This window comes from Streptomyces sp. NBC_00076, from assembly GCF_045041235.1.
GTDB lineage: Bacteria > Actinomycetota > Actinomycetes > Streptomycetales > Streptomycetaceae > Streptomyces.
Map to the genome: position 1 here is coordinate 8,159,998 of NZ_CP108242.1, position 229,738 is coordinate 8,389,735.

Genomic DNA, 229,738 nt, shown 5'->3' on the forward strand with positions numbered 1-229,738 from the left:
CCTCTTGAAGTACAGGTAGTTGACGCCGTTCACGCCGACGGCCATGTCGCCGTCGATCACGTCGTAGCCGGGGTCGAAGAAGACCTGCGGGGCCGAGGCCGTGACGAAGTCGGTCGTGTAATTGACCATGATGACGTTGTGGCCGCTGCTGTTGACCGCGGAGTAGATGAGCGCGTACTGGCCGCGGCTCGCGTCCCAGAACGCCTCCGGCGCCCAGCTGTGGGTGTTCATGTCGTGCAGCCTCAGCCGGTGGTAGCCGGTGAAGGTGCGCAGGTCGGTGGAGTTCCAGACATGGACGTACTGACTGACGTAGTTCCAGTCGGTGCCCTTGAGGTCCGTGGCCAGCACGACGAAGGTGCCGTCCTGCTTGCGCAGGACGAACGGGTCGCGCAGCCCGAGCGCCCCTTCGGTGGGTGTGGCCACGGGGTTGTTCTGGTTCAGCGGCATCCACTCCAGACCGTCCCGGCTCACGGCCAGGTGCAGACCGTAGTTGGCCTCCAGCATGGTCGTGGACTCGGTGAAGTACGCCATGACGTACGCCGAGTCGGCCGCGTGGGCGGTGCCCGCGCCGAGGGTGAGGGCACCGGTCGCGGCGAGCGGGATGCTCGCGGCCAGGCCGAGGACGTGTCTGCGGGAGGGGTGGGTCATCGACTCTCCAGGGGGGGCGGGCCTTACGGGCCTTATGGGGGGTAGGCCTTCTGGTCGATATTTCGAATGAGGTTCGGTGAAGCGACCAGAAGCTAGGAGAGTGCGGAGAACACGTCAATCTTTCGGACGACCTTGGCGGAATTCCGTCACTCCGCCGTCCACACCTCCTGCTTCGGCCCCTGGCCCGGCCCCGAGTTCGGCCCGCGCCCGCGCCGCCGCCCCGACCGCCACCGCGTCCCCGTCCAGCAGCGCGGGCAGGACCCGCACCGGGCGCCCGCTGACCGGGGGTTCCGCGGCCAGGGCCCGCCCGATCGACGGCTCGACGAGCGCCCAGGACCGGCTGACGCCCCCGCCGACCACGACGGTCGTGACGTCCAGCAGGCCCGCGGTGACCAGCAGGGCCCGGGCCACGGCCGCACCCGCCGTCTCGTACACGGCGAGCGCGTCCGGATCGCCGCGGCCCGCAGCCTCGGCCACCTCCCGCGCACCGCCCGCCCGCCCGGTGCGCTCCCCGTAGCGCGCGGCGATCGCCCGTCCCGACGCCAGCGTCTCCAGATGCCCCCGGCCGCCGCAGGTGCACGGCAGGTCCCCGAAGCCCGGCACATGCCCGATCTCGCCCGCCGCGCCGTGCGGTCCCTCGTACAGCGCGCCGTCCAGCCACAGCGCCCCGCCCACGCCCGTGCCCAGCGTCAGCCCGAGCACATCCGGCTCGCCCGCGACCGCGCCGGCCGCGGTCTCGCCGCGCAGGAACGCGTTGACGTCGTTGTCGAGGAACGCGGGCACGCCCAACGCCTCCTCGACCGCCACCGTCACCTCGAACCCGGCCCAGCCCCGGAAGGAGTCGCTGGCCACGAGGATCCGGCCGGCCCGCGCGTCCACCACCCCGGCCGCGCCCACGCCGACCCCGAGCAGCCGCGCGCCCGTCCGGCCGAGCAGCAGCCGTACGGCGTCCAGCGCGGCCCCGACCATCGCCGCCCCGCCCACGGACGCCGGGGTCGGTACCTCCACCCGGTCCAGGACGCCCAGGTCCTCCCCGCACAGCGCCACCTGGGTCGTCGTACCGCCGATGTCCACCCCGGCGATCGTGTCCGTCACGCGGTGGCCCCCGTCCGTCCCGCCGCCCGCCGGCCCCGCTGGACGACCGGATCCGGCACCGGCACCGCGGCGATGAGCCGACGCGTGTACTCGGTCTCCGGGCGCGACAGGGTGGTCAGGGTCGGCCCCTCCTCCTCCACGCGGCCCGCCCGCATGACGACGACCCGCCGGGCGAACTCCTGCACCACGGCCAGGTCGTGCGACACGAACAGACAGGCGAACCCGAGCTCGCGCTGCAACTCGGCGATCACCTCCAGGACGGTCCGCTGCACACTCACGTCGAGCGCGCTCGTCGGCTCGTCCGCGACCAGCAGCCGCGGCCGCAGCACCAGCGCCCGCGCGAGACTCACCCGCTGCCGCTGACCGCCCGACAGTTCGCGCGGACCTCGGCCCGCCAACTCCCGGGACAGTCGCACGAGTTCGAGCGCCTCCGCGACCCGCTCCCGCCGCTCGGCCGCCGGCATGCCCCGCCGGTGGGTCCGCAACGGCTCGGCCACGCACTCGGCCACGCTCATCCGCGCGTCCAGCGAGGCCACCGGATCCTGGAGCACCACACCCACGCCGGCCAGCAGGGCCCGGCGCGCCCGTCCCCGGGCCCGGCCCAGGTCGCCGCCGAACAGCGACACCGAACCGGCGGAGGGCGCCACCAGCCCGAGCGCCACCCGCGCCGCTGTCGACTTGCCCGAACCGGACTCGCCCACCAGACCCACGGTCTCGCCGGGCCGGACCGCCAGCGACACCCCGTCGAGAGCCCGCACGGCACCGCGGCCCCGGCCGAAGTCCACGCTCACGTCCCGCAGTTCGACCACCGCGGGCACCGCGGGGGCCTGCTCGGCGGACTCCGCCACAGGCGTGCCCGCACCGCTCACCCTCAGCCGCGGCACCGCGGCCAGCAGTCGCTGGGTGTACTCGTGCGTGGGCCGCAACAGCACCTCCTCCACGGAACCGGTCTCCACCACCTCGCCCCGCAGCATCACGGCCACCCGGTCGGCGAAGTCGGCGACCACGCCCATGTTGTGCGTGACCAGCAGCACGCCGGTGTCCGAGTCGGCCGCCAGTCCCCTGAGCAGATCGAGGATCTCGGCCTGCACGGTGACGTCGAGCGCGGTGGTCGGCTCGTCCGCGACCAGCAGTCCGGGCGAGTTGGCGATCGCCATGGCGATGACGACCCGCTGCCGCTGACCGCCCGACAACTGGAACGGGAACGCCGACGCCCGCCGCTCGGGATCGGGAATGCCGACCCTGCGCAGGAGGTCCACCGCCGCACGGGCGGCCTCCGCGCGCGACACGGGCCGGTGGTTGCGGACGACCTCCGCTATCTGCCGGCCGATCCGGGTCAGCGGGTCCAGCGCGGTGGCCGGCTCCTGGAAGACCATCGACGCGGTACGGCCGCGCAGCCGGGCCAGTTCGGCCTCTCCGGCGCCGACGATCTCCGTACCGTCGACGGTCACCCGCCCCGACGCCCGGGCGTTGCCCGGCAGCAGCCCCATCGCGGCGAGCGCCACCGTCGACTTGCCGGACCCGGACTCGCCGACCAGCGCCAACGTCTCACCCGGCCGGACGTGCAGCGACACACCGCGTACGGCGGGCACGTCGCCCGATTCCGTCGCGAACGTGACCCCGAGGTCCTCGATCCGCAGGATGTTCGTCCTCAAGGTGTTCATGCCCGTCCCCTCACGTCGAAGGCGTCGCGCAGCCCGTCGCCGATCGCGTTGAACGCGCACACGACGAGGATGATCGCGAGGCCCGGTGGAACGATCAGCCACCAGCGCCCGGAGTACGCCGCCGTCAGACCGGCCGACAGCATGCCGCCCCAGTCGGTCGACGGCGGCTGGACGCCGAGGCCCAGATACGACACGTACGCGACCAGCAGGATCGCGTCGGCGACCTGGAAGGTGGCCGCGACGACGATGGTCGACACCGAGTTCGGCAGGATGTGCCGCAGGATCGCCCGGCCGTGGGTGCCGCCGGTCGCGCGCAGCGTCAGCACGTAGTCACGGTTCTTCAGCGTCAGCGTCTCCGCCCGCACCAGCCGGGACGGGACCAGCCAGGACACCAGGCCGAGGATCACGATCAGGCCCGGCACGCCCGGCGTGGTGATCGCGGAGACGACCAGCAGGATGAACAGCGCCGGGATCGCGATCCCGGCGTCCACCACCCGCATCATCACCGCGTCCACCCAGCCGCCCGCGTACCCCGCCACCGCGCCCCACAGGGTGCCGATAACGGTGGCCAGCAGTCCGGCGGCGAGCCCGACCAGCAGCGACACCCTCCCGCCGTACATGAGCCGCCCGAGCTCGTCGTGCCCGACGGCGTCCGTCCCCAGCCAGTGCGCCCCGCCCGGCGCCAGATTGACCTGGGTGAGGTCGGTGTGGGTCTGGTCGGTGGAGTACAGCAGCGGACCGACGAAGCAGAACAACAGGAACAGGACGACCACCGCGAGTCCGGCGACGGCCAGCCTGTTGCGGGCGAACCGGCGCAGGGACAGGCGATGGCCGGCGACCGGTTCGACGGTCGCGGTCTGGAGCACGGCAGTCATGAACGGCCCGCCTTCACTCGGGGATCGACGATCCGCTGGACGACGTCCGCGAGCAGCGTGCCCACCACCGTCGCGACGGAGATGACGAGGACGCAGCCCAGCAGCACCGGATAGTCGGAGGACTGCGCGGCGGACCAGAACAGCAGCCCCATCCCCGGGTAGTTGAAGAGCTGCTCGACCACGAGCGCGCCGCCGAAGAGTACGGGCACGTAGTAGCCGAGCATCGCCACGACCGGGGTGAGGGAGTTGCGCAGGACGTGCCTGAAGAGGATCGCGCGCTGCCGTGAACCTCCGGCCCGCGCGGTGCGGACGTAGTCCTCGGAGAGGTTCTCCAGGGTCGCCGCCCGCATGTACCGGCTGAACACGGCGATCATGGACGCGGCCCCCGTGACCACCGGCAGCACCATCGCCGCCGGGTCCGCGAACACCTGGGCCAGGGTGTCCCCCTGAGGTGCCTGGGAGGGGAACCAGCGCAGGGTCTGGGTGAACAGCAGCACCAGGATCAGGCCCAGGAAGTACACGGGCGTCGAGTACGCGACGAAGCTCAGCGTGGTGATGACGTAGTCGGCCGGCTTGTTGCGGCGCACCGCCTGCCACATGCCGAGCGGGATCGCCAGCAGCAGTCCGACCAGCGCGGACAGCACGGTCAACACCAGGGTTTTCGGAAGCCGTTGCTCGATGAGCCGGGAGACGGCCTCGTTGAGCGTGTACGAGGTGCCGAGGTCACCGTGCACGAGCGTGTTCAGGTAGTAGCCGTACTGGACGGGCAGCGGACGGTCCAGGCCCTGCTCGTGGTTGAACGCGGTGAGCTGCTCGGGCGTCGCCTGCGGGCCGAGGATCCCGCGCGCGGGACCCCCGGGCAGCGCGTGCAGCAGGCAGAAGACCACGATCGTGACGATCAGGATGACCGCCAGCGCCTGGAGGACCCGCCGGGTGAGGTACGCGAGGGTGTCCATGCCTCAGCTGGTCCACTTCCACTGCGCGGGATGGAAGTTGGCGAGCGAGTCCTGGGAGAAACCGCCGAGGCCGTTGCGTACGACCGAGACCTGGTACACGGGCTCCGGCAGCCAGATCACCGGCAGGTCCTTGGCGAGGGCCGCGCTGTACTCCTGGATCGCCTGGTTCGAACTCGACGTCGTGGACGTGGAGATGAGCTTGTCCACCGCCGGGTTGGAGTAGTTGCCGAAGTTCGCGCCGCCCTTGGACTGGAACAGCGAGTCACCGGTCGGGAAGGCGCTGAAGTACCAGCTGCCCGCCGTACCGAAGAACGACAGCTGCCACTTGCAGATCGACTGGCCGGACGTGCACTGCGGGGTCTGTGAGAGCACCGAGTTCACGGGCGCGGTCTTGATGGAGAACTTGATCCCGGTCTTCGCGAACGAGGACTGGATGGCGCTCATCATGTTGTCCGTGACGGTCGACCCGGACTGCGACAGCACCTGCATCGCGAACTTCGTTCCCTTGGCGACCCCGTCACCGCACTGTGCCGCGCCGCTGCCGGGACTCGTGCAGGTCATCACCCCGCCCTGCTCGCTCCAGCCGTGGTCGGTCAGCAGCGTGCGGGCGTCGGCCGTGGAGAACGGGTACGGGTTGCTCTTCTGCACGGGCGACAGGAAGTCCGAGGCCTGGCCCTGCGGAATCGGTCCGTACCCGGGAACCGCCGTCCCGTTGAGGACGACTTTCGCCAGACCGGTCTGGTCGATCGACCGCTGGACCGCCTGCCGGGCGTACAGCTGCTTGAACACCGCGCCCATCGACGGGTTGTTGAAGTTGTACGGCATGTAGGTGATCGCCCAGCCCGACCACGGCTTCACGGTGTAGCCCTGCGCGGTGAAGCTGTCCTTCTGGTCGAGGTCGGTGGCCTCGATGTAGCCGTAGTCGACGCTGCCGGAGCGCAGCGCGTTCTTCTCGGCGTCCGCCGTGGTGAAGGGGAGCAGGTTCACGGTCGGGATGCCCGGCTTCTCGCCGCCGTCGTACTTCTTGTTCGCGGTGAGGACGACCTTGCCGGCGGTCGAGAAGGACTTGACGGCGTAGGGGCCGCTGATGGTCTTCCACAGCGGGTCCGAGGCGTAGCCGGAGATGTTCTTCGCCGCCGAGTTCAGGTACGTCCACACCTGCTTGGCGCCCGCCGCGGTGCGGTCGGCGTCGGACACCTTCGCCGAGGCGTCCGTCCTGTCCCAGGCGTGCTGGGGGAGCGGGTTGATGCTGCTGAGCTCGTTGGCGAGCATCCACTGGGAGTTGTAGGCGCGGTCGAAGGTGATCGTGAAGTGGCGGGCGTCGACGGTCTTGAAGGACGTCCAGTTGTCGGGCGCCTTGCCGGGGTTGTAGCCCGCCCACTGGGCCTTGTTCGCCTTGATGAGGTTGAACCAGAACTCGACGTCCCGTGCGGTGACGGGCTTCCCGTCGCTCCAGTGGCGGTCGCCCAGGGTGATCGTCACGCTTTTTGCGTCGGACGCGAACTCGGCGGCCGTGGCCACCGAACCGGCCTTGTTCCAGGCGATCTTCCCGGTCGAGCCGTCGTAGGCGATGAGCGGCTCCCACAGGGTGTTCGCGATGGAGATGTTGTTGGTGTTCAGGTGGGCCGCGGTGCCGATCGGCAGGATCCAGTTCGGCGTGAAGTTGGCGGGCAGCGCGTAGTCGATGGTGTCGTGCGACGCCGACGACGTGCCGCTGGACCCGGAACACGCGGCCAGCAGCAGCGTGCCCGCGCCGAGGGCGGCGCCGGCGAGGTGTCTCGTGCGGGCAGGGGACATGGCTCTCCTCAGGCAACAGAAGCGGGGGGTGGAGTCAGTGAACGCCCCGTGGGGGCGAAGAAACAGACGCGCCGCTGTAAAAAGCCTGTTACTGCTGTTCTGGAAAAAGCCGGAGAGGCGTCCTACTGGCCTACGCTCAGGGCCTCGACCGCCGAAGACGGAAGTTACTTCGTCCATGCCTGAAAAAAGTCCCCAGCCGAAGATTCCGCAGCCGCAGAGCCCGGAGGCGAAGAGCCCGCAACCGAACAGTCCGGAGCTCAAGAGTCCCTCGCGCCGGAAGAACGGGTCCGGGTTCTCCTCGCTGACCGAGGGCGTCCTGGAACTCCTCGCCTCCGGGCAGGCGACGACCCGCACGGAACTGGCCGTGCTGCTCGGCGCAGCCCCGTCGACCGTCTCGTTCGCGGTGTCCCAACTGCTGGCGCACGGTCTGGTCGCCGAGGAGGGCACGCTGTCCTCCACCGGCGGGCGCCCGCGCAAGGTGCTGCGGCTCGGCGGCAGCGACGGCTACGCCGTGGCGGCCGACCTCGGCGGCAAGCACGCGCACGTGGGAGTCGTGCACCCCGGCGGCGGACTCACCGACCTGTCCACCGTGCCGTTCCCGACCGCCGACGGGCCCGAGGCCGCGCTGCCCGGGCTGGCCGAGACCCTCGAAGGACTCGCCGACCGGCACGGACGCGACCTGCTCCGCGGCGTCGGCCTCTGCCTGCCCGGCCCGGTCGATGTCGAGTCGGGCCTGGTGACCCTGCCCGCCCGGATGCCCGGCTGGAACAGGTTCCCGGTGCGGGACTGGCTGGAGGAGCGGTTCCAGGTACCGGTGGCCATCGAGAACGACGCCAACTGCATGGCGGTCGGCGAACACAGCGTGCGGCCCGTGGAACACCGTCAGTCGATCATGGTGAAGGCGGGCTCCGGCATCGGCGCGGGTGTGATCGCGAACGGGCGGCTCTACCGGGGCGGCACCGGTGCCGCCGGCGAGATCACCCACGCCCGTGTCGAGGCCGCCCAGGACACGCCCTGCTCCTGCGGCAACACCGGCTGCCTGGAGACCGTCGCCTCCGGGGCGGCCCTGGTCCGCATCCTGCGGGAGCGCGGCCGTGACGTGGCGTCCACCGAGGACGTCGTACGGCTCGCCACCGACGCCGACCCCGAGGCGACCCGCGCGGTCCGTGAGGCCGGCCGCTACCTCGGCCGGGTGCTCGCCGCGAACGTCAACTTCTTCAACCCCGACGCGGTGTACCTCGGCGGCATCCTCTCCACGCTGGAGCCGTTCGTCGCCGCCGTCCGCAGCCAGTTGTACGAGGGCTGCCATCCGCTGGTCACCGAGCACCTGGTCATCGAACGGGCCGGCCTCGGCGCCGACGCGGGCCTGGTCGGCGCGGGCCAGTTCGCGCTGCAGCGAGCACTGGCGCAGGCGCTGCACGCGGTCACCGGCCACCAGTCCTGAGAGCCCGCGTCCGATGCCCGGACCGTACCTAGACCCGGACGGTCCTGAGCCCCGGACCGTTCATGCCCCGGAGGAACCATGCCCCTGCCCGTCATCGCGATCGCCGGACTCGGCATCGAGTCCTCGACCTTCTCCCCGGCCCGCACCGAGGCCCCCGCCTTCCACCCGCAGCGTGGCGGGGACGTCCTCACGCGTTACCCCTTCCTCGCCCCCGGGCAGCCCCTGCGCGAGGCCGCCGACTGGCGCGGTGCCCTCGTCGGCAAGGCCCTGCCCGGCGGCACGGTGACGGGACCCGCGTACGCCGAACTGGCCGCCGATCTCCTCAACCGGCTCGCCGAGTTGGGCCCGATCGACGGCCTCTGGTACGACATCCACGGCGCGATGACCGTCGAGGACCTGGACGACGCCGAGGCCGAACTCCTGCACCGCATCCGCGAAGTGGTCGGCCCGGACGTCCTGGTGTCGACCTCCATGGACCTGCACGGCAACGTCTCCCGCGAACTCGTCCACCAGAGCGACCTGATCACCTGTTACCGCATGGCCCCGCACGAGGACGCCATGGAGACCAAGGAGCGGGCCGCCCGCAACCTGGTGGAGCTGCTGGCGAGCGGGGCGCCCCGCCCGGCCAAGGCGTGGGTCCCGGTGCCGGTGCTGCTGGCCGGCGAGCAGACCTCCACCCGGATCGAGCCCGCGAAGAGCGTGTACGTGGCCGTCGAGGAGGTGGAAGCGGCCGACGGCGTGACGGACGCGGCGATCTGGGTCGGGTACGCCTGGGCGGACGAACCGCGCAACCGGGCGGCGGTCGTCGTCACCGGCCCCGACGTGGACGCCGTATCCGCCGGCGCCGAGCGGCTGGCGCACGGCTTCTGGGCGGCGCGGCACGACTTCGTGTTCGTCGCCCCCACCGGCACCCTGGACGAGTGCCTCGACGCGGCTCTGGCTTCCCCCGCCCGCCCGTACTTCATCAGCGACACCGGCGACAACCCGACCGCGGGCGGCGCCGGTGACGTCACCTGGGGCCTTCGACAGGTCCTGGACCGCCCGGAGTTCAAGGACCCGTCCGGCCCCGTCGTCATCTACGCCTCGCTGCCCGGACCGGCGGCCGTCGAGACCGCCGCGCGAGCCGGAGTCGGCGCGAGCGTCACCGTCACCGCGGGCGCCGAGGTCGACGACCGGCACGCGGGCCCGCTCACCCTGACCGGCTTGGTCCACGCGGTCCGCCACGGCGACCGGGACGCGGAGACCGAGGTCGTGCTGCGGGTGGGGAGCGTGTACGTGGTCCTCACCCGGCTGCGCAAGCCGTACCACCACGAACACGACTTCACCGACCTGGAGTTGGACCCCCGGGCGGCCGACGTCGTGCTCGTCAAGATCGGCTACCTGGAGCCGGAGCTGTTCGCCATGGCCGCCGACTGGAAGATGGCGCTCACCCCGGGCGGCGTCGACCAGGAGCTGACCCGCCTCGGCCACCACCGCGTCCGCCGGCCCCTGTTCCCCTTCGACCCGCAGATGCCCGAACCGGACCTCGGCGCCCGGCTGATCGCGCCCTGCGACGAGCCGCTCAGCGGACCGGACGAGTGACCCGCCCGGAACCGTCCTCCTCGTCCGCCTCGGCGATCACCCGGTCCATCAGGGCGATCAGCACATCCCGGGCGGAGGCTCGCTCACGCGCGTCGCACAGCAGTACCGGGACGTGCTCGGGCAGTGCCAGCGCCTCCCGGATCTCCTCGGCCGGGTACGGATGCCGGCCGTGGAAGCCGTTGACGCCGACGACGAACGGGATGCGCCGACGCTCGAAGAAGTCGACCGCGGCGAAACTCGACTCCGGTCTGCGCACGTCGATGAGCACCACCGCGCCCAGCGCGCCCACGGCCAGGTCGTTCCACATGAACCAGAACCGCTGCTGGCCGGGCGTACCGAAGAGATAGAGCACCAGCTCGTCGCTGATGGTGATCCGGCCGAAGTCCAGGGCCACGGTGGTGTGGCGTTTCTCCTCGATGCCGTGGAGGTCGTCGATGCCCAGGCCGGCGGAGGTCAGCGACTCCTCGGTGCGCAGCGGCGCGATCTCGCTGACCGACCCCACCATGGTGGTCTTGCCGACGCCGAAGCCCCCGGCGATCAGGATCTTGACGGTGTCGGGTGCCGCGGGGGTGGCGGCGTCAGAGCCGGTCAAGGCCGTCCCTCACTTTCTGCAGCAGGTCCAGGTGCGGGGCGCGGGGCGAGACGGGATGCGGCGGGCGGGCGGTGATGAGGCCGGCCTCCAGCAGATCGCAGAGCATGATGACGACCACGCTCACCGGCAGGTCCAGCAGGGCCGCCAGCTCCGCCACGGCCACCGGCCGCACGCACCGGCGCAGGATCCGCGTCTGCTCGGGCTGCGGCCGGGGCGCGCGGTCCGGCGGCGGGTCCACCGCCGTCACCGTCGTGATGAGGGTGAAGTCGGCGCGGCTGGGCCGGGTCCGGCCGCCGGTCAGGGCGAAGGGCCGCACCAGCCTGCCCGCCGCGTCGCTGCCGCTCACCTCACTCGTCACTCGTCACCCGTCACTCGCCGGAGGCGGCCGTGGGCCCCACATGGGCCCGCGGCGCCGCGCTGAGGTGCTCGCCGATCTTCTTCACCAGCATGTTCATCTGGTACGCCACCACGCCGACGTCCGCGCCCGGCCCGGTCAGCACGACCAGGTGCGCGCCGGGTCCGGCGGCGGTCAGGATCAGGAAGCTGTTGGCCATCTCGATGAGGGCCTGGCGCACCGGGCCGCCGCGGAAGTCCAGGCTGACCCCCTTGCTGAGGCTCATCAGACCGGAGGCGGTCGCGGCCAGCCGCTCGGCGTCGTCGCGCACGAACCCGGTGGACCTGCTGACGACCAGTCCGTCCTCGGAGAGCACCACGGCGTGGTTCACGTCGGCGACCCGGTCCACGAGACCGGTGAGCAACTGGTCCAGCTGGGTGTCCGTGGCGGGGGTGGGGCGTGTCATGACGGTGTCCTTCATCAGCGGTCGGTCGGGGAGGTCGGGATGACGGCGGTGTCAGCGGAGGGAACGTGCGCGTCGAGGGTGCTCGTCGGGGGCGGGGCCTTCCGGTCGTCCGGTGCGGGTGCGTCCTGGTGCGGCCCGCGACCGTTCTGGTCCGGTGCCGGTGCGTGCTCGTCCTGGGCCGAGCCCTCCTTGTTCTCGTCGTCCTGGGCCGAGCCGTCCTTGTCCTCGTCGTTCTCGCCCGAGCCGACCTTGTCCTCGTCCGACTCGTGCTCGTCCCGGGCCCGGAGTGTTCCCGCCTGGAAGCAGCCGAGCGAGGAGGCGGCGTGCTCCGCGGTGAACTCACCGGCGTCGGCCGCGTCCGCCGCGTCGACCGGGGTGGCATCGTCCCGGAGTTCGTCGACCAGGCTGGTCTGCGGTACGCGGCGCGGCAGCGGGGCGAGCCCGTCGGAGCGGGGGGCGGGAGTGGCGGCGGTGGCGGGAGCGGGGGCGGTCCGCGCGGCGAGCAGGGGCCGGGCGGCACCACGGGGCGCCGCCGGCTCCCGGTCGGTCCCCGCGGCGCTCGCGGGCCCGGAGCCGAGCGCGGCCTCGCGGCCCGTCCCGGCGGGCGCGTCCGCCGTACCCGGCACGTCCGCCGCCTCCGTCGTACCGCTTGCCCGCACGGTGTCCCGTACGTCGGGAGCGTCGGCGTCGGCGGCCTCCGGCACCACGATGTCGTGCGGGATCAGCACGATCGCCGTGGTGCCGCCGTACGGCGAGGGGCGCAGGGTGGCGGAGATGCCGTGCCGCCTGGCGAGCCGGGAGATCACGAACATGCCGAGCCGCAGGTCGTCGGCGAGCGCCACCACGTCGAACTGCGGCGGATCGGCCAACTGGGCGTTGAGTGAGGCGTAGTCCTCCTCCGACATGCCGAGGCCCCTGTCCTCCACCTCGACGGCCAGCCCCTTGGCCACCATCGCGGCTCGCACCCCGACCGGGCTGGGCGCGGGGGAGTACGCGGTCGCGTTGTCGATGAGTTCGGCCAGCAGATGGATCACGTCGGCCACCGCGGGCGGGGCCAGGCACACCTCCTCGTCGGTGTCCACCTCCACCCGCTGGTACTCGGCGACCTCGCCGACCGCGCTGCGCAGGATGTCGATCAGCGCGACCGGTTCGGTCCAGCTGCGTCGCGGCTGCTCGCCGCTGATGATGACGAGGTTCTCCTCGTAGCGGCGCAACTGGCTCGCCGTGGAGTCCAGTTCGTACAGGCCCCTGAGCACGTCGGGGTCCTGGTGCTCGCGCTCCAGCGCGTCGAGTTGGCTGAGCTGGAGGTTGACCAGGTTCTGGCTCTGCCGGGCGATGCCGAGGATCACCTTCTGGAAACCGCGCCGGGTGTCGGCGAGTTCCACGGTGGTCACCACGGCGGTGCGCTGGGCGGAGTTGAACGCCTGTGCCACCTGGCCGAGTTCGTCGGAGCCGTAGTCCAGCGGGGGCGCCGCCAGGTCCACGTCGACCTTCTCGCCCCGCTCCAACCGCCGCACCACGTCGGGCAGTCGCTCCTCGGCCAGACCGAGGGTGGCCTCCCTGAGGCCCCGCAGCCGCAGGGACAGGGAGCGGGTGATCCGCCAGGACATGCCCGCGCACAGCAGCAGCGCGACGAGCCCGCCCGTGCTCAGCGAGGCGGCGGTCAGCAGCAACCCGTCGGCCTTGTCGGCGCTGTGGGTGAGCAGCGCGGCGGTCTGCTGCCGGATCAGGTCGCCGTACTGGTCGGAGACCTTCCTCAGTGCCGCGGTCCACTGCTCGCGCAGGTCGGGCAGGGCGACCCGGCGGGCGCCGTCGGACGCACGGGCCTCCAACACCTGGTCCTCGATGGACTGCAGCGTCTGCCACTGGGGGCTCTGCAGGATGTGCTCGGTCTGCGTCTTGGCGGTGCCGCGCAGCGAGGGCACGATCTGGTCCTGGACGATCCAGCGGCGGGTGCTGACCAACTGGCCGAAGGTGGTCCACGCCTTCTCGTCGAGGTACCCGGACGGCCAGGCGAGGGTGAGCTGTGCGTCCTCCTGGGAGACCAGCTCCGCCCCGTGCTCCAGCGCGACCAGCGGGCCGGCCTGCGAGGTGAGGTCGCCGTCGTCGACCTGGGAGAGCTCCTCGAAGGCGTGGATCTGGTCGTCGATGATCGAGGTGTACTGGCCCAGCGCCTGTTCGGCGGTGATGTCGGTGGGATGGTCCACCTGGCCCCGGTAGTACTCCAGGCTGCCCACGGATCCGACGACCGAGTAGAGGCGGTCCGCTATCCGGGCGGGGGCCTTCTGGATGGCGTCGGACGGGCCGCCGAGTTTCGCGACCGCCTTGTCCGTCTCCTTGCGCGCCTGGTCCAGAGCGGCCCGGGAGCCGGGCTGCCGGGCCAGCCAGGCGGCGGACACTCCGCGTTCCCGCTGCAGCGCCAGCGTGGCCTCGGTTCCCATGGCGCCGGTGGAGCGGCTCAGTTCCGTCTGCGAGCGCAACCGCAGCCCCTCCGAGAACATCTGTGTCGTCGTCACACCCCACAGGGCGGCGAGGGTGACGCTCGGAACCAGTGCCAGGAGGATGAGGGAAAGACGTATGGAGCCGAGGCGGCGACGCGAACCTGTCCGTCCAGACATGGTCTTCCTTGGGCGATCAGCGGGGAGGTGAGCGGGGAGGAGGTCGGGAGGGGCGGAGGGTCCGGAGGCCGGGGGCGCCGGTCAGCGGGTCCCGGCGGTGGCGAAGCGGGCGACCGAGGCGACGTTCTTCCTGGTGACGAAGGCGGGCCCGGTGAGGACGGGAGCCACCCCGCCGCCGCTGACGTTGCCGTTGGTCCGGTACAGCCACAGCGCGTCCACGGCGAGATAGCCCTGCAGATACGGCTGTTGGTCCACCGCGAACTGTACGTTCCCGTCGCGCACGGCCTTGACCAGATTCTTGTCGAGGTCGAAGGTGGCGACCTTGGCCCTGCTGCCCGTCGCCTTCACCGACTCCACCGCGGTGAGCGCGAACTGGGCGCCCAGCGTGACGACTTCGTCGATGGACGGGTCCTGGCGCAGCTGGGCCGTGACGGCGGCGTTCACCGCGTCCAGGTCGGTGCCCTCGACGTAGAGCATCTCGGTCTGGCCGGTGAACGTCTTCTTAACGCCCGCGCAGCGCGCCTCCAGGGCGACGTTGCCCCGCTCGTGGATGACACACAGGGCGTGCTTGGCCTTGACGGCGTTCAGTCTCTCGCCGATGGCCCGGCCCGCGAGGCTCTCGTCCTGGCCGAAGTACTCCAGCAGCCCCTGCGCACGCCAGGCGTCGATACCGGAGTTCAGGCCGACCACGGGGATGCCGGCCGCCTTCGCGTCGGCGACCGGGCTCTTCATCGCCTGCGGCTTGGCGAGAGTCACCGCGATGCCGTCGACTCTGTCGTCGACCGCCTCCCGCACCAACTGCGCCTGCTTGGCCGGATCGGAGTCGCTCGCATACGTCAGGTCGATGCCGTCCTTGGCGGCCGCCGCCCGGGCGCCCTTCTGCACCAGATCCCAGAAGGAGTCCCCTTGGCCGCCGTGGGTGATCAGAACGACCTGTGTGCGGCCGCTTTCCGCACCATCCGCCGCGTCCGCGCCGGTGTCGAGCCCGGAGCCGCCGGATCCGGAGCAGCCGGCCAGGAGCAGGCAGAGCGCGGCGGCCAGGACGGCGGTGCGGACGGATCCGGGGGAGGCCTGAGGTGGGAGAGGAGTGTTCATGGAGCGGGCACCTCGCTGTGCGGCCGAGCAAGAGGAACACAAACGTACGGTCGAAGCACGCAAGGTGCGCTGACCGGTTGAAACTTCATTGGCTTGGAGCCAACCGTGTGTGACCGCCGGTAGTCAAGTGATCGGCCGCTCGCGCTGAGTTGTCGGTGCCGCATCGTGATGATCTTTGCGCAGGCCGGAAGGCCGACGGTGGAGACGGAGGTGAGGCGTGAACCGGAACGAGTCGTTCGGCCCGGCCGCGTCGGCCATCACCCCCTTTGCCGCCCGCCCCAAGGCTTGCCACGACCCCGTACCTCGCGATGTCCTCGTCCCGGAACGCCTCGGCGCCGGTGTCGTCCGGACACCAGGAGGGTGCCGCGCCCGGGCGGCAGGGCAGCGGTTTCCGGCGACCTAGACTGGTAAGGCCCCCACACTTCGTCCGTCGGGTCTTCCCTCGGACGGGACGGACGCAACGGACACGACGGACACGGCAGTTACGACGGGACCACGGGACCACGGGCGACGGACAGGAGGACGAGGAGATGACGGCGGACGGCCACGGCTTCGACGACCCCTCCGCCGACGTGCTCGCGCAGGCCGCCGCGGCCTTCGGACTGCTCGCCTCACCGGCCAGGTTGCACATCGTGTGGGCGCTGGCCCACGGCGAGAGCGACGTCACCGGGCTCGCGGAGCGGGTCGGCGGCGCGCTGCCCGCCGTCAGCCAGCACCTGACCAAGCTGAAGCTGGCCGGTCTGGTCCGCTCCCGCCGTGAGGGACGCCGCCAGGTGTACTTCGTCGACGCCGACGAACAGGCGGCCCTCGTGGACGTGGTGCGGCTGATGGTCGGCCGGCTGTCCGACGGTGCCGCCCCGGCCCGCCACCTCCGTGGCCTCTGACCCCGCGGTCTCCGAGTCCTCCGAGTCCGCCGAGGACACCTCCCTCCAGGCGCTGCGGCGACTGGACACCGGCCCGCGCGGACTGACCGAGGCAGAGGCCCAGACCCGGCTCGCGCGGACCGGCGAGAACACGCTCCCCGAACTCCGTACGCTCTCCTGGCCCCGTCGGTTCGTGCGCGGCCCGCGGGACCCCTTCACCGCCGTACTGCTCTGTCTGGGCCTGGTCTCGGCGGCCGTCGCCTCCTGGGGCACCGCCGCGGTGATCCTCGCCCTGGTCGCGGTCAGCTGCGTACTGCGGGCGAGCGGCGAGCACCGTGCCGACCGTTCCATGGCCGCGCTGCGCGCCCTGGTCGCCGGCACGGCCACCGTGCTGCGGCGCGAGGAGGGCGGCCCCTCGGGCCCGTCGGTACGGGAGATCCCGGTGGCCGAGCTGGTCCCGGGGGACGTGATCCGTCTCGGTCCCGGTGATCTGGTCCCCGCGGACGTACGACTCCTGCGGACCCGCGGGCTGACCGTGCACCAGGCGGCACTGACCGGGGAGTCGGCGCCGGTGGCGAAGACGGCGGAGGACGGGCCAGGCACCGGCCACCGCGGCGGAGGTGGAGTGGACGGGCCCGGCGCCGGCCACCTCGGGGACTGCGGAGAAGACGGGTCCTTCGCGGCGCCGTACCTGTGCTTCCAGGGCAGCGGTGTCGTCACCGGCAGTGCCACCGCCGTCGTCCTCGCCACGGGCCCGCGGACCCGGCTGGCCGCCGCGCACCGCCCGGCGCCGGGCCGGCGGACGCAGAGCGCCTTCGACCGGTCCGTGTTCGGCATCTCCTGGGTACTGATCCGGTTCATGCTGCTCACCCCGCCCTTCGTCCTGATGGCCAACGCGGCCCTGCGCGGCCGGGGTTCGGAGACGCTGCCGTTCGCCGTCGCGGTGGCCGTCGGACTCACCCCCGAGATGCTCCCCGTGATCGTCACGACCTGTCTGGCCCGCGGCGCCGCGCTGCTCGCCCGCACCCACGGCGTGATCGTCAAGCGGCTGCCCGCCCTGCACGATCTGGGCGCGGTGGACGTGCTGTGCGTCGACAAGACCGGCACCCTCACCCAGGACCGGCCGGTCGTCGAGCGGTCCCTCGACCCGGCCGGGCGGGACGACCCCGACGTACTGCGCTGGGCCGCCGTCAACGCCTGGTGGACCCTCCAACTCGCCGACCTGCCCGCCCCGGACGCCCTCGACGAGGCTCTCCTGGAGGCCGCCGGACCGGTCGGCGAGGAGGAGGACGGCGTGGACGCCGTGCCCTTCGATCCGGTTCGCAGGCTGGCCGCCGCGGTGGTCCACGGCCGCCTCGGCACACACACCCTGGTCGTCAAGGGTGCCGTGGAGGACGTACTGGAACGGTGCGTCCTCGAAGGGGCGGAGCGCCGGCGGCTGAGCGCGTTCGCCGTACGCGAGGCGGCGGCCGGGCTGCGGCTGCTGGCCGTGGCCACGGCCGACCGACCGGCCCGCACCCGCGCGTACACGCCGGCCGACGAACGCGGCCTGACCTTCCGGGGCTTCGTCACCTTCCGGGACGCCCTCGTCCCGACCGCGGCCGAGGCGCTGCGCCGGCTCACCGCTCTCGGAGTCACGGTCCAGGTCCTCACCGGCGACCACCCGGACACGGCCGCGCGGGCCTGCCGCGACCTGGGACTGGACCCGGGGGAGGTACGCGTGGCGAACGGACCGGCCGAGGCGCACGGCACCGGTGGGTCCGACACCGGCCCCGGCCGAACCACCGTCGTGGCCCGCTGCACCCCCGCCGACAAGGCCCGTGTCGTCGCCGGTCTGCGGGCCGCCGGGCACACCGTCGGCTTCCTCGGCGACGGGGTCAACGACGTGCCCGCCCTGCGCGCCGCCGACGTCGGCATCGCGCCCCGGGGCGCCGTCGACGCGGCCCGGGAGGCCGCCGACGTGGTGCTGGCCGACAAGGGCCTCGCGGCGATCGGACACGCGGTCACCGCCGGACGGCAGGCCGGCGGCAACATCGCCTCGTATCTGCGCGTCACCCTCTCCTCGAATGTCGGCAACGTCCTCGCGATGCTCTCCGCCGGCCTGCTGCTGCCCTTCCTGCCGATGCTCCCGGTCCAGGTCCTCGTGCAGAACCTGTGCTTCGACGCGGCCCAGCTCGCCTTCGCCCACGACCGTCCCGGGGCGGCGGCGCTGAGCCGGCCTGCTGTGCTGCGGCCGCGCGCCTTCCTCCGGTTCATCACCGGCTTCGGCGCGCTGAACGCGGTCGCCGACCTCGCCACCTTCGCCGTCCTCGCGCTCGCGCTGCGCGGACCCGACGGGCTCGACGACCGTACGGTGTTCCACTCCGCCTGGTTCACCGAGAACCTGGTCACCCAGGCCCTGGTGATGCTGCTCCTGCGCACCGGCCGAGGCCCTGCCGAGGGCCGTGGCCGGGGCCCCGTCGGCAGGGCGGCGGCCCTGCTCGCCGTCGCCGGACTGCTGCTGCCGCCGAGCCCGCTGGGCACGTCGCTCGGTATGACCGCCCTGCCCGCCGCCTCCTACCTGCTGCTCGCCGCGGTCCTCGGCCTGTACGCCCTCGCGCTGACCGCGGCCCGGGCGTGGCACGAGGGACGTCAGCCGTAGGTCAGGTTCGAGCAGGGGTCGTCGTCCGCGGACCGGGCACCGTCCGCGACCTCCGAGGGCACGGCTGTCGGGGTCGGCGAGGCGCTCACGTCGGTGGTGCCGACGTACGACTGGCCGAGTACGACACTGATCCCGGAGCCGGTGACGGGCTCGATCCCGGCGCCCGGGAAGGCCCTGGCGACGGTCTGGGCCCGGGTCCTCAGTCCCGGGCCGTACTCGACGAGGGTGACCGGGTGGTCCTGGGCGGACGCCGTCGCCGTACCGGTGACCGTGAAGCCGTCCGCGGTGAGCGCGGCGGCGGCGCGGGCGGCCAGGCCGGTCACGGTGGTGCCGTTGTAGACGGCGACCTCGATGCCGTCGCCGGAGACGGAGACGGAGACGGAGGCGGCGCCGGCGGCCGGCGTGGGGGAGGGGGAGGACGCGGACGTGTCCATGCCCTGCTTCGCGCCCGCGTTCTTGCCGTCGATGGTGCGGTCCGCCTTGAGCGCCGCCCACAGCGCGTCGGCGTCGGGCTGCACGATCGCGACCCGTGAACCCTCGTACCGCCAGGGCAGCGTGACGAACTTGGTGTTGTGCAGGTCGATGTCCTTCAGGGACATCGCGAACGAGAGGAGTTTGTCGGCGGAGCCCAGGCCGGGGTCGACGGTCAGCGACTCGGTGGCCGCGTCGGCGAGCGGCAGCAGCTTGGCCGGGGACATGCCCTTGCTCTTCACCTCCTTCAACAGGCTTGCCACGAAAGCCTGTTGGCGCTTGATGCGGCCGATGTCGGACCCGTCACCGATGCCGTGCCGGATGCGGACGTAGTCCAGCGCCCGCTGTCCCGAGACGGTCTGCGCGCCCTTCTTGAACAGCAGCTTGCCGGGGGTCGTGCGGTGCGGGTCGAGGTCGTTCTCGTAGACGTCCTGCGGGAGGCAGACCCGTACGCCGCCCACCACCTCGGTGAGGCGGGCGAAGCCCTTGAAGTCGACGACGACGGTGTGGTCGACGCGCAGGCCGGTGAGCTGCTCGACCGTGTTCTGGGTGCAGGCGGGGTTGCCCCGGGCGGTCTGGCCGACGGAGTAGGCCGCGTTGAACATGGTGTCGGTCTGCGTCCTCGTCCAGCCACCGTCGGACAGTTTGCACGGCGGGACAGTGACCAGGGTGTCGCGGGGGATGGAGACGGCCAGGGCGTGCCGGTGGTCGGCGTATATGTGCAGCAGGAACGTCGTGTCCGAGCGGCCTATGTCGTTCTTGTCGCCGCCGCCGAGCGCGGCGTTGCCGCCGGTGCGCGCGTCGGAGCCGATGACCAGCACGTTCTCGCCCTTCGACGCGCCGGCTTCGGGCCGGTTGTCGGACAGCCCGCCCGCGTCGAACGTGGTGATGTTGCCGTCCAGTCGCAGATAGAGCCAGCCGGCTCCAGCTCCCGTGAGCACCAGCAGGGTGAGACAGACCACGAGCACGACACGGGCCCGGCCGCCGCGCCGGCGTCTGCGCTCCCGGCGTGTGGCGGGCCGGTGGCGCTGCGGAGCTGTCCTGCGGTGGCTGCTCACGGTCATCGGCGCCCTCCTGTGCCTCACCTTGGGTTGTACAGTTGCGCAATGTAGCAACTGTTGAGCGAAGGAAAACGAGAGGGCTGTCATGCTGCGCAACGGACTGGAACCCTGGCACCTGCTGGTCCTGGCGATCGTGATCATCGTGCTCTTCGGCTCGAAGAAACTGCCGGACACGGCGCGGGCCTTCGGCAAGTCGATGCGCATCCTCAAGAGCGAGGCGAAGGCGCTGAAGGACGCGAGCGCGACGCCGGGGGCGCAGGCTGACGCGAAGGCGGAAGCGGAGGCAGGCCCGACGGTGACGGCGAACGTGACCGGTGCGAACGGGACTGACGCGAAGGGGGCCGACGCGCACGTGACCGATGCGAACGTGACCGGTGCGAACGGGGCGGCGGTGACAGTGAACGTGCCGGTGTCGGAGCCGCCCGCTGCCACGCGGTGAGCGCCTCGGGCGGGGCCGTCGGAGCCGGGTGGCTCTGGGCCGCTTGATGGCGGATGGCTCGGCGGGGCCGTCCGATTGCCGGGTGGCCGGAGGGTTGTTGGACGCCGAATGGCTCCGGGGCACCCGATGTTGAATGGTTGCGGGCCTGCCCGATGCGGGATGGCTGAAGGGCTGTCGGACGCCGAATGGCTCCGGGCTGCCCGATGCCGGATTTCTCGGGGCCGCCCGATGCCGCCTGGCTGAGGGGCGGCCCGATGTCTACGGCTCCGGGCGGCCTGTCCTCGGGCCACTCCGGGCGGCCTGACTTCGGACGGCTCAGGGCGGCCTGACCTCGGGCCACTCCGGGCCGGGGAGTCGTCCGACGCCAGGCCACCCGACCCCGGACCACCCGACCCGGGCCACCCGAACCCATGCCATCCGAACCCCGGGCCGCCCGACGCCGGGCAACCCCGGGCCGCAGGCCGCCCGACCCCGGACCACCCGAACCCATGCCATCCGACCCCCAGGCCGCCCGGCGCCGGGCAACTCCGGGCCGCAGGCCGCCCGAACCCCGGACCACCCGACCCCGGGCCGCAGGCCGCCCGGTGAGCTCACCGGGTGACCGGGCGGGCCTCAGACGGATTCGACGGTCTGTCGTTGACCGGCCTGACGCTGAGCCGTCTCGTCGTGAACCGGCCCGTCCTGAACCGGCCCGTCGTGAGCGGTCGGTCCGGCGGAGGCCGCCCCGTGGAGTTCCTTCGCCTCGCGCGCCCTCTTCCGGCGTTGCCGTCGGCTCACGCGCGGCGCCTGGTCGGGCAGCCAGCCGAAGGCGAGGCAGCTTCCCACCGCCCCCAGCAGGAGGCCGATGAAGAAGCCGCCCAGGTTCGAGGTGAGCCAGGTTCCCAGGGACAGCAGGATGCCGGTGATCGAGTAGAAGAGGCGCTGCGCGGGATTGAAGAGGATCAGCAACCCCAGCAGCACCATCAGGCCCGGCAGGAGGTAACCGGCCAGGCCCTGCATGCCGATGTGCATGACGACCTTGAGCGACGCCTTCTCGGTGAGCAGGATCTCCGCTCCGCCCAGGGCGAGCAGCAGCCCGCCCCAGAACGGACGGCGGGCCCGCCAGTTCCGGAAGCCGGAGCGCGTGTCCTGACCTGGCCGGCCCGACATCAGCAGCCCTTGTCGCTGAAGCTCAGCTTCAGACCCGGCAGCTTGAACACGCCGGCGGTGGTGGCGTAGTTGGTCTGCCGCAGGTTGGCGATACGCACGGTGTCGGCCTGCTGGCTGAAGACGCCGAGCGGTCCCTTCACGCCGGCCTTGGTGAGGGTGCTGGCGTCGTTGCCGATCTCGATGTTGGTGAAGGCGGCGTTACCCGACAGCTCGGTCGAGTCGGTGGTCAGGTCGCTCGCCTTGACCTTCTGCGACCCGCTGCCGGCCTTGATGAGCAGGTTGGTGCCGCCCAGGTCGACGCTCTGGCACAGCGAGTCGAGCGTGGCGTTCTTGATGGCCGAGGTGACGACCAGCACCTGGCCGCCGGTGTCGCCCGCGTTCGGGTTCTTCTCGCCCTCGGCCATGCCGTCGAGGCCGCCGAACTGCTCGAAACCGGTGCCTTTGAGCTCGGTCGCGGTGACCGTGAAGGGCATGCCGGAGATGGCGAACTGGACGCCAAGCGCTCCCTCGGCGGTCAGGATCGCGAGCCCCGCGGCGACGGCTGCGGCCGGCACCGCCATGATCGCGGCCCGGCGCGCCCGCACCCGCCCGCGTCTGACGGAACCGTCGGGGGCTTCGGGCACTTCGGTTGCGGAACCGCTTTCCGGGTTCTCTGGGGTGTTACCGGCGGACGAGGTGACGTCCGAGGACGAGGCCATGTGCTGCTCCTGTGGGCATAGTCAATGCAGTTGGGCTTCAGGTTCAGTTGGCACGTTGTCCTGGCGCGGACAGCGAACCGGTGCGCACGCCTCCCCACAACTCCCGGTGGATGCAAGGGCTTTCTCGTTACGCATCAGTAGCCAAGCAGGAAGTTACCGGTGGTTACATTCGAGGGTCAAGCAAGTTGTGAGAAAAGGGTGTCGATTATGTGCCGCCTGTGATCCAACTGCTGCCCGGATGACAAAAAGGCCGCCCAGAACCGTTAACTGGCTTGTAAGACCTTGACGTTGACTGACACTCAGGTCTACAACTCTCCCTGGCTTCCCCCGGATCCGTGGCGCCGGATCCAGCCGCTTCCCGGACGTTCTGTCCAGTACGGGCATGTCATTGCCCGAGTCAGCCCCTTCACGGCACCCACACGGTCGCTTCCCCCCTGAGGCCGTGCCGGGCCGCCCTCCCACCCGGCCCGGCCGGGAGGCCCACCTCCATTGGGTCTCCGGCCGGTCACCGGTCGGCTGCCGTTGCCGGTACGTCACGTACGGAGAAGGCGTCACGGGCCGGCAACGGCGTACCGAACCGCGTCCCCTTCACGGGAAGCCAACCCTCACCGCGGAAGAATCCGCCCCCAGAAAAGAGGCACCCGCATGCGTACCCGTTCCCTCCTCGCCCTCACCGGAGCCGTCGCCGCCCTGACCCTGGCGGCCGTCCCCGCGTCCGCGGCCGACACCCCGGTCCTCACCACCGGCGGGCTCGGCGGTACGCCCGTCGCCGTCGGCGACGTCCTCACCGCGCCGCTGGCCACCGGCACCACCGCGACCCTCTACTCCAGCGCGACCGGCACGAGCGGCGTCTCCTGCACGAAGTCGCAGTTCACCGCCACCGTCACCGACAACCCGGCCGCGCCCGGCACGGCCACCGAGTCGCTCAGCGGCCACACCTTCGACAGCAGCACCTGCAGCACCAACGTCGTCGGCGTGCTCGGCGTCACCGGCATCACGGTCAACAACCTGCCGTACACGACCGCCGTGAGCTCCGACGGCACCGTCACGGTCACCGCGCCGAGCGGCTCCGCCGTCCAGACCACGGTCGTGCTGCGCACCCTGCTCGGCAGCATCAACTGCGTCTACCAGACGCCCAGTCTGACCGGCAAGGCCGACAACGCCGACAACAGCATCTCCTTCACCAAGCAGCAGTTCACCAAGACGTCCGGCTCCTCGCTGTGCTTCGCCAACGGCTACTTCACCGCGAAGTACGCCCCGGTGACGGACGGCAGCGCGCTGGTGTACGTGAACTGACGCTGTTCCGCCCGGCGTTCAGCGTCGGCGCAACCGCAGCGCCAGGGCGGCGCCCCCGCTGAGCAACAGCACCGCGGCGGCGCCGCCCGCCACCGCCGGCGTGGACGGGCCGGAGTCCGAGTCGGCCGTGGAGGCCACCGGAGTGCTGTCCGGGGCGGCGCCGGCCTCGGCGCGGCTTCCGCCGGAAGGGGCGGTGCCCGGTGTCGGCCCGGTCGCCGCCGGGCTCCGCGGCGCGGACTTCGTGGGTTTCGCGGACTTCGCGGGCGACTCGGCGGCGCTCTCCCTGTCGTCCGTGGCCGAGCCCGATCCCCCGCCGGCCTGCGCGCCCGAGCTCTTCGCCGCCGGGAACATCACGTCCGAGCACGAGTAGTACGTGTCCGGCGTACTGCTGTTCTGCCAGATCGTGTACAGCACATGCCGTCCCGTCCGGTCGGACGGCAGTGTCGCGTCGAGCCGGTACGCCCCGTTCGTCAGCGTCGGGTCCGTCACCTGCGCGAACGGCTTCTCCGGAAGGTCCGACCAGGTCAGCGGCTTCGTCGGGTCGTAGCCGGGCTTGGTGAGATAGAGCTTGAACGTGCCGGTGTGCGGGATCGTCGAGGCGTACCGCATGGTCAGCGAGGCGCCGGGCGTCATACGGGTGGACGGCCAGTCGGCGCGGGCGAGGTCGAGGCCCCGATAGGCGGGCAGCCCGCCGCTGCACAGCTTTCCGTCGGGGACGGTCTGCCGGTCCCGGCCGTTCACGTTCGCGATGCGCAGGTTGTCCCAGGCGGTGAAGGGCGACCCGTTCGCGGCGACGGCGGCCCGGCAGGCGGCGGTGCCCGACTTCCCGCCGTCGGGGGAGCAGCCGTAGACCCGGCTGACCGGGTCCGTGGGGGCGCCGTGCGCCACGGCGGGCGCCGCCGCCCACACGCCCAGCAGCAGTGGACTCGCGGCGGTCATCGCCAGAACGGCGGTGCGGTGTGCGGTCGTCCGGGGCATCCGGATCGTCTCCTCGGGCGGAACGGTAACGGCGCGCCTCGGGACGGGAACGGTCTGCTCCCGGCCGGTGCGGTCTGCTCCCCTGCAGTACGGAGAACCACCCTCGCCCGTTCACCTCGCCGTGCCTCGCCGTGCCTCGCCGTGCCTCGCAGTGCGTCGACAGAGCGGACACTGTCGTTTCAGCCGTGCGAGCGGCGGGCGTCGCTCGTGCGTTGCTCAGGCACGGAACGTCGCGAGGTGCTCGGTGGCCCAGTCCCGATAGGAGCGTGCGGGCCGGCCCAGTAGTTCGCTGATGATCGGATCCACTCGCCCCTTCGCCCCGGCCCGCCCCCGCGAGGCACTCTCCATCAGGGCCCGCGCCACCGGGGCGGGATAGCGTCGCAGCAGCCCTGCCAGCACCTGATCATCCGTCAACTCAAGGAATCGCAGGGGGCGTCGGAGCAGTTCCGAGAGGATCTCCGTCTGCCGCACCGGACTCACCTCATCGGGCCCGGTGAGAGCGTGCCCCCGCCCGGCATGCTCCGCCACGTCGGTCAGTGCCCGCACCGCCACCTCCGCGATGTCCCGAGGATCGACCGCCGCGGTCGCCGCGTCGCCGTGCGGGGCGCGCACCACGCCGTCCTCACGGATCGAGCGTGCCCAGCCCAGGGTGTTCGACATGAAGGCCCGCGGCCGCAACACGGTCCAGGTGAGGCCGGAGGCCCGCAGCAGCCGTTCGTTCTCCCGGTGCCACTCGGTGACCAGATCGGTGGCCTCGGGCTCGACCACTGACAGGGTCGTCACCTTCACCACATGACGGACTCCCGCCGAGCGGGCCGCCGTCAGGAAGTTCTCGTCATGGGCGTGCGTGAGCGGATCGACGGTGACCAGCAGCGCCGACCGCACCCCGGCCAGTGCCCGCCGCAGACCGGCGGGATCCTCGAAGTCCCCGCCCACCACCTCGGTGTGCGGTCCCGCCAGGTCCGCGGCGCGCCGGGGATCCCGGGTCAGCAGGCGTACCGGCTCGGTGCCGCCCAGCCGCCGGGCGGTGAGTCCGCCGACGGTACCGGTCGCCCCGGTCAGCAGGATCACGACGCCGCGGCCTCGAGCGAGGCGAGGACCCGGGCGCCGCGGTCGGCCTTGCTGTCCAGGGCGAGCAGCAGTCCCGGCACCGCGATGCTCGGCAGGACGTGCGCCCACAGCACGGACAACCGGTGTCCGAGATCGTCCCGGTCGGCCAGTGCCCGCGACATCAGCTGAATGCCGGTGAACGACCCCACCAGCAGCTCCACCGTCTCCCGCGGATCCACCGTGGGCAGCAACTCGCCCTGCGTCCGCGCCCGTTCCAGCAGCGAGGTCAGCCGGTCCGCCCACTGCCGGAACGGCTCGCCGTGATCGACCCCGGACGGCGTCGCCTGGTCCACCGCCAGCCGTACGCTGCCTCGCAACAGGGCGTTGTTCAACAGCCGCTGACCGACCACGAAGGTCATGTCGATGGCCTCCTGCAACTTGCAGGGCTGCGGCGGCACGGCCCCGAACGGCACCTGCTCGTCGAGTACCGCCTGGGCGAGGGACTCCTTGGACGGGAAGTGGAAATACAGGGCGCCCTTGGTGACGTCGGCCCGTTCCAGCACCATGGCGATGGTGGTGGTGGTGTAGCCGTGCTCGTCGAAGACCGCGCCCGCCGCTTCCAGAATCACCCTGCGCGTCCTGATGGCGCGCTCCTGTTGTGCCATAAGAGCCCCTCCGCTGCGCCGAGTTGTCCGGTGCCCGCATTCGTGTGCCGCAGTGGCCCCGATCATAAGGTGCCGGCGTCCGATCTCATTGAAAACAAACCGGTCGCCTCGTACTCTGACGCTCACCGGAGTGGACGTTTCACCGTCTGCACATGGCCTTTCGGGGGACCGTAGGGAGAGACATGCCTCAACCACGGCAACTTGCCGAAACCCCGTCCATGACGGCGACCGTGCCCCGCCAACTCGTTCACCGCGCGGCGGTCGCGGAGACCTTTCTCACCGGCTGGCACCGGATCGCGGAGCACCGCTTCTCCGTCTCGGCGCAGTGGCCGCGCGCACACGGTTTACACGTGTCCGCAGACCGGTCCGCGTACGACCCGTTGCTCGTCGTGGAGACGGTGCGGCAGAGCGGAACACTGATCGCGCACGCCGAGTACGACGTGCCGCTGGACCACCACTTCGTGCTCCACGAGTTTGATGTGGACACGTTTCCGCAGTACTTGGCCGTGGGGGCGGTCCCCGCCGAGCTGACCGTGGACGTCGACTTCGTCGACGTCCAGTACCGGGGGCGCCGTCCGGTGGGCGCCCGTTACACGGCTCAGGTGCTGCGGGGCGGGGAACGGGTCGCGACCGCGACGCGGGTGGTGTTCACCTGCATAAGCGAGCCCGTCTACCGTCGGCTGCGGGGCGGCCGTACCGCAGCCACCGTGGCTCCCTTTCCACTGCCGCCCGCGCTGCCGCCCGCCGGCGTGGGCAGGGCGCTGCCCGCGGACGTGGTCCTCGCCCCGTCCGGGCACCCTGGTCGGTGGCAGCTGCGAGTAGATACCGCACACCCCGTTTTTTTCGACCACCCCCTCGACCATGTCCCCGGCATGCTGCTGCTGGAAGCCGCCCGTCAGGCCGTCAGGGCGCACACCAGCGGCGCCCGTTCGCCGGTGTCGTTCAGGATCACCTTCGATCGATACGCCGAACTGGACGAACCTGCCTGGATCGAGACGGCGGACGGGGCCGGGGGCGTCGTACAAGTCGTGGGGAGGCAGGGCGATTCGACGGTCTTCGCGTGCACGGTCGACACCGCTGCCCGGTGAGTTATCGTGTACGAGGAACCAGAAACAAACGGCATGCCCCGTTCTTTCCCGCAGGAGTTGTTCCGTCGATGCCGAGGCAGTTACGCGCCGAGCAGACCCGCTCGACGATCATCACGGCCGCCGCCGACCTGTTCGACCGGCACGGCTATGAGTCGACCAGCCTGAGCGACATCGTCGAGCATGCCCAAGTCACCAAAGGCGCCCTCTACTTCCACTTCGCGGCCAAGGAGGACCTGGCCCACGCGATCATGGAGTTGCAGTCCCGCGCCTCACGACGGTTGGCGAGCGACGCGGACGGGCGGGGCTACACCTCGCTCGAGTCGCTGATGCGCATCACCTTCGGCATAGCGCGGCTGTCCGTCGAGGACCCGATTCCCCGGGCCGGCCTCCGCCTGGCCACCGGGGGAGTGCCGGTGCGCCCACCCCTGCGGCACCCCTTCACCGAGTGGCTGGAGCTCTCCTCCCGCAAACTCCTCGGCGCGGTCAAGGAGTCCGACCTTCATCCGGAGACGGACGTCGACATCGTCGCCCACTCCCTGGTCTGCTTCTTCGTCGGCACCCGCGTGGTGGGCAGTTCCCTCGAACCCGTGACCCGCCAGCCCCGAAGACTGGCCGAGATGTGGCACATGATGATCCGCGGCATGGTCCCGGTGCCTCGACGGGCGCGGTATCTGACCCTGGTCGCGCAGTTGGAGCGGGAGATCAGGACGATGTGACGGGGACGGTGACGGGGACGGTGACGGGGACGGGGACGAGGGGAAGGCGGAGCCCAGGGCTGGGGCGAGGGCGGCGTGAGGTTCCGTCGGCGGCCGAACGCCCCGCGATACGGTGAGGCGCATGCCCGACACCCCGCCGCCCGTGCCGTCCGCGCCCGTGATCCTCGCCGACGAACCCGGGTCGTTCCCGCACAGCGTGCTTGCCGAACGGCATCCCGCGATCATCCGGCAGGTACGCGAGGCCTTCCCGTACGGCCCCGAACAGCACGACGCCCTCGACGCGCTGCTCGCGAGTTGCGTCGAAGGCGTGATCGAACCACTCCCGGCCGACACGCACGACCGGGAACGATGGTCGGCCTGGGGCATGGACGAGTACACCGGCCGCTCCTGGTACGACGTGCCGTGGCTGTGGTCGGAGAGCCACTTCTATCGCCGACTCCTGGACGCCGTCGGCTACTTCGGTCCCGGACCCTGGCAGGGCATCGACCCCTTCCGCCCCTTCAAGCTCGCCGAACTCGACTCCCGGGAGACGGACGAGGAACTGGCCGCCCTCGACGACCTCGCCGGCCGCCCGGCGGACGAACAGGCCACCGCCCTGCTGCACGGCTCCCTCTGGGGCAACCGCGCCGACCTCGGTTTCCGCCTCTCGGACGCCTCAGCCGAGGACAAGGCCGCCGTCCCCAGCCTGGTCGCCGACGACAGTGACACCCTCTGGACCCTGCTCGGAGCCGCGGGAGCCGCAGTAGGCACCGGCGGGACCGGCGGCACGGGAGGTCCACGAGGATCAGGAGGCGCAGGCACTCTCTGTCTGATCGCAGACAACGCCGGCCGTGAGCTGATCCCCGACCTGCTGCTCATCGCCCACCTGCTCGCGCACGGGCGGATCCGGCGGGCCGTCCTGCAGGTCAAGCCGTATCCGTACTACGTCTCCGACGCCACCACTGCCGACGTGGTCGACGCGCTGCGCCGGCTGACCCGGGACCCGGGCGAGGCCGCGGCTCACGGGCACCAGCTCTGGTCCGCCATGGCCGACGGCCGCCTCACGGTCCGCGCGCACCCCTTCTCCTGCGCCCCGCTGCCGTACGCGGACCTGCCCGACGACCTCCGCGAGGAACTCGCCGAGGCGGACCTGACGGTCGTCAAGGGCGACCTCAACTACCGCCGCCTGGTGGGTGACCGCCGCCACCCCGCGACCACGCCCTTCGCCGAGGTCACCGCTTATTTCCCGGGCCCGGTGGCCGCCCTGCGCACCCTGAAGTCCGACGTGATCACCGGCCTGGACGCGGACACGGAGACCGCACTGGTCGCCGCGGAGGGGCAGCGCTGGCGCACCAGCGGTACCCATGCCCTGATCCAGGTCAGGCCCTGAGGAGATCCGGGGCGTCCCTGGGGGGCGGGCCGCGCGGGGGCGGGCGGTGCGTACGCCGGATGGCAGGCCGTAGAGCTGACGGCGGGTGAATTCACCCTGATTCACGCGATGGTGTGATCATGTCCCGGCGGGTGGATGCCTTAGGAGGGCCCTGGGTAGGGCCCGGCCATGACGCAGCAGCCCTTCGAACTCCCGCACTTCTACATGCCGTATCCCGCGCGGCTGAACCCGCATGTCGACGAGGCTCGCGCCCACTCGACCGTGTGGGCGCGCGAGATGGGCATGCTGGAGGGCTCCGGGATCTGGGAGCAGGCCGACCTCGACGCGCACGACTACGGCCTGCTCTGCGCCTACACACACCCCGACTGCGACGGCCCGGCCCTCTCGCTCATCACCGACTGGTATGTGTGGGTGTTCTTCTTCGACGACCACTTCCTGGAGATCTTCAAGCGCACCCAGGACCGGGCCGGCGGCAAGGCCTATCTGGACCGGCTCCCGATGTTCATGCCGATGGACCTGTCCACACCGATGCCCGAGCCGCAGAACCCGGTCGAGGCGGGCCTCGCCGACCTGTGGCGGCGCACCGTGCCGTCGATGTCCGCCGACTGGCGCCGCCGCTTCTCCGTCGCCACCGAGCACCTGCTCAACGAGTCCCTGTGGGAGCTGTCCAACATCAACGAGGGGCGGATCGCCAACCCGGTCGAGTACATCGAGATGCGCCGCAAGGTCGGCGGCGCCCCCTGGTCGGCCGGTCTGGTGGAGTACGCGACGGCCGAAGTCCCCGTGTCCGTCGCCGGTTCGAGGCCGCTGAGGGTCCTGATGGAGACCTTCTCCGACGGTGTCCACCTGCGCAACGACCTGTTCTCCTACCAGCGGGAGGTCGAGGACGAGGGCGAGCTCAGCAACGGTGTGCTCGTCCTGGAGACCTTCTTCGGCTGCACCACCCAGGAAGCCGCCGACACCGTCAACGACATCCTGACCTCGCGCCTCCACCAGTTCGAGCACACCGCGTTCACCGAGGTCCCCGCCGTGGCCCTGGAACAGGGCCTGACCCCGCCGGAGCTGGCCGCGGTCGCCCAGTACACGCGGGGACTGCAGGACTGGCAGTCCGGCGGCCACGAATGGCACATGCGCTCCAGCCGGTACATGAACGCGCGGGCCCGGTCCAGCAAGCCCTGGCACGGCCTCACCGGGCCCGGCACCTCGGCCGCCGACGTGGGCGCACTGCTCGCGTCGGCCGGCGTCGAGCGGCTGCGCGCCCACACCCATGTGCCGTACCAGAAGGTCGGCCCGTCCCGGTTGCCCGACTTCTACATGCCCTTCCAGGTCGAGCTCAGCCCGCATCTGGACGGGGCCCGTTCCCGGCTCACCGAGTGGGCGCACCGCATGGGCATCCTGCAGGAGGGCGTCTGGGACGAGGACAAGCTCGCAGCCTCCGACCTCCCGCTGTGTGCGGCCGGCCTCGACCCGGACGCCACCCCCGAGGCCCTCGACCTCAGCTCCCACTGGCTGGCCTGGGGCACGTACGGCGACGACTACTACCCACTCGTCTACGGCCACCGACGAGACCTGGCCGCGGCCCGCCTGACCACTCAGCGCCTGTCGGACTGCATGCCCGTCGACGGCGAGGAGACCGTCGTCCCGGCCAACGCCATGGAGCACGGACTGGTCGACCTGTGGGCGCGTACGACGGCGGCGATGACCCCCGACGAACGGCGCACCCTGAAGCGCGCGGTGAACGTGATGACGGAGAGCTGGGTCTGGGAGCTCTCGAACCAGCTCCAGAACCGCATCCCCGACCCGGTCGACTACCTGGAGATGCGGCGCTCCACCTTCGGCTCCGACCTCACTCTGAGCCTGTGCCGGATGGGTCACGGCCCCGCCGTCCCGCCGGAGGTCTACCGCAGCGGCCCCGTCCGCTCGCTGGAGAACGCCGCCATCGACTACGCGTGCCTGGTCAACGACGTGTTCTCGTACCAGAAGGAGATCGAGTACGAGGGCGAGATCCACAACGCGATCCTCGTGGTGCAGAACTTCTTCGGCATCGACTACCCGACCGCCCTCGGCGTCGTCCACGACCTGATGACGCAGCGCATGGAGCAGTTCGAGCATGTCGCCCGGCACGAACTACCCATCGTGTACGACGACTTCGACCTCTCCGAGGAGGCCCGCGAGGTCATGGGGAACTATGTGGCCGACCTGCGGAACTGGCTGGCGGGCATCCTGAACTGGCACCGCGAGGTGGACCGCTACAAGGCCGACTACCTGGCCCGCCGCGCCCACGGTTTCCTCCCGGACACCCCGCCGGCGCTGCCCGTCGGCTGACCCCGACCCCGGCGAGCCCCACGTCCTCGGCGATGTTCCGCGTGAGCTCGCGGGACGTCTCGTCGGCGGCGGCCCCCACCGCGGAGGCGGCGGGGGCTGGCCGCCGATCAGCTCGTCACGGAACGTAACATCCACCACTGACAACCGGTCCGTGGGTGAGTTCGCGAACCGCCATGGCTTCCCGCCCTTGGCCGCCAGTCAGTCTCACTCGTTCGTGGCTCGTGGTGCGCCGACGCCCTGGGTAGAGCATCACCCGGAGGCGATCCATGGAACAGACTGCGTTGCGTCCCAAGCCGATGCCCGGCCGGGAACCCGGCGGTGGCAGGTCCGCTCCCGCCCGGCGTCCGCACGCCGCACGACGGCGGGGCCGGCGGCTGCGTGCCCTCCTGTTCGCCCTGTTCGTCGGGACGGTCCTGGTTCTGTCCGGGGTCGGTCTGGGCACGGTCGGCGCCCCGGTGATCGGCATGAGCGGACTCGCCGAGCTGCAGCGGCAGGCGGGGCAGGCCGTGGCGGGGGATCACGGGAGCCGGTCCGCCTCGGCGCACCCGAGCCCTTCCTCGCACGCGGGCCCCGCTCCGGCGCCCGGCGGCGCGATGCTCGGTCTGGAGGCCGTGGACGCCGAGAAGGCGGGGGCCCTGGTGGTGGGCGTCCATGTCCCGGGCCCTGGCTACTCCGGCGGCCTGGTGAGGGGGGACGTACTCCTCGCGTTCGGCCGGAACCGCGTCGACTCGGCCGCCGACCTCGCACAGGTCGTCACCCGGGCCCGCCCCGGCAAGGAGGTCGTCGTGACCATCCGCCACAAGAGCGGGGGCTACCAGCAGCTCACGGTCGTCCCCGGCATCGTCACATGAGCACGGCGACTCCCTTCCACGGACAGCCCCCTGGCGGGTCCCCCGCGTTCCGGACGCCGTGTGGTGATCCTGAGGCATGAGGAAGGCGCGAAAGACGTGACAACCGGCTCGCGCGGCCCCCGCTGTGCGGGCAGGATGCTGCCCGTAGTCCTTTCACCCGCCCAGGGAGGCCCGGATGACCGGCAGCACGCCCGCGCCCTTCACCGCCGACGACTACGGGGCTCGTATGCGGCGAGCCGCGCGGGCGGCCGGCGACGAGGGACTCGCCGGGCTCCTGGTGGCGCCGGGGCCGGACCTGGTGTGGCTCACCGGCTACGCGCCCACCGCGGTCACCGAACGGCTCACCTTGCTGGTCCTCGCCCCAGGGCAGGACCCCGTCCTCGTCGTCCCCACCCTGGAGGCCCCGGACGCGGCGAAGGCCACCGGCGCGCCCGCGCTGACCCTGCGTGACTGGACCGACGGCAAGGACCCCTACGCCGTCACCGCGGCGCTCCTCGACGCGAGCGGCCGTTTCGGCATCAGCGACAACGCCTGGGCCATGCATCTGCTGGGACTGCGGAAGACGCTCCCGGGATCCTCGTACGCCTCCCTCACCGAGGCCCTGCCGATGCTGCGTGCCGTCAAGGACGCGGCGGAGCTGGAGCTGTTGGCGGCCGCGGGAGCCGCCGCGGACGCCACGTTCGAGGAGATCCGGAACGTTCCCTTCGCCGGCCGCGAGGAGTCCGAGATCGCCGCGGACCTCGCCCGGCTGCTGCGCGAACACGGGCACGAGCAGGTCGACTTCACCATCGTCGCCTCCGGCCCGAACGGCGCGAACCCGCACCACGAGGTCGGCGACCGGGTCGTCGAGCGCGGCGACATGGTCGTCCTCGACTTCGGCGGACTCAGGGCCGGCTACGGCTCCGACACCTCCCGCACGGTCCACGTCGGTGAGCCCACCGCCGAGGAGCGCCGGGTGCACGACCTCGTCCGTGAGGCCCAGGAGGCGGGCTTTCGCGCGGTACGGCCCGGTGTCCCCTGCCAGGAGGTCGACCGGGCCGCCCGCGCGGTCATCGCCGACGCCGGGTACGGCGACCACTTCATCCACCGCACCGGACACGGCATCGGCGTCACCACGCACGAGCCGCCGTACATGATCGAGGGGGAGGAGCAGCCCCTGGTGCCGGGCATGTGCTTCTCCGTGGAACCCGGCGTCTACCTGCCCGGCCGTTTCGGGGTACGCATTGAGGACATCGTCACCGTGACCGAGGACGGCGGACGCCGCCTCAACGTCACGAGCCGGGAGATGGCCATAGTGGACTGACGAGCAGCACAAGCCCCCACGTCCCCGACCCGACAGCGGCCCGACCATGACCCAGGCACCGACACCCACCGCGGACACCGTCCGCCAACTGGTCCGTTCCCTGCTCAAGGACGGCGGGGCCGACGCGGGCGACGCCGCAGCGCTCGAGGTCCGGCCCGTCGTCGCGGGCGGCGGGCACGCCGCCTGGTGGGTCGGCGCCCGCCATGTGCTGCGCCTCGACGAGGACCGGGAGGCCGCCGTCCGCCGGCGCCGCGAACTGCGCCTGCGGGACCTGGTGCGCCCCTATCTGCCGGTCGCGGTGCCGACGAGTGTGGCGCGCGGAGAGTGGGCACCCGGGCTCACCTACACGCTGGACACCAGGGTGCCCGGCGGCTCGGGGGAGGAGCACGACGTGTCCGCCGTCGGCGAGGCCGATCTGGCCGGGCTGCTCACCGGCCTGCGCGAAGTGCCGGTCCGCCAGGCCGAGACCCTGGGCGTGCCGCGCACCGCCCCACGCTCCCTGGAGGCCCTGCGCCGGGCGGCCGCGAAGGCCGCCGAACGTCTCGCCGCGGCGGACGAGTTCGACCCCGCACGCCTGCACCAGTTCGCGCCGACGGCCGCGGTCCAGCTCGCCGCGCAGTCCGGCAGCGCCGTCCTCGTCCACCACGACCTCAGGGGCGAGCACCTCGTGGTCAGCGCGGACGGCCGGGTGCGCGGTGTCCTCGACTGGACCGGCGCCGTCGTCGGCGACCCCGCCGAGGACATCGCCGGCCTCGCGCTCGCCGTCGGCTCCCCGGCCGCCGTCCGCGCGGCCACCCTCGCCGGCTACGGCGCCCGCCCCTGCCTGCGCGGCCTGTGGCTCGCCCGCTGCGACACCGTCGTGAGCCTCGCCGCCCGCCTGGACGGCCGCTCCCTGCCGCTGCTCAGAACCCAGCTGCGGCGCGCCTGGGAGGCGATCCTGCTGGAACGAGTCACCGAACTGCGGGACGACGAGGAGGCGGACGGCGCCCTCTAACATCCCGCCCGGACTTCTAGCCGGTCGATGGAGTCCTGCTCCCTCGGCTGGCGGGCGGCACCCGCACCACCTACGCCTCGGTCGCCCCCGGGGACGCCGTCGAGGCGGGCGACGAGTCCCTCGCCCACCAGGCCGTGACGACGGACCCGGGCGCGGCCCGCGCGATCCGCGCCACCGTCGTCCGCGAGGGCGACGTCATCGCGGTCTACCGGACGACCGGCGACGCGGCCCTTCCGACGGCCGTGCTCAGCGCGCCGAACGCCAAGCTCGGCTGACGGTGTCACGTCTGCAACAGCACCACACACGACTCTCCGGGCACATGCAGCATCCCGGCCGAGCCCGGCGCCTGTACGGGCTCCCATGCGGCGAGCACGCGTGCGGGGCGTGGCCCCAGGGGGATCGTGGCCGCTTCCTTGGCCAGGTTCACGGCCACGCGGACGTCCCCGCGCCGGAAGGCCAGCCAGCGTTCCTGCTCGTCGTACGCCACCTTGGTGTCGGAGAGGTCGGGGTCGGTGAGGTCCGGCTGCTCGTGCCGCAGCGCGAGGAGGCTCCGGTACCAGGCCAGCACGCGCGCGTGGGGCTCACGTTCGGGTTCGGACCAGTCCAGGCAGGAGCGGTCGCGGGTCGCCGGGTCCTGCGGGTCCGGGACGTCCTCCTCGGCCCAGCCGTGCGCGGCGAACTCCCGGCGCCTGCCCCGCCGTACGGCCTCGGCGAGCTCGGGATCGGTGTGGTCGGTGAAGAACTGCCACGGTGTGCCCGCCGCCCACTCCTCGCCCATGAACAGCATCGGCGTGAACGGCGCGGTGAGGACCAGCGCGGCCGCGCAGGCCAGCAGGCCGGGGGAGAGGGTGGCCGACAGCCGGTCGCCCTGGGCGCGGTTGCCGACCTGGTCGTGGGTCTGGCTGTAGCCGAGGAGCCGGTGCGCCGCCACCCGTGAGCGGTCCAGGGGCCGCCCGTGGTGCCGGCCCCGGAAGCTGGAGAACGTGCCGTCGTGGAAGTAACCGCCACTGAGCGTCTTGGCGAGCGCTTTGAGCGGGGCGCGGCCGAAGTCGGCGTAGTAGCCCTGGGTCTCGCCGGTCAGCGCGGTGTGCAGGGCGTGGTGGAAGTCGTCGTTCCACTGGGCGTGCAGTCCGAGGCCGCCCGCCGCGCGCGGGGTGACCAGCCGTGGGTCGTTCAGATCCGACTCGGCGATCAGGAACAAGGGGCGGCCCACCTCGGCGGCGAGGGAGTCCACCTCCGTCGACAGCTCCTCCAGGAAGTGGTGGGCGCGGGTGTCCGCCAGCGCGTGCACCGCGTCCAGCCGCAGCCCGTCGAGCCGGTAGTCCCGCAGCCACGACAGCGCGCTGTCGAGCAGATACGCGCGCACCTCGTCCGAGCCGGGCGCGTCAAGGTTCACCGCGGAACCCCAGGGCGTGTGATGGGTGTCCGTGAAGTACGGACCGAACTGCGGAAGGTAGTTGCCCGAGGGGCCGAGGTGGTTGTGCACCACGTCCAGGACCACGCCCAGGCCGAGCTCATGGGCCCGGTCGACGAAACGCTTCAGCGCCTCGGGACCGCCGTACGGCTCGTGCACCGCCCACAACGAGACGCCCTCGTACCCCCAGCCGTGCTGCCCCGGGAAGGGGCACAGCGGCATCAACTCGACGTGGGTGACGCCCAGTTCGACGAGATGCCGCAGGCGTTCCGCGGCCGCTTCCAGGGTGCCCTCGCGCGTGTACGTGCCCACGTGCAGCTCGTACACAACCGCGCCGGGCAGCGCGCGTCCGGCCCACTCGGCGCGCCACGCGTACCGCTCGTGATCGACGACCGCGCTCAGCCCGTCCGGGCCGTCCGGCTGCCGGCGCGACCGCGGGTCGGGCAGCACCGGACCGTCGTCCAGGGCGAACCCGTACCGCGTGCCGTCCTGAGCCCGCGCCTGCCCCCACCACCAACCAGGGCGTTCCGGATCGCGCTCCAACGCGCTCGTGGCGCCGTCGCAATGAAGCGTCACACGAGCGGCCTGCGGTGCCCACACCTCGAACTGCACGGACCGTCCCCCTTCGTCTGCTCACCGTGATCTAGCCCGTCCATGGTGCTTCAAACGCGATCAACACGCCGCTGAATCCTCCCCTTTGCGACACGTGTCGCGGCAGATGTCGCCGGGCACACGCGCGGGGCGGCCGTTCTCGCGTTTTCTGGACACCCGGCTCCGGCTGCCCGACAATCACGAACGTGACGTCGTCCTTCGAGTTCAACACGTACCCCGCGCGGCTGTCCGACGCGGAGCGCGACAAGGCGTTGAAGGTGCTCCGGGACGGCGTCGCCATGGGTCGTCTCTCACACGACACGTTCATCCACCGCATGGAGCTCGCGCTCGCCGCCCGCCGCTCCGACGAGCTCGCCGTCCTCACCGCTGATCTGCCCCGGGAGAGCCGTGCCTCCCGCCTGGTGTTCGGCACCGTCGAGGCGGTCTCCGGCTTCACGGTACGGCTGCGCAGGGCCTGGCAGGCCGAGCGGCTCCCCAAGCTGCTGCTTCCGCACCCCGGCGCCGGGCATCCGTTGCGCATCGGCCGCGACCCCGCCAACGGCCTCAGGCTGACCCACGAGACGGTCTCCCGGGTGCACGCCGAACTCAGCAGGCAGGGCGGCATGTGGGTGCTGCGGGACCTCGGCTCCACCAACGGCACGACGGTGAACGGACGACGGGTCATCGGCGCGGCCGTCGTCCGCGAGGGCGACCAGGTCGGGTTCGGCCGGATGGCGTTCCGGCTCTCGGTCGACTGAGCCGGACCTTAGCTCTGGCCCGTGCTTTACCTGATGTGTTGGCTCAAGTCCCTTTGCCCTTCGCGGTGTTGACGTACCCGTCAACTCGTGACTGACTGTGTGTCCACCTTGCACACCAGGTGAACCGTCGGCACCACATTGTGGAGGTGTGCCCTGCCGCCCCTCCTCCGCTACCCGACCGTCGACGAACTCGGCGTCCGGGCGGCAGCACTGGTCGCCCGCCACCCCGAAGAGGCCCGACTGCGCCGGGTGGGCACCTCCCGCGCGGGCACCCCCCTGTGGCTGCTCTCCGTCGGCCACGGCAGCCGTCAGGCACTCGTCGTCGCCGGTCCGCACGCCAACGAACCCGTGGGCGGCGCCACCGTCCTGCGGCTGGCCGAGCGGGCCCTGGCCGATCCGACCCTCACCTCGGGCGCCGACGCCACCTGGAACCTGCTGCTCTGCCTCGACCCCGACGGCCTGCGCCGCAACGAGGGCTGGCTGCACGGTCCCTACACCCTCGGGCGCTACTTCCGGAACTTCTTCCGGCCCGGCTTCCTGGAACAGCCCGAATGGCTGCCCGACGGCGCGGCCGCCGCCGCCCTGCCGGAGACCCGCGCCCTGCTCGACCTCCAGGACGAACTGCGCCCCTTCTTCCAGTGCTCCCTGCACGGTGTCGACGTGGGCGGCGGCTTCGTCGAGCTGACCCGTGACCTGCCCGGCCTCGCCCAGCGCGTCGCGCACACCGCGGCCCGTCTCGCCATACCGCGCGAACTCGGCCCCTACGACACCCTGTACTGGCCGTGCCTGGGGCCGGCCGTCTACCGGATACCGCCGCCGAGCCCGGGCGACCTGGCCGCGGCGATCACCGAGGCCGCCGTCGAGTCGACCTGGTACCACCCGCACCGGCACGGCACGGTGACCGCCGTCGTCGAGGCGCCCATGTGGGGCGTGACGGCCGTCGAGGACGCCGGACCGCCCCCGGACCGGGCCGGTGTGCTGCGGACCGTCAGCCACGCCCTGCGACACGACGTGCGGCTCCTGGAGCTGCTCCTCGCCCGCGTCCGCCCCCAGGTCTTGGCCGCCCCGGACGCGGCCCGGCTGCTCGCCCCGGTCGAGGACTACCTGCTGGTCTGCCCCGGCCTCGCCGACGCGTGGGATCCCGACGTCCCCGACGGCGTCCGCCCGCTGCCGCCCCTGAGCGCCGCCCATCTGGCCGCCCTGCGCATCGCCGGGCGACGCCTCGCCCTGCGTACGGCGGGGCTGCTGCACCAGCTCGTGACCCGGGCCGGCGTCGGCCCGGCCTGGGTGCTGCCCGGCCTGGACCGGCTGATCGACGAGTGGTGCGCCGACTACCGCGACGGCTGCGGGGCACGCTGGGTCCCGGTCGCCCGCCAGGTGGAGTACCAGTCCAGGGTGGTGCTGGACGCCTTCGAACTCGCCGGGCGGTACGCGCCCGCCTCCCGTTCGGGTGAGCCGGGGTGGGGTTCGCAGGCCGCCGTGCCGATGCATCGGGAATGACATACACCACCACAGCGAAAGCGCTCCGGGGCGGCCTGCCCGCCGCGGCCGTCCTTCTGCTCTCCCTCGTGACCCCGGCGCAGGCCACCCCCCAGGAGACCGCCCCGGGCAACTGGCTCTTCGTCTCCGTCGCCTCGGGCGACGCCCGCTCCAGCGAGACACGCAGCACCCTGCTGATGTGCGACCCGCCGCAGGGCCACCGGCGGGCCGCCCAGGCCTGCGCCCAACTGGAGACGACCGCCGGCGACATCCGCGCCCTGCCGGCCGCCGACTCCTACTGCACGATGGTCCACGCACCGGTGACCGCACACGCGCGCGGGCAGTGGAACGGGCGTCCGGTCGCCTACGCGGAGACCTTCCCGAACGCGTGCGTGATGACGGCGCGGACCGGAGCGGTCTTCGCGCTGGACGGCTGACGTCCCTGCCGTAACCAGGGCGCACGCGCGCGTGGGCCGGCCGCTCGGCGACCGCACGCGCGCGTGGGCCGGGCGGTTCGGTGACGGCCGCTCACGCCGCCCTCTCGCGCGCGTGCAACGCCACCGCCACCACCGTGCGGGACTGGTGCTCCACCTGGTGCGCCAAGGGCACCCAGCGGGCCAGGAAGCGCTCCGTGAAGGCGTCGCTCCAAGTCGCCACGAGCTGTTCCAGGCGGGGTGCCACCGGGTCGTCGGTCTCCCGCAGGACCCGCAGCAGCATGGCCGCCGCCCGCAGCGGCAGCCGGCGCGCGAACGCGTCCACACTGCCGACGTACGCCCGCGTGCCGTCGGCGGGCGGCGTGTGCGTCCAGTCCGCGGCCAGTCCCGGCACCAGGTCCAGCCCCCAGTCCGCCGCCCGCAGCAGCGGCCCGTCCAGAGCCGCCAGCCGGGGCCGTGCGTCGGCGAGCACCCCCTCCAGCTCCGAGGTGTCCCGCAGCAGCCGGCCCGCCAGCCGACGCATCGCCACCGCCGGGGCCGGGTGCGGGACCGGGTCGTCCACCAGGTCACTCGCCCACATCGGCACCTCGACCACCGCGGTCAGACCGCCGTACCGGTGCACGTGGTACCAGGTGCACCGGCGTGCGTCGTCCGGCATGCTCGGGTACGCGGCGCCCGCCCCCGGCGCCGGCATCACATGCACGCCCCGTCCGGAGGCCGGCCAGCCCGCCGCGTCCGAGGCGCCGGTCTCCACCGGGATGTTCAACCGGGCCGCGGACTTCGCGAACGGCTCGGCGAGACCCGGTACCTCCTTCGTCAACTGCACCCAGCTGCCGCCCACATCGGTGCCGTGGAGGGTCACCTGGAGGTAGGGCCGCAGCTCGTCGATGACGGCCATCAGTGCGCGCGTCTCCGGCGGCAGCCGGTCCGGCGGCAGCAGGGACGGCGACCACTCCGGCTGCTCCGGTCCCGCGGGCCGGTAGAAGCCGAGGTGGTACTCGAACAGGCTGCGCGGTGCCGGAGTGACGTGCAGGCTCGCTCCGTCGGGATCCGCGCACAGCAGGAAGTGCCAGGACGTGTCGGATCTCAACTCCCGCTCACACAGCACCCGTTCGGCGACCGTCAGAAGCGTGGAGCCGCCGGTCGGCTCGTTGGAGTGGGCGCCCGCGACCACCAGGACGGCACGTCGGGCGTGGCCCACGGACAGCAGGTGCAGGGGCCTGCCCGCCCGCGAGACGCCGACCTGCCTCAGGACGCACACGCCGGGTCGATGGGCGGCCAACGCCTTTGCGGACGCGACCAGTTCGACAACGGTGGGGTAGCGCAACTCCGGCAGGAGACTCACCCCCGTCCCATCCCCCGGCTTCCCAGTCCGCAGTAGCCCACGGCCCCGTTGACGTGTCAAGGGAGCGAGGGGGAGGCTCCGGGGGCGCCCGGATGCATTGACGGGTGGCAGGTACCTCAGGGGGTACGGCAGGGAGTACGGCCGTGGGTGCCGGCGGGGTTGCCTGCCCCCGCCCCTGCCCCCGCCCCCGCCCTGCGAGGCGTGGCCGGTCCTGCCGTACGAGCCTTGCCCTGTCCCGGAGACGGCGCCATCACCCCGGCTCCCCCTCCGTCTCCCGCGCCCCGTCCCCGACCCGCTCCAGCAGCGCCACCGGAAGCCGGTCGAAGAGCTCCGCCACGCGTGTGTTCCCCGTGAACTCCCGCTCCGGCGCCAGCACGTCGGCCCACCGCCCCGGCGGCAGCGGCAACCGCGTGTCCCGCCAGCCGCCCGCCTCCGCCAGCCGCAGCGACAGCCGGGTCACCGCCGTCAGCGCCTCTCCAGAACGCACGAACGCCACGCAGTGACCCGCCGCCGGACCCTCGGCGGTCAGCGGCGAGTACGTCGCCGCGTCCCCGAAGACATCCGGCCGCCGGGCGCGCAGCCGCAGCGCCGCACGGGTCACCGCACCCTTGTCGCCCGGGTCCCGCGGAGGGAACCGAACGGGCCGCCGGTTGTCCGGATCGACCAGCGCCCGGTACTCGCCCTCCGTGCCCTGGTACACGTCCGGCACGCCCGGCATCGTCAGCTGGACCAGGGCCGTGCCCAGCACGTTCGCCCGGATGGAGGACTCCAGCGCGCTCCGGAAGGCGGCCACGTGCTCGCCCGGCACCCCGCACGGCCCGGCCGCGACGAACGCCGCCACCGCCTCCTCGTACGCGGGCTCCTGCTCGGTCCAGCTGGTGTACAACCCTGCCTCACGCACATGCTTCAGCAGGGCTTCCCGGACGCGCTCCGGCTCGGCCGGCCCGAGTCCGAACACCGTCTGCCAGGCCGCCCACGCCAGCTGCGCGTCCGGCACGCCCTCCCCGGTGCGGGTCACCTCCGCGAGCACGTCCGCCCACCGCTGCGGGCACTCGGTGAGCACCGCGAGGGCCGCCCGGACGTCCGCGCTGCGCTTGGTGTCGTGCGTCGACGCGACGGTCCCGCCGACCGGCCAGTCGCGCTGCACGCGCGCGCAGTAGGCGTGGAAGTCCTCCGGGGACACGGTGGGGCTGCCCGGGTCGCCGCCCACCTCGGTCGCCGACAGCAGCGGCACGTAGCGGTAGAACGCCGTGTCCTCGACGGACTTGGCGCGCAGCGCCGACGAGGTCTGCGCGAACCGGGTCCGGAACTCGAGATGCCCGGGCTCGTCGCCGTGGCGCCCGAGCACCAGGTCCCGTACGGCGTCGACCGCGCCGCCCTCCTCGGGGACCAGGAAGGCCGACCGGGCCTCAGCCGCGGCCTCCTCGGTGACGACCCGGGCGGCGTCCCCGGTGGAGTACGGCCGGTAGACCTCCAGACGGACCAGAAGTTCCCTCAGGGCGGTCCGCAGCGCCCAGGGAGCGCGGTCGCGCAGCGCGGGATCGGGCGAGGCGGCGCACAGGCGGCTCGCCACCCGCGTCAGCCGGTCCACCTCGGTCGCCAGCTCGTGTGTGAGCACCTTGTACGCCGCCCGCCGCACCGTCGCCGCCCAGTCCCCGCCCCGGTCCGTCTGCGGGGCCGCGAAACGCCGGTACTGACCCAGCAGCTCCCCGGCCCCGGCCGGATCCGCGAAGAGACCGTCGACGTGCCGCAGCGCGTCGTAGCCCGTGGTGCCCGCGACCGGCCAGGAGGCCGGCAGGTGCTCCCCGTCCGCCAGGATCTTCTCCACGACCGTCCAGCGACCGCCGGTCGCCTCGTGGAGCCGCCGGAGATAGCCGCCGGGGTCGGCGAGGCCGTCGGGGTGGTCGACACGCAGGCCGTCGAGCACGCCCTCGTGCAGCAGCTGGAGGATCTTGGCGTGCGTCGCCTCGAAGACCTCCGGGTCCTCCACCCGCACCCCGATGAGTTCGGAGATGCTGAAGAACCGCCGGTAGTTGAGCTCGGTCCGGGCCAGCCGCCACCACACCGGGCGGTACCACTGAGCGTCCAGCAGCTGCGGAAGCGGCAGGTCACCGGTGCCCTCGCGCAGCGGGAACACATGGTCGTAGTAGCGAAGGAGCTTCCCGTCGACGTCCAGGTGCTCGATCTCCGTGCCGAGCGGATGCCCGAGCACCGGCAGCAGCACCTGGCCGCCCTGCGCCTCCCAGTCGATGTCGAACCATCGCGCGTACGCGGACTCCGGCCCCTCGCGCAGCACCTCCCACAGGGCGTGGTTGTGACGCGGGGCCATCGCCATGTGGTTCGGCACGATGTCCACCACCAGACCGAGCCCGTGCTCCCGCGCGGTGCGTGCCAGCGCCCGCAGCCCCTCCTCGCCGCCCAGCTCCTCGCGCACGCGCGCGGGGTCGACCACGTCGTAGCCGTGCGTGGAGCCGGGAACCGCCTCCAGGACGGGGGACAGGTGCAGGTGCGAGACGCCGAGCGAGGCCAGGTACGGCACGGCCGCGGCCGCCGCCGCGAACGGGAACTCGCGCTGCAACTGGAGCCGGTAGGTGGCCGTCGGCGCGGCAGGGACGGATCGCTCAGGTGTCATGCAGAGCTACGTACCCGCCCCGCCGCCTTTCGTGTCATCTCATCACCGTCACCTGCCCCCCGTACGCGCCCCGCCCGCCGCCCCACGGGGGCACGGACGGGGCGCGCGCCCCGGTGGCCTGGCCGGACAGTGCGCCTAGACCGGCCGCTGCAACACGACCATGCTCCGGTCCACCAGGGTCAGCCGTTCCCCGGCCCGCACCTTCGTGCCCGCGTCGGGCGGGACGCCGTCCGTGTGGGCGGTGTCGACCACCACCTCCCACTGCGGGCCGTGGTTGACGGGCACCACGAAGTCCAGCGTCCCGGGCGTGGCGTTGAACATCAGCAGGAACGAGTCGTCGGTGATGCGCTCCCCCCGCGGACCGGGCTCGGAGATCGCGTTGCCGTTGAGGAACACCGCCAGCGCCGGCGCCTGAGCCGAGTCCCAGTCCCCCTGGGTCATCTCCTCGCCCTCCGGAGTGAACCAGGCGATGTCCGACAGCTCGTCGTGGGTGCCCTCCACGAGCCGCCCGTGGAAGAAGCGCCGACGCCGGAACACCGGATGCTCCTTGCGCAGGCCCACCATCGCGCGAGTGAAGTCCAGCAGCTCGCGGCCGAGCCCCTCGTCGCCGGGCCACTCCACCCAGGCCAGCTCGCTGTCCTGGCAGTACGCGTTGTTGTTGCCGCGCTGGGTGCGCCCGACCTCGTCACCGTGACTGAGCATGGGCACGCCCTGGGACAGCATCAGCGTGGCCATGAAGTTGCGCATCTGGCGGGCCCGCAGCTCCCGCACGGCCGGATCGTCACTCTCGCCCTCGACCCCGCAGTTCCAGGACCGGTTGTGGCTCTCCCCGTCCCGGTTGTCCTCGCCGTTGGCATCGTTGTGCTTGTCGTTGTACGACACCATGTCGCGGAGGGTGAACCCGTCGTGGCAGGTCACGAAGTTGATGGAGGCCAGGGGCCGCCGTCCGTCGTCCTGGTACAGGTCGGACGAACCGGTCAGCCGGGACGCGAACTCCGCCAGCGAGCTCGTCTCACCCCGCCACAGGTCCCGCACGGTGTCGCGGTACTTGCCGTTCCACTCCGTCCACAGCGGCGGGAAGTTACCCACCTGGTAGCCACCCTCGCCCACGTCCCACGGTTCCGCGATCAGCTTCACCTGGGAGACGACCGGGTCCTGCTGCACCAGGTCGAAGAACGACGACAGCCGGTCCACCTCGTGGAACTGCCGGGCCAGGGTCGCCGCGAGATCGAAGCGGAACCCGTCGACATGCATCTCGGTGACCCAGTAGCGCAGCGAGTCCATGATCAGCTGGAGCACGTGCGGGGACCGCATGAGCAGCGAGTTCCCGGTGCCCGTGGTGTCCATGTAGTAGCGGGGATCGTCCGTCAGTCGGTAGTACTGCGGATTGTCCAGGCCCTTGAAGGACAGCGTCGGGCCCATGTGGTTGCCCTCGGCGGTGTGGTTGTAGACGACGTCCAGGATGACCTCGATGCCGGCCTCGTGCAGCGCCCGCACCGCCGACTTGAACTCCAGGACCTGCTGGCCGCGGTCGCCCCAGGAGGCGTACGCGTTGTGCGGGGCGAAGAAGCCGATGGTGTTGTAGCCCCAGTAGTTGTTCAGTCCCATGTCGACCAGACGGTGGTCGTTCACGAACTGGTGGACCGGCATCAGCTCCAGTGCCGTGACGCCCAGCTCGGTGAGGTGCTCGATGATCGCCGGATGGGCGAGGGCGGCGTACGTCCCGCGCAGTTCCTCCGGCAGGCCCGGGTGCCGCATCGTGAGGCCCTTCACATGGGCCTCGTAGATCACGGTGTGGTGGTAGTCGGTGCGCGGGCGCCTGTCGTCGCCCCAGTCGAAGTACGGGTTGACCACGACCGACGTCATCATGTGCGGCGCCGAGTCCAGGTCGTTGCGCTTGTCGGGCGCGCCGAAGTGGTAGCCGTACACCTCCTCGCCCCAGCGGATCGAACCGCTGATCGCCTTCGCGTACGGGTCGAGCAGCAGCTTCGCCGAGTTGCAGCGCAGACCGCGCTCGGGGGCGGACGGGCCGTGCACGCGGAAGCCGTAGCGCTGTCCCGGCATGATGCCGGGCACGTACGCGTGCCGGACGAACGCGTCGCTCTCCCGCAGTTCCACCGCCGTCTCCGAGCCGTCGTCGTCCAACAGACACAGCTCTACTCGGTCCGCGGCCTCGGTGAAGACCGCGAAGTTGGTGCCGGCGCCGTCGTACGTGGCTCCGAGTGGATACGCCTCTCCAGGCCAGACCTGCATGGATACGACTCTTTCAGGTGAGGGGGGCCGCCGGGTGCGCCTTGGTTCTGAGTCTCCCCAAAAGTGAGGGAACCACCTATGACTTACGTCCCTCTTACCGGACGACCAGTGCCCGCGGCGATCAATGACCACGCCGTGGGCCGAGAACAGTGGGGCAAAAACGTACTCCCGGGGATGTTGGGGGAGTAGGGGGAAGACGTGCGCAACATAGTGCACCGCCATCTGGGCAAGGTGGTGGCCGGAGCGGCCATCGCGGTGGCGGGGACCGCCGTGATGGTCGGAATCACCCTGCCGGGGACGGCGGGGGCCGACGAGACGGGAGGCACCGGGGGGACCACCCAGGCCGGGCAGCAGACCGGCCAGGAGCAGGGCCAGGGCCAAGGGCAGGGACAGGGTCAGGGTGCGGCGGTCGCGCCCGGCGTGGTGGAGCAGCCCCCCGCCGAGGGCGACAAGGGCAAGGGCCGCGACCCGCTGACCGACGACGAGATCACGCGCGTGTCACAGATCGCCCTGAACCGGCAGCTGCGCGACACCAGCGAGGACGTCGAGGGCGATCGCGGTCCGCAGCGGCTCACCGTCGACCTCGCCGAACCGGAGGCCGCCGAGGTCGACGACCCGGACGCGCCCAGGCGGGCCGATGTGACGTTCTACGACTACCGGGACGACACCCTCGTGTCCCGGACCGTCGACCTCGACAGCGGGAAGGTCGTGCGGACCGACACCCAGCGCGGCGTCCAGCCGCCGCTGAGCCGGGAGGAGAACGTCGAGGCGACGAACCTCCTGATCGCCGACCCGCTGGGCGCGGGCCTCAAGGCGGACTACAAGGACTCCACCGGCAAGGAGCTCACCTCCGCGGACCAGCTGCTGGTCACCGGCGGGGTCTACCGGGCCACCGAGGGCGCCCAGCCCGCCGTACTCGACAAGTGCGGCGAACACCGCTGCGTGCGGCTGTTCCCGAAGATCAAGAACGGGTCGTGGATCGACGCCCGGACCCTGGTCATCGACCTGAGCGCCCGCAAGGTCGCCAAGCTCACGAACTGAGCCACCCTCCGTCCACTGTTCGAACCCGCACCTCCTGCGAGGGAGTCATTTCTTCATGCACGTAAAGCGCTCCATCAGCGACCCCCGGCCGCGGAGAACCAGCCGGGCCCGCACCCGGGCGGCCGTCGGCCTGTCCGTGGCCGCGCTGGCCGCCGGTGCGACCACCGGCGCCGGCCCGGCCGTCGCCCAGCCGAAGACCGCCGCCGCGGCGGCCGCCGACTGCAGTGCCGCCTACCGCATCGAGCAGAAGCTCGACAGCGGTACGACCTGGCGGATGTGCTGGCGCTACGACAACAAGGCCGGACTGGTCCTGGAGAACGTCTCCTACCAGCCCAAGGGCGAGACGGCGCCGATCAAGGTGCTCAACAGCGCCCGGCTCGGCCAGATCCACGTCCCGTACGACGACGGGAAGAACGAGTACGACGACCTGACGGGCTTCAACTTCGCTCAGGGCCTGATGAACCTGGCGCCCGGCGAATGCCCCGGCGGCACCATCAAGACGGTCAAGGTCCCCGACCTCTGGACCTCGGGCAACCCGAACGTCAAGGGCCTGTGCACCACCACCCGCTCCCGCGGCCACGCCTACCGCATGCAGGGCGACGCCGAGAACAAGGTCTATCAGGCCCAGGGCAAGGACCTTCTCGTCTACACGGTCAACCAGGTCGGCTGGTACGAGTACATGACCGAGTGGCGCTTCCAGGATGACGGCACGGTCACCATGAACGTGGGCGCGACCGGCAGCCTCTCCTTCGAGGACTACGACGCCGGCGACGGCCGCGGCTGGCCGATAGGCAAGGGCGCCGCCAAGGCCTCGGCCACCAGCCACAGCCACAACGTCTTCTGGCGGCTCGACTTCGGCCTCGACGGCTCCTCCAAGAACCGCGTCGAGCAGTACGACTCGGCCGTGACCGCGCCCGCCTCGGGTCAGCAGGCCCCGACCACCAAGACCACCCGCACCAAGATCACCAAGGAACAGGCGGCCGACACCAAGGCCTACCGCTGGTGGCGGATGGTCAGCGAGAGCGGCAAGAACAAGGACGGGCACGCGCGGTCGTACGAGATCGTCCCCGGCACCAGCACCAAGTACCCGGGCCGCAGCTTCACCAAGCACGACCTCTACTTCACCCAGTACAACAACTGCGAGCTGTTCGCCAGCAACAACCCGGGCAGTTGCGGGGGCAAGGCCGTGGACAAGTGGGTCAACGGCCAGAACCTCACGCACCCCGTCGTCTGGATGAACGTCGGCTTCCACCACATCGCCCGCGACGAGGACCAGCAGCCCATGCCGATCCACTGGCAGGGGTTCTCCATCGCCCCGCGGGACGTCACCGCTATGAATCCGCTCACTCCCGACGACCTTGCCTGGCAGAACGGGTACTGGCAGCCGCGTAGTTGAGAAACGACCTGTCCATCCGGCTGCACCGCCGACCGGTACCGGAGTACCCTTCCTTGATCGTTGAGTGGGGGCCTGGCCCTCCGGAGAGCTCGGGGGAGCGGAAGGCGGTGCACGGGTGGGCTCGGGAGGGCTGGAGCTGCCCCCTGGTGACGAGAGTCACGAGGGGAACTCCGCAGACGCCCCGCCCGGCACGGTGTCCCTGGCCCGGCCGATGGACGCGGGTGCCATCGGGCCGGAGCTGGACTGGGACGCCGACGCCTGGCGTGAGGTGCGCACCCGCGCCCAGCGGGCGGGACGCGCCTACATCTGGCTGAATCTCGTCGAGCAGCGGCTGCGCTCCGTGGTGGCCGCCGTGCTGCGCCCCATCTACGAACCCGTCCACAGCGACGAATGGGTCGTCGCCGCGGCCGGGCCGGCCGGCCAGGAGTGGGTCCAGCGCGCGGTCGCCGTACGCGAAGTGAGCCGCCGCAAGGGCTATCTGCTCGACCCGGCCGACGACAACGTCCTCAGCTTTCTCACCCTTCCGCAGTTGCGGGAGCTGATGGTGCAGCACTGGCCCTGCTTCGAGCCGTACCTCGACGACCGCCGGGACGTCGAACTGGCGCTGGACGAGCTGGAGGTCACCCGGAACGTCGTCTCGCGCAACCGGGCCCTGTCGGAGGCCGTCCTGAACCAGGCCGAGCGGGCCTCCGCCCGGTTGCTGGAGATGCTCGGCACGGGCGGTGACGTGCCCTCCGCGCGCCGGCTGCCGGTGGACGCGGTCGAGGACCTCGTCGGCGAGCGGTACGCGGACGTGGTCGCGGTGCACTCCGACCGCGTGCGGCTCATGCGGCAGTTCCCCGCCGAGGACCTCTTCGGCGACGCCCGCCGCCTGGACGCGGTGGGCATCGGCCTCAACCTGCTCGTGCAGAACTTCTCCGGCCGCCGCCTGGTGCGACTTGCCGAGAGCGGCTGCCGGGTGCGGCTGCTGTTCCTGAACCCGGCCTCCAGCGCGGTCAAGCGGCGTGAGCGTGAACTCGGCATCAAGCGGGGTGAGTTGAGCCGGGCCGTCGAGATGAACATCCTGCACATGCGCCGGGTCCGCTCCAAGCTGCGCGACCCCGGGGCCTTCGAGATCCAGGTCTACGACGACACGCCCCGCTTCACGGCGTACCTCGTCGACGGTGACGGCTCGGACGGTATCGCCGTGGTGCAGTCCTATCTGCGGCGCTCGCGCGGGATGGAGGCACCGGTGCTGGTGCTGCGCAGCGGAAGCAAGCTGGTCAAGCCGGGCGAAGTCGACGAGTCCGGTCTCTTTCCGACGTACCGCGAGGAGTTCGAGACGGCCTGGGCCGATTCGCGGCCGGTGTCCTGAACGGAGGGCGGGACCGGTGACCGTCACCGTCCAGGTGTGAGCCCCACTTGGGGCAGTTCGCTCCCCGGTGTCCCGAACTGTCCGCCGGTCAAGCGGAATGCGGTCCTCGGATTGTCAGTGGTGCATGGGATCGTGGAGACCACTGGGGGAAAGCACCACCGAGGAGGGGGACCACCCATGGGCTGGCACCGTGAGCTGCTGATCGGCTTCGACCTGGAGACGACCGGGACCGATCCGCGCGAGGCGCGTATCGTCACGGGCGCCGTGATAGAGGTCAGGGCCGGACAGCCCCTGGGGTGCCGGGAGTGGCTGGCGGATCCCGGCGTGGAGATCCCGGCGGACGCCGTCGCGGTGCACGGCATCAGCAACGAGCGCGCGGCCACCGAGGGCAGGCCGGCCGACCAGGTCGCGGAGGCCATCGCGGACGTCCTGGTGACGTACTGGAAGACGGGCGTGCCGGTCGTCGCCTACAACGCGGCCTTCGACCTGACCCTGCTCTCCGCCGAACTGCGACGCCACGGCCTGCCGTCCCTGCGTGAGCGCCTGGGCGGCCTCGACCCCGCCCCGGTCATCGACCCGTACACGATCGACCGCTGGGCCGACCGCTACCGCCGGGGCAAGCGCAACCTCGAAGCGGTCTGCGAGGAGTACGGCGTCGTCCTCGAGTCCGCCCACGACGCCTCGGCCGACGCCCTCGCCGCCGCCCGGCTGGCCGGCGCGATAGCCGAGCGCCACGCCAAGATCGCGGCGCTCGGCCCGGCGGAACTGCACCGCCGCCAGATCGAGTGGTACGCCGAGTGGGCGGCCGACTTCCAGAGCTTCCTGCGCCGCAAGGGCGACGCGGACGCGGTGGTGGACGCCCTGTGGCCGCTGCGGGAGTTGGCCGACGAGCCGGTGTGAGCCGGCGGGCGGATGCCCAGTGCGCGCCGACGGGCCGACGTGGCCCGTCGGGACGGCGCATCGACGCCCCGCACCTTCCGGAACGCGCGGCGCGGAAAGCGGTCCGCACCGTCCTCACCGAACTGGGCCGCGCGGCACGAACCATCCAGGACAGGGACTCCGACGGCCAGATGACCCCCTGAGAGGCGCGGGGACGTGACGACACGTGGCCGACCCTCGGGTCCGGTCGGCCACGACGGACACCCGCGGCCGCCCGGCAACGACAGGCCTCAGGCGCTCAGAACGGATACCACCGCACCGTCGCGTCCCCGTCCCGCAGCGACCCCACCCGCCGTTCGAACTCCGCCCGCGCCTTCGGATTGCTCGGCGCGTGCTGAGCCACCCACGCACAACTCGCCGTCTCCCGGGCCCCTCTCAGCACCGAACAGCCCGACCACTCGCGCACGTCCCTGCCGTACGCCTCGGTGAACGAGTCGTAGGCCGCGGCGGGCACCCCGTAGCGGTCGTGGGAGAGGGCCATGACGACCAGGTCGTGTTCGCGCAGGTCGGCGGAGACGGTCTCCAGGTCGACGAGGACCGGGCCGGCCGGTCCGACGTGGACGTTGCGGGGGAGGGCGTCGCCATGGATCGGGCCCGGGGACAGCCGCGGGGTCAGCGCGGCGGCGGCCGCGGCGAAGCCGTCGCGGCGCTCGCGGAGGTACGCCGCGTCGGCCGGATCGATCGCGTCGCCCGCGAGCCGCAGCCAACGCTCCACCCCGTCCAGCAGATCGCGGGGCGGCAGGTCGAAGGAGGGGGCGGACAGGGCGTGCACCCTGCGGAGGAGTTCGGCCAGATCGCGCGGCTCCGCGGGACGTACGGGCTCGGGCAGCCGGTGCCACACGGTCACCGGATGGCCCTCGACCGACAGCGCCTCGGGATCCGCCGCCCGCACCGCCGGCACGTCCTGCTCGGCGAGCCACATCGCGACGGCCAGTTCCCGGCGCGCCCGGTCGAGGAGTTCGGCGTCGCGGCCCACCTTGACGACCAGGTCACCGGCGGCGAACACCGCGTTCTCGCCCAGGGCGAGCAGCCGCGCGTCCGGTGCCCGGCCGGGCAGTACCCCCGACGCGGCCAGTACGTCCCGCGCCCGTGCCTCGTCCATCGTCCGCCTCCGTGTCGTCGTCCGTGCCGAGCCGCCCCACGACCGGCCGGCCGGTGTCGAGTTCCCGCCATCCGCCGGCCAGTGTCGCATTCGCACAGGTCGGGCCGGTGTGCGCGGTGTCTTGACGGGGCGGGGCGGCTTCACGACCATGTCGGAGGCCCGCCGGGCCCGGATGCGTCCCGAGCCGTGCGAAGGAGCCGATCAGGTGACAGTGGTGACCGCGACGAAGCGGTCGGCGCAGGGCGCTCCGCGCGCCGACGGGGCCTTACGGCCGCCCGACCGCGGGGCCTGGTTCCTGGTGCTGCCCGCGCTGATCCCGATCCTGGTGCTGAGCGTGGGCCCGTTGCTCTACGGGATCACGCTGGCCTTCACCGACGCCCAGTCGGGGCGGACCGAGCCCACGGAGTGGATCGGCGGGCTCAACTTCCAGGACTTGCTGCACGACACGCTGTTCTGGGAGTCGTTCCGGATCGGACTGGTCTGGGCGGTCGGGGTGACCGTCCCGCAGTTCCTGCTCGCGCTCGGCCTCGCCCTCCTCCTCGACCAGGACCTGAGACTGCGCTGGCTGGCCCGCGCCCTGGCGATCATCCCGTGGGCCATGCCCGAGGTCGTCGTGGGTGTGATGTGGCGGCTCGTCTACAACCCGGACGCGGGCGTCCTCAACGAGACCCTGCGCGACCTCGGTCTCGGTGACGGCCGCGACTGGCTCAGCGGCCTCGGGACCGCCCTGCCCGCGGTGATCGTGGTCGGCGTCTGGGCGGGCATGCCGCAGACCACGGTCGCCCTCCTCGCCGGCCTGCAGAACACCCCGCGCGAACTCCACGAGGCGGCCGCGATGGACGGGGCCGGCGCGTGGCGGCGCTTCTGGACGGTCACCTGGCCGGCGCTGAGACCGGTCGCACTCGCGATCACCGCCCTCAACTTCATCTGGAACTTCAATTCCTTCGCCCTGGTCTACGTCCTGACCAGCGGAGGACCCGGCGGACGTACCCGCCTGCCCATGCTCTTCGCCTACGAAGAGGCCTTCCGCTACGGGCAGTTCGGCTACGCGGCGGCGATGGGCTGCGTGATGGTCGCCGTGATCTCGGTGCTGCTGGCCCTGTTCCTGGTGGGCCGGCTCAGGGGAGGTGACGACGCGTGAGGACCAGCACAGGCGGCCGGGTCGGCCAGTACGCGGCCCTGCTCGGGTATCTCGTCTTCCTCGCCTTCCCCTTCCTCTGGCTGGTCTCCACCGCCTTCAAGTCGCCACGGGAACTGGGCAGTCTGCACCCCACCTGGATCCCGAGGGATCCCACCCTCGACAACTTCCGGCAGGCCTTCGACGAACAGCCACTGCTGCGCGCCGCGGGCAACTCGCTGCTCGCCGCGCTCGGCGCCGCGCTGATCGCCGTACTGATCGCGACCCCGCTGGCGTACGTGATGGCCCGCCATCGCAGCCGGCTCTCCAGGGCCGCGACGGGCTGGGTGGTCGTCAGCCAGGCGTTCCCGCTCGTGCTGGTGATCATCCCGCTGTTCCTGGTGCTGAAGAACCTGCGACTGATCAACTCGTCGGCGGGGCTGGTGATGGTGTACGTCGTGTGGGCGTTGCCGTTCGCGCTGTGGATGCTCGTCGGGTACGTGCGTGCCGTGCCCGCCGAACTGGAGGAGGCGGCGGCGGTGGACGGGGCCGGGCGGCTGCGGACCCTGGTGTCGGTGACCGCGCCGCTGCTCACGCCGGGGATCGTGGCGACGGGCCTGTTCGCGTTCATCACGGCGTGGAACGAGTTCTTCTTCGCGCTGGTGCTGCTGAAGACGCCCGAGAAGCAGACCCTGCCGGTCGTCCTTACGCACTTCATCGGCGCGGAGGGCGTCGCCGACCTGGGCCCGCTGGCCGCGGCGTCCTTCCTCGCCACCCTGCCCTCACTGGTCGTCTTCGCGATCATCCAACGACGGATCACGGGAGGCATGATGGCCGGGGCGGTGAAGAGCTGATGCGCGTCAAGGTCGCCGGCCTCCTGGCGCTGGCCCTGCTGCTCTCCGGCTGCACGGGCGAGGACAGCGGTGCGCGGGACGGCCGTGTCACCCTCCGCTTCCAGTCCCTCGCCTGGCAGCAGGAGTCCGTCGAGGCCAACCAGGACCTGGTCAAGGAGTGGAACGCCGCTCACCCGGACGTCAAGGTCGAGTACGTCCAGGGGAGTTGGGACAGCGTCCACGACCAGCTCCTCACCTCCTTCGAGGGCGGTGAGGCGCCCGACATCATCCACGACGCCTCGGACGACCTCGCCGACTTCGCGTACGGCGGCTATCTCGCGGATCTCACCGACCTGCTGCCCGAGCGGCTCAGGTCGGACATCCCGCAGCGCAGTTGGGACACGGCGACCTTCGGGGACGGGATCTACGGCGTCCCGTTCCTGCAGGAGCCGCGGGTGCTCATCGCCGACTCGGCCCGGCTGAAGGAGGTGGGGGTACGCATCCCCACCCCCGAACACCCGTGGAGCTGGCCGGAGTTCCGGAAGATCACCGAGCAGCTCAGCGGCGACGGCCGGTACGGCGTGGCCTGGCCGCTCAAGGAACCCGTCTCCGCCACCCTCAACCTGTCCCTGTCGGCGGGCGGACAGCTCTTCCACCGGGGCGCGGACGGCAGGGTGACCGTCCGCTTCGGGGCCGCCGACGCGGTGGTGCCGCGCACCATCCACGACCAGGCCCAAACCGACGGCAGCGCCTCGCCGACCACCCTCGGCAGCGGCGGCTCGGACACCCTGCCCGGCTTCTTCGGCGGCAGGTACGCGATGGTCCCGCTCGGGTTCTCGTACCGCCAGCAGATCGCCCAGCAGGCGCCGAAGGGCTTCGCCTGGCAGGTGCTGCCAGCCCCGGCAGGCGCGGACGGACTGACCCAGGGCGTCAGCCCGCAGACCCTGTCGGTGGCCGAGGACAGCCCGCACAAGAAGGAGGCCGCCGAGTTCATCGATTTCCTGCTCCGGCCCGAGAACATGGTCCGGCTCGCCCTGGGCGACTGGATGCTGCCCACCGGCACCCAGGCCCTCAAGGACCCCGCCCTGCACACCGCGAAGGACGGCTGGGACACCGGAACGGCCCTCGCCACCCACCTGCGCCCGGCGCCGGCGCAGTCCGTTCGCGGCTACCCGGAGTGGAAGGACAAGGTGGCCACGCCCGCGTTCCAGGAGTACTACAGCGGCTCGATCGACCTCGCTGAGCTGCGTGAACGGCTGGAGAAGGACGGCAACCTGGTGTTGGCCCGCTACCAGCGCTGAGGGCCGCGAGCCCGGGTCAGACGGCGGGTCCGGTGAGATAGCGGCCCTTCTCGTCGTACGGCCAGACGTTGGGCACACAGCCGTTCATGCCCTTGATCTGCTGCATCATCGCGGGCGCCGGCTGTCCCTTGCCGGGGCAGCCGACGTGGCCGTGGCTGAGGAAGTGGCCGACCTCGTGGTTGATGATCAGTGCGCGGTAGGCCGTGACGTCCTTGGCGTAGACGGGAGTTGCCAGCAGCCAGCGCTTGAGGTTGACCATCACGTTCTGGCCCACGCTGCAGTTGACCTCGCCGCCGGTGTTCAGCCCGTACTGTCCGCAGATCTTGTCCACCGTTCCGGGCGTCGCGACCCGGACCACGAAGTCGGTGGTGCCGCCCGGGACCCGCCGGAACGCCGAGTGGCCGTCGGCCGTCCAGCCGCGCCGGTCGCCCAGGATGTCCTCCACCTGCTCGGCGACGTCCGCGGCGGACAGGTCGAGGCCGTTCTCGACGTCGACCCGGTAGCGCAGGGCATTGCCCTTCCCCACCGTGTCGCTGCCGCCGGACGCGCTGGCGAACGTGCCCGGCCCCGTCGACGGGATGTCGGGCTGCGAAGGCCGGTCGGACGAGCCGACGGACGAACTGGCTGAGGAACTGGCGGACGAACGGGGCGGCGTGGTCCTGACGCCGGCTGTCGGCCGGGCGGAGCCGGGGTCGGACTCGGCGCCGGCCTCGGCGCGCTTCGTGGGTTCGGACCGGGCGCCGGTGTGTGTGCCGCCCGCATCCGCGGACGTCCAGCCCACGGCCGCGAAACCGGCGGCGCCCAGGACGGTCAGTGCGGCCAGACCTGCCCACAAGGGCCGCTTCCGCCCGCGCAGGGAGGCATGTGACGGGCCACTCCGGCGACGACGGCTGTTGGAAGGAGTTGCTTTGTGCGCGGTCATGGTTGTTCAGATTGTGATCGCGATGTGATGGGTTCTGGCTCGAATGATAACAAAAGGGTAACGTCCTGTCGGATCCGGGTCCATGTGATCATCCGGTAACAGAGTCCCGAACGGGCTGACGGCGTACGGATACTGAGCGCATGCCACGCGTTCTGCTGATCGAAGACGACCGTGCCGTGCGGGAGGGTGTCGCCCTCGCCCTGCGCCGCCAGGGTCACGAGGTCGCCGCCGCCGAGACCGGCGAGGCCGGCCTTGAGCGGCTGCGGTCCTTCCGACCGGACGTCGTGGTGCTGGACCTCATGCTGCCCGGCATGTCCGGCCTGGACGTGTGCCGGGGGATGCGCGCCCTCGACCAGACCCTGCCGATCCTCATGGCGACCGCCCGGGGCGACGACGAGGACATCGTCGTAGGACTGGAGGCCGGAGCCGACGACTACGTGGTGAAACCCGTGCAGGCCAGGGTGCTGGAGGCGCGGATCCGCGCCGTGCTGCGCCGGGCGGGCGGGTCGCCCGGCGAGGGCGGCATACCGAAGATCGACACCTATGGAGACCTGTCCATCGACCGGGCCGGGCTCGCGGTCTCCCGAAAGGGCGCACCGGTCGCCCTCGCGCCCTCCGAACTGAGGCTGCTGCTCACCCTGTCCGCCTCGCCCGGCCAGGTGTTCAGCCGGCAGCAGCTCCTGGAGGCGGTGTGGGAGCACAGCTACCACGGGGACGCGCGTCTGGTGGACGCCTGCGTCAAACGGCTGCGGGCCAAGATGGGCGACCCGCCGCGCGAGCCCCGCTACATCCAGACCGTGCGCGGCTTCGGCTACCGGTTCGCGTCCCGGTGAGGGGCTCCGAGCGGCGCTCGTCGGAGGGCTCGTCGGGAGGCTCGCTGAGGGCCCGCGTCCGAGTACCCCAACTGCGCGGTCTGCGCGTGCGGTTGGTCGTGGCGTTCGCGCTGGTCACCGCCCTCACCGCCGCCTCCACCGGTGCCCTGACCTTCCGCGAGGCACGCACCGGGGTGCTCCAGCAGAGCCAGGATGCCGTCATCAAGCTGCTGCGCACCCAGGTCGGCCGGCTCGCCCCGGCCCTGGCCTTCCCGCCGGGCGAGAGTGAACTGCGGCGGTTCGCGGTCGACGTGGCCGGCGCCGAACCCTCCGGGGTCTGGCGCGTCATGGTCGACTACGGCGATGTGAGCGCCACGTCCGTCCCCGACGACCCGTTCGAGGAGCTGACGTCCGCCCTGCGTTCGGCCGTGGACAGCAGCTCGGCCACCGTCTTCCAGCGGGTGAACAGCGGCGACCACACCGCACTCGTCGTCGGCATGTCGGTCGCCTACGCGGACTCCGCCGCGGGGGCCACGGTCGCCTCCGGGATCCAGGTCTTCCTGACCGTGCCGCAGACCACGGAACTGGCGTACGTCGACGCCCTGGTCGCCGCCGTGGAACGGGCCACCGTGGCCGCCCTGGCGCTGGCGGTGCTGCTCGCGCTGCTCGCCGCGCGCGGGGTGCTCCGTCCGGTACGGGCGCTGCGCCGGGCGACCCGCAGCATCGCCGAGGGGCGGCTGGACACCCGGCTCGCCGTCGAGGGGTCCGACGAACTCGCCGATCTGTCACACACGTTCAACGAGACGGCCGCCGCGCTGGAGGAGTCGGTGGCGGAACTGCGCGGCATGGAGGCCCGCGCCCGCCGTTTCGCCGCGGACGTCTCGCACGAACTGCGCACCCCGCTGGCCGCCATGTCGGCGGTCACCGACGTACTCGACGAGGACGCCGACCGCCTCGACCCGGACACCGCCACCGCGGTCCGGCTGATCAGCGAGGAGACCGTGAAACTGGCCCGTCTGGTGGACGACCTGATGGAGATCTCCCGATTCGACGCGGGCGCGGCGGTCCTGCACCTGGACGAGATCGACCTCGCCGAGTCGCTGCGGCGCACCCTCGCCGCCCGCGCCTGGACCGACCTGGTCGACACCGATCTGCCACCGCCCGACGCCCTGCGCGGACGCGTCGACCCCCGGCGCCTCGACGTCGTCGTCGCCAACCTGGTCGGCAATGCCCTGCGGCACGGTGCGCAACCCGTCCGGCTTCGGCTGTCCGAAGGTACCGGGCGGCTCGCGGTGATCGAGGTGCTGGACAGCGGGCCCGGCATCCCCGACAGCGTGCTTCCCCACGTCTTCGAGCGGTTCTACAAGTCGGACGCCGCCCGCACCCGCACCGAGGGCAGCGGTCTGGGCCTCGCGATCACCGCCGAGAACGTCCGTGTGCACGGCGGCACCGTCCGCGCGGCGAACCGACCGGAGGGCGGCGCCGTCTTCACCGTGGAACTCCCGCTGTACAGGGACGAGTTGCCCGGGGAGGGCGGATCATGAGGGCCGTACGCCGAACCGCGCTGCTGCTGTCATCCCTGGGGTTGCTCACGTCCTGCGGCATCCCGGCCACCGGAGTGGTGGAGGCGGGCGGTCCGGCCAGCGGAGTCGTGCCGACGATACGGGTCTACTTCGTGACGGACGGCACCCTGGTGGCCGTCCCCCGCCAGACTGTGGCGCCGGTCGACGTCGAGTCGGCCGTGCGGGTGCTGCTCCAGGGGCCGAGTGCCGACGAGGAGGTCAAGCGCATGACCACGCTGTTGCCGCTGCCGGGCGCGTTGCCGGCGTTCACCTCGACGCCGACGCCGACGCCGACGCCGACGCCGACGCCGACGCCGACGCCGACCCCCTCGACCCTCTTCCCCGACGGTGCCGCGCGGGCTCCGCAGGAGGCGGACCTGTCGGACCTCGTGAAGGTGACCGCCCGGGAGAACCGCGTCTCCATCGACGTGTCCGCCCTGGCGGGGAAGGTGAGCGATCTCGCGGCGGCCCAGCTCATCTGCACGGCCGTAGGGGCGCAGCGCGTGGCCGACCTCCGGGCCGAACCGGCACCGGTGACCGTCACGGATCGGACCGGCCGGCGCGTGGAGGGGACCGGCGCGCAGTGCCCCGACCTCTAGAAGGCCCTCGAAATACGTTGCACGATACGTATCGTCTCGCCTAAATTCTCCGTCATGACCAGTCGACCCGCCCACATCGCCATGTTCTCCATCGCCGCCCCCGGCCACGTGAACCCGAGCCTCGAAGTGATCCGCGAACTCGTGGCGCGGGGGCACCGGGTCACGTACGCGATTCCGCCCGTGTTCGCCGAGAAGGCCGCCGAGACCGGTGCCGAGGTGAAGCTCTGGAACTCGACGCTGCCCGGCCCCGACGACGACCCCGAGGCCTGGGGCACCACCCTGCTGGACCACGTGGAACCCTTCCTGGCGGACGCGATCCAGGCGCTGCCGCAGCTCATCGACGCGTACGAGGGTGACGAGCCCGACCTCGTGCTGCACGACATCACCGCGTACCCGGCCCGGGTCCTCGCCCGCCGCTGGGGCGTGCCCGCGGTCTCCCTGTCGCCGAACCTCGTCGCCTGGGAGGGCTACGAGGCGGAGGTCGCCGAACCGATGTGGGCCGAGCCGAAGAAGACCGAGCGCGGACAGGCCTACTACGCCCGCTTCCACGCCTGGCTGGAGGAGAACGGGATCACCGAGCACCCGGACCCGTTCGTGGGGCGCCCCGCTCGCTCCCTCGTGCTGATCCCGAGGGCGTTGCAGCCGAACGCCGACCGGGTCGACGAGAGCGTGTACTCCTTCGTCGGCGCCTGCCAGGGCGACCGCACGGCCGAGGGCGACTGGCACCGGCCCGCCGACGCCGAGAAGGTGGTCCTCGTCTCGCTGGGGTCGACCTTCACCCGGCAGCCGGACTTCTACCGGGAGTGCGTCAGGGCCTTCGGCGACCTGTCCGGCTGGCACCTCGTTCTCCAGATCGGCAGGCACGTCGACCCCGCCGAACTCGGAGACCTGCCGAGGAACGTCGAAGTACGGTCCTGGGTACCGCAGTTGACGATCCTGAGGCAGGCCGACCTGTTCGTCACGCACGCCGGTGCGGGCGGCAGCCAGGAGGGTCTGGCCACGGCCACTGCGATGATCGCCGTACCCCAGGCCGTGGACCAGTTCGGCAACGCGGACGTGCTCCAGTCGCTCGGTGTGGCCCGTCACCTCCCCACGGAGGAGGCGACCGACGAGGCGCTGCGGGCAGCCGCCCTCGCGCTGGTGGACGATCCCGAGGTCGCCCGACGGCTGAAGTCGATCCAGGCGGAAATGGCCGAGGAGGGCGGCACCCGGCGCGCGGCCGACCTCATCGAGGCCGAACTGCCGTAGCGCCACCCACGGCAGAGGGCCCGTTGGCTCCCCACGTGACCAACGGGCCCTCAGTCTTGCCAGGTTCGGCGGGGGAGGTATCAGACCCCCAGCCGCTCACCCTCGTCGTCGCGCACCGTCGGCCGGACCACGTCCTGAGGGGCCTCGTCATGGGTGAGGTCCGGCAACCCGTGCAGCCACTTCGGCAGGTACCAGTTGCGCTCGCCGAGCAGCGCCATCACGGCCGGCAGCAGCACGCCCCGGATGATCGTCGCGTCGATGAGCACCGCGGCCGCGAGGCCGACGCCCATCTGCTTCATGGACTGCATGGACAGCGTCCCGAAGATCGCGAAGACGGCGACCATGATGATCGCGGCACTGGTCACGACACCGGCGGTGGTGACCACTCCGTGCTGGATGGCCTGGTTCGTCGTACGGCCGCGCAGCCGCGCCTCGCGGATCCGCGAGACCACGAACACGTGGTAGTCCATCGACAGACCGAACAGGATCACGAAGAGGAACAGCGGCAGCCAGGTGATGATGGCCCCGACACCCTCCGCGCCCACCAGGGACGCGCCCCAGCCGTGCTGGAAGACAGCCACGAGGATGCCGTAGGCCGCGCCCACCGACAGTAGGTTCAGCACGATCGACGTGATCGCGACGGTCAGCGAGCGGAAGGACAACAGCATCAGCGCGAAGGCGAAGACCACGACGAACGCGAAGACCGGGATGACGGCTCCGGCCAGCTGGTCGTTGAAGTCCTTCGACCCGGCGACCTGTCCGGTGATCGGCGCCTCGAGGCCGTCGACCTTGCCGAGCGTGGCGGGCCGCACCTCGTCGCGCAGCTTGTCCAGGCTCGCGCCCGCCTTGTCCAGGTCGGAGCCGCCCACCAGCGGGACGTACACATAGGCGACGTTCTGCGCGTCGTGCAGCTTGATCTCGACCGGGCCGCGCGAGGCGCCGGACGAGACGGCCTCCTCCTTGAACGCGGCGAGCGCGTTCTTCACCTCGGGGGCGTTGATGTCGTCCGCCTCGACGACCACCTCGGCCGGGTCGGACCCGCCCGGGAAGGCGTCGTTGAGCCGGTTGTACGTCTGGACGATCGGCAGCGAGTCACCGAACTCCTGGTCCAGGGTGAGCTGCTGAGTCTTCATGCCGACCGCCGGCGCCGCGATCGCCAGCAGCGCGCCGGCCGCCACCACCACGGAGACGACGGGCTTGGCGAGAACGCCCTTCAGGACTGCCGTCCAGAACCGGCTCTCGCCGCCGGCCCCGTCACGGCGGCGACGACGCAGGAAGGGGATACGGCCCTTCTCGACCCGCTCGCCCAGCAGGGACAACAGCGCCGGCAGTACGGTCACCGAGCCGACCATGGCGACCGCCACGACCATCAGCGAGGCCAGGCCCATCGCCTCGAACTCGGCGAGACCGGTGAACAGCATGCCCGCCATGGCCACACACACCGTGACACCGGAGACGATGATCGCGCGGCCGCTGGTCGCGGCGGCGACCCTCAGGGCCGTCTGGGCGTCCCGGCCGGCCTCGCGCTCCTCGCGCTCGCGGCGCAGGTAGAACAGGCAGTAGTCGACGCCGACGGCCAGACCGACCAGCAGCATCACGGAGTTGGCCTGGTCGCTCATCGGCATCACATGGCTGACGATGCCCATCAGACCCATCGTCGCCATGATCGCGGTGACCGCCAGCAGCACCGGCAGCAGCGCGGCCACGAGCGCGCCGAACGCGATCAGCAGGATGCCGAGCGCCACCGGCACGGCGGAGTACTCGGCCTTCTTGAAGTCGTCCCCGAACGCGTCGGCGAACGTCTTCATCATGCTGGCGCCGCCGATCTCCTCGATCCGCAGCGACCCGTGCTCCTTCTGCACCCCCTCGACGGCCTTCAATACCGGCTCGACCCGCTCGCCCGCGGTGTCCGACTCGCCGCGCATGTCGAACTGCACCAGCGCGCTGCGGCCGTCCTTCGAGATGGTGTTCGTGTCGTAGGGCGAGGCGACCCCCGTGACCTCGCCCGTCCCCTCGACGGCGTCGACGACCGCGGTGACGGCGGCCCGGAACTGCGCGTCCGTGGCCTTGACGCCGCCGTCCCTGGCCTGGATCAGCACCGTCTCACTGGCCGGCTCGTCGATCCCGGCGTCCTCGATGATCTTGGCGGCGGTGCGTGTCTCGCCCTTCAGCTGGTCGCTGTCCTTGACGTCGACCCGGCCGGCCGCCGAACCGAGCCCCATCGCCAGGACGACGAACAGCACCCAGATACCGACGGCAGCCCATCGGTGCCGGGCACTCCAGCCGCCGGCTCGCGCGGCCAGGCCCCGCACCCGTGTATCTCCGTTCCCCATGACGGGCTTGCCCCCTCGTGTGCGGTGACAGCCCCCTGCCGCCACCTTTCACTTCGAAGGTATGGGGCGGATAAACCCCTCACCTCCTGCTGCTCGGTGAGGTCCCGCGGCCCGGCGTCATCCTCCCGGTACCCGCGTCTCCCCACTGGGTAGGACGGCGGCCCCCTACATCTACCGGGTGTCCGGTCCGTCGGCAGAGCCCCGCTTTGTCATTACGAAAACTTGTTGAATAAGTCACAGGTTCGTGAAGTGGTTGAACCGAGCCCTCCGGATCCGCCAGAGTTTCGGCCAGTCCGCATCACCGGACCCGGCCGTCGTGCCCACCCCCACGGGGCACGACGGCCCGTCCCGGCGCGACATCCACCGCCGGTTCGCGTGTGTGGCGTACGTCACCGGAACTCACCGTCCTGGACGAGCAGTTGAAGACGTGACCACAGATATGCGAACCCGGATACGGGCCGGGGATCCGGACGCCTTCGCGGAACTCTTCGACGACTGCGCCCGCGCGGTGTACAACCACGCCTTCCGGCTGACCGCCGACTGGTCCGCGGCCGAGGACGTCATGGCGACGACGTTCATGGAGGCGTGGCGGCGCCGGGCGTCGGTCGAGGCCGAAGGGGGTTCGCTGCGGCCCTGGCTGCTGGGCGTCGCCACCAACGTCGCCCGCTCCCAGTACCGCAGCAACCGGCGCTACCGCAACGCGGCCAGGGCCGCGGCAGCCGCGAACGCCGCGGAGGAGTACGTCGAGGACCACGCCGAGGAGACCGCCGGACGCGTGGACGACCGGCGCCGCATCAGCGCCACGCTGACCGCCCTCAGCGCGCTCAAGCCCCCCGAGCGCGAGGTTTTGACGCTGTGTCTGTGCGAGGGCATGGAGTACGCCGAAGCGGCCGGCGCCCTCGGCATCCCTGTCGGCACCGTCCGCTCCCGGCTGTCTCGTGCCCGCGGCAAGCTGCGCAAACTCGCCGACGCCGAACTGCTCCGAAAAAAAAGGGAACTCACCGCCCCAGACCGGCAGATAACAGGTGATCGCGGATACGTGATCCGGTCCGCACAGGAAGGAAACCGATGAACGCCACCCCCTCCCAGCCGCACCCGGCTGAGTGGACGGAGACCCAGCAACTCCTGCCCTCCGTCGAGCGTGATCTGCCGGCGGGCCGCCACCAGTTCCACAAGGAGCAGATGATGGCCCAGATCCACGAAGACCTCCGCGCCGCCGCCCGCCCGGCCGCCCCGGCCGTCACCCCGCAGCGCCGCAACCCCTTCCTGCGGCGCGCGATCCTGCTGCCCGCCGGGGTCTTCGCCCTGGCCGGCGCGGTCGTCGCCGGTGTCGCCCTGTCCGGCGGCAACGGCGACGGCGGCACGGCCGACCTGGCCACCGGCCCCGCGCTGACCACCCAGATCGGCGCCGCCGATCCCAAGGGCGCCCCCCAGCTGCTCGACCGCATCTCACTCGCCGCCGCCGACACCTCCGGCCCCACGGTGCACGACGGCCAGTTCACCTACATCGCCTCGAAGGTGGCGAGCACCTACCCCAAGACCGTCGACGACAAGACCACGATCGTCAGCCAGGAGCTGCACGACCGTCGGGTCTGGCTGTCCCCCGAGGGGAAGGACGGCTGGCTGATCGAAGCGGGCGAGACGAGCGACGAGGGCATGACCCTGGCCGGGCCGAACCCGTTCGCCGGGGCGTACAACGCCCTGGTCAAGCTGCCCACCGACCCCGACGCGCTGCTGCGGCACATCTACAAGGAGTCGGACGCCGACCGGGACCCCGAAGTCCCCCGCGACCAGGCGGCCTTCGTCGCCATCGGCGAGCTGCTGAACGAGAGCTACCCGCCTGCCGACCTCAGCGTCGCCCTGTACAAGGCCGCGGCCAAGATTCCGGGGGTCGTCGCGGTGGACGACTCGGTCGACGCCATGGGCCGTCACGGGATCGCGGTGGCGAGGCAGAACGACACCGACGGGCAGCGCACCGAGTGGATCTTCGACAAGAAGACCCTGGCGTTGCTCGGCGAGCGCACCGTCCAGGTCAAGGCCGACAAGGACGGGGAGCTCAAGGTCGGCACCGTCGCGTTCACCAGCGCGATCACCCAGCGCGCGGTCGTCGACGGCAACAAGCAGATGCCCGGGAAGGCGAGCTGACGTGCCCTTCGGTTCCTCATCGGCGGCGCCGGCCGCCCTCCTGGTCGCCGACACGGACGGGAACACGTACACGGTGACCGTCCTGAAGGCGAATCTCCTCACCTAGCCGATCCTGTCCGTCCGACGACACCACCCCCCGCCGGGTCGACCCGGCGGGGGGCAGGACTGCTTATGGTGTGCGGATGACGACGACGTATGCGGCGCTGCTGCGCGGGATCAACGTGGGCGGCAGCAGAAAGGTCCCGATGGCCGACCTCCGCGCCCTGCTGGAGAGCCTCGGCCACCACGACGTGAGCACCTATCTGCAGAGCGGCCAGGCCGTGTTCGCCAGTGACCACGGGGACGAGGAGTCGCTGGCCGACGAGCTCACGGCGGCGATCGAGAAGCGGTTCGGCTTCGCGGTCGACGTCATCGTGCGCGACCACGCCTACCTCAGGGCGATCGCCGAGGCCTGCCCCTTCCCCGCCGCCGACCTGGAGGCCAGGCAACTCCACGTCACCTACTTCTCCGCCCCCGTCGACGAGGAACGCTTCGCCGAGATCGACCGGGCCGCCTACCTCCCGGAGGACTTCCGGCTCGGCGACCGCGCCCTGTACCTCTACGCCCCGAACGGCCTCGGCCGTTCCAAGCTCGCCGAGCAGCTCTCCAAGCCCAGGCTGAACAAGGGCGTGATCGCCACCAGCCGCAACTGGAACACCGTCCTCAAGCTCGTGGAGATGACCGGCTCAGCCTGACGTTCCGTACGCCGCCGTCAGCGCGTCCAGCCTGGTCAGGTCGGACGCGGACAGCCGTACGGCACCGGCGTCCAGGTTCTCCTCCAGATGCGCGAGGGAGCCGGTGCCCGGCGTTGGGCACAGTGCCGGGGAGCGGTGCAGCAGCCACGCCAGGGCGATCTGACCGGGGCTCGCACCGTGCGTGGCGGCGATGTAGGCGCACACCGGGTCCGAGGTCAGCGATCCGTTGCCCAGGGGGAACCACGGCAGGAAGGCGACCCCGCGCGCCTCGCACACCTTCAGCAGCGGCTCGGAGGCACGGTCGAGCAGGTTGTAGCGGTTCTGGACGGACGCCACGGACGTCAACTCCATGGCGGCTTCCAGCTGTTCGACGGTGACCGAGTCGAGGCCGACGTGCCGTACCTTGCCCTCGGCGCGCAACTCGTCGAGCGCGCCCAGCTGTTCGGCCATCGGGACGTCCGGGTCGAGCCGGTGCAACTGGTACAGGTCGACGGTCTCCAGCCGTAACCTGCGCAGACTCGCCTCGCACATCTCCCGCAGCCGCTCGGGCCGCCCGTCGATGTGCCAGGCGTCGTCGCCGGTGCGCACGACACCGCCCTTGGTGGCGATCACCAGCCCCTCCGGGTACGGGTGCAGGGCCTCGGCCACGAGTTCCTCGGCGATCGACGGGCCGTAGTTGTCCGCCGTGTCGATCAGTGTGACCCCGCGCTCCACCGCCCGCCGCAGCACCGCCACCGCGTCCGCCGGGTCGCCGCGTGGGCCCCAGTAGCCGGGGCCGGTGAGCTGTGCGGTGCCGTAGCCGAGCCGTCGTACCGGCAGTTCCCCGCCCAGCGGGAAGGAGTCCTGGATCATGCGGCGAGCCTACGCAGGAGCGCTCCGGCCGGACAGGGGGAGGCTGTCGCGTTTGTTCAAGAGCCCCGGGCGCGTTCTCCGTAGCGTAGGAGGCATGAACAAGGACGACCTCTACCCGTACATGAAGGAATGCGCCGCCGAGGCGGCCCGTGTCGCCCGTGGTGTCCCGGCGGCACGGTTCGACGAGCCCACCCACTGCCCGGACTGGGACGTCCGCGCACTGGTCAACCACTGGGTCCTGTACACCTCGCACGGTCTGGAGCACCGCGCCCTGCGCAAGCAGCTGCCCGAGGAGCTGGTCGCACGCGACTTCACCGCCGAGCCGGACTGGGCCGAGGCCTACGCCGCCCAGCTGGACCGGGCGGTCGCGGCCTGGGCGGACCCGGCGGTGTGGGAGGGCGAGCTGGACCTCGGCATGGCGGTCATGTCCGCCGTCGAGATCGCCTCGATGATCATCAAGGAGATGGCGGTGCACGGCTGGGACGTCGCCACGGCCACCGGCCAGGAGTTCCACGTCTCCGAGGACGCGGCCCGCTTCGTCCTCGACGTGGTTCTCACACACGGCGACATCTACCGGCAGTACGACGGCTTCGCCGACCCGGTGCCGGTACCCGGCGACGCGCCGGCGTTCGAGCAGGCCCTCGCCGCGAGCGGACGCGATCCGCGACAGCACGCCCTGGGAGCCACGACGGGCGTCTGACACCGCGTCGGTGGCGTCGGTGCGTCCCGCTCCCGCGTCGTCACGCCCCCACGCCGGACGTCGGACGACGTCAGGCCCCCACGGCCGCCAGCAGCGGCATGTGGGCCGCGTCGTACCGCTTGAGCAGCACCCGCGCCACCTCCGGCGAAGGGCCCAGCACCTCGGCCAGGACGTCCGCCTCGGCCGCGCCCAGGGCGATCCGGTCGGGGAGGAAACCGGGCGCCAGGACGTACGGCGCGACGGCGACCCGCTCGCAGCCGAGGGCGCGCAGTTCCCGTACCGCGTCCTCGGTACGGGGGAGAGCAGCGGAGGCGAACGCAGGTCGCACGGCGCACCAACCGGTGTGCCGCCACTCCCGCGCGATTTCAGCGATCACTGCGATCGCCTCCGGGTCGGTGGACCCCGCCGAGGCCAGCACGACCCCGGTCGAGGACTTGTCGGCGGGCGTCAACCCCGCCTCGTACAACCGCCGTTCGAGGGCGGTGAGCAGCAGCGGGGAGGGGCCGAGCACCTCGGCCTGCCGGATCCGCAGCCGCGGCGGCGCGTCCCGCAGGACCGCCGGGATGTCCGCCTTCGCGTGGAACGCGCGGGTCAGCAGGAGGGGGAGCGCCACGATCTCCTCTACGCCCTCCGCCGCCAGCGACTCCAACACCCCTTGCACGGAAGGGATGTTGAAGTCCAGGAAACCGGTCTCCACCCGCACGTCGGGGCGCAGGGAGCGCACCCGACGGACGAGGGCGTGCACCGTCGCGGCGTGCCGCGGGTCGCGGCTGCCGTGGGCGATGACCAGCAGAACCGGCTTCTTGGACGTGGTGTACATGGGGCTCAGCTCTTCACCAGCAGGCCTCGGCTGCGCAGCACCCACCGCTCCAGCGGACTGAAGATCAGCAGGTCGATGGCGATACCGACGAACAGGATGAGCAGGATGGCGAGGAAGACCGTGGCCATGCTGCTGTTCGTACGGCCCACCTCCAGCAGTTGGCCGAGGCCCACGCCGAGGTCCGGCGCCGTCGCGATGATCTCGGCGGCCATCAGCGACCGCCAGGAGAACGCCCACCCCTGCTTCAGCCCCGCCACATAGCCGGGCAGCGCCGCGGGCATCACGATGTGCCAGGTGCCGCGCAGACCCGTCGCCCCCAGCGTCCGTCCCGCGCGCAGGAACAGCGGCGGTACCTGGTCGACACCGGACACCAGACCGTTGGCGATCGACGGCACCGCGCCGAGCAGGATCACCGCGTACATCATCTCCGGCTTCAGGCCCAGCCAGATCACGGCGGCCGGCACCCAGGCCACCGACGGCAGCGACTGCAGACCGGACAGGATCGGACCGATCGCCGCGCGCACGAACTTCACCCGCGCCACGACCAGGCCGAGCGGCGTGCCGATGATCAGGGCGAGCAAGAAGCCGAACAGGCCGCGCGAGACGCTGGTCCAGATGTAGTCGAGCAGGGTGCCCCTGAGCCACGCGTCCTCGACCTCGGCCCAGACGGCGCCGGGGGAGGGCAGCCTCGACGGGTCGTCGACGATCTTCAGGGAGATCAGGCCCTGCCAGATCGCGAGCACCACGACGGTGGCGACGATCGGCGGGAAGATCTTCTCGCGGAAGGTCTGCCGGAAGGGCGGACGGCCGGTGACCGAGGTCTCCAGCGCGTCGAGGCCCGCCTCGATGCCGCCCAGCGCGGAGCCGTCCTTGGCGCTCCCGTCGGTCGTCTTCGTGTCAGTGCTGGCCATGGCGGCGGATCTCCCCACGCAGTACTTCGGTGATCTCGACGGACAGTTCCGCCACCGGCGCGTCCTCGATACGGCGCGGCTGCGGGATGTCGACCGTCCACTCGCGCGCGATCCGCCCCGGACGGGAGGACAGCAGGATCACGCGCTGTGCGAGCCGCACCGCCTCGCGCACGTTGTGCGTCACGAAGAGGACGGACACGCCGGTCTCCGCCCAGATACGCGTCAGTTCGTCGTGCAGCACGTCCCGGGTGATGGCGTCGAGGGCCGCGAACGGCTCGTCCATCAGCAGCAGGTTGCTCTCCTGGGCGAGCGCGCGGGCCAGCGCCACACGCTGGCGCATACCGCCCGACAGTTCGTGCACCCGCTTGCCGTACGCGCCCTTCAGCCGGACCAGGCCGAGCAGTTCCTCGGTCCTGTCCCGACGTTCGTTCTTCGGAACTCCCCGCAGGCGCAGGGCGAGTTCGATGTTCTTGCCCGCGGTCAGCCACGGGAAGAGGGCGTGCTCCTGGAACATCAGGGCCGGGCGGCCCTCCGTCGTGATGGACCCGACGGTGGGCTTGTCCAGCCCCGCCACCAGGTTCAGCAGCGTGGACTTTCCGCAGCCCGAGGCCCCCAGGAGGGTGACGAACTCGCCGGGTGCGACATCGATGCTGATGTCGTCCAGCACGAGCTGTTGCCCGGCGGGGCCCGCGAAGGACTTCGAGACATGCTCAATGCGCGCCGCGTGCTCCACCGTCTCGGCGGCCTTGGCGAAGGTCGTGGCCATGGTCGTCACCTCCTGGGAACTCATCGGGACCTGACTCAGCCGACGCCGAGACCGGCGTCGCTGACGGTGCTCTCGCCCTCGGCCTTGAGGACCTTGTTCAGCGGCGTGAGGTCGTAGATGCCCTTCAGGTCGGGCTTCTCCAGCAGACCCGCCTTGACCGCGTGCGCCGCCTCGGTGTTGAGGGTGGCGGCCAGCGGGTCGTCGGTGAACTGGATCGACTTCCACGCCGGGTCGATGACCGCGGCCGGCAGCGCCTTGCCCGAGTCGGACTCCAGCTGCTTGTTCGCCGCCGCCTTCGCCGCGTCCGGGTTCGCGTTGATCCACTTGTTGGCGTCGACGGAGGCCTTCAGCACGGCCTCGACGGCCTTCGGGTGCTCCTTGAGGAAGGCCTGCCGCACGATGATGTTCGTGATCACGAACTTCTTGTCCGGCCACAGGTCGGCCTCGTCGAGCAGCACCTTGCCGCCCTCGGCGACCAGCTTGGACGCGGTCGGCTCGGGCACCCACGCGCCGTCGATGGAACCGGACTTGTAGGCGTCCGGGGTGACCTTGTTGTCGGTGCGGACGACCGAGACGTCGCCCTTGCCGCTCTCCGCGTCGACCTTCCAGCCCTGCTCCGCGATCCAGTTGAGGAACGCCACGTCCTGCGTGTTGCCCAGCTGGGGAGTCGCGATCGACTTGCCCTTGACGTCCTTCAGGGACTTGATCTTCTTCGGGTTGACGACGAGCTTCACACCGCCGGACGCCGCACCGCCGATGATGCGCAGGTTCTTGCCGCCCGACTTGATGTAGCCGTTGATCGCCGGGGACGGGCCGATGAAACCGATGTCGATCGACGAGGAGTTGAGGGCCTCGATCTCCGACGGGCCGGCGTTGAAGATCTGGTAGCCGGCCTTGGTGGCGCCGAGCTGCTTCTGGAAGTAGCCCTTCTGCACGCCCACCAGCGCGGTCGCGTGGGTCAGGTTGCCGAAGTAGCCGATCTTGACGGAGTCGAGGCCGTCGATCTTCTTCGCCCCGGCGGCGACCTTGGCGGTCCCGTCGTCCTTGGCGTCGGAGCCGTAGCCGCAGGCGGCGAGGGTGAGCAGCGGAAGAGCGGTCACTGCGGCTATGCCGCGGCGAAGAAGGGCTGAGCGCTTGACAGGCACGGGAGGTGTTCCCCTCGTTGGCCCGGCGGTCACGGTCTTTCAGGTCGTGGCCGGGAGGTCGGCAGGTTTTCGTCTACGGCGGTGGGGGGTGAGGGCGCGCGAGCAGTGCGCGTACGTCAACGCACACATCGCGCAACCCCGCCCTGCCCGCTGCCGAGGGCACCGCTGCCGACGCGGCCGCCCTCCTTCGCGAACGAGGAGTAGAAATCGGTGGAGTTCATGGTCAGAAGTCCCACCCGTCGTCCTCGGCCGCGTCCTTGACGGGCTCCGGGGACGCGAACGACTCGCCGACCATGCCTGCGGTCAGGGTGGTGCCGTCGTTCGGGTCGATCAGGATGAACGAGCCGGTGCGCCGCGAGTCCGCGTAGGAGTCGACCGGCAGCGGCTCGGCGGCACGGATCTTCACCCGGCCGATGTCGTTGGCGACGAGCTGTCCCGGGTGCGGGTGCAGGGACAGGTCGTCGAGCGTGAGCCGGGACGGGATGTCCTTGACGATCGCCTTCACCGTGCGGGTGCCGTGCTTGAGCAGCACCCGGTGGCCGACGGTCAGGGGCGCGTCGGCGACATGGCAGACGGTCGCCTCGATGTCCTGGGTGGTCGGCGGCGCGTCCTTGCTGGGCACGATCAGGTCGCCGCGCGAGATGTCGATGTCGTCCTCCAGCAGGAGGGTCACCGACTGGGTGGTCCAGGCGATGTCGACCGGCGTGCCGAGCAGGTCGATGCCGGAGATCTTCGTCGAGCTGCCGGACGGCAGCACCGTGACCTGCTCGCCGACACGGAAGGAACCGGCGGCGATCTGGCCCGCGTACCCCCGGTAGTCGGGGTGTTCGGAGGTCTGCGGCCGGATCACGTACTGCACGGGCAGCCGGGCGTGGCAGTGGCTGAGGTCGTGGGCGACCGGCACGGACTCCAGGTGCTCCAGGAACGTCGGCCCGCCGTACCAGTCCATGTTCGCCGACGGTTCCACCACGTTGTCACCGGCGAGCGCCGAGATCGGGATGGCGGTGACCTCGGGGACGCCCAGCTCGGTGGCGTACGCCGTGAACTCCTCGGCGATACCCGCGAACACGGTCTCCTGGTAGTCGACCAGGTCCATCTTGTTGACGGCGAGGACCACGTGCGGGACGCGCAGCAGGGCGGCGATCGCGGCGTGCCGGCGGGTCTGTTCGACGACGCCGTTGCGGGCGTCGACGAGGATCACCGTCAGTTCGGCGGTGGACGCGCCGGTGACCATGTTGCGGGTGTACTGCACATGCCCGGGGGTGTCGGCGAGGATGAACCGGCGGCGGGGCGTGGCGAAGTAGCGGTAGGCCACGTCGATGGTGATGCCCTGCTCCCGCTCGGCCCGCAGGCCGTCGGTCAGCAGCGCGAGGTCCGGGGCCTCCTGGCCACGGCTCGCCGAGGCGCGCTCGACGGCCTCCAGCTGGTCGGTGAGGATCGACTTGGAGTCGTGCAGGAGGCGGCCGACGAGGGTGGACTTGCCGTCGTCGACGGAGCCGGCGGTGGCGAACCGCAGCAGCGTGGTTTCCGAGAGTTCCTCGGTCGTGAGCGTGCTCATGATTAGAAGTACCCCTCGCGCTTGCGGTCTTCCATCGCGGCCTCGGACATCTTGTCGTCGGCGCGGGTGGCGCCGCGTTCGGTGAGCCGGGAGGCGGCGATCTCGGTGATCACGGCGTCCAGCGTGGTGGCGTCGGAGTCGACGGCGCCGGTGCAGGACATGTCGCCGACCGTGCGGTAGCGGACCTGCCGCTTCTCGACGGTCTCGGTGTCCTTCGGGCCGCCCCACTCGCCGGCCGTGAGCCACATGCCGGCCCGCCGGAACACCTCGCGCTCGTGGGCGAAGTAGATCTGCGGCAGCTCGATGCCCTCGCGGGCGATGTACTGCCACACGTCGAGTTCGGTCCAGTTGGACAGCGGGAACACCCGGACGTGCTCGCCGGGAGCGTGCCGTCCGTTGTACAGGTTCCACAGTTCGGGCCGCTGGCGGCGCGGGTCCCACTGCGAGAACTCGTCCCGCAGCGAGAAGACCCGCTCCTTGGCGCGGGCCTTCTCCTCGTCGCGGCGACCGCCGCCGAACACCGCGTCGAACTTCTCCGCCTGGATCTTCTCCGTCAGCGGAAGCGTCTGCAGCGGGTTACGGGTGCCGTCCGGGCGCTCCTTGAGGACGCCCCGGTCGATGTAGTCCTGCACGGACGCGACATGCAGCCGCAGACCGTGCTTGTCGACCGTGCGGTCCCGGTACTCCAGCACCTCGGGGAAGTTGTGCCCGGTGTCCACGTGCAACAGCGAGAAGGGGACCGCCGCGGGAGCGAACGCCTTCAGCGCGAGGTGCAGCATGACGATGGAGTCCTTGCCGCCGGAGAACAGGATCACCGGCCGCTCGAACTCGCCCGCCACCTCGCGGAAGATGTGCACCGCCTCGGACTCCAGCGCGTCCAGGTGCGACAGGTCGTACGGGGTGTCCGTACCCTCCTCGACCTCGGCTGCGGTCGTCGTCATGCCAGTCCCCTCTCGGTGAGCAGCGCGTGGAGCGCGGCCGCGGACTCCTGGACGGTCTGGTGCTGCGACTCGATGCGCAGATCGGGCGAGACGGGCTCCTCGTACGGGTCGTCGACCCCGGTGAGCCCGGTCAGCTCGCCCGCCGCCTGCTTGGCGTACAGGCCCTTGACGTCCCGCTCGCTGCACACGTCGACCGGGGTCGCCACATGCACCTCGACGTACGCGGCCCCGCCGTCCTGGTGGCGCCCCCGCACCGCCTCGCGGCTTTCGGCGTACGGCGCGATCACCGGGACCAGCACCTTGACACCGTTGCGGGCCAGCAGTTCGGCGACGAAGCCGATGCGCTGCACGTTGGTGTGCCGGTCCTCGCGGGAGAAGCCGAGGCCCGCCGAGATGAACTCGCGGATCTCGTCGCCGTCGAGCACCTCGACGAGGTGGCCTGCCGCGCGGAGCCGGCCTGCCAGCTCGTACGCGATGGTGGTCTTGCCGGCACTCGGCAGACCCGTGAGCCAGACGGTGGCTCCGGTCGTCACTTGGTTCTCCTGATTCGTCGACAGCACAGTGGTCATCCGTGCAGCCCGCACTCGGTCTTGTTGCGGCCCGCCCAGCGGCCGGCGCGGGCGTCCTCGCCCTCCAGGACGCGGCGGGTGCAGGGTGCGCAGCCGACGGAGGCGTAGCCGTCCATCAGCAGCGGGTTGGTGAGGACACCGTGCTCGGTGACGTACGCGTCCACGTCGTCCTGGGTCCAGCGGGCGATCGGGGAGATCTTGACCTTCTGGCGCTTCTCGTCCCAGCCGACGACCGGGGTGTTCGCCCGGGTGGGGGACTCGTCGCGGCGCAGCCCGGTCGCCCAGGCCGCGTACTCCTTGAGGCCTTCCTCGAGCGGCTGGACCTTGCGCATCTTGCAGCACAGGTCGGGGTCGCGGTCGTGCAGCCTGGGGCCGAACTCGGCGTCCTGCTCGGCGACCGTCTGCCGCGGCGTCAGCGTGATGACGTTGACGTCCATCACGGCCTCCACCGCGTCCCGGGTGCCGATGGTCTCCGGGAAGTGGTAGCCGGTGTCGAGGAAGACGACGTCCACGCCCTTCCTCACCCGGGACGCGAGGTGGGCGACCACCGCGTCCTCTATCGAGGAGGTCACGCAGAAGCGCGCTCCGAAGGTGTCGACCGCCCACTGGAGGATCTCCAGCGCGTCGGCGTCCTCCAGGTCGCGGCCCGCCTGCTCGGCGAGTGCCTTCAACTCCTCGGTCGTACGGGCTTCCTGAGCCGTCGTCATATCTGGTCCCGTCCGTTGTCGGCCCGCTGAACACCCCGGGCCAGCAGCCCGAGGAACTTCAGCTGGAATGCGCGATTGCATGCCGCGCATTCCCAGGCACCGTGACCTTCGTCGTTCGGACGCAGGTCCTCGTCGCCGCAGTAGGGGCAGTAGAAGGGGGCGGCCCGTTCGCTCATGAGAGGGCCTCCTCGGATGCGCGGGTGGCCCAGGTGGCGAAGCGCTCGCCGTCCTCGCGCTCCTCCTGGAAGCGCTTGAGGACGCGCTCGACGTAGTCGGGCAGCTCGTCGGAGGTGACCTTCAGGCCGCGCACCTTGCGGCCGAAGGCGGCCTCCAGACCCAGCGCGCCGCCCAGGTGCACCTGGTAGCCCTCGACCTGGTTGCCGTCCTTGTCGAGGACCAGCTGGCCCTTGAGACCGATGTCCGCCACCTGGATACGGGCGCAGGCGTTCGGGCAGCCGTTGATGTTGATGGTGATCGGCTCGTCGAACTCCGGGATGCGGCGTTCCAGTTCGTCGATCAGCGCGGAGCCCCGCTGCTTGGTCTCGACGATGGCGAGCTTGCAGTACTCGATGCCGGTGCAGGCCATGGTGCCGCGCCGGAACGCGGAGGGCTTGGCGGTCAGGTCGAGGGCCTGGAGGGCCTCGACCAGCGACTCGACCTGCGCCTCCTCGACATCGAGCACGATCATCTTCTGCTCGACGGTGGTACGGACCCGGCCCGAGCCGTGGGCCTCGGCGAGCTCCGCGATCTTCGTGAGCGTCGCGCCGTCCACGCGGCCCACCCGCGGGGCGAAGCCGACGTAGAAACGGCCGTCCTGCTGCCGGTGCACGCCGACGTGGTCGCGCCAGCGCTCCACGGGCGCGGCGGGCGCGGGGCCGTCGACGAGCGTGCGCTTGAGGTACTCGTCCTGAAGGACCTGGCGGAACTTCTCCGGGCCCCAGTCGGCGACCAGGAACTTCAGCCGGGCGCGGGTGCGCAGGCGCCGGTAGCCGTAGTCGCGGAAGATGCCGATCACGCCCGCCCAGACGTCCGGGACCTCGTCCAGCGGAACCCAGGCGCCGAGCCGGACGCCGATCTTCGGGTTGGTGGACAGGCCGCCGCCGACCCACAGGTCGAAGCCGGGGCCGTGCTCGGGGTGCTCGACTCCGACGAACGCCACGTCGTTGATCTCGTGGGCGACGTCCAGGAGCGGGGAGCCGGAGATCGCGGTCTTGAACTTGCGGGGCAGGTTGGAGAATTCGGTGCTGCCGATGAACCGGTTGTGGATCTCGTCGATGGCCCAGGTGCCGTCGATGATCTCGTCCTCGGCGATACCGGCGACGGGCGAGCCGAGGATCACGCGGGGGGTGTCACCGCAGGCCTCGGTGGTGGACAGGCCGACCGCCTCCAGGCGGTTCCAGATCTCGGGCACGTCCTCGATGCGGATCCAGTGCAGCTGGATGTTCTGCCGGTCGGTGATGTCGGCGGTGCCGCGCGCGAACTCCTGCGAGATCTCGCCGATGACCTGCAGCTGGCGGGTGGTCAGCCGGCCGCCGTCGATACGGACGCGCAGCATGAAGTACTTGTCGTCCAGCTCCTCCGGCTCCAGGATCGCGGTCTTGCCGCCGTCGATCCCGGGCTTGCGCTGGGTGTACAGACCCCACCAGCGCATCCGGCCGCGCAGGTCGTTGGGGTCGATCGAGTCGAATCCGCGCTTGGAGTAGATCGTCTCAATGCGTGTCCGCACATTGAGACCGTCGTCGTCCTTCTTGAACTGCTCGTTGCCGTTGAGCGGGGTGTGGTGCCCCGCGGCCCACTGACCCTCACCGCGGTGACGGCTCACCTTGCGGCGGGGAGTCGCGGCAGCAGGATTCTGCGGGGTGGCGGCCATGGTTGATACGTCCTTCGGGACAGGCGGGAAAGCGGCTCTGACCTGCGTATGTGCGCGCACGGGAGTGCGTGCGCGGCGCTGCGCGGGAATGAGACGGAAGGGGAATGTCGGACTTGCCGGGGCTGTCAGCTCGCTGGACAGATGGCGCTGGACATGCGGCCGAGGTCGACGTGCCGCCGACTCACCAAGGCAATTCCAGTTCCAGACATGACGGAAGCGTGTCATGGCGATCTGGACACAGTCCAGCTTTGTCCGCCATGCGGACATCCTTGTCCCGAATGGCGAGACGAAGGTGTTGTCGGTCACATGATGCGCAGGCGGTCTTGTCCGCGCAGGTCAGGCAGGGTAGGCGCCAGGCCAGGGGCCGGGTGCGGTCACCTGGGGCTGCTCCTCGACCTTGGTGTCGAAGAGCTTGAAGCCGCGCCGGAGATAGTTGTCCATCGCGTGCTCGCCGTCCAGGGTGCAGGTGTGCAGCCACACCCGCTTGGTCGGCGGTACCCCGGGCTGACGGTCCGCGAGGTCCCAGGCGCGGGCGATCCCGTACGACAGCAGGTGCCCGCCGATCCGCCGGCCGCGGAAGGCCGGGATCAGGCCGAAGTAGGCGATCTCCACGACCCCGTCGTCCTGCGCGTCCAGCTCCACGTACCCGGCGGGCGTCCCCCGGTCGTAGGCCACCCACGTCTCCACGCCCGACCGGTCCAGGTACTCCTGCCACCGGGCGTACGTCCAGCCCAGCCGGTCGATCCACCGGATGTCCCCGCCGACGGACGCGTACAGGAAGCGGCTGAACTCGGGGGAGGGGACCTCGGAGCGCACGATCCGCACGTCCCCCTCCGGCGCGGCGGCCGGCAGGAGGTCGGTCGGGGAGGTCTGCTCCAGGGACCAGGTGGTCACGGGGATGTTGGTCATGACGGTCAGGGAATCACGACCGCGATCGGTCTGTCGATCGCCTGCCCGGCCGCCTCACGTGCGCTGCCGGGCCGACGCGTCGCTACTTCAGGGCCTTGTCGATCGACGCCAGCGGCAGGGCGAACAGCATCCGCTCCGACTGGGTCCACACCTCACCGCTCTCCTCCCAGTAGGAGAGGGACGGGGTGTCCGGGATCCAGCAGTTGCGCCGCTCCTCGGGCCCGCACCGGGTGGCCTGCGCGCCGTCCCGGTTCTGCCGCCACAGCGTGCCGTGCCCGTCGCCGGAGCCGACGCGCGCCACGTACCAGTTGTCGCGGTACGACAGGACGCCGCCGATGTCTGAGCCCTCGGTCTTGTACGCCTCGGAGGGGCCGGCGCGGCCGGTGGTGTCGGTGGCCAGCAGTCCGGCCCGGGCGGTGTGCGTCGGGGCCGTGGAGGCCGGGGCCGTGGAGAAGGAGTAGCGCCACAGGCGGGCGGGCCGGTCCTCGTCGGCGGCGGGCTGCGAGCTCGCGACCAGGCTGTCCGGCCTCGTGGTGCGGTCGAGGGAGATGTTCTCGGGTCGGACGGCGCCGTCCGCGCCGGTCAGCCGGTACGACCCGACGGCGGGCAGCACGTACCGGTAGCCGTGCGCCGACCAGCCGTCGCCCACCCGGCCCACCGCGTCCGCGTCCACCGTCGTGCGCTGGACCCGGTTCATGTCGTACACGTACAGGGCGTCGCGCCCCTTGTCGCCGGCGGTGACCAGCAGTTTGTCCTGGTACCAGACCATGCCGGACAGCCGCGAGGCGAGCGCCCGGTAGTCACGGCCGCCGTCGACCGGGACGACCAGCAGGACCCAGGTGTAGCGGAGGCGGCCCAGGTCGTTGGCGTCGACGAAGGCGACCCGGGCGAGAGCGCGGCCGGGCGTGTCGGCGGCCTGGGACCAGCCGGAGAGGATCACCCGGTTCTGGCGCCAGACGCCGTCGTCGTCGGCGTCCCCGGAGGTGGTGACCGCGCCGGCCCGCCAGGAGCGGGTGTCGGCGGCGCTCCAGCAGTAGGCACGGGTCGCGGCGGGCTCGACGGGCAGCGCCGTGCGTTCCTCGCCCGCGCAGGAGCCCGGGGCGCGCAGGCTGTCGTCGGCGTCGTCGAGGACCGCACTGACGCCCACCGGCCGGCCCATCGCCGAGGCGAGCCGGTCGAGGGAGCGCTGCGGCACCTGCTTCGCCTGGAGCTCCAGCGCGGCGGTGTCGGTGGCCGAGGAGAGCGGCTTCAGGGCCCCGGGGTTGCCGTCGACCGTGGCCTGCGAGGCGCTGATCAGGGTGGCCGCGCCCGTCAGCGCGAGAGCGGTCCCGGCGAGGAAGGCACGCAGTGCTCTGCCCCGCTTGCGCCGACGGTGTCTGCCGCGCTGTTTCATGCATCCTCCCGAGGCGGGCAACTGCGCCTGGTGATCCGTACGTTGACCGAGGAGCAGGTGGGGTGGCCCGTAGACGGATGCTACGGCAGTCGGAGGCCGTGGGGGACGAAGACCCTGCAATTATGCGGAAGATGTACTCCTGGGGCGCTCAGGTTGTCGCGACGGCGTGCGGCGGCTCGACGTCCCGTTCGGGTCCGCTCGACGTTCCGTTCGGGTCTGCCCGGGGTCTCGTGCGGACCGGCTCCGTGGCGCGCGCGGTCACCACCGCCGGAGCCGTCGAGTGCGGCAACAGGTCGCGTGGGTCGGCGGGCAGGAGCACCTCGACCTCCGCGTCCTCGCCGAATCGGTACGGCCGGTGCTCCAGCAGCCCCCCGAGATAGCGCCGTACCCGGGACATCTCGGCGCGCACGGTCACCGTACGGGCCGGGTCGCCGAACATGTCCTCCGCCAGGCCCGCCGCACTGCGGCCGGTCCGGTGCCGGGCCAGCAGGTACAGCAACTCGGCGTGCCGGGGTGTCAGTTCGTGGCTCCACGAGCCCGCGCAGCCCGACACGGTCACCGAACAGCGCCGGGGCAGCGCCAGGTCCAGCACGATCCGGGTGATGCCGCCGGGCACCGGCTCCTCGGCGACCCGGACCAGCCAGCCGCCCGCCAACGGCTCCAGCGCGCACAGTCCGAGCGACGGCAGCCACCGGCGGCCCGGAGACAGCGACTTGGGCAGCGGCACCCGGTTCGTGTACGGCATCCCGGTCACCGTCGCGGTCCAGCCGTCCCGGTCCACCACCACGGCCCGCCCGTCGAGCCCCGCCAGCACCGGGGCGCCCACCGCGCGCAGCCGCTCCAGCGAGGCCAGATGCAGCTCCCGCAGTCTCGACTCGGCGAGCTTGGCCACCGAGTCCACCCAGGCGAGCGTGGCCGGGTGCATGGTCTCGAGCGGTCCGCTGACGTCCACCACGCCTATCAGCCGCCCGTCCCGCGGATCGGTGATCGGGGCGCCCGCGCAGGTCCAGGCGGCGTGCGAGCGCACGAAGTGCTCGGAGGCGAAGACCTGGACGGGACGCCGTACGACGGCCGGAGTACCCACGCCGTTGGTGCCGACGACGTCCTCCCGCCAGTCGGCGCCGAGAGCGAAGCCGAGCCCGTCGGCCTTGTGCAGCACGGGCGAACTGCCCTCGCGCCACAGCACCCGGCCCTCGTCGTCGGCGATCACCATGATGTGGTGGGCGACGTCCGCGACCGACAGCAACCCCTCCCGCAGCACCGGCAGCACATGCCGCAGGGCCGTCGTCTCCCGGCGCCGCCGCACCTCCTCGTGGGACAGCAGCCCCGCTCTGAAGTCGTGGTCGGGATCGACCCCGCCGCGCAGCATCCGTCCCCAGGACTGCTCGATCACCGGGCGCGGCGCGACGGGCGCGCGTTGCCCGGACAGCCTGGCGGAGCGGACCTCGCTGAGTACCCGGGCCGCCCGCGCCGAGTCCACGACGGCGAGCCGCGTCACGTCGGTCGGCGAGAGCGCCACTGGTCTCCCCCTAAGCAGGCTCGGGACAACCGGTGGGTGCCGTCTTTCGGCCACGGCCGACCGGTCCGTCTTGACTGTCCGTCTCATAGTGCCGTCTGCCCCGGGACGGAAGGGCACAGTCCGCACACAGTCACCAACAAGTTGCAACCCCTTGCAACCCTGGTGGGTCGGCCGCACTGTGCTTGACACTTGAGCGACGCTGCCCCGAGCGGTGTCACCGGCCCGGAACGGGCCCAGGGCGGGGGTGGTGCCGTGTCGGCGCAGCATCACCCCCGCGTCCCGTGCGCGGATGCGGGCACCGCGTGTCCGGGGCGCTCAGATCGGGCCGCAGGCGGATCAGGCCGTCGGGGGCCGCCGACGGCTCAGGACTCCGGCCGTGCCCGTTCCACCACGGACGCCAGGTCCAGGGTGCTGGGCAGGGTGCCGAAGGCCGCGCCGCCGTCGCCGCCCAGGCGGCCCGCGCAGAACGCGTCGGCGACCTCCGGCGGCGCGTACCGCACGAGCAGCGAGCCCTGGAGCACCAGCGCCAGCCTTTCGGCCAGTCGCCGCGCCCGTCCCTCGACGCCCTCCAGATCGCCGAGTTCGGTCAGCAGGTCCTTGACCGCCGCGTCCAGACGGTGATCGGCGCCGCGTGCCTTGCCGACCTCCATGAGGTAGGCGTTCAGGGCCTGCGGCTCCCGCTGCAGCGCCCGCACCACGTCCAGCGCCTGGACGTTCCCGGCGCCCTCCCAGATCGAGTTGAGCGGCGACTCGCGCACCAGCCGGGGCAGACCGGACTCCTCGACGTACCCGCTGCCGCCCAGGCACTCGGCGGCCTCGACCGCCACCGGCGGGCACCGCTTGGTCACCCAGTACTTGGCGGCCGGCACCGCGATCCTGAGCAGCGCCCGCTCCTGCTCGCCACCGTCGTCGTAGGCCGCCGCGAGCCGCAGTGCGAGGGTGGTCGCCGCCTCGGACTCCAGGGCGAGGTCGGCCAGCACGTTGCGCATCAGCGGCTGGTCGGCGAGCGGGTCGCCGAACGCCTCGCGGTACGTGCAGTGGTGGACGGCCTGCGCCACGGCCTGCCGCATCAGGCCCGCCGACCCCAGCACACAGTCGAGGCGGGTCGCGGCCACCATGTCGATGATGGTGCGTACCCCCCGCCCCTCCTCGCCGACCCGGCGCGCCCAGGTCCCGTCGAACTCGACCTCCCCGGAGGCGTTGGACCGGTTGCCCAGCTTGTCCTTGAGGCGCTGGATCATGAACACGTTGCGGTCGCCGTCCGCCAGCACACGCGGCACCAGGAAGCAGGTGAGCCCCTCCGGTGCCTGCGCCAGCACCAGGAACCCGTCCGACATCGGCGCCGAGCAGAACCACTTGTGGCCGGTCAGCTCGTAGGTACCGTCCTCCGCGAGGGGGGTGGCGGCCGTCGTGTTGGCGCGTACGTCGCTGCCGCCCTGCTTCTCCGTCATGCCCATTCCGAACAGCGCCCCGGCCTTGAGCGGGGCCGGTCGCAGCTCGCGGTCGTAGACCATGGACGTCAGCCGCGGCTCCCACTCCGCGGCGAGCGCGGGGTCGGTGCGCAGGGCGGGCACCGCGGCGTGGGTCATGGACAGGGGACAGAGATTGCCGGCGTCGACCTGCGTCCACACCAGGAACGCTGCGGCACGCCGGACATGCCCGCCGGGCCGTGTCCAGGCCGCGGTCAGGCCCGCCGAGACGCCCTTGCCGAGCAGCCGGTGCCAGGCGGGATGGAAGTCGACCTCGTCGAGACGGTGGCCGTAGCGGTCGTGGGTGCGCAGCCGCGGCGGGTTCTCGTTCGCCTGCGTCCCCCACTCCTGCGCCTGTGCCGAACCGGAGGCCCGGCCGAGCGCCGCCAGCTCGCCGTGCACCTCGTCGAGCAGATCGGGGTCGGTGTGCCGCTCCACCGCGGCCGTCAGGGCGCGGTCGGCGGTGAAGACGTTGTATCCGACCAGCGGCGGAGGCTGATTGGTCACGGTGTGGGTGCTGCCTGCCATGTCACGCAACCTACCCGTCATGCCGGAGGTCACCACCATGACATGGCGCGCGGAACGGGCATGACATGGTGCGGGGCGGCACGGGTGGGTGAGGTGGGCAGTGCGGTCCACGGTCGCACCGCCCACCTCACCCCCCGCGCGGCCCACCCGCCCGGCCTTCCGGCAAGCCCCTCAGACGAGCCCCGCCAAGGCCGCCGGCACCTCCGCTTCCGTGACGTCCGCCGGCCAGCCCTCGCGGTAGACCGTGTCGAGGTAGCGCTCGCCGAGGTCCGGTGCGATGGCCACGGCCGTCAGCTCGCGGCCCCCGTGCCGGGCGAGCCACTGGCCCGCCCCGCTGACCACGGTCCCGGTGGAACCCCCGAAGAGGAAACCCCGACCGGCCAGCAACCGGCACACCCGCACGGTGTCCGTCTCCTCGACGTGGACCACGTCGTCGACGTACGACTCGTCCAGCAGCGGCGGCGGCACGCTGGTGCCCAGCCCGGGGATCATCCGTCGGCCCGGGGTGGCGCCGAAGGTCACCGAGCCGACACTGTCGACGGCGACCACCCGTACCCGGCGCCTCCACTGCCAGAACCAGCGGGCGCACCCCATCAGGGTCCCGGTGGTGCCGGCCCCGACGAACAGGACGTCCAGGTCCGGGAAGCTGCGGGCGATGGCTGGCGCGGTGGTGCGGAAGTGCGCCCGCCAGTTCCCCTGGTTGGTGTACTGGTTGAGCCACACGTATCTCTCGTCGGCGGCGCACAGGGCCCGCACGTACGCGATCCGGGCGCCCAGGAACCCCCCGTGCAGGTCCGGCTCGTCGATCACATGGACATGGCTGCCGAGCGCCTCCATCAGGCGGACGCTCGCCCGGTTGCAGCGCGCGTCGGTCACGCACAGGAACCGGTGACCCCGGCTCGCCGCGATCATGCCGAGCGCCACGCCCAGGTTCCCGGACGACGACTCGACCAGCACCGAGCCGGGTCGCAGCCGGCCCTCACGTTCGGCCGCGTCGACCATCTCGGCCGCGGCCTTCAGTTTGACCGACCCGGCGAAGTTGAACCCCTCGCACTTCAGATACAGGGGAAGCCCCAACGCGGCCCGCAGGTCGACGTAGAGGTCCTCCTCGTTGAACTGCGCGGGATCGGAAATGACGGGCATGCCGCCCCCCTCCTCGTGCACCACGTGCCCGCGGTCAGCCGTACCGGCGCAGCTCGTGGAAGAACCCCTCGACGACGCGCAGTTCGCCCTGCCGGGCCACCTCGTCGTGGACGAACCTGCCGACCGCGAGATCGAGCACCCCCAGCCCGAAGGGCGAGAACACCACCGTGCGGTCCGTCGGGACGGCGACCCGCCCGGTCAGTACGTCGTCCAGCGTGCCGTCCACGAACTCCCGGCTCCCGGTGACCTGTTCGGCCAGGTGCGGGGAGGTCTCCGCCTTCAGACAGTGCTCGACGTCGTCGACGAAGTTGGCGGACCCGAGCAGGATCTGCGGTGCGAGATCCCTGAGCGAGACGTGTAGCACGAGCGGATGGTGCTCGAACCACAGCGGGTCGTGGACGTGCGGCGTGGACGCGACCGTCGCGAACACCAGCAGGTCGCTCGACCGGACGAGGGATTCGGTTCCCTCGTGCACGGTGATCCGTCCCTGCGCGCCCGACCGCTCCAGGTACCCCCGGAAGCCCGCCGCGCTGTCGGCGGACAGGTCGTACACGCCCGTCTCCTCGAACTCCATGCCCGTGGCGGTGAGATGGGTGTGGATGTAGCGGGCGATCAGCCCGGTGCCGACGAAGCCGACCCGCCGCGGCCGCTCCCGCCCGGCGCCGAGCGTGTGGGCCGCGAGCGCCGCCGAGGACGCCGTGCGGGTGGCGCTGATGACCGAACTCTCCAGACAGGCGTACGGATAGCCGGTGTCGGGGTCGTTGAGGATCAGCACCGCCGACGCCCGCGGCAGCCCAGACCTGGTGTTCTCCGGGAAGCTGGAGATCCACTTCACGCCGTCCACCCGAAGCGGCCCGCCCAGCGAGGCGGGCAGCGCGATGATCCGCGAGGAAGGCCGGTCCGGGAAGCGCAGGAAGTACGACGGCGGGTTCACCGAGTCACCGGCACCATGCAGCCGGTAGACGGCCTCGACGAGGTCGCCGATCTCCGACTCCCGTCCGCGCAGCGCCTGTTGGACCTGCTCGCCGGAGATCACCGAGAACGGCGGCACGCTCGCCACGGTGCTCATACGGTCCTCACCTCACAGTCGGAGCGCCGCACCGGGTCGCCCAGCGCGGCCAGCACCTCGCGCGGGCCGTCGAAGGGCTCCCGGCTGTGCGCGGTGCGGATGTTGTCGACGAGCAGCAGGTCTCCGGCGCGCCACGGCTCGCGCACGGTGTGGGCCTCGTACACCTCGTTGACGGTGCGGACGAGGTCCTCGTCGATCGGGTCGCCGCCCCCGAAACGGGTGGTGAACGGCAGCCCGTCGGGCCCGTACACGTCCACCAGGTACTCGCGGACCTCGGGATCCATCGTCCACTCGCTGAGGAAGGCGATCTGGTTGAACCAGCAGCGGCGGCCGGTGACCGGGTGGCGGACCACGGCGCTGCGGTGCTGGCTGGTGCGCAGGGAGCCGTCCGGCCGCCATTCCCAGGCGATGCCGTGGCCGCGGCAGTAGCGTTCGACGGCGCCGCGGTCGTCGGTGCCGAAGGCCTCGGCCACCGACGCGCCTATCTCGTCGTTGTACGTGCGGTTCAGCAGCCAGCCCTCCCGTTCGAACCGCTCGGTCAGGTCGGCGGGCAGCGCGTCGAGCACGGCCGAGCCGTCGGCCACACAGGTCGCGCCGCCCGTTCCGGGTGCCTCCAGGCAGGCGAACAGCAGCAGGCCCGGGAACTCCAGCGCGTAGCTCGCCTCGTGGTGCATGCACATCTGCTGGTTCGCCGGCCACTTGGTGGAGGAGTACACGCCGTCCGCGTACCGGCGCCTGGGCGCGAAGGGCTCCCGGTCGGCCATCAGTGAGCCGGCCAGCCGACGGAAGACGGCTTCCGTTGCGGCGGCGTCGGTCAGGCCCAGCCCGCGGACCAGGACCGAGCCGTGCCCGGCGACCGCGGCCCGCAGCGCGTCGCGGTGCGCGGCGGCCCAGCGCGCCGGATCGCCGGCGGCCTCGGCGTACACAAGGGGCGGACGACCGGGTGCGAGCTCGACGTCGGGGAGCAGCGTCGGAGACGAGGGCGACATCTGGATGTTCCTTTCGGGCGGTGCGCTTGAGCGGTCGACCGGGGACGGGCGCCCGCGGTTCACCGTGTTCCTCCGAAGGTGCCTCGGCCTTCAGGTCGGGGAGGACTCGGACTCCTGCGGGGCAGGGCAGGAAGCGGGATATCGCCCTCAGGGCGAAACACCGTCCACCTGATCGGGTAAGCTGCACGCCGTCCGTTGCGAGAACCAAGCGCGTACACCGTGTTGATCGAGAGCCAAGACAGCACATGCACCACCAAGCTTTGCCGTATCAAACCGGGCTGGTTTCAACCCGGCTGGTGTTGATCGTGGAAGACCTGTTGGGTCGCTGACCCGCAGGCTGCGTGAGCCAGGAATCCCCAGGCTTCAGCTGGGGGAGGATTCAAGAGGCCGGTCGTTCGAGGAGCCCGGCCAGGTCCGCGAGGACCGGACGGCGGATGACGTCCTTGAGGGTGATCGCCCGGTTCAGGGCGATCGCCAGTTTCACGGCGGCCAGCGAGGTGCCGCCGCGGTCGAAGAAGTGGTCGAGGCGGCCGATCCGGTCCTCGGGGACACCGAGCACCTCGGCCCAGGCGGCCGCCATCCGACGCTCGTCAGGCGTCCCCGGCCGGTCCGGTGTCCCGGTAGCCTCGTCGATCCCCGCGTCGAGGTCCTCGGCGAGGGCGGTGAGCGTGAGGCGGTCGGTCTTGCCGTTGGCGGTCAGCGGCAGCCGCTCCCGCCAGTGGACGACCGCCGGGACCATGTACGCGGGCAGCGAGGCGGCCAGCCGCTCCCGTACCGTGTCCGCGCCGACGGGCTCGGGACCGGTGCAGAACGCCGCCAGCCGGGTGCCGCGGACCACGACCACCGCGCCGTCCCGGACGCCGGGCACCCGCAGCAGCGCGTTCTCGATCTCGCCGATCTCGATCCGGAAGCCCCGGATCTTCACCTGGCTGTCCCGGCGGCCGAGGAACTCCAGCTTCCCCCCGGGCAGCCAGCGCCCGTGGTCGCCGCTGCGGTACAGCCGCTCACCGGGCCGGTACGGGTCATCGGTGAACGCGGCCTTCGTGCGCTCGGGATCGTTGACGTACCCGCGGCCGACACAGACCCCGGAGAACACGATCTCGCCCGGCGCCCCCAGCGGCACGGGCGTCAGGTCCTCGTCGACGACGTACACCCGCACGTTGGCGATCGGCCGCCCGAGCGGCACCCGGTCCTCGTCGGGCACCCGGCGCATGACCTCGTGGTTGGTGTCGTCCGAGGTCTCCGTCAGCCCGTACGCGTTGACCAGGGGTGTCCCGGGCCGGGCCGCGAACCAGCGCTCGACCAGCTCCTTCTTCACCGCCTCGCCGGTGACCGACACACAGCGCAGGTCCGGCAGTTCACGCGGCCGCTGCTCCAGTTCGGCGAGCACGGCCTCGAGATACGACGGCACGAGCTGGAGCACATTGGCCCGGCCCCGGACGACCGTGTCCACGAAACGGGGCACGTCCAGGATCGTCTCCTGGCCGACCAGCAGGGTCCGCCCGCCGGCCACCGGCGCGGCCAGCAGCTGCCACAGGGAGATGTCGAAGCACTGGGGCGCGGTCTGTGCGACCACGTCCCCGGCGCCGATACCGAGGTCGTCGAGCTTGGCGAGCACATGGTTGAGGAACCCGGCGTGCTCGCACATCGCGCCCTTGGGCTCGCCGGTGGAGCCGGACGTGAAGTAGATGTAGGCGAGTTGACCGGCCGAGACGGGCACCCCGAGATCGCCGTCCGGGTGGGCCTCGGCGTACGCGTCGGCCACGAACAGGGTCCGGGCCGTCCCCTCGACGGCGGCGTCGCTGCCGTGCTCGGTGAGGACGAGGGCGCAGCCCGCGCGGTCGAGTGTGGCCGTGACCCGCGCGGCCGGGAAGTGCGGCTCGACCGGCAGGTACACCCCGCCTGCCTTGAGCACGGCCAGCACGGCCGCCATCCAGTCCAGGTTCCGCTCCATCACGACGGCGACGACGCCCTCACGCTCCAGGCCCCGTGCCAGCAGGGCCCGGCCCAACGTGTTGGCCCGCGAGTTGAGTTCGGCGTAGGTCCAGCACCGGTCGCCGTGGACGGCGGCCACCGCGTCCGGGTGGGCGGCGGCGCGTTCCTCGAACAGTTCGTGGACCCGTCGGTCGGGCAGCTCCCGGCTCGGTCCCGCCAACTGCTCCAGCTGGTACCGGAGTTCGTCCTGTGACAGCAGGCTTCGTCGCCCGGGTTCGGCGAGGGCGGTGAGGTGGTAGCCCGCGATCCGGGCGGCAGCCTGGGCGTCCAGGAGATCGGTGCGGTACCGCAGCCGCAGTGTGCGGTACCTGACGCTCACCCACAGCCCGGAGTCGTCGGTGGTGTCGGTGGTGGTCTCGCTCTCGCCGGACAGCGCCGCCAGGACCCGGTGGTGGGCGGCGAGCACCTCGGCGGGCCCGGCGGCCACCCCCGCCGGAAGCGGCACGTCGTACTCGGCCGTACCCGGCACCGGATCGAGCGCCCAGCGCGGAACTGTTGCCATGACGGTTTCCCCCATTGCCCTTGCATTGCCCCTGCTGTCGCGCGCCGCGCGCGTGTGCAGCGTCTTGTGCCTGATGTGCCTGCTGTGTCTGTTGCGCCTGTTGTTGTCAGGCGGGCCGCCGTGCGACCGCCGGATTGCCGCCCCACCGCGCCCCCGGTGGCATCTCCTCGCCCTTCATCAGGAAGGAGTCGGGAGCGAGTACGGCGCCGTCCCCCATCGAGACGCCGTAGTGCACGAGCGAGCCGGTCCCGAGCGTGCAGCCGGCGCCGATCGTGATGTGGTCGGACTTGTAGGTGCCGTCCTCCTGCGAGTGGGCCTGCACCTTGGTGTGCGCGGCGAGTGTGCAGTCGTCGCCGATCGCGGTGAGCGTGCGCTCGGTGATGGAGCAGCCGTCGTCGAAGACCCGGCGGCCGAGCCGGACGCCCAGCAGTCGCCAGACGAGGTTCTTGAACGGGGTCCCGTTGAACACCACGAGGTGGTGGGCGGGCACCTTCCACAGCCGTTCCTGATGCCAGAAGCGCGGGTCGTAGATCGAGCACAGCAGGGGCCGCAGTGGCCGGAAGTGCCCGATCAGCCGTTCCACCAGGACGTAGTAGAAGACGGTGAACACCAGCGCGGCCATCAGGGACGCGCCGATCAGCGGGCCGCCGGCGGCGCCGTGGACGCCGTACAGGTCGACCGCGGTGAAGCCGAGCACGGTGAGGCCGAACCAGTGCAGCCAGCGGATGAACAGGAACAGGCCCATCGAGCGCAGGTTGTACCGGTTCTTCGCGCCTAGCCGGCGGCGCAGTTCGTCACCCTCCCGGAGATGGTCGAAACGGGTGTCGCGCTCCACCGAGCGGGGGATCTCGAAGCAGGGCGAGCCGAGCAGGCCCACGCCCTCGCGGATCTCCCCGTCGAGCGGGACCATCACCTTCGTCGCCAGCAGGACGTTCTCGCCGGTGCGGCCGCCCGCCGGATAGGCGATGTGGTTGCCGAGGAAGTTGTGCGGACCGATCGTGGTGCGCGAGACGCGGAAGGACGTGGCGGAGAAGTCGGCGTTCACGATCGACAGCCCGTCGGCGACCATGGTGCCGCTGCCGACCGTGGCCAGGTACGGCGTCTCGTGCTGCACCTCGGTACCGAAGTTGGAGCCGGTCTGCTCCACCGCGCGGAGGTCGTAACCGAGGGCTCGCAGATAGGGGACGATGTACGAGCTGTCGCCGCACAGCCACGTGAAGAACTTGATGTTGGTCAGCCGGGCGATCGCCCGGTGCACCGAGTAGTGGAAGCCGTAGAGCGGGTAGACCCGGTCCGGGCGCAGGAACGGCCGCAGCAGCCGGGGCACCAGGGTCACGATCGCCAGGCCGATGACCAGGAAGGCCGTGAACAACGCGAGGGACAGCGCGAGCGCCTCGACGTAGAAGCGGGCCGAGGCCAGGTCCTGGGAGTCCGGGGCGAACAGCACCTCCAGCTCGGGGGCCGCTGTGAGCAGCAGATGCGCGCCGCCGAGGCCGAGCGGGACGTACAGCAGCAGCGTCTGGAGCAGGCCCGCCAGCCCGTATCCGAACCGGCGTGCGGTGGAGCAGTGCGCCGGCGGGATCCGGACGTGGTCGATGTCGGTGCGCTGGGCCGGTGAGCCGTGCCAACGCTGTCCCGCCGGGACCGCGAGGCCGTCGTACAGGGCGGAGGAGTGGCCGAGCTGGGAGTCGTCGCCCATCGTCGTGCCGATGTCGAGGACGGTCTTCTCGCCGACGTACACCCCGCTGCCCAGGGTGACGCGACCGGTGCGGATCCGTCCGGCGCGCGCCTCGTAGCACAGGAAGTGGCAGTCCTTGCGGATCACCGTGCCGGCGCCGATGGTCAGCAGGTCGGTGCAGACCGGCACCGAGCGGGACAGGATCGTCACGCCGGGGCCGATGCGCGCGCCCAACGCCCGCAGGTACAGCACGTACAGGGGGCTGCCGACGAACAGGACCATCGGGTTGGCCCGCAACAACGCCTTCACCGTCCACCAGCGCAGGTGGGCGAGGCTCCAGACCGGGAACGCGGTCTCCTTCCAGCGGCCGACCAGCAGCCACTTCGCCAGCACCGGAAGAGCGCAGGCGCCGGCGAACAGGGCGCTGCCGAAGACCACCGAGCGGCCGTAGACCGCGGCCACGCCGTCGGCGCCGGCCACCCAGTCGTATCCGCGGGCGGTGGCCGTCCCGGCGAGCAGGCAGTACCCGGCGAAGACGAGGAACTGCAGGGTCCCGCACAGTGCGTACCGTGCCGTGCTGCCCGGCTCGTGCGGCTCGGCCGGGACGGCCACGGGTGCCTCGGCCGGTGTCTCGGCGAGGGCCGCCGCCAGCCGGCGGATCGTCGGATGGCCGTAGACGTCCCGCATGGAGACCGCCGGCAGGTCCGGGCGTTTCCTGACCCGGGCGCAGAAGTGGGCCATGACCAGCGAGTTGGCGCCCAGATCGTCGAAGAAATGGCTGTCGACCGGTATGTGTTCCTTGCGTACTACACCGGCCAGCACCTCGGCGAGAACGCTTTCGGTGCCGGCGCCGGAATTTCCCCCCACGGGCGCTCCTTGATGCAGTTTCTGAGGCGTCGTACATGAAATGCGACAAGACGAAAAGAAGAGGAATGTGATGCCCGCGTGAAAGGGGTGATGTGATGACGGGATGCGATGGCGCCCTGGTCAGGGGCGTTTCAATGCAGACGAATTCTTGCGAGGAATTCATGAACGGTTCAAGGGCGTTTCAGTCATTGGCGCTTTTTCGGTGGCGCTCGTCGAATCGATCGGACAGGCTTTCGACCCTTTTCCGCCTCCGACCAGGGAACTCGCCGAACGGCTGGTGTGATTCGCCTCGCGGGTTCGGTCGTCCATGTGCGACATTTAGGCCAACGCGGACATGACAGGAAAATGGTTCGATTTACTCATGAACGATTATCGATCGCCACGCCCTCACGGTTGGGACACCGCGGGATGAGCGCAGCCTCGCGCGACGGATACCGTTGGGATCGTGCAGGCAGCAAGTGACTCCCCCCAACCACCCGCCTCCGGGCGTCTCCACCGGGCGCGTGCCCTCTACCGGAACGTCTCGAAGCGCAGGACCGCCTGGCTGTTGCTCAAGGACACCGTCAACTCGTGCATGGAGTACCGGATCCTGGGCCTGGCCGCCGAGGCCGCGTTCTTCACGCTGCTGTCCGTCCCGCCGTTGCTGCTCAGCATGATCGGGCTGCTCGGCTACGTCGACGACTGGACCGGCGCCGACACCATCGCGAGCCTGGAGACCAACCTCCTGGAGGCTTCGCGCACTGTCCTGTCCGACAAGGGCGTCACACAGATCGCCCAGCCGATCCTGCACGACGTGATGAAGGGCGGCAGGCCCGACGTCATCTCCATCGGCTTCCTGTTCGCCCTGTGGTCGGGGTCCCGTGCGGTGAACGTCTTCATAGACACCATCACCGTGATGTACGGCCTCGACGGCGTCCGGGGCATCGTGAAGACCCGCCTGATGGCGTTCCTGCTGTTCATCGTGGCGCTGCTGATCGGCTCGATCGCGCTGCCGCTGATGGTGGCCGGGCCGGACGCGGTGGTGAACATCGTGTCGTGGTCCACGACGGTCGTGCAGGTGCTCTACTGGCCCGTCGTCATCGTGCTGTCCATCGTCTTCCTGACCACGCTCTACCACGTGTCGGTGCCCGTGCGCTCCCCGTGGATCGAGGACGTGCCCGGCGCCCTGGTCGCCCTGGGCATGTGGGTGCTCGGCAGTTTCCTGCTGCGCATCTACCTCACCAACACCGTCGAGGGCCCCACCATCTACGGCTCGCTCGCCGCGCCCGTCGCCGTGCTGCTGTGGATCGGTGTGTCCGCGTTCGCCGTCCTGGTCGGCGCCGCGGTCAACGCGGCCATCGACCGGGTCTGGCCGGCCGCCGCGACGGCCGCGGCCCGCGCCGCCAACGAACGCCTGCGCGAGGCCCAGGTCGCCGAGTACGTCGCCCGCGCCACCGCGGCCCGCGAAACCGACCCCAACGCCCCCTACGACCCCGACGACCCCGACATGCCCTCCGAGTTCCCGGAACGCTGGTCCCGCTTCCTGCCCCCGGAGGACCTGACCTCCCGCCTGCGCACGCACGTGAAGAACCCCCACCCGCCGCACAAGCCGGAGGGTTCCTAGCGCCTGCCGCGGCACTGGCAACCAGTCGAAGCCCCGGGGCGTGGGGTTCTGGGCGCGGGGCGCGGCCCGCGACGTCGGTGGTGGCGCGGTAAACGGGGGGCCGGGTGACCGGTCTGCCGACGGCGTAGCCTGGCTCACGTGTACACGGAGCGGGCGTCCCGGCAGGCCGGGGCGGTGGTGTGGACGAACACCCCGTCCGGCTCCGGACCGGCGTCCGTCCTGCCCGACGGGTGCATGGACCTGCTGTGGAACGAGGGCCGGCTCCTGGTCGCCGGACCCGACACGCGCGCGTACGTCCCCACGGGCGGGCCGAGCGGCTGGGCGGGAGTCCGCTTCTACCCCGGCACCGCGCCCGCCCTCCTGGGAGTCCCCGCGCACGAGCTGCGCGACCGGCGCGTGCCGTTGTCCGACCTGCGCCCGGCCGCCGAGGTGCGGCGGCTCACCGCGCAGGTGAACGCGGCCGCCGACCCGGCGAGCGGCCTGGAGGAGGTGGCCCTGCGCTGGGCCGCCGCCGCCGAACCCCCGGACCCGCTCCTACGACGGCTCGTCACCGCCCTCGACAGGGGCCGCCCGGTCGCCGCCACCGCCGACGAACTCGGCTTCGGCGCCCGCCAGTTGCACCGCCGTTCCCTGACGGCCTTCGGCTACGGCCCGAAGACACTCGCCCGGGTGCTCCGACTGCAACGCGCCCTCGCGCTGGCCCGCGCCGGGGTCCCGTTCGCGGAGACGGCGGCCCGGTCCGGGTTCGCGGACCAGGCCCATCTGGCACGGGAGGTACGGGAGTTGGCGGGAATGCCGCTCAGTCGTCTACTGGCCCGCTCCGGGTAGCGGCGCGAACAGGTCGACGCCGTTGCCGTCCGGGTCGAGCACCACGGCGTACCGCTGCCCCCAGAAGGCGTCCCACGGCTTCAGCTCACCGTGGTGACCGGCGTCGACCAGGGTCTCGTACACGGAGTCGACCTCGGACGGACTGTCGCACCGCAGCGCGAGCGAGGCGCGCCCGCCCCCGGCCGGCGGCTGCCACCCGGGAAGGAAGGAGCGCACGGTCTCCTCCGTGTCGAGCAACAGCCGCAGTCCGCCCGGCAGCTCGGCCTCGGCATGTGGCGCGTCCTCGGCGCCCTCGGGGAAGGCGAAGCCGAGTCGGCGGTAGAAGGTGACGGAGGCGGCCATGTCGGAGGCCACCAGGCCGATGGCATCGAATCGTGGACTCATACGGCCACCGTAGGCGGCGCTCGAACGGGGAGTCTTGAACGAATCGGACGTCACCGGAAGGCCACGCGGCCCTCGCCGGGCCGGACGTCCCCGTCGGCCGGCTGCGGGAAGGGCGCACCCTGCCCGGGCGGGAGCGGTTCCCTGAAAGCTCCGCGCTCAACGATATTCGGCGACGATATCGTCCGGCTTGACAGGATTCCTACGGCGCCGAACATATCGTGAGAACTCCACCGCACCGGTCACCGCGAACGCGAGCCCGACGCCGACGGCAATAGCAAGAAGCGTATTCTCCTGGAAGAAGACGCCACCGAGGTATCCCGACAGTGCGGTATAGGAACTCCATGTGGAGGTCGAAATCGCAACGTACAGCATGAACCTGCGCAGTGGGTATCTCACCACTCCCGCAGTTCCCGTGGCGAGATAGCGTCCGACCGGAATGAATCGCGTGGAGACGAGTACAAAACCGCCGCGTAATTCAAGTTCGCGCTTGAACCAGTTGTACGCCTTCCGGCGTTTGGTGCCGACTGGCAGGCGCTTCAATACGCGTTCCCCCATCAACCGGCCGATGGCGTAGGGAACGAGGTCGCCGAGAAAGGCGCCGACTGTCGTGGCGGCGATGACAAGCATGATGTTCGTCTGTCCGGTTGCGCCCGCGATACCGGCGAGGATCACGACGGGTTCACTCGGGATCAACGGGAGGAAAGAGTCGAGTAAGGACACCGCGATGAGTACGGCGTAGAGTGCGGGCGACGCTATCAACGACTCCGTGAGATTTATCCAGTCCGGCATCTGCTACTCGCCCCTCGGTGTACGGTACGGAAATTCACGGGTGATTCCCTGATTCTTGCGTCGGCCGGTGTGTCAGGTGGCGGGTGCCGTGGTGAGCATCCAGCGGCTGAAGGCGGCGTAGCGTTGCGCGAATTCGACAGCGTCGCCGGCATGTTCGACGGCGGCGGAATGCTCGCGGACCGTGTCGAAGCGGGCGCTGCGGGCGCGCTCGTAGGTCGTGAGGGCCTTTTCCAGTTCGGCCTCGGCTGTCAGGTTGCTGCGCAGGACGCCGACGTCTTCGATGCCGAGAGTGCCGCCGGAAGCGATGTGGGGGGACAGTCCGTGCGCGGCGTCGCCGATCAGAGCGACGCGCGTGCTGGTCCAACGGGGCAGTTCCGGGACCAGCGTGACCTGGTTCTCCAGGATGGATTCCTCCGGTGTTTCGGCGATCAGGGACAAAAGTTCGTCGTTCCATCCCGCCTCGGCCAGATTCCGTGCGCGTTCCAGTGCCCGTTCGCGCTTGCTTCCGGTGAGTGGTCCGGCATCGAACTGGTTGACCATCCACATGGTCCGATCACGAGCGATACTCGCGTACCCGCCGCGGGTTCGGCGGTGGCCGACGGTGAGCACGGTGGCCTCTGAGGCTTGTTTGCCGGTCGGCACGATCGCTCGCCAGGCGTAGTGGCCAAAGTGCGTTACGACGTCGCTCCCCGGCACCAATTGCTTGCGCACGTTCGAGTGGACGCCGTCCGAGCCGATCAGGAGATCGGTGCGAAGTGTCTCGCCGTTGGCGAGGTGCACGACGACATCCGATCCGGTCTCGGTGTATCCGGTCACGTGGGCGTCGAGGCGGATTCGGTCGCGGCCGATGGTGTCGGCCAAGAGGTTGTTCAACTCGGGGCGCGGGACGAGGAGGAACCGATGATCGCTGTCGGTGTAACCAGGAGCGCGGACCGGATCGCCGGCAGGGCTGAAGAACCACGTGTTCTGTTCGATGCCCATGTCGCGGATTGCCGGGCCGATGCCGAGGTGGTCGAACTCTCGCAGCGCGTTGGCCCACAGGCCGATGCCGGCGCCGACGGCTCGAATGCGCGGCGCCTGTTCCAGCACGATGACCTCGTGGCCGATGAGTTTGAGGGAGGCCGCGGCTGTGAGCCCTACCAGGCCGCCGCCGACGATCACCGTGAATTTCGTGGACAACTTCTTTACTCCTTCGCGTCGCGGACGGGGGTGCCTGAGTCGCCGCCGAGACGGGCAGCGCGTCTGAAGGCTCATGAAGCGGGAGTTGAATTGCCTGGTTCGGCAGTGAGTGCCGATGCGGTGTGAGGGGCTTTCCTTCTCAGCGAGGTACGGCCCAGAGGCACGTCTCGACACTAGGAGCAGCTGCCGCTTGCCTCAAATGCAATTTAGTCAATGAGAGATTTACTCATATGCATTCAGCCAGGCAGGCGGCGCATCGCGTTCCGCACGTGTCCGCCGCCATGTCCGCTGCCGCTCTACTGCCCGCCGAGCTGATTGCGTTTGGGTAACTCATCAAGTCAGTTATTTGCACTTGATGTTAAGTGATGGTCTCCCTAGCGTTCTCGGCATGAACCTCACCGTCCTCGCGGCCTCCGGGCAGACCGGAATGGCCCTCACCCGACAGGCGCTGCGACGTGGCCACACCGTGACCGCCATCGCGCGTGATCCCGAGCGGATCGTCCTGCCCGACTCCCCGAACCTGCGCAAAGTGGCGGGCGACGTGAACGACGCGGCCAGTATCGCCGCCGTCGTGGACGCGGATTCCGTGGTCCTTTCCGCGCTCGGCACGGACCGGGCCGGGACTCTCCTGGCCGGTGCCCGGGCCGTCGTCGCCGCCGGCCCGCGGCGCGTCATCTGGCTCGGCGCCTACGGCACGGGCCCGTCGGCCGACGTGGCGGGGGAGGGCGCGGGTGTGCTCGCCACGGTGCTGGGCGCCCGGCTCGCGGACAAGGTCGAAGCCGACCACACGGTTCTTGCGGCCGGGGGCACCGTCTTCCACGCCGGGATGCTCGCCGACGGGCCGGAAAGCCCCCGTCGGCGCACGGTCGGCCTGGAGGCCGGGCCCGCCTTCGACCTCGGTGCGAAGGTCAGCCGGGAAACCGTCGCCGCGGCGATGCTCGACGAAGCCGAGACCCCTGGCTTTCCCGGTGTCGTGGCCCTGCCGTTGGCGCAGTAGACGGTGCGGTCAGCAGGCGGTGATCTCGTCGGTGTCGACGGGGCTCTCCGTCGGCACCCGCAGCAACAGATGCAGCCGCTCGGCCGCGCCCATCACGCTGCCCTCTTCGAGCAGGGCGTCCAGCACGGTCAGCAGATTCAAGTCCAATTGCATAAAAGTAAATCTTAACCAGATATAGATCCACTTCGATCAACTCACTTCAGGAGCATCCCATGAGCCAGGAACTGCTTGCCGCCACCGTCGCCGCCGTCCGTCACGCCGGCGCCCGGATGATGACGCGCTATTCCACCGAGTCCCGTCAGCCCGGTCTCCCCGAACTGCTCGCGAGCCTTCAGGCCAATGACGCGGCCGTTGTCGACACGTTGCGCCCAGCGTTGACCGAGGCCCTGCCGAGCGCGGGCTGGCTCAACGACGAACACGGATCGGGTCCGCTGGCCACGGGTGAGTGGTGGCTCATCGACCCGGTCGGTGGCAACGTCAACGCCGTGCACGGCATGCCCGACTGGAACATCGGCGTGAGCCTCGTCCGTGACGGCCGCCCGGTGCTGGCGGTGGTCTACTTCCCGGTCCTCGACGAGATGTTCACCGCGACCGAGGGCGGCGGGGCGTTCCTCAACGGTGTACGGCTGCGGGTTTCGGCCAAGACGTCGTTGGACGGCGCACTGGCCGGGACGGGCCAGGCCCAGCCGGGGCACGACCCCGAGCTCGCGCAGCGGATGGGCTCCGCCTTCGCCGCGATGACGAACTCCGCCCTGTACGTGCGGGTCTCCGTACCGGTGACCCATCAGCTCGCCCAGGTCGCCGCGGGCCGGATGGACCTGCACTGGCAGTTCGACAACGTCCGGTCCCACGCGGCCGGCGTACTGCTGGTCCAGGAGGCCGGAGGCGTCGTGACCGACTTCGAGGGCAAGCCGTGGGAACTGGCCGGCGGGAGCTACCTCGCCGCCGCGCCCGGTGTGCACGCCGCCGCGCTGGAAGTCCTCACCTCCTGAGGGAAGTTGGGACCCGTCTTCCTCATCACCGCCAAGCTCGGGAGGACCACGAATGACGACCACCGTGCCGCCCGGCCTCGCCGAGCTGACCGAGATCATGGCTTACGCCGACTTCGCGACCAGCGCGCCGACGTCCGTGCGGGAGGCCTTGGGCCTCGGCTCGTTGCACGTCGGCTCGACGCGGGCCTTGGCCATCCGGGAGGACCCGAGCCACTTCTTCAACCGGGCGGGCGGGTTCGGCGTCGACGGTCCGATCACCGTCGACGACCTGGTCCGGGTGTGTGACTTCTATCGGGGGCGGGGTGTGTCGCAGGGCTCGCTCGTGATCGCTCCCCCGTTGCTGCCGCGGGACTGGGCCGCCACCGCCGCGAGCCTCGGCCTCGCCGAGGGCAGTCGATTCACCAAGCTGGGCTGCGACATCGACACGTTGCGCACCGCCGTCGACAGTGCCGCGCTGGATCCGGGTTGGCGCGTCGGCGTCGTCGAAGCCCACCAGGCCCGGGAGTGTGCCACGGTCATGATGACCACCTTCGGATTCACCACCCCGGACATGATCGAGATGGCCGCGTCATGCGTGGGCAAGGCGAACTGGCGGCAGTACGCGGTCTGGGCGGGGGAGCGGATCGTCGCGGTCGGGAGTGTCTTCCTGAACGGGGAGTGCGCCGACATGTTCGGCGGGGCGACGCTCCCCGAAGCGCGCGGCCGTGGCGCCCAGTCGGCACTGCTCACCGCTCGCGTCCGGGCGGCCACGGCTGAGGGCTGTCGATGGCTCGTCGCCGAGACTGGCGTGGAAGGTCCCGGTGAACACAACTCGTCGCTGCGCAACATGGTGCGCGTCGGCTTCGAGCCGCTGTATGAGCGGGCCACCTGGCTGTGGCGTGCGTAGCCCGTTGACATCGCGGCCGGTACCCGGCCGGGCGAGCCATGTCGGCGTCGCATTCGGTCCAGAGACCCTTGACGGTGCGGGATGCGTGGGGTCGCAACCGTCCGCCATACCCCAGCCATCAAAGATCTCAAGCGGTCTCCCGCGCTTGATCGACCGGACCTGACCCGTACCTCACTCACTCCGCAGACAAGGACGACCACGGTGCTGCTGAGTTTCGCGATGGTGCTCTCGGTCTTCAAGCCGTGGGGCCGAGTCCGTAAGTAGTTCTCGCTCGGCCGGCACTGGTCAGGGGCGCGGAACAGGAAGACCTGAGAACCACTCGCGCGCGCCGATGTACGGCAGCCTTCTCCACCAGGGCAGAGCGGCGGGCTGGTAGGTTATAGGTCGACCACTAATGAAGGAGTGGGCATGCCAGTCAAGGAAGACGACGCAAACCGCCGCGCCGCCGCCCAGCACACCGTGGCCGAGCATCTGCGCCTTACCGCCGCAGGACGCGTCGACGAATGGGTGACGCTGTTCGCCCCGGACGCGGTGCTCGAGTTCCCGTTCGCGCCGACCGGTGTACCTCGGCGGGTGTCGGGGCGAGACGCACTGGTCGCGCACATGAGTAACTTTCCCGAGACCTTTGACGTCGAGTTCGTCGACCTGGTGTTCCACGAGACGGTCGATCCGAGTCTCGTGATCGCCGAATTCCGCTCGACAGGCACCGCACGGCCGACCGGCAAGCCGTACGAGCAGACGTGCATCTCCGTCGTCCGCACCGATGACGACGCGCTCATCACCCACTACCTGGACTACTGGAACCCGCTGGTGGCGATCGAGGCGCTCACACCGCACGACGTACCGTCCGCCCCCGACCGCAGCGTGACTTTTGGAAGCTGAGGGGAGCCGTGTTTGACTGACGCCCATGCCCGCCGCCGGTACCAGCACGAAGAGCGACGAACGACGTCGGGCCATCATGGCCGCCGCGATCGACTGCTTCGCGCAAAAGGGTTTCTACGGGACGACGACACACGAGATCGCCGAGTGGGTCGGCATTTCTCAGCCGTATCTCTATCGCCTGTACCCGAACAAGCAAGCGTTGTTCGCGGCGGCGGTCGACCACGTGTCCGTCGTGATGACCGAAACCCTGGTCGCGCACTCGCTGGCGTCGGGTGGGGCAGAGCCGACGTCCGAGGCGGCGTTGGATGCGGCGCGCGGCGCCTACGCCGCGCTCGTCGCGGACCGGAACATCCTGCGTTTCCTCATGCACGCGAACTGTGCCGCCGGCGAGCCGCTCGTAGCTCAGGCCGTGCGCCGGTGCTACGCCAAGCAAGTGGACACCGTTCGGCAGCTGCTGGGCGACGACGACGCCGTGCGGCAATGGTTCGGCGCCGGAATGCTCGACAACGTGGTCGCCGTACTGGGGCTGGCCGACATCGACGAGCCGTGGGCGCACGTTCTCACCGCTGGATGACCCGACACCGGGGGATACGCCCGCGCCCATCGGCCCGGCGGTCCCGCCGCACACACCGTCGTGGCCCGGATGACTCACGCGGCTCGTGCGCGCCGCCCGTCGGCACGCTCACCGCCCTGCCCGGTGCGGCGTACGACGGGGTGGCGTCCCGCTGGAGCAGCCCGATCAACCGGCGGTCGATGTCATCCACTGCTTACATGTGAGTCCACCCTTCGGAGAGGACGTCATGCCCGCCAACGGCCCGTACGAGATCCTGGACGACCACTTCAGCGCCGGACGCTGGGCGAACGGCGACAGCAGGCTGGAGGTGCTGTACGACGGCTGCCGTTGGGCCGAGGGGCCGGTGTACCTCCCGGCCTGGCGCCAGTTGGTCTGGAGCGACATCCCGAACGACCGCATCCTGCGCTGGGACGAGGCCACCGGCACCGTCGGCGTCTTCCGCACCCCGGCCGGCCACAGCAACGGCAACACCGTCGACCGGCGGGGCCGCCTGGTCACCTGCGAGCAGGGCAACCGCCGCGTGACCCGCACCGAGCCCGACGGGACCGTGACCGTCCTCGCCGACCGGTACGCCGGCAAGCGGCTCAACAGCCCGAACGACTCCGTCGTACGCTCCGACGGCACGATCTGGTTCTCCGACCCGGACTTCGGCATCATCAGCGACTACGAGGGTCATCGCGCCGAGTCCGAGATCGGCGCGTGCAACGTGTACCGGATCGACCCCGCGACGGGCGAGGTGCACCTCGCCGCCGACGGCTTCGAGGGACCCAACGGCGTCATCCTGTCGCCCGACGAGAAGAAGCTGTACGTCTCCGACTCGCGGAGCGCCCGGATCGACGTGTTCGACATCCGCGAGGACGACACGCTCGCCGACCGGAAGGTCTTCGCCGAAGCACGCGGCGACGTCCACTTCGACAACATCCGCCTCGACGACGAGGGCCGCCTGTGGGCCGCCGCCCTGGACGACGGCGTCCACTGCTACGCCCCCGACGGAACCCTCATCGGCAGGCTGCGCGTGCCCGGGCGCGTCTCCAACATCACCTTCGGCGGCCCGAGGAACAACCGCCTGTTCATCACCGCCACCACGTCCCTGTACTCGCTGGTGATGTCGGCGACGGGGGCGCCGCGTCTCTAGGCACGCCCCGAGATGTGCGTGCCTGCCGCCACCGCGCCCCCTCAGCACCAGAGGCGCGCGGTCGGAGCCGGAAGGCCGGGCACCAGAGCACACCGCGGACCTCACCCACGGTCACGTCGCGTTCCAGGACACCGTTCGACGACGTCTTGGCAGTGACAAGCGCGGGAGGCTACCGCCCGAGCGCCGCCCCGCCCACCCCGATTTCCTGCCGTCCACCCGCCGTACCGATCGAGGCTGTTCCGACCCCCGCCGCACCGACGCCCGCCGTGCTCGCCCGCTCCACCAACCGCGTCGACAGTTCCGTACGGGTGCTTTCCGGGCGGTCGCCTTCCATCATCCGGACCAGCAGTCGTAGCGCCGTCGCCGCCATCTCCGACAGCGGCTGCCGGACCGTCGTGAGGGCCGGAGTGAGCCAGCCGGCCTCGGGGAGGTCGTCGAAGCCGACGACGCTCATGTCCTGCGGAACCCGCAACCCCCGCTCGAACAGGGCCGCGTAGACGCCGAGCGCCATGCGGTCCGAGCAGACGAAGACGGCGGTGGGCGGCTCGGGCAGGTCGAGGAGTTCCAGCATGCGGCGGCGGGCGACGCTCTCGTCGAAGCCGGCGTGACGAACGTACTCGGGGCGGTGCCGGACCCCGGCGGACGCGAGCGCCGAGCGGTAGCCCGCGACCCGGGCGCTGCTGCACATCTTGCGCTGATGGCCCGCGATCACGGCGATCCGCTCATGGCCCAGCGCCAGCAGATGCTCGGTCGCGGTCACCCCGCCCTGCCAGTTCGCCGCCCCGACCGACACCACGCCCGCCGGAGGTTCCAGCACCGGGTCGATCAGTACGTACGGAATGCTGTGCTGGTCGAGCCAGGCGTACTGCGACTCGGTGAGCTCGGCCAGGTTGAACAGCACGCCGGAGGAGCCGCGGGCGATGAGCTTGTCGAGCCAGCCGCGCTCGGGGCGGCTGGCCCGGGTCCGGGTCAGGCCCGCCGACACGACCACCTCCAGCCCCGCGTCGTGGGCCGCCGCCTCCACGCCGTGCAACACCGCCCCCGACCAGGAACTGTCCAGCGAGTGCACGACCAGATCGACCAGCCCCGACGATTTCGCCGCGTCGAACCTGGGTCTGCGCACGTAGCCGAGCCGGTCCAAAGCCTCCGTGACCCGGCGACGGGTCTCGGGAGCCACGTCCTCGCGGCCGTTGACCACCTTGGAGGCGGTCGGCACGGACACCCCGGCCTCGCGGGCCACGACCGCAAGGGTCGGCCCGGCCGCCACACTCGCACTCCCCGTACGGACCATCGGGAACCACCTCTCCGGCCCGCCCGAGGGCCATGAAAAGTTTCGACCAGAGCGGAAACAGTAAGCGCTTCCTACCCTAGGTTCACCGCGCGAAGTCGGGAAGGGGCCGGACTTCGCAGGTCTTCACGGCCCAGAACTTTCGAAACCTCGAACGGCCGAGGGTTGGTACGGCGGGCCACTACCGGCAGGTGAGCCGAAACCCGGCGAAGTCGGCCGAGAACGCCGCGTCGACGAGGTCCACGGCATGGATGCCGGCCATCGAGCCGGTGAAGCGCAGCTTGGACCCGTAGTCGTCGGAGAGTGTGGTGAAGTCCAGCGGCGGCCCCACCGATGTCCGCACGCCGCCCCGGACGTACCAGAACCGGGCCTGCGCACCGTCGACCGTCACCCCGAGGGTCAGCGGCCCCGCCGGGTCGACGTCGACCACGGCCATCTGCCGGGTCCCGAACTCCTCCCGCGCGACCAGACTGAGGACCGTACGGCCCTCCCCGCGCCACTGCTGCCCCCGCTGCCCCTCACTCTCGGGCTCCGCCCAGGTCAGGTCGAGGGCGAGATAGGCCTCGGTGTTGTACCAGAGCACCAGCCCGGCGGCCTGCGTGAAGGTGCGTGGACTCGCCTCGACGGTGACCTCCGCCTCGGCCCGGTGCTCGGTGACGCGCTGGGCGAGCAGGCTGTGCGCCCAGCGCGACTCGGGTCCGTGCTGGCCGCGCAACCGGATCCAGCCGGGCCGGGTCGTGGCGTCCGCCCAGGAGGGGTCGGACGCGGTGCGCAGTGAGCTCCAGGGCCAGCCCAACGGGTCGGTGTGGTCCGGTAGTTGGGGCCGAGACCGAGGGGCGGCCGAATTCGTCGGTGCCTCGCCTTCCTCGCGTACGTCGCGTGCCTCGCTTACGTCGGCATCGGCATCCGCATCGACATCGACCTCGACCGCCGGATGCCACCCCCCGTGCCGCATCCGGGGCCAGCCCTCCGCGTCCCAGGTCACCGCCTGGATCGCCGTCTCGCGGCCGAGCGGGCAGCGCGGACCGTCGGGCGTGCCGACCGGGCGGGCCGTGAGATGGCTCAACACCCAGTCACCGCCCGGCGTTCGCACCAGCTCACCGTGGCCCGCCTTCTGCAGCGGCAGCGACGGGTCGTCCCGGGACGTCAGCAGAGGACGGTCGTCGAGCTCGTACGGGCCGGTGAGCTCACGAGCCCGTGCCACCCGTACCCCGTGCTCGAACCCGGTGCCGCCTTCCGCCAGGACCAGGTAGTACCAGTCCTCGCGCCGGACCAACTTCGGCCCCTCGATGAGCCGTTCCTGCTGAAGCAGCAGGTGTGTGCCGCCGACCGGACTCAGTGTGTCCCGGTCCAGCTCGGTCAGGACGATCCCGGCGAAGCGCCTGCCGTCCGGGCGGTGGTCGTTCTGGAGGTTCAACAGCCACAGTCTGCCCCCCTCGTGGAAGAGCGCGGGGTCGAAACCGTGGCTCGCCACCCGGCGCGGCGCGGTCCACTCGCCGTCCGGCCCCGAGGGGGGCGCCCCCGCGTCGGCGAGGCCGAGCGTGGGAGACGTACACACATACGTGTCCGTGTCGAAGTACGGCGTGCCGACCGAGCGGACGATCGAGTACGTCACCCAGAACCGCTCCCCGTCCCAGCTCAGCGACGGCGCCCAGATGCCGCCCGAGTCGGGGACCCCGGCCAGTGAGCCGCCGGGGGCAGCCGCTCGCACATGCCCCGCGTACTCCCAGTGCGCCAGGTCCCGGGAGCGGTGGATCGGGATCGTGGGGAACCACTCGAAGGAACTCGTCGCCACGTAGTACCACTCGCCCACCCGCACCATGGACGGGTCCGGGGCGAAGCCGCGGATGACGGGGTTGATCAGACGGGTCACGTCAAGGCTCCCTGGAACACGGTCACTTGAGGGCTCCCAGCGTCACGCCCGTCCGCCAGTAGCGGCGCATCGCGACCATCATGATCGCCATCGGCACGATGGACAGCAGCGCGCCCGTCAGGACGAGACTCGTCAGGTCGACACCGGACTCCAGGCGTTTGCCGGACCAGTTGTACAGGCCCAGGTTCAGGGTCCAGTTCTCCTCGCCGCGCAGCACGGTCAACGGCAGGAAGAAGGCGTTCCAGGTGTTCACGAACGCGAGCAGGAAAACCGTCGCGCCGCCGGTCGTCATCATCCGCAGCACGATGCTGAAGAAGATCCGCAGCTCTCCGGCGCCGTCGATACGGGCCGCCTCGAGGAGCTCGAAGGGGATGGTGGCCTCCGTGTACACCTTCGCGAGGTACACACTGAACGGGTTGATCAGGCAGGGGATCAGCATCGCCCAGACCGTGTCGACCAGGCCGATCTCCGAGAAGAGCAGGTACAGCGGGAGCGTGAGCAGGGCGATCGGGATCAGGAACGAGCCCACCACGCACGCGAACACCAGGTTGCGGCCGGGAAAGTCGAAGCGGGCCAGACCGTAGCCGGTGGCGAGGGCGAGCAGAGTGCCGCCCAGGGAGCCGACGCCCGCGTACAGGAACGAGTTGGCCGTCCAGCGCAGGAAGATGCCGTTCTCGTAAGTGAACAGCTGATGCAGGTTGTCCCAGAGGTGCCAGCCGGAGAACCACAGCCCGTTCGACTGGTAGAGCCCCGTGCGGTCCTTGGTGGAGGCGACGACCAGCCACCACACCGGGAACAGGCTGTAGACGCTGGCCAGGATCAGCCCGACCAGGAGGAAGCGCTGCCCGCCGCGACCGCGCGCGGCGGGATCCGGGCCGGTCAGCCGCCGCAGCGAACGCGGTTGCTGCTTGGTGCCGTTGTCGGTCATCAGCATCAGTCCACCTCCTTCGAGGTCAGCCGGTAGAACAGGAAGGAGGCGACGCCGAGGATCAGGGCGAGCAGCACCGACAGGGCGGCGGCGTAGTGGTAGTTGCCGGCGTTGAACGCCTGGTTGTAGATGATCATGATCGGGGTGAAGCTGTCGCTGACGGTCTGCGGGGTGACGTTGCGGAACAGTGCGGGCTCGTTGAAGATCTGCAGCATCTGGATGACCGACAGCATCCCGGTCAGCACCAACGCGCCCCGCACATACGGGATCTTGATGCTCAGTGCGATCCGCTGCTCGGAGGCACCGTCCAGACGCGCGGCTTCGAACAGCTCACGGGGCACGCCCTGGAGCGCCGAGTAGATGATCACCATGTTGTAGCCGATGCCGTGCCAGGTCAGGAGGTTGCCGATGGACGGCCACACCATCGACGGGGTGAAGAAGTTCCAGTCGAACCCGAACACCTCGCCCAGCGGCGTCAGCGGACCGACGTCGGGGCTGTAGAGGTTGATCCACACGAGTGCGGCGACCACCCCGGGGATCATGTACGGCACCAGCAGCAGGATCCGGAACCGGCTCGCGAGCCGCGCGTGGACGGCGTCCAGGAACAGCGCCAGGACCAGGCTGACCAGCAGCATCACCGGGATCTGCACGACGGCGAACAGCACCACCCGCCCGACCGAACCCATGAACGCCGAGTCGGTGAGGCCCTGTTGGTAGTTGTCGAGGCCGGAGAACTCCTCCGTGGAACCGCCGAGACCGAGTCCGGACTGCTGCACCCTGAACAGCGACTGGTAGACGGCGTAGCCGATCGGAATCAGGTACAGGAAGACGAAGCCGAGCTGGAAGGGCACCGTGAAGGCGGCGCCCTTCCAGCGCAGGGAGCGAATCATCGTCGGATGCCTCAGCCCTTGACGTTGATGCCGCGGGACCTCAGGTCCTTGACCGTCCACTCCTGCATGTGTGCCAGGAGGTCGGTGACCTTCTCCTCCTTGTTGACGACCTTCGCCCAGCCGCTCTGCATCTCGGTGAACATCGCGGTCCAGTCGGGGCCGTAGACCCAGTCGGTGGTCACCGTGCCCAGGCTGTCGGTGACGACCTTCTTGGCCGGCGCGTAGTTCTTGCCGAGCAGCTTCTCGGAGATCGCGTCACTCACGTACGTGTCGCTGTCCTTCAGCGCCGGCATCACGCCGTTGCCGGTCTCCGGGCTCGCCATCGTCTTGACCGCGCCGGTGTCGGTGGACATCCACAGCGCGGCCTCGGCGGCCTGCTCCTGGTGCGCGCAGCCCTTGGTCACCAGGGTCACGCTGCCGGTGAGGTTGGTGCCGGCCGGGGTCTTGGCCGCCTCGCCGGTGAACGCCGGCCAGGGCGCGAGAGCCCACTTGCCGAAGGACTTGGTGAAGTTCTGCACCATGCCGGCCATCTGCCAGGTCGATATCTGCCGGGTCGCCGTGCCGCCGTTGTCGTAGTTGCGCTGCACGGCCGCGTAGTCCGCGAAGGACAGTTTGGAGTTGAGGTCGTTGTCGATGATGTCCTGGATCACCTTCGCGGCCTTCAGGGTGCCCTCGTCCTGGAAGTTCACCTTCCAGGAGTTGCCGTCGATCGCGTACCAGTGCGCCCCGGCCTGCATCGCGAGCACCTCCAGGGTGCTCGGGTCCTCACCCGCGAAGTTGGTGATCTTCACGCCGTGCTTCTTCAGCTCCTTGCCCGCGGCGACGAACTCGTCCCAGGTCGTCGGGGCCTTGATGCCGTACTTCTGGAAGACGTCGGTGCGGTAGATCGTGAAGTTCGGCGCGGAGCTGGTCGGCACGCCGTACGTCTTGCCCTGCACCTGCGTGCTCGTCCAGGAACCGGGGTTGAACCTGTCCTTGCTGGAGTCGACGTACTGGGTGATGTCGGCGAGCGCGCCCTGCGAGACCCAGCTCGTGACGTACTCGGCCGTGTTCTGCACCAGACAGGGGGCGTTGCCGGCCTTCACCGCGTTGGTCAGCTGCTTCTGCATGGTCAGCTGGTCGGTGACCTTCGTGTACGTCAGCCGGACGTCCTTGTGGGAGGCGTTGAACGCCTTGACGACGGCCTCCTGACCGTTGGCCCAGCCCCAGAAGGGGAGGGTGACCGGGCCGGAGGAGTCGGAGCCCCCCGAGTCCGATCCTCCGCCGCACGCGGAGAGCAGACCTGTCAGCGCGAGTCCCGCTACGGCGGTGCGGGCGAACCTTCTCCGGCGGCTGGTGAAGTTCATCTGACCGTGTTCCTTCGGAAAGTAGGGCTCAGGGAGGGGGAGAGGGGTGACGGCTCGGGGTCGGCCGGGAACGGCGGCCGGAAATCCATCGGCTCGCGGTTGCGGGGGTTCGGCCAAGCGGAAGCTGTAGTAAGCGGTTGCTGGGACGGTAGGCCGAGGGGCCTGCCCATAGCAAGAGGTGCGCGGCAACTTTGTTACGCCGGTCTGTCCGCCGGGTTAGCGGCGCACGCCAGTCGGCAGTGATCGTGCCGGGGAAAAACTTCCCAGTTCAGAGGGGACGCACCAGAGTCGGCGATGTCGCGACGGACGGCGCCGGGAGTCTCTGCGGTCGCCGTCAAAAACCTCGGGAAAACGGTTACGAAACGTTCTGCATGGCTGCGGCCGTGTCACGCACGCGGGGCGGGCGGCCGCACGGAGTTCCGTACGACGACATGGGTGCCCAGCACCAGGTGGTCCCCGTCGATGCCCTTGCGGCGCCCCCCGCGGCCCTCGCGCCGGTCGGCGACGGCACGCAGGGCGACCCGGCCCATCTCCTCGTACGGCACGTGCACGGTGGTGAGTTGAGGGGTCAGCTGGGAGGCCAGGGGAATGTCGTCGTAGCCCACGATCGAGACATCCTCGGGCACCCGGAGTCCGGCCGCGCGCAGCGCCTGTGTCGCGCCCGCGGCGACCACGTCGGTGCCGGCCAGCACCGCGGTGAAGTCCAGGCCCTCGCGCAGGCTCTCCTCGACCGCCTGGTATCCGTGGTCGTCGTCGTAGGGGCCGTGCCGCACCATGCCCGGCTCGAAGGGCACGCCGTATGCCTCGAAGGCACGCCTGGCGCCCTTCAAACGGCCCTGGGCGGTGGTGAGTTCGGCATGGCCCGGCAGGACCAGGATCCTGCGGTGGCCGGCCGACAGGAGGTGGCTGGCCATCGCGTAGGCGCCGCCCTCGTTGTCGTAGTCGACCGTCGTCGCCGGCACGTCGCCCTCCAGGGGCGGCCGGCCGACCAGCACCAGGTGTGAGTCGGCCGCGTCCAGGGAGCGCGCGAAGCGGGCCATGCGCAGCTGGTACTCGTCGTAGTCGTAGGCACCGCCGAGCAGGACCACCGCGGCCACGCCCTGCTGGCGCATCAGATTCACCAGCGCCAGTTCCCGTTCGGGGTCGTCGCCGGTGGTGCCCACCAGGGAGAGCCAGCCGCGCAGGGTGGCGGCGCTCTCGACTCCCTTGGCGACATGGGCGAAAGCGGCGCCGGTGATGTTGTTGATGAGGATGGCGACCGTCGGCGTACCGCCGCCGGCGAGGGAGCGGGCGTGCGCGTTGGTGACGTAGTCCAGGTCGCCGACCACCTTCATCACCCGGCGGCGCAGGTCCTCCGAGACGGGGTAGTTGCCGGACAGGACGCGCGACACGCTCGCGACCGAGACACCCGCCTGTTCCGCGACATCGCGGATGGTGGCCCGTCCGGCGTCGCCCGACGCCTTGCGCTGACTCACCGTTGCGGCTCCTTCACCGTTGCGACCGACTCGCCCGAGGGCCGGGAGGACCAGCAGGACGGGGCGCACCTCATGGACCCTGCCTCAGTCCGTGGAACGTCTGCTGTGCCACGCCGGTGGTGAAACCGTATCCCATTGTTTCCGGTTGTTTCCTCCGGGTGCCCGGGCTGGTTCGCACCGCTCTCACGCGACCCGTGCCAGGTCCGAGAGGCGTACCTCGTGGGCCGGTGGCAGGCCCCCGACCAGGCGTTCCAGTTCCTCGACGACGATGCGGCCGAGGCGCTCCAGTTCGTTGCCGAGGGAGCCGGCGATGTGCGGGGTGAGGAAGACGTTGGGCAGTCGGTAGAGCGGGGAACCCGCGGGCAGCGGCTCGGGTTCGGTGACGTCGAGGATGGCGTGCAGCCGGCCGGAGACCAGCTCGCCGGTGAGGGCGTCGGGGTCGATGAGGGCGCCCCGGGAGGTGTTCACGAGGACGCCGCCGTCCCGGATGAGGGCAAGCCGCCCGGCGTCGAGCATGCGGTAGGTCTCGGGGATGTCCGGGGCGTGCAGGGTCACGATGTCGCTGTGTCTGAGCAGGTCCTCCAGCGGCAGGAGTTCGGCGCCCAGGGCGGCGGCCTCGGCGGGGCTGACGTAGGGGTCGTGCAGCAGGACCGAGAAGTCGAACGGCTCCAGCAGCTCCAGGAGTCGGCGGCCCACCCGGGAGGCGCCGATGACGCCGATCCGACGGCCGACGTTGCCCGTGGCCGCCGTCTCGGCGGGCGACGGGTAGGTGTGGTCGGCGCGGAAGCGCTCGCGGTGGGTGAAGGTGTCCTTCCCGGCGAGCAGGATCATCGCGAGGGTGTACTCCGCGACCGGCAGGGCGTTGCCGGTGACCGCGCTGGAGACCGTGATGCCGCGTGCCCACAGGGCCTCGCCGACCAGGGAGCGGACCGAGCCGGCGGCGTGCAGGACGGTGCGCAGCCGGGGTGCCGTGGCGAGGACGCCGGTGTCGAGGCGGGGGCAGCCCCAGCCGGTGATCAGCACCTCCGCCCGCGCCAGGGCGTCCGCCGCGGCGGGATCGGCGAAGTCCCGTACGACGAGTGCGGGATCGAGTTCGGCCGCCCGGGTCAACCGGGTCATGAGCGGCGGCGGGAACAGCAGGGGGAGGTGCACGGGATCCATCGCGAACACGGCCCTGGGGGGCTGAGGGCTGGGCATGTCTCTCCTGACACACTGGGTGGAAACATTTTCAGAAAGCGTCTTCTACCGTAGATCTGGCGGAGACGGGCGGTCAATCGGCAGGATGGGCGGGGGAGTCGGTCCGGCGCGGTCCGGCGGGGTGCCGTGCGGGCCCGGATGTCGTGAAATCGCTTACCGGGGCGCCCGGATGGCGCCCGGTGGCGCCCTCGGAGCGCTGATCTGCCCTGACCGGCGCGGACCGGCCCGGATCGGCAATCATCTCGACAAGCTCTCGACAACCGGTTCCCACGATGGTGCGCCGGAAACGCTGTCACGTCCCCCGTTGCCTTCGCAGATCAGAGCGCGTGTCGCCGGTCCCGTTCGACCAGGCGGCTCGTGACCCCGAGGTTACACAGTCTTTTCGAAAGTTCGTCAAGGCTCTTGACGCGGTTTCCGGACAGGAAGAAGCTCTGCCCCACTGCCTGACAACCGGTTGTCCAGGACGCTGGGGAACCGGCTCGATCTCGGGTCGGAATATCGAACAAGGAAGTGGGAGGTGGTGCGTTCATGCGCCCTCGTGTCGGTGCTTCGATGGGCCGCCGCCGATTCCTCGCCCTGTCGGCGGGAGGCGCGGCGGTCGGCGCCTCAGCGCTGAGCGGCTGTGCCCTGCGGGTGGCGGGCGCCGCGACCGGCGGCGGGGAGAGCATCACGATGATGGCCAAGCTCGACGACATCGCCCCGGAGCTGATCCAGCAGGCTCAGAAGGAACTCGGCATCAGGATCACCGTGGTGCAGGACGACATCACCCGGCTGATCGCGATGCTCACCAGCGGCAACCCGCCGGACCTGGTGCGCGGCGTCGGCGCCCTGGACGCGCCGTTCTACGCGGCCCGGGGCGTCGCCGAGGACCTGGACCCGTACTTCGCCAAGTCCACCGTTCTCAGGGTCGAGGACCTCGATCCGGTCAACGACCTGTGGCGGTACGACGGCGCCGCCCAGGGCAAGGGACCCCGCTACGGCATGGCCAAGGACTTCTCCCAGGACTCCATGTACTGGTACAACACCGCCCAGTTCGACCGGGCGGGCGTGGACTACCCCGCCGAGACCGAGCCGATCACCTACGAGGAATGGCTGGAGAAGGCCAAGAAACTGGTCGAGCGGAAGAACGGCCAGACCACCGTCTATGGCGGCAGCTACAACGGCGTGAACATCGTCATCCTCCTGACGAACCTGGTCGCCGCAGCCGGCGGAAACATCTTCTCCGAGGACTTCACCCGGGTCGACTTCACCACCCCCGAGGCCCGCAGGGCCCTGACCTGGTACGTGGACTACGCCAAGGCCAGAGTCGGGCCGAGCCTCATCCAGCCCAACCCGGACGCCTGGGACGGGCCCACCTATGTCGCGAACCGGATGGCCATGTCGGGCAGCGGCTACTGGCTGGGCGGCATGATCAACGCCGAGCCGAAGATCGCGGAGGTGTCCCGCCTCGCCCCCGCCCCCGTCTTCGAAGGGGGCCCGCGGCTCAGCTCCTGCCAGGCGGGCACGGGCATGTGGATGCCGAAGAAGGCGCGGAACAAGGACGCCGCCTGGCGGGTCTTCGAGTGGTTCTTCGGCGAGGGCCCGGCCAAGGCGCGCGCGGCGGGCGGCTGGGGGATCCCGACGCTGAAGTCGCTGCGCCCGCTGATGCCGCAGAAGGAGGAGTACCAAAAACGCGTCTTCAGGGTGCAGGAGGCCGAGTTGAAGCACTTCTCGGTGACACCGTTCACTCCCTACGCCAAGTGGGACGCGCTCGAAGCCCTCCTCAACCAGGTCATGCCGGCCGCGATGAACGGCCGCATCTCCGTCGACACCCTCGCGGGACGACTCAACTCGTCGGTCAACGAACAGCTGAAGCGCGGTAAGGAGCAGGTGGGATGACAGTCAGTCAGATCCCGGAAGCCGTGCGGCGGCCCCGGTCCGGCACCCCCACCAGTGCCCTCCGCTCCAAAGGCGTCCCCCGGACCTCCATCACCGCCCGCCGGCACCGGGCGTTCTACCTGTTCACCTCGCCCTGGATCATCGGTTTCCTGCTGCTGACCGTCGGACCGATGGCGTACGCGCTGTGGCTGAGCTTCACCACCTTCGACGGGATCTCCCCGCACTGGAGCTTCGTCGGCTTCGACAACTACCGTGAACTGCTGTCCGACCCGGTGACCTGGGACTCGCTGAGCCGGGCCGGCGTGTTCGCCCTCACCTCGGTGCCGCTGTCGATCGTCGCGGGGCTCGGGCTCGCGGTCCTGGTCAACCGCCCGATCAGGGCCCGCGGACTGTGGCGCACCCTGCTCTATCTGCCGGCCGTGGTACCGCCGGTCGGCGCGGGCCTCGTCTTCAAGACGCTCTTCAACCGTGACTCCGGTGCCGCCAACGGCGTCCTCAACCTCGCCGGCATCGACGCCGTCGCCTGGCTGGACGATCCGTACGCCCGCTACGTGATCCTGATGGCGGTGCTGTGGGGCGCCGGAAACGTCATGATCATCTCTCTGGCCGGGCTCCAGGACGTGCCCCGCGAGCTGCACGAGGCGGCCCGGATCGACGGCGCGAGCGCCTGGCGGACCTTCCGCAGCATCACCGTGCCGCTGCTGTCGCCGGTGCTGCTGTTCCAGGCCGTGACCGGGATGATCGCCTCGGTGCAGACGATCATGCCGCTGTTGATCGCGCCCAACCCCACCCCCGCAGGCGTCACCGCGATCCCGCAGACCAACTACATGTACATGATGCACGTGTTCGCGGAGTACTTCGCGCTCGGCCGCTACGGCTACGCCTCCGCGCTCCTGTGGGTGCTCTTCGTCCTGATCCTCATCGCGACCGGACTGATCTTCAAGCTCACCTCCGGTGTGGTGTTCTACAACGTCGACCCGGAGGCGAAGAAGTGACCGCCACCACCGTGACCCCCGAGAACCTCGACCCCGCGGTCCGGGTCCGGGTGCGCGCGTCCCGCCTCGTCCTCTACACCGTCCTCGTCATGGTCACCGGCCTGATGATCGGCCCCTTCGGCTGGCTGATCATCACGGGTCTGAAGACGACGCCCGAACTCGCCGCCTCCCCGGTGCACTGGCTGCCCGACAGGATCCAGTGGCACAACTTCGCCGAAGCCTTCACCAGCATCGACTTCCTGGGATACGCCCGCAACTCCCTCATCATCGCCCTGATCTACGCCACCCTCGTCACCCTCAGCTCCGCCTGGGTCGGCTTCGGCTTCGCCCGTCTGGACGCCCCCGGCAAGAAGGTGCTGTTCGGCGTCCTGCTCGGCTCGATGATGCTGCCGCAGATGATCACCCTCTTCCCGACGTACCTCATCTTCGCCAAGGTCGGCATGGTCGACACCTACTGGCCATGGGTGCTGTGGGGGTTGTCGGCGGCCCCCTATCTGGTCTTCCTGTTCCGGCAGTTCTTCGCCGGGATGCCGCGGGAGCTGGAGGAGGCCGCGATCGTCGACGGCTGCGGCTACACCGGGATCTTCTGGCGGATCTTCCTGCCGCAGTCCTGGCCGGTGCTGGCCGCGAGTTTCGTGATCGCCTTCACCTGGACCTGGGGCGACTTCATCGCCCCCATGCTGCTGCTGTCCAGCGACCGTACGACGCTCTCGGTCGCCATCATGACCTCCTACGTGACGGACGGCGGGCTGCCCGTCAACAACCTGGCGGCCGCCGGGTCCGTGATGTACGTGGTCCCGATCCTGCTGATCTTCCTGATCGCCCAGCGCGGTTTCGTCGCCGGGATGTCCACGACCGGACTCAAGTAGTCACCCCTGCCTGCCTGTTGCCCTACCTGTTGCAAGGAGTCACGTATGTACAAGCCCCTCTCCCGCCGTACCGCCCTCCAGGCGGCGGGCGCCACCGTGCTCGCCGCCGGCCTCACCGACCTGACGGCCTCCGCGGCCCGGGCCGACGACGCGGGCGCCCTCTCCGCGCCGAAGCTGGTGACGTACCCCCGGCCGGCGGACATGCCCACGAACACCAGCTTCAAGGTGAGGGTCCGCACCGTCCCCGACGGCGAGTGGCAGACCCTGGACCTCTGGCGGCCCCAGCTGGAGGAGATCAACCCCACGACCGGGTCAGGCAAGGTCCTCAACTCCTCGATGGTGTACTTCGACTTCCAGGGCTCCGTCGAGATCGAGGTGACCTACGTCAAGGGCGGCACCACCAAGGCCCGGGTCCGGCCGGACGCCCTGGGCATCAAGCCCGAACTCCTCGGCGACACACTGCGCTTCACCCTCGACGAGCCGCGTGACGTGGTCGTCCAGATCAACGACGAGATCTTCGACTGTCTGCACGTCATCACCAACCACATCGAGCCGAACCCGCCGTCCGCCGACGACCCGGACGTCCTCTACTTCGGCCCCGGCACGCACACCGTCCCCGGAAACGTCCTCACCGTCCCCAGCGGCAAGACCGTGTACCTGGCGGGCGGCGCGGTCCTGAAGGCGCAGGTGTTCTTCAAGAACGTGGAGAAGGCCGCCCTCACCGGACACGGCATGCTCACCGCCGGCCCCGCGGGTGTGCTGTGCGAGGGCAGCAAGAACATCCGCGTCGAGGACGTCATCATCATGAACCCGAACGGATACGCGGGCACCTTCGGCATGAGCGAGAACGTCCACGTCAAGAAGGCGCGGTCGTTCAGCTCCAAGGGCAACGGCGACGGCTTCGACGTCTTCTCCTCGACCGGGATCGTCTTCGACGGCTGCTTCATGCGCAACTCCGACGACTGCTTCGCCATCTACTGCCACCGCTGGGACTACTACGGCGACACCCGCGACATCACCATCCAGAACTGCACCCTGTGGGCCGACGTCGCCCACCCGATCAACGTCGGCACCCACGGCAACACCGACGCCCCCGAGATGATCGAGAACCTGGTCATCAAGAACGTCGACGTCCTCGACCACCGTGAGCCGCAGATGGGTTACCAGGGCTGCATCGCCCTCAACCCCGGCGACTCCAACCTGATCAAGAACGTGCGGATCGAGGACGTACGGATCGAGGACTTCCGCTGGGGCCAGGTCATCCACATGCGGATCATGTACAACACGAAGTACAACACCTCGGTCGGCCGCGGCATCGAGGACGTCTACGTCAAGAACCTCAGCTACACGGGCACCCACGCCAACCCGTCGCTCTTCCTCGGCTACGACGCCGACCACGCCATCAAGGACGTCACCTTCGAGAACCTGGTGGTCAACGGCGTGACCATCGCGGACTCGATGAAGAAGCCGACCTGGTACTACACCACCGACGCCATCCAGTGGTTCTACAACGAGCACGTGACGAACCTGAAGTTCCTCACCACCGCCGAGGCCGAGGCGGCTGCCGCGTCATGATCACCCCAGCTCCGAGCCGCCGGGGCTTCCTCGGCGGCACGGCGGCCCTGCTGCTGGCGGCGGGCGCGAGCGGACTGCTCGCCCCCGGCACCGCCCGGGCCGCCGAACAGCCCACCGGCTCCCGCACCTTCACCCACCCCGGCCTGCTGCACGGTGCCGCCGACCTGGCACGGATGAAGGCGGCGGTCGCCGCGAAGGAATCCCCGGTGTACGACGGCTACCTGGCACTCGCGGCCCACGCGCGCTCCCAGCCGACGTACGCGATCCAGAACACCGGCCAGATCACCTCCTGGGGCCGTGGTCCCAGCAACTTCCAGAACCAGGCGGTCGCCGACTCGGCCGCCGCCTACCAGAACGCCCTGATGTGGTGCGCCACCGGCAACCGCGCCCACGCCGACAAGGCCCGCGACATCCTCAACGCCTGGTCCGCCTCGCTGACCAAGGTCACCGGCGCGGACGGCCCGCTCGGCGCCGGACTCCAGGCGTTCAAGTTCGTCAACGCGGCCGAACTGCTGCGGCACAGCGACTACGACGGTTGGACGGACGAGGACATCGCCCGCTGCGAGGCGTCCTTCCTGGACGTCTGGTATCCGGCGGTGTCCGGCTACATGCTGTACGCCAACGGCAACTGGGACCTGACGGCCCTTCAGGCCATCCTCGCCATCGGCGTGTTCTGCGAGGAACGCACCCTCTTCGAGGACGCCCTGCGATTCGCCGCCGCCGGAGCCGGCAACGGCAGCGTCGCCCACCGCATCGTCACCGACGCGGGCCAGGGACAGGAGAGCGGCCGCGACCAGGGCCACGAACAGCTCGCGGTCGGCCTGACCGCCGACATCGCCCAGGTCGCCTGGAACCAGGGCGTCGACCTGTGGGGGTACGACAGCGAGCGGATCCTCGCGAACGTCGAGTACGCCGCCCGCTACAACCTCGGCGGCGACGTCCCCTTCGTCCCGGACCTCGACCGCACCGGCAAGTACATCAAGACGGCCGTCTCGGCCACTGGCCGCGGCAGCATGCCCCCGATCTACGAGATGGCCTACGCCCACTACGCCGGCGTACGCGGCCTCGACACCCCGTACACGAAGGCGGCCGTCTTCCGCGGCACCGGCGGGGCCCGCCTCGTCGAGGGCAGCAACGACGACCTGCCCAGCTGGGGCACCTTCGCCTACGCCGGCACGAAGGCCCCCACGCCGACCGTGCCCACGGCGCCCACCGGCGGCACGGCGGCCGGCGGCGGCACGTCCGTCACCGTGGCCTGGCTGCCGTCCGCGGGGGCGAGCACGTACACCGTCAGCCGGGCCACCCGCCCCGAGGGACCGTACGAACAGCTCGCGGCCGGCCTCGACAAGCCCACGTACACGGACCGCCGGGTGAGCGCCGGCCGGACCTACCACTACGCGCTGAGCGCCGTGAACTCCCTGGGAAGCAGCGGCGATTCAAGCCCGGCCCCCGCCACCGCCGGACTCCCGGAGCCCTGGTCCACTCGGGATCTCGGGGAGGTACGGATCCCCGGATCCGCGGTCTTCGACGGTGAGCGGTTCGTGCTGGAGGCGTCCGGCACCGCCGACACCTACCGCATCGCCCAGCTGCCGCTGCGGGGCGACGGCACGGTCACGGCGCGGATCGTGTGGCCGCTCAGCTCGCAGTACTCCAAGGTCGGCGTCACCGTCCGCGCCTCCCTCGACGCCGACGCGGCGCACGCCGCCATGCTCGTGCAGGGGCTGCCGCTGCACACCTGGAGCGGTGTGTGGTCGGTACGGCCCGCCGCGGGAGCGCAGGTCTCCGGCACCGGCAGCACCCCCGTGCCGCCCACCCAGCAGCAGACCATCACCACCTCCGCCGCCTTCCCGATCTCCAGCCTGGGCGCCCTGCCCGAGTCGGCGACCCCCATCGAGGCGCCGTACGTGGAGGGTGCGGGCGACGGCTACCGGCTGCGCGCGCCCTACTGGGTACGGGTGACCCGCAAGGGCCGGCGCTGCACCGGCGCCATCTCCCCGGACGGCATCCGCTGGACCGAAGTCGGCACCACCGAGGTCGCGTTGGGGCACACCGCGTACGCCGGTCTGATCCTCACCTCCTGTCTCGGCGTCGACCAGGAGTACGCGGACACCGGCACCGGCGCCTTCGACAACGTCAGCGTGACCTCGACGTCCGGCGAGGTCTGGTCCGTGTCGAAACCCGCCCGCACGACCGGCGACCTGAAGGCGACCGGCGGGGCCGACGCCGTCGAGCTGGCCTGGACCGACCCGGACCTCTCCGCCCGCTACCAGGTGCTGCGCGCCACCGACGCCGACGGCCCGTACCTGACCCTCGCGACCGGCGTCGGCCCGGTCGGGTCCGGCACCCGCATCCGGTACGCGGACGCCACCGGCACCCCCGGGACGACGTACCACTACGCCGTCGCGAAGACCAACACCGCCGGACGCGGCCCGCTGTCGGAACCCGCGACGGCCGTCATGCCCTCGCCGTCGAAGCCCCAACTCACTTCCGCCACCGCTGCGTTCGCCAACCAGGGCGTCGCGTTCCGGTATCTGCTGCGCGCCTCCCGCCAGCCGATCCGGTTCACTGCGAGCGGCCTGCCCGACGGCCTGCGCGTCGACGGACGCACCGGCCTGATCTCCGGAACCCCGACCAGGAGAGGCGAGTTCACCGTCACGACCGGCGCGGGCAACGCGGCCGGCGACACCACCGGCACGCTCACCCTCACGGTCGGCACACCGCCGCCCGCCCCCTGGACGTACGGAGACCTCGGTGACGTCGTCCTCGACGACCGGGACGTCGGGACGCTCGGCGTGGTCGCCATCCGCACCCCGGGCAGCACCGCCCACCAGGACGGAACCTTCGTGGTCCGGGGCGCCGGAACCGACCTCACCGTCAACAGCCAGGGAATGACCGGGCAGTTCCTCCGGCGGCCCGTCACCGGTGACTGCACGGTCACCGCCCGGCTGGTCTCCCGCACCGGGGCCACCGCCGACCGGGTCGGGCTGCTGATGGCCAAGTCCCTGTCACCCTTCGACCAGGCGGCCGGAGTGATCGTCACCGGCGGGACGAGCGCGCAGCTCATGCTGCGGCCCACCGTGGCCGGCGCCTCCGCCTTCTCCGGCACCGCCACCGTGGCACTGCCCCTGCTGCTGCGGCTGAAGCGCACCGGGACCACCTTCGCCGCGACCGTCTCCACCGACGACGGCGCCACCTGGACCCCCCTCGCCTCCGGGCAGATCCCCGGGTTCGGTGACGCCGCCTACCACGTGGGCCTCGTGGTCTGCTCCCGCGACCCCCTGGCCCTCGCCACCACCGAGTTCGACGAGGTGAGCGTCAACCCCGACTGATCCCCCCACGGATTGGAGTCGCACCACATGAGCCGCACATCCCCCCACCGACACGTCCAGGAAACCGAGTTGAGCCGCCGCGGTCTGTTCAGGACCGCCGGCGGTCTCACCGCCGCACTCGCGCTGGGCGGCACGTTCGCCGCCACCGCCGCGGACGCGGCGCCCGCCGCCTACACCCACCCCGGCATGCTGCACAACGCCGGCGACATCAACCGCGCCAAGGTCAGGGTCGCCGCGGGCGACGACCCCTGGCTGTCCGGCTGGAACAAGCTGACCGCCAACTCCCACTCCCAGTCCACCTGGACACCCCGGGCGACGGCGACCATCATCCGCGGAGGCGACGGGCAGAACTACGGCCTCCTCTACAACGACATCGCCGCCGCCTACCAGAACGCCCTGCGCTGGCGGGTCGGCGGCACCGAGGCCAACGCCCAGTGCGCCGCCAGGATCCTCAACGCCTGGGCCACCACCCTCACCACGGTCACCGGCAACGCCGACCGCTTCCTCGCCGCCGGGATCTACGGCTGGCAGTTCGCCAACGCCGCCGAACTCATGCGGGACTACCCCGCGTTCGACCTCGGCGCCTTCCAGGAGATGATGACCAAGGTCTTCTACCCCCTCAACAACCAGTTCCTGACCGGCCACAACGACGCCTGCATCACCAACTACTGGGCGAACTGGGACCTGTGCAACATGGCCTCGGTCCTGGCCATCGGGATCCTCAACGAGGACTCCGCCAAGTACGACCAGGCCGTCACCTACTTCAAGTCCGGTGCGGGCAACGGCTCCATCGCCCACGCCGTGCCCTACCTGTACACCGACGCGGACGGCTACGCGCTCGGCCAGTGGCAGGAGTCCGGCCGCGACCAGGGGCACACCATGATGGGCATGGGCCAGATGGGCGCGATCTGCGAGATGGCCTGGAACCAGGGCGACGACCTCTACTCGTACGACAGCCGCCGCTTCATGAAGGCCGCCCAGTACGTCGCCAAGTACAACCTGAACATGGACGTGCCCTTCACCACCTACACCTGGGGCACCGGACAGAGCTGCGCCCAGTCGTCCCAGACGGTCGTCTCCTCCGCCTCACGCGGCCAGGTCCGCCCGGTGTGGGCGATGCTCCACTACCACTACAACCGGCGAGTGGGCCTGGACGACAAGTACATCTCCCAGATGTGCTTCTCGGTCGCCCCCGAGGGCGGGGGAGGTGACTACGGCACCGACAGCGGCGGCTACGACCAGCTCGGATTCGGCACACTGATGTTCGCGAAGTAGTGATGCTACGGAGGGTACGCGATCGTGCACATCGCGTACCCTCCGTAGTCATGTCCCCGGCCATGTCCCCCGGACAGCCGTAGAACCGCCCTCGCGGGCCGGAATACCTGGCACACCTGTGGTGCTCTGATGTTCACGGTGCACAAGCGCGGCACGGGAGGCTGGTGGGCAGATGCCGGCAGCGGACCAGACGGACCCAGTGGTCAGGACGCCGTACGGAGCCGTGCGCGGCCGATACGAACGCGGCGTCGCGGTGTTCCGGGGCCTCCCGTACGCGGCCCCGCCCTTCGGACCCCGGCGGTTCAGGCCGCCGGTGGAGCCCGAGCCCTGGGACGGCGTGCGCGACGCGGGCTGCTTCGGGCCGACGGCACCGAAACCGCCGTACTCGGACGCCTTCGCGCAGTACCTGTCCGACCCGTTCGTGCCGGGCGACGACTGCCTCAACCTGAACGTGTGGACACCCGAGCCGGCCCCAGGGGCCCGGCTCCCGGTGGTGGTGTGGCTGCACGGCGGCGCCCTGACCCGGGGATCGTCGGCCGTCCCCGTGTACGACGGGCACTCCTTCGCCCGCGACGGCGTCGTCCTCGTGTCGGTCAACTACCGGCTCGGAGTGGAGGGCTACGGCCTCTTCCCGGACGTCCCCGCCAACCCCGGCCTGCGCGACCAGCTCGCCGCGCTGCGGTGGGTGCGCGAATCGATCGCGGCCTTCGGCGGCGACCCCGACCGGGTCACCCTGGCCGGTCAGTCCGCCGGGGCGATCAGCGCCGGCGCCCTGGTGGCGGCCCCGCAGGCCAGGGGTCTGTTCCGGCGGGCCGTCCTGCAGAGCGGGCCACCCGAGGTGAGCGACCGGGACAAGGTACGGCGGATGGTGCGCCGCATGGCGACCCGGCTGAGGATCCCAGCCACCGCCGCCGCCTTCGCCGAGGTGGACCGCGAGCTGTTGCTGCGCACCCAGGCCGAGGTGGGCAGGCGAAGCAGCCCGGTGGTCGGCGGACCCGCCTTCGGGATCGTCGTCGACGGCGACCTCGTGCCGCGCGACCCCTTCGCCGCCCTCGTCGAGGGGGACGTGGCGCAGGACGTCGACCTGATGGTGGGCTGGACCCGCGACGAGTACCGGCTGTGGCTGGTCCCGGGCGGGCTCCTGGAGCGCGTCGACAGGCTCGGCGCGGTCGCGCTGGCCGGCGCCATGGCCCGCTGTCACTGCGGCCCCGAGGTTCCCCGCGGCTACCGCTCCCTGTACCCCGAGGCCCGCCCCGCCGAGATAGTCGGCCAGATGGTCACCGACCACCTGCTGCGCCTCCCGCTGCACCGCCTGGCCGACGCCCGCCCCGACCACACGTACGTCTACGAGTTCGCCTGGCCCTCCCTGCTGCCCGACCTCGGCTCCTGCCACGCCCTTGAGCTGGGTTTCGTCTTCGACACCGGGGAGGCCCCCGAATCGGCCAGGCTCGCCGGCTGGGGTGCTCCGCCAGACCTGGCCGACGCCATGCACGGGGCGTGGGTGCGCTTCGCCACCGACGGGGACCCGGGCTGGCAGCACTGGGACGACTCCCACCCGGTTCATGTCTTCGGCGACGGTGAGCCGCATGTCGCATACGGTCCACGAGATCCGGCGCTGGCGGTGTGGACGGCGGACGCGGCCGCCCGGGAGGCCGCGGCCGAGGCCGTGGCGGAGCCGGATCCGGTCGCTTCCGGCTGGGCGGCGCGCCGTGCGGAGCCGCAGTCGGTCGTGCGGCGTCTGCGCCTCCCCGGTCGGGTCCGCCGGCCGTGACCACGCACAACCAGGCCTGATGGAGCCCACCCCGCACATGGCCCGGCATCGCCCCCTGAGGAGGATGCCGGGCCGCTTGTCGACCGGTGGCGGCCCTCCGCGACCAGTGGAAAGATCGTAAAGATCCCCATTGGGAAGCGTTCTGAGGAGCGGCATGGACGACGAGGGCACCGAGGATGTGACGGAAACCGACTACGACGCCGAAGACAACGACGCCGATGACTACGCCGACGAGGAACTCGTCGGTGCGGACTCCGCGGAGCCGGACGTTCTTCTGGACGTCCCGCTGCTGAAGGTGGACGAGATCGTCCTGGACGTCGAGGACCTGCGCGCGAGGGTGTCCCTCCAGGCGGAGGTGCTCGATCTGCTCCGGCTGAACGTGGGGGCCGACGTGGCGTTGGGCTCCGTCCACCTCGACATCAAGGGTGTGGAGGCGCAGGCCTTGCTGAAGGTGCGTCTGGACAATGTCGCGGAGGTCATCGGAAGGGTCCTGACGACCATCGACCGCAACCCGGACATCCTCAGGGACGTGACCTCGGGCGTCGGGTCCGCCGTACGTGAGGTGGGGACGGGGGCGGGTCGCACGCTCGACGAGGTCGGGCGTGGTGCCGGGGCCGCGGTGGAGGACGTGGGGCGTGGTGCCGGGGGCGCGGTGGAGGACGTGGGGCGTGGTGCCGGGGGCGCGGTGGAGGACGTGGGGCGTGGTGCCGGGGGCGCGGTGGAGGACGTGGGGCGTGGTGCCGGGGGCGCGGTGGAGGATGTCGGGCGTGGTGCCGGGGGCGCGGTGGAGGATGTCGGGCGTGGTGCCGGGGGCGCGGTGGAGGACGTGGGGCGTGGTGCCGGGGGCGCGGTGGAGGACGTGGGGCGTGGTGCCGGGGGCGCGGTGGAGGGTGTCGGACGCGAGGCCGGGGGTGCGGTCGGGCGACTGGGTGACGACGCGGGCAGGGCGGCCGAGGGGCTCGCGGACCGGACCGGGGACACGGTGGAGGGAGCCGCAGCGCAGGCCGGCGAGACGCTGCCGGACACCGGAGAGATCGTGTCCGACGTCTCGGAGACCGCCCATGGTGAAGCATCGCGAGCCGAGAAAGCCGGGGGAGCGACGCGTCGCGCGGCGCGTAAGTCCGCGCGCGAAGCCTCCGCGCGCACGCGGCGGGCCGACGAAGGTGGCGAGACAGCGGCGCGACGGGGTGCGAAGGCGCCTCGTCGCAAGATGACGCGTGTGCGGGAGCAGGAGGCGGCTGACGAGGGCCGGCCTCCGTGAAGGCCTGAACACCGGCACGCGGACATCGAGTTCACCTCCGCCGTCGCGGCCGACATGCTCCGTTTCCGCAGGCGGCCGAGGACGGACGTCCGTTTCAGCGGGAGTCCGGGCACGCGCTCGGCCACGGTGAGCACGAGGACGAACCTGCCCGACCCGGTCGACCTCGGTGTGGAGCACCGGAGTGTGCAGGTGCGTTACGGGCTGTCGAACACACTCGGTACGGAGGACCCACTCGCGGAACCGGCGGGATAGGCGTCACCCGGAGCCGTCCGGCGGGAACCCTCTCAGGAACCGGTTGCCGCCACCGAGTCCCGTACCACCACGTGCGTGCCCAGGAGCAGATGCTCGTCCGGTGTCTCGGCGGTGCGGCCCAGCGCGGTGCGGACGGCGAGGCGGCCCAGTTCCTCGTAGGGGACATGGACCGTCGTCAGCGCCGGGTGCAGGTCCCGGGCGAACGGGATGTCGTCGTAGCCGGCCAGCGAGACGTCGCCCGGCACGGTCAGGCCCGCCTCGTGCAGCGCGGTCAGCGCGCCGGCCGCGACCATGTCGGTGGCGGCCACCACGGCCGTGAAGTCCGGCCCGTCCTTCAGTGCCCGGCGCATCAGTCGGTGTCCCGCGTCGCGGGTGAAGTCGCCGTGCAGGAGCAGCGCCGGGTCGGGTTCCAGGCCGCGGGCGCGGTGGGCGGCCAGATAGCCGCGCTCGCGCCCCTGCGCGGTGGTGTGGTCGGGCTTGCCGCCGAGGAACAGCACACGCCGGTGTCCCTGGGCGAGGACATGCGCGACCAGGGCGAAGGCGCCGCCCTCGTTGTCGTACTCGATGACCGTGACCGGCGCCCCGGAGCCCAGCGGCCCCCGGCCGCACAGCACCAGGCGCGAGCCCGCCGAGGCCAGCGAGTCGGCCATCCGGCGGGTGCGCTCCCGGTACTCGGCGGTGTCGGCCACGCCGCCGACCAGGATCACGGCGGCGGCCCGCTGGGCGCGCATCATCTCGACGAACTCCAGCTCGTGCCGGACGTCCCCCTCTGTGCTGCACACCAGGCACAGGTGCCCGAGCCGGGTCGCCTCGCGTTCCACACCGTGCGCCATGAGCGCGAACGACGGGCCGGTGATGTCCTCCAGCACGAACGCCAGCGTGGGTGTGCCGACGCCCGCCACCGCCTTGGCGCGCGCGTCCGCCACGTAGTCCAGGTCCCGGACCGCCCGCATCACGCGGGTGCGGGTCGCCGAGCTCACCGGGTACACCCCACCGAGCACCCGCGACACGGTGGACGCGGAGACCCCCGCGCGGGCCGCCACGTCCCGGATGGTGCTCCGCCCCGCGTCCTCGCTCTTCCTCGTCATCCTGCCTCGCCCCTCTCCCCGGGCCGTGTGCGCCCACCCCTCGGGAACAGCGGCAACATGGATGGAAACCGGTTCCCGGACGGAGGCTAGCAGCGGGGGCGGCGAAGGGGCAGGGCGTTGGGAACGTCAGGCGAACGCTTGGGCGTTCACGCGGGCCGCAGCGCCTCCGCGATCGACGCGATCGCTCCCGGTCCCACGCGGCAGCAGCCGCCGATCAGCCGGGCGCCCGACTCCCGCCAGCCCCTGACCTCCTCCGGGGTGAAGGTGGAGTCGCCCGTCCAGCCGCGCGCCTCGGCGTCCCAGGTCTCGCCGCTGTTGGGGTAGACCACGACAGGCTTGCCGGTGACCCGGGCGGCGGTCTCGATCGCCCCGTCCACGTCCTGCGGGACAGAGCAGTTCACACCGACGGCGATCACCTCGTCCGCGTCGGCGGCCAGGGCGAACGCCTCCTCCAGCGGCTGTCCGGCGCGGGTGCGGTCGCCGGAGACCGAGTACGACAGCCAGGCCGGCACACCGAGTCCGCGCACCGCCCGCAGCAGCGCCTCGCCCTCCTCGGCGTCCGGAACCGTCTCCAGCGCGAGGACATCGGGGCCGGCGGCGGCCAGCACCTCGACCCGGGGCCGGTGGAAGGCCTCCAGCTCGGCGACGCTCAGCCCGTACCGGCCCCGGTACTCGGAGCCGTCGGCGAGCATCGCGCCGTACGGGCCGACCGAGGCGGCCACCCACAGCGGACGGGTCACGCCCTTCGCCTTCGCCCGCACCGCCGCCTCGCGCGCCGACGCCACGCTCAGACCCATGAGTTCGGCCGCCCGCCCGCGCTCGATCCCGCGCTTGGCGAAGCCCTCGAAGGTGGCCTGGTAGCTGGCGGTGATCGCCACATCCGCGCCCGCCAGGAAGTACCCGAGGTGCGCCTCGGTGATCGCGTCGGGCCGCTCGGCGAGCAGCCGTGCCGACCACAACTCGTCGCTCAGATCGTGCCCGGCGGACTCCAGTTGGTTGGACATGCCGCCGTCGAGGACGACCGTCCCGGAGGCGAGGGCCGCGGAGAGGGAGGAAGAGGCGTCGCTGGTCATGTCACGACGCTAATGGAAGAGGCCGCGGTCCGGCCCTTTGTGTCCAGTAAATGAACAGGTCGCCCAGCATGTGGAATGGCAGGTACGATCACGCCCTCCCCTCTCCCCGCACCGTCCCCGGGAACCGCCATGACCGCGCCCAAGCCCACCGACACCCCCCACACCCCCGATGCCACGGATGCCACCCAGCCGGAACCGGGCGGAAAGGCCGCCGCCCCACGCCGCCGCACCTTCGGACTGGGCGCCGCCACCGCCCTCGTGATGGGCAACATCATCGGCGGCGGCATCTTCGCGCTGCCCGCCACCGTCGCCCCCTACGGCGGAGTCAGCCTGCTGGCCTTCGTGGTCCTGTCCGTCGGCGCGGTGCTGCTCGCGCTGCTGTTCGGCAAGCTGGCCCGGCGCAGCCCGGTCACCGGCGGCCTGTACGTGTACCCACGCGACGCCTTCGGCCCCTTCGCGGGCTTCCTGTCGGCATGGTCGTACTGGACGATGTGCTGGGTCAGCATCGCCGCCCTCGCGGTCGCGGTCGTCGGGTACGTCGACGTCCTGATCCCGCTGCACGGCAACCACACCCTGGAGGCGCTGGTCGCGCTCGCCGCGCTGTGGCTGCCCGCCGCCGCGAACTTCGCCGGCACCCGCTGGGTCGGCACGGTCCAGGTGGTCTCCACGATCCTGAAGTTCGTGCCGCTGCTGCTGGTCGCCACCGTCGGCCTGTTCTTCGTCGACGCCGACAACTTCGGTCCGTTCAACGCCTCCGGCGACAGTGTCCCGGGCGCGCTCGCCGCCTCCGCCGCGCTGCTGCTCTACAGCTTCCTCGGCGTCGAGTCGGCCGCCGTCAGCGCGGGCGAGGTGCGCGACCCCGAGCGCAACGTCGGCCGCGCCAGCGTCCTCGGCACGCTGGGCTCCGCCCTCGTCTACATCCTCGGCATCGTCGCCGTCTTCGGCCTCGTCCCGCACGACAAGCTGATCGACTCCGGCGCCCCCTTCGCCGACGCCGTGAACGCCATCACCGGCGGCAGTTGGGGCGGCACCGCCATCTCCCTGGTCGCCGTCGCCTCGATCACCGGCTGCCTCAACGGCTGGATCCTGATGGCCGCGCAGATGCCGTACGCCGCCGCCCGCGACGGTCTCTTCCCGGCGCCGTTCGCGAAGGTCGGCAAGGGCGGGGTGCCCGGATTCGGTGTGTGGGCCTGCGTGGTCCTCGGCACGCTGCTCATCGCCCTCAACTACACGGCGGGCCCGGACACGACGTTCCGCGTCCTCGTCCTGATCACCACGTTCACGGGTTGCGTGCCGTACCTCCTGTCGGCCGCCGCCCAGCTGTACTGGCTGGCCCGGGGCACTCGCGAACAGGTCCACCCGGCCGGCCTGGCCCGCGACCTGACCGTCGCCGCCCTCTCCTTCGCCTTCTCCTTCTGGCTGATCGCGGGCGCCGGGTACGCGGCCGTGTACCAGGGAGTGCTGTTCCTCTTCGCGGGGATCCCGGTGTACGTATGGATGCGCGGACGCCAGGTGACCGAGGAGGCCCCGGCCTAGGCTCGGGGCGTGTCTGATACGGAGGACGTGGACGTCCGGGCCGCTGGGACAGTGTGGCGTCCGCTTCTCCACCGGCCCACACCTCAATCGTGCGCCGCATGCCGTCCGCCCTCGCGCCGGCCGCCCCTCCTGCGCAGGGTCGTGGGCAGTACGAGGCCGAGGAGCAGACCGAGCGCCAGCACGTACGGCCACCAACCGAGCCCGCCTTGCGCGGTGTTCGCGGTGCGCGGCTCGGCGGCCGGGATCCCGCCGGAGGCGACGGCTACCCGGCCGCTCGGCGTCGCGGTCGCGGCAACGGCGCTGAGCACCACGTCGTTCCCGTCACCTCCCCGGTAGCTGATCCGGTACGTCGTGTCGGCGAGCCTGACCTTCGTCCCCTCGCTCAGTCCACGGAACGCCCCCGCGATCTTCGAGCGTCCCTCGTGGTCGAGCACCGTGATCTCACGCGCGGGATCCGAAGTGCCACGCGCGGGACCAGATGTCTCACGCGCGGGTTCCGAGACCACACGCGCCGCATCCGTCCCCGCCGCCGACAGATCCAGCTCCCCGCCCAGCCGTACCGCGCCCGCCACCGTCAACGGTTCGTCCCGCAGGACCAGTTCGCCCTCGGCCCGCTGTGTGTAGCCGCCCGAGACCGTGATCCCGCCCGCGACGACGCCCTCGTTGGTGACGGCCCCCTGCACGGTGCCCTTGCCCGTCAGCGTGGTCGTCACCCGCAGCCCCGCCGTCCCGGTGTCCAGGCGCGCCCCGGAGGAGGTGAGCCGAATCGCCTCGCTGTGCGCGAGAGTCGCCCCCTTCCGCAGGGCGAGTGTGCCCTTCGTGACCGTCGTCCGCCCGGTGTACGTCACCGCGGTCCCGGTCAGCGTGGTGGTGGCCGCCCCCGACTGGACCAACGCCCCGCTGCCGCCGACGTGGGAGAGGGAGACCGCCGTCCTGGTGTTGTGCACGACGAGCGTCCCGTTGTTGACCACCCGGCGCCGTGCGGTGCCCGTCAGCAGCGACCCGTCACCCTGCGCCGACCCGAGCCGCAGGACCGCCCCTTTCTCCACGGTCGTCGAGCCGTCGTAGTACTGCTCTGCCGCGAAGGTGACGTCGTTCCCGCGGGTCCCCGCGATCGCGATGTCCCCGGCGCCGGGCGCGGACAGTGTGTCGTGGAACCTGCCGCCGCCGATGGGGGCGCCCAGCGTCACCGGCCCGTTGTAGTCGAAGGTGAGCTTCGAGCGGGAGCGTGCCGCCAGCAGGTTGATGTAGACGGTCTCGGCGGTGCCAGGCATGAAGATCCGGTGTGTGGTGCCGTCGCCCCACTGGACGTTCGCGCCCTTGATGTTGGTGCCGCGCTTGTTGACGTTCTTCCGCGCGGGCGTCCAGTTCAGGGCGGGGTCGCTCAGTGACGGGTCGGTGTCGCCGCCCTGGTCGGACCAGCTGTACTGGCCGGTGAGAACGACCTTGCTGCCCGGCCGGGACTGGACGTTGATGTCGCTGCCGTACTCGCGCTGGTAGAAGTCCATGCCCATGGTGACGGTCCGGCCGAGCGGCGTGTCCACGGTCCAGGTGCCCTGGTTGAGGACCTTGCGCACGTTCGGCAGCGATGTCGCGAACTCGGGCCGTCCGGCGTTCACCTGGGTGCCGTTGTCGATCACCCCGGAGAAGGCGTGGGTGCCCGACAGGTCCCAGGTGCCCCAGAGGAACCGCGGCTGGGTGATCAGCCCGGAGCCGGTGATGGTGCCCAGGTTGTAGGCGCTGCGCAGGGACAGCCGCAGGGTGCCGTCGACCCTGATGTTGTCCTGGTTGAGCCGGAACGCGGGGGTGTCGTACGGGAAGTGGCCGATCAGCCCGGTGGTCCCACCGTTGCCGTACTGCAGGGTCGCGCCGCGTTCGACCGTGATCGCCGGCGGGTCCGGGTCGGCCAAGGTGACGTAGGGGTGATTGCCGCCCGGCGTCGCCACCCGCTGCCGCTGCCGGGACTTCGGCAGTGTGAAATCGCTGTCCCGGGTGAGGACGAGGGTCCCGCCGCCGCGCACGGTGAGCGTGCCCTCGCCGCGGAACACACCGTCGTACGTCGTCGTCCCCGACGGCACGGTGACGACCGTGTCGCCGGTGAGTGTCACGTCCCGGTCCGCGAGCACCTCGGCGGTGACGTCGCGGGCGCCGGCCGCTGCCGCCGGGGGAGCGGTGACGATCACGGCCACCGCCGCGAGGGCGCCGACGGCCGCTGCTGTCCTGTGGATATGGCTGCGCACGTACGGGAGACGCATCGGACCCCCGGCCGATAACAGAAAACAGAAGACGCGGTTCCGGGGACCGGGCGCGCGACAGAAAGCGATTTCCCCTATCGCGTCCAACCCGTTGACCTCCCCCTTCCACACCCTTACCTTTTCGGCGTTCGTCATAACAACTGATGTTCGAAGTGTCGAACTTCGCCCTCAGGCACCCCACCCCCCGAGAGGCAGTCCGTATGAGCCGCACCAGCGACCTGCCCGGTACACCTGATACCGCCGACACCCCTGATGCCCCTGTGGCCTCCGGCGTCCCCAGCCGCAGACTGCTGCTGAAGGGAGCCCTGGCCGCGGGCGCTCTGACGGCGGCCGCCCCCGGTATCGCCCACGCCACCCCGGCCCCGAAGGCGGCCCCCTACGTGAACCCGCTCGCGCGCAACCGCGCCGACCCGCACATCCACCGTCACGCCGACGGCTTCTACTACTTCACGGCCACCGTCCCCGAGTACGACCGGATCATCCTGCGCCGCTCCCGCACCCTGAACGGCCTGGCGACCGCGGCCGAGTCCGTCATCTGGACCAAGCACGCCACCGGCCCCATGGGCGCCCACATCTGGGCGCCGGAGATCCACCGCATCGGCGGCAAGTGGTACATCTACTTCGCCTCCGCGCCCGCCGAGAGCGTGTGGGACATCCGCATCTGGGTCCTGGAGAACGCGAGCCGCGACCCCTTCAAGGGGACCTGGGTGGAGCGGGGTCAGATCAAGACGGCCTGGGAGACCTTCTCCCTCGACGCCACCACCTTCACCCACCGCGGCACCCGCTACCTCGCCTGGGCCCAGCACGAGCCCGACATGGGAAACAACACCGCCCTGTGGCTGTCGGAGATGGCGAACCCATGGACCCTGACGGGTCCTCAAATACGCCTGTCCACACCGGAGTACGACTGGGAGACCATCGGCTACAAGGTCAACGAGGGCCCCTCGGTCATCGCCCGCAACGGCCGCCTGTTCATGTCGTACTCCGCCAGCGCCACCGACTGGCACTACTGCATGGGCCTGCTGACCGCCGACGCCGACAGCGACCTGATGAACCCGGCGAGCTGGTCCAAGTCACCCACGCCGGTCTTCACCAGCAACGACACCACCAAGCAGTACGGCCCCGGCCACAACTGCTTCACGGTCGCCGAGGACGGGCGCAGTGACGTCCTCGTCTACCACGCCCGCCAGTACAAGGAGATCGTCGGCGACCCGCTGAACGACCCCAACCGCCACACCCGCGTCCAGAAGCTGGGCTGGAAGCGCGACGGCACCCCGGACTTCGGGATCCCCGTGGCGGACACGGCGACGGCCGCCTCCGCCCAACCAGTCAAGGGAAGTGCGTGAGATGAGACGTGCGTACGCGGCCCTGCTCGCCCTCTGTCTGGCGTTGCTCGGCGCCCTCGCCACCGCGGGACCGGCCCAGGCCGCGCCCCAGACGGTCACCAACGGCACGCAGTTCACGGACACTTCCGGCAACCCCGTGCACGCCCATGGCGGCGGGGTCATCAAGGTCGGGAACTACTACTACTGGTTCGGCGAGAACCGCAACGCCGACAACACCTTCCGATACGTGGACGCCTACCGCTCCACCGACCTGAAGAACTGGGAGTTCAGGAATCACGTCCTGACCCAGTCGAGCTCCTCCGAGCTGGCCACCGCCAACATAGAGCGGCCGAAGGTCATGTACAACGCGTCCACCGGCAAGTTCGTGATGTGGATGCACAAGGAGAACGGCGCCGACTACAGCGAGGCCCGCGCCGCCGTCGCCGTGTCGAGCACCGTCGACGGCAACTACACCTGGCAGGGCAGCTTCCGCCCGCTCGGCCAGCACATGTCCCGCGACATCACGGTCTTCGTCGACACCGACGGCACCGGCTACATGGCCTCCGCCGCCAACGAGAACTACGACCTGCAGATCTACCGGCTCACCGCCGACTACACCGGCATCGCGAGCCTGGTCGCCAACCCCTGGCCGGGCGGCCACCGAGAGGCACCGGCGCTGTTCAAGCGGGGCAACGTCTACTTCATGCTCACGTCGGGAGCGACCGGCTGGAGCCCGAACCAGCAGCAGTACGCGACGGCGACCTCACTGTCGGGCCCCTGGTCGGCGATGACCAACGTCGGCGACTCGACAGCCTACGGCTCACAGACCGCGTACGTCCTCCCCGTGCAGGGCAGTTCGGGCACCTCCTACCTGTACATGGGCGACCGCTGGGGCAACTCCTTCGGCGGGATCGTCAACGACTCCCGGTACGTGTGGCTGCCGCTGACCTTCCCGAGCGCCACCTCGATGTCCATGTCCTGGTCGCCGGAGGTCACCATCGACACGGCCGCGGGCACGGTCGGCGGCACGAGCGCCACGTACAACACACTGATCGCCCGGCACTCCGCCAAGTGCGCCGACGTGACCAGCCAGTCGCTGTGGCCGGGCGCCCAGATCAAGCAGTACGACTGCAACGGCGGCGGCAACCAGAAGTACTGGTTCAAGTCCGTGAGCAGTGGCTACTACCAGCTGATGGTCCGGGGCAGCTCCCTGTGCGTGCAGGAGAACGCGAGCACGGTCACCCAGGAGAACTGCAACGCCTCTTCGACCGGCCAGCAGTGGTCGGTGACCACCACCGGCTCGTACGTGAACCTCAAGTCCCGCGCGAGCGGGGAGTGTCTGGACGTGAACGGCGCGTCCACCGCCAACTCCGCCGCGATCATCACGTACACGTGCAACGGAGCGACCAACCAGCAATGGACGCGCGGAACATGAGTGCCCCTCGGATCAGGATCAGGGCAGCAGATCGATCGCGTCGATCGCCGTCCCCGCGCTGAGGAAGCCGGTCGTCCCCGAACCGCTCACCACGTTGATCTTCAGCACGTTGTACTGGCCGGTGTCGGTGAGCCAGGCACTCGCCGGAACGCTGTAGGTGAACGTGTTGTTGTTCCCCCGGTAGGACCCGTTGGTCAGCGACCGGGTGTTCGGCTGGGTGGGCGGCGAGGGGATGGCCGACGTCCAGGTGTCGTTGACGGCGACCTGCGGACGGCCGTTGGCGTAGGCCGTCGTCACGCCGATCCGCAGGGTGTGCGCGGCGGCGGCCTGGGCGGCGGTCAGCTTGAAGTAGACGAGCAGACCGCTGTTGACGTCCTTCCAGAGGTAACAGGGGAAGGCCGAGGTCTCGCTGCCGCTGCCGATCACCACGTTGCCGGTCCAGGCGGCGGCCCGGACGTCGGAGGGGTGCGCGTACGTCATCAGGTCGGCGTTCTTGAAGCCGCTCGGGGTGCCGTTCCAGTCGTTGATCCGCCAGATCGCGCTCGCCTTGGACGGGTCGTTCGAGGACGGGATCGCGATCGAGTTGAGCGTCGTCGTGCCGCCCGCCGTGACCGCCACCGACGTGGTGTACACGGCGAGTTCGCCCTTGAAGACGGTGAGCGTGTACGTCCCCGGCAGAACGCCCGGCACCGAGAAGTAACCGTCCGAGGCGCGGGCCGAACCCCAGTACTGCGCCGCCGAGTTGGCGAGAGAGACCGTGTACGGGTACGCCGTGTCGCGTCCGGTGATCCCGACGCCCGCGACCCGGCCCCGGCCGCTCGCTCCGACGTACCCGGAGATGCCGAGCGAATCCGCCCACGAGGTGGTCAGGGTGCCCGGATACAGCGAGGAGGAGGGAGCACCGCCGTCCGTGAAGGCGATGACGTACGGACCCTGCAGGCCGAAGCGCTGGTCCTCGGTCTGGTTCTGGCCGTAGTACAGGATCTCGTACAGCCCGCCGCCGTCCGCGCTCTGGTGACGCAGCAGCGAGCGGTAGAACGGGCCGCCGGAGGCCTTCTCGTGGTTGCTGCGCACGATCCACAGGCCGACGCCGCCGGCGGACCAGCCGATGTAGTCGTAGTCCATCACCCGCCGCTTCGAGTAGTGCTTGGAGCGGGTCTGGCCGTCGGACTTCGCGAACACGTCCGAGGCCTCGATGGTGCTGTTCGTGTACGTGTAGGAGTCGGGCTCGTCGTTGAGGAACAGACCCTTCTTCACGCGGACGATGTAGCGGGTCGCGGAGACGGAGGTGTCCGCCTTGTTGGTCCACAGATAGACGTTGTTCTCGCCGCTGCGGGCCGCGTAGTAGTGCTTCAGCGTGCCGTACGCGACCGAGATCAGGATCGTCGAACCGGACTGCTTGACGCTGACGGTGGAGGCGCCGAGGCCGGACTCGATGTGCGAGTTCATGCCGCCGTAGCCCTGGTACTCCACGCCCCGGTAGACCAGCGAGGTCAGGTCGCCGTTGGTCTTGCTGACCTTGAAGACGAGGCCGGCGCCGGTGTCGACGACGTAGTTCGAGCCGTCGTCGGTGTAGCCGAAGGTCGCGGCGGACGCGCTCGCGGCGAGCGGTCCGGCGAGGGCGGCCGATCCGGCGGCGACGGTACTGCTGAGGGTGCCGAGTACGAAGGCGCGGCGTCGGACCGGTCTGTTCGCGGATCCGGACATGTGGGGGTGCCTCCTTCGGGAGGTGGGGGGTGCGGATGATGGGTCAGAGTGACAGTTGAATCGATTTCGCGAAAGGGCTTTCGCTCGCGGGAGGTTGGCAATCTTGTGAAATCCGTTCAAGGTCTAGAAAGCGCTTGCCAGTAGCGGTACGGTCCAGCCGCCAGGCTTTGTCGCCCCGTCGCGGGACTGCCGAAGGAGCCGTATGAGACGTTTCAACCTCGCCGTACTGGCGGCGCTGACACTGAGCGCCGGCCTGACCGCCGCACCGGCCCAGGCACATGCCGGTCAGCGCCCCCCGGGCATCGAGAACTGCACCGCCACCGCCTGCCACTTCGACGTCGCACCCGGCACCTACGACGTCACGGTCCTCCTCGGCGGCACCGCCGGGTCGAGCACGAGCGTCAGCGGTGAGACCCGGCGCGCGCTGCTCCCCGAGACCCCGGTGCCCGCCGGCGAGCGGGCCGCCCGCAGCTTCACCGTGAACGTCCGCACCCCCGAGGGCGAGCCGACCGGCCCCGCGGGCACAGCCGGCCTCGACCTCACGCTCGGCGGTTCGGCGCCCGCCCTCGTCGGCATCCGTGTCACCCCGGCCCGGCACGCCCGCCAGATCTTCCTGGTCGGCGACTCCACGGTCTGCGACCAGCCCGCCGACCCCTACACCGGCTGGGGCCAGCAGCTGCCGCAGTACCTCGGCAAGGGCCTGTCCGTCGCCAACTACGCGGACTCCGGCGAGAGTACGGTGTCGTATCTGGGGAACCCCCTGCTGTGGGCCACCGTCCAACCGCAGATCCGGCGCGGTGACCTGGTCCTCGTCCAGCTCGCCCACAACGACAAGACCACCGACGAGGCGACCTACCGGGCGAACCTGGAGACGCTGGTGGCGGGCGTACGGGAGAAGGGCGGCACGCCCGTCCTCGTCACCCCGATCGTGCGCCGCTGGTTCAACGCCGACGGCACGCTGAACAACGACACCGCCCTCCTGGTCAACGGCCTCGGCGTGAACCATCCTGAGGTGGTCCGCTCGGTCGCCGCCGCCGAGGACGTGCCGCTGATCGACCTGACGGCGAGGACGAAGGCGGTCGTGGAGTCCTTGGGCGTCGAGGGCTCCAAGGCGCTGTACCTCTACAACGAGAAACGGGACAACACCCACACCTCCACCCATGGCGCCACGGTCTACGCGGGCCTGGTCCGCGACGCACTCGTCGCGCAGCACCTGGTGCCGAAGCGCCTGATACGGGTGGGATGAGCGCCTGGGGCGCCCCGACCGGAACCGGGGCGCCCCAGGTTCACCCTCTGAGACGTACGCGTTCTGAGAAGCTCGCCTGCTGACAAGCTCGCCTGCTGAGAAAGAGACACCATGCAGCTCCCTCCCGACGACCGCTCCGTCAGCCCCCGCACCGGCTACACGCGCGCCCACTGGGAGTCCGCCGCCGACGCCCTGCTGGCCGCCGTGGAGTCGTACGCCACCGAGGACCGCGCCCTCTACCACTTCCCCGGGGACCGCGAGAGCTGGTCCGGCAGCCTCTCCGACGGCCTGGAGGGCTATGCGCGGACCCTGCTGCTGGCCGCCTTCCGCCGGGACGAGACCGCGCTCCAGCGCTATGCCGACGGGCTCGCAGCCGGGGTGTCCGGGGTCTGGCCCCGCATCGAGGACCGCAGCCAGCCCCTGGTCGAGGCCGCGTCGATCGCCCTCGCGCTCAGGCTCACCCGGCAGTCGCTGTGGGACCGGCTCGACGACGGCGTACGGCAGCGGGCCGCGGCTTGGCTCGGAGACGCGCTGACCGCCGAACCCTGGCCCTGCAACTGGGAGTTGTTCCCGGTCACGGTCGGCGGCTTCCTCGCGGAGATCGGCCACGAGCCCGAATCCGCCCGGAAGGCGATCGACCGGGGCCTGGAGCACATCGAGCAGTGGTACGTCGACGACGGCTGGTACACGGACGGCGACGGCCGCAAGTTCGACTACTACAACGGCTGGGCGATGCACCTGTACCCGGTGCTGCACGCCTGGCTCGCGAACGACACCGCACTGCTCGACCTCTACGGCGGCCGTCTGGAACGCCATCTCTCCGACTACGCCCGCCTGTTCGGCGCCGACGGCGCCCCGATGCACCAGGGCCGCTCCCTGACGTACCGCTTCGCGACGACGGCCCCGCTGTGGCTCGGCGCGCTGACCGGCCGTACGCCACTGACGCCCGGTCAGACCCGCGGGCTGGCCTCCGGAGCACTCAAGTACTTCCTGGAGCGCGGGGCGGTCGACGAGCGCGGGCTGCTGACCCTCGGCTGGCACGGCCCCGACCCGGCCGTCCTCCAGGGCTACTCGGGCCCCGCCTCCCCGTACTGGGCCAGCAAGGGCTTCCTCGGTCTGCTCCTGCCGCCGGACCACCCGGTGTGGACGGCCCCGGAGGAGCCCGGCCCGGTCGAGCGGGCGGACGCGGTGACGTCCCTCACCGCACCCAACTGGCTGCTCCAGTCCACGCGTTCGGACGGAGTCGTCCGCCTGCACAACCACGGCAGCGAGGACGTCCGCTACGACCCGTACTACACCCGCCTCGCGTACTCGACGGTGACGACGCCCGCACCGTCGTACGACAACAGCGTGTTCGTCGGAGACGATCCGAGCCGGACCGGGATCGAGCCGCTGGGGGTCGGGGACGGGTGGGTGGCGTCTCGGCACACCGCGGGCGGGGGAGCGCGGGTGACGAGCGTCGTGCTGGCGCGCGGGGCCGTGGAAGTGCGCGTTCATCTGGTGGCGGGAGCGGCGCCGGGGACGCCGGTGCGGCTCACGGGGTGGGCGGTCGGCGAGGGGGCGCGCGCGGACTTGGTGCCCGTCGTCGGCCTCGACGAGGGACTCGCGGGCGTCACGGGGGACGGCGACACGCTCTTCGTCGCGCTGGCGCGTCTGACCGCCGAACCGGACCCCGGGCCCCTGGCGGAGACGGTGGCCGTGCGCGCGGACGGGGCGGGGGAGTTGACGGTCCGGTGGAGCGACGGGGACGAGGTGCGGGTGCGGTTGGACGCCGCCGGGGCGCACGTCGAGGGTGGGGGAGCCCCGTAGGGAGGGATGAGCCCGGCGGGGCGTGGGCCGGACTGCCGGGATCTGTCAGAACAGGGTCTTCAGGAGCCGTTCGGCGAAGGCGACGGCATGTGAGGCGGCGCCGATGTGGCCGCCGGGAAACTCGACGAAGGGGCTCCCGGTCCGCTCGGCGACGAGCCCGGCGGTGCGGTGCGGGAGCTGACCGCGTGAGTCGGCTCCGGCGGCGAGGGTGAGGCGCGGTGGGCGGGGCGCCGGGAGGGTCGTGGGCGCGGACGTGGGCGCGGACCTGGGCAGCGACGTCAGGTCGGGCACGTACGAGGTGAACGGCACCAGGACATGGGCGAGGAAGAGGGCCATGGGGCTGGCCAACTCCTCGACGCGGGTGCAGGGTTGACCGGCCGGAAGCTCTCCGGCCTCCTGCTCCGCAAGCCCGGCGGCGAGTCGCGCCGCGGCGGCCCGGAGCCCGGACGCGCGATACGTGTCGTACACCTCCCGGAACATGGCCCGCTGTCGGTCCCCGTCCGGCAGCACCGCCACACACGGCGGCTCGTGCGCGACGACGTGCCGCAGTCGCTGCGGGTGCCGGGCGAGCAGGTCGAGGGCGGCGATGCCACCCGAACTCGTCCCGAGGACGTACGCGGACTCACCCTCGGGCAGCGTCTCCTGGAGCACCTGGTGCGCCCCGTCGCTCCAGTCCTGGACCCGCTGGTCGGGAACGGGCAGGCCCAGTCGGCCGTGGGCGAGGCCGAGCGGGTCGTAGGTGACGACGGTGAAGTGCTCGGCGAGTACGTCCGTCATGGCGTCCAGCCCCATGGGGTGCCCGGCCCCGCCGGGGACGACCAGCAGGACGGGCCCGCTGCCGCGGAGGTCGAAGTGCGGCCGGTCGGTCATCGTTGTGCTCCTCGTCCTTCTTCGTCCTTCCGGCCCGTCCGCCCCGGCCGGTCGCGCGGCCAGTGCTCGAGCGTGATGTGCAGTGCGTCGATCGCCCTGTCCCAGGAGGCCCGTACGTCCCGGGGCGCGCCGAAGCCGCCCGTGGACTCCAGGGCGCAGTAGCCGTGGAAGGCGGCCCGCAACAGGCGTACGGCGTCGGTGAGATCGGGCTCGGCGAGGTCGTAGGCGCGCAGCATGCCGTACGTGATCTCGGCGGTGCGGCGCAGGGCGGGCGAGTCGGCGATGAGGGACTGGTCGATGCGGATCTGGGTGGCCGCGTAGCGTCCGGGGTGCTCAAGCGCGTACGCGCGGTACGCCCCGGCGAAGGCGACGAGCGCTTCCTTCCCGGACCGCCCCGCGACGGCCAGGGCGATCCGCTCGATCATCTCGCCGCCGGCCAGCAGGGCGAGCCGGGTGCGCAGGTCCTGGAGGTTCCTGACGTGCGAGTACAGGCTCGCGTCCTTCACCCCGAAGTGCCGGGCGAGGGCGGAGAGACTGACGTGGTCGAAGCCGACCTCGTCGGCGAGATCGGCGGCGGCCGCGGTGATGCGGTCGGGGGTGAGACCGGCTCGGGGCATGGGTACCTCGGGTCTGGCAGGTTTCCTAGGGGCTCTAGGTTATGCCCTGGAGGTCCTTTTGGGGGCGCATTTTCCCGAGGGGGTTTCTCCGTGACCGGCCTGGTCAGGGCCCGCGACCGGCTGTGGGAGGAGTGCCGGATCGCGGTCGAAGCGGCCGCGGCCGTCCCGTTCGCCGCGTGGCTGGCCGGGCGGGTGCCCGGGGACCTGCCCTGCCTGATCGTTTGCGGCGCGAACGCCGACTGGGCTCCCGAGTGACGGCACGGATGCCGCGCCTGCCGAGGTCGAACCCTGTCGGCAGGCGTCCTTCCTCCGGCTCCGCGTCCGGGCGACGGTAAGGGCCCCACCAGCTTCTCGCATCGTCATGTGCCCGATCCTTGCGAGGAGCCGGTGGGTGGTCCGTGGCCCGGTGCGGAATAGGGCCGTCAGCCGATGGGCGCGTACACGACCCCCAGCTTGTCGATCTCGTCGCCCGCCCGGCCGGTGAAACCGACGATCTGCCGGCCCGGCGGAGCCGTGAACGTCCTCGTGTCCGTGGTCGGCGTACCGGAGGCCAACGAGCGGCCCTTGTCCGTGGTGAAGGCCGCCGAGAAGATCCGGGTCCGGCTGTCCTTCTGGCCCTGGGTCACCTTCACCGAGGTGAGGTGCTCGCCGGAGGCGAGGGTCAGGGACGTCGCGGTGCCGCCCGTGCCGCCGTGCGAGAGGACCGTACCGCCGTCGAGGGTGAGGGAGAGCGAGTCGAGGCGGGAAGCGCCGCGCAGGGTCAGGGTGCGGGGGGAGGGGGCCGCGGGCAGGTCGTCGGAGTCGTTGAACGCCGTGCCGTGCGGGCCGCCGATGAAGTCGCTCGCCTTCAGTGACGAGTTGAGGGTGTAGGAGAAGTCGACCGTGTGCGGGAAGTGGTCCGAGAGGTTGCCGCCGGCCGAGTCGAGGAACGACGCCCACTCGTTGTTGTAGCGCGTGGCCGAGAGGGAGAACAGCTTGCTGCCGCGGTAGAGGACCTTGTCCACGACCTCGCAGCCATTGGTCGGTGCCGTGGTCGGGCACAGCAGCGCGTCCGCGCCCTGTGCCGGCCGGGTGCCGCCCTTCGCCAGCTGCACCCACGCGTCGGTCAGGCCGTTCTCGTCGGCCAGCGTGCGGATGTTGTCACCGGCCCGGGTGTACCGGGTGTTCGTGTCGCCCATGACGATCACCGCGTTGCCGGCGGAGTTGGCCTGGATGAAGTCGGACAGCTGCTCCACGTTGGCCCGGCGGGCGGCCAGCGCGTCCTCCGTGTCGTCCGCGTTGGTGTGGACGTTGTAGAGGTCCACGAAGACGCCTTCGGCCAGCCGCACCCGCGCCAGCGAAAAGCCCTTCGGGGTCAGGCAGTTGGTGCCGGTGCACTTGTCCCACTTCACCCGCTCGAAGTCCTCGAAGGCGTGGTCCGAGAGGGTGTTGAGGCCGTCGCCGAACGGCACGCCGCCGCTGGTCGCGGTGCGGTAGGGGTGGTTGTCCCCCGCGTAGAGCGCCGCGTGGTAGTTGAAGTCCTCCTGGACGTTCACGATGTCGTACGCCGCCAGGCGCGGGGAGATCAGCGGGGTGTTCGTCTCCGGGTGGCCGGAGCTCAGGCCCTCCGGGAGGCCCGCGACGTTGTACGTCAGGACGTTGAACGTGCCGGTGGTGGCGGCTGCCGCGGGTGTCGCGCCGGTGGCGGCGAGGCCGGTTACGGCCAGCGCGGCGGCCGCGAGGGCGCCAAGGAGTCTTCTCATGGGGGGGTGTCTCTCCGATGGGAGGAAGCGGGGACGGAAGGTGAACGCTGCTCAGGTTCTCCGTCAAGCAGTGTGACGGGAAAGGGCAGTTGGGGAAACAGTGAGAGACGAGGTAACCGAAGAGAGGTCGAGTGCGGTGGCGCCGCCGACCACCTCGCGGTCCTCGGCTGAGCACCTCGACGACTGAGCACCTCGACGTCGCCTGAGTCCGCACCGGACAGCGCCGCCCACCCGGACGACGCCCCCGCCGGGCCACCCCCCTCAAACAGGCACAACGTGTTCGCCACCCGCCCGACCGGTCCCCGATGTCACAGATGGCAGGGCTGTCTCGTCTCAGGTCTCGACGACGCGATTCGGGAACCGGCGCGAAGGGCCGCGGGCAGCCGGCCGCACACCAGGAGATGGGCCGAGCGGATCGGCTCGTGCGACGCCTTCATCGTCGTCACGCCCGAATACAACACCGCCCCGCCCGCCGCCCTGACCAATGCCCTCGACTACCTCTTCGAGGAGTGGGGCGGCAAGCCGGTCGGTTACGTCGGCTACGGCGTCTTCGGTGCGGTCATGGCGGTGCAGAGGCTCCGTGCGCAGGCGGGCCCGCTGCGGATGGCGGACATCGGGCCGCAGGTGGCACTGTCGCTGCGCGAGGACTTCGTGACCTTCACCGACTTCCGGCCGCGGGAGCTGCACCTGGCGCAGGTGCACGGGCTGGTCGACGAGCTGCTGGCGTGGGCACAGGCACTCGGCCCGCTGCGCGCCGCCTCCCACGCGGCCGCCTGAACCGCCGGCCACCACACGGGCCGCAGGGCCCGATCCCCACCGTCGGCCGTCGTCGTAGCGGGAGGCCCGGCCCGACGACGCCGGCCCCCACGACCACGATCACGTCGTGAGGGCCGACGTCACGCCGGATCCCGACCTGCCCCACGGCGCCCGGTGCACCGGGCGGGGCGCGACGGCCGGGGGCCGCTGCGCGGGAGCGGACTCAGAACGTCAGCTTCCAGCTGTCGATGGTGCCGATGTCGGCCGCGTACACGTCCTGGACGCGGAGCTTCCACGTGCCGTCGGCCGGTTCGGCGGACGCGTCCACGGTGTACGTGGTGTGGATGTCGTTGCCCGAGTCGCCGCTGAAGTTCTTCAGCCGGTATGCCGTGCCGTCCGGTGCGATCAGGTCGATCACCAGGTCACCGCGGTAGGTGTGGAGGATGTCCACGGTGACTTCCAGGTCGCTCGGCGCGTTGCCGGTGCGGCCGGTCACGACGAGCGGGGACTCCGCCGGATCGCCCGCGTCCGGGATGTCGACGTTGCCGGGGTTGACGAAGAAGTCGCCGCCGGACGGGATGACGGTCCAGGGGAACGTCGTGGACCGCTTGTCCGTCTGGCCCTCGACGCCGACCGTGACCGTGGGCGTGAAGTCGCCCGCCGCGGTCGGGGTGCCGGAGACGACCCCGGTGGCGGCGTCGACGGACAGCCCGTCGGGCAGCCCGGTGGCCGAGTAGACCAGGGCTCCGGCCCGGCTGGTGCTGGCGGAGATCCGCAGCGAGGCCGGCTGGCCGACAGCGGCCTCCTGGTCGGCTGGGGCCGTCAACGCGATGTGGTCGACGAAGCGGGAGCCCACGTTCACGGCAGCCCAGGCGTTGCCCACGGCCTCGTACGCCTCGCTGGACCGGCCGAACAGGTCGGCGGCGGCCTGGAGGGTCGCCTGGCGGGCGTCCGCGTAGTCCGTGCTGGACGTCATGTACGTGGTCAGCGCCCGGAACCAGACGTTGGTGGCGTTGTGCAGGCCGATGCCGGCGGCGGGGAGACCGTCGTAGGTCGGGCTGTCGTAGGCGACCCCGTTGACGGTCCGGCTGCCGCTGCCCTCGGAGAGCAGGTAGAAGAAGTGGTTCGCCACGCCGGAGGAGAAGTGCACGTCGAGCGAGGCGGTCTCGGGCGACCACCAGTCCTGGGAGGCGGCGTCCCTGGACGGCTTGTCCATGTAACGCAGCGGCGTACCGTCGCCGTTGATGTCGATCAGCTCGCCGACCTCGTAGTCGGGAGTGTCGCTGGGGTTGTTGGCGAAGAACTCCACGGCGGCGGCCATGATGTCGCTGGTGGCCTCGTTGAGCCCGCCGGACTCGCCGCCGTAGATGAGGCCCGCGGTGCTCTCGGTGACGCCGTGGGACATCTCGTGGGCGGCGACGTCGAGGGCGGTCAGCGGGTTGGCGTTGCCCGCCCCGTCACCGTAGGTCATGCAGAAGCAGCCCTGGTAACCCCACATCGCGTTGATGTAGTTGTTGCCGTAGTGGACGCGGGAGTAGGCCTGGCGGCCGTCGTTGGCTATGCCGTTGCGGCCGAACCGGTCGTGGTAGAAGTTCCAGGTCTCCTGGGCCCCGTAGGCGGCGTCCACGGCCGCGGTCTGGCGGTCACCCACCGTTCCGTCGCCCCAGGTGTCGTCGGGGTCGGTCAGGAGCGTGCCGGTCCCGGCTGTTGCCTGCTTCAGGTCGTACGTCCTGTGGTTGCGCTGCGCGTCGAACAGCTCGAAACCGTTCGTTCCGCGGGTGCTGGCGATGTCGACCTTGCCGCTGAACTGCCCGTGTCCGGTGCCGGTCTGGACGCCTTCGAACTCACGCAGCGTCTTGCCACTCTTCGCGTCGGTGACGACGTGCAACTCGCTGGGCGTGCCGTCCTTCTGGACGCCGGTGACGACGGACTCCCAGGCGAGCGTCGGCGTTCCGTCGGCAGCCCAGACGACGAGCCGCGGGGCCGCGTCCGCCTCGGCCTTCCGGGTGCCCTCGGCGCCGGCGACCTTCAGGGCCGACTTCCTGGCCGTCGACGCGGGAACGGCGGCCTTGGTGGTGGGCACGGTGAGCGGGGCGTCGGTCGCCTTGGTGACGGTCCGGCTCGCAGCGCGCTGATGGATGATCAGGTCGCCGCCCAGGACCGGGAGTTCGGCGAAGGTGCGGTCGTAGCGGGTGTGCACGGTGCCGTCGGCGTCCTTGACGACGTCCTTCGGTATCAGCTCCTCCTTGGCACCCAGGCCCAAGGTGTCGGCGGTGGAATCACCGGTGTCCTTCGCGGACTTCAGCAGTCTGGCGCGCTGCGCCGGAGTCAGCGTGACGGGCGCCGCGCCCGGCTTCGGCTTGGCGGCGATCTTCGCGGGGTTCGCCGAGCCGGGGATCGCCGTTGCTCCGGGCCCCGGTTCGGCGTTCGCGCCGGAGGCGGGGAGTGCCGCGAGGAACAGGGCGGCGGTGAGGACCAGTGCGCCCGTCGCGGTACGACGGCGCACAGGGGCGGGTACGGAGGTGTGTGAAGTGGTGTCAGTTAAGGGTGAGTTGGAGTTGGGGCTTATGCGAGGACGTCTGTCGCTCGTCACTCAGGCTCCTTTGACCGCGTTGTGGGGTTCCTGTGAAAAGGTGGCCGTGCGGCGTGAAGATGCTGGCATTGAAACGTATGACTTGTCAGCAGTGGATCAGACCATTGTCCGGAAACCGGGCCCTGTCTTTCACCGTCCCGGTCCCAACGTTCGTGATCACGTGCGCCTTTACACGGCTGGAACAAACGGGCCGTATGGGCAACTTCAGCCACTCGCTCGTCAAGTCGAGCTGCGAAAAGAGGAGTTCGGCGAGTCCGGCCCCACGGGATCGTAGGGTGGCCTGGTCGGCAGGACGGACCGGGGAGGGGTATGGCGCACGAGGCGCGGAGCGCGGAGGAACCCGGAGGACGCACATCCGACGGCCCCCGCACCGGCCCTCCCGACGGCCGGCAACCCCTGTGGCGGCAACGGGACTTCGGCATCTTCTGGGCCGCGCAGACCCTTTCCGTCCTCGGCGACTCCTTCGCCCTGATCGCACTGCCCCTGCTGGTACTCCAGGCCACCGGCTCACTCGCCCGGATGGGCCTGCTCACGGCGGTCGGCGGGGCGGCCTCCGTGCTGGCGGCCGTGTTCGCCGGCACCGTGGTGGACCGCGTCGACCGCCGTCGGCTGCTCATCGTCTGCGACCTGGTGCGCCTGGTGCTGTACGGCGTGATCCCGCTGGTGTGGCTGTTCGGGCCGCAGGTCTGGCTGCTCTACGTGGTCCTGCCGCTGTGCGAGGCCGTCGGCATGCTGTTCGCCGTCGGCTATGTCACCGTCGTCCGCGGTTTGGTCGGCACCGGACAGCTCACGGAGGCCAACGGCCGGCTCAACGCGACCGCAGCGGCGGCCGGCGTCCTCGGACCGGTGGGCGCGGGAGTGGTGGCCTCCTGGACCGGTCCGGCCGCCGCCGTGGGAGTGGACGCGGCCAGCTTCGGCGTCTCGGCGGCCTGCATGCTCTTCGTACGGTTCGCCGCGCGCTCCGGCGACGACGGCACTCCGACGCGGCGGGCGACCCTGTGGCAGGACCTGCGCGTCGGGATCGCCTTCCTCCGCGGCCATCCGGTGCTGCGCTCGCTCACCGCCCTGCTGTTCGTCTTCAGCTTCCTCACCCTCGGCCTGAACGACCTGGTCATCTACCACCTCAAGCACGACCTCGGCCACGACGACGGCACGGTCGGCACCGTCATGGCCGTCGGCGCCCTCGGCACCATCACCGGCGCCCTGCTGGTCGCCCGGATCCGCCGCCGGCTCGGTTTCGGTCCGACGTGGACCGGTGCGGTCGCGGTGTGCGGGCTCGCCTTCGCCGGCCTGGGCTGGGCCGGGGAGGTGCCCGTCGTCGCCGCCCTCAGCGCGGCCTTCCTCGCCTGCGTCGGCATCGCGGGCACCTGCTCGATGTCCCTGCGCCAGGAAGTGACCCCGGAACCACTCCTGGGCCGCGTCACCTCCGCCTTCTGGACCCTCCAGTACGCCGCGGCCCCGATCGGCGCGGCCGTCCTGACCTGGGCGGCGGACCGGCAGGGCACGACCCCGGTCGGCCTGGTCGCGGGCGGCTGCTGCGTACTGATCGCGGTGGCCGCCCTGTTCACGCCGATCCGGCGGTCGGACCCGAGCTGAGGCGCGCTCGTCAGCCGTTCACGCCCGCGTAGTGCGCGAGGCTCCGCCGCCACAGCAGCCGGGCTGCCAGGTACGCCAGCACGCCCAGCAGCGGGGAGGCCGCCGCCAGCCAGTACGGGACGCCGGTGTCGTGGCCGGTGAGGACGGCGGCCGGGAAGTACGCGACGAACGCCAGCGGAAGACCGAACGTCAAAAAGCCGCCGACCGCCTTCGGCAGCACGTTCAGGGGATAGCTGCCGAAGGTGCCGAGGAGTTCCTCCAGCCAGCGGCCCCAGTAGTCGGCCGCCGGGAACCGGAGGGAGGCGCAGGCCACCGCCGTGAACAGGGCCGCCTCCAGGAGCATGCCGCCGAGGACCGCGGCGATCAGGTACGAGGTCCGGCCGGCCGTCCAGTCCAGGTCGCTGCGGCTGAGCGCGCCAGCCATCAGGCCGGCCGCGACGGTCAGGTCACCGATCGCGTTGGTGGGGAAGTACGAGAGCTGGACCTGGCGGTGCACCGGCATGGGACGCGTGAGATAGATGTCGATGCGGCCCTCCTGGATCTGCCGGCCGATGCCGTGCAACCGGCCCAGCACCAGCACGAACAACCCGTGCGCGAGCATCCGCGTCGCCGGGATCAACAGCACCTCGGAGCTGTTCCAGCCGCCCATGCCGGTGAACCGGGTCAGCAGCACCGTCGCGAAGACGATCACGGAAACCTGCCAGATCGCGCCGATCGCGATCATCAGCAGGAACTCGGTGCGGTACTCCAGCTGGGCACGGAAGTTGAGACGCGTCACGCGCCACGCGATCCGGACGGCGTTCATACGCCTCAGCCTCCCTGGGACATGACACGGCGGGCGGCGCGGTGCCACAGGAACCGGGTGAACAGCGCGAGCAGCACGACCCAGGCGGCCTGGATCGCCAGCTGGCCCGCCGCGTCCGACAACGGGATACGGCCGATGTACAGCGACAGCGGGACGCTCAGCGTCGCCTGGAAGGGCATGAACGCGCTCATGGTCACGAACCAGTCCGGGAAGAACCACAGTGGCGCGTACACCCCGGACAGCAGGTTCTGCGCGAAGATCAGGATGAGCATCGCGGCGCTGTTGCGCACCGTCCAGAAACACAGCTGGTCCAGGACGAGCATCACGTAATAGAGCACCAACTGGCCGAGCAGCAGGCTGAGCGCGAACACCCCCGCCACCGCGGCCGACCCGGGCGGCTCGACCACGTCGGCCGCCAGGCACACCGCGTATCCGCCCAGGGCCCACGCGAACCCGTACACCTGCTCCCCGAGGGCGCGCAGGGCGTAGTAGCGCTGCGGCGGCAGCGGGCGCAGATACCAGTAGATGATCGTGCCGAAGTGCATGTGCTGGAGTACGGTGTCCCGGCCCGCGTACTGGTCCAACTCCCTGAGCCGGGAGGCGAGTACGGCCAGTACGGCGTACGTGACCGCCTGGTCGCGGTCGAGTCCTGCGGTGGTGCCGGTGTGCGCGTACAGGCCGTGCCACAGGGATGCCACCAGCACCACCTGCACGGTCAGCCGGAGCAGCACGGCGGTCATCCGGGGCGGGGTGTGCAGCTCGCCGAGCGGGGTGACGCGGGCGGTGCGCCAGGCGTGGAGTACGGCCATCACACCGCCCCCGCCTGGGCGTAGGCGGTCCGCATCACGTCCTCGAGGTCCGCCTCGTCGATGGCTATGCCGGTCACCTCGTACCGCTCGATGACCGCTTTCAGCGCCTGGTGCACGGAGGGGGCGTCGGGACCGTCGGGACCGAACACGACCTGCGGCCCCTCGTGTCGCAGCACCGCTATCCCCGGCAGCGGTACGACCTCGGTGTGCGCGTCGGCGAGGGTCGCCCGCACCTGCCAGGTGGAGCCGAACTTGCGGCGGATCTCGTCGAGGCTGCCGTCCAGCACGAGCCGGCCGTGGTTGATCAGGACGACCCGTTCGGCGAGCCGCTCGACCTCGGTCATGTCGTGCGTGGTCAACAGGACGGTACGGCCGCGTTCCTCGACCTGGTGCCGCAGGAACTCCCGTACCTGCTCCTTGACCACCACGTCCATGCCGATGGTCGGTTCGTCGAGGAAGACGACCTGCGGGTCGTGCAGCAGGGCGGCGGCGAGGTCACTGCGGACCCGCTGGCCGAGGGAGAGGTGACGTACCCGGGTGTCCCAGAACGACGACAGGTCGAGCAGGTCGTCGAACTCCTTGAGACGGGCCGCGTGTTCGGCCTTCGGCACCTCGTAGATGTCCCTGAGGATCGCGAACGACTCACGCACCGGAAGGTCCCACCACAGCTGCGTGCGCTGCCCGAACACCGCGCCGATGTTGCGGGCGTTGCGCTCGCGCTCCCGGTAGGGCACCAGGCCAGCCACCTTCGCCTCGCCGGAGCTGGGCGTGAGGATGCCGGTGAGCATCTTGATGGTGGTCGACTTGCCGGCGCCGTTCGGGCCGAGCAGGGCGAGCAGTTCGCCGGGGGAGACGTCGAAGGTGATGTCGGAGACGGCGTGCTTGGCGACCCGCTCCGGGTTGACCAGGGACCGCAGTGTGCCCGTGAAGCCGGGGCGGCGGACGCTGGTGTGGAAGACGCGGGACAGGCCACGGACCTCGATGCTTCCGCTCACGCTGTGGCTCCTCTGCTGTGAGCATGAGTTGCGGCCGGTCGGCTTGGAGGGCCGACCGGCCGCGGGGCACATCATGACCGTTGCAGAATGTCGATCAATCGGTCAATGGATTTATGGATCAACGAGTTGGACTCAGCCGATCACCGAGAACACGAACGAGAACTCCGTGGGTTCGGCGCGCAGGTGGTACTGCGGCAGCGGGCCCGGCCCGCAGGACTGGGAACCCACCCCGTGCAGACCGTGGTCGAGGTTCACCCACACCGTGTCGCCGGCCTCGAGGTCGGTGAGGTGCGAGGCCGCGTCCAGCTGCTCGGTGGTCCACCGCCGGGCGCTGAACCAGAACTCCGGGTCACCCTCGACCCTGAGGCCACCGAGCTCCACCCAGCGGACGTCGGCCCGGGCGCCGTTCTCCTGCGGGCGCACGTACGGCGTCTGCAGCTCGTCGACCGAGGACTCCCAACGGCCCGTCATCGAGGCCGACCTGGTGTCCGGGTAGGCCTCGCCGGGGCCGCCGCCGAACCAGCGCACCCGGTCCGTCGAACCCGGCAGCCCGAGGCGGACGCCGAGCCGGGGCAGGGGCAGCGTCCATTCGCCCTCCGGGGTCACGGACACGGTCAGCCGCAGCCGCTCGCCGTCCGAGGTCCAGCGGTAGACGGTGCTCAGACCGACCTCGGCGGCGGCGGGCGCCACCCGGGTCCGTACCGTCAGGGCGTCCTCGCCCGGCTCCACGGACACCAGCCGGTGCCGCATGCGGTGCAGGCCCAGCTTCCGCCACAGGGCGCTGTACTGAATGCCGGTCCGCCACTCCGTGCCGTCGTCGTTGTCGGTGGTCGCCCGCCACACGTCCAGCTCGAGGCCCTCCACCGTGACCCCGCCGATCGCGCGTGGCGCACCGGTCCGGGCGTCGAAGGAGGCCGGGCCGAGCGTGATCAACCGCTCGCCGGGCACTGGCCCGGCGGTGGGCGTGACGGAAGGAACGGCGCGGTCGGCCGCCGGGACCTGGCCCCAGGCGACCACATGGCCCTTCGCCGCCCACGCGGTGTCGCCCGCCAGCAGCGCCCGTACCGTCCACCCGGACTCCGCGCCGCGCGTCTCGGCGGGCGGCTCCGGCAGCTTCACGTCGGTCGACTCGCCCGCCGCCAGCGCGGGCACGTTCAGCGTCCCGGCCTCGATCGTCTCGCCGTCCACCTGGTACGACCACTCGAAGACCAGCGCGGACAGGTCGGCGAAGTCGTGCCGGTTGGTCACGCGTACGGTGCCGTCCGTGCCGTCGCCCTCGATGCGGACGGGCTCGATGACCTTCTTGTACTCGACCAGGCCGGGGGAGGGCCGCCGGTCCGGGAAGAGCAGGCCGTCGCAGACGAAGTTGCCGTCGTGCAGCTCCTCGCCGAAGTCGCCGCCGTAGGCGTAACCGAGTTCCGGGTGCTGGACGCCGTGGTCGATCCACTCCCAGATGAAACCGCCCTGCAGACGGTCGTACTTCTCGAACAGCCGCTGGTAGTCCAGGAGTCCGCCGGGCCCGTTGCCCATGGCGTGGCCGTACTCGCACTGGATGAAGGGAAGGTCGCGTCGCTTCTTGGTGCCGCCGTCCGTGCGCCGGCCGATCTTCTCGACCTCGTCGTGGAACGCGTACATCCGCGAGTACACGTCGGTGTCTCGGCAGCTCCAGTCGCCCTCGTAGTGCACGAGTCGCGAGGAGTCCCGGCCGTGGATCCACTCGGCCATCGCGGTCAGGCCGCGGCCGGTGCCGGCCTCGTTGCCGAGGGACCAGAAGACGATGGACGGGTGGTTCTTGTCCCGCTCGACCATGCGGGCCGCGCGGTCCAGCAGGGCCGGGGTCCAGCGGTCGTCGTCGACGGGATTGTCGCGCCAGTCCTGCTCGACGAACCCGTGGGTCTCCAGGTCGCACTCGTCGATGACCCACAGGCCGTACTCGTCGCACAGGTCGAGGAAGGCCGGGTGCGGCGGGTAGTGCGAGGTGCGGACGGCGTTGATGTTGTGCCGCTTCATCAGCAGCACGTCCTCGCGCATGGTCTCCAGGTCGAGCGCGCGGCCCCTCTGAGGGTGCCACTCGTGCCGGTTGACGCCCTTGAAGAGCACGGGCGTGCCGTTGACCTTGATCAGACCGTCCTCGAGCACGACGGTCCGGAAACCGATGCGCAGGGGCACCCGCTCGCCCTCCGTCACCAGCTCGCCGTCGTACAGCTTCGGGGTCTCCGCCGTCCACGGCAGCACTCCGACGGTGACCGGCTCGCCGGTCGCGACATCGATGTCCAGGGCGGGCACCAGCACCCGGCCGTCGACGTCGGAGTCGACCCGCAGGGTGCCCTCGCCGCTGGTGTGGTCGTAGGAGGCGTGCACGAAGTGGTCGAGCACACCGCCCGCCGGACGGTGCAGCAGTGTCACGTCACGGAAGATGCCCGGCAGCCACCACTGGTCCTGGTCCTCCAGATACGACCCCGCCGACCACTGGTGGACACGGACCGCGAGCACGTTCCCGCCCGGCTTGAGGAGGTGGCCGACCGCGAACTCGTGCGCCAGCCGCGAGCCCTTGAACTCGCCGATGTCCGTGCCGTTCAGCCAGACCCTGGCGCAGGACTCCACACCGTCGAAACGGAGCACCACCCCGCCGTCCGCCGGCCAGTCGGACGGCAGGTCGAAGACCCGCAGATGGTCGCCGGTCGGGTTCTCGGTCGGGACGTGCGGCGGGTCCACCGGGAAGGGATAGAGGACGTTGGTGTAGATCGGTGCCCCGAAGGCACCGTCGCCCTGCAGGACCCAGTGGCCGGGGACCGTGACCTCCGCCCAGCCCCCGGCGTCGTACCCCTCCTCGGCGAAGGAGTCGTCCTCGGCGTCGGCCGTCGCCGACAGCCGCAGCCGCCAGCTGCCGTTGAGCGACAGCGACGCGGCGTTGGAGGACGCGTACCAGGCGCGGGGCGGGAGGGCCCCGCTGCCCGGCGAGACGTCCTCGACGTAGTCGACAGCGGGGGTGGTGCGGAAAGACATCGGTCTCCTTGCTCAGCCCTTGATGCCGGTCTGTGCGATCCCCTGCACCAGCCAGCGCTGGAGGAAGAGGAAGACGAGCAGCAGGGGCAGGATGGAAATGGCTGTGGCCATGAAGATCGTGTGGAAGACGACCGTCTGGTTGGTCATGTAGTTGGAGAGCGCGACCTGGACGGTCCACGCGTCCGGGCTCTGGCCGATGACCAGCGGCCAGAGGAAGGAGTTCCAGCCGTTGATGAAGGTGATGGTGGCGATCGCCGCGAAGAAGTTCAACGAGTTGGGCACCACGACGCGCCAGTACGCGCCCCAGTAACCGAGCCCGTCCACACGCGCCGCCTCCTCCAGTTCCTTCGGGAACCCCAGGAAGTACTGCCGGAACAGAAAGCAGGTGAAACCACTGAACAGCGCCGGAATGATGAGACCACGATAAGTGTCCACCCAGCCGAGAGAGGAGACCAGGACGAAGCTGGGGACGAACGTCACAGCGGTCGGGACCATCAGGGTGCCCAGGACGGCGTAGAAGACCTTGTTGGCGTGCTTGTACGGGATACGGGCCAGGCCGTATCCGGCGAGCGAGCACACGAACAGGACGCCGACGGTGTGCAGGGTGGCCACGACCGTGGAGTTCCACAGCGACCGCCCGAAGGGGACCGTCGGGTCGTTGAACAGTTCGGTGAAGTTGCCCCACTGAAGGTTCGTGGGGAAGAACTTCCAGTTCTCTCCGGTGATCTCGGGATCGGTGGAGAGGGCGTTGCGGATCAGCAGGTAGAACGGGACCAGGAAGAGAAGGGCGGCGACACCGGTGGCGATGTAGAGGCCGGTGGAGCCCATCACGCCGCCACCGCGCCTGGTGCGCCGGGGCTTGGCCGACGGCTGGGTGGTCTTGTGTATGTCGGGCATGGTGGTCACTTGGACTCGTCCCCCCTTCCGAAGCCCATGAGCTTGCCCTGGAACAGGGTCACCAGGCAGATGAGTACGGTCAGGATGACCGCGCCCGCGCTGCCCGCGCCGTAGTCCTGGTTCTCGCCGAGGGCCTTGTAGTACAGCTCCACCAGTGGCGGACGGCCCCACGTGGTCTTCTGCAGCAGGTTGAAGAACTCGTCGAAGGCCTGGTAGGCGGCGATGAGCAGCAGCAGGACCACCGCCGTCGACGTGGCTCGCAGCTGGGGCAGGGTGATGTACCGGAAGGTCTGCCAGCCGGGCTTGGCGCCGTCGAGGGCGGCGGCCTCGTACAGCTCGCCCGGGATGTTCTGCAGCGCGGCCAGGAACAGGATCATGTAGAAGCCGGACTGCAGCCACAGGCGTGCGGAGACGATGACCAGCCAGTACCACGGCGGATTGGGGTCGGCGAGCCAGGCGATGTTCTCGACCCCGAACCAGCCGAGGACCGTGTTCATCAGACCGAAGCGGACCCCGCTGAAGATGGACATCTTCCAGATCAGCGCCGCGGCGACATAGCTGCACGCGGTCGGCAGGAAGAACACCGACCGGAAGAACGCCCGCATGAACCTGAGCCGGTTCACCGCCAGGGCGAGGCCGAGGGACATCGCCCAGGTGGTGGGCACGATGAACGCGGCGAAGACGGTGAAGGTGCCGAGCGAGCCGACGAAGTCGTCGTTCGTCAGCATGTACACGTAGTTGTCGAAGCCGATGAACTTCTCCGGGGTGACCGTGAAACGGGCCTCGAAGAAGCTGAGCCAGATGCTCCAGAGGATCGGTACGTAGACGAAGATCGCCAGACCGATGAGGAACGGCCCCGTGAAGAGCCAGAAGTTGAAGGTGGGGCTGCCTCGCAGCCCCCGCCGCGGCTTGGCCGGGGTGGCCTTGGCCGGGGCGGGGCTCGCGAGGTCGAGTTTGGTGGTCGTCGACATGTCGCTGTCCGTCCGTCGGTCTATCCGAAGAGCTTCTTGAGCTCGCGGTTGACCGCCTTGTCGGCCTTGTCGAGGGAGGCCTCCGGGTCACCGTCCTTGCGGACGGAGTTGGCGAAGACGTCCTCCAGTGCGGTGATCATGGCCTGGGTCCAGCCGATGTTGTCGAAGTGGCCGAACTCGTTGAAGAGCTTGACGCCCTCGGCCGGCAGCCCGGACTTCAGCTTGGTGGCGGTCTGGGCGATCGAGGTGCGTGGCGGGATGTGGAAGCCGAAGGAGGTGGCCCACTCCTCCTGGTACTTCTTCTGGTCGATCCACAGCCACTTCACGAACTCCTTGGCCGCGTCGACGTTCTTGCTCTTGGCGTTGACGAACATCGACCAGCCGCCGTTGTAGACCGACTGCTTGCCGGAGTCGATCGTCTTCGGGAAGGGGAAGACGCCGATGTCGTCGCCGAGGGTCTGCTGGAACTGCGGCATCGCCCACATACCGCAGAACTGCATGGCGCACAGGCCCTGGTTCAGTGCGGAGGGGTCCCAGTAGTCGGTCGGGGCGTCGAGGAGGAGGTCGCCGCTCTTGAACAGCCGGCGCATCTTCTTCAGACCCTCGATGACACCGGGGGTGTGGTAGGCGATCTGGTTCTTGTCGTCGAGTGTGTCGGCGCCCGCGGACCAGATCATCGGGTTGACGACGGCGTGCAGGTCGTTGCCGAGGTAGAGGCCCTTGACCTTGCTCGTGGTGAGCTTGGCGGCGGCCTCGATCAGCTCGTCGAGAGTCTGCGGTACCTCGACGCCGGCCTTCTCGAAGAGCGACGGCCGGTAGAAGAAGAACTGCGGGTCGTCGATCATGCGGACGCCGTATATCTTCCCGTCGACCGTGTGCGACTCGATGTCGGCCGGGTTGAAGTCGTCCTTGACCGGGCTGATGATGTCGGTCAGGTCCGCCACCTGGCCGCTCTTGACCATCTGTATCTGCGGGTGGAACTCGAAGAGGTCGGGCGCGCTCTTGGTGAGCAGGGTGGCGAAGAGCTTGCTCTCGAAGTCGGAGCTGGTGATCCACTGCGTGGTCACGTTGGCCTTGTCGTAGGCCTTCGCGTACTTCTTGATGGCCTGCTCGGTGCCCGCCTCGCCGTACGCGTGGAAGAACTGCGTCAGATTGACGCCCGAACCGGATCCGCCGCCGCGGCCGTTGTTGCCGCCGCACGCGGCCAGCCCGCCCGCGGCGGTCAGACCCAGGGCGGCCCGCAGAACGGTTCGGCGGTCCCAGCTGTTGTTGCTCAATGCCGACATGGTGACGTCCTTGTCTCGAGTTCGGCTGCGGCTCTGTCGCTCAGCGTGAAATGGCTCAAAGAGTGGTGCGGTGGCGGGACGCTAGCCTTCGGCTAAGGCTTCGGCAAGGGGTTGGACGAAGCCTGTTCGAAGCGTTGCGTGATGTTCGGCATACCGGACGTCACGGGTGGCGGGCCGCCGTGGGGAGTTCAGGTCAAGAAGGCCGTGCGGTGCGGCTCCTCGCGGCCGCAGGGCGTTTCGGGGAGCGCTGGCTCACCGACTGGAGCGCACCTTCGAGCGCGAAGGTCGCGGCGCCCAGGCAGGCCGGGTCGGAGGGGATGGGGGAGAGGACGATCTCGGTGGCGGCCATCGGCCGCGGCAGCGCGTGCCGGGCCACGGCCTCGCGCACCTCGGCGACCAGGGGTTCGCCGAGTGCGGCCGCGACCCAGCTGCTGAGCACGACCACCTCCGGGTTGAACACGTTGACCAGGTCGGCGATGCCGGCGCCGAGGTAGCGGGCGGTGTCGCGGACCACCTCGACCGCCACCGGGTCGTGCTCGGCCATCCCCCGGGCCAGCGCGGCGACGGTGGCCGTCTGGTCCTCCGGGTGCAGCAGCGCGCTGTCCGGGCTGCGCTCTTGCAGGTTCAGCATGATGCCGGGCGCGCCGACGTACGTCTCCACGCACCCGTGGTTGCCGCAGCGGCAGGGGCGTCCGTCCAGGACGATCGTGGTGTGGCCCCACTCGCCGGCGCTGTTGCTCACGCCCCGGTGGAGCCCGCCGCCCAGCACCAGTCCGGCGCCCACCCCGGTCCCGAGGTTCACCACCACGGCGTTCCCGCGCCCGCGCGCGGCCCCGAACCACAGCTCGGCCACCGCGCAGGCACGCAGCGGATTGTCCAGGTAGAGGGGGTAGGCGATGTACTCGGTGAGCAGGTCGAGCAGCGGCACGTCGTGCCAGTCCCAGTTGGGCGCGTACTCCGAGATGCCGGTGGCCCGGTCCACCTGACCCGGCACGCTCACCCCGACGCCGAGCACCCGGGCGCCCTCGATCCCGGCCTGCGCGACCACCGAGCCGACGGCGGCGACGACATGGCCGACCACCTGCTCGGGGCGGCTCTCGCCGGGGCGCACGTCCTCGTCGGCGCGGGCCAGGATGTTCAGCCCGAGGTCGAACAGCTCGACATGGACATACGTCTCCGCGATGTCGACGCCGATCAGCGCGCCGCCCGACGCGTTGACGGCGACCAGGCCGCGGGGCCGGCCGCCCGCCGAGTCCTCGAACCCGACCTCCGTGATCATCCGGAGGTCGAGCAGCTCGCCGACGAGTGTGGCGACCGTCGCGAGGCTCAGGCCGGTGGCGGCCGCCAGTTCCTGCCGGGAGGTGGGCGACGCGGCGATGATCTGGCGCAGCACCTCGTAGCGGTTCGCCGTGCGGATGTCACGTGATGTGCGCTTCACCGGTGTTGCCCCCATCCGCTCCAGGCCAGGCCGGGACGGCATCTGCACCGGCGCGGCGCAAGGCTATGGGCTGCTGTGCCTTTCGACAAGGGGTTAGGAAAGGGGCTTTATAAAGTCAGTCGGCGAGAATGTCCCGGACGAAGGTGTTGGCGAATTTACCCTCCGGGTCAAGAGTCCGCGCCAGCTCACGGAAGTCGCCGAGCCGCGGATACCGCGACCGCAGCACGTCCGCCGGCACGGTGAAGACCTTCCCCCAGTGCGGCCGCGCGTCGAAGGCGTCCAGCGCCTCCTCCAGCCGCCGCACCACCGGCAGCACCTCGGCGGTGTCCTCGATCCAGGTGAAGTGCAGGGCCACGGTGTCCCGTCCGTACGAGGGGCTCAGCCACTGTTCGTCGGCGGCGACGGTACGCACCTCGCAGGTCTGCAGCACCGGGGCGACCACGTCCCGGACACTGTCCAGCGCATCCAGCGCGTCGACGGCGTACCGGCGCGGCAGCAGGTACTCCGACTGCAGCTCGGCACCGCTGCTCGGTGTGAACTCGGCCCGGAAGTGCGGCAGCCGCTCGTGCCACGGCCCGGCCACCCCGAACTGCTCGGTGCAGTTGACGGCCGGCATCCCCGGCACCGGGTGCATCTTCTCGACGGCCGGCGCGGCCCACGGGAAGTCGGGCAGCGGCTGATCCGTGCGCCGCTTGAGCCACACCTGCCGGAAGCCGGGTGCTCGCCAGTCGGTGAACAGGCTCACGCTGTACGCCGTGGCCGCCACCGTCTCGAAGTCCAGCCCCGCGAGGGGGAGTTCGGTGAACACGTGCTGCTCGACCTCGAAGGCGGGCTCCAGGTCGAGGGTGAGCGCGGTGACGACACCGAGGGCGCCCAGGGACGTGACCGCACCGCCGAAGCGCTGGTCCGCCCGCCCGATGACGACAGTGGATCCGTCCGCCGTGACGATCTCCACCTCACGCACGGCGGAGGCGAGCGAACCGTTGCCGACGCCCGAGCCGTGGGTGCCGGTCGCCACCGACCCGGCCACCGAGATGTGCGGCAGGGACGCCATGTTCGGCAGCGCGAACCCGTGCCCGTCCACCCGCCGTGCCAGTTCCGCGTACCGGACGCCGCCGCCGACCCGTACCGTACGGGCCGACGAGTCGACGTCGACCTCGGCCGGCAGCGCGGCCAGCGACAGCAGGACGCCGTCGGCGCCCGGCTCGGCGATCGCGTTGAAGGAGTGTCCGCTGCCCAGCACCCGCACCTTCGCGCTGTCGGCCACCAGGGCGGCCAGCGCGGTGAGCGAGTGCGGTCGCTGCAGTGCCCTGGCCGTGTAGGTGATGTTGCCGGCCCAGTTGGTCACGGTCTCGGTCATCCCGCGGCCCCTCCCTGGAGTATCGAGAATCCGGCCTGACGAGAAGCAGGCACGCAGGTGGAAGGTACCTCGGGCGCCCTTCCCTTGCCCTCAGGGGTGGCGCCCCCGCGGTCCGGGGGCGCCATGAAGGGGAGATGGCCCGGCACGAGGGGCCCCGGCACCGGCGATGTCCGAGCGAGGGCATACCGTGAGGAGTCGTACGTCCGATCCGGGAGGAGACACAGGATGGACAGCCGTACCGCGCTGGTCGAGGATCTGATGGAGAGGTTCCCGCACGTGCCACGGGAGGCCGTCTTCAAGGAGGATCTGCTCCGGGGCGGGTTGGCCTTCGATTCCTCGGCCCTCAGCGACAACGAGGACGGCGAGGTCAAGCCGAAGTCGTACTTCATCTTCTCCTTCGACCACGGCACCCTGCCCGAACTCGGCGAGGCCGCGCTGCGGCGCCCGCCGGAGGAGATCATCCTGACCGGCGGGCCGTACGACCTGCGGCGGACCGTCGTCTCCGTGCGCGTGAACCCGGCATCGCCCTACCGGGTCGCGGCCGACGAGGACGGCGTGCTCGGGCTCTACCTGGACGGGAAGCGCATCTCCGACGTCGGGGTGCCGCCGATGCCGGAGTACTACCGGCACACCCTCGCGAACGGGAAGTCGGTCATGGAGGTGGCCCCCACCATTCAGTGGGGCTACCTGATCTACCTGACCGCGTTCCGCGTCTGCCAGTACTTCGGTGCCAAGGAGGAGTGCCAGTACTGCGACATCAACCACAATTGGCGCCAGCACAAGGCGGCGGGTCGCCCGTACACGGGCGTGAAGGACGTCGACGAAGTCCTCGAGGCCCTCGAGATCATCGACAAGTACGACACCGCGAAGGTGTCCACCGCGTACACGCTCACCGGTGGCGCGATCACGTCGAAGGTCCAGGGTCTGGACGAGGCGGACTTCTACGGGCGGTACGCCAAGGCCATCGAGGAGCACTTCCCGGGCCGCTGGATCGGCAAGGTCGTCGCGCAGGCGCTGCCCAAGGACGACGTGCAGCGGTTCAAGGACTACGGCGTGCAGATCTACCACCCCAACTACGAGGTGTGGGACGAGTACCTGTTCAAGATGTACTGCCCGGGCAAGGAGCGCTACGTCGGCCGCGACGAGTGGCACAAGCGCATCCTCGACTCCGCCGACATCTTCGGCGCCCGCAACGTGATCCCCAACTTCGTGGCCGGCGTGGAGATGGCCGAGCCCTTCGGCTTCACCACCGTCGACGAGGCCATCGCGTCCACCACCGAGGGCCTGCGCTTCTTCATGTCGCACGGCATCACACCCCGCTTCACCACCTGGTGCCCCGAGCCGACCACCCCGCTCGGCAAGGCCAACCCGCAGGGCGCGCCGCTGGAGTACCACATCCGGCTGCTGGAGGCCTACCGCGCCACCATGGACGACTTCGGCCTGGCCTCGCCCCCCGGTTACGGCCCGCCCGGTCCCGGCCGTGCGGTCTTCTCCGTCAGTTCCTTCATGGACAGCCTCTCGGCGGACGCGCCGGTCGAGGTCTGACCAACCCGTCCCGCGCCGCGTCGAGCGGGTTCCCGCGGCGCGGGACGGGCGCTTCCGGGTGGCCGTGCGGTCGGGTGTCCGTGTTCTTGCCCGTGCTGCCATTGCTGCTCGTGTTGCTCGTGCGGGCGAAGTCGAAGAACGCGTACGTCACTTGTCGGGGCCGCGGAATCCGTTGCCCCGGCATCGATACTTCTGGGCCTTCCTTGCGTATAACTCAGGGAGGCACCGGTCCGCGGGAATTTGAATAGCCAGCTTGTCAGTTGTGTAGCAGACGTGAAAAGCTCGTCCCCTGCCGTGAGGCTCCTCCAACTCCTTTGCCAGTATGGCGAGTTGCCCTCGCTTGTGAACGCAGGAGACCCATGTCCGACCTGCCGACTCCCCAGGACGCCGCCGAGGCCGCGCTTTTCTCAGAGTGCTGGGATGCCGTGCTCTCCTACGCCGACCTGTGCACGTCCGGCTCCACCGCGGCCACCCAACTGGCCACAGAGGCTTTCTCTCTCGGCATGCGCGAAGCCCGCGAGGCGCAGTCCGCTCCCGCCCGCAGCGCCGGCCGCCGCCCGGCCCGCCTGCCCAGGATCCCGCTGCTGCTGACCGCCGTACGCAACACGGCGGCCGCCTGGGAGATCCAGGGGCAGGGCCACATGCTGGACCCCGAACTGCGGCTGTGGCTCAACTCCGACAAGGCCGCCCGCTACACCGGCCCCCCGCTGAGCCGCCCGCTCGCCCTGCGAGGCCTGCGCGACCTGCAGGAACCGGACGCGGCCCTGTTGTGGCTGGCCGAGGTGGAGGCGTTGCCGCTGCCCGTCGTGGCCCGTCGGCTCGGCCTGGACCCGGCTGTCGTCGACGAGGAACTCGCCCAGGTACGAGGCCTGTTCCGGGACCGCTGCCACCGCGCCCACCTCGACACCCCGATGGAAGCGCAGTGCCGCAGCTACGCCCGGCTGCTCGACGCGGTGACCCGGTCGTCCGCCGCCGACACCCCGAAGGACCTCTCCCGGCACCTCGCCCGGTGCGTGGAGTGCGCGGAGGCCGCCGCCTGTCTGCGGCTGCACGGCGGCGGACTGCCCGGAGCGCTGGCCGGCGGAGTGATCGGCTGGGGCGGCCTCGCCTATCTCGAGCGTCGCCGACGGGCCGCCGAGGTGCGCCTCGGCGCCGGTCGCCCGGGCCCGGCCGACAGCGACGCCGCGCCCCCGAACCCCGGCGCCCACAAGGCCCGCGTCGTGCGCAACGGCCTTCTCGTCGCGGCCGTCCTGGTGTCCCTGCTGGCGCTCGCCGTGTCGATGATGCCGGGCGGCACCGACAACGGCGCCGCACCGTCCGACGACGCCGACCGTCAGCCGGTGGCCGACCCCGGCCCGTCCGTTCCGTCCACCGACGCGCGCTCCACCAGCTCCCCGAAACCGTCGGCCCCCGCCACGACGCCCACGCCCAAGAAGTCCTCCGAGGAGAAGAACCCCGGCGCCACGGCCCAGGGCACGGCCTCGTCAGCCGCCCCCGGGAGCGACCCCACCCCGAGCGAAGCCGTGACCTGTGACGTCACGTACGACCTGGTCAACCAGTGGCCCGACGGTTTCCAGGTGACCGTCACCGTCACCTCCGAGAAGGCCCTCGACTCCTGGCAGGTCGGCTGGTCCTTCCGCGACGGCCAGAAGGTCGGCCAGATGTGGGACGCGAGCTTCGCCCAGAACGACTCGCGCGTCACCGCCACCGCCGCCGACTACAACAAGTCGATCCCCGCGAACGGCTCCCTCTCCTTCGGCTTCCTCGCGTCCTGGCAGGGCAAGAACTCACCGGCGTACGACTTCGCCCTGAACGGGCGCAGCTGCACGAAGAAGTAGCGCTCGGGGGCGCCGGGTCAGGGCGGCGTCCCGGAGAAAATGCGTGGCGTGCTCTCCTGCGGGGTGGCTACAGTGGGGGCGTTCCCATGGTGGCCGTTCGGCCGCCGTGGTCGAGTGCGAGCGTGCGAGGAGGTGTCGATTGATGACTGTCACTGTGATGGGCGCTGCCCGCATCCAGGAGTTCATCAAGTCCACCTCCGTGGCCACCGGCTGACGATTCCTCAACTCCGCGCCAGTACAGGCGTGTGCCGGGGCCGCCCCCTGTGAAGGGTCACCCTTGTCTTCCACTTCAGTTTTCTCGGCTTTCTCCGCGCTCGCTCCCTACGGCTGGGACGAGGCATGGGCGGACGCGTTCGCCCCCCACGAGCTCGAAGGGCTGCTGCCCGGCCGGGTGGTCCGCGTCGACCGCGGGCAGTGCGACGTGATCACCGCCGACGGGATCGTCCGGGCGGACACCGCGTTCGTCACCCCGCACGACCCCCTGCGGGTCGTGTGCACCGGCGACTGGGTCGCCGTCGAGCCCGGAGGCAACCCGCGCTACGTACGGACGTATCTGCCGCGCCGTACCGCCTTCGTGCGCTCCACCTCCTCCAAGCGGTCCGAGGGGCAGATCCTCGCGGCCAACGTCGACCACGCGATCGTCGCCGTGTCGCTGGCCGTCGAGGTCGACCTCGGCCGTATCGAACGGTTCCTCGCGCTGGCCTGGGAGTCCGGGGCGCAGCCGGTGGTCGTGCTGACCAAGGCCGACCTCGTACCGGACGCGGCGACCCTCGGGCACCTCGTCGAGGACGTGGAGACTGCCGCGCCCGGTGTGCCCGTGCTGGCGGTCAGCGCCATGGGCGGGGACGGACTCGACGTCCTCGTCGCCGTCGTCGGCGGCGGTACGTCCGTGCTGCTCGGGCAGTCCGGCGCGGGCAAGTCGACGCTCGCGAACGCGTTGCTGGGCGAGGACGTGATGGACGTCCGAGCCACCCGGGACGCGGACGGCAAGGGCCGTCACACGACGACCACCCGCAACCTGCTCGCCCTGCCCACCGGGGGTGTCCTGATCGACACGCCGGGGCTGAGGGGCGTCGGGCTGTGGGACGCCGAGACCGGCGTCGGACAGGTGTTCTCCGAGATCGAGGAGCTGGCCACGCGGTGCCGGTTCCATGACTGCGCGCACGAGGGCGAGCCGGGGTGCGCCGTACTGGCCGCGATCGCCTCCGGCGAGCTGGGCGAGCGGCGACTGGACAGCTACCGGAAGCTCATCCGGGAGAACCAGCGGATCGTGGCCAAGACCGATGCGAGGCTCCGGTCCGAGATCAGGAAGGAATGGAAGCGGAAGGGGGCCCAGGGGAAGGCGGCGATGGAGGCGAAGAGGGGGCGCTGGATGTAGGGCACCCGGAGTGGGACGTGGTGGTTGCCCGGGCCGGCCGGACGGCAGACGCTGTCCGGCTTCCGGGGCCCTGACGGCAGACGTCGGCCGGTTGCGGGCGCCTGACGCCGGACGGCTGACAAGTCCACGTCCGATTTCCGCTAGCCCGGTCCGCTCGCGTCGTCGACACTGGATGGCGTGATGGACGAAGACACCAGGTACGAAGCGGTGCGCAGCAGGGACGGGCGGTTCGACGGGGAGTTCTTCTTCGCCGTCGTGACGACCGGGATCTACTGCCGGCCCAGCTGCCCGGCGGTGACGCCGAAGCGGCACAACGTCCGGTTCTTCACGACGGCCGCCGCCGCGCAGGGCTCGGGCTTCCGGGCCTGCCGGCGGTGCCGGCCGGACGCGGTCCCCGGCTCCGCCGACTGGAACGTGCGGGCGGACGTGGTCGGCCGGGCCATGCGGCTGATCGGCGACGGTGTCGTCGACCGGGAGGGCGTGGCCGGACTCGCCGCGCGGCTGGGCTACAGCGCTCGGCAGGTACAACGACAGCTCACCACCGAGGTCGGCGCCGGACCGGTCGCCCTCGCCCGCGCCCAGCGGGCGCACACCGCCCGCGTGCTGGTGCAGACCACCGACCTGCCGATCACCCAGATCGCCTTCGCGTCCGGGTTCGCCAGTGTGCGGCAGTTCAACGACACCATGCGGGAGGTGTACGCCACCACCCCCAGCGAGCTGCGGACCACCGCGCCCCGAGCGGGCCGGACGGTCCGGCGCACGGCCACGCCGACCGCCGGAATACCCCTGCGGCTCGCCCACCGGGGCCCGTACCAGGCCGGGGCCGTGTTCGACCTGCTGGAGGCCGAGGCCGTGGCGGGTGTCGAGGACGTGAGCGGGTCGCGCGGGCGGCGGACGTACCGGCGTACCCTGCGGCTCCCGCACGGCACCGGCATCGTCGCCGTCGACGAGCGGACGGGCGCGGCGCGATCCGCTTCCGGCGCGCACCCGGGCGGCTGGCTGGACGCCCGCCTCCATCTCACCGACCACCGTGATCTGACGACCGCCGTCCAGCGGCTGCGACGACTGTTCGACCTCGACGCCGATCCGTACGCCGTGGACGAGCGGCTCGGTGCCGACGAACGGCTCGCCCCGCTGGTCGCCGCCCGGCCGGGGCTGCGTTCGCCGGGAGTCGCCGATCCGGAGGAGTTCGCGGTGCGGGCGGTGGTGGGGCGGGCCGAGGCCGCGGAGCTGGTCCGCCGGTACGGGAAGGCGCTCGACGCTCCCTGCGGCTCGCTCACCCATGTGTTTCCCGAACCGGCCGTCCTCGCCGAGGCCGAGCCGACCGGACCGTCGGGCGCGCTGGCCACGGCCCTCGCGGACGGAGTCGTACGACTGGACCCGGGCGTCGACCGGGACGACGCACAGGCCGCACTGCTCGCCCTGCCCGGTCTGGACGCCTGTGCCGTCGCCGCGATCCGCACCCGTGCCCTCGGCGATCCCGACGTCGCGCCGCCAGGGCCCGACGTCCCCGACAGCTGGCGCCCCTGGCGCTCATACGCCCTGCAACACCTGCGCGCAGCAGGGGAGTTGGAGTACCGATGACCATCGAGACGCGCTACACGACCCTGGACAGCCCGGTCGGGACGCTCCTTCTGACCGCCGATCCGACCGGAGCGCTGTCCTCGCTGTCCGTGCCCGGACAGAAGAACGGCCGTACGGTGCAGGACGGTTGGCGGCACGACCCCGGCCACTTCCGGGCCGCCGAGGAACAGCTCGCCGCCTACTTCGCCGGGGAGCTCAAGGAGTTCGACCTGGAGGTGAGTTCGCCGGGCAGCGAGTTCCGGGAGCGGGTCTGGGCCGCCGTCGACACCGTGCCGTACGGGGCCACCACCACGTACGGCGAGATCGCGGCGCGGATCGGTGCGCCCCGGGCCGCCGTACGGGCCGTCGGCGGCGCGATCGGCGCCAACCCGCTGCTGATCCTGCGGCCCTGCCATCGGGTGATCGGGGCCGGCGGTTCCCTCACGGGGTACGCGGGCGGCCTGGAGCGCAAGACGAGCCTGCTCACCCTCGAGGGCGTCCTCTGAGGGCCTCGGTCTGAAGGTCCTGGGGAGGCGTTTTGGGGAGGCGTCCTGGGAGGGGCCCCGGGAAGGCGTTCTGAGAAGGCGTCCCGAGATGGTTCCTTTCAAGGGGCGCCGCTCAGCCCCAGAACACCGCTCCCAGCCACGCTCCCATGATCAACAGGCAGGTGAACAGCTCCGCGAGGACGCTGGAGCCGCCCGAGCGCATCGCCGTGCGCAGGGCGGCCCTCGCCTCGCGGTGCCGGCCGAGCCGGAGCCGTTCACTGAGGTAGATGCCGCCCATGAAGCCGGGGATCGCACCGAGCACGGGGACCAGGAAGAAGCCGACGAACGCCCCGACGCCGGCGTACACGGCCATGCGCGGGGTGGCGCCGCTCGCGCGCAGCTGTCGTGGCGGCAGTGACCAGCGCACCACCTGGGACAGGAACAGGGCGACCGTGGCACCCACGAGGACAGCCCAGGCGAGCGGCTGCGGATCCTTCAGGGCCCACCACATGATCGCGGCCCACACCAGCCACGACCCCGGCACCCCGGGCACCAGCACGCAGCCCACGCCGAGGAGGATGACCAGACCGACCAGCAGGAGGTCCACCACTCCCATCTGTCCAGGGTGCCGGAGGACGGGCGAAGGCGCAGATCACCGGGGTGCGGCGAGGCGCCTCACCACGACCTCTCATCGGCCGACGGGACGGGATCCGGGCGGTTCTCCCGGGTCGGGTGGGACCGCTCGGCGGCCTGTGTCGTACGACCACTCGACGGGTTGCTCGATTCGCCGTTCGAGGTGGGTTGCCGCGCCGGAATTTCCGGATGCCCCGTTTTCATACGGCCGGTGCGGTGGACAATTGGCGGCATGAGCCAGCAGGGGGGACAGCCCACCGGTCACGAGGACGACTGGTGGGGTCAGCTGTACGACGACTCCACCGACGACACGGGCCCCGCGCCCACACCGGACTCCCTCGACGAACGCTTCGCCTCGGCGGCGGACGCGGTGGAAGGACGGTCCGGAGCCCGCGGGGAGACGGAAGGCGTGATCCCGGCGCCGCGGTCCAGTGGGGGAGGGTCGCCGGAAGGCGGAGGGCCGGGGGCTGCGCCGGATGTCGTGGACACCGTGCCTGCCGCGCATGCGGGGCAGGACCCGCGTTCCACGCCGTTCGCGTCGCAGCGTGCCTCCTGGGAGCCGCCGCCCGACCGGCCCCGAGGGCCCGCGACCTTCCCGCCCGGCCCCAAGCCACCGGGCTTCACGGAACGGGAACCCGGGGCGACGAGTGACCCGGCGACGGGCCCACGAACCTCCCCGGAGCCCCCGACCACGACCGCCCCGCCCTCGCGAGTCCCCGTGGACGCAGCCCCGGGCACACGGGTTCCTCCGGACGGAGACCCGGGCACACGGGTTCCTCCGGACGGAGACCCGATCTCGCGGATCCCCGGGAGCACACCGCCGGGCTCGCGGACCCCTGACGTCGCACCTCCGCCCTCGCGGATCCCCCCTGACGTCGCGCCTCCGCCCTCGCGGATCCCTCCGGACTCACCCCCGCTTCCCACGGGACCCCCTCCGCCCCCGCCCCCCTTCGCACCCCCGCTCCCGACGGCCCCGCCCACCCGGGGAGCCACCGGCCCCGCTCCAGCCGAAGCGACCGACACCGACAGGGGCACCGGCCTCGACACCGGCCCCGACCAGGACCTTCCCGCGACCGACATCCCGAAGGCTCCACCCCCCGCCGGCCCTGCGCCGCAGCCTCGGCCCCGGGAGTCCCCGGGCGTCGCCGCCCGCGCCGGTGAGGCCCCCGTCCGTGCCACCCCTCCTCCCGCCGACGCTCCGTCCCGTGGTCTTCCCTGGGGACCGCCGGGCGCCCCGGCCGCCGCGGATGTCCGGTCCGCCACTGCGGCCCCCGTTGATGCCCGGTCCGCTGCCCCGGCGGGTCCGGAGCGAGATGTCGCGGAGGTCTCATCCGGCGCCGACGCTCCGTCCCGTGGTCTTCCCTGGGGACCGCCGGGCGCCCCGGCGCCCACCGATGCCCGGTCCGCCACTCCGGCCTCCGCCGATGCCCGGTACGCCACTCCGGCCGGCCCGGAGCCAGATGCCGCGGACGTCACTCTCGCCGCCGACGCCCCGCCCTTCGCCGCCGGTGGCCCTCCGGCCGCCGCGACGAACACCGGAGTCGGTTCGCTGCAGGACGACATGCGAGCGCCCAGCCGGGGGGAGCCCGGTCAGGCACCGGGCCCGGACGATGCTTCCGCCCCGCAGGGAAGCCGCCTCGACGTCCCCCTCGTCCCGCCCGAGCCCGTCGGGCACGTCGGCTCCGGGCCGCCCACCTACGAGGCCGAGCCCACCGCGCTGCCCCCGGCCGACCCGGACGATCTCGACGACCTCGTCGCGGACACCGTGCTGGACGGAGCCCGGTACGGGGCCTGCACACTGCGTGCTGCCTCGGTGCGCGGTGACTCCGCGCGGTTCCGTGGCGAGCCACGACGCGACTCCCTCCTCACCGCCCGTTTCGGTACGGGCGACCACGCACTGGTCCTCGTCGCGATGGCGACCGGCGCCCGCGCCACCCCCGGTGCCCACCGCGCGGCCGCCGAGGCCTGCCACTGGATCGGCCGGGCCGTGGGCCGCAGTCACGCCAGGCTCGCCGAGGACATCAGGGCGGGCCGGCGTGGCGACCTGAAGTCCGGCTTGCACCGCCTCACCGACCGCAGCCTCGGCAAACTCCGCGCCGACGCCGCCGAACAGGGCATCGACCCCGAGGAGTACGCCGCCACCCTGCGCTGCCTCCTCCTCCCCGCCGACCCCGACTGCCGCACCCGTGTCTTCTTCGGCGTCGGAGACGGCGGACTGTTCCGGCTGCGCGACGGCGATTGGCAGGACATCGAGCCGCGTGTCCTCGACGTCACCGGCGAACCGGTCGTCGGCTTCGGCTCACTGCCCGCCGAGACTCCCGAGGGCGACCGCCTCACCATGGACCTGGGCATCCCGACACCCCCGAGCCCCTACGAGCCGGCCCTGGAACCGCCCCGCGAGCCCTTCCGTTTCCGCGCCTCGATCGCCCGCCCGGGTGACACGCTGCTGATGTGCACCGGGGGCCTGGCCGAGCCGTTGCGCGGCGAGCCGGAGCTGGGCCGGTACCTCACCGGCCGATGGTCCGATCCCACCCCGCCCGGCCTCGCCGCGTTCCTGGCCGACGCCCAGGTCCGGGTCAAGGGCTACGCGGACGACCGCACGGCTGCCGCTGTCTGGGAGGCGTGACGGTCCGGGTCACGCCCCCCAGGTGAGACGTCGTCAGGCATAGGGCGTCCAACGACGTCCGGAGGTGTCGTACATGTACCGCGACAGGCCCTTGATGCCGCTGGTGCGGAACTGGCGGCCGTGGTCGTCGATGCGGATCGTGCCGGAGCGGCCCTGGGAGGACCAGTCGAGCTCCAGGTACCACTGGCAGTCGCAGGTATCCGTCTGCGCGCTGACCAGCAGCACCTCCGGGTCCTCGGCGGAGACCCGGTAGGGGAACTGCACCGCGGGGATGGTGTGTTCGCTGTCGGCGCCGGGGAGCGAGCGGACGACGGGCCGGTCGGCGTCCAGGTTCACCGCGAAGGTCCTGGGCGTGAGCTCGCCGCCGCAGCCCTGGTCCATGGCGAAGGCGTTGCCGGAGGCGGGCGCGGCACGGCCGACGACGCGGACCCGCAGCGCGTCCAGGACCACGGCCGTGGACGACCGGCCCTGCACCGAGATCCGCACGATCGTCTCGTGGCCGTGCACCGCGTCCTGGGTCGCCGCCCAGGTGCCCGCGTCCTGCTGAACCGGGGGCGGCGGGACCTGCTGGGGCGTCTTGTCGATCACGTAGTCGTGGCCGCAGCCCAGGTTCCAGACCTGGGAGTCGGCCGTCCAGACGGGAGGCTGGACGGCGGACGCGGGGGCGTCGCCCTGTGCGGCCGCCGACGGGCCGTCCTTCTTCCCGGGGGCCGTGGAAGCCCGCGCCTCGGCTGAGGGCGAGCGAGAGGGCGACGACGTCGAGGAGCCGCCCGGCGAGGCGCTGGGGGAGGGGCCGCGGGTGGGGTGCGTGGGGCGGTGGGACTTGTCCGTGTCCGTCGTAGGGGCCCGGTCGGGGGCGGTGCCGACGGTGTCGGCCGGAGGGCGGTCCGTCGACAGGGCCGCCAGGCTGCCGAGCGTCGCCAGGAGCACGGTCGCCACGGCCGCACCGAGCAGGGCCTGACGCCGGCGGAACCAGGGACGATGGGCCGACGGTCCTTGCGTGGCCGCACCAGGCCGGGAGCCCGCGCCGGGAACGACGACGCCGGATCCCGCACCGGGCGCGGCCACGGACCCCCCGGCGACCTCGATCAGTTCCGGCATGTCGTCGCCCGAGCCAGGTGTGTATGCGCCCGAGCCAGGCGTGTCGTCCCCCGGATCTGGCATGACGTCACTCGGGCCAGGTAAGCCGTCGCCTGAGCCCGGCGGGCCCTCGACCGGATCCGACATGTCGTCACCCGGGCCCGAGATGCCCGACCTGGAAACCTGCGTCAGCTCCTCCGTCTTCGGCGTCCCCTCGTGCCGCGCCGGATCAGTGGCGCCGTCCGCCGTGCCGTCCGGGGCACCGTCGGCGGTTCGTGGGCGCTGCCGGGCCGCCACGGCGAGGAGCCACCGGCGGTGCAGTTCGAGCCGTTCCTCGGGTGTCGCCGCGCAGAACGCCGCGAGCCGTTCCACGGGAGCGAAGTCCAGGGGTACCGCGTCACCCGAGCAGTAGCGGTGCAGCGTAGAGGTGTTCATGTTCAGGCGCCGCGCCAGCGAGCCGTAACTGCGGTCCGTGCGGTCCTTCAGTTCTCTCAGTAATGCCGCGAACTCTGCTACGTCGTCCCCGCCAGACACCGTTCCCCCGCGTTCGTCGGGCCCAGGAAGGTATCCCAGGCACTCCATATACCTGCACGTCAGATGGCCTGGGATGGTTCCACCGTGGCCGATCGGGCGGGGACGGTTGCGGCCGGCCCCGGAGACGGCTGATGCTCTTGGTGTCGCACCGACCAGAGCCGGACCGACCATCCGCCGCCGGTGCGCCATCCCACACCATGCACTCATTCACGGGGGACACCCATGCCACAGCGCACCCGAGCAGGAGCGCTCACCGTACTCGCCGTCACGGGCCTCACGCTCGGCGCCGTGCTCGCCGAACCGGCGGCCGCCGCCACGAGCAGGCCCGGCTTCCTCTCCGCCGCGGACCTGCCGCCCCACCCCACCTCGTCCTGGACGGCCGGCAAGGTCACCGGAGGTGAGCCGGAGGACCTCGAGTGGGACACCTGTCTGCGGGCACTGCCGGGCCACGAGAACGTGTGGTACCGCGACTTCCGGACCGACCTCGAGACGAACGCCCGGCAGATCACCGTCGTCCTGCCGGACACCGGTTCGGCGAAGTCCCTGGTCTCGGCGCTGAACAAGGACATCACGTCCTGCCCGGTGCGGATCGAGGGGGCCGACCCCGAGGTCGAGGCCACCAGCAGGGACTACGGCACGCTGTCCGTCGAGGAGGGCGCCCACGTCCACGGCCTGCACACCGAGACCTCCTGGGGCGCGACCGACATCAGCCTCATCTCCGTGGGCCGTGACGGCCGGACCGTGACGGTCGTGGACTGGGGCCAGATGGGCGACTTCGACGACGCGCCGGTCAAGGCCTTCAAGAAGACGACGACGGCCGCCGTCAACAAGCTCCGCTGACCGCGGCCGGCAACCAGCTCCACTGACCGCGTCGCGCGACCACCCACGCTCGCGCGACCACCGAAAAAGACCAGGGCCGCCCTCTCGCCACGGGGGTCGGGAGGGCGGCCCGTACCGCACCGTCATCGACCACAGCACGTACGAAACCGGGGAACACACATGAACCGCGACACGACCACCCGCCGCACCGCCACCCGCCGCACGGCCGTGGCCGCAGCCCTCGCCCTGGCCCTCGGCCTCGGTGCCACGGCCCAGGCCTCCGCCGGCCCACCGCGTTCCGTCAGCGGCAAGCCCTCCGACAACATCACCCGTATCGCCGACTTCTACGGTGCCTACATCGACGCGGTGACCGACGCGGACGACGGCGGCAGGCTGGCGGACGCACTGCGCAGGAACTACCTCAGCGTCGGCTTCCAGAAGGAACTGGCGGCCTGGGAGGCGAAGGAGCACGCCAACGGCGTCCTGCGTGCCCAGAACGTCCCGCTCGCGTGGAAGGTGACCGACAACGGCACCGCGGACTACACCGAGGCCGTGGTCACCCTCACCTGGGGCGGCGGCGAGACGAGCAGGCTCGTCGTCGACATGGACGGCGGCCACAAGATCTTCCACATCGGTACGAAGGGTGTTGCGGGCAAGTAGCAGTCTCTGAGCCGACCGCGGCCGTATCACCCCACCGCCGCTGCGAGCCCCCCGAGTGCGCGGGTGAGCGACCACTGGATTCCGGCCAGTTTCGCAAGCCGCGCGCACGCGGATCTCCCCGCACCCGACGTCCGTGACCGACCGTCACACCCCTTCGTCGGGTAGACGAGGCCGACAAACCGAAGACGGTGGACGGGCCCGTCGGCTGCGGTCACCGTCCCTCGGGCGCGTGGAGTCGGGACGGTCGGTGCGGCCGCAGCCCTCGGGAGCGGCCGCACTGGTCCGCCTCCGTTCGCTCCGAACGCCGGGGCGACGATCGGCAGGTGACGGTTGCGCAGGCTGATGCTTCAGTGGCGTTCCGGCGGCGCCGTACGGCAGGCGTTTCGGCCCGGAGACCGGGAGCGGTTTCGCCGGGTGTCCCGAGTCGATCACCGCCTCGAACGGGAGGCGCGCGCCCGCGCCTTGGCGGCGCTCGGACGGCGCTGTCCGGGGGGCCGTACGCCCTGCCGACAGCGACGCAACCGTGGCTGAACACCTGGCCGTTGAGGATTCGACATGACTGGCCCGTGGGCCAATGGGCAAGGATCCCCGTGAACGTGTTCGAGCAGGAGGGGAACCGACATCGGCACGCGGGCGGGGGTCATGAAGAGGCAGGCACGAGGAGGCGGTCCCATCGCGATAGGGGCCTTCTCGGCGGAGACAGTGGAGGAAGAAGCCGACAGCGTCCGGGACGAGGCGCAGGCGCAGCAGCTCAACCGCAGACTCGGACGGGCGGACCTGGGGGCGGTGCCCGAGACGCGCAGGGCGTTGCGCGCGTTGTTGCGGCACTGGGGGCGGCCCGGGCGAGCGGAGGTGGCGGAGCTGCTGACCAGTGAGCTCGTCACCAACGCGCTCGTCCACACCGACCACGACGCGGTCCTGACGGCGACCGTCGGACCCCGTGGTCTCAGGGTCGAGGTACGGGACTTCGTGGCCCGCAGGCCCCGGCTGTGCGCACCGAAAGCCGACGACGGTACGCACGGCCGGGGTCTCGTCCTGGTGCAGTCCCTCGCTGACGCGTGGGGCGTGCGGGTGCACGGGGTGGGAAAGGCGGTGTGGTTCGAACTGGACGCGGGCATCGCGTGAAACCACCCCGCACCGCACCACCCCGCACCGCACCACCCCGCACCACACCGACCACACAGCACCGACCACACAGCACCACACCGCAGACACGACACCGCGGACACGACACGGGACGGGGCGCGGCTCGCATGAGCCGCGCCCCGTCCCGGTGGTGCCGTGTGTCTCGTCCGGTGTCTCTAGCCGAACTGCTGCTCCAGGTCCTTGAGCTTGCGCTCCAGGGAGTCGAGACGCGGCAGGGCCATGGTGTCGTCCTCCGCGGTGAGGTCGACGGAGGAGGTGGTGGTGGATTCAGATCCGCTGCGGACGGGTTCCAGGGACGGACGCGAGCGCACGGGCAGTTGCTCCGGCGTCGATATGGCAGGCTCCGCGGTGGCTCGCTCCGAGGTCCGCTCCAGGGTGGCCTGCGCCTCCAGTTGCCGGCCGCGGCCGACGAAGCCGCGGTGGCCCCGGCTGATCGCCTTGAGCTGCGCCCGCTCGACCCGCTCCTTGTCGCGGCGGCGCAGTCGGGCCGCCTCCTTCTGACGCTTGTCCTCGCGGACCTCGTCGACTGCCTCGTCGAGGCTGCGCACGCCTTCCAGGAGCATCAGCGACCACGCGCTGTACGTCTCGCGGGGCGCCCGCATCCAGCGGACGACGCGGATCTGGGGCAGCGGACGCGGCACCAGACCCTGTTCGCGCAGGGCCGCCCGGCGGGTCTGCTTCAGCGCGCGGTCGAAGAGGACGGCCGCCGACAGGGACATGCCGGAGAAGAACTGCGGCGCACCGTCGTGGCCGAGGCCCCTGGGCGCGTGCACCCAGTTGAACCAGGCCGCGGCGCCCGCGAACGTCCATACCAGTATCCGGGAGCCGAGGGCGGCGTCACCGTGGCTGGCCTCGCGGACCGCGAGGACCGAGCAGAACATCGCCGCACCGTCCAGGCCGAACGGGACCAGGTACTCCCAGCCGCCGGACAGGTTGAGGTTCTGCTGGCCGAAGCCGACCAGGCCGTGGAAGGAGAGCGCGGCGGCCACCGCCGCGCAGCAGAACAGCAGGACGTAGGAGGCGGTGCCGTATATGGCTTCCTTGCGCCTGCGGCGTTCCTCGCTGCGCTCCCACGAGTCGTCCGCGCTCGCTTTCGCCCCCGAGGAGCGCTTGCCGCGCGCCAGCACCGCTACCGCCGCCAGCATGCCCAGGAGGAGCACGGCGCCCGGAAGCAGCCAGTTCAGCGATATGTCGGTAAGTCTCATCTGGGGTCCCTTGCATTGGGATAGGGCGTAACGCCCGCCATAGTGGCCCAATCCGATCGGCCCTCAGGGGCTTTCGGGGCAAGAGGCCGCCAAGGAAGTGCAAGGGATTGTTCAGGGCGGCGTTTTGCTCGAACTGCCGCTTGAGGGGCGGGAGTTGAGTTCGAATAAGACTACCCGTACGAGTGGTTCCCCGGACAGTTCCCGCGGCCGGTGAGGAAGTTGTGAAGTGGCTGTAACCGTGCGGGTGGCCCGGTCGAGGGGGATCCTACGGGACGTCGTCCGGCGGCCCGCCCTGAGGGTCCCTCAACTGACGGCGGACGCGGTGAGCTTTGCCACCCGGTCCGCGTCACAGGTGCGTGGACACGTGACGCAGGTGTCCTCGGGGTCCAGCGTGTAGTACATGCAGCAGCTCGCCCGGTCCCGGGTGGGCAGCGGCCGGCCGGCCGGTCCGGTCAGCCGACGGAAGGCGGCCGAGCCGACGTAGGGCTTGGTCGCTCCCGGTAGCAGCAGCTCCAGCTCGCGCTCGGCCCGCCGCTGCTCCTGCTCGCCGAGGAGTTCGGCGACGAACCAGAGGCTCTCCACGATCTCGTCGGTCACCATGCCCCACAGGGCCCGCCCGCGGCGGCGCATCCGGGGGCCGAAGCCGGCGAGGACGGGTTCGAGGTGCTCGGCGACGGCGACCCGGACCTCGGCGCGCAGCGCCTCCTCGTCCGGGACCACGCGGGCGTCGGGGTGCTGGGCCGCCGGGTCGCCGGGAAGGCAGGCGAAGGGGCCGGGGTGCACGGCGAAGGCCATGGGGCCCGCGGTGCGGTCGTACGAGACGTGGGCCACGGGGTAGCGGGGGACGCGGCGCCGCAGGAACCAGGGGGCGGTGATCAGCAGGCAGGCGGGCCAGGCGTAGCGGTGCAGGCCGAAGCCGGCGGTGACGTCCGGGCGGGCGGGGCGGCCGTGGTCCCGTCGCACCTGTGCGTCGTCCCAGGACAGGAAGGCGTCGAGGCCCGCGCCGCCCTCGGCGAGGGCGGCGGTGGTGATCCAGCCGTGGCTGTCGGGGAGCCGGTCCGTGGGGTCCAGTTCGGTGACGGTGAGCACCGGGAGGGCCTCGGTCAGACGGGAGTACGCGTCCGTGAGGGCCGTGGGTGTCGCAGGCATGCCGGAACCACCGATCCATGACGGGCTGACGCAGCGACCTAAAGGTAAGCCTTACCTTACCCATAGTCGGTGAGATTTGAACTGGTGGCTTCTGCGCCTAAGGTGCTTGACGGGCGAGTAACAACCCGCCGTAATGACCCGAAGTACCGACACGTCCCCAGGAGGACCCGTGGAGCAGGGCGCGCAGGGCTCCGCCGAGACGGGGACCGAGGAACTCCCCGTCGACGCGGTGCGGGTGCCGCCGCAGCTCAGGGCCGCCGACGTGGACCGGGAGAGGGGTGCTGCGCCCGGGGCCGTGCGCGGTGAGCACACCCACAGCGAGCCGGCGGTTGCCCGGCCCCGGCCGGCCGTCCAGCGGTCCTCGGTGCGCGGGCAGATCCTCGACGCGTTGCGCACCGCGCTGGTGGCGGGTGAGCTGCGGCCCGGCGAGGTGTACTCGGCGCCCGCGCTCGGGGAGCGGTTCGGGGTCTCGGCCACGCCCGTGCGGGAGGCGATGCAGCAGCTCGCGTTGGAGGGCGCGGTCGAGGTCGTGCCGAACCGCGGGTTCCGGGTGGTGGAGCGCGGGGCGCGGGAGCTGGCGGAACTGGCGGAGGTGCGGGCCCTGATCGAGGTGCCCGTCATGCTGCGACTGGCCCGCACGGTGCCGGCCGAGCGCTGGAGCCAGCTGCGCCCGCTCGCCGAGGCCACGGTCCGGGCGGCGTCCCTGGGGTGCCGGGCGACGTACGCCGAGTCCGACCGGGCCTTCCACCGGGCACTGCTGGCCCTCGCGGGCAACGAGCAGCTGGTGCAGATCGCCGAGGACCTGCACCGCCGCGCCCAGTGGCCGCTGGTCGGCGGCCCCGGGTCACGGGGCCGGGCCGAACTGGTCGCGGACGCGGCGGAACACGTGGCACTGCTGGAGGCACTGGCCGCGCGTGACCTGGACGTGGTGCGGTCGCTGGTGGGGGAGCACTTCGCCGGCGTGGCATGACCCCCGTCCCGCCGTACCCCCGCCCAGCGTGACCCCGGCCCGCCGCGGCTCACCCCACCGCGCCCCCGCCGTACCCCGGACGCTCCCCGAGCCTCCGCCCCCAGCCAAGGTCTAAGCCGTCGCCGCCCCCGCCGCCGGTGGGGTCAACTGGTGGGCCAGCCAGGTCGGTACGCCGCCGAGCAGTCGGTACAGCCGGCGGGCCTCCTCGCGGAGTCGGGAGGCCTCCGGGTCCACCTCCGCGTCCGCCAGGGAAACCAACGCGGGGGCCGTGCCCACCAGATAGCCCAACTCCTCGCGGATCCGGAGGGATTCGCCGAAGCCGTGCCGTGCCTCCGCCAACTCACCCTCACGCAGGGCGAGTCCGGCGAGGTGGCGCCAGGTGAAGGAGAGCAGCAGCAGGTCGGAGTGGGCGGTGGCACCCGCGTGGGCCCGGCGGTACGCGGCACGCGCCGCCTGCGGAGAGCGCGTGAGGTTCTCCGCCAGCAGGCCCCGGCGGAAGTCGAGCAGCGCCCGCCGCGGAGCCCCCGGAGGGATCAGCGCCGCCGCCCGCCCCAGCGCGGCCCGCGCCTCGTCGGCCCGGTCGCGCACGCCGTGCAACGTGGCCGCGTACGCAAGTTGCCCGCGTTCACAAGCGGCCGCCCCCCGCTCGTCGTCCCCATGGGCCAGCGCCTCGGCCGTACGCAGCGCGTCCTCGGCCTCTTCCCAGCCCAGCTCGGTGTACAGACACCGCTCCACCAGCAACGACGCCCGTTGCAGCGCGGCCGGCGCGGTGACCGGCTGGAGCAGTGCCGCCGCGTCGCCCCAGCAGGCGCGTGAGCGCAGCCGCCATACCGCGGTCTGGAGTGGATCGTCACCGGCGGTCGTTCCGTAACCAGACATGGCGGTATGCGCCACGTTGCCCTCCCCAAGGTCCTGTCCTTCGGAGCAGCTCGGGGTCGCGGGGCTCGGCACGCGCATCCGCGGCGATGTCGGTCGCCGAAGCTCTGCCTCGACTCCCTGTTCCGCCTTGCAGCCGCACGCACCAAGCCCCGCTCGCCGGCGTCGCCAAGCACGGCCTCTCCACATCGGCCTGATCCGAAGGGCAGGCCCAGCGCGCCATCGAGCTTTGAGTGGTGGCCGCATCTCAGCACGAATTGATGGGCCGGGCCAAGGGGGTGGGTGAAGGATTTCACAAAGTCGTGGGACTCTGCGGGCCTCGGGCTTTCAGCTCATGCGCAGTGCCAGGAAGAAGTCGAGCTTGTCCTCGAGGCGGGACAGGTCGCGGCTCGTCAACTGCTCGATCCGCCCGACCCGGTAGCGCAGCGTGTTGACGTGCAGGTGCAGACGGGTCGCGCAGCGCGTCCAGGAGCCGTCGCAGTCGAGGAAGGCCTCCAGGGTGGGGATCAGCTCGGCGCGGTGGCGGCGGTCGTAGTCGCGCAGCGGGTCCAGGAGGCGGGCGGTGAAGGCGCGGCGGACGTCGTCGGGGACGAAGGGCAGCAGCAGGACGTGGGAGGCCAGCTCCTGGTGGCCGGCCGCGCAGACCCGGCCCGAGCGGGCGGCGGCCACCCGGCGCGCGTGCCGGGCCTCCTCCAGGGCGCCGCGCAGCCCCTCCGCCGAGTGGACGGACGCGCTGACCCCGAGGGTGACCCGGCCGTCCTCGTCGAGGCCGGCCGACAGCGGGTCCCGTACGGACTCCAGCAGGGCGTCGGCGAGGATGCCGGTCTCCGAGCCGTCGTGCTCCGAGGAGACCGCCGGAAGGGGGACCAGGGCGATCGCCTCGTCACCCGTGTGGGCCACGGCGATACGGTCGGAGGGCTCGGGGCCGGTGGCGTGCGGGTCGACCAGGATCTCCTCCAGCAGGGACTGGGCCACCGGGCCGCCTTCCAGGTCGCCGCCCTGCCATTCGACGCGCGCCACGACCACCTGCCAGTGCGGCGCCGTGCCCAGGCCGGGCAGCAGCACGGGGGCGGCCACCCGCAGGCGGGCCGCGATCTCGGGGGGCGCCGCGCCCGTCTGCACCAGCTCCAGGATCTCCTGGGCCAGCCGGCGGCGGACCGTGCGGGCCGCGTCCCGGCGGTCCCGTTCCACCGCGATCAGCTGCGTGACGCCGTACACCAGGTCCAGGCGTTCCTCCGGCCAGTCCCCGGTGTCCGCCTCCACGGCCAGCAGCCACTCCGACAGCATCGTCTCGCGGACGTCCCGGGGACCTTGCGGGGAGCGACCGCTGCTGCGGACCGCGAACAGGGAGTAGGTGGCGGAGCCGAGGGTGACGCGGTGCGGGCCGCGTCGGCCCGTACGGGCGGCCGCCAGGTGCTCGGCCGCGAGCCGCGCGCACGTGTCGGCGGGCAGGGCGGGGCCGCCGACCTTGGGGCCGGCGATCAGGCGGCCGGCCGGGGACAGCACCCAGGCCCGCAGATCCAGGTCCGAACCGAGCAGGTCCAGGACCACGTCCGGGCCGCCGCCCGCCGGGCCGGCGGTCATCATCCGGCGGTGCCGGTCGACCACGGCCGCGAGGTCACCGGCCCGCTCGCCGGAGACCTGCCGCACGACGTGCTCGGTGATCGTCGCGAAGGCCACCGACTCGTGCACGGCGAAGAGCGGGAGGCGGTGGCGGGCGCACGCGAGGACCAGGTCGTCCGGGACGTTCCCCAGCTCGGCCTCCCCGGCGGCCACGGCGGTCACCCCGGCCTGCACCAGGATCCGTACGAACGGCTCGGAGTCCGACGCGTCCCGGCGCCAGGCCAGGCCCGTGAGCACCAGTTCCCCGCCCGAGAGATAGCGGCTGGGGTCCCGGAGGTCGGTGGTCATCACACCCCGCACGGTGCGATCCAGCTCGTCCTCGCCGCCGAGCAGCCGCAGGCCCAGCGCGTCGGTGTCCAGCAGTGCGCGCAGCCGCATTCTCGTCGCCGCCGTTCTTTGTCTCGAAATCTACGATGGAGTGTGAGGTGTCGTGGTGCGGGTGACGCTCCCGTGGCGCGGGGGACGGTCCCGTGGGGTGGTGAGTGCCGCTCCCCGTCTCCGAGGCTGTGTTCCAGGTCACGCGGGTCGTGTCGCGCGTTTCCACAGGAGAACGACGAGGTTACTGCTGCCTTTCGTTCATACGAATCTACAAGATGACCGTCCTGGCCAGCTAACTCCTTCATGGTTTCCGTGACTGACCCGGTCGGCGTACGGAGCTGTGTACTGGTCTCACTCCGCGTAAACAGGAAGGAACGAGCCGGGCCCGCCGCACACGGATTGGCTCGATCCGTACGACTCACGAGACGAATCCGTACGACTCACGAGACGAAGAAGAGAGCCGGTCATGGACTTCCTTCGCCCCGCCAGCTGGGAGGAGGCGCTCGCCGCGAAGGCCGAGCACCCCACCGCTGTGCCGATCGCGGGCGGCACCGACGTGATGGTCGAGATCAACTTCGACCACCGCCGGCCCGAGTACCTGCTCGACCTGAACCGTGTCGGCGACCTCTACGAGTGGGAGGTCGGCGAGGAGAGTGTGCGGCTCGGCGCCTCCGTCCCGTACTCGGCGATCATGGACCGGCTGCGCGCCGAGCTGCCGGGCCTGGCCCTCGCCTCGCACACCGTCGCCTCCCCGCAGATCCGCAACCGCGGGGGTGTCGGCGGCAACCTCGGCACCGCCTCCCCGGCCGGTGACGCCCACCCCGCGCTGCTGGCGGCCGGCGCCGAGGTCGAGGTGGAGTCCGTACGGGGATCGCGGCTGATCCCGATCGACGCCTTCTACACCGGAGTGAAGCGCAACGCGCTCGCCGCCGACGAGCTGATCCGGGCCGTCCACATCAGGAAGGCGGACGGCCCGCAGCAGTTCTCCAAGGTCGGTACGCGCAACGCCATGGTCATCGCGGTGTGCGCCTTCGGGATCGCGCTGCACCCGTCCTCGCGCACGGTCCGTACCGGCATCGGCTCGGCCGCCCCGACCCCCGTCCGGGCGAAGGCCGCGGAGGAGTTCCTGAACGCGGCGCTCGAAGAGGGCGGCTTCTGGGACAACGGAAAGATCATCACCCCGTCCGTCGCCAAGCAGTTCGCGGACCTGTGCGCGGGCGCCTGCAACCCGATCGACGACGTCCGGGGCACCGCGAGCTACCGCCGCCACGCGGTCGGCATCATGGCCCGCCGCACCCTGACCTGGACCTGGGAGTCGTACCGCGGCACCGCCGCCACCACGGAGGGAGTCGCGTAATGCGCGTCAGTTTCACGGTCAACGGGCGTCCGCAGGAAGCCGACGACGTGTGGGAGGGCGAGTCCCTGCTGTACGTGCTGCGCGAGCGGCTCGGGCTGCCCGGTTCGAAGAACGCCTGCGAGCAGGGCGAGTGCGGGTCCTGCACGGTCCGGCTGGACGGCGTACCCGTGTGTTCCTGCCTGGTCGCCGCGGGCCAGGTGGAGGGCCGCGAGATCGTCACCGTCGAAGGGCTCGCGGACCACGCCAGGCAGCGCGCCGAGCACGACGGCGGTGCCTCGGGTGACTGTGCCTCGGGTGACTGTGCCTCCGGTGGAGGCGGCACCTCGCTCGACGAGGCCAGGGGGTGGGCCGCCGAGGGGCATGACTCCCACACCGGTGAGGGCACCGAACTCGCCCCGATCCAGCAGGCGTTCATCGACGCCGGAGCCGTCCAGTGCGGTTTCTGCACCCCGGGCCTGCTGGTCGCCGCCGACGAGATGCTGGAGCGCAACCCGAACCCGACCGACGCGGACATCCGCGAGGCGCTCTCGGGCAACCTGTGCCGCTGCACCGGCTACGAGAAGATCATGGACGCGGTCCGCCTGGCGGCCGCCCGGCAGGGAGAGGCGGTCTGACCATGTCGAGCAACGGCGCTCCCCTCGGTACCCCCACCAAGATCACCCAGGGCTCCCCGACCCGGGGCGGCATCGGCGAGTCCACGCTCCGCCCGGACGGCACCCTCAAGGTCACCGGTGAGTTCGCGTACTCGTCCGACATGTGGCACGAGGACATGCTGTGGGGCCAGATCCTGCGCTCCACGGTCGCCCACGCCGAGATCGTCTCCATCGACACGAGCGAGGCCGTCGCCCTGCCGGGTGTCCACGCCGTGATGACGTACGACGACCTGCCGACCGAGGTGAGGAAGTACGGCCTGGAGATCCGGGACACCCCGGTCCTCGCGCACGGCAGGGTCCGCCACCACGGCGAGCCCGTCGCCATCGTCGCGGCCGACCACCCGGAGACCGCGCGCCGTGCCGCCGCCAAGATCAGGGTCGAGTACCGCGAACTCCCGGTCATCACCGACGAGGCCTCCGCGACCGCGCCTGACGCGATCCTGATCCACGAGCACCGCGACGACGGCCACTTCGGGCACGTCCCCCACCCGAACATCGTGCACCGCCAGCCGATCATCCGCGGAGACGTCTCGGCGGCAAGGGAACGCGCCGACGTCGTCGTCCGCGGCGAGTACACCTTCGGCATGCAGGACCAGGCCTTCCTCGGCCCCGAGTCGGGTCTCGCGGTGCCGGACGAGGACGGCGGCGTCCACCTCTACATCGCCACCCAGTGGCTGCACGCCGACCTGCGCCAGATGGCCCCCGTGCTCGGCCTGCCCGAGAACAAGGTACGGATGACGCTGTCCGGCGTCGGCGGCGCGTTCGGCGGCCGCGAGGACCTGTCCATGCAGATCCACGCCTGTCTGCTGGCGCTGCGCACCGGCAAGCCCGTGAAGATCGTCTACAACCGGTTCGAGTCCTTCTTCGGGCACGTCCACCGCCACCCGGCCAAGCTGTCCTACGAGCACGGAGCCACCAGGGACGGCAGGCTGACGCACGTCCGGTGCCGGATCGTGCTGGACGGCGGCGCCTACGCCTCCACCTCCGCCGCCGTCGTCGGCAACGCGGCCTCGCTCTCCGTCGGCCCGTACGTCGTCGACGACGTCGACATCGAGGCCATCGGGCTCTACACCAACAACCCGCCCTGCGGCGCCATGCGCGGCTTCGGCGCGGTCCAGGCGTGCTTCGCCTACGAGGCACAGATGGACAAGGTCGCCAAGGAACTCGGCATGGACCCGGTGGAGTTCCGGCAGCTCAACGCGATGGAGCAGGGGACCATCATGCCGACGGGCCAGCCCGTCGACTCCCCGGCCCCCGTCGCCGAACTCCTGCGCCGCGTCAAGGCGATGCCGATGCCGCCGGAGCGCCAGTGGGAGAGCAGCGAGGGCGCGGACGTACGACAGCTGCCGGGCGGGCTGTCCAACACCACGCACGGCGAAGGCGTCGTCCGCGGGGTCGGCTACGCGGTCGGCATCAAGAACGTCGGCTTCTCCGAGGGCTTCGACGACTACTCGACCGCCAGGGTGCGCATGGAGGTCATCGGCGGAGAGCCGGTCGCCACCGTGCACACCGCGATGGCCGAGGTCGGCCAGGGCGGCGTCACCGTCCACGCGCAGATCGCCCGCACCGAGCTCGGCGTCGCCCAGGTGACCATCCACCCGGCGAACACACAGGTGGGCAGCGCCGGTTCGACGTCCGCGTCTCGTCAGACGTACGTCACCGGAGGCGCCGTCAGGAACTCCTGCGAGCTCGTCCGGGACAAGGTCCTGGAGGTCGGCCGCCGCAGGTTCGGCTCGTACCACCCCGCCTGGGCCACCGCCGAACTGCTGCTGGAGGGCGGCAAGGTCGTGACCGACGGCGGTGAGGTCCTCGCCGACCTGGTGGACGTACTGGAGGACGAGGCCGTCGAGGTCGAGGCCGAGTGGCGGCACCGCCCCACCGAGCCCTTCGACCTGCGCACCGGTCAGGGCTTCGGACACGTCCAGTACTCCTTCGCCGCCCACCGTGCCGTCGTCGAGGTCGACACCGAACTCGGCCTGGTCAAGGTCATCGAGCTGGCCTGCGCCCAGGACGTCGGCAAGGCGCTCAACCCGCTGTCCGTCATCGGCCAGATCCAGGGCGGCACGACCCAGGGCCTCGGTGTGGCGGTCATGGAGGAGATCGTCGTCGACCCGAAGACCGCGAAGGTGAAGAACCCCTCCTTCACGGACTACCTCATCCCCACCATCCTCGACACGCCGACCATCCCGGTCGACGTGCTCGAACTCGCCGACGACCACGCCCCGTACGGGCTCCGGGGCGTCGGCGAGGCACCGACCCTGTCGTCGACTCCGGCCGTGCTCGCGGCGATCCGCGACGCGACCGGCCTGGAGCTGAACAGGACTCCGGTCCGGCCGGAACACCTGACGGGAACCGCGTAACGTCCCCGCGCCGCGGGAGCCAAGGAGACCGAGACAGATGCTGGACATCGCCGAAGAACTGCACCGGTGGGTCGAGCTGGGACGCGACTTCGCCGTGGCCACCGTGGTGGCCGTGGACGGCAGCGCGCCCCACCTGCCCGGCGCCGCCCTCGCGGTGGACACCGACGGCACGGCGATCGGCTCGGTCTCCGGCGGCTGTGTGGAGGGCGCGGTCTACGACCTGTGCCAACAGGCCCTGACCGACGGGCAGTCGGTCCTGGAACGGTTCGGCTACAGCGACGAGGACGCCTTCGCCGTCGGGCTGACCTGCGGCGGTGTCATCGACATCCTGGTCACTCCGGTCCGGGCGGGCGACCCCGTCCGCCCGGTGCTCACGGCCGCCCTTGCCGCAGCCGCGGGCCGACGGGCGGCGGCGCTGGCCCGGATCGTGTCCGGTCCCGCGGATCTGGTGGGCCGCGCGATGCTGGTCCACCCCGAGGGAGCACACGACGGAGGACACGAGGGAGGACACGAGGGCGGTTTCGGTGGCCATCCCGAACTCGACCGCACGATCGCCGCGGAGGCCGGCGCCTTCCTGGACGCGGGCCGCACCGGCACCCTGCACATCGGCGAACAGGGCTCCCGCTGCGGCGCCCCGCTCACGGTGCTCGTCGAGTCGTCCGTCCCCCCGCCCCGGATGATCGTCTTCGGCGCGATCGACTTCGCGTCGGCGCTGGTCAGGGTCGGCAGGTTCCTGAACTACCACGTCACGGTGTGCGACGCTCGCCCGGTGTTCGCCACCCGCGCCCGCTTCCCCGAGGCCGACGAGATCGTCGTCGAGTGGCCCCACACGTACCTGGAGCGCACGGAGGTCGACGCCCGCACCGTTCTGTGCGTCCTGACCCACGACGCCAAGTTCGACGTACCCCTGCTGAAGCTCGCCCTGCGGCTCCCGGTGGCGTACGTCGGCGCGATGGGCTCCCGCCGCACCCACCTGGACCGCAACGCCCGCCTGCGCGAGGTCGGCGTGAGCGAACCGGAGCTGACGCGGCTGCACTCCCCGATCGGGCTGGACCTCGGCGCCCGCACACCTGAGGAGACGGCCCTGTCGATCGCCGCGGAGATCGTCGCCGACCGGCGCGGCGGCAGAGGCGTCTCCCTGACCGGCGCGCACACACCGATCCACCACGACGTGACGCCGGGGCCGGCGGGGCGGATCGGGTCGGTGGCTTGACCCGGCTGGGACTTTCCTGAGCGGGCCTGAACCGGCATAGGCCTGCCGGGCTTTCCTGAACCTGCCTGAACCGGCATAGGCCTGCCGGGACTTCCTGAACCTGCCTGACCAGGATGAAGCGACCCGGACTGCCCTGAACCAGCCACCCCTGAACCAGCCACCCCTCAACCAGCCCTCCGAGAGGCCGTCAGGGGCGTCTGAGCAGCTGGTTGACGGCCCGTCCGAAGACCGACCGGGCCGCCGCCCCCAGCACGGGATCCGCGAACGCGGGCAGCGGACGCACCCGGAGTTCCTCGCGCCACAGCACCCGCGTGCGGCCACCCGGGCCGGGAAGCACCTCGATCTCGGCCCAGCCGCGCACGAGCCGGCCGCGCTTCTCCAGGCGGCACAGGCCCGGCAGGGTCTCGGTGGGCGGGCGCCACAGAGTGACCTCCATCCGGTCGTCGAAGGCGAGCGGGCCGATCCCCGAACGGGCCACGAAGACCGTGCCCGCCCGTGTCGGCGGGGGCGTGACCATGATGACGCGGGTCATCGGGACCACCATGGCGTGGCGGGGCCACTGAGTGAGGCGGCGCCATGCCTCGTCGAGGGGAAGGGGCGCCGTGCGTTCGAGCAGGAAGGTGACCACAGGAGGATCGTAGGGAATCCGGCCTGTTCAGCGGCGTGTTCGTATACGGCTCACGCAGTTGGCCCAATCGGGTGTGGCCGCGGGGGCGTACTCCGGGCGAACGCGCCGCGCGTCGCGGGCCGATGGACCGGCCGACGCATACGCGTCCGCTGAGGGGTACTCGGGTCGACGCCAGTGAACGCGAGCTAGGAGGTGGCGTCGTGAGCCGCGTCAGGGCCGTGCTCTTCGAACGGGACGGGACTCTCGTCGAGGACGTCCCGCACAACACCGATCCCGATCGTGTGCGTCCCGTCGCCGGAGCCCGCGAGGCGGTCGGTCTGCTGCGTCTGCACGGCATCAGCACCGGGGTCCTCACCGAGCAGCCCGGTGTGGCACGCGGTCTGCTCACCGACGCCGACGTGCGCCGGGTCGACCGGCGGGTCGACGACCTTCTCGGCCCGTTCGACGTGTGGGGCGTGTGTCCGCACGCTCCGGACGACGGCTGTCACTGCCGTGCACCCGAACCGGGGTTGCTCCTGTGGGCGGTCGGACGGGTGTGCACCGCTCCGTCGGGCTGTGTCGTCGTCGGCGACCGCGGCGCGCATGTCGAGGCCGCACGGCGGGCGGGCGGCCACGGCATCCTCGTCCCCTCCGACCGGACCCGGCCGGAGGAGACGGCACGCGCCGACCATGTGGCGCCGGACGTCCTGACCGCCGTACGCGCGATCCTCACCGGCCCGCCGCGGGGCGGGGTGCTGGCCGACGAGCGGCCGATCGAGGCCGCGTTCGACACCGGAGAGGAACCGGGGTGACCGCTCGCCGGTGCCGGTGCCGGTGCCGATGTGGGTGCCGCCCCCGCCCCGCTCGCGGTCGGCTCAGGCGGCCGGCGGCTGCGCGGGCAGTATGTGGTCGCCGACCTTGTCAACGCTCAGGCACAGCGAGCACACCACCGCGTCGTGCGTCTCACAGGCCGCCAGGTCGGGCCGCTCGTACGCCTGGTGGCACACATGGCAGTCGTAGGTCGTCCCGCTCGGGTTGCCCTCCGGGTCGAGCAGCGGCTCGTCGATGCCGTCGTCGGTGCGGCGCAGGTAGTACTTGCCCTTGGTGACGACGGCCATCAGCGGGGTGAGGACGAAGGCGAGGACGGCCGCGGCGACGGGGGAGTACGGCTGCAGGGTGTCGCCGAGCGCGTGGAAGTACATCGCGATGGACAGACCGGACGCGGCGAGGAAGGCCACCACGCCCACCGGGTTGACGGCGTACAGCATGCCCCGGCGGAACTCGGGCGCTTGCGGGGACAGTTTCAGCAGGTACTTGTTGATGCCGATGTCGGTGGCCACGGTCACCACCCAGGCGATCGCGCAGTTCGAGTAGAACCCGAGGATGTCGTTGAGGAAGCTGAACATGTCGGCCTCCATCAGCACCAGCGCGAAGGCCAGGTTGACCAGGACGAAGACCATACGGCCCGGATAGTGCCGGGTGACGCGGGTGAAGGAGTTGGTCCATGCCAGCGAACCCGAGTACGCGTTGGTCACGTTGATCTTGATCTGGCTGATCACGACCAGCGCCACCGCCAGCGGGATCACCAGCCAGGACGGCATCATCGCGTCGAAGGCACCGCGGAACTGCTGGATGGGCTCGGGCGCCGCCGTCGGGCCGACCTTGGCGAGGATGTACACGGCGAGGAAGACACCGATGGCCTGCTTCAGCGCGCCGAGCACCACCCAGCCGGGACCGGCCATGATCACGGCCGTCCACCAACCGCGCTTGTTCTCCGCGGTCTTGGGAGGCATGAAGCGCAGGTAGTCGATCTGTTCGCCGATCTGCGCGATCAGCGACAGGCACACCCCCGCGCCCAGCAGTACGGACGCGGTGTTGACGCCGCCCTCGCCGTCGGTGCCCGCGTAGGAGAGGAAGCGGTCCACGGTGCCCGGGTCCGTGGCGATCAGATAGACCAGCGGGGCGACCATCAGCACCAGCCAGACCGGTGTGGTCCACACCTGGAGCTTGCTGAGCGCCTTCATGCCGTAGATCACCAACGGGATCACCATCAGGGTGGAGACCAAGTAGCCCAGCCAGAGCGGCAGTCCGAGGCCGAGCTTGAGGCCCTGCGCCATGATCGAGCCCTCGAGGGCGAAGAAGATGAAGGTGAAGCTGGCGAAGATGACGCTGGTGAGGACCGAGCCGTAGTAGCCGAAGCCGGATCCGCGGGTGATCAGATCCAGGTCGATGTTGTAGCGGGCGCCGTAGTACGCCAGCGGGAACCCGGTGACGAAGATGACGACGGCGGCGACGGCGATCGCCACGAGCGCGTTGCCGGTGCCGTGCGCCAGCCCGATGCCGGCGCCTATGGAGAAGTCGGCCATGTAGGCGATGCCGCCGAGAGCGGTCGTGGCCACGACCATCGGGGTCCAGCGGCGGTAACTCCGGGGCGCGAAGCGGAGGGTGTAGTCCTCCAGGGTCTCCTTGGTCGCCTGGCTGGTCGGGGAGTTGGGCTCGGTGGCTGTCTGAGGGGACTCGGTGGTACTCATGTCAGCCCTTCGGGGGTGCGGTGATGCCGGAGCGGGCGGGGGGAGTGCACCCCCGGTTGACGTCGTCGGCAGCCGGGGAGTCGAGGGGCCGGGGCGGGGTCCCCGGGGCTTCAGCAACGGTCGGTGTGCGGGGCAACCATGGGCTGACACGCTAGGAACGGGTTGTTTCCTGAACCGTCCCGGCGGATGAACGGGGGGTTTCCACGCCCGGCTCCGGTGAAGGGCAGGGGCGAACGGGGCGGCGGTGAACGGAAAGTTCGGCCAACGGGGCTTAGGGCAAGGGGACTTCGGCCTACCGGGCTTCGGGCAACGGCACTTCCGCCAACGGCACTTCCGTCAACGGGACTTCGGACAATGGGACTGCGGTGAACGGGTTGCGGTGTGGGTTCCGGTCGAGATGCGACAGGTATGGCCAGAACTCCACTGTCCGTGATGGCGATCTTTCCTGAACTCCCCTTCGCGCAAGGCAGTTGACCTACGTTGGGCTGTGATCGCCAACCCCCGAGCCACAGGAGAACCCGCAGTGTCCGACGCCACCCCCAAGGCGACCACCGGTGCCCAGTCTGCAGCCCGGATCGACACCTCCAAACCGCACTCCGCCCGCTTCTGGAACTACTTCGTCGGTGGCAAGGACCACTACGAGGTCGACCAGCAGATCGGGGACGAGATCAAGGAGATCTTCCCCGGTCTCGTCGACGTGGCGGTCACCAGCCGGCACTTCCTGGGGCGTGCCGTCCGCCACCTGGCCGGAACCCAGGGCATACGTCAGTTCCTGGACATCGGCACCGGCCTGCCGACCGCCGACAACACCCACGAGGTGGCCCAGCGCGTCGCTCCGGACGCGCGGATCGTGTACGTCGACAACGACCCCGTCGTGCTGGCCCACGCCAACGCCCTGCTGACCAGCACCCGGGAAGGCAGGACCGCCTACCTGGACGCCGACCTGTACGAGCCCGAGACCGTCCTTGAGGCAGCCGCCCACACCCTCGACCTCTCCCGGCCGACCGCTCTGATGATCCTCAACACGCTGGGCCACGTCGCCGACCACGCCCAGGCACGCGACCTCGTGCGCCGGCTCATGGCAGGGCTTCCCTCCGGCAGTTACCTGGTGATCAGCGACAGCACCTCCACCAGCCCGGGCATGATCGCCGCGTCCGAGGCCTACAACGCGAGTGGCGCGGTGCCGTACCACGTACGCCCCGTTGAGGAGATCGCCGCGTTCTTCGACGGCCTCGACCTGGTGGAGCCCGGCGTCGTCCAGGTGACCGAGTGGCGCCCCGACTCCGACGACACGGCCGGCCGTGTCGCGGTCGACGCCTACTGCGGGATGGGCCGCAAGCGCTGATCCGCCGGGGGCCGGGGACGCTCCGCCGGGTCGGGGCGGACGTTGTGCGCTGATCCTCGGGTGCCGTGCCGTGCCGTGCCGTGCCCTGCCGTGCCGTGTGGTCTCGACGCTGTCGGGGATCCAGAGGTAATTTCAACGGAGTCCGCATCCTTGGACAAAGGGGGAGTCCATGGTCATGCCTGCTCCGATGCCGCTTCCCGAGCCCTCTTGGACCCGGCGCTCCGAGGTCCACGGAACGGCCGTGTGGGAGCAGACCGTACAGGCGCAGCCGCCCGCCCCACCGCCGCCGCCCGGGGGCGGTGGGGGTGGCCGGGGCGGCGGAGGTGGCGGGCGTGGTCCGAATCCGGCCGGGGATCCGGCCGGGCTCATGGACCAACTGCTCGGAGCCCAGCCCGTCGCCGAGTTGAGGTCGATCGGTGCGGCGACCCGAGGTCTGGCCTCGGAGATCTCCGTCCGTGGCGAGAACCCGGAGCCCCTGCTGGCGGGCATCTACTGGTGGGCTGTCATGCACGGCAGGCAACTGCGCCGCCGCCTGACCGACTTGGGCGTCGGGACGGAGGGTCTCCAGTTCAGGTTGGTGGCCCACGCCGAAGCCACTCGATTCGACCTCTTGGTTCTCTCACCCGAGTACGACGGCGATCCGGTGAGACTACGACTGGACACCACCCCGCCCATGCTGGCCCGAACCTTCGAGGACCTGGCCGTCTCGTCCGCCGGGACCGTCGCCGACCGACTGCGGCAGCGGTATCCCCGGGTGACCGACCGACTGGTGCGGAACGCCATCGCGGAAGTGGCGCGTACCGACTGGTTCGGTGCGGTACTGGCTCCGGAACAGGAGATGATCCCCACCGGTGTGCCCGACCCCGGGGCCAGGGTCGTCAATCTCGCCGACCCCGACCGCCCGGCGTCCGTGGGGCTCGTCCTGCGCAGCGGGGAGGAGACGTTCGCAACCACCGTGCGTCACGTGTTCGTCGGTGGCCGTGGGGAGGCCCGGATCGGTGCCGCTCAGGGCAAGGTGTGCCGTGAGGACCTCATCACCGACTCCTGCCTGATCGCACTCGAAAGGGATCCGTGCCTAGCGGCTCTGGCCGGCTACTCAGGCGTCCTGCGCAGCATCCTTCCGCCGGTGGGGGAGCGAGCGTGGTTCTCGCGTCCCGAGGAAGGACGGGTGGAGACCGTCGTCATGGACGCCGACATGAGCATCCTCGAACCCCAGCAGGACTTCGCCTCGAAGGTGTACACGCGCGCCGACACCATCGTCGGCGACTCGGGCGTCGCACTCGTCGACTCCGCGAACAGGGTCGTGTGCTTCGCCGTGAGCCGTACGAGCATGCGCGCCGCCCTGGCCAGTTCGCAATGGATCTACGCCGAGCAGGCACTGACCGCGCTGGGCGTTCTGGAGGAGTTGTCATGAGTTGGTGGAACAAGATCCTGCGTGACCGGGCGGCGAGCTGGCACTTCGCACCACTGGACCCGGCACGGACACCGGCCGGTACAGGGCGTCGGCCGATCCCGGCCGACGCCGCCTACATCAACGCCTTCCTCACCTCCATGCACATCGCCGATGTGCGCGTCGCGACCAGGAAGTTCTACGGAGCGGTCACCAGTTCCTTCTCGGTCGCCACACGGTCCGGCGGTACGACCGAGTTCGTCGTGGTGACCACGCCCGCCGTCCTGAAGAACATCGACGCCCAAAACCTCGACCGGGTCGTCACCGTCGACAAGCGGCTGCTCGGTCCGGTGCCCTACCGCGGCGGGGACGTCGACGTCGAGATCGGGCTCTTTTCCATGCCGGCCGCCGATCTGCTGGAGCCGTACCTGGACGTGGTGGAGAACATCAGCAAGCTGGCCGGCGTCAGTCTCGTGACGGGCGGTGTTCCCCTGGTGCCCACGGTGAAGGCCGCCATGGACGCCCTGTTCGGCTCGCAGGACGCCCCCCGGCTCGAACTGGGCGTGGCCGCCACCTTCGCGCAGCCGCACACCGGCTACTACTGCGCGGTGCGCGCCGATCGGGACGAGGCGGGCCTTGCGGATCTCGCGCTGGGCCGTGACGGGCGGCTCGTGCACTCCACGGACGGCCGAGAGGTGGCCGAGCCCTATCTGGTCTTCCAGCTGACCTGTTCGGAGAAGCGGGACGACTGGGCGGGTATCCCGGCTCTCCTGGCGGCGTACGAGGAGATCCGGCGCGCCGCGAACCGGGGAGACCTGCAGGGCGCCCAGCAGACACTCGCCTTGTTCGGGCGTACCGCGGTGTTCTGCCCCGACCTCCTGGCATCGGATGGGCAACGGTTGCGGGACGTCGTCAGGCAGGAGGTCGAAAAGGCGTTCCCGGCGACAGCGACGGCGGGACGACCCGGATCGGACATGCCGGAACTCGCACAACTACCTTTGTTCGCCCAGTAGTCCGCGTCGGCGGCGCAATGTCATCGCCGGCCGGCTGGTGAAGCGCTGCGGGCCGGACGGCTGACCCGTGCGACCGGCGGACTGGCGGGCCGGACCTCAGGCGTCCCCGCGGGCCGGGATCCGCAGGCTCACCGGGTAGCCGCCGCCCGGGGCGGGCCCGGACTCGAAGGCCGCCGAGGAGTTCGGCGCGTTCCTTCAGGCCGACGAGGCCTTGGCGGGAACCGGGCAGGGTGAGGGACGGGCGGGGGGCGGTGTGTTCGTGACGGTCACGCCGAAGCCGCCACCGTCGTCGGTGCTCCACAGCCGTACGGTCGCTCTCGCGCCAGGCGCGTGTTTGCGGATGTCGGTGAGGGCTTCCTGCACCGTGCGGTAGACCGCCCTGTGCCGGGGGTGTTGATGTCCGGGGGGAGTTCGCCGGACAGTTCGTCCGTCGCACGTGCGCTCGGGACCGCCCGAACCCATGGCTGTAATTGCACTTTCAAGTGACCTTTCGACGATGTCAGGATCGCCTCGCCCGAGCGCGCCCCATCGTCCTCGAAAGGCACCCGCATGCGCAGCAGACCACTCGCCCTGCTCGTCGGCGCCGTCACCGTACTCTGCGCCACGGCGGCACCCGCCCACGCCGGTGTTCAGCCTGGCACCACCTACTCCGGGGAGGGCACGTTCTACGGTGCGACCGGCGTCGGGAACTGCCTCTACGACGCCATCGGCGACATCGCCGTCGCGGCCCTCAACCACGCGGACTTCGACACCTCCCGGATGTGCGGGGCGTACCTCCAGGTCAAGGGCCCTCGCGGCGAGATCACGGTGAAGGTCGTCGACCGCTGTCCGGAGTGCCGGCCCGGGGACATCGACCTCAGTGAAGGCGCCTTCGCCCGCATCGCCGACCCCGTGGCGGGCCGGGTCCCGATCACCTGGAAGCTGGTGAGCCCGGACATCAGCGGCCCCGTCGCCTACCGCTACAAGGAGGGCTCCTCGGCGTGGTGGTGCGGCATCCAGGTCCGCAACCACCGCAACCCCGTCACCACCCTGGAGATCCGCGCCGGCTCCACCTGGCGTCAACTGCCGCGCTACGCGTACAACTACTTCGTCTCGGACAACGGCACCGGCTGCGGTTCCGACATCCGCGTCACTGACGTGTACGGCCAGGTCCTCACCGACACCGGCATCACCGTCACACCGGGTGTCGACCAGTCGGGCCGTGCCCAGTTCGGCAAGCGCTGAGAGCTCGGTTGTCGCCGCCGCGAGGTGGCCGAACAGGCACTGACCGCGAGGCCGGACCTGGCCGCCGCGAATTCAAGCCCGGGGCTGACACCGGACGTGGACGGAAACCGGACCCGGCCTTTACCGCTCTCAGGTTGTACTTGCGAACTCTTCGCACAAACCTGGGGCGTGCGGCTGGAACCGGCCGCTCGTCAGTAAGTGAGGTCCACGTCCCCATGACCACCGCTCCGGATCCCGCCCGGCGGACACCGACCGGCGGACGCGGTGTCTCGTGGCACCGCATCCGTACGTCGATGACCCGCGAGGAATGGGCGAGCCTCGGCGGGATGGCCGCGTTCGTCGTGGCGCTGCACGTCATCGGCTGGTTCACGCTCGTGGCGGTGGTCGCCCCCGAGCACCACAGCCTGGGTACGAAGACCTTCGGTGTCGGCATCGGTGTCACCGCGTACACGCTGGGCATGCGGCACGCCTTCGACGCCGACCACATCGCGGCCATCGACAACACGACCCGCAAGCTGATGAACGAAGGGCAACGCCCGCTGTCCGTCGGCTTCTGGTTCTCGCTTGGCCACTCCAGCATCGTCTTCGTGCTTGCCTTCCTGCTGTCCCTCGGCGTCAAGGCGCTGGCCGGGCCGGTGGCGAACGACGGCTCCTCCCTGCACAGCGTCACCGGCTGGGTCGGCACGACCGTCTCGGGGACCTTCCTGTACGTCATCGCCGTCATCAACCTGGTGATCATGGCGGGGATCTGGAAGGTCTTCCGGCAGATGCGCTCCGGCCACTTCGACGAGGCGGCCCTGGAGGAGCAGCTCGACAAACGGGGCTTCATGAACCGCGTCCTCGGCCGCCTGATGAAGTCGATCACCAAGCCGTGGCAGATGTACCCGCTGGGGCTCCTGTTCGGCCTCGGCTTCGACACCGCGACCGAGATCGCGCTCCTCGTCCTGGCCGGCTCGGGCGCGGCCTCCGGGCTGCCCTGGTACGCGATCCTGTGCCTACCCGTCCTCTTCGCGGCCGGCATGTCGCTGCTCGACACGATCGACGGGTCGTTCATGAACTTCGCCTACGGCTGGGCGTTCTCCAAGCCGGTCCGCAAGGTCTACTACAACCTCACCATCACCGGGCTGTCGGTCGCCGTCGCCCTCATCATCGGCACCGTCGAACTGCTGGGCCTGATCGCGGAGCGGGCCGGCCTGCACGGCGCCTTCTGGGACTGGGTCTCCGGACTGGACCTCAACATCATCGGGTACGTCATCGTCGGCCTGTTCTTCGTCACCTGGGCCGTCGCCCTGCTGGTGTGGAAGTACGGCCGCATCGAGGAGAAGTGGACGGCGGGCCTGGCCCAGCCCGCCGAACAGGCGGCCGAGTAGCCTTCGACCGGCCGGCAGGCCCGAGGTGCAGGCGAAGGACGTCAGCGACGCCGCGCAGCGGGACCTGGAGCCGGTCGCGTCGTGGCCAGTCCGGTCTCCACAGCGGTGAGCAGGGTGAGAGCGGCGTCGAGGTGCGCGGTGTCGTGGTCGGTGGCCCCGGAGACGGCCGTGGCCCACTCCCGCCGGACCAGGGCGTAGTTGGCGCGTCCGTGTTCGGTGGTGTGGACGGTGACGCCGCGGCCGTCTCCCGGGTCGGCGCGTCGCTCCACGAGGCCTTTGCGCTCCAGTCCGCCCAGGACGGTGGAGAGGTTGGTGCGCTGCAGTCCGGTCGCGGTGGCGATGCGGCTGGGAGGAGCGGCGGGCTCGCGCTGCAGGTAGCGCATCACCATGCCCTCGGACGGTGAGAGCGGAACGGCCCGCTCGTCGGTGTAGCCGCGGAACTGGATCTCCCTGCTGATGATCAGCACGAGGTCGGCCAGTTCCGCCCACCGCTGCTCGTTGTCCGGTTCGACCGTCGGGCCCGTCTGGTGCGCTTGATCCTCCGTCACGGTTCCAGGGTACGGGGTTGTCGGCCCATAGTTATGAGGGCATACTTGTTATGACTTCATAGTTATGAAGTCATAATTCGTTCCCTGGGAGCTGTCATGACGACAACCACTTCCGCCCGGCATGCCCGGGCAGGCGCACTCTCGCCCCACGCCGCGGCCAGAGTCGGCCACCTGCCCCCGGCCGGGGTGTTCATCCTCCTGGCGGGCGCGTTTCTGCCGATCATGGACTTCTTCATCACCAACGTGGCCCTGCCCAGCATTGACGCCTCGCTGCACGCCTCCGCGTCCGCCCTGGAACTGGTCATCGCCGGATACGGCGTCGCGTACGCGACCCTGCTCGTCCTCGGCGGACGGCTGGGCGACCGCTACGGCCGCCGCCGTGTCTTCCTCGGCGCCCTCGTGGGCTTCGTGCTGGCGTCGCTGGCCTGCGGTGTAGCCCCGAGCGTGGGCGCGCTGATCGCGGCCCGCATCGTCCAGGGCGCCACCGCCGCCCTGCTCATCCCCCAGGTACTGGCGACCTTCCACCACGCCCTGGAAGGAGAGCGCAAGGCTCGTGCCGTGGCCCTGTACGGCGCGACCTCCGGCATCGCCGCCGTGGTCGGGCAGTTGGTGGGCGGCCTGCTGGTCAGCGCGGACATCGCCGGCACGTCCTGGCGGCCGATCTTCCTGGTCAACGTGCCCATCGGCGTGGTCGTACTGCTGATGGCGGCGCGGATGATGCCGGACACTCGCTCGCACCACCCGGTCGGCATCGACCTGCCCGGCACCGTGCTGTTCGCCGCCACCCTCACGGCCCTGCTGGTGCCGTTGACCGAGGGGCACTCCCTGGGCTGGCCCTGGTGGACCTGGCTGCTGCTCGCCGTCGCGGCGGTCCTGGGCGCCGTCACCTACGTCGTGGAGCAGCGGACCGAGCGGCGCGGCGAGGTCCCGCTGCTGCCGCCGTCCCTGCTGCGCCTGCCGTCGATGGCCCGCGGACTGGCGATGGTGTTCGCGTTCAGCGTCGGCTTCGGCGCGTTCATGTTCGTGTTCGCCCTCACCGTCCAGAACGGACTGCACGCCGACGCGCTGCACAGCGGGCTGGCGATCCTGCCGATGGCCCTGCTCTTCTTCGCCGGTTCACTGATCGCACCCCGAGTGATCACACGGTTCGGCCGGGCGGCGCTGTCAGCCGGCGCCGTCGTCCAACTCGCGGGTCTGGTAGCCCTGGTGACGGTTTTGCTCGGCAACTGGCCGCACGTCAGCCTGTGGTCGATGGCAGTACCACTCGCCCTGATCGGCGCCGGCCAGTCGATGCTGTTCGCCGGCCTGTTCCGCAGCGTGCTCGCCGACGTCCCCACACACCTGGCCGGTATCGGCAGCGGAGTACTGATCACCCTGCAGCAGAGCGGCCTCGCCCTAGGTGTGGCGACCCTCGGCACGCTCTACCTGGCCCTGGCGCCGCACAACGTGGCCCAAGCCTTCGCCGGAGTCGAGTACGTGCAGATGGGCGTCGTCGCCCTGCTCGCGTTCGGCGCCGCCGCTCTGCCGTGCTTCACCAAGGCCACGTCGCCCGCCACACCGGTCGTCGACGCCTGAAGCCGGCCGCGTGCGCTGGTGACCGCGCCCAGCGACAGTAACCCTCGGAAACCTGCTCTGACCTCAGCGAACGGAGCGCATTCCGCGCACAAAGATGCGTCAGTACGTCGTTGACCGGCGATCCGCGGCGGGGCCAGGGTGAGGGAGCCACATCGGATCCAGACAGCGGTTTCCGGTTGCGGAACTGCGTGCGGGAGGCCGTGATGCTCCAGACAGACACCCGTGAACACACCCGTGAAGAAACCGAGGTGGAAGACGGCCACGAGGCCGCCACCGCGGCCACGGCCGCACCCGCCGCGCCGGCGGTCTGCGGCGAGCTCCTCTTCCAGCGCTGCCTCTGGTGCGGCACCGCGGACTACCGCCGTTCGTACTGCCGTTGCTGCGGGTCCATGGCCTTCACCCGGGAACGCAGCGAGGGCGCCGGGGCGGTCGTGCGCCGCAACGGCCACGTCCCGCACAACACGTGGTTCGTCGCGATGGACGAGGGCTTCAACCTGCTCTGCCAGGTCACCGGGTCGGCGCCGGCCGCGGTCTCGGTGGGGGCACGGGTGAGTGTCGTACGGCCCGTCGCCCCCCTCGGCCAGGGCCTGCCCCGCGTCGAACTCACCGACCCGGCACCGTCTCCGGAGCCCTGGTGGTGACGCGAAACGGCCGGGACGCAGCCCGCTCGCACACGCGGGACGATCAGAGAGGAAGGTGCATGGGCACCCAGCACAACGCACCGGACGGACTGGCCCGCGCTCTCGACGGAGCGGGGCGCGGCGCGCTGGACGGGGTGCGCGTCGCCGACTTCTCCCGGGTTCTCGCGGGCCCCTACGCCACGATGCTCCTCGCCGACCTCGGCGCGGACGTGGTGAAGGTCGAGCGGCCGGACATCGGGGACGACACCCGGTCCTGGCACCCCCCGGCCGACCACGACGGCACGTCGACCTATTTCCTGAGCGTCAATCGGAACAAGCGGTCCGTCGTCCTGGACCTCACGACCGACGCCGGCCTCGAACAGGCCCGCGCCCTGGTCGCCCGGTCCGACGTGCTCGTGGAGAACTTCCGCCCCGGCACGATGGAACGGCTGGGGCTCGGCCATCGCGAACTCCGTGCCCGGCACCCGGGGTTGGTCTACTGCTCGATCAGCGGCTTCGGCAGCGGCGCGGGCGCGGCGATCCCCGGGTACGACCTGCTCGTACAGGCCGTCGGCGGTCTGATGAGCGTGACGGGCGACGCCGCGGGGGAGCCGGTGAAGGCGGGCGTCGCCCTGGTCGACGTGATCACCGGCCTGCACGCCTCGCTCGGCATCCTCGCCGCCCTCCGGCACCGGGACGCCACCGGGGAGGGGCAGCACGTGGAGGTGAACCTGCTCGGCTCGCTGCTGTCGGCCATGGTCAACCAGGCGTCCGCGTTCGCCGTCGCCGGTGTGGTCCCGGGCCGCATGGGAAACGCGCACCCGAGCATCGCCCCTTACGAGACCTTCCCGACCGCCGATCGCCCGATCGCCATCGCGGTGGGCAACGACCGCCAGTTCGCGGCGCTCGCCCAAGCCGTCGGGGATCCCGCTCTCGCCGCCGAGGACCGCTTCCGCACCAACACCGACCGGGTCGCCCACCGCGCCGCCCTACGGGACATCCTGACCGAACGCCTGGGCGCCGCCGGCGCGGACCACTGGGCGGCGGTCCTGCTGGCCGCGGGGGTACCGGCCGGGCCGGTCAACACCCTCGACGAGGCATTCGCCTTCGCCCACGAACTCGGCCTCCCCGGCATCGTCGACATCCCCGCCGCAGCCGCCGACGGAGGAGCCGCCGACCCCTCGCGCCAGGTCGCGAACCCCATCGCGCTGAGCGGCACGCCGGCGCGGTACCGCACGCCACCGCCGCGCCTGGGCCAGCACACCGCGGAGATTTTCCACCCCGCCTCCGACCACGGCTGAGCGCCGGGCAGACCGGTCGTCCGACCGTCCCCCGCGCAGCCGCAACGGCCGAACCCACCACGACCGAACCCACCACGACCGAACCCACCACCGCAACCCTCAGGAGCGCATCATGAGCCGCCAGCCGATGAAGGACCCCCTCGACCTGCTCGACCTCGCCTCCACCCTCACCGACGAGGAACGCGAGATCCAGGCCACCGTCGCCAAGTTCCTCGCCGACCGGGTGCGCCCGCACATCGGCGAGTGGTTCGAGAACGCCCACTTCGCCCGCGAACTCGCCCCGGAACTAGGCAAGTTGGGCGTGCTCGGCATGCACCTCGAAGGGTACGGCTGCGCCGGGACGAACGCGGTCAGCTACGGGCTCGCCTGCATGGAGCTGGAGGCGGCGGACTCGGGTTTCCGCAGCTTCGTCTCGGTGCAGGGCTCGCTGTCGATGTTCTCCATCTGGAAGTGGGGTTCACAGGAGCAGAAGCAGGAGTGGCTGCCCCGGCTCGCCGCCGGTGAGTCGATCGGCTGCTTCGGCCTGACCGAGCCCGACTTCGGCAGCAACCCCGCCGGGATGCGCACCAGGGCTGCCCGTGACAGTGGGGGAGACTGGATCCTCAACGGCTCCAAGATGTGGATCACCAACGGCGGCATCGCCGACGTGGCCACCGTCTGGGCACAGACCGAGGACGGCGTCCGCGGCTTCCTCGTGCCACGCGGGACGCCCGGCTTCACCACGCAGGACATCAAGCAGAAGATGTCGCTGCGCGCGTCCGTCACCTCGGAGCTGTACTTCGACAACGTACGGCTGCCCGACTCGGCGCGGCTGCCCCTCGCGGAGGGCCTGCGCGGACCGCTGTCCTGTCTGAACGAGGCCCGCTTCGGCATCCTGTTCGGCGCGGTCGGCGCGGCCCGCGACTCCCTTCAGGCGGCCATCGAGTACGCCGACTCCCGCGTGCAGTTCGACAAGCCGATCAGCGCCTTCCAGCTGACCCAGAAGAAGCTCGCCGACATGAGCGTGTCCGTGGGCAATGCCGCACTGCTCGCCGTGCACCTGGGCCGGCTCAAGGACCAGCACCGCATCCGGCCCGAGCAGATCAGCGTCGGCAAGCTCAACAACGTGCGGGAGGCGATCGCCATCGCGCGGGAGTGCCGCACCATCCTGGGTGCGGGCGGCATCTCCCTGGAGTACTCGCCGCTGCGCCACGCCAACAACCTGGAGTCCGTCCTCACCTACGAAGGCACCAGTGAGATGCACACGCTCGTAGTGGGCCAGGCGATCACCGGCCTGCCGGCGTTCCGCTGATCGTCGGAGGCCGAGGGGACACCTGTGAACAAGTGACCGCACGGCGAAACGCGACCCCTGTTCGTGATCAAAGGCTTTGCCAGCCTTGATCACCAGGAGTCGCGTTTCGCTGTTTCCGGTGGGGTCGCTGTATCCGGTGGGGCCAGTGGGGCAGTGGGGCCTGGGGCCGGCCAGCGGGCCGGTGGGACGCTCATCACGCCACCCGACCCCACGCCACCTGGCCCCACGCCACCCGGCCCCACGTCATCACGCGGCCCGGTAGCTGAAGAACCCCTGTCCCGACTTACGGCCCAGCAGACCCGACTCGACCATGCGGCGCAGCAACGGGGGAGGGGCGTACAGCGGTTCCCGGTGCTCCTCGTACAGCGCCTCGCCTATCGCCGCCACGGTGTCCAGGCCGATCAGGTCGGCGAGGCGCAGCGGCCCCATCGGGTGGGCGCAGCCCGCTGTCATCCCCGTGTCGATGTCCTCGGCCGTCGCCGTGCCGGAGCCGACCAGCCGCACGGCCGCCAACAGGTAGGGAACCAGCAGGGAGTTGACGACGAAGCCCGCGCGGTCCTGCGCCACGACCGTCTTCTTGCCCAGGATCTCGCCCGCGAAGGCGCGTACGCGCAGTTCGGTGGCCTTCGACGTTTGCAGCGAGGGGATCACCTCGACCAGCGGCATGACGGGGACGGGGTTGAAGAAGTGCAACCCGACCACCGCCTCCGGCCGCCTGGTCGAGGCCGCGAGTCGGGCGATGGGGATCGAGGAGGTGTTGCTGGCCAGTACGGCCTCCGGGCCGGTGACCACTTCGTCCAGTTGCCTGAAGAGCGCGGTCTTGGCCTGTTCGTCCTCGACGGCGGCCTCGATGACCAGGTCCGCACCGGCCAGGCGGGAGAGATCGGCGGTGGCCGAGACGCAGGTCAGGGCGTGGGCGCGGGTGTCCGGTCCGATGGCGCCGCGCTGCTCCGCCTTGAGCAGGGAGTCGGCCACGCCCGCCAGTCCGGCACGGGCCCTGTCCTCGGTCACGTCGCACAACGTGACGTGCAGGCCGGCCCGGGCGCACACCTCGGTGATGCCCCGGCCCATCTGCCCGGCGCCGACGACTCCCACGTGCTTGATCGATGTCATGTGTTCCTCCGAGTGTCCCTGGGGTCCGTGGCGGTCGATCGCCCCCCGGCGGGCTGTGGTGTGTGTTGAGCCTAGGTCGGGCACAACCCCTCTGACCTGCTAGGACAGTGCGTCTTCCGCGCACAAACATGCGCCGGTTCGACATCGGCCGACGTACCGCACGCGGCCACGCCGACATCGGCCGACGTACCGCACGCGGCCATGCCGATGACGGCCGGCGGGGGCCCGCCGGCCGTCATCGGGGCAACGTGGCATCAGCTGACGGCGGTCGCGGCGGCAGCCGCCTCCCGCAGACGGCGGATCACGCCGCGTACCGCGGGCGAGGTCTCGCCCCTGCGGTACGCGCCCACCAGCCGGGTGGTCAGCGCCACGTCCGCCAGCGGGCGGTAGGCGACCCCCGGTATCCGAACGCGGCGCAGCGAGGCCGGCACCAGGGCCACCGCGAGACCACCGCCCACCAGGGTGAGAGCGGCGATGAAGTCCCGTACCGGAGGCGCGCACCGCGGACTGAAGCCGCCCTGCTCGGCCACCTCCAGGATCTGGTCGCGACAGCCGTACTCCTCGTCGAAGTGCGGGGCCACGAACTGCTCGTGGCGCAACTGCGCCGCGGGTACCGCCTCGTGGGCCGCCAGCGGTGCGCCGTCCGGCAGCGCCAGGACGACGTCCTCGGTCAGCAGACAGGTGGCCGTGACCCCGTCCGGGTACTCCGGCCGCCAGCGCAGGAAACCGACGTCGATGTCGCCGCAGGACAGCGCCTCCAGCTGGGCCGGTGTCTCCAACTCGCGTACCTGCACGGTGAGATGGGTGTCGAGGGACGCGCACCGGGTGAGGACGTCGGTCAGTACGCCGGAGAAGGCGGCGGAGGCCACGTAGGCGATCTCGGCGTGCCCCAGCTCCCCGCGACCGGCACGTCGGCCCACCGCCTCCGCCCGGGCGGCCTGCGCGAGGGTCAGCCGTGCCTCCTCGAGGAACAGCTTCCCGGCGCTGGTGAGCGCCGGGCGGGTGCGGCGTCCGCGGTCGATCAGACGAACCCCCAGGTGCGACTCCAGCGCCCTGACCTGGGCGCTGAGCGCCGAAGGAGCCAGATGCAGCCGATCCGCCGCGCGCGCGAAGTGCAGTTCCTCCGCGACGATGACGAACGATTCCAGCCAGCGCAGTTCCATCGGCTCCTCCGTCCTGCCGGACGCACCGGCCGTGTACCCGCCGGCCGTGCACACGGCCGGGCGGGATGGGCACCCCGCGGCGCCGTCAGGGCAGGACAGGACACCGCGGGGTGAGCTGGGGATGTCGGACGTCAGGGGATGACGACGTAGTTGCTGAATCCGCCGTCGCGGTCCGTGAGGCCCGAGATCGCCTCGTTGACCCTGTCCAGCGGGAACGGCTTCGCCTGCAGATAGGACAGATCCAGGGTGCCCGTCGCCACCATGTCGGCGAGCTCCTGCCCCTGTGCCGTGCTGAACCAGTTGGAGCCGATCAGCTGGACCTGCTCGTCCATGAGCCACTTCACGTCCACGGGCAGCCGGTCGGCCACACCGCCGACGTTGACCACCCTGCCGCCCCGCCGGACGCCCTGCATGGAGTCGAGCATGGTCTCCACCGGAGCCTTGGCACCGAGGGCGCTGATCACGTAGTCCGCGCCCTCGCCGCCGGTGCGGGCCTTCGCCCACTCACCGGTGGAGCCCTCACCCAGCCGGAAGACCTCGACCCGCTCCGGGTCAAGTTCCTTGACCCGCTTGAGGAGTTCGTCGCTGCGGCCGGTCCCGAGGACCCGGGAGGCGCCGGAGGCGAGCGCGAGCACGGTCGACGCGACACCGAGGGTTCCGGTGATCCCGTCGATGAGCGCGACCTGGCCGGGGCCGGCCGCCGCGTTCTTGAGCGCCCCATAGGACGTGCCGATGTAGCCCAGCTTGCCGGCCTGCTCGAACGTCATGGTGTCCGGGATGTTGACGATCGAGTACTGCGGAGCCGTCATGTACTGCGCGAAACCGCCGTAGGGGTAGAGGTCGAAGATCCGCTGCCCGTCACGGGAGGTGCTGAAATAGCCGTTCAGGGTGAAGTAGCGGCACCGGCTCAGTTCACCGCCCCGGCACACCTGACAACTGCCGCAGGAACGCAGGGGGTTGACGTAGACCCGGTCACCCGGCTTGGTGTGCAGCACCGCCTCGCCCACCTGCTCGACCACGCCGGCGGCGTCCAGGCCGAAGATGGCGGGGAACTTCGGCAGCGGCTGGTGCGGGAACCAGGTCGGCCAGTTGTTGATCACATTGGCCATGTTCGGCACGATCCCGCACGCTTTGACCCGTACCAGCACGTCGGTCGGCCGGGGGGTGGGCACGTCGATCGTGTCCACGGACATCGGCTCACCGAGTGCGTGCAGTCGTGCAGCGAGCATTTTCGCCATTGCAATACTCCTTGAAACCGCTCCGTCCCAGCGGCCGGGCGGGGATGTTGAAATTCCCTGCGAACTTCTCTAAGGACTTCTCTGCGATTTTCCCTACGCGCGTTTCCCTACGAACTGCGGAAAGGGTTCGGGTAATTGTCCTCGAGGTCGATGTCCAGCAGCCCCATGATGCGAACGCCGGAGTTGTACCAGGCGATGGACAACGACAGTTCGACCATCTGTGTGTCCGTCAGATGGTCGGCGGCGGCACGCCATGTCTCTTCCGAGACGTCCACCAGCAGCGTGGACTCCTTGGCGAGGCGCATCACCGCCTTCTGGGCCCCGTCGAACAGGCCGGACGACTCGAAGTCGGCGACCGCCGCGAGCTGCTCCTCGGTGAGCCCGGCCTTGAGGCCGTGCGACTGGTGGTGCGCGACCTCGTACGCCGACCGGGTCGCGTACCCGACGGTCAGGATCGCCAGTTCCCGCAGCTGGGGACTGAGGTCCGCGGCCCGCAGCGAGTTGGCGTAGGTCAGGAAGCCGTCCAGCTGGGTCGGCGCGTTGGCCAGCGCGAGGAAGATGTTCGCCGTCGGCACCTTGCGCTCGGCTTCCAGCCGGTCGTACAGGGGCTTCTGCGACGCGTCCGCGTCCTCGCGGTGCAGGTAGGGGACTCGTGCCATGGTGACTCCTGGAACTCTGGAAGTACGGAAGGTCAGCGCGCGGACTGCTCGAGCAGGAACCGCTCCAACGACATCGGCTTCGGCGGTTCGGCCGGCGGGATCTGCTTCACGCCGACGAAGGGCGACGCCTCGAAGTACCACTTCTCCAGGGCCGGCAGCCCCCAGCGGGCGTTGGTGCTCAGCGATCCCGCGTCCCAGCGCACCGGCTCGATCTCGGTGTCGATGGTCTGGTAGTGGCTGTTGAAGACCTCCACCCGGTGCCCGTCGGGGTCGCGCAGGTAGGCGAAGAGCATCCCGCCCGGACCGTGACGTCCGGGGCCCCGCTCCACGCCGTCGCCGTAGCCCTGGATGCCCGCCCAGTCGCAGGCGGTGAAGATGTCGTGGCTCTCGGAGACGGTGTAGGCGAAGTGGTGCAGCGCCGGCCCGGTGTTCTCGACGATCGCCAGGTCCAGGCAGGTGCCCTTGCGGTACATGAACGCGCCCAGCAGTTTGTCGCCGTGCTCCAGGTACTCCGAGTTGCGGAAGCCGAGCTCGCCGTAGAACGCGCACAGCTCGTAGGTGTCGGGCGCGAAGGTCTGGTAGTGGTCCAGCCGTTGAGCGTGGGCCCCCTTGTAGAGCTCGAAGTCGATGTGCAGCCGGGGCCGGGTCTCCATGTGCGCGCACAGTTCGAGCGGTGTGCCGATCGGGTCGGTGACGTGCAGGGTGCGGCCCTGGTACGGCATGTCGACCCACTCGGCGGGCAGGCCTCGCTCACGGAACCAGGTGTACGCGACGTCGAGGTCCTCGTCGAAGAAGACGCGGAAGCCGATCCTTCGGCACTTGCCCGCGCCCTCCTCGTCCAGCTCCAGGACGAGGCTGTGGTGGCAGGCTTCGGCGAGGCCGCGGAGATGGCAGGTGCGCTCGTCCTCGTCGCTGACGACCAGCCCCAGCACGTTCACGTAGAAGTTCCGGCTCTCGGCCAGATCCGCGACCGTGAGACGCACGTGACTGGAGCGGGTGATGTTGAAACTCGGGCGCAGATTGACGGGTGGCAGCATGCTGGTCTCCGGGCTGGGATCGGCTCTGGAATTCGATGACGGCGATACGGCGATACGTGGATACGGAGTTACGTGGATACGCGGATGCGTGGATACGCGTAGTATCTCGTGCCTTTTTACGGCTTGGTCGCGGAGGACCCGTCGCCGGCCTCGGTGAAGGTGAATGCGGACCATCCGCTGAATTCCGCGGACTCACCGAGGGACTCCTCGATGCGCAGAACCTCATTCCACTTCGCCATTCTCTCGGAGCGCGTGAAAGAGCCCACTTTCAGCTGGCCCGCGTCCCAGCCGACGCTCAGATGGGCGATGGTGACGTCCTCGGTCTCCCCGGAACGCGCCGAGACGATCGTGCCGAAGCCGGCGTCCTTTCCGGCGCGCAGGGCCTGGAACGTCTCGGTGACCGTACCGGCCTGGTTCGGCTTGATCAGGACGGCGTTCGCGGCTCCGCCGGTCGCCGCGGCCTCGACCCGCTTGGCGTTCGTGACCAGGTAGTCGTCGCCGATCACCTGGCAACGGTGGCCGTGGCGCCGGGTGAACTCCAGCATGCCCTCGTGGTCGTCCTCGCCCACCGGGTCCTCGACGGACAGGATCGGATACTGCTCGATCCAGTCACCCAGCATGTCGACCAGGGCGGCGGTGTCGAGCGTGCGGTCGTCCAGGGCGAGCGTGTACCGCCCGCCGCGGCCGAACTGCGAGGCCGCCACGTCCAGCGAGATGCCGACCTGGGTCGAGGGTGCGAAGCCCGCGGTCTCGATCGCCCGGGTCAGGGTCTCCAGCGCCTCCTCGTTGGAGTCGAACGCGGGCCAGAAACCGCCTTCGTCGGCGACCCCCTGTGCCTTGCCGGCCTTCCGCATCAGACCGCCGGCGGCCCGGTAGATCTCCGCCGTCCAGTCCAGGGCCTCGGAGAAGCTCCGCGCCGCGGGGCACATCACCATGAAGTCCTGGACGTCGACGCGGCGGTCGGCGTGGGCGCCGCCGCCGAAGATCTGGATCTCGGGGAGGGGGATGCGGACCGGGCGTCCGCCCGCCAGGTGCTGCCACAAGGGCACACCCGCCGACGCGGCGGCGGCGTGCAGCACGGCCATGGACGTGGCCACGATCGCGTTGCCGCCGAGACGGCCGCGATCGGGGGTGCCGTCGAGATCCACCAGCAGTCGGTCGACGGCCTCCTGATCGGTCGCGTCGCGGTCCAGGAGAGCGGGGGCGATCTCGTGGTTCACCGAGCCCACCGCGCGCCGGACGTCCAGCCCGCCGAAGCGGCTGCCGCCGTCGCGCAGGTCGAGTGCCTCGCCCTGACCCGTCGACGCCCCCGCCGGTGCGATGGCCCGCCCGACCGCGCCGTCGGCGAGGTGGACCTCGACCTCGACGGTCGGTCGACCGCGTGAGTCCCACACCCTGCGGCCATGGAGCTTGGCGATCCGCGCGTCTGTCATTGCGGTGCGACCTTTCAAAGTTCGGACGGCCTTCGGACGATCGGGGCGATGAGCGGTGCCCGCCCCTGTCGTCGGAGGGCGTCCCCGCAGCCAGAGGCGGCGGAAGGCGTACAGAAGAGGTCCGCGCCGAGGAACGAGCGCGGACGGGCACCGCGGGGCGGCACTTGAATCGGCTGCTGCGCTGCTGCGCTGCTGCGCTGCTGAGCGCGAGCGAGAAGGACGAGAAGGACGAGAAGGACGAGAAGGAGGGTTGCTCGTGCGCCGCGGCTCTTGCTGGGCGTTGTGCTAACGATAGCGCAATCGTGCAAAGCGGCGGCCGCTCTGTCAAGGGTCCTGTCGTATACGGATCCCGTGGTCCCGTCGATCGTTTTCGTTCCGTTGGTGCGCTCGGGCGGCAATGCTATCGTTCGCACAACGGTGATGCTTCGCCGAGAACTCCGGCGGACCCTCGCTCTCCTGGACGGACGGACAGCACAGGGGGCGTGGGTCCGCCGGGCCGGATCCCGGACCACAGGAAAGCGAGTCAGACATGACAGCCCAGCCCTCCGTGGCGCCCATGACACTCACCACCGTTGTGGCCAGCACGCGCCCCGGACGCGTCGGCAGATCCGTCGCGGACTGGTTCGCCCTCCGGGCCGCGGAGCACGACCAGTTCGAGTCGCACACCGTCGACCTGTACGAACTCGCGCTCCCCTTCCTCGACGAGCCGCATCCGCCGGCTCTGCGGCAGTACACGAAGGACCACACGCGGGAATGGAGCCGGATCGTCGACGCGTCGGACGCGTTCGTCTTCGTCACCCCGGAGTACAACGGCGGCTTCCCCGCCCCGCTGAAGAACGCGTGGGACTACCTCGTCACGGAGTGGCAGCACAAGCCGGCCGGGTTCGTCAGCTACGGAGGCGTCTCGGCGGGCACCCGGGCGGTGCAGATGGGCAAGCAGGTCGTGGCGAACCTCAGGATGCTGCCCATCGGTCCGACCGTGAGCATCCCGTTCGTCGGCGAACTCGTCGAGGACGGCGATTTCCGGCCCGGCAAGATACACGAGGTCGCTGCCGAGCAGGTGCTCGACGAACTCGCGCGCACCGCCCGCGTCATGCGGCGGCTGTGCGGCGGAACGTACTGACCCACGCTCGTACGCGAAGGCGCCCGGAGCTCATCGCTCCGGGCGCCTTCGCGGGTGAGGTGCGCTGGGCTTCTCCTGGTCCGCCCCTGGCTCAGACGGGCCCGGACGGCGTCTTTCCGTCAGGGGCCGCCGTGCTGCCGCGCAGGACCAGCGGGCCCGGACGGCGTCTTTCCGTCAGGGGCCGCCGTGCTGCCGCGCAGGACCAGTGATCCGGGGGAGACCGACGTGTACGGGCCGTCGTTGCCCGGCTTGGTCTTGAGCCGCCGCATCAGCCACAGCGCGCAGCCGGTGGCCATCTCCTGGATCGGCAGCCCGATCGTGGTCAGTCCGGGACCCCACCAGGAGAACCCCGGCTCGTCGCCGAACCCGACCACGGACAGCTCCTCGGGCACCTTCACGCCCTGCTCGGACAGTTCCTCCAGGACCCCGATGGTGAGTTGAACCGATCCCAGCACGAGCGCGGTGGGCGCGCCGGGGCCCTTCAGGAGCCGGCGCACCGCCTGACGGCCGTGGTCCACGGACGCCGGCGGACCCAGCTCCGTGCGCCCGGCGTCGTCCGGCAGGCCGCCTTCACTCAGGGCGCTGCGGAAGCCGCGCAGGCGCTCCGCGCCCGTGGGCAGTTCCTCGGGTCCGCCCAGATAGCCGATGCGCGTGTGCCCCATCGTCACCAGGTGGGCCGTGGCCAGGCGCAGCGCCTCGTGGTCGTCCACACCGAACCACTGGGAACCGAGCGACGGGTGGCGGCGCAGCAACTGAAGGTGCGGCAGGCCGCGAAGGAGCTTGACGGAGTCGCCGTGCGGGCGTGCGGTGGGCACGATGATGACGCCGGCCACCCGGTTGGCGGACAGCTCGCGCAGATGGCGCAGCTCCACCGCACGGTCGTCGTCGGTCTCCGCGAGCATCAGCTGGAAGCCCTCGGCCTCCATGTTCTTGGACAGCTCGTGCGCGATGGTCGAGTAGAAGCTGTTGCGGATGTCCGGGATCACCAGCGCGACCACGTTGCTGGAGGCGCCGCGCATCATCCGCGCCGCCCGGTTGCCGACGTATCCCATCTCGGAAGCGGCCTGGCGGACCCGGAACTTGGTCTCCTCGCTGATGCGGGGATCGTCGGAGAGTGCCCGGCCGACCGTCGACACGGAGATTCCGAGGCGCTCGGCGATGTCCTTGGTCGTGATCACGTAGTGGGCCCCCTTGAGCCGGCTGATCCAGGCGTCGTCACGTTCCGTGTGCCAACGATAGCATTCTCGTCGCGCTCCGTGGCTGGAGAGGTGAGGGTGCCAGGCTGACCGCCGCCCTTATGCTAACGTTAGCACTGCTGGATGGGCCGTGCAGCCGCCCGCGGCTGCCTAGTTGCGGAGGTTTCCGTGCGGATCGTCAGGTATGCCGTTGGCGGCGTGCGTCACTACGGAGAACTGGAAACCGGTGATACCAGGATCGCGAGATTCGAGGGTGATCCCTTCACCGGACTGTCTCCTACGGGGAGCGTCGACGAAATCGGCGACGTGGTAATTCTCGCGCCGCTGGAGCGACCCCGGATCTTCGGGTTCGCCTACAACTACGCCTCGCACATCGGCGAGACCGACCGCGAGGTTCCGGAAGTTCCCGTGTGCTTCATGAAGCCGAGCACCGCGGCGATCGGTCCGGATGACGCCATTGTCTATCCGTCCGATGGTGAACTGATCCATTTCGAAGGCGAGTTGGTCGTCGTCATCGGAAAGGAAGCGCGCCATGTGAAGCCCTCGGAAGCCTTTGAGTACATCCTTGGCTATACGTGCGGCAATGACGTCAGCGATCGCATCATCCAGCGCAGGGAAAGCGCGTTCGGAACGTTGCTGATCGGCAAGGGGCAGGACACCTTCGCTCCCCTCGGGCCGGTCATCGCGACCGAACTCGACCCCTCGGCAGTGTCGCTGACGACCCGTGTGAACGGCGCCGACGCGCAGTCGGCGAGCACCTCCGACCTGCTGCTCGCCGTTCCCGACCTCGTCAGCTACCTGAGCCGCTACCTGACACTGCTGCCCGGGGACGCGATCATGACCGGCACGCCGGCCGGCGTCGGGCCGATCCGCCCCGGGGACGTGATCGAGGTGGAGATCGAGGGCATCGGCGTCCTGCGCAATCCGGTAGTGGCCGAAAGCCTCTGACCTCGGACGTCCATGGTGCGGCCGCGCAACGGGGCCTGCCCACCGCTCGGCGGTGGGCAGGCCCCGTTGGCGTGTCGGTCCTGGGTCAGGACGGTTCGCCCTGGCGGACCGCGTTGTTGAACCGCGAGGGGCGGACGAACGCCAGCGCCACGGCACCCACCAGCGGCAGGACCGTGACCTGGAGCAGCCCTGCCCGGCTCCAGCCGAAGGAGTCCACCAGGGCGGCGAAGAGCAGGCCGGAGAACGCCGCCGTCCCGTAGTAGCTGGTGACGAAGAGCCCGGAGGCACGTCCGATCTGTTCGGGACGCACGGCCCGCTGGATCGCGCTGTTGGTGTTGGGGTAGATGAAGCCCAGGCCGAAGGCGCCCATGAGGAAGGCGAGTGCGTACTGCATGCCGACTCCGGGATGCGTCTCGTAGACACACACGCTGACGGCGGAGACGGCGGCCATGCTCAGGATCAGCAGGTTGCGCTGGTTCACGCGGTCGCCGAGCCAGCCGCCGAGGATGCCCAGCATGCCGCCGAAGCCGAGGCAGCTCATGGCCAGTGCGGCCTGTTCGGAGGTGTAGTGCAGCGAGGTGATGAGGTACGTCGGGTAGAGGCCGAGGAACCCGTAGATCGCCACACCGCTGACGACGGAGTGAACGGCCAGGGCGATGGTGTTGCGGTTGTAGGCGGAGGCCGGCATGTACTCGTAGGTCCTGGTCGAGACGACCTTCTCGGCGGAGTGCTCGGTCAGACCGGTCTTCACGAGGAACAGGGAGGCGGTGGCGATCAGCAGCCCGGCCGCACCGAACAGGTAGAAGGGCGAGTGCCAGGTGCCGTGCAGGCTCATGAGGCGGACGCCGATGAGCGGGGCGATGAACACGCCGACGGAGTAGCCCATGCCGATGACGCCGAAGGCGAGGCCGCGGCGGTGGGCGAAGAAGGCGCCGATCGCCGCGAAGATGGCGGCGGACTGCATGCCCTCTCCGAAGCCGGAGATCACCCGGTACAGGGTCATGTCGGCGAAACCGGTGGCCAGGGGCGTGGCCATGGTGCCGAGGGAGTAGATCACGATGCTGACCAGCAGCACGGTCTTGCGGCGGAAGCGGTCCAGGAGATAGCCCGCGGGCAGGCCGGCCAGGGCCATGCCGAGGGTGAAGTTCGTCGCCAGCAACCCGCCCTGCTCCAGGGAGAAGCCGTACTCCGCGCGGATGTTCGGCAGCAGGGGCGGGAAGACCTGCCGGTCCATCGCGTTGACCATGTAGGAGAGGACGACCAGCAGAAAGCCCAGCCCGATCATGACGCGGGAAATGGGGGCGCGGCTGCTTTCCCGCGGTTCGGCGGCGGGCGCCACACTGGTGTCGACTTGCGCTGCGTGAGTCATAGCGGCTCCTGAGAGGGAATGGGCCGCGGCAGGCCGCGGCGGACCCATCGCCGTACGGGGCCGCACGGCGATGCGAGAAGGGGCGAGCGGAACACGGACTCGAGGCGGCGACGGCGATGCCGTCGTCGGCTGATGGAATGGGGGCGACGTGCTGCCGCGCGGTCGGACACCGCATGCGGAATTCAGCCGTATATCGCCCGTCGGGACATCCGTGGCTATGGCGTCTTCGACAGCCGGACCCCGTGCGGACACTTGTCGGTCACACGGTCGGCGCTGGCAGAACCATGAGGGGGAAATCTCCGGCGCGTCAAGATGTGAACACCGGATTTCTTCCGCGTTCCCCGATTTTCCGTGGTGACCGGCTTCCCGACTCCGAACGGACCCAGTGGCGAGCGGGTCGGCGACCGGTCGTCCCCTCGCGCTCTTGACGTGTCGAAGGCACTCAATGCTATCGTTAGCATCACGTGGCTGTGACAAAGTGATTCGACGTGCCCCGATAGCTCGTGATCCGTTCCAGGGGCGTACCGCGGCGCCCGCACCGACCACAAGTCGGAGAGCACCCACCACACCCCGCCCGAGCCCAGTGACCCCCTCCACCCCGCCCAGGCGGCCGACGGTCCGAACGGACAACCGGCGACCGTCCTTCCGGCTGACGATCAGACCCGCTCATCGGACGCGACCGGGCGTGCCGCCCGACCGCCCGCCGCGGCCGCACGATTCTGCGAGGACCCCCTGCCATGAAACCACCGAGCCGCCCCGGCACCGTGCTGCTCACCGACTACGCCTGGCCCGACGACTCCGTCGAGCGATCGGTCATCGAGGAGGCGGGTCACATCCTGGTGGCCGGACCCGCCGACCCCGCCCCCGCCGAGGCGATCGAGGAACTGGTCGCCGAGCACCGGCCCGCCGGGATCCTGACCTGCTGGGCCCCCGTCTCCGCCGCCGCGATCGGCGCCTCGCCGGATCTGCGGATCGTCGCCAGGCTCGGGGTGGGGCTCGACAACATCGCCGTGTCCGCCGCCACCGAGCGCGGTGTGTGGGTCACCAACGTGCCGGACTACTGCGTCGAGGAAGTCTCCGACCACGCCGTCGGCATGGTGCTGGCCTGGACCCGGGGTCTGGCGGTGTCCGACCGGGAGGTCCGCGCCGGCCGTTGGAACCCCGCGGGCGCCCGGTTGCGCCGACTGTCCACGCTGACCTGCGGCGTTGTCGGATACGGGCGCATCGGACGCGCCACCGCGCGCAAGCTCGGCGCGTTCGGCTGCCGGATCCTGGCCCACGACCCGTACCCGCCGAAGGACGCCCCGGGAGTGGAGATGGTGGGCCTGGAGGAGCTGCTGCGCCGCAGCGACGTGGTCGTCCTCCATGTGCCGCTCACACCCGGCACGCACCACATCATCGGCGCCGAGCAGCTGGCGCTGATGCCACCGGACGGCCTGCTGGTCAACGTCAGCCGGGGCGGCCTGGTGGACACCGACGCGGTCGTCAAGGCGCTGGACAGCGGCCACCTGGCCGGAGCCGCCTTCGACGTCCTGGAGAGCGAACCGCACGTCCCCGCCGGGCTGTTGGAGCAGCCGGGCGCGCTCCTCACTCCCCACATCGCCTTCTCCTCCGACGCCTCGGTCACGGAACTGCGCCGCCGCGCCGCCGAGGAGGTCGTACGGATCCTGGCGGACGAGGCACCCGCCCACGCCTGCAACACTCCCCGTGGTCTGCCCACCGGGCCGGGGGACCCGCGATGAGCCGGACCTCCGCGCAGGCGGCGCCGGAATCCGCGCTGAGTGACTTCCTGACCGCCCACAAGCTGGCCGTACCCGACGAAGCCGCACGCTGGACGCCGCTGGCCGGTGGCGTCTCGTCCGACCTGTGGCGAGTGGACCTGCCGGGTCGTTCCCTCTGCGTCAAACGCGCCCTGGCCACGTTGAAGGTCGCCGCCGACTGGCAGGCACCGGTGTCGCGCAACGCCTACGAATGGGCGTGGATGCGGTTCGCGTCCCGGCACCGCCCGGACAGTGTGCCCGAACCGCTGGCCCACGACCCCGAGGCCGGCCTCTTCGCGATGGCGTTCCTGCCGCCCGAGCACTACCCCATGTGGAAGACGCAGCTGCTGCGCGGCGAGGTGCGGGTGGCGACCGCGGCGGCCGTCGGAGAACTGCTCGGCACCCTGCACGCGGCGAGCGCCGGAGACGCCGCCCTCGCCGCGGAGTTCGCCACCGACGACAACTTCCACGCGCTGCGCATCGAGCCGTACCTGCTGGCCACCGCCGCCGCACACCCCGGCCTGAGTGACATCCTCGGGGGCCTCGCCGACCGCACGACCACGACACATCTGGTTCTGGTGCACGGAGACGTCAGTCCCAAGAACATCCTCGTCGGACCCTCCGGGCCCGTGCTGCTGGACGCCGAGTGCGCCTGGTACGGAGACCCGGCCTTCGACCTCGCGTTCTGCGTCAACCATCTGCTGCTCAAGAGCCTGGTGGTGCCCGACTGCCGCGCCGATCTCCTGCGGTCCGCCCGGGCGCTGACCGAGGAGTACGTCCGGTGCGTCGACTGGGAGCCCCGGCCGGCCCTCGAGGCGCGGGCCGCGTCACTGTTGCCGTCACTGCTGCTCGCACGGGTGGACGGCAAGTCCCCGGTGGAGTACCTCACGGACGACCGGGACCTGCTGTTCGTACGCACGATGGCAGCGGCCCTGCTCCGGGCGCCCGCCCCCACCGTGGCGGACGTCCTGGACGCCTGGGCGACCGAGCTCGGGCCCCCGACCGAGCCGGGCAGCGACTGACCCGATTGACACCTTACGGAGAGACGCATGCGCAGAGTCGTCACCGGCCATGACGAGAACGGCAGGTCGGTCGTCGTCAGCGACGGTCCCGTCCCGCGCAGTCGGGAGTTCACCAGCCTGCCGGGCTGGGTGTCCCGCCTGCCGTGGGCCACCGAACCCGGCGAACCGGCCGGCCGGACCGGGCAGGACCCCACGCCGAAGGTCACCAGCCTGCTCCCGGCGCCCGGCGGCACCCGGTTCATCGTGCTGACCTTCCCCCCGGACACCGCGATGGCCGACCCGGCGTTCGACCCCGTCGCCTTCGACCAGGAGCAACGGGCCGACTCGCCCGGCATCGCGGATCTCATGGAGCCCGACGGCATGCACACCACGCCGACCGTGGACTACGGCATCGTGCTGGACGGCGAGATCGTCCTCGAACTCGACGACGGCGAGCTCACCCGGCTCTCGGCCGGGGACATCGTGATCCAGAACGGCACCCGCCACGGCTGGCGCAACCGCAGCGACCGACCGGTCACGATGGCCTTCGTCCTCGTCGGCGCCGAACGCGCCGGCTGACGCGTCGGCGATGTCCTGAACTCAGTCCTGGTGCGTGACGCTCACCTTCACCGTCAGCGCGCCCCTGTTGTCCTCGGAGCAGGCTCCGGCGGTGTCGTTCATGCCCAGTTGCAGGGTGCCGTTCCCGGCGGCCCGGAAGGCCAGCTCCTGTCCGACGGTGTGGACAGGGAAGTCCTTCTCGCCCGCGAGGACTGCCAAGAGGGTGCCGAAACGTGCCGCGGGCTTGACCTTGCAGTCCTTGGCTCCGGCCATGGACGCTTCGGTGGCCGCGTCGTAGCCGGCCGGTCCGGTCATGGGCTTGTTCCGGTGGTCCGCCGTCCATTGTCCCGAGACGAACCGCACGGTGACCTTGTCTCCCCGCCGGACGTCCGCTCCGGTCACCGGCTGCCAGCCGGTCGCCGACTGGACGACTTGACTGACGGTCGTCGTCTTCGGGCCCTCCTTGAGCGGCAGTACCCCGGTGAGGAACAGCCCGCCTGCGACACCCGCCGCCAGCACCGCCGTACCGGCCAGCGCCCACCACAGCCGCTTCGGCCCCGACGAGCCGGACGTCTGATGACCTGCGGGCCCGGCCGACGAGGTGTGCCGCGCCGCCGGCACGGTCGCCCCGGCCGCGACGAGCCGCTGCCGGCCGCTGGTCACGGTGTCCGCGTCGGCCAACGGGGTCGACGGCCGCCGCGTGCGCACGGTCGCCGAGGGCAGCGGCCCGGCTTCCACCTCTCCCGCCGTGACGCGCCGCAGCGCGGCACGCGCACTGGCCGCCGAGGGGCGCTCGTCGGGCGACTTGCGCAGCAGCGCCTCGACGACCGGCCGCAGTGGGCCGAGCCGCTCCGACAGAACGGGTTCCTCGTACGCCACCGCGTGCAGTGTCGCGGGCGCTCCTGGCCTGCGGAAGGGGGACTGACCGCCACAGACCGTGGCGAGGGTCGCGCCCAGGGACCACAGGTCGGAGGCCGGGCCGGTCTCCGATCCCGTCACCCGCTCGGGTGCCATGAACTCGAGAGAACCGACCAGTTCGCCGGTGGTGGTCAGGAACTCACCGTCGTCCAGGGCCGCGATACCGAAGTCGGTGAGCACGGCGTCTCCGTCCTGGCGCAGCAGGACGTTGGCGGGTTTGACGTCGCGGTGCAGCGTGCCTGCCGCGTGCACGGCCACCAGCGCGTCGAGCATGTGCAGACCGAGCGCGGCCGTGTGCTGCGGGGTGAGCGGTCCGGTCTCAGCGACACGGTGGGCCAGTGAGGGGCCCTCGACGAGCTCCATCACGATCCACAGCCGGTCCTCCGACTCGACCAGGTCGTGGACGCCGACCACGTGCGGGTGCGGTACCCGGGCGACCGCGCGCGCCTCACGCATGGCACGGCGCATCCGGATGCGGTGCTCGTCGTCGCCGTGGGCGAGGATGTGCAGTTCCTTTGCGGCGACCGGGCGGTCAAGGAGCTGGTCGTGTGCGCGCCAGACCGTGCCCATGCCGCCTCTGCCGAGCACGTCGTGGAGCAGGTACCGACCGGCGATCAGTCGCTCCGAGCGGCGTTGGGAACGCGTCGCCGCCTGGTCATCGCCATTTTCCGATATCACGTGCTCTCTCACGTTTCCTTCCCGGGGGACTGGGTGTCCGCCGGTCATCGCCGCTCGGCCATCGTTCGTTCTGCCGTCGTTCGATCGATCGTCGTTCGTTCGGTCAGTCGCTTTTCGGTCGGTCGCTTTTCGTTCGAACGGGGCTGAGCATAGCGGAGCGCATCGTGGTCACATGTCGTCAACTACGGTGCGACAGAGGGCCTTTCAATGCGGGGCGGGACGGGGGAGGCGTGTGGCGCACACATCCTTCAGGGGTCAGGACCGCGGTCGGGCGCCGGCGTGGGAGTCGGTGAAGTCCCAGACCACCGGGAGGAGTTGCTCGGGCGTCTCGGACTGGGGCATGTGGCCGGTGCCCTCCAGCAGGCGAAACTCCGCGTCGGGGACGGCCTGCGCGTACGCGCGTCCGTAGTCGGCGTCCACGATCCGGTCGCTCGCGCCCCAGGCGACCAGGGTCGGGCGGGTGACCTTGGAGAGTCGCTCGGCAAGGGTGGGGTCGGCCATCGCGTGGGGGCCCGAATAGACCTGTAGGGCTGCACGGTTGGTGGCCATGACCGCTCGCTGTGCCTCGGTCAGCGAGCTGGGGTCGAAGCGGAACTTCGACGGGTCGTGGAAGGAGAGGCGGGACAGCTCGACGGGTGTGAGGGAGAAGGTGTCGGCTATCGGGTGGCCGGGGACGTCGATGCCGACCGCGTTGACAAGGGTGACGCTGCTGATCCGGTCGCTGCCCAGGGCTGCCAGTTCGGCGGCGATCCAGCCACCGATCGAGTTGCCGACGACGGCGACGTCCCGCAGGTCGAGCGCGTCCAGCAGGTGTGCGTAGACCTGGGCCAGGGTCGTGACGTCGGTCAGCCAGTCGGGGTGAGCCGTGCCGCCGAAGCCGGGGTGGACGGGGGTGAACACCCGGGCCGGCCGCTGTTCGGCCAGGAGACCGGCGAACGGGGTGACGGTCTGCGGGCCTCCGCCGCCGTGCAGGAGCAGGAAGGGGCGCCCCTGCTGTCCATGGAGGTCGACGGTGACGTCGAGAGTGCCCTGGTCGAGCGTGAGGGTGTGGGTGGACTGGGTGGTCTGGGTGGACTGGGTCATGGGGGCCGCTCCTTCTCCTTCGTGAGAGCTGACTCTCATGAGATTAGAGGGGTCGAGTCTCGTCATGCAAGTGCACTCTCATAACGAAGGCTGACTGCTATCGTGTGGATGCGTCAACAGGAGGAGGTCCCCCATGACGGCGCAGGCGGGTACCGGCCGCACCAACCAGAAGCAGCGCACGCGTACGGCGATCGTGGCGGCCGCGCGAGAGCTCATCGGGACGGGCGCCGAGGTGACCATGCCCACGGTCGCCCACGCGGCCCTGGTCTCCGAGGCCACGGCCTACCGGTACTTCCCCGACCTCCCCTCACTGATCAGCGAGGCACTCGCAGGAGTCTGGCCGCCCCCCGCCGAAGCGCTCGCGCCGGTCGCGGACTCCACCGACCCCGTCGAACGCATCGCTTTCGCCTGCGAGTTCCTGCTCCGCGGCATCCTCGCCCGCCAGGGCTCGGTGCGCGCGATGATCGCCGCCACGATCACCCGGCCCGAGACGGTGACGAACCGGCCCGGAATCCGCTTCGGTCTGATCGAGCACGCACTCCTCCCCCTTCAGGACACGCTCGGCGCGACGGACCCGGAGGCGTTCACCCAGCTCGAACGGGACCTCGCGGTCGTCGTGAGCGCCGAGGCGCTCTTCACCCTCACCGATCTGTGCGGGCTCGATCCCGAGGAGGCCGTCTCCAGTGCCGTACGCACCGCGGAGACCCTGACCCGGGCCGCGGTGCGCTCGACCGCGTAGCGGCCGGGGCGCCGGTGGCTGCCGTCGCCCCGTCTCCGACCTGGCGACCCGATACCCCGGTGCCCCGATACCCCGGTGACCCGGACGACCAGGGCGGCCCGTCCGGTCGTCAGGACCCGGACTCGGCACGTGCCGCTGCCAGGCGCGGGCGCGCAGGTCCGCGTCGCCCAGCGGTGTTCTCACTCCGGTGAGAGTTCGACCGTCGTCGTGACCCGGGTGAGCGCGGGTTTCCGCGGCACCGAACCGAACCCGAACCGCACGGGCGGGTCGACCGATGCCGTCGTACCGAGGTCGTGACCCTCGAAGAACGCCGACGCCGCGCGGATCGGCCGCAGATCACGGGCCCCGTACCACTCCCTGCGACCCTCGCCGGCGCTGCCACGAGTGCGCACGCCGCGGAGCAGGGCACGGGCGGGCAGGCCCGTCACCGCGCTCCACGCCGGACACCGGGCGAGCACGCCGGGCACGGCACACAGCATCAGTCCCAGGAGTCCTCGTCGACCGGTGGCGAAGCGCAGGACCAGTGAGCCCGCGTTGACGGTCCAGGTGTCGCCGTCGACGCTCACCTCGACCGGGACGACGCGCACGGTGTCGAAGTCGTAGGTGCCGCCGACGAAGTCCGCCGTCTCACGCGTCGGGGCCATCAGCAGCCGTTCCCCGTCGGCCCGCTCCAGCATCACATCGCTGAAGGGTCCGAACGGCGAACCCGGCCAGTGCCCCAGCACGACACGCGTCCCGGATGACGTGCCCAGGCCCGCGATCCAGCCGTCGAAGCGCAGCCGCGTGTGCTGCCTTGTTCCGCTGGCAATCCGGCTCATCGGCTCCGAGGTTCCGAGCTCATGCGCCACCACAGGCGCCGAGCCCCCCTCCGGAGACCACAGAAACGCGCAGGCCACGAGTGTGCGTCCACCACCTCCGCGAACCCGGGCTCCGGCCATGGGGTCCTCCTCGTCGGTGGCTCATCGGTCGGTGGGCTTGAAGCCGCGCAGGCGAAGGCTGTTGCCGACCACGAACACCGAGGAGAACGCCATCGCCGCTCCGGCGATCATCGGGTTGAGGAGCCCGGAGGCGGCGAGGGGGAGAGCGGCGACGTTGTAGGCGAAGGCCCAGAACAGGTTGGACCTGATGGTGCCGAGCGTCCTGCGGGACAACCGGATGGCGTCCGCGGCCGCCCTGAGGTCGCCCCGTACGAGGGTCAGGTCGCCGGCCTCGATGGCGGCGTCGGTGCCGGTGCCCATCGCCAGACCGAGGTCGGCCTGGGCGAGCGCGGCGGCGTCGTTGACGCCGTCGCCGACCATGGCGACCGAACGGCCCTCGCCCTGGAGGCGCTTGACGACGTCCACCTTGTCCTGAGGCATGACCTCGGCGATCACATGCTCGCGGGCGATGCCGACCTCGGCCGCGACGGACTCCGCGACCGTCTTGTTGTCGCCGGTCAGCAGCATGGGCGTGAGGCCGAGGGCGCGCAGCCGCCGGATCGCTTCCGGGCTGGTCTCCTTGACGGCGTCGGCGACTTCGAGGACCGCGCGGGCCTCGCCGTCCCACGCGACCGCGATGGCGGTGCGCCCGGCGGCCTCGGCCTCGGCCTTGGCGCGCTCCAACCGCACGGGCAGGCCGATGGCCCATTCGTCCAGCAGCTTCTGCCGGCCGACGAGGACGGCGTGGCCCTCCACGATGCCCTGGACACCCAGTCCCGCCAGGTTGGCGAAGTCCTCGGGGGCGGGCAGGGTGCCCACGCGGGCGGTGGCGCCGGCGGCGACCGCCTGGGCGATGGGGTGTTCCGAAGAGTGCTCCAGGGCGCCCGCGAGGCGCAGCGCGACGTCCTCGTCCGTCCCGTCCGCGGTGTGCACGGCGAGCAGGGTCATCCGGCCGGTGGTGACGGTGCCGGTCTTGTCGAGGACGATGGTGTCGACCCTGCGGGTGGACTCCAGGACCTCCGGGCCCTTGATGAGGATGCCGAGCTGGGCGCCGCGCCCCGTGCCGACCATGAGCGCGGTCGGGGTGGCCAGGCCCAGCGCGCACGGGCAGGCGATGATCAGCACCGCCACGGCCGCGGTGAAGGCGGCGGTCAGGCCCGAGCCGTTGCCGAGCCAGAAGCCCAGGGTGCCGAGTGCCAGGGCGATCACGACCGGTACGAAGACCGCTGAGATCCGGTCCGCGAGCCGCTGGGCCGCCGCCTTGCCGTTCTGCGCGTCCTCCACCAGCTTGGCCATACGGGCGAGCTGTGTGTCGGAGCCGACCCGCGTGGCCTCCACGACCAGCCGGCCGCCGGCGTTGAGGGTGGCGCCGGTGACACCGTCGCCGGCCGCGACCTCCACCGGGACGGACTCACCGGTGAGCATGGAGGCGTCGACCGCGGAGGAGCCCTCGACGACCGTGCCGTCGGTGGCGATCTTCTCACCGGGGCGGACCAGGAAGCGGTCGCCCACCTTCAACTCCCCGACCGGGACGCGCTCTTCCCGGCCGCCTCGCAGGACGGTGACCTCCTTCGCGCCGAGTTCCATGAGCGCCTTCAGCGCCGCGCCCGCCTTCCGCTTCGAGCGGGCCTCGAAGTACCGGCCGGCGAGGATGAACGCGGTGACGCCGGCGGCGGCCTCCAGGTAGATGTTCCCGGCGCCGTCGGTGCGGGCGATGGTGAACTCGAAGGGGTGCGTCATGCCGGGCGTGCCCGCAGTGCCGAAGAACAGCGCCCACAGCGACCACAGGAACGCCGCCGACGTACCGACGGAGATCAGGGTGTCCATGGTCGCCGCGCCGTGCCGGGCGTTGGTCCAGGCCGCCTTGTGGAAGGGCCAGGCGGCGTATGTCACCACGGGCGCCGCCAGCGTCAGCGACAGCCACTGCCAGTACTCGAACTGCAGGGCGGGAGCCATCGCCATCGCGATCACCGGGACCGCGAGGGCGACCGCCGTGATCAACCGCTCGCGCAGCGGCCGCAGTTCATCGGACTCCTGTCCTTCAGCGGAGGACCCGGGCCCGGATCCGCCGCGCGCGGGGTCGCGCTCGGGTTCCCGGGCGGTGTAGCCGGTGGCCTCCACCGTGGCGATCAGATCGGTGACGGCGATGTCCTCGCTGAAGGTGACTTTCGCCTTCTCGGTGGCGTAGTTGACGGTGGCCTCGACCCCGTCCATGCGGTTGAGCTTCTTCTCGATCCGGGCGGCGCACGAGGCGCAGGTCATGCCGCCGATGGCGAGTTCGACCTTGGCGGCGCCGGGCGTGGTGGTGGTCATGTCTGCTCCTCGCAGCTCACGGACGCGACACGGAAAAACGAGGGTGGGGCCTGGCTGCGGCCCCACCCCGGGCGGGGCGGCTCAGACGGCCGCGCGGCCGGCGAAGTCGTAGCCGGCCTCGTCGACGGTGTCGGCGATCAGTTTGTCGAGCTCCTCGCCGGGCTCGGCGGCGGTCGTCACGGTGACCAGGCCGGTGCCGATCTCGACCTCGACCGTCCTGACCTCGTCCAGGGCTCCCACCGCCTTGGCGACGATGCCCTGGCAGTGGGCGCTGCCGACGCCGTGGACCTTGTAGACGGTCTTGGTCTCCGTCTGGGTGTGGCAGCTTCCATCCGGGGTGCAGCAGTCCGACACGGTTCCTCCATCGTGGGCGAGTGGATACCCCGCTGGGGTATCCGTTCGGTTGAGTTCCCTGTATACCCCCCACCCGTATCAAGCGCAAGCGTGGATCCGACTTGACTTGGTACCCCCTAGGGGTATGTTGAAGTGTGTGAAGGCCGCCAGACAGGGTGGCCGGGAGATCGAGGAGTGCGAGACATGAACACCGGACTGCGGATCACGGTCTTCGGCGCCGCCCTCGCCGCGACCTTCGGCACCGCCTACGGCGTCGGCAGCGGCGTCGGCGAGATCTCGCCCGAGCCGACGAGCGCCGCTCACGGGAAGCACGCCGGGGGCGCCGGCGCCGAACAGGACGCCGGCACCGAACAGGGCGGCGGCCATGAACAGGGCCACGAAGCGGGCGGTCAGCAGCAGGAGGGTGGCAGCGCGGCGTCCCCGCCCGGGGGTCTTCAGATCTCGGACGGCGGCTACACGCTCGACCTGAAGACCCCGCGCCTTCAGGCCGACAAGAAGACACAACTGCGCTTCGCCGTCGTGCAGGACTCGACGGGACGACAGGTTTCGGCGTACGAGAGGGAGCACGACAAGGAACTGCATCTGATCCTCGCCTCACGAGACCTGACGACCTACCGCCATCTGCACCCCACCCGGGCGGCCGACGGCACCTGGTCCACTCCTGTGGACCTCCCCGAGGCGGGTGGCTACCGGGTCTTCGCCGACTTCAAGCCCAAGGGCGGAGAAGGGCTCACGCTCGGTGCCGACCTCGCCGTCTCCGGAGCCTACGAGCCCAACGCGCTACCCGGGCACAACAGCACGGCCACGGTGGACGGCTACGACGTCGAGCTGGGCGGCGCCCTGACCCCCGGCAAGGCCGACGAACTCAAGCTGACCGTCACCAAGGACGGCAAGCCGGTGCGTGACCTCCAGCCCTACCTCGGCGCGTACGGCCACCTTGTCGCCCTGCGCTCCGGAGACCTCGCCTACCTGCACGTCCACCCCAACGGTGAGCCCGGCGACGGCAAGACCAGGCCCGGCCCCGACGTCTCCTTCACGGCGACCGCGCCCAGCGAGGGTGCCTACCGGCTGTTCCTGGACTTCAAGCACGAGGGCAAGGTCCGCACGGCCGCGTTCACCTGTTTCTTGCGAGGAGGCCCTGGCGTTCACGCCGGGGTGGACTCGCATCCGGGTGTCGTGACGCGGGGCGTCGCCGCGTCCGGTTCAGGGCGCGGAGCGCCCGTACCACTGCCGGTGTCGCCGAGGTGATACGAACGCGTGTTCCGGTGATCGCTGGTCGGGGTGGTGGTTGTGGGATCGGGGTGCGTTTGTGCGGCTGTCGTACGTACGGTCTTTCGGAGGGTTCGGGACGGCACGTGTTCCGGTCGGAGACTGGGGGGGCGAGGTGGCGGCGGTTGCGGAGGGCGGGCATGCGCGGTACAACTTCCGGCTGCGCCTGTCGTCTCCCGCCCGCACGGCATTGGCGGCGGAGTGGGACCGGTGCCGCTGGCTGTGGAACGAGTGTGTCGCCAAGTCCAAGGCTGTACACCTGCACAACAAGGCGACCGGTCAGAAGGCCGCGTGTGGTCCGGCGCAGCTCGACAGGATGCTGACCGAGGCCCGCGCCCGTATGCCGTGGCTGCGTGAGGGCTCATCGGTTGTCCAGCAGCAGGTCATCCGCGACTTCGGACGCTCCCGCGCCAAGGCGCACAAGGACATCGCAGAGCGTCTGCCCATGGCGCGCCGGGCCGGGATGCCGAAGTGGAAATCCAAGCGCGAGGCGCTGCCGACCTTCAACTACACCAAGCGCGGGTTCCGGTTGAAGGACGGCCGGCTGCACCTGGCGGGCGGCATCGTCGTGGTGGTGGTGTGGTCGCGGGATCTGGCGGGGGAGCCGTCCTCGGTGCGTGTGTACCAGGACAGCCTCGGGCACTGGTACGCCTCGTTCGTGGTCCCCGCCCAGGTCCAGCCCCTGCCTCAGACCGGTCGGGTGCTCGGTGTCGACTGGGGTGTGAAGGAGACCGCGACCACCACGTCCGACGCGCACGACCTGCCGCACGCCGGGCGCGGTAGGAAGGCCCGGGCCAAGCTGACCCGGTACGACCGGATGATGGCCCGCCGCAGGCCGAAGAAGGGACAGCCGGCGTCGAAGGGCTACCGCGAGGCGAAGAGACTGCGGGCGAAGGCGTACAAGAAGGTCGCCAGGCGGCGTGAGGACACCGGCCGTAAGTGGGCCAAGAAGGTGGTCCGTGACCACGACGCCATCGCGGTCGAGGACTTCCGCCCGAAGTTCCTGGCCAGGACCACCATGGCCCGCAAGGCCGCCGACGCCGCCATCGGCGCCACCAAGGCCGCTCTGATCGAGATGGGCCGTAAGTACGGGCGGGACATCCGCTTGGTCCACCCCGCGCACACCACGATGGACTGCGGGCACTGCGATGCGAGAGCCAAGCATCGCCTGCCGCTGGGTGAGCGCACCTACACCTGCACCGTGTGCGGAGCGGTGTCCCCACGGGACAAGAACTCCGCACGCGTGATGCTCGTCCGGGCTGGTCTCAACCCGGCTGGTGCCGAGGGCGGAAGACCTCCTGGAGCGCTGCTCCAGGAGGCGGCCTGAGCCAGGAATCCCCTCCCTTCAGGGAGGGGAGGATTCAACGCACGCGCACTGACTACTGCGGCAGTCCTTCAGTGACTTCCGGTCGGGTGCCGTGGTCCCGCTGCGGCGCGTGCTCACGCCGCAGCCCGGCCGCATCGTATGACGCGGCCGGGCCGGCCGACGGCCACCGGTCCGGCGCGCGCCGCTTCCGCATTCGGAGTCGGATCACCTCTGTGGGTGCGTGGCGTGTCGGCGGGGATGCCCCTCTCCCGTTCGCCGAGAGTTGCGGACCGAAGCTGTCCGCGATCACCGCTAGCGTGCCCGGTATGACGAAGACGACGAAGCGGAACACCCCGCGCTCGGCGGCCACGGCACCCGTTCTCGACACCCGCGCCCTCAACCGGGCCACCCTCGACCGGCAACTGCTGTTGCGCCGCGCGCCGCTGTCCGCCAAGGCCGCCGTCGAGCACCTGCTGGGCCTCCAGGCGCAGAACGTGAAGCCCCCGTACTACGCCCTCGCCGCCCGACTCGACGGCTTCACCCCCGGCGAGCTGTCCGAGCTGATGGCGGACCGCGAGGTGGTGCGCATCGTCACCATGCGCTCGACCATCCACACCCACACCGCCGCCGACTGCCTCACCCTGCGGCCCCTGGTCCAGCCCGCCCGGGACCGTGAACTCACCATCTTCCGCAGGGGACTTGAGGGTGTCGACCTCGACCGGCTGGCCGCGCTCGCCCGGGACCTCGTCGAGGCCGAGCCGCGCACCATGAAACAGCTGCGCGAGGCGCTACTGGCCGCCTGGCCGGACGCCGATCCGCAGGCCCTCGCGATCGCCGCCCGCTGCAGGCTGCCGCTGGTCCAGGTGACCCCGCGCGGACTGTGGGAACGCAGCGGCCAGGTCGCACTCACCACGGCCGAGCACTGGCTGGGCCGCCCCGCGGAACCGGCGCCCACCCCCGACGCCACCGTCCTGCGCTACCTCGCCGCGTTCGGCCCGGCGTCCGTCAAGGACATGCAGACCTGGGCCGGCCTGACCCGTCTGCGTGACGCCTTCGAACGCCTCCGTCCGGACCTGGTCACCTTCCGAGACGAACAGGGCGTCGAACTCTTCGACCTCCCGGACGCGCCCCGACCCGACCCCAACACCCCTGCCCCGCCCCGCTTCCTCCCCGAGTTCGACAACCTGCTCCTCTCCCACGCCGACCGCACCCGTGTCGTCCCTCCGGAGTACTGGGGTCGCGCCTGGCAGGGCAACCAGGCCCACCGCACCCTCCTGGTCGACGGATTCCTGGCGGGCGTGTGGAAACTCGAGGACGACCACCTCGTCATCGAGCCCTTCGGCCGCCTCACCAGGGACCAGCGCCGCGCGGTGACCGAGGAGGGGGAGCACCTGTTGAGCGTGATGCACCCGGGGTCGTCGTACGACATCCACTTCGGCACCGTCATCAGGTGAGGAAAGGGCCGGTGACCCGGCCATCAGCGGCCGAGCCCCAGCCGTCAGCGGTCGGCCACCCAGCCCCCAGCCGTCAGCGGTCGGCCGGCCCCCCGCCATAAGCGGTCGAACCGCCGGCCCTCAGCGGCCGGTCACCCAGCCCCCGGCCCCCAGCGTCTCGCCTACGACAGGTACCGCGTCACCTCGGTCACCTTGCACTCGATCTCGCCCTTGATCGTGTCCAGCCCCTGTGCCGTCTCCTCCGACTTCTGGCCCGGGGCCAGGCTGTTGACCGCGGCCAGGGCCTCGCCGAGGCGCTTGCCGGAGCTGTTCACGAACTCGACGTTGATGATGTAGTCGGCCTTCTTGGACGTCCGGTTGGTGATCAGTACCTCGGCCGACGCCCAGGTCGTCAGCGAGTCCACCTCGCAGCCGGTGATCTTCACCTCCCCCTCGGCGCCGGACTCCTCGGCCGGTTCCCCCGTCGCCGACCCCTCGGCCGACGCCTCCGCCGGGTTCCCCTCCTCGGCGGTGCTCTGTTCCGAGGCAGTGGACCGGGCGGCCGAACCGCCGTCCTTGGAGGAGTCGTCACTGACCGCCATGACACCGATCACGCCGAGCCCGACCAGGACGATGACCGCGCCGCCGATGGTCAGGCCCACGATCAGGCCCGTGTTGCTCTTGCGTGGCGGCGGCGGCCCTCCCCAGCCCGGTCCGGACTGCTGCCATCCCGGCGGCGGAGGCGGCTGCCGCCACCCCGGCCCGGGTTGCTGCCACTGCTGTCCCGGCTGCTGCCACTGTTGCCCCGGCGGCTGCTGCGGCGGCGGTTGCCGCTCGTCCCCCGGCCCCGGATACCCGTACGACATGAACCCCCCACGGTCCGTGTGATGAACGTCCTCTGTGATCAGAGAGGGACACGGTAAGCCCTCGGCGGGACAGCGGCACATGGACAGGGGGCGTTGCGGGCCGCTCGTGGAGGCCCGCAACGCCCCCTGGTATCTCACCTGAGGGGTGCTCAGGAAGACCTTCTGGGTTACGAGTTGACCTGAGTGGTCACCAGGCTGGAGAAGGTGGTCAGCCGGGTGTAGACACCCGGGTAACCGGCCTCGGCACAGCCCTCGCCCCAAGAAGTGATCCCTGCCAGGACGCCTCCGATGAGGAAGGGGCCGCCGCTGTCGCCCTGGCAGGTGTCGACGCCGCCGGAGGTGTATCCGGCGCAGACCATGTCGCTCGCGATGAAGTCGGAGCCGTAGGAACTCGCACAGCTGGTGTCGGAGACCGTCGGAACGGTCGCGGTGCGCAGCTGGTTGGAGGAGCTGCCGTTCGCGGAGGTGGTGCCCCAGCCCACGATGCGGGCGGTGGTGCCGGCCGCGTAGATGCTGGTCTGGGAGGAGGAGACGTACGACGCCGTGGTGTAGGGCATCGACGTCGACAGCGTCAGCACGGCCACGTCGTCGCCGTTGGTGGCGTCCGTGTAACTGGGGTGGACCCAGATCTTGCTGACTCTGCTGACCGTGCCGTTGGTGCCGTTGAGGTAGGTGCGGCCACCCACCACGCGGACGCTGCTGGTGGTTTCGCCGACCATGCAGTGCGCCGCGGTGACGACCTTGGTGGGCGAGACCAGGGTGCCGCCGCAGAACTGGTTCTGCGAGGCGTCCGTGATCTGCATCATGAACGGGTAGGCGGTCGTGGTGGTCGTCGTACCGCCCACGATGGGCTGGGGAGCGGCGACGGCGGCGGGGGAGCCGATCAGCGCGGTCGTGGCGGCGGCAGCGGTGGCCGCCAGGACAGCGGCGGTCTTCTTGGCGCGGTCGAGCCCGAACATGAGTCTCCTCATTGGGGGTTGCCGGTGGGGGGTCGCGCGGGTGGGGGTGGTGCACGGGGGTCTCGGGACCGACCCCCGTATGACCGGGCGAGCGGCACGTCCCTCACGCTAGAACCCGGAAGTTCCCCTTCCCAATGAGGGAACCCCCTAAGGGAGTTGGGCAGGGAAAACCCTCGGTCGGCCCTGTCCGAACCCCCGCGTGGGACGCCGAAACATCCCGGAAACCCGCTGGGCTCACGTGTTCATGTGCTCACGTCGAACGGCGGCCCGCCGCCAGTCTGACGATGTCCACCCGCGACCGGATCCCGAGCTTGCGGTAGACCCGGGTCAACGTCGCCTCCACCGTCTTGACGCTGATGAACAGCCGCCCGGCTATCTCCCGGTTGGTGGCGCCCTCCATGACCAGCGCGGCGACCTGACGCTCCATCGCGGCCAGTCCGTCCAGCGCGTCGAGCGCGGGCGCCGGGACCACGGTCGGTTCGGCCGGCGGCGGCACCGTGGCGGCCTCCACCTGCCGCAGCCAGGGCAGCGCCCGGCAGCGCCGGAACAGTCGCGCCGCCTCGTCGTACGACGTCGGTCCCGGCCGCCGGGTGCGCAGCGCGGCCAGTGCGAACGCGGCCCGCGCCTCCTCCAGGCCGTAGCCCAGTTTGGCGAGCCGGTCCTGCGCCGAGGTCAACTGCCCGAGGGCGGCCTCGTGTTGGCCGCGGGCCGCCCGCACCAGTGCCTCCGCGCGGTCCAGTACGGCGAGCACGCACTCGCGGCGCAGCCGCAACGCGTGCTCGCGGGTCACCGTGATGAGGTCCTGCGCCTCGGCGAGTTCACCAGTGCGGACGAGGGCTTCGGCGAGGTCGCCGTGCCAGCGTCCCCGCGCCGGGTCGGTGATGCCGAGCCCGAGCTCCAACTCCCGTACCCGGCGCAGCGACCGGACCGCCCCCGGGGCGTCCCCGGCCACCAGCTGGGCATGACCGAGGGCGGCCAGGGCCCGCGAGACGTACATCTGGTCGCCGTCCACCTCGGCGTGGTCCGCGGCCTCCCGGGCCAGCGTCAGCGCCCGGTCGACGTCCCCGCCGGCCGCCTCCGCGAACGAGGTGAGCAGCGCGGAGGCCACCTCGCCGATGCCGGAGTCACGGGCCAGCCGCAGGCTCTCCCGGGCCAGGTCGAGGGCCCGGCCGCAGTGCCCCGAGCGCAGTTCGGTCTCCGCGACCAGCCGCAGGAAGTGCACCTCGCTCTCGACCATGCCGCGCCGCCGCACCTCGCGCAGCAGCGCGGTCACGGTGGTGCGTGCCTCGGCCAGCTGGTCGCTCATCAGCAGCCACCGGAACCGGGTCAGCCCCGGCCCGTTGTGATGACACGCCACCTGAGGGTCCTGGGGCTCCCTGAGCGCCCGGTTGATGGTCGTGGGGGCGTCGGGATGGCCCATCAGGGTCTCCGTCTGGGCCTGGAAGGCGAGGGCCAGCAGTTCGGTGCGCCGGTCACCGGCTCGCGCGGCCAGCTCGGCCGCGTGCGCGGCCTGCTCCCGGCCCTCCGCGAAGTCGCCCTGGACGACCAGGCCCCGCCAGGCCAGCTGGTAGTGGACCAGGGCGAGCAGCCGGGGGTTGTCGCCCGCGTCGGCCAGCGCCTGCGGGAAGACGGCGTCGACGTCCCCGAGGGCCTGCCCGGCGGACTCGATGACCACCATCCAGGCCCGAACCCGGTCCGCGGGCACGGTCGCCCGGGTCAGCACCTCCCCGGCGATGTCCCGCGCCAGGTCCACCTCACCGGCGGTGATCGCGTCCTCCGCGGCCTGCAACCGCCGCTCGTCCGGCCCCGGCACGGTGTCGGCCGGGGTGTGCCGGGCCGCAAGCAGCCCCAGCGACGCGGCCACCGAGGGGGCGCCGCGGTCCCGGGCCTGGGTGGCGGCCTCGGCGAGCCTGGCCGCCACCTCCGGGTCGGTTCCGGTGGTCGCCAGCGCCAGATGCCGGGCCCGCTCGATGGGATCGGAGGCCGCCGTGGACAGCGCGCCGTGCGCGGCCCGCCGCTCCTGCGCGGGGGCCTCCGCGTACAGCGCCGCCGAGATCAGCGGATGCGCGAACCGTACGGCGGGCCCCTCCGGCTCCGTCGCCAGCAGCCCGAGGGCCGCCGCCTGCGCGGTCTCCGCCTCGGCGTTGTCCCGGCCGGCCGCGTGCAACAGCGCCAGCGTGGGGCGGGCGCCCGCGCTGGCCACCAGCAGGGTGCGACGGGCCTCGTCGGAGAGCATCTCCAGCCGGTTGAGCACCAGGGCCCGCAGCGAGGTGGGTACGTGCAGAGGCTCGCCGGGCCGGGGCGGGGTCGGGTTCTCGGCCAGCGCCCGGCCCAGTTCCAGTGCGAACAGCGGGTTGCCGCCGCTGGTGCGGTGGATGTCCCGGGCGGTGGAGCGCGGCAGACCGGTGTAGCCGCGGTGGTCCAGCAGCTCGGACACCTGGGTGCGGGAGAGCGGGTTGAGCCGGATCGCCAGGCTGTCCGGGGGCAACGCGCGTAGATGCCTGTCGTACTCCTGTCCCTCCGTCCGCACCGCGCACAGCAGCTGGACGGGGGTGTCGCCGAGGCGGCGGGCGGCGAAGCCGAGGAGTTCCGCGCTGGCCGGATCCAGCCACTGGAGGTCGTCCGCGACGACCAGGACGGGGCCCTCGGCGGCGAGTGCGCGCAGCACGGACAGTACGGCCAGACGCAGGGCCAGCCCGTCACGCTGGAGGGTGGACTCGCCGCGGCCGGTGAGCGCCGACTCCAGGGCGGTGCGCTGGGCGGCGGGCAGCCGGCCGGACACCTTGTCGACGACCAGGCCGAGGAGGTCGGCCAGGGCCAGGAAGGGGAGATGGGATTCGGACTCCGTGGCGGAGCAGCGCAGGACGGCACCGGCCGTGCCGGTGTATTCGGCCGCCAAACTCCGCAGGACCGTCGACTTTCCTATTCCGGCCGGGCCGTGGAGCAGCACGCTGCCGCCGCGGACGAGCTGCTCACGCGCGGTGGTGAACAGCTCCTCCCTGCCGATCAGCAGGTCGGGGCGGCATCGGGCAGGCTCCTTGAAGTCCCGTCGCACGGTCACCGCTCCCCTCCGTGTGTCGTGTCCGGGCCAATGTTAGGCAACGGACAATGGAATTCGGCCGAAACGCGGTGGTGAGGGAAATAACAACGTGATGGCTGAGAGAAATGCGGAGCTGTCACACATGAACAACCCGCCGACGAATCCGGGGCGCCGTCTCCCGCCCGCCTACGGCAACCACCCGGCCCGACGTGCGGCGACGACCGCCTCGCCGCGGGTCCGCGCCCCGAGCTTCCGCATGGCCGAGCGGAGATACGCCTTGACCGTCTCGGCGGTCACCCCCAGCCGTTCGGCGGCCATGGCGTTCGTCGCCCCGGCCGCGACGCACGCCAGCACATCCACCTCACGAGGTGCGGGCCCCGCCCCTTCGGCCGGTCGGGTCCCCGCGATCAGCAGCCCACAGGCGTCCAGCAGCTCCGTCCGCAACGCGGGGTCCGTGATCCGCGGGGCAAGGGCCCGCAGCGCCGCGTGCGCATCCCGGACCCGCTCCCAGGCGGCCCCCTCCCGAGCGGCCGGGGCCGGTTCGGCGCGCGCCGCGATCACCAGGTCCCGCGCCTCGTCCGCGACGACCAGCGCCTGCTCCACGTCCCGCGCGGCGTCCACGGCCGCGCCGAGCGTACGGTCACCGAGCGGCCGGGCGTCGCGCAGGGCACCGTAGAGCACACCGCGCACCCGGCGTCGTACCACGACGGGCACCGCCAGCACCGAGCGCAGGCCCTCGGCGGCGACGGCGGTGTCGTACTCGTGGCTGATCTGCTCCGAGCAGGAGTAGTCCGTCACCGCGCACGGACGGCCCAGTGCCACCGCCCGGCCGCCCAGACCGTTGCCCGAGGTCACCGCGAGCGCGCTGAGGGCGGGGGTGGCCGTGCCGTTCAGTTCGCTGATGCGCATCTGGCGGCGGCCGGACTCCACCAGGCCGCCGAAGGCCACCGGGAGGCCGGTCGTACGCCGCAGCCGCACCAGCGCACCACGGATCTCCGCCGACTGCGACGCCTCTGCTGTCACCTGCTCGCCCCTTCGCTGCGGCACACACCCCCGTTCGGGGGTAGTGAGACCTGCACCACGGATTACACGATGGCAGAGAGCCGCCCGGCAATGGTCCGGCACCCAGGAGGACAGATGACATCGGCCACGGAGCTGTTCCGCAGCGCGCGGGACTTCCTGCTGGAACACCGCGAGGACTACGCCACGGCGTACGAGGGCTTCGCCTGGCCCCGCCCCCGGCACTTCAACTGGGCGCTCGACTGGTTCGACGAGATCGCGGACGGAAACGACCGGACCGCGCTGCACATCGTCGAGGAGGACGGCTCCGAGATCCGCCTCTCCTTCGCCGAACTGTCCGAGCGGTCCAACCAGGTCGCGAACCTGCTGCGTGAGCGCGGGGTCGGTGCCGAGGACCGGATCCTGGTCATGCTGGGCAACCAGGTCGAGCTGTGGGAGACGGCGCTCGCCGCCATGAAGCTGCGGGCCGTCGTCATCCCGGCGACCCCGCTGCTCGGCCCCGCCGACCTGTGCGACCGGGTCGAGCGCGGGAACGTGCGGCACGTCCTCGTACGGGCCGAGGACGCCGGCAAGTTCGACGACGTGCCCGGCGACTACACGCGCACCGCCGTCGGCGGCGTGCCGGAGGGCTGGCAGCCGTACGAGGACGCCTACGCCTCCTCCGCCGAGTTCCTGCCCGACGGGCCGACCCTCGCCGACGACCCCCTGATGCTCTACTTCACCTCCGGTACGACGGCCCGCCCCAAGCTCGTCGAGCACACCCACACCTCGTACCCGATCGGGCACCTGGCGACCATGTACTGGATCGGCCTGAAGCCCGGCGACGTGCACCTGAACATCTCCTCGCCCGGCTGGGCCAAGCACGCCTGGTCGAACCTGTTCGCGCCGTGGAACGCGGAGGCGACCGTGTTCATCCACAACTACACACGCTTCGACCCGGCCCGGCTGATGGCGGAGATGGACCGCGCCGGCGTGACCACGTTCTGCGCCCCGCCGACCGTGTGGCGCATGCTCATCCAGGCCGACCTGACCCAGCTGCGCACCCCACCCCGCGAGATCGTCGCGGCCGGCGAGCCCCTCAACCCCGAGGTCATCGAGCGGGTCCGCCGGACCTGGGACGTGACCGTCCGGGACGGCTTCGGGCAGACGGAGACGGCGGTCCAGGTCTCCAACAGCCCCGGCCAGCCCCTCAAGACCGGCTCCATGGGCCGGCCCAGCCCCGGCTATCGCGTCGAGATCCTCGACCCGGTCTCGGGAGCCCCCGGCGCGACGGAGGGCGAGATCGCGCTCGACCTGTCCGCGCGGCCGGTCGGCCTGATGACCGGCTACCACGGCGACGCCGACCTCACGACGGAGGCGATGGCCGG

188 protein-coding genes and 3 pseudogenes (2 of these 191 running past the window's edge) are annotated in these 229,738 nt (G+C 71.0%); 90 read left to right on the plus strand and 101 right to left on the minus strand.

Annotated features, from left to right (window positions below):
- The 6 genes from OHA64_RS36665 to OHA64_RS36690 form a co-directional block, all read right to left on the minus strand.
- A protein-coding gene (locus OHA64_RS36665) for a glycoside hydrolase family 43 protein (protein ID WP_405620639.1) crosses the window boundary here: on the minus strand, positions 1–648 show its beginning. Its footprint begins 729 nt before the window's first position; only the first 648 of its 1,377 coding nucleotides appear in the window; the start codon lies at positions 646–648; its stop codon lies off the left edge, out of view.
- Positions 649–762: 114 nt separating this feature from the next.
- Positions 763–1,743 carry an ROK family protein gene (locus OHA64_RS36670; protein ID WP_405620641.1) on the minus strand — a complete coding sequence of 327 codons (981 nt, stop codon included), beginning with the start codon at positions 1,741–1,743 and terminating at the stop codon, positions 763–765.
- Complete coding sequence (locus OHA64_RS36675; protein WP_405620643.1) at positions 1,740–3,407, minus strand: dipeptide ABC transporter ATP-binding protein; 1,668 nt, start codon at positions 3,405–3,407, stop codon at positions 1,740–1,742. Before OHA64_RS36675 ends, OHA64_RS36670 begins: the two co-directional genes overlap by 4 nt.
- Positions 3,404–4,282 (minus strand): ABC transporter permease, encoded by an 879-nt coding sequence (locus OHA64_RS36680; protein WP_405620645.1) that lies wholly within the window; start codon positions 4,280–4,282, stop codon positions 3,404–3,406. Before OHA64_RS36680 ends, OHA64_RS36675 begins: the two co-directional genes overlap by 4 nt.
- Positions 4,279–5,238, minus strand: a complete 960-nt coding sequence (locus OHA64_RS36685; RefSeq protein ID WP_405620647.1) for an ABC transporter permease — start codon at positions 5,236–5,238, stop codon at positions 4,279–4,281. The genes OHA64_RS36680 and OHA64_RS36685 overlap by 4 nt, the downstream gene beginning before the upstream one ends.
- Positions 5,239–5,241: 3 nt before the next feature.
- Complete coding sequence (locus OHA64_RS36690; RefSeq protein ID WP_405620649.1) at positions 5,242–7,035, minus strand: peptide ABC transporter substrate-binding protein; 1,794 nt, start codon at positions 7,033–7,035, stop codon at positions 5,242–5,244.
- A 175-nt stretch (positions 7,036–7,210) separates the two neighbouring features.
- On the opposite strand from OHA64_RS36690, the gene OHA64_RS36695 reads away from it, so the two are divergent.
- Together OHA64_RS36695 and OHA64_RS36700 are read left to right on the plus strand one after the other, a co-directional pair.
- On the plus strand, positions 7,211–8,479 hold the full coding sequence (locus tag OHA64_RS36695) for an ROK family protein (protein ID WP_405620651.1): 1,269 nt from the start codon (positions 7,211–7,213) through the stop codon (positions 8,477–8,479).
- Positions 8,480–8,557: 78 nt separating this feature from the next.
- A complete protein-coding gene (locus OHA64_RS36700) occupies positions 8,558–10,060 on the plus strand; it encodes a M81 family metallopeptidase (RefSeq protein ID WP_405620653.1) in 1,503 nt (500 codons plus the stop codon).
- Here OHA64_RS36700 and OHA64_RS36705 read toward each other — a convergent pair.
- The 5 genes from OHA64_RS36705 to OHA64_RS36725 all read right to left on the minus strand — a co-directional run bounded on the left by OHA64_RS36705 (position 10,041) and on the right by OHA64_RS36725 (position 15,165).
- Entirely contained in the window at positions 10,041–10,652 is a 612-nt protein-coding gene (locus OHA64_RS36705) for a GTP-binding protein (RefSeq protein ID WP_405620655.1), read from the minus strand. The two genes, OHA64_RS36700 and OHA64_RS36705, sit on opposite strands and share 20 nt — an antisense overlap.
- Positions 10,639–10,998, minus strand: coding sequence for a DUF742 domain-containing protein (locus tag OHA64_RS36710; RefSeq protein ID WP_405620657.1), 360 nt, complete (start codon positions 10,996–10,998; stop codon positions 10,639–10,641). Before OHA64_RS36710 ends, OHA64_RS36705 begins: the two co-directional genes overlap by 14 nt.
- A 22-nt stretch (positions 10,999–11,020) precedes the next feature.
- Entirely contained in the window at positions 11,021–11,452 is a 432-nt protein-coding gene (locus OHA64_RS36715) for a roadblock/LC7 domain-containing protein (RefSeq protein WP_405620659.1), read from the minus strand.
- 14 nt (positions 11,453–11,466) lie between these two features.
- Positions 11,467–14,070, minus strand: coding sequence for a nitrate- and nitrite sensing domain-containing protein (locus OHA64_RS36720; RefSeq protein ID WP_405620661.1), 2,604 nt, complete (start codon positions 14,068–14,070; stop codon positions 11,467–11,469).
- An 81-nt stretch (positions 14,071–14,151) separates the two neighbouring features.
- On the minus strand, positions 14,152–15,165 hold the full coding sequence (locus tag OHA64_RS36725) for a substrate-binding domain-containing protein (protein ID WP_405620663.1): 1,014 nt from the start codon (positions 15,163–15,165) through the stop codon (positions 14,152–14,154).
- Between the two features lie 530 nt (positions 15,166–15,695).
- On the opposite strand from OHA64_RS36725, the gene OHA64_RS36730 reads away from it, so the two are divergent.
- Positions 15,696–16,049, plus strand: a complete 354-nt coding sequence (locus OHA64_RS36730) for an ArsR/SmtB family transcription factor (RefSeq protein ID WP_405620665.1) — start codon at positions 15,696–15,698, stop codon at positions 16,047–16,049.
- Positions 16,039–18,669 (plus strand): magnesium-translocating P-type ATPase, encoded by a 2,631-nt coding sequence (gene mgtA, locus OHA64_RS36735; protein ID WP_405620667.1) that lies wholly within the window; start codon positions 16,039–16,041, stop codon positions 18,667–18,669. The genes OHA64_RS36730 and mgtA overlap by 11 nt, the downstream gene beginning before the upstream one ends.
- Here mgtA and OHA64_RS36740 read toward each other — a convergent pair.
- Positions 18,660–20,204 (minus strand): LCP family protein, encoded by a 1,545-nt coding sequence (locus tag OHA64_RS36740; protein ID WP_405620669.1) that lies wholly within the window; start codon positions 20,202–20,204, stop codon positions 18,660–18,662. The two genes, mgtA and OHA64_RS36740, sit on opposite strands and share 10 nt — an antisense overlap.
- Positions 20,205–20,286: 82 nt before the next feature.
- Here OHA64_RS36740 and tatA point away from each other — a divergent pair, with 82 nt between their 5' ends.
- Positions 20,287–20,640: a Sec-independent protein translocase subunit TatA gene (gene tatA / locus OHA64_RS36745; RefSeq protein ID WP_405620671.1), complete on the plus strand. Its 354-nt coding sequence runs from the start codon at positions 20,287–20,289 to the stop codon at positions 20,638–20,640.
- A gap of 726 nt (positions 20,641–21,366) precedes the next feature.
- On the opposite strand, the pseudogene OHA64_RS36750 reads toward tatA, so the two are convergent.
- Positions 21,367–21,789, minus strand: a pseudogene (locus OHA64_RS36750) (DUF6114 domain-containing protein); the annotation flags it as partial.
- Positions 21,789–22,487, minus strand: a complete 699-nt coding sequence (locus OHA64_RS36755) for a DUF6230 family protein (RefSeq protein WP_405620673.1) — start codon at positions 22,485–22,487, stop codon at positions 21,789–21,791. The pseudogene OHA64_RS36750 and the gene OHA64_RS36755, both read right to left, overlap by 1 nt.
- Positions 22,488–23,132: 645 nt before the next feature.
- Between OHA64_RS36755 and OHA64_RS36760 the strand changes: the two genes are divergently transcribed.
- Positions 23,133–23,783 (plus strand): Tat pathway signal sequence domain protein, encoded by a 651-nt coding sequence (locus OHA64_RS36760; RefSeq protein WP_405620675.1) that lies wholly within the window; start codon positions 23,133–23,135, stop codon positions 23,781–23,783.
- Between the two features lie 18 nt (positions 23,784–23,801).
- On the opposite strand, the gene OHA64_RS36765 is transcribed toward OHA64_RS36760, so the two are convergent.
- The 3 genes from OHA64_RS36765 to OHA64_RS36775 form a co-directional block, all read right to left on the minus strand.
- Positions 23,802–24,761, minus strand: a complete 960-nt coding sequence (locus OHA64_RS36765; protein ID WP_405620677.1) for a lytic polysaccharide monooxygenase — start codon at positions 24,759–24,761, stop codon at positions 23,802–23,804.
- Between the two features lie 216 nt (positions 24,762–24,977).
- Positions 24,978–25,832, minus strand: a complete 855-nt coding sequence (locus OHA64_RS36770) for an NAD(P)H-binding protein (protein WP_405620679.1) — start codon at positions 25,830–25,832, stop codon at positions 24,978–24,980.
- Positions 25,829–26,476 (minus strand): ScbR family autoregulator-binding transcription factor, encoded by a 648-nt coding sequence (locus OHA64_RS36775; protein ID WP_405620681.1) that lies wholly within the window; start codon positions 26,474–26,476, stop codon positions 25,829–25,831. Before OHA64_RS36775 ends, OHA64_RS36770 begins: the two co-directional genes overlap by 4 nt.
- Before the next feature lie 182 nt (positions 26,477–26,658).
- Here OHA64_RS36775 and OHA64_RS36780 point away from each other — a divergent pair, with 182 nt between their 5' ends.
- From OHA64_RS36780 to OHA64_RS36815, 8 genes are all read left to right on the plus strand, one after another.
- Positions 26,659–27,564: a ScbA/BarX family gamma-butyrolactone biosynthesis protein gene (locus tag OHA64_RS36780; RefSeq protein WP_405620683.1), complete on the plus strand. Its 906-nt coding sequence runs from the start codon at positions 26,659–26,661 to the stop codon at positions 27,562–27,564.
- 68 nt (positions 27,565–27,632) lie between these two features.
- Positions 27,633–28,280 carry a ScbR family autoregulator-binding transcription factor gene (locus OHA64_RS36785; RefSeq protein WP_405620685.1) on the plus strand — a complete coding sequence of 216 codons (648 nt, stop codon included), beginning with the start codon at positions 27,633–27,635 and terminating at the stop codon, positions 28,278–28,280.
- A 121-nt stretch (positions 28,281–28,401) separates the two neighbouring features.
- Entirely contained in the window at positions 28,402–29,649 is a 1,248-nt protein-coding gene (locus OHA64_RS36790; protein WP_405620687.1) for a damage-control phosphatase ARMT1 family protein, read from the plus strand.
- Positions 29,650–29,817: 168 nt separating this feature from the next.
- On the plus strand, positions 29,818–31,974 hold the full coding sequence (cyc2, locus tag OHA64_RS36795) for a germacradienol/geosmin synthase Cyc2 (protein WP_405620689.1): 2,157 nt from the start codon (positions 29,818–29,820) through the stop codon (positions 31,972–31,974).
- A 266-nt stretch (positions 31,975–32,240) separates the two neighbouring features.
- Positions 32,241–32,825, plus strand: a complete 585-nt coding sequence (locus OHA64_RS36800; protein WP_405620691.1) for a PDZ domain-containing protein — start codon at positions 32,241–32,243, stop codon at positions 32,823–32,825.
- A gap of 175 nt (positions 32,826–33,000) precedes the next feature.
- The gene (locus tag OHA64_RS36805; RefSeq protein ID WP_405620693.1) at positions 33,001–34,128 is read left to right on the plus strand and encodes an aminopeptidase P family protein; all 1,128 of its coding nucleotides are present in this window, start codon (positions 33,001–33,003) and stop codon (positions 34,126–34,128) included.
- 46 nt (positions 34,129–34,174) lie between these two features.
- Positions 34,175–35,122, plus strand: coding sequence for an aminoglycoside phosphotransferase family protein (locus tag OHA64_RS36810; RefSeq protein WP_405620695.1), 948 nt, complete (start codon positions 34,175–34,177; stop codon positions 35,120–35,122).
- Between the two features lie 134 nt (positions 35,123–35,256).
- Positions 35,257–35,397, plus strand: a complete 141-nt coding sequence (locus OHA64_RS36815) for a hypothetical protein (RefSeq protein WP_405620697.1) — start codon at positions 35,257–35,259, stop codon at positions 35,395–35,397.
- A gap of 5 nt (positions 35,398–35,402) precedes the next feature.
- Here the strand turns inward: OHA64_RS36815 and treZ are convergent, their stop codons facing one another.
- Positions 35,403–37,148 (minus strand): malto-oligosyltrehalose trehalohydrolase, encoded by a 1,746-nt coding sequence (gene treZ, locus OHA64_RS36820; RefSeq protein ID WP_405620699.1) that lies wholly within the window; start codon positions 37,146–37,148, stop codon positions 35,403–35,405.
- Between the two features lie 185 nt (positions 37,149–37,333).
- Here treZ and OHA64_RS36825 point away from each other — a divergent pair, with 185 nt between their 5' ends.
- The 3 genes from OHA64_RS36825 (at position 37,334) to OHA64_RS36835 (ending at position 39,801) form a co-directional block, all read left to right on the plus strand.
- A complete protein-coding gene (locus OHA64_RS36825; protein ID WP_405620701.1) occupies positions 37,334–37,885 on the plus strand; it encodes an FHA domain-containing protein in 552 nt (183 codons plus the stop codon).
- Positions 37,886–38,023: 138 nt separating this feature from the next.
- A complete protein-coding gene (locus OHA64_RS36830) occupies positions 38,024–39,385 on the plus strand; it encodes a M14 family zinc carboxypeptidase (RefSeq protein ID WP_405620703.1) in 1,362 nt (453 codons plus the stop codon).
- Entirely contained in the window at positions 39,382–39,801 is a 420-nt protein-coding gene (locus OHA64_RS36835; RefSeq protein ID WP_405620705.1) for an SSI family serine proteinase inhibitor, read from the plus strand. Before OHA64_RS36830 ends, OHA64_RS36835 begins: the two co-directional genes overlap by 4 nt.
- 91 nt (positions 39,802–39,892) lie before the next feature.
- Here the strand turns inward: OHA64_RS36835 and OHA64_RS36840 are convergent, their stop codons facing one another.
- From OHA64_RS36840 to glgX, 3 genes are all read right to left on the minus strand, one after another.
- Positions 39,893–41,143 (minus strand): M14 family zinc carboxypeptidase, encoded by a 1,251-nt coding sequence (locus tag OHA64_RS36840; protein WP_405620707.1) that lies wholly within the window; start codon positions 41,141–41,143, stop codon positions 39,893–39,895.
- Between the two features lie 250 nt (positions 41,144–41,393).
- Positions 41,394–43,775 carry a malto-oligosyltrehalose synthase gene (gene treY / locus OHA64_RS36845; RefSeq protein ID WP_405620709.1) on the minus strand — a complete coding sequence of 794 codons (2,382 nt, stop codon included), beginning with the start codon at positions 43,773–43,775 and terminating at the stop codon, positions 41,394–41,396.
- A gap of 135 nt (positions 43,776–43,910) precedes the next feature.
- Positions 43,911–46,028 carry a glycogen debranching protein GlgX gene (gene glgX, locus OHA64_RS36850; protein WP_405620711.1) on the minus strand — a complete coding sequence of 706 codons (2,118 nt, stop codon included), beginning with the start codon at positions 46,026–46,028 and terminating at the stop codon, positions 43,911–43,913.
- Positions 46,029–46,226: 198 nt separating this feature from the next.
- Between glgX and OHA64_RS36855 the strand changes: the two genes are divergently transcribed.
- From OHA64_RS36855 to OHA64_RS36870, 4 genes are all read left to right on the plus strand, one after another.
- Entirely contained in the window at positions 46,227–47,069 is an 843-nt protein-coding gene (locus OHA64_RS36855; RefSeq protein ID WP_405620713.1) for a Tat pathway signal sequence domain protein, read from the plus strand.
- 55 nt (positions 47,070–47,124) lie between these two features.
- Positions 47,125–48,465, plus strand: a complete 1,341-nt coding sequence (locus tag OHA64_RS36860; protein ID WP_405620715.1) for a copper amine oxidase — start codon at positions 47,125–47,127, stop codon at positions 48,463–48,465.
- 115 nt (positions 48,466–48,580) lie between these two features.
- The gene (locus tag OHA64_RS36865; protein ID WP_405620717.1) at positions 48,581–49,819 is read left to right on the plus strand and encodes an SAV2148 family HEPN domain-containing protein; all 1,239 of its coding nucleotides are present in this window, start codon (positions 48,581–48,583) and stop codon (positions 49,817–49,819) included.
- 177 nt (positions 49,820–49,996) lie between these two features.
- Complete coding sequence (locus OHA64_RS36870) at positions 49,997–50,719, plus strand: 3'-5' exonuclease (RefSeq protein WP_405620719.1); 723 nt, start codon at positions 49,997–49,999, stop codon at positions 50,717–50,719.
- Positions 50,720–50,996: 277 nt separating this feature from the next.
- Here OHA64_RS36870 and OHA64_RS36875 read toward each other — a convergent pair whose 3' ends face one another.
- On the minus strand, positions 50,997–51,860 hold the full coding sequence (locus OHA64_RS36875; RefSeq protein WP_405620721.1) for a phosphotransferase enzyme family protein: 864 nt from the start codon (positions 51,858–51,860) through the stop codon (positions 50,997–50,999).
- A gap of 205 nt (positions 51,861–52,065) precedes the next feature.
- On the opposite strand from OHA64_RS36875, the gene OHA64_RS36880 reads away from it, so the two are divergent.
- From OHA64_RS36880 to OHA64_RS36890, 3 genes are read left to right on the plus strand one after another with little or no spacing between them, the layout of a single operon-like run.
- A complete protein-coding gene (locus OHA64_RS36880) occupies positions 52,066–53,001 on the plus strand; it encodes a carbohydrate ABC transporter permease (protein ID WP_405620723.1) in 936 nt (311 codons plus the stop codon).
- Positions 52,998–53,831 carry a carbohydrate ABC transporter permease gene (locus OHA64_RS36885; RefSeq protein ID WP_405620725.1) on the plus strand — a complete coding sequence of 278 codons (834 nt, stop codon included), beginning with the start codon at positions 52,998–53,000 and terminating at the stop codon, positions 53,829–53,831. The genes OHA64_RS36880 and OHA64_RS36885 overlap by 4 nt, the downstream gene beginning before the upstream one ends.
- Positions 53,831–55,111: an ABC transporter substrate-binding protein gene (locus OHA64_RS36890; RefSeq protein WP_405620727.1), complete on the plus strand. Its 1,281-nt coding sequence runs from the start codon at positions 53,831–53,833 to the stop codon at positions 55,109–55,111. Before OHA64_RS36885 ends, OHA64_RS36890 begins: the two co-directional genes overlap by 1 nt.
- A gap of 16 nt (positions 55,112–55,127) precedes the next feature.
- Here the strand turns inward: OHA64_RS36890 and OHA64_RS36895 are convergent, their stop codons facing one another.
- Positions 55,128–55,925, minus strand: a complete 798-nt coding sequence (locus tag OHA64_RS36895; RefSeq protein WP_405624268.1) for a DUF3152 domain-containing protein — start codon at positions 55,923–55,925, stop codon at positions 55,128–55,130.
- Between the two features lie 248 nt (positions 55,926–56,173).
- Here OHA64_RS36895 and OHA64_RS36900 point away from each other — a divergent pair, with 248 nt between their 5' ends.
- The 4 genes and pseudogenes from OHA64_RS36900 to mgt all read left to right on the plus strand — a co-directional run bounded on the left by OHA64_RS36900 (position 56,174) and on the right by mgt (position 60,254).
- Positions 56,174–56,866, plus strand: coding sequence for a response regulator (locus OHA64_RS36900; protein ID WP_405620729.1), 693 nt, complete (start codon positions 56,174–56,176; stop codon positions 56,864–56,866).
- Between the two features lie 86 nt (positions 56,867–56,952).
- Positions 56,953–58,389 (plus strand): sensor histidine kinase, encoded by a 1,437-nt coding sequence (locus OHA64_RS36905; RefSeq protein WP_405620731.1) that lies wholly within the window; start codon positions 56,953–56,955, stop codon positions 58,387–58,389.
- Positions 58,386–59,006: a hypothetical protein gene (locus OHA64_RS36910; RefSeq protein ID WP_405620733.1), complete on the plus strand. Its 621-nt coding sequence runs from the start codon at positions 58,386–58,388 to the stop codon at positions 59,004–59,006. Before OHA64_RS36905 ends, OHA64_RS36910 begins: the two co-directional genes overlap by 4 nt.
- Positions 58,991–60,254 (plus strand): annotated as a pseudogene (mgt, locus tag OHA64_RS36915) (macrolide-inactivating glycosyltransferase). The gene OHA64_RS36910 and the pseudogene mgt overlap by 16 nt, the downstream one beginning before the upstream one ends.
- A gap of 80 nt (positions 60,255–60,334) precedes the next feature.
- Here mgt and OHA64_RS36920 read toward each other — a convergent pair.
- Complete coding sequence (locus OHA64_RS36920) at positions 60,335–62,587, minus strand: MMPL family transporter (protein WP_405620735.1); 2,253 nt, start codon at positions 62,585–62,587, stop codon at positions 60,335–60,337.
- Positions 62,588–63,014: 427 nt separating this feature from the next.
- Here OHA64_RS36920 and OHA64_RS36925 point away from each other — a divergent pair, with 427 nt between their 5' ends.
- From OHA64_RS36925 to OHA64_RS36935, 3 genes are all read left to right on the plus strand, one after another.
- Positions 63,015–63,659, plus strand: a complete 645-nt coding sequence (locus OHA64_RS36925) for an RNA polymerase sigma factor (protein ID WP_405620737.1) — start codon at positions 63,015–63,017, stop codon at positions 63,657–63,659.
- Positions 63,656–64,732 (plus strand): CU044_5270 family protein, encoded by a 1,077-nt coding sequence (locus tag OHA64_RS36930; protein ID WP_405620739.1) that lies wholly within the window; start codon positions 63,656–63,658, stop codon positions 64,730–64,732. Before OHA64_RS36925 ends, OHA64_RS36930 begins: the two co-directional genes overlap by 4 nt.
- A 182-nt stretch (positions 64,733–64,914) precedes the next feature.
- Positions 64,915–65,466, plus strand: coding sequence for a DUF1697 domain-containing protein (locus OHA64_RS36935; RefSeq protein ID WP_405620741.1), 552 nt, complete (start codon positions 64,915–64,917; stop codon positions 65,464–65,466).
- Here the strand turns inward: OHA64_RS36935 and OHA64_RS36940 are convergent.
- A complete protein-coding gene (locus OHA64_RS36940; protein ID WP_405620743.1) occupies positions 65,458–66,318 on the minus strand; it encodes an aldo/keto reductase in 861 nt (286 codons plus the stop codon). The two genes, OHA64_RS36935 and OHA64_RS36940, sit on opposite strands and share 9 nt — an antisense overlap.
- Before the next feature lie 94 nt (positions 66,319–66,412).
- Between OHA64_RS36940 and OHA64_RS36945 the strand changes: the two genes are divergently transcribed.
- A complete protein-coding gene (locus OHA64_RS36945) occupies positions 66,413–67,018 on the plus strand; it encodes a TIGR03086 family metal-binding protein (protein ID WP_405620745.1) in 606 nt (201 codons plus the stop codon).
- Between the two features lie 70 nt (positions 67,019–67,088).
- Here the strand turns inward: OHA64_RS36945 and OHA64_RS36950 are convergent, their stop codons facing one another.
- The 20 genes from OHA64_RS36950 to OHA64_RS37045 form a co-directional block, all read right to left on the minus strand.
- A complete protein-coding gene (locus tag OHA64_RS36950; RefSeq protein WP_405620747.1) occupies positions 67,089–67,838 on the minus strand; it encodes a sirohydrochlorin chelatase in 750 nt (249 codons plus the stop codon).
- Between the two features lie 5 nt (positions 67,839–67,843).
- Positions 67,844–68,749, minus strand: coding sequence for an ABC transporter permease (locus tag OHA64_RS36955; RefSeq protein ID WP_405620749.1), 906 nt, complete (start codon positions 68,747–68,749; stop codon positions 67,844–67,846).
- Positions 68,736–69,539 (minus strand): ABC transporter ATP-binding protein, encoded by an 804-nt coding sequence (locus OHA64_RS36960; protein WP_405620751.1) that lies wholly within the window; start codon positions 69,537–69,539, stop codon positions 68,736–68,738. Before OHA64_RS36960 ends, OHA64_RS36955 begins: the two co-directional genes overlap by 14 nt.
- Positions 69,540–69,550: 11 nt before the next feature.
- Complete coding sequence (locus tag OHA64_RS36965) at positions 69,551–70,660, minus strand: ABC transporter substrate-binding protein (protein ID WP_405620753.1); 1,110 nt, start codon at positions 70,658–70,660, stop codon at positions 69,551–69,553.
- 223 nt (positions 70,661–70,883) lie between these two features.
- Entirely contained in the window at positions 70,884–72,218 is a 1,335-nt protein-coding gene (locus OHA64_RS36970; protein WP_405620755.1) for a sulfate adenylyltransferase subunit 1, read from the minus strand.
- A 2-nt stretch (positions 72,219–72,220) separates the two neighbouring features.
- A complete protein-coding gene (cysD, locus tag OHA64_RS36975) occupies positions 72,221–73,159 on the minus strand; it encodes a sulfate adenylyltransferase subunit CysD (RefSeq protein WP_405620757.1) in 939 nt (312 codons plus the stop codon).
- The gene (gene cysC, locus OHA64_RS36980; protein ID WP_405620759.1) at positions 73,156–73,728 is read right to left on the minus strand and encodes an adenylyl-sulfate kinase; all 573 of its coding nucleotides are present in this window, start codon (positions 73,726–73,728) and stop codon (positions 73,156–73,158) included. The genes cysD and cysC overlap by 4 nt, the downstream gene beginning before the upstream one ends.
- Complete coding sequence (locus OHA64_RS36985) at positions 73,725–74,435, minus strand: phosphoadenylyl-sulfate reductase (protein WP_405620761.1); 711 nt, start codon at positions 74,433–74,435, stop codon at positions 73,725–73,727. Before OHA64_RS36985 ends, cysC begins: the two co-directional genes overlap by 4 nt.
- Positions 74,432–74,611, minus strand: a complete 180-nt coding sequence (locus OHA64_RS36990) for a hypothetical protein (RefSeq protein WP_362431508.1) — start codon at positions 74,609–74,611, stop codon at positions 74,432–74,434. Before OHA64_RS36990 ends, OHA64_RS36985 begins: the two co-directional genes overlap by 4 nt.
- Positions 74,608–76,305, minus strand: coding sequence for a nitrite/sulfite reductase (locus OHA64_RS36995; RefSeq protein ID WP_405620763.1), 1,698 nt, complete (start codon positions 76,303–76,305; stop codon positions 74,608–74,610). Before OHA64_RS36995 ends, OHA64_RS36990 begins: the two co-directional genes overlap by 4 nt.
- Before the next feature lie 125 nt (positions 76,306–76,430).
- Entirely contained in the window at positions 76,431–76,514 is an 84-nt protein-coding gene (locus OHA64_RS37000; RefSeq protein ID WP_309486338.1) for a putative leader peptide, read from the minus strand.
- 127 nt (positions 76,515–76,641) lie between these two features.
- Positions 76,642–77,214, minus strand: a complete 573-nt coding sequence (locus OHA64_RS37005) for a GNAT family N-acetyltransferase (RefSeq protein ID WP_405620765.1) — start codon at positions 77,212–77,214, stop codon at positions 76,642–76,644.
- 82 nt (positions 77,215–77,296) lie between these two features.
- Positions 77,297–78,607, minus strand: coding sequence for a hypothetical protein (locus tag OHA64_RS37010; RefSeq protein ID WP_405620767.1), 1,311 nt, complete (start codon positions 78,605–78,607; stop codon positions 77,297–77,299).
- A 148-nt stretch (positions 78,608–78,755) separates the two neighbouring features.
- Entirely contained in the window at positions 78,756–80,126 is a 1,371-nt protein-coding gene (locus OHA64_RS37015) for a GAF domain-containing protein (RefSeq protein ID WP_405620769.1), read from the minus strand.
- 362 nt (positions 80,127–80,488) lie between these two features.
- Complete coding sequence (locus OHA64_RS37020; RefSeq protein ID WP_405620771.1) at positions 80,489–82,123, minus strand: acyl-CoA dehydrogenase family protein; 1,635 nt, start codon at positions 82,121–82,123, stop codon at positions 80,489–80,491.
- 171 nt (positions 82,124–82,294) lie between these two features.
- Positions 82,295–83,266 carry a 2,3-diaminopropionate biosynthesis protein SbnA gene (sbnA, locus tag OHA64_RS37025; RefSeq protein WP_405620773.1) on the minus strand — a complete coding sequence of 324 codons (972 nt, stop codon included), beginning with the start codon at positions 83,264–83,266 and terminating at the stop codon, positions 82,295–82,297.
- Between the two features lie 34 nt (positions 83,267–83,300).
- Positions 83,301–84,335 (minus strand): 2,3-diaminopropionate biosynthesis protein SbnB, encoded by a 1,035-nt coding sequence (gene sbnB, locus OHA64_RS37030; RefSeq protein WP_405620775.1) that lies wholly within the window; start codon positions 84,333–84,335, stop codon positions 83,301–83,303.
- Positions 84,332–85,324 (minus strand): TauD/TfdA family dioxygenase, encoded by a 993-nt coding sequence (locus OHA64_RS37035; RefSeq protein ID WP_405620777.1) that lies wholly within the window; start codon positions 85,322–85,324, stop codon positions 84,332–84,334. Before OHA64_RS37035 ends, sbnB begins: the two co-directional genes overlap by 4 nt.
- A gap of 379 nt (positions 85,325–85,703) precedes the next feature.
- Positions 85,704–87,821 carry a non-ribosomal peptide synthetase gene (locus OHA64_RS37040; RefSeq protein WP_405620779.1) on the minus strand — a complete coding sequence of 706 codons (2,118 nt, stop codon included), beginning with the start codon at positions 87,819–87,821 and terminating at the stop codon, positions 85,704–85,706.
- A 106-nt stretch (positions 87,822–87,927) separates the two neighbouring features.
- The gene (locus tag OHA64_RS37045) at positions 87,928–90,366 is read right to left on the minus strand and encodes a Pls/PosA family non-ribosomal peptide synthetase (protein WP_405620781.1); all 2,439 of its coding nucleotides are present in this window, start codon (positions 90,364–90,366) and stop codon (positions 87,928–87,930) included.
- A gap of 445 nt (positions 90,367–90,811) precedes the next feature.
- Between OHA64_RS37045 and OHA64_RS37050 the strand changes: the two genes are divergently transcribed.
- Both OHA64_RS37050 and OHA64_RS37055 read left to right on the plus strand, forming a co-directional pair.
- The gene (locus OHA64_RS37050; protein WP_405620783.1) at positions 90,812–91,969 is read left to right on the plus strand and encodes a YihY/virulence factor BrkB family protein; all 1,158 of its coding nucleotides are present in this window, start codon (positions 90,812–90,814) and stop codon (positions 91,967–91,969) included.
- Between the two features lie 138 nt (positions 91,970–92,107).
- Entirely contained in the window at positions 92,108–92,797 is a 690-nt protein-coding gene (locus tag OHA64_RS37055; protein ID WP_405620785.1) for a helix-turn-helix domain-containing protein, read from the plus strand.
- Here the strand turns inward: OHA64_RS37055 and OHA64_RS37060 are convergent.
- The 3 genes from OHA64_RS37060 to OHA64_RS37070 form a co-directional block, all read right to left on the minus strand.
- A complete protein-coding gene (locus tag OHA64_RS37060) occupies positions 92,777–93,181 on the minus strand; it encodes a VOC family protein (RefSeq protein ID WP_405620787.1) in 405 nt (134 codons plus the stop codon). The genes OHA64_RS37055 and OHA64_RS37060 overlap by 21 nt on opposite strands.
- A gap of 156 nt (positions 93,182–93,337) precedes the next feature.
- A complete protein-coding gene (locus OHA64_RS37065) occupies positions 93,338–93,970 on the minus strand; it encodes a DedA family protein (protein WP_405620789.1) in 633 nt (210 codons plus the stop codon).
- Between the two features lie 72 nt (positions 93,971–94,042).
- The gene (locus OHA64_RS37070; protein WP_405620791.1) at positions 94,043–95,224 is read right to left on the minus strand and encodes an FAD-dependent oxidoreductase; all 1,182 of its coding nucleotides are present in this window, start codon (positions 95,222–95,224) and stop codon (positions 94,043–94,045) included.
- 313 nt (positions 95,225–95,537) lie between these two features.
- On the opposite strand from OHA64_RS37070, the gene OHA64_RS37075 reads away from it, so the two are divergent.
- On the plus strand, positions 95,538–96,146 hold the full coding sequence (locus tag OHA64_RS37075; RefSeq protein ID WP_405620793.1) for an NAD(P)-dependent oxidoreductase: 609 nt from the start codon (positions 95,538–95,540) through the stop codon (positions 96,144–96,146).
- Positions 96,147–96,155: 9 nt separating this feature from the next.
- Here the strand turns inward: OHA64_RS37075 and OHA64_RS37080 are convergent, their stop codons facing one another.
- Positions 96,156–96,299 (minus strand): hypothetical protein, encoded by a 144-nt coding sequence (locus tag OHA64_RS37080; RefSeq protein ID WP_405624450.1) that lies wholly within the window; start codon positions 96,297–96,299, stop codon positions 96,156–96,158.
- Positions 96,300–96,358: 59 nt separating this feature from the next.
- Here OHA64_RS37080 and OHA64_RS37085 point away from each other — a divergent pair, with 59 nt between their 5' ends.
- The 4 genes from OHA64_RS37085 to OHA64_RS37100 all read left to right on the plus strand — a co-directional run bounded on the left by OHA64_RS37085 (position 96,359) and on the right by OHA64_RS37100 (position 99,480).
- Positions 96,359–97,138, plus strand: a complete 780-nt coding sequence (locus tag OHA64_RS37085) for an inositol monophosphatase family protein (RefSeq protein WP_405620795.1) — start codon at positions 96,359–96,361, stop codon at positions 97,136–97,138.
- Positions 97,139–97,190: 52 nt separating this feature from the next.
- A complete protein-coding gene (locus OHA64_RS37090; RefSeq protein ID WP_405620797.1) occupies positions 97,191–98,024 on the plus strand; it encodes a GNAT family N-acetyltransferase in 834 nt (277 codons plus the stop codon).
- A 408-nt stretch (positions 98,025–98,432) separates the two neighbouring features.
- Positions 98,433–98,906 carry a nuclear transport factor 2 family protein gene (locus OHA64_RS37095; RefSeq protein WP_405620799.1) on the plus strand — a complete coding sequence of 158 codons (474 nt, stop codon included), beginning with the start codon at positions 98,433–98,435 and terminating at the stop codon, positions 98,904–98,906.
- 25 nt (positions 98,907–98,931) lie between these two features.
- On the plus strand, positions 98,932–99,480 hold the full coding sequence (locus tag OHA64_RS37100; RefSeq protein WP_405620801.1) for a TetR/AcrR family transcriptional regulator: 549 nt from the start codon (positions 98,932–98,934) through the stop codon (positions 99,478–99,480).
- Here OHA64_RS37100 and OHA64_RS37105 read toward each other — a convergent pair.
- Complete coding sequence (locus tag OHA64_RS37105; protein ID WP_405620803.1) at positions 99,467–99,670, minus strand: AsnC family protein; 204 nt, start codon at positions 99,668–99,670, stop codon at positions 99,467–99,469. The two genes, OHA64_RS37100 and OHA64_RS37105, sit on opposite strands and share 14 nt — an antisense overlap.
- 36 nt (positions 99,671–99,706) lie before the next feature.
- Here OHA64_RS37105 and OHA64_RS37110 point away from each other — a divergent pair, with 36 nt between their 5' ends.
- Positions 99,707–100,615, plus strand: a complete 909-nt coding sequence (locus OHA64_RS37110) for an SMP-30/gluconolactonase/LRE family protein (RefSeq protein WP_405620805.1) — start codon at positions 99,707–99,709, stop codon at positions 100,613–100,615.
- Between the two features lie 169 nt (positions 100,616–100,784).
- Here OHA64_RS37110 and OHA64_RS37115 read toward each other — a convergent pair whose 3' ends face one another.
- The 7 genes from OHA64_RS37115 to OHA64_RS37145 form a co-directional block, all read right to left on the minus strand.
- Positions 100,785–101,906 (minus strand): LacI family DNA-binding transcriptional regulator, encoded by a 1,122-nt coding sequence (locus OHA64_RS37115; protein ID WP_405620807.1) that lies wholly within the window; start codon positions 101,904–101,906, stop codon positions 100,785–100,787.
- A gap of 178 nt (positions 101,907–102,084) precedes the next feature.
- Positions 102,085–103,776, minus strand: coding sequence for a family 43 glycosylhydrolase (locus OHA64_RS37120; RefSeq protein ID WP_405620809.1), 1,692 nt, complete (start codon positions 103,774–103,776; stop codon positions 102,085–102,087).
- A 22-nt stretch (positions 103,777–103,798) separates the two neighbouring features.
- Entirely contained in the window at positions 103,799–104,704 is a 906-nt protein-coding gene (locus OHA64_RS37125; protein WP_405624271.1) for a carbohydrate ABC transporter permease, read from the minus strand.
- A 5-nt stretch (positions 104,705–104,709) separates the two neighbouring features.
- Positions 104,710–105,594 carry a carbohydrate ABC transporter permease gene (locus OHA64_RS37130; RefSeq protein WP_405620811.1) on the minus strand — a complete coding sequence of 295 codons (885 nt, stop codon included), beginning with the start codon at positions 105,592–105,594 and terminating at the stop codon, positions 104,710–104,712.
- A gap of 11 nt (positions 105,595–105,605) precedes the next feature.
- A complete protein-coding gene (locus OHA64_RS37135) occupies positions 105,606–106,940 on the minus strand; it encodes an ABC transporter substrate-binding protein (RefSeq protein WP_405620813.1) in 1,335 nt (444 codons plus the stop codon).
- Between the two features lie 386 nt (positions 106,941–107,326).
- Positions 107,327–108,415 (minus strand): LacI family DNA-binding transcriptional regulator, encoded by a 1,089-nt coding sequence (locus OHA64_RS37140; RefSeq protein ID WP_405620815.1) that lies wholly within the window; start codon positions 108,413–108,415, stop codon positions 107,327–107,329.
- Between the two features lie 183 nt (positions 108,416–108,598).
- Complete coding sequence (locus OHA64_RS37145) at positions 108,599–109,612, minus strand: hydroxyacid dehydrogenase (protein WP_405620817.1); 1,014 nt, start codon at positions 109,610–109,612, stop codon at positions 108,599–108,601.
- Between the two features lie 528 nt (positions 109,613–110,140).
- On the opposite strand from OHA64_RS37145, the gene OHA64_RS37150 reads away from it, so the two are divergent.
- The 8 genes from OHA64_RS37150 to OHA64_RS37185 all read left to right on the plus strand — a co-directional run bounded on the left by OHA64_RS37150 (position 110,141) and on the right by OHA64_RS37185 (position 122,565).
- Positions 110,141–111,490: an extracellular solute-binding protein gene (locus OHA64_RS37150; protein ID WP_405620819.1), complete on the plus strand. Its 1,350-nt coding sequence runs from the start codon at positions 110,141–110,143 to the stop codon at positions 111,488–111,490.
- Complete coding sequence (locus OHA64_RS37155) at positions 111,487–112,485, plus strand: carbohydrate ABC transporter permease (RefSeq protein WP_405620821.1); 999 nt, start codon at positions 111,487–111,489, stop codon at positions 112,483–112,485. Before OHA64_RS37150 ends, OHA64_RS37155 begins: the two co-directional genes overlap by 4 nt.
- Entirely contained in the window at positions 112,482–113,354 is an 873-nt protein-coding gene (locus tag OHA64_RS37160; protein WP_405620823.1) for a carbohydrate ABC transporter permease, read from the plus strand. Before OHA64_RS37155 ends, OHA64_RS37160 begins: the two co-directional genes overlap by 4 nt.
- A 45-nt stretch (positions 113,355–113,399) precedes the next feature.
- Positions 113,400–114,929 carry a glycosyl hydrolase family 28 protein gene (locus OHA64_RS37165; protein WP_405620825.1) on the plus strand — a complete coding sequence of 510 codons (1,530 nt, stop codon included), beginning with the start codon at positions 113,400–113,402 and terminating at the stop codon, positions 114,927–114,929.
- Complete coding sequence (locus OHA64_RS37170; RefSeq protein WP_405620827.1) at positions 114,926–118,258, plus strand: alginate lyase family protein; 3,333 nt, start codon at positions 114,926–114,928, stop codon at positions 118,256–118,258. The genes OHA64_RS37165 and OHA64_RS37170 overlap by 4 nt, the downstream gene beginning before the upstream one ends.
- 27 nt (positions 118,259–118,285) lie before the next feature.
- Positions 118,286–119,533 carry an alginate lyase family protein gene (locus OHA64_RS37175; RefSeq protein WP_405620829.1) on the plus strand — a complete coding sequence of 416 codons (1,248 nt, stop codon included), beginning with the start codon at positions 118,286–118,288 and terminating at the stop codon, positions 119,531–119,533.
- A gap of 172 nt (positions 119,534–119,705) precedes the next feature.
- A complete protein-coding gene (locus OHA64_RS37180; RefSeq protein WP_405620831.1) occupies positions 119,706–121,304 on the plus strand; it encodes a carboxylesterase/lipase family protein in 1,599 nt (532 codons plus the stop codon).
- Between the two features lie 154 nt (positions 121,305–121,458).
- Entirely contained in the window at positions 121,459–122,565 is a 1,107-nt protein-coding gene (locus OHA64_RS37185) for a hypothetical protein (RefSeq protein WP_405620833.1), read from the plus strand.
- Between the two features lie 284 nt (positions 122,566–122,849).
- Here the strand turns inward: OHA64_RS37185 and OHA64_RS37190 are convergent, their stop codons facing one another.
- Both OHA64_RS37190 and mmuM read right to left on the minus strand, forming a co-directional pair.
- On the minus strand, positions 122,850–123,905 hold the full coding sequence (locus tag OHA64_RS37190) for a LacI family DNA-binding transcriptional regulator (RefSeq protein ID WP_405620835.1): 1,056 nt from the start codon (positions 123,903–123,905) through the stop codon (positions 122,850–122,852).
- Positions 123,906–124,051: 146 nt separating this feature from the next.
- Positions 124,052–124,978, minus strand: coding sequence for a homocysteine S-methyltransferase (gene mmuM / locus OHA64_RS37195; RefSeq protein WP_405620837.1), 927 nt, complete (start codon positions 124,976–124,978; stop codon positions 124,052–124,054).
- 129 nt (positions 124,979–125,107) lie between these two features.
- Here mmuM and OHA64_RS37200 point away from each other — a divergent pair, with 129 nt between their 5' ends.
- The gene (locus OHA64_RS37200) at positions 125,108–126,514 is read left to right on the plus strand and encodes an APC family permease (protein ID WP_405620839.1); all 1,407 of its coding nucleotides are present in this window, start codon (positions 125,108–125,110) and stop codon (positions 126,512–126,514) included.
- A gap of 83 nt (positions 126,515–126,597) precedes the next feature.
- On the opposite strand, the gene OHA64_RS37205 is transcribed toward OHA64_RS37200, so the two are convergent.
- Positions 126,598–128,769 carry an autotransporter gene (locus OHA64_RS37205; RefSeq protein ID WP_405620841.1) on the minus strand — a complete coding sequence of 724 codons (2,172 nt, stop codon included), beginning with the start codon at positions 128,767–128,769 and terminating at the stop codon, positions 126,598–126,600.
- A gap of 200 nt (positions 128,770–128,969) precedes the next feature.
- Between OHA64_RS37205 and OHA64_RS37210 the strand changes: the two genes are divergently transcribed.
- Together OHA64_RS37210 and OHA64_RS37215 are read left to right on the plus strand one after the other, a co-directional pair.
- Entirely contained in the window at positions 128,970–130,115 is a 1,146-nt protein-coding gene (locus tag OHA64_RS37210; protein ID WP_405620843.1) for a family 43 glycosylhydrolase, read from the plus strand.
- A gap of 1 nt (position 130,116) precedes the next feature.
- Positions 130,117–131,529 carry an RICIN domain-containing protein gene (locus OHA64_RS37215; RefSeq protein ID WP_405620845.1) on the plus strand — a complete coding sequence of 471 codons (1,413 nt, stop codon included), beginning with the start codon at positions 130,117–130,119 and terminating at the stop codon, positions 131,527–131,529.
- Positions 131,530–131,547: 18 nt separating this feature from the next.
- Here the strand turns inward: OHA64_RS37215 and OHA64_RS37220 are convergent, their stop codons facing one another.
- Complete coding sequence (locus tag OHA64_RS37220) at positions 131,548–133,236, minus strand: rhamnogalacturonan lyase B N-terminal domain-containing protein (RefSeq protein WP_405620847.1); 1,689 nt, start codon at positions 133,234–133,236, stop codon at positions 131,548–131,550.
- Positions 133,237–133,438: 202 nt separating this feature from the next.
- Between OHA64_RS37220 and OHA64_RS37225 the strand changes: the two genes are divergently transcribed.
- Both OHA64_RS37225 and OHA64_RS37230 read left to right on the plus strand, forming a co-directional pair.
- Positions 133,439–134,482, plus strand: a complete 1,044-nt coding sequence (locus OHA64_RS37225; protein WP_405620849.1) for a rhamnogalacturonan acetylesterase — start codon at positions 133,439–133,441, stop codon at positions 134,480–134,482.
- Positions 134,483–134,593: 111 nt separating this feature from the next.
- The gene (locus OHA64_RS37230) at positions 134,594–136,291 is read left to right on the plus strand and encodes a DUF2264 domain-containing protein (protein ID WP_405620851.1); all 1,698 of its coding nucleotides are present in this window, start codon (positions 134,594–134,596) and stop codon (positions 136,289–136,291) included.
- Between the two features lie 45 nt (positions 136,292–136,336).
- Here the strand turns inward: OHA64_RS37230 and OHA64_RS37235 are convergent, their stop codons facing one another.
- Both OHA64_RS37235 and OHA64_RS37240 read right to left on the minus strand, forming a co-directional pair.
- Positions 136,337–137,161, minus strand: a complete 825-nt coding sequence (locus tag OHA64_RS37235) for an alpha/beta fold hydrolase (RefSeq protein WP_405620853.1) — start codon at positions 137,159–137,161, stop codon at positions 136,337–136,339.
- Positions 137,158–137,778, minus strand: coding sequence for a TetR/AcrR family transcriptional regulator (locus OHA64_RS37240; protein ID WP_405620855.1), 621 nt, complete (start codon positions 137,776–137,778; stop codon positions 137,158–137,160). The genes OHA64_RS37235 and OHA64_RS37240 overlap by 4 nt, the downstream gene beginning before the upstream one ends.
- Before the next feature lie 90 nt (positions 137,779–137,868).
- Here OHA64_RS37240 and OHA64_RS37245 point away from each other — a divergent pair, with 90 nt between their 5' ends.
- Complete coding sequence (locus OHA64_RS37245) at positions 137,869–138,033, plus strand: hypothetical protein (protein ID WP_405620857.1); 165 nt, start codon at positions 137,869–137,871, stop codon at positions 138,031–138,033.
- 167 nt (positions 138,034–138,200) lie between these two features.
- On the opposite strand, the gene OHA64_RS37250 is transcribed toward OHA64_RS37245, so the two are convergent.
- A complete protein-coding gene (locus tag OHA64_RS37250) occupies positions 138,201–139,520 on the minus strand; it encodes a jacalin-like lectin (RefSeq protein WP_405620859.1) in 1,320 nt (439 codons plus the stop codon).
- Positions 139,521–139,796: 276 nt separating this feature from the next.
- On the opposite strand from OHA64_RS37250, the gene OHA64_RS37255 reads away from it, so the two are divergent.
- Positions 139,797–140,297 (plus strand): NADPH-dependent FMN reductase, encoded by a 501-nt coding sequence (locus OHA64_RS37255; RefSeq protein WP_405620861.1) that lies wholly within the window; start codon positions 139,797–139,799, stop codon positions 140,295–140,297.
- A gap of 202 nt (positions 140,298–140,499) precedes the next feature.
- Here OHA64_RS37255 and OHA64_RS37260 read toward each other — a convergent pair whose 3' ends face one another.
- On the minus strand, positions 140,500–142,782 hold the full coding sequence (locus tag OHA64_RS37260) for a M4 family metallopeptidase (RefSeq protein ID WP_405620863.1): 2,283 nt from the start codon (positions 142,780–142,782) through the stop codon (positions 140,500–140,502).
- A 396-nt stretch (positions 142,783–143,178) separates the two neighbouring features.
- On the opposite strand from OHA64_RS37260, the gene OHA64_RS37265 reads away from it, so the two are divergent.
- The gene (locus OHA64_RS37265; protein ID WP_405620865.1) at positions 143,179–144,465 is read left to right on the plus strand and encodes an MFS transporter; all 1,287 of its coding nucleotides are present in this window, start codon (positions 143,179–143,181) and stop codon (positions 144,463–144,465) included.
- A 10-nt stretch (positions 144,466–144,475) separates the two neighbouring features.
- Here OHA64_RS37265 and OHA64_RS37270 read toward each other — a convergent pair whose 3' ends face one another.
- The 9 genes from OHA64_RS37270 to OHA64_RS37310 form a co-directional block, all read right to left on the minus strand.
- Positions 144,476–145,270, minus strand: coding sequence for an ABC transporter permease (locus OHA64_RS37270; protein ID WP_405620867.1), 795 nt, complete (start codon positions 145,268–145,270; stop codon positions 144,476–144,478).
- 5 nt (positions 145,271–145,275) lie between these two features.
- Positions 145,276–146,079, minus strand: coding sequence for an ABC transporter permease (locus OHA64_RS37275; protein WP_405620869.1), 804 nt, complete (start codon positions 146,077–146,079; stop codon positions 145,276–145,278).
- A complete protein-coding gene (locus tag OHA64_RS37280; protein ID WP_405620871.1) occupies positions 146,079–147,074 on the minus strand; it encodes an ATP-binding cassette domain-containing protein in 996 nt (331 codons plus the stop codon). The genes OHA64_RS37275 and OHA64_RS37280 overlap by 1 nt, the downstream gene beginning before the upstream one ends.
- A gap of 132 nt (positions 147,075–147,206) precedes the next feature.
- On the minus strand, positions 147,207–150,080 hold the full coding sequence (locus OHA64_RS37285) for a glycoside hydrolase family 2 TIM barrel-domain containing protein (protein ID WP_405620873.1): 2,874 nt from the start codon (positions 150,078–150,080) through the stop codon (positions 147,207–147,209).
- A 12-nt stretch (positions 150,081–150,092) separates the two neighbouring features.
- Positions 150,093–150,977 (minus strand): carbohydrate ABC transporter permease, encoded by an 885-nt coding sequence (locus tag OHA64_RS37290; protein WP_405620875.1) that lies wholly within the window; start codon positions 150,975–150,977, stop codon positions 150,093–150,095.
- Between the two features lie 5 nt (positions 150,978–150,982).
- Positions 150,983–151,948 (minus strand): carbohydrate ABC transporter permease, encoded by a 966-nt coding sequence (locus OHA64_RS37295; protein ID WP_405620877.1) that lies wholly within the window; start codon positions 151,946–151,948, stop codon positions 150,983–150,985.
- A 20-nt stretch (positions 151,949–151,968) separates the two neighbouring features.
- Complete coding sequence (locus OHA64_RS37300) at positions 151,969–153,234, minus strand: ABC transporter substrate-binding protein (RefSeq protein ID WP_405620879.1); 1,266 nt, start codon at positions 153,232–153,234, stop codon at positions 151,969–151,971.
- A 193-nt stretch (positions 153,235–153,427) separates the two neighbouring features.
- A complete protein-coding gene (locus OHA64_RS37305) occupies positions 153,428–154,672 on the minus strand; it encodes an ROK family transcriptional regulator (protein ID WP_405620881.1) in 1,245 nt (414 codons plus the stop codon).
- Between the two features lie 115 nt (positions 154,673–154,787).
- Positions 154,788–156,032: a D-arabinono-1,4-lactone oxidase gene (locus OHA64_RS37310; RefSeq protein WP_405620883.1), complete on the minus strand. Its 1,245-nt coding sequence runs from the start codon at positions 156,030–156,032 to the stop codon at positions 154,788–154,790.
- 225 nt (positions 156,033–156,257) lie between these two features.
- Between OHA64_RS37310 and OHA64_RS37315 the strand changes: the two genes are divergently transcribed.
- The 5 genes from OHA64_RS37315 to OHA64_RS37335 all read left to right on the plus strand — a co-directional run bounded on the left by OHA64_RS37315 (position 156,258) and on the right by OHA64_RS37335 (position 162,862).
- Positions 156,258–157,577 carry a radical SAM protein gene (locus tag OHA64_RS37315; protein WP_405620885.1) on the plus strand — a complete coding sequence of 440 codons (1,320 nt, stop codon included), beginning with the start codon at positions 156,258–156,260 and terminating at the stop codon, positions 157,575–157,577.
- 359 nt (positions 157,578–157,936) lie between these two features.
- Complete coding sequence (locus tag OHA64_RS37320) at positions 157,937–159,415, plus strand: cellulose binding domain-containing protein (protein WP_405620887.1); 1,479 nt, start codon at positions 157,937–157,939, stop codon at positions 159,413–159,415.
- A 277-nt stretch (positions 159,416–159,692) separates the two neighbouring features.
- A complete protein-coding gene (rsgA, locus tag OHA64_RS37325; protein WP_405620889.1) occupies positions 159,693–160,793 on the plus strand; it encodes a ribosome small subunit-dependent GTPase A in 1,101 nt (366 codons plus the stop codon).
- Between the two features lie 180 nt (positions 160,794–160,973).
- Positions 160,974–162,377, plus strand: coding sequence for a DNA-3-methyladenine glycosylase 2 family protein (locus tag OHA64_RS37330; RefSeq protein WP_405624272.1), 1,404 nt, complete (start codon positions 160,974–160,976; stop codon positions 162,375–162,377).
- A complete protein-coding gene (locus tag OHA64_RS37335; RefSeq protein WP_405620891.1) occupies positions 162,374–162,862 on the plus strand; it encodes a methylated-DNA--[protein]-cysteine S-methyltransferase in 489 nt (162 codons plus the stop codon). Before OHA64_RS37330 ends, OHA64_RS37335 begins: the two co-directional genes overlap by 4 nt.
- Before the next feature lie 112 nt (positions 162,863–162,974).
- Here OHA64_RS37335 and OHA64_RS37340 read toward each other — a convergent pair whose 3' ends face one another.
- Positions 162,975–163,457, minus strand: a complete 483-nt coding sequence (locus OHA64_RS37340; RefSeq protein ID WP_405620893.1) for a DUF456 domain-containing protein — start codon at positions 163,455–163,457, stop codon at positions 162,975–162,977.
- Positions 163,458–165,035: 1,578 nt separating this feature from the next.
- Here OHA64_RS37340 and OHA64_RS37345 point away from each other — a divergent pair.
- Complete coding sequence (locus OHA64_RS37345) at positions 165,036–166,100, plus strand: protein phosphatase 2C domain-containing protein (protein WP_405620895.1); 1,065 nt, start codon at positions 165,036–165,038, stop codon at positions 166,098–166,100.
- 33 nt (positions 166,101–166,133) lie between these two features.
- On the opposite strand, the gene OHA64_RS37350 is transcribed toward OHA64_RS37345, so the two are convergent.
- Positions 166,134–167,762, minus strand: a complete 1,629-nt coding sequence (locus OHA64_RS37350; RefSeq protein WP_405620897.1) for a helix-turn-helix domain-containing protein — start codon at positions 167,760–167,762, stop codon at positions 166,134–166,136.
- Between the two features lie 174 nt (positions 167,763–167,936).
- Here OHA64_RS37350 and OHA64_RS37355 point away from each other — a divergent pair, with 174 nt between their 5' ends.
- The 3 genes from OHA64_RS37355 to OHA64_RS37365 all read left to right on the plus strand — a co-directional run bounded on the left by OHA64_RS37355 (position 167,937) and on the right by OHA64_RS37365 (position 170,318).
- Positions 167,937–168,554: a hypothetical protein gene (locus tag OHA64_RS37355; RefSeq protein WP_405620899.1), complete on the plus strand. Its 618-nt coding sequence runs from the start codon at positions 167,937–167,939 to the stop codon at positions 168,552–168,554.
- Positions 168,555–168,713: 159 nt separating this feature from the next.
- Positions 168,714–169,193 carry a hypothetical protein gene (locus tag OHA64_RS37360; protein WP_405620901.1) on the plus strand — a complete coding sequence of 160 codons (480 nt, stop codon included), beginning with the start codon at positions 168,714–168,716 and terminating at the stop codon, positions 169,191–169,193.
- A 642-nt stretch (positions 169,194–169,835) separates the two neighbouring features.
- Positions 169,836–170,318, plus strand: a complete 483-nt coding sequence (locus tag OHA64_RS37365; protein ID WP_405620903.1) for an ATP-binding protein — start codon at positions 169,836–169,838, stop codon at positions 170,316–170,318.
- 176 nt (positions 170,319–170,494) lie between these two features.
- Here the strand turns inward: OHA64_RS37365 and OHA64_RS37370 are convergent, their stop codons facing one another.
- Entirely contained in the window at positions 170,495–171,544 is a 1,050-nt protein-coding gene (locus tag OHA64_RS37370; protein ID WP_405620905.1) for a DUF2637 domain-containing protein, read from the minus strand.
- Between the two features lie 303 nt (positions 171,545–171,847).
- Positions 171,848–172,693, minus strand: a complete 846-nt coding sequence (locus OHA64_RS37375) for a (2Fe-2S)-binding protein (RefSeq protein WP_405620907.1) — start codon at positions 172,691–172,693, stop codon at positions 171,848–171,850.
- Positions 172,694–172,862: 169 nt separating this feature from the next.
- Here OHA64_RS37375 and OHA64_RS37380 point away from each other — a divergent pair, with 169 nt between their 5' ends.
- On the plus strand, positions 172,863–173,663 hold the full coding sequence (locus OHA64_RS37380; protein WP_405620909.1) for a GntR family transcriptional regulator: 801 nt from the start codon (positions 172,863–172,865) through the stop codon (positions 173,661–173,663).
- Between the two features lie 111 nt (positions 173,664–173,774).
- Here OHA64_RS37380 and OHA64_RS37385 read toward each other — a convergent pair whose 3' ends face one another.
- Together OHA64_RS37385 and OHA64_RS37390 are read right to left on the minus strand one after the other, a co-directional pair.
- Positions 173,775–174,557, minus strand: coding sequence for a hypothetical protein (locus tag OHA64_RS37385; protein WP_405620911.1), 783 nt, complete (start codon positions 174,555–174,557; stop codon positions 173,775–173,777).
- A gap of 309 nt (positions 174,558–174,866) precedes the next feature.
- Positions 174,867–176,540 carry a PucR family transcriptional regulator gene (locus tag OHA64_RS37390; protein WP_405620913.1) on the minus strand — a complete coding sequence of 558 codons (1,674 nt, stop codon included), beginning with the start codon at positions 176,538–176,540 and terminating at the stop codon, positions 174,867–174,869.
- 406 nt (positions 176,541–176,946) lie between these two features.
- On the opposite strand from OHA64_RS37390, the gene OHA64_RS37395 reads away from it, so the two are divergent.
- Genes OHA64_RS37395 through OHA64_RS37410 form a run of 4 tightly spaced genes read left to right on the plus strand, consistent with a single transcriptional unit; the run spans position 176,947 to position 182,063 of the window.
- Entirely contained in the window at positions 176,947–177,837 is an 891-nt protein-coding gene (locus tag OHA64_RS37395; protein ID WP_405620915.1) for an FAD binding domain-containing protein, read from the plus strand.
- Entirely contained in the window at positions 177,837–178,451 is a 615-nt protein-coding gene (locus OHA64_RS37400; RefSeq protein ID WP_405620917.1) for a (2Fe-2S)-binding protein, read from the plus strand. The genes OHA64_RS37395 and OHA64_RS37400 overlap by 1 nt, the downstream gene beginning before the upstream one ends.
- A gap of 2 nt (positions 178,452–178,453) precedes the next feature.
- Positions 178,454–180,850, plus strand: coding sequence for a xanthine dehydrogenase family protein molybdopterin-binding subunit (locus tag OHA64_RS37405; RefSeq protein WP_405620919.1), 2,397 nt, complete (start codon positions 178,454–178,456; stop codon positions 180,848–180,850).
- 37 nt (positions 180,851–180,887) lie between these two features.
- Complete coding sequence (locus OHA64_RS37410; RefSeq protein ID WP_405620921.1) at positions 180,888–182,063, plus strand: XdhC family protein; 1,176 nt, start codon at positions 180,888–180,890, stop codon at positions 182,061–182,063.
- Between the two features lie 187 nt (positions 182,064–182,250).
- On the opposite strand, the gene OHA64_RS37415 is transcribed toward OHA64_RS37410, so the two are convergent.
- Positions 182,251–182,691 (minus strand): SRPBCC family protein, encoded by a 441-nt coding sequence (locus OHA64_RS37415; RefSeq protein ID WP_405620923.1) that lies wholly within the window; start codon positions 182,689–182,691, stop codon positions 182,251–182,253.
- A 200-nt stretch (positions 182,692–182,891) separates the two neighbouring features.
- Between OHA64_RS37415 and OHA64_RS37420 the strand changes: the two genes are divergently transcribed.
- Positions 182,892–183,482 (plus strand): HAD-IIIA family hydrolase, encoded by a 591-nt coding sequence (locus tag OHA64_RS37420; RefSeq protein ID WP_405620925.1) that lies wholly within the window; start codon positions 182,892–182,894, stop codon positions 183,480–183,482.
- Positions 183,483–183,545: 63 nt separating this feature from the next.
- Here the strand turns inward: OHA64_RS37420 and OHA64_RS37425 are convergent, their stop codons facing one another.
- On the minus strand, positions 183,546–185,201 hold the full coding sequence (locus OHA64_RS37425; protein WP_405620927.1) for a purine-cytosine permease family protein: 1,656 nt from the start codon (positions 185,199–185,201) through the stop codon (positions 183,546–183,548).
- Positions 185,202–185,724: 523 nt separating this feature from the next.
- Here OHA64_RS37425 and OHA64_RS37430 point away from each other — a divergent pair.
- The 3 genes from OHA64_RS37430 to OHA64_RS37440 all read left to right on the plus strand — a co-directional run bounded on the left by OHA64_RS37430 (position 185,725) and on the right by OHA64_RS37440 (position 188,949).
- Positions 185,725–186,546 (plus strand): SAM-dependent methyltransferase, encoded by an 822-nt coding sequence (locus OHA64_RS37430; RefSeq protein WP_405620929.1) that lies wholly within the window; start codon positions 185,725–185,727, stop codon positions 186,544–186,546.
- A 175-nt stretch (positions 186,547–186,721) separates the two neighbouring features.
- On the plus strand, positions 186,722–187,960 hold the full coding sequence (locus OHA64_RS37435) for a hypothetical protein (RefSeq protein WP_405620931.1): 1,239 nt from the start codon (positions 186,722–186,724) through the stop codon (positions 187,958–187,960).
- Entirely contained in the window at positions 187,957–188,949 is a 993-nt protein-coding gene (locus OHA64_RS37440) for a hypothetical protein (protein WP_405620933.1), read from the plus strand. Before OHA64_RS37435 ends, OHA64_RS37440 begins: the two co-directional genes overlap by 4 nt.
- Positions 188,950–189,045: 96 nt before the next feature.
- On the opposite strand, the pseudogene OHA64_RS37445 reads toward OHA64_RS37440, so the two are convergent.
- A pseudogene (locus OHA64_RS37445) lies at positions 189,046–189,371 on the minus strand (two-component sensor histidine kinase); the annotation flags it as partial.
- 127 nt (positions 189,372–189,498) lie between these two features.
- On the opposite strand from OHA64_RS37445, the gene OHA64_RS37450 reads away from it, so the two are divergent.
- Both OHA64_RS37450 and OHA64_RS37455 read left to right on the plus strand, forming a co-directional pair.
- A complete protein-coding gene (locus OHA64_RS37450; RefSeq protein ID WP_405620935.1) occupies positions 189,499–190,173 on the plus strand; it encodes an expansin EXLX1 family cellulose-binding protein in 675 nt (224 codons plus the stop codon).
- Positions 190,174–190,388: 215 nt separating this feature from the next.
- On the plus strand, positions 190,389–191,543 hold the full coding sequence (locus tag OHA64_RS37455; RefSeq protein ID WP_405620937.1) for a HoxN/HupN/NixA family nickel/cobalt transporter: 1,155 nt from the start codon (positions 190,389–190,391) through the stop codon (positions 191,541–191,543).
- A 41-nt stretch (positions 191,544–191,584) separates the two neighbouring features.
- Here OHA64_RS37455 and OHA64_RS37460 read toward each other — a convergent pair whose 3' ends face one another.
- Positions 191,585–192,091 (minus strand): MarR family winged helix-turn-helix transcriptional regulator, encoded by a 507-nt coding sequence (locus OHA64_RS37460; RefSeq protein WP_405620939.1) that lies wholly within the window; start codon positions 192,089–192,091, stop codon positions 191,585–191,587.
- Positions 192,092–192,187: 96 nt separating this feature from the next.
- Between OHA64_RS37460 and OHA64_RS37465 the strand changes: the two genes are divergently transcribed.
- From OHA64_RS37465 to OHA64_RS37480, 4 genes are all read left to right on the plus strand, one after another.
- The gene (locus OHA64_RS37465; RefSeq protein WP_405620941.1) at positions 192,188–193,666 is read left to right on the plus strand and encodes an MFS transporter; all 1,479 of its coding nucleotides are present in this window, start codon (positions 192,188–192,190) and stop codon (positions 193,664–193,666) included.
- A gap of 203 nt (positions 193,667–193,869) precedes the next feature.
- On the plus strand, positions 193,870–194,307 hold the full coding sequence (locus tag OHA64_RS37470) for a Zn-ribbon domain-containing OB-fold protein (protein ID WP_405620943.1): 438 nt from the start codon (positions 193,870–193,872) through the stop codon (positions 194,305–194,307).
- Positions 194,308–194,366: 59 nt separating this feature from the next.
- Complete coding sequence (locus tag OHA64_RS37475) at positions 194,367–195,587, plus strand: CaiB/BaiF CoA transferase family protein (protein WP_405620945.1); 1,221 nt, start codon at positions 194,367–194,369, stop codon at positions 195,585–195,587.
- A 112-nt stretch (positions 195,588–195,699) separates the two neighbouring features.
- A complete protein-coding gene (locus tag OHA64_RS37480) occupies positions 195,700–196,878 on the plus strand; it encodes an acyl-CoA dehydrogenase family protein (protein ID WP_405620947.1) in 1,179 nt (392 codons plus the stop codon).
- Between the two features lie 246 nt (positions 196,879–197,124).
- Here the strand turns inward: OHA64_RS37480 and OHA64_RS37485 are convergent, their stop codons facing one another.
- From OHA64_RS37485 to eno, 6 genes are all read right to left on the minus strand, one after another.
- Positions 197,125–197,991, minus strand: coding sequence for a 3-hydroxybutyryl-CoA dehydrogenase (locus OHA64_RS37485; protein ID WP_405620949.1), 867 nt, complete (start codon positions 197,989–197,991; stop codon positions 197,125–197,127).
- Between the two features lie 254 nt (positions 197,992–198,245).
- The gene (locus OHA64_RS37490) at positions 198,246–199,154 is read right to left on the minus strand and encodes a LysR substrate-binding domain-containing protein (protein ID WP_405620951.1); all 909 of its coding nucleotides are present in this window, start codon (positions 199,152–199,154) and stop codon (positions 198,246–198,248) included.
- Between the two features lie 131 nt (positions 199,155–199,285).
- Entirely contained in the window at positions 199,286–200,383 is a 1,098-nt protein-coding gene (locus OHA64_RS37495) for an alcohol dehydrogenase catalytic domain-containing protein (RefSeq protein ID WP_405620953.1), read from the minus strand.
- A gap of 116 nt (positions 200,384–200,499) precedes the next feature.
- Entirely contained in the window at positions 200,500–201,051 is a 552-nt protein-coding gene (locus OHA64_RS37500) for a carboxymuconolactone decarboxylase family protein (RefSeq protein WP_405620955.1), read from the minus strand.
- Positions 201,052–201,083: 32 nt separating this feature from the next.
- Complete coding sequence (locus tag OHA64_RS37505; protein ID WP_405620957.1) at positions 201,084–202,088, minus strand: VOC family protein; 1,005 nt, start codon at positions 202,086–202,088, stop codon at positions 201,084–201,086.
- A 116-nt stretch (positions 202,089–202,204) separates the two neighbouring features.
- Entirely contained in the window at positions 202,205–203,521 is a 1,317-nt protein-coding gene (gene eno, locus OHA64_RS37510) for a phosphopyruvate hydratase (protein ID WP_405620959.1), read from the minus strand.
- Positions 203,522–204,050: 529 nt separating this feature from the next.
- Here eno and OHA64_RS37515 point away from each other — a divergent pair.
- Positions 204,051–204,644: an NADPH-dependent FMN reductase gene (locus OHA64_RS37515; RefSeq protein ID WP_405620961.1), complete on the plus strand. Its 594-nt coding sequence runs from the start codon at positions 204,051–204,053 to the stop codon at positions 204,642–204,644.
- A gap of 119 nt (positions 204,645–204,763) precedes the next feature.
- Here the strand turns inward: OHA64_RS37515 and OHA64_RS37520 are convergent, their stop codons facing one another.
- Positions 204,764–205,822 carry a LacI family DNA-binding transcriptional regulator gene (locus OHA64_RS37520; protein WP_405620963.1) on the minus strand — a complete coding sequence of 353 codons (1,059 nt, stop codon included), beginning with the start codon at positions 205,820–205,822 and terminating at the stop codon, positions 204,764–204,766.
- A gap of 186 nt (positions 205,823–206,008) precedes the next feature.
- Between OHA64_RS37520 and OHA64_RS37525 the strand changes: the two genes are divergently transcribed.
- A complete protein-coding gene (locus OHA64_RS37525; protein WP_405620965.1) occupies positions 206,009–206,788 on the plus strand; it encodes a fumarylacetoacetate hydrolase family protein in 780 nt (259 codons plus the stop codon).
- An 85-nt stretch (positions 206,789–206,873) separates the two neighbouring features.
- Here the strand turns inward: OHA64_RS37525 and OHA64_RS37530 are convergent, their stop codons facing one another.
- Entirely contained in the window at positions 206,874–208,157 is a 1,284-nt protein-coding gene (locus tag OHA64_RS37530) for an MFS transporter (RefSeq protein WP_405620967.1), read from the minus strand.
- A 737-nt stretch (positions 208,158–208,894) separates the two neighbouring features.
- Between OHA64_RS37530 and OHA64_RS37535 the strand changes: the two genes are divergently transcribed.
- The 3 genes from OHA64_RS37535 to OHA64_RS37545 are packed head-to-tail and all read left to right on the plus strand — an operon-like array spanning position 208,895 to position 211,497.
- On the plus strand, positions 208,895–209,899 hold the full coding sequence (locus OHA64_RS37535; protein ID WP_405620969.1) for a C-terminal binding protein: 1,005 nt from the start codon (positions 208,895–208,897) through the stop codon (positions 209,897–209,899).
- Positions 209,896–210,939: a phosphotransferase family protein gene (locus OHA64_RS37540; protein ID WP_405620971.1), complete on the plus strand. Its 1,044-nt coding sequence runs from the start codon at positions 209,896–209,898 to the stop codon at positions 210,937–210,939. The genes OHA64_RS37535 and OHA64_RS37540 overlap by 4 nt, the downstream gene beginning before the upstream one ends.
- 27 nt (positions 210,940–210,966) lie before the next feature.
- Positions 210,967–211,497, plus strand: coding sequence for a cupin domain-containing protein (locus OHA64_RS37545; protein WP_405620973.1), 531 nt, complete (start codon positions 210,967–210,969; stop codon positions 211,495–211,497).
- Between the two features lie 21 nt (positions 211,498–211,518).
- On the opposite strand, the gene OHA64_RS37550 is transcribed toward OHA64_RS37545, so the two are convergent.
- On the minus strand, positions 211,519–213,084 hold the full coding sequence (locus OHA64_RS37550; RefSeq protein ID WP_405620975.1) for a serine/threonine-protein kinase: 1,566 nt from the start codon (positions 213,082–213,084) through the stop codon (positions 211,519–211,521).
- A gap of 243 nt (positions 213,085–213,327) precedes the next feature.
- Positions 213,328–214,155 carry an alpha/beta fold hydrolase gene (locus OHA64_RS37555; protein ID WP_405620977.1) on the minus strand — a complete coding sequence of 276 codons (828 nt, stop codon included), beginning with the start codon at positions 214,153–214,155 and terminating at the stop codon, positions 213,328–213,330.
- 133 nt (positions 214,156–214,288) lie between these two features.
- Here OHA64_RS37555 and OHA64_RS37560 point away from each other — a divergent pair, with 133 nt between their 5' ends.
- A complete protein-coding gene (locus OHA64_RS37560) occupies positions 214,289–214,894 on the plus strand; it encodes a TetR/AcrR family transcriptional regulator (RefSeq protein ID WP_405620979.1) in 606 nt (201 codons plus the stop codon).
- A 179-nt stretch (positions 214,895–215,073) separates the two neighbouring features.
- On the opposite strand, the gene OHA64_RS37565 is transcribed toward OHA64_RS37560, so the two are convergent.
- The 3 genes from OHA64_RS37565 to OHA64_RS37575 all read right to left on the minus strand — a co-directional run bounded on the left by OHA64_RS37565 (position 215,074) and on the right by OHA64_RS37575 (position 218,478).
- Positions 215,074–215,712 carry a hypothetical protein gene (locus OHA64_RS37565; protein WP_405620981.1) on the minus strand — a complete coding sequence of 213 codons (639 nt, stop codon included), beginning with the start codon at positions 215,710–215,712 and terminating at the stop codon, positions 215,074–215,076.
- A gap of 141 nt (positions 215,713–215,853) precedes the next feature.
- Complete coding sequence (locus tag OHA64_RS37570; RefSeq protein WP_405620983.1) at positions 215,854–218,124, minus strand: heavy metal translocating P-type ATPase; 2,271 nt, start codon at positions 218,122–218,124, stop codon at positions 215,854–215,856.
- 81 nt (positions 218,125–218,205) lie between these two features.
- On the minus strand, positions 218,206–218,478 hold the full coding sequence (locus OHA64_RS37575; RefSeq protein WP_405620985.1) for a heavy-metal-associated domain-containing protein: 273 nt from the start codon (positions 218,476–218,478) through the stop codon (positions 218,206–218,208).
- 183 nt (positions 218,479–218,661) lie between these two features.
- Between OHA64_RS37575 and OHA64_RS37580 the strand changes: the two genes are divergently transcribed.
- From OHA64_RS37580 to OHA64_RS37590, 3 genes are all read left to right on the plus strand, one after another.
- The gene (locus tag OHA64_RS37580) at positions 218,662–219,726 is read left to right on the plus strand and encodes a hypothetical protein (protein ID WP_405620987.1); all 1,065 of its coding nucleotides are present in this window, start codon (positions 218,662–218,664) and stop codon (positions 219,724–219,726) included.
- Between the two features lie 136 nt (positions 219,727–219,862).
- The gene (locus tag OHA64_RS37585; protein WP_405620989.1) at positions 219,863–221,074 is read left to right on the plus strand and encodes an RNA-guided endonuclease InsQ/TnpB family protein; all 1,212 of its coding nucleotides are present in this window, start codon (positions 219,863–219,865) and stop codon (positions 221,072–221,074) included.
- 305 nt (positions 221,075–221,379) lie between these two features.
- The gene (locus OHA64_RS37590) at positions 221,380–222,507 is read left to right on the plus strand and encodes a winged helix DNA-binding domain-containing protein (protein ID WP_405620991.1); all 1,128 of its coding nucleotides are present in this window, start codon (positions 221,380–221,382) and stop codon (positions 222,505–222,507) included.
- 161 nt (positions 222,508–222,668) lie between these two features.
- On the opposite strand, the gene OHA64_RS37595 is transcribed toward OHA64_RS37590, so the two are convergent.
- The 4 genes from OHA64_RS37595 to OHA64_RS37610 all read right to left on the minus strand — a co-directional run bounded on the left by OHA64_RS37595 (position 222,669) and on the right by OHA64_RS37610 (position 228,374).
- Positions 222,669–223,352 carry an FxLYD domain-containing protein gene (locus tag OHA64_RS37595; protein ID WP_405620993.1) on the minus strand — a complete coding sequence of 228 codons (684 nt, stop codon included), beginning with the start codon at positions 223,350–223,352 and terminating at the stop codon, positions 222,669–222,671.
- 167 nt (positions 223,353–223,519) lie between these two features.
- A complete protein-coding gene (locus OHA64_RS37600; protein WP_405620995.1) occupies positions 223,520–224,311 on the minus strand; it encodes a S1 family peptidase in 792 nt (263 codons plus the stop codon).
- Between the two features lie 250 nt (positions 224,312–224,561).
- On the minus strand, positions 224,562–227,372 hold the full coding sequence (locus tag OHA64_RS37605) for an AAA family ATPase (protein ID WP_405620997.1): 2,811 nt from the start codon (positions 227,370–227,372) through the stop codon (positions 224,562–224,564).
- 165 nt (positions 227,373–227,537) lie between these two features.
- The gene (locus OHA64_RS37610; protein ID WP_405620999.1) at positions 227,538–228,374 is read right to left on the minus strand and encodes a response regulator transcription factor; all 837 of its coding nucleotides are present in this window, start codon (positions 228,372–228,374) and stop codon (positions 227,538–227,540) included.
- 114 nt (positions 228,375–228,488) lie between these two features.
- On the opposite strand from OHA64_RS37610, the gene OHA64_RS37615 reads away from it, so the two are divergent.
- On the plus strand, positions 228,489–229,738 hold the 5' portion of the coding sequence (locus OHA64_RS37615; RefSeq protein WP_405621001.1) for an AMP-binding protein. The gene runs 421 nt beyond the window's last position; the window shows 1,250 of its 1,671 coding nt (coding positions 1–1,250); it begins with the start codon at positions 228,489–228,491; its stop codon lies off the right edge, out of view.

Excerpts from the sequence above, each read along its gene's own strand:
- OHA64_RS37225 (WP_405620849.1), top strand. The coding sequence starts at position 133,439 with ATGAGACGTTTCAACCTCGCCGTACTGGCGGCGCTGACACTGAGCGCC.
- OHA64_RS37530 (WP_405620967.1), bottom strand. The coding sequence starts at position 208,157 with ATGACTCACGCAGCGCAAGTCGACACCAGTGTGGCGCCCGCCGCCGAA.
- OHA64_RS37250 (WP_405620859.1), bottom strand. The coding sequence starts at position 139,520 with ATGAGAAGACTCCTTGGCGCCCTCGCGGCCGCCGCGCTGGCCGTAACC.
- OHA64_RS37580 (WP_405620987.1), top strand. The coding sequence starts at position 218,662 with ATGAACACCGGACTGCGGATCACGGTCTTCGGCGCCGCCCTCGCCGCG.
- OHA64_RS37110 (WP_405620805.1), top strand. The coding sequence starts at position 99,707 with ATGCCCGCCAACGGCCCGTACGAGATCCTGGACGACCACTTCAGCGCC.
- OHA64_RS37005 (WP_405620765.1), bottom strand. The coding sequence starts at position 77,214 with ATGACCAACATCCCCGTGACCACCTGGTCCCTGGAGCAGACCTCCCCG.
- OHA64_RS37310 (WP_405620883.1), bottom strand. The coding sequence starts at position 156,032 with ATGACCGAGACCGTGACCAACTGGGCCGGCAACATCACCTACACGGCC.
- glgX (WP_405620711.1), bottom strand. The coding sequence starts at position 46,028 with ATGCAGGTCTGGCCTGGAGAGGCGTATCCACTCGGAGCCACGTACGAC.
- OHA64_RS36725 (WP_405620663.1), bottom strand. The coding sequence starts at position 15,165 with ATGAACACTCCTCTCCCACCTCAGGCCTCCCCCGGATCCGTCCGCACC.
- OHA64_RS37115 (WP_405620807.1), bottom strand. The coding sequence starts at position 101,906 with ATGGTCCGTACGGGGAGTGCGAGTGTGGCGGCCGGGCCGACCCTTGCG.
- sbnB (WP_405620775.1), bottom strand. The coding sequence starts at position 84,335 with ATGAGCACCGTGGCGAGCGTGCCGCCGTTCTCGGTGATCTCCGGCGAG.
- OHA64_RS37355 (WP_405620899.1), top strand. The coding sequence starts at position 167,937 with ATGCCACAGCGCACCCGAGCAGGAGCGCTCACCGTACTCGCCGTCACG.
- OHA64_RS37340 (WP_405620893.1), bottom strand. The coding sequence starts at position 163,457 with ATGGGAGTGGTGGACCTCCTGCTGGTCGGTCTGGTCATCCTCCTCGGC.
- mmuM (WP_405620837.1), bottom strand. The coding sequence starts at position 124,978 with ATGACCAGCGACGCCTCTTCCTCCCTCTCCGCGGCCCTCGCCTCCGGG.
- OHA64_RS37350 (WP_405620897.1), bottom strand. The coding sequence starts at position 167,762 with ATGGAGTGCCTGGGATACCTTCCTGGGCCCGACGAACGCGGGGGAACG.
- OHA64_RS36715 (WP_405620659.1), bottom strand. The coding sequence starts at position 11,452 with ATGACACGCCCCACCCCCGCCACGGACACCCAGCTGGACCAGTTGCTC.
- OHA64_RS37215 (WP_405620845.1), top strand. The coding sequence starts at position 130,117 with ATGAGACGTGCGTACGCGGCCCTGCTCGCCCTCTGTCTGGCGTTGCTC.
- OHA64_RS37565 (WP_405620981.1), bottom strand. The coding sequence starts at position 215,712 with ATGAGCCGGATTGCCAGCGGAACAAGGCAGCACACGCGGCTGCGCTTC.
- OHA64_RS36775 (WP_405620681.1), bottom strand. The coding sequence starts at position 26,476 with ATGGCACAACAGGAGCGCGCCATCAGGACGCGCAGGGTGATTCTGGAA.
- OHA64_RS37125 (WP_405624271.1), bottom strand. The coding sequence starts at position 104,704 with ATGACCGACAACGGCACCAAGCAGCAACCGCGTTCGCTGCGGCGGCTG.
- OHA64_RS37600 (WP_405620995.1), bottom strand. The coding sequence starts at position 224,311 with ATGTTCGGGCTCGACCGCGCCAAGAAGACCGCCGCTGTCCTGGCGGCC.
- OHA64_RS37040 (WP_405620779.1), bottom strand. The coding sequence starts at position 87,821 with ATGGCAACAGTTCCGCGCTGGGCGCTCGATCCGGTGCCGGGTACGGCC.
- OHA64_RS37065 (WP_405620789.1), bottom strand. The coding sequence starts at position 93,970 with ATGCCGGACTGGATAAATCTCACGGAGTCGTTGATAGCGTCGCCCGCA.
- OHA64_RS36800 (WP_405620691.1), top strand. The coding sequence starts at position 32,241 with ATGGAACAGACTGCGTTGCGTCCCAAGCCGATGCCCGGCCGGGAACCC.
- OHA64_RS37275 (WP_405620869.1), bottom strand. The coding sequence starts at position 146,079 with ATGGCCGTACTCCACGCCTGGCGCACCGCCCGCGTCACCCCGCTCGGC.
- OHA64_RS36785 (WP_405620685.1), top strand. The coding sequence starts at position 27,633 with ATGCCGAGGCAGTTACGCGCCGAGCAGACCCGCTCGACGATCATCACG.
- OHA64_RS37560 (WP_405620979.1), top strand. The coding sequence starts at position 214,289 with ATGACGGCGCAGGCGGGTACCGGCCGCACCAACCAGAAGCAGCGCACG.
- OHA64_RS37395 (WP_405620915.1), top strand. The coding sequence starts at position 176,947 with ATGGACTTCCTTCGCCCCGCCAGCTGGGAGGAGGCGCTCGCCGCGAAG.
- OHA64_RS37095 (WP_405620799.1), top strand. The coding sequence starts at position 98,433 with ATGCCAGTCAAGGAAGACGACGCAAACCGCCGCGCCGCCGCCCAGCAC.
- OHA64_RS36860 (WP_405620715.1), top strand. The coding sequence starts at position 47,125 with ATGCACGTAAAGCGCTCCATCAGCGACCCCCGGCCGCGGAGAACCAGC.
- OHA64_RS37480 (WP_405620947.1), top strand. The coding sequence starts at position 195,700 with ATGAGCCGCCAGCCGATGAAGGACCCCCTCGACCTGCTCGACCTCGCC.
- OHA64_RS37405 (WP_405620919.1), top strand. The coding sequence starts at position 178,454 with ATGTCGAGCAACGGCGCTCCCCTCGGTACCCCCACCAAGATCACCCAG.
- OHA64_RS37335 (WP_405620891.1), top strand. The coding sequence starts at position 162,374 with ATGACCATCGAGACGCGCTACACGACCCTGGACAGCCCGGTCGGGACG.
- OHA64_RS36700 (WP_405620653.1), top strand. The coding sequence starts at position 8,558 with ATGCCCCTGCCCGTCATCGCGATCGCCGGACTCGGCATCGAGTCCTCG.
- OHA64_RS37425 (WP_405620927.1), bottom strand. The coding sequence starts at position 185,201 with ATGAGTACCACCGAGTCCCCTCAGACAGCCACCGAGCCCAACTCCCCG.
- OHA64_RS37490 (WP_405620951.1), bottom strand. The coding sequence starts at position 199,154 with ATGGAACTGCGCTGGCTGGAATCGTTCGTCATCGTCGCGGAGGAACTG.
- OHA64_RS36755 (WP_405620673.1), bottom strand. The coding sequence starts at position 22,487 with ATGGCCTCGTCCTCGGACGTCACCTCGTCCGCCGGTAACACCCCAGAG.
- OHA64_RS36930 (WP_405620739.1), top strand. The coding sequence starts at position 63,656 with ATGAACGCCACCCCCTCCCAGCCGCACCCGGCTGAGTGGACGGAGACC.
- treY (WP_405620709.1), bottom strand. The coding sequence starts at position 43,775 with ATGACACCTGAGCGATCCGTCCCTGCCGCGCCGACGGCCACCTACCGG.
- OHA64_RS37010 (WP_405620767.1), bottom strand. The coding sequence starts at position 78,607 with ATGAAACAGCGCGGCAGACACCGTCGGCGCAAGCGGGGCAGAGCACTG.
- OHA64_RS37500 (WP_405620955.1), bottom strand. The coding sequence starts at position 201,051 with ATGGCACGAGTCCCCTACCTGCACCGCGAGGACGCGGACGCGTCGCAG.
- OHA64_RS37135 (WP_405620813.1), bottom strand. The coding sequence starts at position 106,940 with ATGAACTTCACCAGCCGCCGGAGAAGGTTCGCCCGCACCGCCGTAGCG.
- OHA64_RS37290 (WP_405620875.1), bottom strand. The coding sequence starts at position 150,977 with ATGCCCGACATACACAAGACCACCCAGCCGTCGGCCAAGCCCCGGCGC.
- OHA64_RS37485 (WP_405620949.1), bottom strand. The coding sequence starts at position 197,991 with ATGACATCGATCAAGCACGTGGGAGTCGTCGGCGCCGGGCAGATGGGC.
- OHA64_RS37450 (WP_405620935.1), top strand. The coding sequence starts at position 189,499 with ATGCGCAGCAGACCACTCGCCCTGCTCGTCGGCGCCGTCACCGTACTC.
- OHA64_RS37330 (WP_405624272.1), top strand. The coding sequence starts at position 160,974 with ATGGACGAAGACACCAGGTACGAAGCGGTGCGCAGCAGGGACGGGCGG.
- OHA64_RS37465 (WP_405620941.1), top strand. The coding sequence starts at position 192,188 with ATGACGACAACCACTTCCGCCCGGCATGCCCGGGCAGGCGCACTCTCG.
- OHA64_RS37365 (WP_405620903.1), top strand. The coding sequence starts at position 169,836 with ATGAAGAGGCAGGCACGAGGAGGCGGTCCCATCGCGATAGGGGCCTTC.
- OHA64_RS37230 (WP_405620851.1), top strand. The coding sequence starts at position 134,594 with ATGCAGCTCCCTCCCGACGACCGCTCCGTCAGCCCCCGCACCGGCTAC.
- OHA64_RS36690 (WP_405620649.1), bottom strand. The coding sequence starts at position 7,035 with ATGTCCCCTGCCCGCACGAGACACCTCGCCGGCGCCGCCCTCGGCGCG.
- OHA64_RS37570 (WP_405620983.1), bottom strand. The coding sequence starts at position 218,124 with ATGACCACCACCACGCCCGGCGCCGCCAAGGTCGAACTCGCCATCGGC.
- OHA64_RS37320 (WP_405620887.1), top strand. The coding sequence starts at position 157,937 with ATGTCCGACCTGCCGACTCCCCAGGACGCCGCCGAGGCCGCGCTTTTC.
- OHA64_RS36835 (WP_405620705.1), top strand. The coding sequence starts at position 39,382 with ATGACATACACCACCACAGCGAAAGCGCTCCGGGGCGGCCTGCCCGCC.
- eno (WP_405620959.1), bottom strand. The coding sequence starts at position 203,521 with ATGACAGACGCGCGGATCGCCAAGCTCCATGGCCGCAGGGTGTGGGAC.
- OHA64_RS36945 (WP_405620745.1), top strand. The coding sequence starts at position 66,413 with ATGAACAAGGACGACCTCTACCCGTACATGAAGGAATGCGCCGCCGAG.
- OHA64_RS37595 (WP_405620993.1), bottom strand. The coding sequence starts at position 223,352 with ATGTCGTACGGGTATCCGGGGCCGGGGGACGAGCGGCAACCGCCGCCG.
- OHA64_RS36675 (WP_405620643.1), bottom strand. The coding sequence starts at position 3,407 with ATGAACACCTTGAGGACGAACATCCTGCGGATCGAGGACCTCGGGGTC.
- OHA64_RS37175 (WP_405620829.1), top strand. The coding sequence starts at position 118,286 with ATGAGCCGCACATCCCCCCACCGACACGTCCAGGAAACCGAGTTGAGC.
- OHA64_RS37190 (WP_405620835.1), bottom strand. The coding sequence starts at position 123,905 with ATGACGAGGAAGAGCGAGGACGCGGGGCGGAGCACCATCCGGGACGTG.
- OHA64_RS37505 (WP_405620957.1), bottom strand. The coding sequence starts at position 202,088 with ATGCTGCCACCCGTCAATCTGCGCCCGAGTTTCAACATCACCCGCTCC.
- OHA64_RS37085 (WP_405620795.1), top strand. The coding sequence starts at position 96,359 with ATGAGCCAGGAACTGCTTGCCGCCACCGTCGCCGCCGTCCGTCACGCC.
- OHA64_RS37295 (WP_405620877.1), bottom strand. The coding sequence starts at position 151,948 with ATGTCGACGACCACCAAACTCGACCTCGCGAGCCCCGCCCCGGCCAAG.
- OHA64_RS37000 (WP_309486338.1), bottom strand. The coding sequence starts at position 76,514 with ATGTCTGGAACTGGAATTGCCTTGGTGAGTCGGCGGCACGTCGACCTC.
- OHA64_RS37185 (WP_405620833.1), top strand. The coding sequence starts at position 121,459 with ATGGACGACGAGGGCACCGAGGATGTGACGGAAACCGACTACGACGCC.
- OHA64_RS37200 (WP_405620839.1), top strand. The coding sequence starts at position 125,108 with ATGACCGCGCCCAAGCCCACCGACACCCCCCACACCCCCGATGCCACG.
- OHA64_RS37035 (WP_405620777.1), bottom strand. The coding sequence starts at position 85,324 with ATGTCGCCCTCGTCTCCGACGCTGCTCCCCGACGTCGAGCTCGCACCC.
- OHA64_RS37165 (WP_405620825.1), top strand. The coding sequence starts at position 113,400 with ATGTACAAGCCCCTCTCCCGCCGTACCGCCCTCCAGGCGGCGGGCGCC.
- OHA64_RS36760 (WP_405620675.1), top strand. The coding sequence starts at position 23,133 with ATGCGTACCCGTTCCCTCCTCGCCCTCACCGGAGCCGTCGCCGCCCTG.
- OHA64_RS37180 (WP_405620831.1), top strand. The coding sequence starts at position 119,706 with ATGCCGGCAGCGGACCAGACGGACCCAGTGGTCAGGACGCCGTACGGA.
- OHA64_RS36970 (WP_405620755.1), bottom strand. The coding sequence starts at position 72,218 with ATGAGCACGCTCACGACCGAGGAACTCTCGGAAACCACGCTGCTGCGG.
- OHA64_RS36940 (WP_405620743.1), bottom strand. The coding sequence starts at position 66,318 with ATGATCCAGGACTCCTTCCCGCTGGGCGGGGAACTGCCGGTACGACGG.
- OHA64_RS36875 (WP_405620721.1), bottom strand. The coding sequence starts at position 51,860 with ATGGACGAGGCACGGGCGCGGGACGTACTGGCCGCGTCGGGGGTACTG.
- cyc2 (WP_405620689.1), top strand. The coding sequence starts at position 29,818 with ATGACGCAGCAGCCCTTCGAACTCCCGCACTTCTACATGCCGTATCCC.
- OHA64_RS37145 (WP_405620817.1), bottom strand. The coding sequence starts at position 109,612 with ATGCCCAGCCCTCAGCCCCCCAGGGCCGTGTTCGCGATGGATCCCGTG.
- OHA64_RS36790 (WP_405620687.1), top strand. The coding sequence starts at position 28,402 with ATGCCCGACACCCCGCCGCCCGTGCCGTCCGCGCCCGTGATCCTCGCC.
- OHA64_RS37440 (WP_405620933.1), top strand. The coding sequence starts at position 187,957 with ATGAGTTGGTGGAACAAGATCCTGCGTGACCGGGCGGCGAGCTGGCAC.
- OHA64_RS37410 (WP_405620921.1), top strand. The coding sequence starts at position 180,888 with ATGCTGGACATCGCCGAAGAACTGCACCGGTGGGTCGAGCTGGGACGC.
- OHA64_RS37495 (WP_405620953.1), bottom strand. The coding sequence starts at position 200,383 with ATGCTCGCTGCACGACTGCACGCACTCGGTGAGCCGATGTCCGTGGAC.
- OHA64_RS36920 (WP_405620735.1), bottom strand. The coding sequence starts at position 62,587 with ATGGGGAACGGAGATACACGGGTGCGGGGCCTGGCCGCGCGAGCCGGC.
- OHA64_RS37130 (WP_405620811.1), bottom strand. The coding sequence starts at position 105,594 with ATGATTCGCTCCCTGCGCTGGAAGGGCGCCGCCTTCACGGTGCCCTTC.
- OHA64_RS36935 (WP_405620741.1), top strand. The coding sequence starts at position 64,915 with ATGACGACGACGTATGCGGCGCTGCTGCGCGGGATCAACGTGGGCGGC.
- OHA64_RS36950 (WP_405620747.1), bottom strand. The coding sequence starts at position 67,838 with ATGTACACCACGTCCAAGAAGCCGGTTCTGCTGGTCATCGCCCACGGC.
- OHA64_RS37020 (WP_405620771.1), bottom strand. The coding sequence starts at position 82,123 with ATGGCAGGCAGCACCCACACCGTGACCAATCAGCCTCCGCCGCTGGTC.
- OHA64_RS37345 (WP_405620895.1), top strand. The coding sequence starts at position 165,036 with ATGCGAGCGCCCAGCCGGGGGGAGCCCGGTCAGGCACCGGGCCCGGAC.
- cysC (WP_405620759.1), bottom strand. The coding sequence starts at position 73,728 with ATGACCACTGTGCTGTCGACGAATCAGGAGAACCAAGTGACGACCGGA.
- OHA64_RS37535 (WP_405620969.1), top strand. The coding sequence starts at position 208,895 with ATGAAACCACCGAGCCGCCCCGGCACCGTGCTGCTCACCGACTACGCC.
- OHA64_RS37590 (WP_405620991.1), top strand. The coding sequence starts at position 221,380 with ATGACGAAGACGACGAAGCGGAACACCCCGCGCTCGGCGGCCACGGCA.
- OHA64_RS36870 (WP_405620719.1), top strand. The coding sequence starts at position 49,997 with ATGGGCTGGCACCGTGAGCTGCTGATCGGCTTCGACCTGGAGACGACC.
- OHA64_RS37060 (WP_405620787.1), bottom strand. The coding sequence starts at position 93,181 with ATGAGTCCACGATTCGATGCCATCGGCCTGGTGGCCTCCGACATGGCC.
- OHA64_RS36730 (WP_405620665.1), top strand. The coding sequence starts at position 15,696 with ATGACGGCGGACGGCCACGGCTTCGACGACCCCTCCGCCGACGTGCTC.
- OHA64_RS37265 (WP_405620865.1), top strand. The coding sequence starts at position 143,179 with ATGGCGCACGAGGCGCGGAGCGCGGAGGAACCCGGAGGACGCACATCC.
- OHA64_RS37555 (WP_405620977.1), bottom strand. The coding sequence starts at position 214,155 with ATGACCCAGTCCACCCAGACCACCCAGTCCACCCACACCCTCACGCTC.
- OHA64_RS36890 (WP_405620727.1), top strand. The coding sequence starts at position 53,831 with ATGCGCGTCAAGGTCGCCGGCCTCCTGGCGCTGGCCCTGCTGCTCTCC.
- OHA64_RS37155 (WP_405620821.1), top strand. The coding sequence starts at position 111,487 with ATGACAGTCAGTCAGATCCCGGAAGCCGTGCGGCGGCCCCGGTCCGGC.
- OHA64_RS37100 (WP_405620801.1), top strand. The coding sequence starts at position 98,932 with ATGCCCGCCGCCGGTACCAGCACGAAGAGCGACGAACGACGTCGGGCC.
- OHA64_RS36680 (WP_405620645.1), bottom strand. The coding sequence starts at position 4,282 with ATGACTGCCGTGCTCCAGACCGCGACCGTCGAACCGGTCGCCGGCCAT.
- OHA64_RS37170 (WP_405620827.1), top strand. The coding sequence starts at position 114,926 with ATGATCACCCCAGCTCCGAGCCGCCGGGGCTTCCTCGGCGGCACGGCG.
- OHA64_RS37240 (WP_405620855.1), bottom strand. The coding sequence starts at position 137,778 with ATGCCCCGAGCCGGTCTCACCCCCGACCGCATCACCGCGGCCGCCGCC.
- OHA64_RS37090 (WP_405620797.1), top strand. The coding sequence starts at position 97,191 with ATGACGACCACCGTGCCGCCCGGCCTCGCCGAGCTGACCGAGATCATG.
- OHA64_RS36685 (WP_405620647.1), bottom strand. The coding sequence starts at position 5,238 with ATGGACACCCTCGCGTACCTCACCCGGCGGGTCCTCCAGGCGCTGGCG.
- OHA64_RS37220 (WP_405620847.1), bottom strand. The coding sequence starts at position 133,236 with ATGTCCGGATCCGCGAACAGACCGGTCCGACGCCGCGCCTTCGTACTC.
- OHA64_RS37315 (WP_405620885.1), top strand. The coding sequence starts at position 156,258 with ATGGACAGCCGTACCGCGCTGGTCGAGGATCTGATGGAGAGGTTCCCG.
- OHA64_RS36805 (WP_405620693.1), top strand. The coding sequence starts at position 33,001 with ATGACCGGCAGCACGCCCGCGCCCTTCACCGCCGACGACTACGGGGCT.
- tatA (WP_405620671.1), top strand. The coding sequence starts at position 20,287 with ATGCTGCGCAACGGACTGGAACCCTGGCACCTGCTGGTCCTGGCGATC.
- OHA64_RS37150 (WP_405620819.1), top strand. The coding sequence starts at position 110,141 with ATGCGCCCTCGTGTCGGTGCTTCGATGGGCCGCCGCCGATTCCTCGCC.
- OHA64_RS37540 (WP_405620971.1), top strand. The coding sequence starts at position 209,896 with ATGAGCCGGACCTCCGCGCAGGCGGCGCCGGAATCCGCGCTGAGTGAC.
- cysD (WP_405620757.1), bottom strand. The coding sequence starts at position 73,159 with ATGACGACGACCGCAGCCGAGGTCGAGGAGGGTACGGACACCCCGTAC.
- OHA64_RS36695 (WP_405620651.1), top strand. The coding sequence starts at position 7,211 with ATGCCTGAAAAAAGTCCCCAGCCGAAGATTCCGCAGCCGCAGAGCCCG.
- OHA64_RS36900 (WP_405620729.1), top strand. The coding sequence starts at position 56,174 with ATGCCACGCGTTCTGCTGATCGAAGACGACCGTGCCGTGCGGGAGGGT.
- sbnA (WP_405620773.1), bottom strand. The coding sequence starts at position 83,266 with ATGCCCGTCATTTCCGATCCCGCGCAGTTCAACGAGGAGGACCTCTAC.
- OHA64_RS37300 (WP_405620879.1), bottom strand. The coding sequence starts at position 153,234 with ATGTCGGCATTGAGCAACAACAGCTGGGACCGCCGAACCGTTCTGCGG.
- OHA64_RS36910 (WP_405620733.1), top strand. The coding sequence starts at position 58,386 with ATGAGGGCCGTACGCCGAACCGCGCTGCTGCTGTCATCCCTGGGGTTG.
- OHA64_RS37205 (WP_405620841.1), bottom strand. The coding sequence starts at position 128,769 with ATGCGTCTCCCGTACGTGCGCAGCCATATCCACAGGACAGCAGCGGCC.
- OHA64_RS37545 (WP_405620973.1), top strand. The coding sequence starts at position 210,967 with ATGCGCAGAGTCGTCACCGGCCATGACGAGAACGGCAGGTCGGTCGTC.
- OHA64_RS37375 (WP_405620907.1), bottom strand. The coding sequence starts at position 172,693 with ATGCCTGCGACACCCACGGCCCTCACGGACGCGTACTCCCGTCTGACC.
- OHA64_RS37235 (WP_405620853.1), bottom strand. The coding sequence starts at position 137,161 with ATGACCGACCGGCCGCACTTCGACCTCCGCGGCAGCGGGCCCGTCCTG.
- OHA64_RS36990 (WP_362431508.1), bottom strand. The coding sequence starts at position 74,611 with ATGAGCGAACGGGCCGCCCCCTTCTACTGCCCCTACTGCGGCGACGAG.
- OHA64_RS37475 (WP_405620945.1), top strand. The coding sequence starts at position 194,367 with ATGGGCACCCAGCACAACGCACCGGACGGACTGGCCCGCGCTCTCGAC.
- OHA64_RS37435 (WP_405620931.1), top strand. The coding sequence starts at position 186,722 with ATGCCTGCTCCGATGCCGCTTCCCGAGCCCTCTTGGACCCGGCGCTCC.
- OHA64_RS37075 (WP_405620793.1), top strand. The coding sequence starts at position 95,538 with ATGAACCTCACCGTCCTCGCGGCCTCCGGGCAGACCGGAATGGCCCTC.
- OHA64_RS37400 (WP_405620917.1), top strand. The coding sequence starts at position 177,837 with ATGCGCGTCAGTTTCACGGTCAACGGGCGTCCGCAGGAAGCCGACGAC.
- OHA64_RS36740 (WP_405620669.1), bottom strand. The coding sequence starts at position 20,204 with ATGACCGTGAGCAGCCACCGCAGGACAGCTCCGCAGCGCCACCGGCCC.
- OHA64_RS36810 (WP_405620695.1), top strand. The coding sequence starts at position 34,175 with ATGACCCAGGCACCGACACCCACCGCGGACACCGTCCGCCAACTGGTC.
- OHA64_RS37210 (WP_405620843.1), top strand. The coding sequence starts at position 128,970 with ATGAGCCGCACCAGCGACCTGCCCGGTACACCTGATACCGCCGACACC.
- OHA64_RS36955 (WP_405620749.1), bottom strand. The coding sequence starts at position 68,749 with ATGGCCAGCACTGACACGAAGACGACCGACGGGAGCGCCAAGGACGGC.
- OHA64_RS36985 (WP_405620761.1), bottom strand. The coding sequence starts at position 74,435 with ATGACGACGGCTCAGGAAGCCCGTACGACCGAGGAGTTGAAGGCACTC.
- OHA64_RS36720 (WP_405620661.1), bottom strand. The coding sequence starts at position 14,070 with ATGTCTGGACGGACAGGTTCGCGTCGCCGCCTCGGCTCCATACGTCTT.
- OHA64_RS36960 (WP_405620751.1), bottom strand. The coding sequence starts at position 69,539 with ATGAGTTCCCAGGAGGTGACGACCATGGCCACGACCTTCGCCAAGGCC.
- OHA64_RS37370 (WP_405620905.1), bottom strand. The coding sequence starts at position 171,544 with ATGAGACTTACCGACATATCGCTGAACTGGCTGCTTCCGGGCGCCGTG.
- OHA64_RS36780 (WP_405620683.1), top strand. The coding sequence starts at position 26,659 with ATGCCTCAACCACGGCAACTTGCCGAAACCCCGTCCATGACGGCGACC.
- OHA64_RS37360 (WP_405620901.1), top strand. The coding sequence starts at position 168,714 with ATGAACCGCGACACGACCACCCGCCGCACCGCCACCCGCCGCACGGCC.
- OHA64_RS37515 (WP_405620961.1), top strand. The coding sequence starts at position 204,051 with ATGACAGCCCAGCCCTCCGTGGCGCCCATGACACTCACCACCGTTGTG.
- OHA64_RS37070 (WP_405620791.1), bottom strand. The coding sequence starts at position 95,224 with ATGAGCCTTCAGACGCGCTGCCCGTCTCGGCGGCGACTCAGGCACCCC.
- OHA64_RS36765 (WP_405620677.1), bottom strand. The coding sequence starts at position 24,761 with ATGCCCCGGACGACCGCACACCGCACCGCCGTTCTGGCGATGACCGCC.
- OHA64_RS37285 (WP_405620873.1), bottom strand. The coding sequence starts at position 150,080 with ATGTCTTTCCGCACCACCCCCGCTGTCGACTACGTCGAGGACGTCTCG.
- OHA64_RS37390 (WP_405620913.1), bottom strand. The coding sequence starts at position 176,540 with ATGCGGCTGCGCGCACTGCTGGACACCGACGCGCTGGGCCTGCGGCTG.
- OHA64_RS37080 (WP_405624450.1), bottom strand. The coding sequence starts at position 96,299 with ATGCAATTGGACTTGAATCTGCTGACCGTGCTGGACGCCCTGCTCGAA.
- OHA64_RS37455 (WP_405620937.1), top strand. The coding sequence starts at position 190,389 with ATGACCACCGCTCCGGATCCCGCCCGGCGGACACCGACCGGCGGACGC.
- OHA64_RS36995 (WP_405620763.1), bottom strand. The coding sequence starts at position 76,305 with ATGGCCGCCACCCCGCAGAATCCTGCTGCCGCGACTCCCCGCCGCAAG.
- OHA64_RS37470 (WP_405620943.1), top strand. The coding sequence starts at position 193,870 with ATGCTCCAGACAGACACCCGTGAACACACCCGTGAAGAAACCGAGGTG.
- OHA64_RS37270 (WP_405620867.1), bottom strand. The coding sequence starts at position 145,270 with ATGAACGCCGTCCGGATCGCGTGGCGCGTGACGCGTCTCAACTTCCGT.